The sequence below is a fragment of the Nakamurella deserti genome (genome assembly GCF_003260015.1).
GTDB lineage: Bacteria > Actinomycetota > Actinomycetes > Mycobacteriales > Nakamurellaceae > Nakamurella > Nakamurella deserti.
Window position 1 is genome coordinate 1 of the sequence record NZ_QCXS01000002.1, and the last position, 230,686, is coordinate 230,686.

192 protein-coding genes, 1 tRNA gene, 1 rRNA gene and 1 pseudogene (1 of these 195 cut by a window edge) are annotated in these 230,686 nt (G+C 73.3%); 126 read left to right on the forward strand and 69 right to left on the reverse strand.

Annotation, left to right across the window (positions count from 1 at the left end; translation table 11 throughout):
- Nucleotides 1-217: 217 nt before the first annotated feature.
- Nucleotides 218-334, forward strand: a 5S ribosomal RNA gene (rrf, locus tag DB033_RS00355).
- A gap of 598 nt (nt 335-932) precedes the next feature.
- Here the strand turns inward: rrf and DB033_RS20450 are convergent.
- Complete coding sequence (locus DB033_RS20450; RefSeq protein WP_157970421.1) at nt 933-3,203, reverse strand: hypothetical protein; 2,271 nt, start codon at nt 3,201-3,203, stop codon at nt 933-935.
- Here DB033_RS20450 and DB033_RS00365 point away from each other — a divergent pair.
- The 9 genes from DB033_RS00365 (at nt 3,135) to DB033_RS21550 (ending at nt 13,704) form a co-directional block, all read left to right on the forward strand.
- Nucleotides 3,135-4,202 carry a tetratricopeptide repeat protein gene (locus tag DB033_RS00365; protein ID WP_111764957.1) on the forward strand — a complete coding sequence of 356 codons (1,068 nt, stop codon included), beginning with the start codon at nt 3,135-3,137 and terminating at the stop codon, nt 4,200-4,202. The two genes, DB033_RS20450 and DB033_RS00365, sit on opposite strands and share 69 nt — an antisense overlap.
- Nucleotides 4,199-5,236, forward strand: a complete 1,038-nt coding sequence (locus tag DB033_RS00370; RefSeq protein ID WP_111764958.1) for an HAD-IIA family hydrolase — start codon at nt 4,199-4,201, stop codon at nt 5,234-5,236. Before DB033_RS00365 ends, DB033_RS00370 begins: the two co-directional genes overlap by 4 nt.
- A 92-nt stretch (nt 5,237-5,328) precedes the next feature.
- The gene (locus tag DB033_RS00375) at nt 5,329-5,538 is read left to right on the forward strand and encodes a hypothetical protein (protein ID WP_111764959.1); all 210 of its coding nucleotides are present in this window, start codon (nt 5,329-5,331) and stop codon (nt 5,536-5,538) included.
- A 1-nt stretch (nt 5,539) separates the two neighbouring features.
- A complete protein-coding gene (locus DB033_RS00380) occupies nt 5,540-6,346 on the forward strand; it encodes a TlyA family RNA methyltransferase (RefSeq protein WP_111764960.1) in 807 nt (268 codons plus the stop codon).
- On the forward strand, nt 6,343-7,215 hold the full coding sequence (locus DB033_RS00385; protein ID WP_111764961.1) for an NAD kinase: 873 nt from the start codon (nt 6,343-6,345) through the stop codon (nt 7,213-7,215). The genes DB033_RS00380 and DB033_RS00385 overlap by 4 nt, the downstream gene beginning before the upstream one ends.
- Nucleotides 7,216-7,306: 91 nt before the next feature.
- On the forward strand, nt 7,307-9,058 hold the full coding sequence (gene recN, locus DB033_RS00390; protein ID WP_111767118.1) for a DNA repair protein RecN: 1,752 nt from the start codon (nt 7,307-7,309) through the stop codon (nt 9,056-9,058).
- A gap of 344 nt (nt 9,059-9,402) precedes the next feature.
- Nucleotides 9,403-10,017 carry an RNA polymerase sigma factor gene (locus DB033_RS00395; protein WP_111764962.1) on the forward strand — a complete coding sequence of 205 codons (615 nt, stop codon included), beginning with the start codon at nt 9,403-9,405 and terminating at the stop codon, nt 10,015-10,017.
- Complete coding sequence (locus tag DB033_RS00400) at nt 10,014-10,535, forward strand: hypothetical protein (protein WP_111764963.1); 522 nt, start codon at nt 10,014-10,016, stop codon at nt 10,533-10,535. The genes DB033_RS00395 and DB033_RS00400 overlap by 4 nt, the downstream gene beginning before the upstream one ends.
- A 199-nt stretch (nt 10,536-10,734) precedes the next feature.
- Nucleotides 10,735-13,704 (forward strand): CHAT domain-containing protein, encoded by a 2,970-nt coding sequence (locus DB033_RS21550; protein ID WP_157970422.1) that lies wholly within the window; start codon nt 10,735-10,737, stop codon nt 13,702-13,704.
- 52 nt (nt 13,705-13,756) lie between these two features.
- Here the strand turns inward: DB033_RS21550 and DB033_RS00410 are convergent, their stop codons facing one another.
- Nucleotides 13,757-15,142, reverse strand: a complete 1,386-nt coding sequence (locus DB033_RS00410; protein WP_111764965.1) for a S8 family peptidase — start codon at nt 15,140-15,142, stop codon at nt 13,757-13,759.
- A gap of 155 nt (nt 15,143-15,297) precedes the next feature.
- Here DB033_RS00410 and steA point away from each other — a divergent pair, with 155 nt between their 5' ends.
- The 15 genes from steA to DB033_RS00485 all read left to right on the forward strand — a co-directional run bounded on the left by steA (nt 15,298) and on the right by DB033_RS00485 (nt 32,352).
- Nucleotides 15,298-16,467: a putative cytokinetic ring protein SteA gene (gene steA, locus DB033_RS00415; protein ID WP_111764966.1), complete on the forward strand. Its 1,170-nt coding sequence runs from the start codon at nt 15,298-15,300 to the stop codon at nt 16,465-16,467.
- A 29-nt stretch (nt 16,468-16,496) separates the two neighbouring features.
- Entirely contained in the window at nt 16,497-17,438 is a 942-nt protein-coding gene (locus DB033_RS00420) for a copper transporter (protein WP_111764967.1), read from the forward strand.
- Between the two features lie 252 nt (nt 17,439-17,690).
- Complete coding sequence (locus tag DB033_RS00425; RefSeq protein ID WP_111764968.1) at nt 17,691-19,421, forward strand: CTP synthase; 1,731 nt, start codon at nt 17,691-17,693, stop codon at nt 19,419-19,421.
- Nucleotides 19,418-20,071: an NUDIX domain-containing protein gene (locus DB033_RS00430; RefSeq protein WP_205843584.1), complete on the forward strand. Its 654-nt coding sequence runs from the start codon at nt 19,418-19,420 to the stop codon at nt 20,069-20,071. The genes DB033_RS00425 and DB033_RS00430 overlap by 4 nt, the downstream gene beginning before the upstream one ends.
- A complete protein-coding gene (locus DB033_RS00435) occupies nt 20,068-21,051 on the forward strand; it encodes a site-specific tyrosine recombinase XerD (RefSeq protein WP_111764969.1) in 984 nt (327 codons plus the stop codon). The genes DB033_RS00430 and DB033_RS00435 overlap by 4 nt, the downstream gene beginning before the upstream one ends.
- 272 nt (nt 21,052-21,323) lie before the next feature.
- Nucleotides 21,324-22,349, forward strand: coding sequence for an NAD-dependent epimerase/dehydratase family protein (locus tag DB033_RS00440; RefSeq protein WP_111764970.1), 1,026 nt, complete (start codon nt 21,324-21,326; stop codon nt 22,347-22,349).
- A gap of 3 nt (nt 22,350-22,352) precedes the next feature.
- On the forward strand, nt 22,353-24,002 hold the full coding sequence (locus DB033_RS00445) for a carbamoyltransferase family protein (protein ID WP_111764971.1): 1,650 nt from the start codon (nt 22,353-22,355) through the stop codon (nt 24,000-24,002).
- A complete protein-coding gene (locus DB033_RS00450; protein ID WP_111764972.1) occupies nt 23,999-25,489 on the forward strand; it encodes an HAD-IIIA family hydrolase in 1,491 nt (496 codons plus the stop codon). Before DB033_RS00445 ends, DB033_RS00450 begins: the two co-directional genes overlap by 4 nt.
- Nucleotides 25,486-26,514: a glycosyltransferase family 9 protein gene (locus DB033_RS00455; RefSeq protein WP_111764973.1), complete on the forward strand. Its 1,029-nt coding sequence runs from the start codon at nt 25,486-25,488 to the stop codon at nt 26,512-26,514. Before DB033_RS00450 ends, DB033_RS00455 begins: the two co-directional genes overlap by 4 nt.
- The gene (locus DB033_RS00460) at nt 26,511-27,491 is read left to right on the forward strand and encodes a glycosyltransferase (RefSeq protein WP_111764974.1); all 981 of its coding nucleotides are present in this window, start codon (nt 26,511-26,513) and stop codon (nt 27,489-27,491) included. The genes DB033_RS00455 and DB033_RS00460 overlap by 4 nt, the downstream gene beginning before the upstream one ends.
- On the forward strand, nt 27,488-28,696 hold the full coding sequence (locus tag DB033_RS00465; protein ID WP_111764975.1) for a glycosyltransferase: 1,209 nt from the start codon (nt 27,488-27,490) through the stop codon (nt 28,694-28,696). The genes DB033_RS00460 and DB033_RS00465 overlap by 4 nt, the downstream gene beginning before the upstream one ends.
- Nucleotides 28,693-29,304: a D-sedoheptulose-7-phosphate isomerase gene (locus tag DB033_RS00470; RefSeq protein ID WP_240615664.1), complete on the forward strand. Its 612-nt coding sequence runs from the start codon at nt 28,693-28,695 to the stop codon at nt 29,302-29,304. The genes DB033_RS00465 and DB033_RS00470 overlap by 4 nt, the downstream gene beginning before the upstream one ends.
- Nucleotides 29,301-30,674: a PfkB family carbohydrate kinase gene (locus tag DB033_RS00475; protein ID WP_205843585.1), complete on the forward strand. Its 1,374-nt coding sequence runs from the start codon at nt 29,301-29,303 to the stop codon at nt 30,672-30,674. Before DB033_RS00470 ends, DB033_RS00475 begins: the two co-directional genes overlap by 4 nt.
- Nucleotides 30,671-31,624: a glycosyltransferase family 9 protein gene (locus DB033_RS00480; RefSeq protein ID WP_240615665.1), complete on the forward strand. Its 954-nt coding sequence runs from the start codon at nt 30,671-30,673 to the stop codon at nt 31,622-31,624. Before DB033_RS00475 ends, DB033_RS00480 begins: the two co-directional genes overlap by 4 nt.
- Nucleotides 31,612-32,352 carry an SDR family oxidoreductase gene (locus tag DB033_RS00485; RefSeq protein ID WP_157970423.1) on the forward strand — a complete coding sequence of 247 codons (741 nt, stop codon included), beginning with the start codon at nt 31,612-31,614 and terminating at the stop codon, nt 32,350-32,352. Before DB033_RS00480 ends, DB033_RS00485 begins: the two co-directional genes overlap by 13 nt.
- 15 nt (nt 32,353-32,367) lie before the next feature.
- Here DB033_RS00485 and DB033_RS00490 read toward each other — a convergent pair whose 3' ends face one another.
- Both DB033_RS00490 and DB033_RS00495 read right to left on the reverse strand, forming a co-directional pair.
- The gene (locus tag DB033_RS00490; protein ID WP_111764977.1) at nt 32,368-33,630 is read right to left on the reverse strand and encodes a serine hydrolase domain-containing protein; all 1,263 of its coding nucleotides are present in this window, start codon (nt 33,628-33,630) and stop codon (nt 32,368-32,370) included.
- On the reverse strand, nt 33,627-33,968 hold the full coding sequence (locus DB033_RS00495; protein ID WP_111764978.1) for a VOC family protein: 342 nt from the start codon (nt 33,966-33,968) through the stop codon (nt 33,627-33,629). The genes DB033_RS00490 and DB033_RS00495 overlap by 4 nt, the downstream gene beginning before the upstream one ends.
- 98 nt (nt 33,969-34,066) lie before the next feature.
- Between DB033_RS00495 and DB033_RS00500 the strand changes: the two genes are divergently transcribed.
- The 8 genes from DB033_RS00500 (at nt 34,067) to der (ending at nt 41,368) form a co-directional block, all read left to right on the forward strand.
- Nucleotides 34,067-34,567, forward strand: a complete 501-nt coding sequence (locus DB033_RS00500) for a winged helix-turn-helix transcriptional regulator (RefSeq protein WP_111764979.1) — start codon at nt 34,067-34,069, stop codon at nt 34,565-34,567.
- 730 nt (nt 34,568-35,297) lie between these two features.
- On the forward strand, nt 35,298-36,113 hold the full coding sequence (locus DB033_RS21720; protein WP_111767123.1) for an AAA family ATPase: 816 nt from the start codon (nt 35,298-35,300) through the stop codon (nt 36,111-36,113).
- On the forward strand, nt 36,113-36,979 hold the full coding sequence (locus DB033_RS00510) for a segregation and condensation protein A (RefSeq protein ID WP_111764980.1): 867 nt from the start codon (nt 36,113-36,115) through the stop codon (nt 36,977-36,979). The genes DB033_RS21720 and DB033_RS00510 overlap by 1 nt, the downstream gene beginning before the upstream one ends.
- Entirely contained in the window at nt 36,976-37,638 is a 663-nt protein-coding gene (gene scpB / locus DB033_RS00515; protein WP_240615667.1) for an SMC-Scp complex subunit ScpB, read from the forward strand. The genes DB033_RS00510 and scpB overlap by 4 nt, the downstream gene beginning before the upstream one ends.
- A gap of 78 nt (nt 37,639-37,716) precedes the next feature.
- Nucleotides 37,717-38,463: a pseudouridine synthase gene (locus DB033_RS00520; RefSeq protein WP_111764982.1), complete on the forward strand. Its 747-nt coding sequence runs from the start codon at nt 37,717-37,719 to the stop codon at nt 38,461-38,463.
- A complete protein-coding gene (cmk, locus tag DB033_RS00525) occupies nt 38,460-39,131 on the forward strand; it encodes a (d)CMP kinase (protein WP_111764983.1) in 672 nt (223 codons plus the stop codon). The genes DB033_RS00520 and cmk overlap by 4 nt, the downstream gene beginning before the upstream one ends.
- Nucleotides 39,128-39,805: a lysophospholipid acyltransferase family protein gene (locus tag DB033_RS00530; RefSeq protein WP_240615668.1), complete on the forward strand. Its 678-nt coding sequence runs from the start codon at nt 39,128-39,130 to the stop codon at nt 39,803-39,805. The genes cmk and DB033_RS00530 overlap by 4 nt, the downstream gene beginning before the upstream one ends.
- 84 nt (nt 39,806-39,889) lie before the next feature.
- Entirely contained in the window at nt 39,890-41,368 is a 1,479-nt protein-coding gene (gene der / locus DB033_RS00535) for a ribosome biogenesis GTPase Der (RefSeq protein WP_111764984.1), read from the forward strand.
- Between the two features lie 69 nt (nt 41,369-41,437).
- On the opposite strand, the gene DB033_RS00540 is transcribed toward der, so the two are convergent.
- From DB033_RS00540 to DB033_RS00575, 8 genes are all read right to left on the reverse strand, one after another.
- The gene (locus tag DB033_RS00540; RefSeq protein WP_111764985.1) at nt 41,438-42,115 is read right to left on the reverse strand and encodes a response regulator; all 678 of its coding nucleotides are present in this window, start codon (nt 42,113-42,115) and stop codon (nt 41,438-41,440) included.
- Nucleotides 42,112-44,640 (reverse strand): sensor histidine kinase, encoded by a 2,529-nt coding sequence (locus tag DB033_RS00545; protein ID WP_276309176.1) that lies wholly within the window; start codon nt 44,638-44,640, stop codon nt 42,112-42,114. Before DB033_RS00545 ends, DB033_RS00540 begins: the two co-directional genes overlap by 4 nt.
- A gap of 33 nt (nt 44,641-44,673) precedes the next feature.
- Entirely contained in the window at nt 44,674-45,309 is a 636-nt protein-coding gene (locus DB033_RS00550) for a potassium-transporting ATPase subunit C (RefSeq protein WP_111764986.1), read from the reverse strand.
- A gap of 5 nt (nt 45,310-45,314) precedes the next feature.
- Entirely contained in the window at nt 45,315-47,408 is a 2,094-nt protein-coding gene (kdpB, locus tag DB033_RS00555; protein WP_111764987.1) for a potassium-transporting ATPase subunit KdpB, read from the reverse strand.
- The gene (gene kdpA / locus DB033_RS00560; protein WP_111764988.1) at nt 47,405-49,087 is read right to left on the reverse strand and encodes a potassium-transporting ATPase subunit KdpA; all 1,683 of its coding nucleotides are present in this window, start codon (nt 49,085-49,087) and stop codon (nt 47,405-47,407) included. The genes kdpB and kdpA overlap by 4 nt, the downstream gene beginning before the upstream one ends.
- The gene (gene kdpF, locus DB033_RS00565; RefSeq protein ID WP_111764989.1) at nt 49,087-49,170 is read right to left on the reverse strand and encodes a K(+)-transporting ATPase subunit F; all 84 of its coding nucleotides are present in this window, start codon (nt 49,168-49,170) and stop codon (nt 49,087-49,089) included. Before kdpF ends, kdpA begins: the two co-directional genes overlap by 1 nt.
- Before the next feature lie 223 nt (nt 49,171-49,393).
- The gene (locus DB033_RS00570) at nt 49,394-49,882 is read right to left on the reverse strand and encodes a DUF2231 domain-containing protein (protein ID WP_111764990.1); all 489 of its coding nucleotides are present in this window, start codon (nt 49,880-49,882) and stop codon (nt 49,394-49,396) included.
- 175 nt (nt 49,883-50,057) lie between these two features.
- The gene (locus DB033_RS00575) at nt 50,058-50,825 is read right to left on the reverse strand and encodes an ABC transporter permease (RefSeq protein ID WP_157970424.1); all 768 of its coding nucleotides are present in this window, start codon (nt 50,823-50,825) and stop codon (nt 50,058-50,060) included.
- A gap of 97 nt (nt 50,826-50,922) precedes the next feature.
- On the opposite strand from DB033_RS00575, the gene DB033_RS00580 reads away from it, so the two are divergent.
- Nucleotides 50,923-50,996: transfer RNA gene (locus tag DB033_RS00580), tRNA-Pro, on the forward strand.
- 238 nt (nt 50,997-51,234) lie between these two features.
- Nucleotides 51,235-52,650 (forward strand): GGDEF domain-containing protein, encoded by a 1,416-nt coding sequence (locus DB033_RS00585; protein WP_111764992.1) that lies wholly within the window; start codon nt 51,235-51,237, stop codon nt 52,648-52,650.
- A gap of 26 nt (nt 52,651-52,676) precedes the next feature.
- On the opposite strand, the gene DB033_RS00590 is transcribed toward DB033_RS00585, so the two are convergent.
- Together DB033_RS00590 and DB033_RS00595 are read right to left on the reverse strand one after the other, a co-directional pair.
- The gene (locus DB033_RS00590; protein ID WP_170315451.1) at nt 52,677-53,576 is read right to left on the reverse strand and encodes an aldo/keto reductase; all 900 of its coding nucleotides are present in this window, start codon (nt 53,574-53,576) and stop codon (nt 52,677-52,679) included.
- Between the two features lie 71 nt (nt 53,577-53,647).
- Nucleotides 53,648-54,337: a hypothetical protein gene (locus DB033_RS00595; RefSeq protein WP_111764993.1), complete on the reverse strand. Its 690-nt coding sequence runs from the start codon at nt 54,335-54,337 to the stop codon at nt 53,648-53,650.
- 258 nt (nt 54,338-54,595) lie between these two features.
- Here DB033_RS00595 and DB033_RS00600 point away from each other — a divergent pair, with 258 nt between their 5' ends.
- A complete protein-coding gene (locus DB033_RS00600; protein WP_157970425.1) occupies nt 54,596-55,348 on the forward strand; it encodes a hypothetical protein in 753 nt (250 codons plus the stop codon).
- A gap of 183 nt (nt 55,349-55,531) precedes the next feature.
- Nucleotides 55,532-56,293 (forward strand): hypothetical protein, encoded by a 762-nt coding sequence (locus DB033_RS00605; RefSeq protein ID WP_111764995.1) that lies wholly within the window; start codon nt 55,532-55,534, stop codon nt 56,291-56,293.
- Between the two features lie 194 nt (nt 56,294-56,487).
- Here DB033_RS00605 and DB033_RS00610 read toward each other — a convergent pair whose 3' ends face one another.
- From DB033_RS00610 to DB033_RS00640, 7 genes are read right to left on the reverse strand one after another with little or no spacing between them, the layout of a single operon-like run.
- Entirely contained in the window at nt 56,488-57,399 is a 912-nt protein-coding gene (locus DB033_RS00610; protein WP_111764996.1) for a diguanylate cyclase, read from the reverse strand.
- A complete protein-coding gene (locus DB033_RS00615; RefSeq protein ID WP_157970426.1) occupies nt 57,396-57,785 on the reverse strand; it encodes a chemotaxis protein CheW in 390 nt (129 codons plus the stop codon). Before DB033_RS00615 ends, DB033_RS00610 begins: the two co-directional genes overlap by 4 nt.
- Nucleotides 57,786-57,790: 5 nt before the next feature.
- On the reverse strand, nt 57,791-59,056 hold the full coding sequence (locus DB033_RS00620) for a CheR family methyltransferase (RefSeq protein ID WP_111764998.1): 1,266 nt from the start codon (nt 59,054-59,056) through the stop codon (nt 57,791-57,793).
- On the reverse strand, nt 59,053-60,084 hold the full coding sequence (locus DB033_RS00625; protein WP_111764999.1) for a chemotaxis protein CheB: 1,032 nt from the start codon (nt 60,082-60,084) through the stop codon (nt 59,053-59,055). The genes DB033_RS00620 and DB033_RS00625 overlap by 4 nt, the downstream gene beginning before the upstream one ends.
- Complete coding sequence (locus tag DB033_RS00630; RefSeq protein ID WP_111765000.1) at nt 60,081-62,090, reverse strand: hybrid sensor histidine kinase/response regulator; 2,010 nt, start codon at nt 62,088-62,090, stop codon at nt 60,081-60,083. The genes DB033_RS00625 and DB033_RS00630 overlap by 4 nt, the downstream gene beginning before the upstream one ends.
- Nucleotides 62,078-62,542, reverse strand: a complete 465-nt coding sequence (locus tag DB033_RS00635) for a chemotaxis protein CheW (protein ID WP_111765001.1) — start codon at nt 62,540-62,542, stop codon at nt 62,078-62,080. The genes DB033_RS00630 and DB033_RS00635 overlap by 13 nt, the downstream gene beginning before the upstream one ends.
- Nucleotides 62,539-64,329: a methyl-accepting chemotaxis protein gene (locus DB033_RS00640; protein ID WP_170315452.1), complete on the reverse strand. Its 1,791-nt coding sequence runs from the start codon at nt 64,327-64,329 to the stop codon at nt 62,539-62,541. Before DB033_RS00640 ends, DB033_RS00635 begins: the two co-directional genes overlap by 4 nt.
- 1,481 nt (nt 64,330-65,810) lie before the next feature.
- Between DB033_RS00640 and DB033_RS21755 the strand changes: the two are divergent.
- Nucleotides 65,811-66,584 (forward strand): annotated as a pseudogene (locus tag DB033_RS21755) (DUF429 domain-containing protein); the annotation flags it as partial.
- Between the two features lie 42 nt (nt 66,585-66,626).
- Nucleotides 66,627-66,959, forward strand: a complete 333-nt coding sequence (locus DB033_RS21760; protein WP_111767126.1) for a 4a-hydroxytetrahydrobiopterin dehydratase — start codon at nt 66,627-66,629, stop codon at nt 66,957-66,959.
- Nucleotides 66,960-67,744: 785 nt separating this feature from the next.
- Here DB033_RS21760 and DB033_RS20455 read toward each other — a convergent pair.
- From DB033_RS20455 to DB033_RS00670, 4 genes are all read right to left on the reverse strand, one after another.
- Complete coding sequence (locus DB033_RS20455) at nt 67,745-67,972, reverse strand: hypothetical protein (RefSeq protein ID WP_157970427.1); 228 nt, start codon at nt 67,970-67,972, stop codon at nt 67,745-67,747.
- A 334-nt stretch (nt 67,973-68,306) separates the two neighbouring features.
- A complete protein-coding gene (locus tag DB033_RS00660; protein ID WP_111765004.1) occupies nt 68,307-69,398 on the reverse strand; it encodes an NADH:flavin oxidoreductase/NADH oxidase in 1,092 nt (363 codons plus the stop codon).
- Nucleotides 69,399-69,766: 368 nt separating this feature from the next.
- Nucleotides 69,767-70,684 carry a UTP--glucose-1-phosphate uridylyltransferase GalU gene (gene galU, locus DB033_RS00665; protein WP_111765005.1) on the reverse strand — a complete coding sequence of 306 codons (918 nt, stop codon included), beginning with the start codon at nt 70,682-70,684 and terminating at the stop codon, nt 69,767-69,769.
- A 137-nt stretch (nt 70,685-70,821) separates the two neighbouring features.
- Entirely contained in the window at nt 70,822-71,886 is a 1,065-nt protein-coding gene (locus DB033_RS00670) for a chorismate-binding protein (RefSeq protein ID WP_111765006.1), read from the reverse strand.
- 72 nt (nt 71,887-71,958) lie between these two features.
- On the opposite strand from DB033_RS00670, the gene DB033_RS00675 reads away from it, so the two are divergent.
- From DB033_RS00675 to gcvP, 11 genes are all read left to right on the forward strand, one after another.
- Nucleotides 71,959-72,570 carry an NUDIX hydrolase gene (locus DB033_RS00675; RefSeq protein WP_111765007.1) on the forward strand — a complete coding sequence of 204 codons (612 nt, stop codon included), beginning with the start codon at nt 71,959-71,961 and terminating at the stop codon, nt 72,568-72,570.
- Between the two features lie 58 nt (nt 72,571-72,628).
- Nucleotides 72,629-73,279 carry a cardiolipin synthase ClsA gene (gene clsA, locus DB033_RS00680; protein WP_111765008.1) on the forward strand — a complete coding sequence of 217 codons (651 nt, stop codon included), beginning with the start codon at nt 72,629-72,631 and terminating at the stop codon, nt 73,277-73,279.
- Entirely contained in the window at nt 73,272-74,195 is a 924-nt protein-coding gene (locus tag DB033_RS00685; RefSeq protein ID WP_111765009.1) for a DUF881 domain-containing protein, read from the forward strand. Before clsA ends, DB033_RS00685 begins: the two co-directional genes overlap by 8 nt.
- Nucleotides 74,196-74,229: 34 nt before the next feature.
- On the forward strand, nt 74,230-74,562 hold the full coding sequence (locus tag DB033_RS00690) for a small basic family protein (protein WP_111765010.1): 333 nt from the start codon (nt 74,230-74,232) through the stop codon (nt 74,560-74,562).
- 1 nt (nt 74,563) lies between these two features.
- On the forward strand, nt 74,564-75,316 hold the full coding sequence (locus tag DB033_RS00695) for a DUF881 domain-containing protein (RefSeq protein WP_111765011.1): 753 nt from the start codon (nt 74,564-74,566) through the stop codon (nt 75,314-75,316).
- A gap of 82 nt (nt 75,317-75,398) precedes the next feature.
- On the forward strand, nt 75,399-75,779 hold the full coding sequence (gcvH, locus tag DB033_RS00700; RefSeq protein WP_111765012.1) for a glycine cleavage system protein GcvH: 381 nt from the start codon (nt 75,399-75,401) through the stop codon (nt 75,777-75,779).
- Between the two features lie 224 nt (nt 75,780-76,003).
- Nucleotides 76,004-76,468, forward strand: coding sequence for an FHA domain-containing protein (locus tag DB033_RS00705; protein WP_170315453.1), 465 nt, complete (start codon nt 76,004-76,006; stop codon nt 76,466-76,468).
- A 7-nt stretch (nt 76,469-76,475) separates the two neighbouring features.
- Nucleotides 76,476-77,216 (forward strand): transcriptional regulator FtsR, encoded by a 741-nt coding sequence (ftsR, locus tag DB033_RS00710; RefSeq protein WP_111765013.1) that lies wholly within the window; start codon nt 76,476-76,478, stop codon nt 77,214-77,216.
- 87 nt (nt 77,217-77,303) lie between these two features.
- Entirely contained in the window at nt 77,304-77,804 is a 501-nt protein-coding gene (locus tag DB033_RS00715) for a bifunctional nuclease family protein (RefSeq protein WP_111765014.1), read from the forward strand.
- Nucleotides 77,805-78,030: 226 nt separating this feature from the next.
- Entirely contained in the window at nt 78,031-78,585 is a 555-nt protein-coding gene (locus DB033_RS00720; RefSeq protein ID WP_111765015.1) for a MerR family transcriptional regulator, read from the forward strand.
- A gap of 176 nt (nt 78,586-78,761) precedes the next feature.
- Nucleotides 78,762-81,614: an aminomethyl-transferring glycine dehydrogenase gene (gene gcvP, locus DB033_RS00725; RefSeq protein ID WP_111765016.1), complete on the forward strand. Its 2,853-nt coding sequence runs from the start codon at nt 78,762-78,764 to the stop codon at nt 81,612-81,614.
- Between the two features lie 164 nt (nt 81,615-81,778).
- Here gcvP and DB033_RS00730 read toward each other — a convergent pair whose 3' ends face one another.
- Entirely contained in the window at nt 81,779-82,930 is a 1,152-nt protein-coding gene (locus tag DB033_RS00730; protein ID WP_157970428.1) for a substrate-binding domain-containing protein, read from the reverse strand.
- Nucleotides 82,931-83,274: 344 nt separating this feature from the next.
- Here DB033_RS00730 and DB033_RS00735 point away from each other — a divergent pair, with 344 nt between their 5' ends.
- The 6 genes from DB033_RS00735 to rny all read left to right on the forward strand — a co-directional run bounded on the left by DB033_RS00735 (nt 83,275) and on the right by rny (nt 89,628).
- On the forward strand, nt 83,275-84,093 hold the full coding sequence (locus DB033_RS00735; RefSeq protein ID WP_111765018.1) for a PspA/IM30 family protein: 819 nt from the start codon (nt 83,275-83,277) through the stop codon (nt 84,091-84,093).
- A gap of 25 nt (nt 84,094-84,118) precedes the next feature.
- On the forward strand, nt 84,119-84,919 hold the full coding sequence (pspM, locus tag DB033_RS00740) for a phage shock envelope stress response protein PspM (RefSeq protein WP_111765019.1): 801 nt from the start codon (nt 84,119-84,121) through the stop codon (nt 84,917-84,919).
- Between the two features lie 248 nt (nt 84,920-85,167).
- Nucleotides 85,168-85,374 (forward strand): DUF3046 domain-containing protein, encoded by a 207-nt coding sequence (locus DB033_RS00745; protein WP_111765020.1) that lies wholly within the window; start codon nt 85,168-85,170, stop codon nt 85,372-85,374.
- Between the two features lie 280 nt (nt 85,375-85,654).
- Nucleotides 85,655-86,698 (forward strand): recombinase RecA, encoded by a 1,044-nt coding sequence (gene recA, locus DB033_RS00750; RefSeq protein ID WP_111765021.1) that lies wholly within the window; start codon nt 85,655-85,657, stop codon nt 86,696-86,698.
- Between the two features lie 100 nt (nt 86,699-86,798).
- Nucleotides 86,799-87,443: a regulatory protein RecX gene (locus DB033_RS00755; RefSeq protein ID WP_111765022.1), complete on the forward strand. Its 645-nt coding sequence runs from the start codon at nt 86,799-86,801 to the stop codon at nt 87,441-87,443.
- 340 nt (nt 87,444-87,783) lie between these two features.
- Nucleotides 87,784-89,628, forward strand: coding sequence for a ribonuclease Y (rny, locus tag DB033_RS00760; protein WP_111765023.1), 1,845 nt, complete (start codon nt 87,784-87,786; stop codon nt 89,626-89,628).
- Between the two features lie 530 nt (nt 89,629-90,158).
- Here the strand turns inward: rny and DB033_RS00765 are convergent.
- The 4 genes from DB033_RS00765 to DB033_RS00780 form a co-directional block, all read right to left on the reverse strand.
- Entirely contained in the window at nt 90,159-91,055 is an 897-nt protein-coding gene (locus DB033_RS00765) for an amino acid ABC transporter permease (RefSeq protein WP_111765024.1), read from the reverse strand.
- Between the two features lie 118 nt (nt 91,056-91,173).
- A complete protein-coding gene (locus DB033_RS00770; RefSeq protein ID WP_111765025.1) occupies nt 91,174-91,878 on the reverse strand; it encodes an amino acid ABC transporter permease in 705 nt (234 codons plus the stop codon).
- Between the two features lie 117 nt (nt 91,879-91,995).
- Nucleotides 91,996-92,928, reverse strand: a complete 933-nt coding sequence (locus tag DB033_RS00775) for a glutamate ABC transporter substrate-binding protein (RefSeq protein WP_111765026.1) — start codon at nt 92,926-92,928, stop codon at nt 91,996-91,998.
- Nucleotides 92,929-93,037: 109 nt separating this feature from the next.
- Nucleotides 93,038-93,766, reverse strand: coding sequence for an amino acid ABC transporter ATP-binding protein (locus DB033_RS00780; RefSeq protein ID WP_111767128.1), 729 nt, complete (start codon nt 93,764-93,766; stop codon nt 93,038-93,040).
- Nucleotides 93,767-94,139: 373 nt separating this feature from the next.
- Here DB033_RS00780 and miaB point away from each other — a divergent pair, with 373 nt between their 5' ends.
- Nucleotides 94,140-95,687 carry a tRNA (N6-isopentenyl adenosine(37)-C2)-methylthiotransferase MiaB gene (gene miaB / locus DB033_RS00785; RefSeq protein WP_420814037.1) on the forward strand — a complete coding sequence of 516 codons (1,548 nt, stop codon included), beginning with the start codon at nt 94,140-94,142 and terminating at the stop codon, nt 95,685-95,687.
- A gap of 334 nt (nt 95,688-96,021) precedes the next feature.
- On the opposite strand, the gene DB033_RS00790 is transcribed toward miaB, so the two are convergent.
- Together DB033_RS00790 and DB033_RS21245 are read right to left on the reverse strand one after the other, a co-directional pair.
- The gene (locus DB033_RS00790) at nt 96,022-96,837 is read right to left on the reverse strand and encodes a nucleoside/nucleotide kinase family protein (RefSeq protein WP_240615670.1); all 816 of its coding nucleotides are present in this window, start codon (nt 96,835-96,837) and stop codon (nt 96,022-96,024) included.
- A 9-nt stretch (nt 96,838-96,846) separates the two neighbouring features.
- Nucleotides 96,847-98,379, reverse strand: coding sequence for a DUF349 domain-containing protein (locus tag DB033_RS21245; protein ID WP_111767131.1), 1,533 nt, complete (start codon nt 98,377-98,379; stop codon nt 96,847-96,849).
- 553 nt (nt 98,380-98,932) lie between these two features.
- On the opposite strand from DB033_RS21245, the gene miaA reads away from it, so the two are divergent.
- From miaA to tatA, 4 genes are all read left to right on the forward strand, one after another.
- On the forward strand, nt 98,933-99,853 hold the full coding sequence (miaA, locus tag DB033_RS00800) for a tRNA (adenosine(37)-N6)-dimethylallyltransferase MiaA (RefSeq protein WP_111765027.1): 921 nt from the start codon (nt 98,933-98,935) through the stop codon (nt 99,851-99,853).
- A gap of 70 nt (nt 99,854-99,923) precedes the next feature.
- Entirely contained in the window at nt 99,924-100,781 is an 858-nt protein-coding gene (gene dapF, locus DB033_RS00805; RefSeq protein ID WP_111765028.1) for a diaminopimelate epimerase, read from the forward strand.
- A gap of 51 nt (nt 100,782-100,832) precedes the next feature.
- Nucleotides 100,833-102,323, forward strand: a complete 1,491-nt coding sequence (hflX, locus tag DB033_RS00810; protein ID WP_111765029.1) for a GTPase HflX — start codon at nt 100,833-100,835, stop codon at nt 102,321-102,323.
- 86 nt (nt 102,324-102,409) lie between these two features.
- Nucleotides 102,410-102,730, forward strand: coding sequence for a Sec-independent protein translocase subunit TatA (gene tatA, locus DB033_RS00815; protein WP_111765030.1), 321 nt, complete (start codon nt 102,410-102,412; stop codon nt 102,728-102,730).
- Nucleotides 102,731-102,873: 143 nt separating this feature from the next.
- Here tatA and lexA read toward each other — a convergent pair whose 3' ends face one another.
- On the reverse strand, nt 102,874-103,674 hold the full coding sequence (gene lexA / locus DB033_RS00820; protein ID WP_111765031.1) for a transcriptional repressor LexA: 801 nt from the start codon (nt 103,672-103,674) through the stop codon (nt 102,874-102,876).
- A 311-nt stretch (nt 103,675-103,985) separates the two neighbouring features.
- On the opposite strand from lexA, the gene DB033_RS00825 reads away from it, so the two are divergent.
- From DB033_RS00825 to DB033_RS00835, 3 genes are all read left to right on the forward strand, one after another.
- Complete coding sequence (locus DB033_RS00825; protein ID WP_111765032.1) at nt 103,986-104,729, forward strand: LysM peptidoglycan-binding domain-containing protein; 744 nt, start codon at nt 103,986-103,988, stop codon at nt 104,727-104,729.
- A 137-nt stretch (nt 104,730-104,866) separates the two neighbouring features.
- A complete protein-coding gene (gene nrdR, locus DB033_RS00830) occupies nt 104,867-105,430 on the forward strand; it encodes a transcriptional regulator NrdR (protein WP_111767132.1) in 564 nt (187 codons plus the stop codon).
- Between the two features lie 90 nt (nt 105,431-105,520).
- A complete protein-coding gene (locus DB033_RS00835) occupies nt 105,521-107,185 on the forward strand; it encodes a DUF885 domain-containing protein (RefSeq protein WP_111765033.1) in 1,665 nt (554 codons plus the stop codon).
- Between the two features lie 229 nt (nt 107,186-107,414).
- Here the strand turns inward: DB033_RS00835 and DB033_RS00840 are convergent, their stop codons facing one another.
- Nucleotides 107,415-107,990 (reverse strand): GNAT family N-acetyltransferase, encoded by a 576-nt coding sequence (locus DB033_RS00840; RefSeq protein WP_240615672.1) that lies wholly within the window; start codon nt 107,988-107,990, stop codon nt 107,415-107,417.
- A 359-nt stretch (nt 107,991-108,349) separates the two neighbouring features.
- On the opposite strand from DB033_RS00840, the gene DB033_RS00845 reads away from it, so the two are divergent.
- The 3 genes from DB033_RS00845 (at nt 108,350) to DB033_RS00855 (ending at nt 111,583) form a co-directional block, all read left to right on the forward strand.
- Nucleotides 108,350-108,826 (forward strand): SAV_6107 family HEPN domain-containing protein, encoded by a 477-nt coding sequence (locus DB033_RS00845; protein WP_157970430.1) that lies wholly within the window; start codon nt 108,350-108,352, stop codon nt 108,824-108,826.
- A gap of 749 nt (nt 108,827-109,575) precedes the next feature.
- The gene (dinB, locus tag DB033_RS00850; protein WP_205843588.1) at nt 109,576-110,823 is read left to right on the forward strand and encodes a DNA polymerase IV; all 1,248 of its coding nucleotides are present in this window, start codon (nt 109,576-109,578) and stop codon (nt 110,821-110,823) included.
- A 379-nt stretch (nt 110,824-111,202) separates the two neighbouring features.
- Nucleotides 111,203-111,583, forward strand: coding sequence for a DUF3040 domain-containing protein (locus tag DB033_RS00855; protein WP_111765035.1), 381 nt, complete (start codon nt 111,203-111,205; stop codon nt 111,581-111,583).
- A 1,317-nt stretch (nt 111,584-112,900) separates the two neighbouring features.
- Here the strand turns inward: DB033_RS00855 and DB033_RS00860 are convergent.
- The 3 genes from DB033_RS00860 to DB033_RS00870 are packed head-to-tail and all read right to left on the reverse strand — an operon-like array spanning nt 112,901 to nt 117,617.
- Nucleotides 112,901-115,270, reverse strand: coding sequence for a transglutaminase TgpA family protein (locus tag DB033_RS00860; RefSeq protein WP_111765036.1), 2,370 nt, complete (start codon nt 115,268-115,270; stop codon nt 112,901-112,903).
- A 42-nt stretch (nt 115,271-115,312) separates the two neighbouring features.
- A complete protein-coding gene (locus tag DB033_RS00865; protein WP_157970431.1) occupies nt 115,313-116,659 on the reverse strand; it encodes a DUF58 domain-containing protein in 1,347 nt (448 codons plus the stop codon).
- Nucleotides 116,660-116,663: 4 nt separating this feature from the next.
- Entirely contained in the window at nt 116,664-117,617 is a 954-nt protein-coding gene (locus tag DB033_RS00870; protein ID WP_111767135.1) for an AAA family ATPase, read from the reverse strand.
- A 680-nt stretch (nt 117,618-118,297) separates the two neighbouring features.
- Between DB033_RS00870 and DB033_RS00875 the strand changes: the two genes are divergently transcribed.
- The 13 genes from DB033_RS00875 to DB033_RS00935 all read left to right on the forward strand — a co-directional run bounded on the left by DB033_RS00875 (nt 118,298) and on the right by DB033_RS00935 (nt 134,851).
- On the forward strand, nt 118,298-118,738 hold the full coding sequence (locus DB033_RS00875; protein ID WP_111765038.1) for a division/cell wall cluster transcriptional repressor MraZ: 441 nt from the start codon (nt 118,298-118,300) through the stop codon (nt 118,736-118,738).
- 396 nt (nt 118,739-119,134) lie between these two features.
- Nucleotides 119,135-120,091: a 16S rRNA (cytosine(1402)-N(4))-methyltransferase RsmH gene (gene rsmH / locus DB033_RS00880; RefSeq protein ID WP_170315454.1), complete on the forward strand. Its 957-nt coding sequence runs from the start codon at nt 119,135-119,137 to the stop codon at nt 120,089-120,091.
- A gap of 104 nt (nt 120,092-120,195) precedes the next feature.
- On the forward strand, nt 120,196-121,125 hold the full coding sequence (ftsL, locus tag DB033_RS00885; protein ID WP_157970432.1) for a cell division protein FtsL: 930 nt from the start codon (nt 120,196-120,198) through the stop codon (nt 121,123-121,125).
- Nucleotides 121,122-123,410 carry a peptidoglycan D,D-transpeptidase FtsI family protein gene (locus tag DB033_RS00890; protein ID WP_111765041.1) on the forward strand — a complete coding sequence of 763 codons (2,289 nt, stop codon included), beginning with the start codon at nt 121,122-121,124 and terminating at the stop codon, nt 123,408-123,410. The genes ftsL and DB033_RS00890 overlap by 4 nt, the downstream gene beginning before the upstream one ends.
- 57 nt (nt 123,411-123,467) lie before the next feature.
- Nucleotides 123,468-125,225: a UDP-N-acetylmuramoyl-L-alanyl-D-glutamate--2,6-diaminopimelate ligase gene (locus tag DB033_RS00895; RefSeq protein ID WP_111765042.1), complete on the forward strand. Its 1,758-nt coding sequence runs from the start codon at nt 123,468-123,470 to the stop codon at nt 125,223-125,225.
- Nucleotides 125,222-126,637 (forward strand): UDP-N-acetylmuramoyl-tripeptide--D-alanyl-D-alanine ligase, encoded by a 1,416-nt coding sequence (locus DB033_RS00900; protein WP_111765043.1) that lies wholly within the window; start codon nt 125,222-125,224, stop codon nt 126,635-126,637. Before DB033_RS00895 ends, DB033_RS00900 begins: the two co-directional genes overlap by 4 nt.
- Nucleotides 126,634-127,719 carry a phospho-N-acetylmuramoyl-pentapeptide-transferase gene (gene mraY, locus DB033_RS00905; protein WP_111765044.1) on the forward strand — a complete coding sequence of 362 codons (1,086 nt, stop codon included), beginning with the start codon at nt 126,634-126,636 and terminating at the stop codon, nt 127,717-127,719. Before DB033_RS00900 ends, mraY begins: the two co-directional genes overlap by 4 nt.
- 91 nt (nt 127,720-127,810) lie before the next feature.
- Nucleotides 127,811-129,226: a UDP-N-acetylmuramoyl-L-alanine--D-glutamate ligase gene (gene murD / locus DB033_RS00910; RefSeq protein ID WP_111767136.1), complete on the forward strand. Its 1,416-nt coding sequence runs from the start codon at nt 127,811-127,813 to the stop codon at nt 129,224-129,226.
- A gap of 71 nt (nt 129,227-129,297) precedes the next feature.
- Nucleotides 129,298-131,070 carry a putative lipid II flippase FtsW gene (gene ftsW, locus DB033_RS00915; protein WP_111765045.1) on the forward strand — a complete coding sequence of 591 codons (1,773 nt, stop codon included), beginning with the start codon at nt 129,298-129,300 and terminating at the stop codon, nt 131,068-131,070.
- The gene (murG, locus tag DB033_RS00920) at nt 131,067-132,176 is read left to right on the forward strand and encodes an undecaprenyldiphospho-muramoylpentapeptide beta-N-acetylglucosaminyltransferase (protein ID WP_111765046.1); all 1,110 of its coding nucleotides are present in this window, start codon (nt 131,067-131,069) and stop codon (nt 132,174-132,176) included. The genes ftsW and murG overlap by 4 nt, the downstream gene beginning before the upstream one ends.
- Entirely contained in the window at nt 132,173-133,585 is a 1,413-nt protein-coding gene (gene murC / locus DB033_RS00925) for a UDP-N-acetylmuramate--L-alanine ligase (protein WP_111765047.1), read from the forward strand. The genes murG and murC overlap by 4 nt, the downstream gene beginning before the upstream one ends.
- Entirely contained in the window at nt 133,582-134,379 is a 798-nt protein-coding gene (locus DB033_RS00930) for a cell division protein FtsQ/DivIB (RefSeq protein WP_111765048.1), read from the forward strand. Before murC ends, DB033_RS00930 begins: the two co-directional genes overlap by 4 nt.
- 67 nt (nt 134,380-134,446) lie before the next feature.
- Complete coding sequence (locus tag DB033_RS00935) at nt 134,447-134,851, forward strand: DUF2237 family protein (RefSeq protein ID WP_111765049.1); 405 nt, start codon at nt 134,447-134,449, stop codon at nt 134,849-134,851.
- A 274-nt stretch (nt 134,852-135,125) separates the two neighbouring features.
- Here the strand turns inward: DB033_RS00935 and DB033_RS00940 are convergent, their stop codons facing one another.
- Nucleotides 135,126-135,779 carry a hypothetical protein gene (locus DB033_RS00940; RefSeq protein WP_111765050.1) on the reverse strand — a complete coding sequence of 218 codons (654 nt, stop codon included), beginning with the start codon at nt 135,777-135,779 and terminating at the stop codon, nt 135,126-135,128.
- A 504-nt stretch (nt 135,780-136,283) separates the two neighbouring features.
- On the opposite strand from DB033_RS00940, the gene DB033_RS00950 reads away from it, so the two are divergent.
- The 8 genes from DB033_RS00950 (at nt 136,284) to DB033_RS00985 (ending at nt 146,059) form a co-directional block, all read left to right on the forward strand.
- A complete protein-coding gene (locus DB033_RS00950; RefSeq protein WP_111765052.1) occupies nt 136,284-137,027 on the forward strand; it encodes an AAA family ATPase in 744 nt (247 codons plus the stop codon).
- A gap of 246 nt (nt 137,028-137,273) precedes the next feature.
- Nucleotides 137,274-138,506, forward strand: coding sequence for a cell division protein FtsZ (gene ftsZ, locus DB033_RS00955; protein ID WP_111765053.1), 1,233 nt, complete (start codon nt 137,274-137,276; stop codon nt 138,504-138,506).
- A 2-nt stretch (nt 138,507-138,508) separates the two neighbouring features.
- Complete coding sequence (gene pgeF, locus DB033_RS00960) at nt 138,509-139,213, forward strand: peptidoglycan editing factor PgeF (protein WP_111765054.1); 705 nt, start codon at nt 138,509-138,511, stop codon at nt 139,211-139,213.
- Between the two features lie 167 nt (nt 139,214-139,380).
- Nucleotides 139,381-140,058 (forward strand): cell division protein SepF, encoded by a 678-nt coding sequence (locus DB033_RS21560; RefSeq protein ID WP_276309178.1) that lies wholly within the window; start codon nt 139,381-139,383, stop codon nt 140,056-140,058.
- Between the two features lie 92 nt (nt 140,059-140,150).
- On the forward strand, nt 140,151-140,453 hold the full coding sequence (locus tag DB033_RS00970; RefSeq protein ID WP_111765056.1) for a YggT family protein: 303 nt from the start codon (nt 140,151-140,153) through the stop codon (nt 140,451-140,453).
- 198 nt (nt 140,454-140,651) lie between these two features.
- Complete coding sequence (locus tag DB033_RS00975; RefSeq protein ID WP_111765057.1) at nt 140,652-141,362, forward strand: DivIVA domain-containing protein; 711 nt, start codon at nt 140,652-140,654, stop codon at nt 141,360-141,362.
- A 537-nt stretch (nt 141,363-141,899) separates the two neighbouring features.
- The gene (gene ileS / locus DB033_RS00980) at nt 141,900-145,070 is read left to right on the forward strand and encodes an isoleucine--tRNA ligase (protein ID WP_111765058.1); all 3,171 of its coding nucleotides are present in this window, start codon (nt 141,900-141,902) and stop codon (nt 145,068-145,070) included.
- Between the two features lie 110 nt (nt 145,071-145,180).
- Nucleotides 145,181-146,059 carry a DUF559 domain-containing protein gene (locus tag DB033_RS00985; protein ID WP_111765059.1) on the forward strand — a complete coding sequence of 293 codons (879 nt, stop codon included), beginning with the start codon at nt 145,181-145,183 and terminating at the stop codon, nt 146,057-146,059.
- A 44-nt stretch (nt 146,060-146,103) separates the two neighbouring features.
- Here DB033_RS00985 and DB033_RS00990 read toward each other — a convergent pair whose 3' ends face one another.
- The 3 genes from DB033_RS00990 to DB033_RS21015 are packed head-to-tail and all read right to left on the reverse strand — an operon-like array spanning nt 146,104 to nt 150,759.
- Nucleotides 146,104-147,336, reverse strand: coding sequence for an alanine racemase (locus DB033_RS00990; protein ID WP_111765060.1), 1,233 nt, complete (start codon nt 147,334-147,336; stop codon nt 146,104-146,106).
- A gap of 25 nt (nt 147,337-147,361) precedes the next feature.
- Entirely contained in the window at nt 147,362-148,846 is a 1,485-nt protein-coding gene (locus tag DB033_RS00995; protein WP_111765061.1) for a dynamin family protein, read from the reverse strand.
- Nucleotides 148,843-150,759, reverse strand: a complete 1,917-nt coding sequence (locus DB033_RS21015) for a dynamin family protein (protein ID WP_205843589.1) — start codon at nt 150,757-150,759, stop codon at nt 148,843-148,845. The genes DB033_RS00995 and DB033_RS21015 overlap by 4 nt, the downstream gene beginning before the upstream one ends.
- A gap of 783 nt (nt 150,760-151,542) precedes the next feature.
- Here DB033_RS21015 and DB033_RS20460 point away from each other — a divergent pair.
- Entirely contained in the window at nt 151,543-152,700 is a 1,158-nt protein-coding gene (locus DB033_RS20460) for a hypothetical protein (RefSeq protein ID WP_157970435.1), read from the forward strand.
- A 246-nt stretch (nt 152,701-152,946) separates the two neighbouring features.
- Here the strand turns inward: DB033_RS20460 and DB033_RS01015 are convergent, their stop codons facing one another.
- On the reverse strand, nt 152,947-154,578 hold the full coding sequence (locus DB033_RS01015) for a COG1470 family protein (protein WP_111765064.1): 1,632 nt from the start codon (nt 154,576-154,578) through the stop codon (nt 152,947-152,949).
- A 34-nt stretch (nt 154,579-154,612) separates the two neighbouring features.
- A complete protein-coding gene (locus DB033_RS01020) occupies nt 154,613-156,796 on the reverse strand; it encodes a transglycosylase family protein (RefSeq protein ID WP_111765065.1) in 2,184 nt (727 codons plus the stop codon).
- 209 nt (nt 156,797-157,005) lie between these two features.
- On the opposite strand from DB033_RS01020, the gene DB033_RS01025 reads away from it, so the two are divergent.
- From DB033_RS01025 to DB033_RS01110, 19 genes are all read left to right on the forward strand, one after another.
- A complete protein-coding gene (locus DB033_RS01025) occupies nt 157,006-159,378 on the forward strand; it encodes an Hsp70 family protein (protein WP_170315455.1) in 2,373 nt (790 codons plus the stop codon).
- Between the two features lie 134 nt (nt 159,379-159,512).
- A complete protein-coding gene (locus DB033_RS01030) occupies nt 159,513-160,139 on the forward strand; it encodes a helix-turn-helix transcriptional regulator (protein ID WP_111765067.1) in 627 nt (208 codons plus the stop codon).
- Between the two features lie 55 nt (nt 160,140-160,194).
- On the forward strand, nt 160,195-160,884 hold the full coding sequence (locus DB033_RS01035) for a Pvc16 family protein (RefSeq protein WP_111765068.1): 690 nt from the start codon (nt 160,195-160,197) through the stop codon (nt 160,882-160,884).
- A complete protein-coding gene (locus tag DB033_RS01040) occupies nt 160,881-162,929 on the forward strand; it encodes an ATP-binding protein (RefSeq protein ID WP_111765069.1) in 2,049 nt (682 codons plus the stop codon). The genes DB033_RS01035 and DB033_RS01040 overlap by 4 nt, the downstream gene beginning before the upstream one ends.
- Nucleotides 162,926-165,052: a zinc ribbon domain-containing protein gene (locus DB033_RS01045; RefSeq protein WP_111765070.1), complete on the forward strand. Its 2,127-nt coding sequence runs from the start codon at nt 162,926-162,928 to the stop codon at nt 165,050-165,052. Before DB033_RS01040 ends, DB033_RS01045 begins: the two co-directional genes overlap by 4 nt.
- Before the next feature lie 109 nt (nt 165,053-165,161).
- Nucleotides 165,162-165,926, forward strand: a complete 765-nt coding sequence (locus DB033_RS01050) for an eCIS core domain-containing protein (protein WP_111767137.1) — start codon at nt 165,162-165,164, stop codon at nt 165,924-165,926.
- Nucleotides 165,927-165,965: 39 nt separating this feature from the next.
- Complete coding sequence (locus DB033_RS01055; protein WP_111765071.1) at nt 165,966-169,868, forward strand: hypothetical protein; 3,903 nt, start codon at nt 165,966-165,968, stop codon at nt 169,866-169,868.
- 375 nt (nt 169,869-170,243) lie between these two features.
- Nucleotides 170,244-171,794, forward strand: coding sequence for a phage tail sheath family protein (locus tag DB033_RS01060; RefSeq protein WP_111765072.1), 1,551 nt, complete (start codon nt 170,244-170,246; stop codon nt 171,792-171,794).
- Nucleotides 171,795-171,870: 76 nt separating this feature from the next.
- Nucleotides 171,871-172,314 (forward strand): phage tail protein, encoded by a 444-nt coding sequence (locus DB033_RS01065; protein ID WP_111765073.1) that lies wholly within the window; start codon nt 171,871-171,873, stop codon nt 172,312-172,314.
- A complete protein-coding gene (locus DB033_RS01070) occupies nt 172,314-172,775 on the forward strand; it encodes a hypothetical protein (RefSeq protein WP_111767138.1) in 462 nt (153 codons plus the stop codon). The genes DB033_RS01065 and DB033_RS01070 overlap by 1 nt, the downstream gene beginning before the upstream one ends.
- Complete coding sequence (locus tag DB033_RS20880) at nt 172,772-172,933, forward strand: DUF6760 family protein (protein ID WP_170315456.1); 162 nt, start codon at nt 172,772-172,774, stop codon at nt 172,931-172,933. The genes DB033_RS01070 and DB033_RS20880 overlap by 4 nt, the downstream gene beginning before the upstream one ends.
- Before the next feature lie 4 nt (nt 172,934-172,937).
- Nucleotides 172,938-175,808: a hypothetical protein gene (locus DB033_RS01075; protein WP_111765074.1), complete on the forward strand. Its 2,871-nt coding sequence runs from the start codon at nt 172,938-172,940 to the stop codon at nt 175,806-175,808.
- Between the two features lie 76 nt (nt 175,809-175,884).
- On the forward strand, nt 175,885-176,352 hold the full coding sequence (locus DB033_RS01080) for a phage tail protein (protein WP_111765075.1): 468 nt from the start codon (nt 175,885-175,887) through the stop codon (nt 176,350-176,352).
- Nucleotides 176,353-176,355: 3 nt separating this feature from the next.
- Nucleotides 176,356-177,132, forward strand: a complete 777-nt coding sequence (locus DB033_RS01085) for a phage tail protein (protein ID WP_240615676.1) — start codon at nt 176,356-176,358, stop codon at nt 177,130-177,132.
- A gap of 4 nt (nt 177,133-177,136) precedes the next feature.
- A complete protein-coding gene (locus DB033_RS01090) occupies nt 177,137-178,954 on the forward strand; it encodes a VgrG-related protein (protein WP_111765076.1) in 1,818 nt (605 codons plus the stop codon).
- 52 nt (nt 178,955-179,006) lie between these two features.
- Nucleotides 179,007-179,288: a PAAR domain-containing protein gene (locus DB033_RS01095; protein WP_111765077.1), complete on the forward strand. Its 282-nt coding sequence runs from the start codon at nt 179,007-179,009 to the stop codon at nt 179,286-179,288.
- 1 nt (nt 179,289) lies between these two features.
- Complete coding sequence (locus DB033_RS01100) at nt 179,290-179,733, forward strand: GPW/gp25 family protein (RefSeq protein WP_111765078.1); 444 nt, start codon at nt 179,290-179,292, stop codon at nt 179,731-179,733.
- Nucleotide 179,734: 1 nt separating this feature from the next.
- A complete protein-coding gene (locus DB033_RS01105) occupies nt 179,735-181,672 on the forward strand; it encodes a putative baseplate assembly protein (RefSeq protein WP_111765079.1) in 1,938 nt (645 codons plus the stop codon).
- Nucleotides 181,669-182,208 (forward strand): phage tail protein, encoded by a 540-nt coding sequence (locus DB033_RS01110; RefSeq protein WP_111765080.1) that lies wholly within the window; start codon nt 181,669-181,671, stop codon nt 182,206-182,208. Before DB033_RS01105 ends, DB033_RS01110 begins: the two co-directional genes overlap by 4 nt.
- A gap of 43 nt (nt 182,209-182,251) precedes the next feature.
- Here DB033_RS01110 and DB033_RS01115 read toward each other — a convergent pair whose 3' ends face one another.
- The 3 genes from DB033_RS01115 to DB033_RS01125 all read right to left on the reverse strand — a co-directional run bounded on the left by DB033_RS01115 (nt 182,252) and on the right by DB033_RS01125 (nt 186,963).
- On the reverse strand, nt 182,252-185,101 hold the full coding sequence (locus DB033_RS01115; protein WP_111765081.1) for an AfsR/SARP family transcriptional regulator: 2,850 nt from the start codon (nt 185,099-185,101) through the stop codon (nt 182,252-182,254).
- Between the two features lie 113 nt (nt 185,102-185,214).
- Entirely contained in the window at nt 185,215-186,126 is a 912-nt protein-coding gene (locus DB033_RS01120) for a phosphotransferase (protein ID WP_205843590.1), read from the reverse strand.
- A gap of 144 nt (nt 186,127-186,270) precedes the next feature.
- Nucleotides 186,271-186,963 (reverse strand): iron-dependent transcriptional repressor DtxR, encoded by a 693-nt coding sequence (locus DB033_RS01125; protein ID WP_111765083.1) that lies wholly within the window; start codon nt 186,961-186,963, stop codon nt 186,271-186,273.
- 106 nt (nt 186,964-187,069) lie between these two features.
- Here DB033_RS01125 and DB033_RS01130 point away from each other — a divergent pair, with 106 nt between their 5' ends.
- Complete coding sequence (locus DB033_RS01130; RefSeq protein WP_205843591.1) at nt 187,070-187,900, forward strand: sulfurtransferase; 831 nt, start codon at nt 187,070-187,072, stop codon at nt 187,898-187,900.
- 9 nt (nt 187,901-187,909) lie between these two features.
- Here the strand turns inward: DB033_RS01130 and DB033_RS20465 are convergent, their stop codons facing one another.
- Nucleotides 187,910-189,508 (reverse strand): ABC transporter permease, encoded by a 1,599-nt coding sequence (locus tag DB033_RS20465; protein WP_157970436.1) that lies wholly within the window; start codon nt 189,506-189,508, stop codon nt 187,910-187,912.
- Nucleotides 189,505-190,410, reverse strand: a complete 906-nt coding sequence (locus tag DB033_RS01140; RefSeq protein ID WP_111765084.1) for an ABC transporter ATP-binding protein — start codon at nt 190,408-190,410, stop codon at nt 189,505-189,507. Before DB033_RS01140 ends, DB033_RS20465 begins: the two co-directional genes overlap by 4 nt.
- Before the next feature lie 31 nt (nt 190,411-190,441).
- On the opposite strand from DB033_RS01140, the gene DB033_RS01145 reads away from it, so the two are divergent.
- The 4 genes from DB033_RS01145 to DB033_RS01160 all read left to right on the forward strand — a co-directional run bounded on the left by DB033_RS01145 (nt 190,442) and on the right by DB033_RS01160 (nt 196,558).
- A complete protein-coding gene (locus DB033_RS01145) occupies nt 190,442-190,969 on the forward strand; it encodes a GbsR/MarR family transcriptional regulator (protein ID WP_205843592.1) in 528 nt (175 codons plus the stop codon).
- Between the two features lie 70 nt (nt 190,970-191,039).
- Nucleotides 191,040-192,245, forward strand: coding sequence for an acetoin utilization protein AcuC (locus DB033_RS01150; protein ID WP_111765086.1), 1,206 nt, complete (start codon nt 191,040-191,042; stop codon nt 192,243-192,245).
- Between the two features lie 4 nt (nt 192,246-192,249).
- On the forward strand, nt 192,250-194,952 hold the full coding sequence (locus DB033_RS01155; protein ID WP_111765087.1) for a bifunctional acetate--CoA ligase family protein/GNAT family N-acetyltransferase: 2,703 nt from the start codon (nt 192,250-192,252) through the stop codon (nt 194,950-194,952).
- 532 nt (nt 194,953-195,484) lie between these two features.
- The gene (locus tag DB033_RS01160) at nt 195,485-196,558 is read left to right on the forward strand and encodes a DUF3533 domain-containing protein (protein ID WP_111765088.1); all 1,074 of its coding nucleotides are present in this window, start codon (nt 195,485-195,487) and stop codon (nt 196,556-196,558) included.
- A gap of 362 nt (nt 196,559-196,920) precedes the next feature.
- Here DB033_RS01160 and DB033_RS01165 read toward each other — a convergent pair whose 3' ends face one another.
- The 3 genes from DB033_RS01165 to DB033_RS01175 all read right to left on the reverse strand — a co-directional run bounded on the left by DB033_RS01165 (nt 196,921) and on the right by DB033_RS01175 (nt 200,048).
- Nucleotides 196,921-197,889 (reverse strand): sigma-70 family RNA polymerase sigma factor, encoded by a 969-nt coding sequence (locus tag DB033_RS01165; RefSeq protein ID WP_111765089.1) that lies wholly within the window; start codon nt 197,887-197,889, stop codon nt 196,921-196,923.
- A 216-nt stretch (nt 197,890-198,105) separates the two neighbouring features.
- Nucleotides 198,106-198,558, reverse strand: a complete 453-nt coding sequence (dtd, locus tag DB033_RS01170; protein ID WP_111765090.1) for a D-aminoacyl-tRNA deacylase — start codon at nt 198,556-198,558, stop codon at nt 198,106-198,108.
- A complete protein-coding gene (locus DB033_RS01175) occupies nt 198,558-200,048 on the reverse strand; it encodes a DUF7782 domain-containing protein (RefSeq protein ID WP_111765091.1) in 1,491 nt (496 codons plus the stop codon). The genes dtd and DB033_RS01175 overlap by 1 nt, the downstream gene beginning before the upstream one ends.
- Nucleotides 200,049-200,212: 164 nt before the next feature.
- Between DB033_RS01175 and DB033_RS01180 the strand changes: the two genes are divergently transcribed.
- The gene (locus DB033_RS01180) at nt 200,213-200,791 is read left to right on the forward strand and encodes an HhH-GPD-type base excision DNA repair protein (protein WP_111765092.1); all 579 of its coding nucleotides are present in this window, start codon (nt 200,213-200,215) and stop codon (nt 200,789-200,791) included.
- A 172-nt stretch (nt 200,792-200,963) separates the two neighbouring features.
- Entirely contained in the window at nt 200,964-201,305 is a 342-nt protein-coding gene (locus DB033_RS01185; RefSeq protein ID WP_111765093.1) for a DUF3099 domain-containing protein, read from the forward strand.
- A 39-nt stretch (nt 201,306-201,344) separates the two neighbouring features.
- Here DB033_RS01185 and DB033_RS01190 read toward each other — a convergent pair whose 3' ends face one another.
- Nucleotides 201,345-202,253 (reverse strand): carbohydrate kinase family protein, encoded by a 909-nt coding sequence (locus tag DB033_RS01190; RefSeq protein ID WP_111767141.1) that lies wholly within the window; start codon nt 202,251-202,253, stop codon nt 201,345-201,347.
- Nucleotides 202,254-202,432: 179 nt separating this feature from the next.
- On the opposite strand from DB033_RS01190, the gene DB033_RS01195 reads away from it, so the two are divergent.
- Nucleotides 202,433-202,663, forward strand: coding sequence for a DUF3039 domain-containing protein (locus DB033_RS01195; RefSeq protein ID WP_111765094.1), 231 nt, complete (start codon nt 202,433-202,435; stop codon nt 202,661-202,663).
- Nucleotides 202,664-202,756: 93 nt separating this feature from the next.
- On the opposite strand, the gene DB033_RS01200 is transcribed toward DB033_RS01195, so the two are convergent.
- Complete coding sequence (locus tag DB033_RS01200) at nt 202,757-203,200, reverse strand: MarR family winged helix-turn-helix transcriptional regulator (RefSeq protein WP_111765095.1); 444 nt, start codon at nt 203,198-203,200, stop codon at nt 202,757-202,759.
- Nucleotides 203,201-203,286: 86 nt separating this feature from the next.
- On the opposite strand from DB033_RS01200, the gene DB033_RS01205 reads away from it, so the two are divergent.
- Nucleotides 203,287-203,505, forward strand: coding sequence for a hypothetical protein (locus DB033_RS01205; protein WP_111765096.1), 219 nt, complete (start codon nt 203,287-203,289; stop codon nt 203,503-203,505).
- 38 nt (nt 203,506-203,543) lie between these two features.
- Here the strand turns inward: DB033_RS01205 and DB033_RS01210 are convergent, their stop codons facing one another.
- The gene (locus DB033_RS01210; protein ID WP_111765097.1) at nt 203,544-204,752 is read right to left on the reverse strand and encodes a YihY/virulence factor BrkB family protein; all 1,209 of its coding nucleotides are present in this window, start codon (nt 204,750-204,752) and stop codon (nt 203,544-203,546) included.
- 260 nt (nt 204,753-205,012) lie between these two features.
- Between DB033_RS01210 and DB033_RS01215 the strand changes: the two genes are divergently transcribed.
- Complete coding sequence (locus tag DB033_RS01215; RefSeq protein ID WP_420814016.1) at nt 205,013-206,743, forward strand: DEAD/DEAH box helicase; 1,731 nt, start codon at nt 205,013-205,015, stop codon at nt 206,741-206,743.
- Between the two features lie 25 nt (nt 206,744-206,768).
- On the opposite strand, the gene DB033_RS01220 is transcribed toward DB033_RS01215, so the two are convergent.
- The 5 genes from DB033_RS01220 to cei form a co-directional block, all read right to left on the reverse strand.
- Entirely contained in the window at nt 206,769-207,311 is a 543-nt protein-coding gene (locus tag DB033_RS01220; protein ID WP_111765099.1) for a hypothetical protein, read from the reverse strand.
- A gap of 236 nt (nt 207,312-207,547) precedes the next feature.
- Nucleotides 207,548-207,751 (reverse strand): DUF7455 domain-containing protein, encoded by a 204-nt coding sequence (locus DB033_RS01225; RefSeq protein WP_111765100.1) that lies wholly within the window; start codon nt 207,749-207,751, stop codon nt 207,548-207,550.
- Nucleotides 207,752-208,291: 540 nt separating this feature from the next.
- Nucleotides 208,292-209,677, reverse strand: coding sequence for an RNA polymerase sigma factor (locus tag DB033_RS01230; RefSeq protein ID WP_111765101.1), 1,386 nt, complete (start codon nt 209,675-209,677; stop codon nt 208,292-208,294).
- Between the two features lie 312 nt (nt 209,678-209,989).
- A complete protein-coding gene (gene ppgK, locus DB033_RS01235) occupies nt 209,990-210,793 on the reverse strand; it encodes a polyphosphate--glucose phosphotransferase (RefSeq protein ID WP_111765102.1) in 804 nt (267 codons plus the stop codon).
- A gap of 72 nt (nt 210,794-210,865) precedes the next feature.
- On the reverse strand, nt 210,866-211,606 hold the full coding sequence (gene cei, locus DB033_RS01240; protein WP_111765103.1) for an envelope integrity protein Cei: 741 nt from the start codon (nt 211,604-211,606) through the stop codon (nt 210,866-210,868).
- A 387-nt stretch (nt 211,607-211,993) separates the two neighbouring features.
- Between cei and DB033_RS01245 the strand changes: the two genes are divergently transcribed.
- From DB033_RS01245 to DB033_RS01260, 4 genes are all read left to right on the forward strand, one after another.
- The gene (locus DB033_RS01245) at nt 211,994-212,293 is read left to right on the forward strand and encodes a DUF4193 domain-containing protein (protein ID WP_111765104.1); all 300 of its coding nucleotides are present in this window, start codon (nt 211,994-211,996) and stop codon (nt 212,291-212,293) included.
- A gap of 90 nt (nt 212,294-212,383) precedes the next feature.
- The gene (locus tag DB033_RS01250) at nt 212,384-212,854 is read left to right on the forward strand and encodes a pyrophosphohydrolase domain-containing protein (protein WP_111765105.1); all 471 of its coding nucleotides are present in this window, start codon (nt 212,384-212,386) and stop codon (nt 212,852-212,854) included.
- Nucleotides 212,855-212,952: 98 nt separating this feature from the next.
- The gene (locus tag DB033_RS01255) at nt 212,953-213,321 is read left to right on the forward strand and encodes an OB-fold nucleic acid binding domain-containing protein (protein ID WP_111765106.1); all 369 of its coding nucleotides are present in this window, start codon (nt 212,953-212,955) and stop codon (nt 213,319-213,321) included.
- The gene (locus DB033_RS01260) at nt 213,318-214,064 is read left to right on the forward strand and encodes a DUF3159 domain-containing protein (protein ID WP_240615678.1); all 747 of its coding nucleotides are present in this window, start codon (nt 213,318-213,320) and stop codon (nt 214,062-214,064) included. The genes DB033_RS01255 and DB033_RS01260 overlap by 4 nt, the downstream gene beginning before the upstream one ends.
- A gap of 371 nt (nt 214,065-214,435) precedes the next feature.
- On the opposite strand, the gene DB033_RS01265 is transcribed toward DB033_RS01260, so the two are convergent.
- Together DB033_RS01265 and DB033_RS01270 are read right to left on the reverse strand one after the other, a co-directional pair.
- Nucleotides 214,436-215,089, reverse strand: coding sequence for a potassium channel family protein (locus tag DB033_RS01265; protein ID WP_111765107.1), 654 nt, complete (start codon nt 215,087-215,089; stop codon nt 214,436-214,438).
- On the reverse strand, nt 215,089-215,754 hold the full coding sequence (locus tag DB033_RS01270; protein ID WP_111765108.1) for a potassium channel family protein: 666 nt from the start codon (nt 215,752-215,754) through the stop codon (nt 215,089-215,091). Before DB033_RS01270 ends, DB033_RS01265 begins: the two co-directional genes overlap by 1 nt.
- A 121-nt stretch (nt 215,755-215,875) precedes the next feature.
- On the opposite strand from DB033_RS01270, the gene DB033_RS01275 reads away from it, so the two are divergent.
- Both DB033_RS01275 and DB033_RS21565 read left to right on the forward strand, forming a co-directional pair.
- Nucleotides 215,876-217,903, forward strand: coding sequence for an APC family permease (locus DB033_RS01275; protein ID WP_111765109.1), 2,028 nt, complete (start codon nt 215,876-215,878; stop codon nt 217,901-217,903).
- Nucleotides 217,904-217,928: 25 nt separating this feature from the next.
- Nucleotides 217,929-219,281: a class I SAM-dependent RNA methyltransferase gene (locus tag DB033_RS21565; protein WP_276309179.1), complete on the forward strand. Its 1,353-nt coding sequence runs from the start codon at nt 217,929-217,931 to the stop codon at nt 219,279-219,281.
- Between the two features lie 4 nt (nt 219,282-219,285).
- Here DB033_RS21565 and DB033_RS01285 read toward each other — a convergent pair whose 3' ends face one another.
- Nucleotides 219,286-220,014, reverse strand: coding sequence for a glycerophosphodiester phosphodiesterase (locus DB033_RS01285; RefSeq protein WP_157970437.1), 729 nt, complete (start codon nt 220,012-220,014; stop codon nt 219,286-219,288).
- A 216-nt stretch (nt 220,015-220,230) separates the two neighbouring features.
- On the opposite strand from DB033_RS01285, the gene dxs reads away from it, so the two are divergent.
- Nucleotides 220,231-222,141 carry a 1-deoxy-D-xylulose-5-phosphate synthase gene (gene dxs / locus DB033_RS01290; RefSeq protein ID WP_240615679.1) on the forward strand — a complete coding sequence of 637 codons (1,911 nt, stop codon included), beginning with the start codon at nt 220,231-220,233 and terminating at the stop codon, nt 222,139-222,141.
- The gene (locus tag DB033_RS20470) at nt 222,138-222,608 is read left to right on the forward strand and encodes a GNAT family N-acetyltransferase (protein WP_157970438.1); all 471 of its coding nucleotides are present in this window, start codon (nt 222,138-222,140) and stop codon (nt 222,606-222,608) included. Before dxs ends, DB033_RS20470 begins: the two co-directional genes overlap by 4 nt.
- Nucleotides 222,609-222,656: 48 nt before the next feature.
- On the opposite strand, the gene DB033_RS01300 is transcribed toward DB033_RS20470, so the two are convergent.
- The 7 genes from DB033_RS01300 to msrB form a co-directional block, all read right to left on the reverse strand.
- Entirely contained in the window at nt 222,657-223,727 is a 1,071-nt protein-coding gene (locus DB033_RS01300) for an ABC transporter ATP-binding protein (RefSeq protein ID WP_111765113.1), read from the reverse strand.
- Between the two features lie 88 nt (nt 223,728-223,815).
- Nucleotides 223,816-225,924: a 3-hydroxyacyl-CoA dehydrogenase NAD-binding domain-containing protein gene (locus DB033_RS01305; RefSeq protein ID WP_111765114.1), complete on the reverse strand. Its 2,109-nt coding sequence runs from the start codon at nt 225,922-225,924 to the stop codon at nt 223,816-223,818.
- Complete coding sequence (locus DB033_RS01310) at nt 225,921-227,108, reverse strand: thiolase family protein (RefSeq protein ID WP_420814038.1); 1,188 nt, start codon at nt 227,106-227,108, stop codon at nt 225,921-225,923. Before DB033_RS01310 ends, DB033_RS01305 begins: the two co-directional genes overlap by 4 nt.
- A 430-nt stretch (nt 227,109-227,538) precedes the next feature.
- Nucleotides 227,539-228,750 (reverse strand): HRDC domain-containing protein, encoded by a 1,212-nt coding sequence (locus tag DB033_RS01315; RefSeq protein WP_111765116.1) that lies wholly within the window; start codon nt 228,748-228,750, stop codon nt 227,539-227,541.
- A 169-nt stretch (nt 228,751-228,919) separates the two neighbouring features.
- Nucleotides 228,920-229,492 carry a response regulator transcription factor gene (locus DB033_RS01320; protein WP_111765117.1) on the reverse strand — a complete coding sequence of 191 codons (573 nt, stop codon included), beginning with the start codon at nt 229,490-229,492 and terminating at the stop codon, nt 228,920-228,922.
- 343 nt (nt 229,493-229,835) lie between these two features.
- Nucleotides 229,836-230,453, reverse strand: a complete 618-nt coding sequence (locus DB033_RS01325; RefSeq protein WP_111765118.1) for a DUF3000 domain-containing protein — start codon at nt 230,451-230,453, stop codon at nt 229,836-229,838.
- 126 nt (nt 230,454-230,579) lie between these two features.
- Nucleotides 230,580-230,686: the 3' portion of a peptide-methionine (R)-S-oxide reductase MsrB gene (gene msrB / locus DB033_RS01330; RefSeq protein ID WP_111767144.1), read on the reverse strand. It continues 301 nt past the right edge of the window; 107 of the gene's 408 nt are visible here — the last part of the coding sequence; the start codon falls outside the window, past its right edge; the stop codon is at nt 230,580-230,582.

The following is a 230,686-nucleotide window of genomic DNA, read 5'->3' on the forward strand; positions in this document are numbered from 1 at the left end:
GATAGGCCAGAAGTGGAAGCACCGTAAGGTGTTATGAGCTGACTGGTACTAATAGGCCGAGGACTTACCACAAAAATGCTACGCGTCCACTGTGCGATACCTGAAACAACAAACCCCCCGGGGTTGCTGCTTCCGGCCGGCCTTCACCTGATTTATTGGTGGGGCACGACCGGCAGCTGCCAGCACCTGGGGGTTGGAACACGATGTTTCGCAGCGTTACGGCAGCCATAGCGTAGGGGAAACGCCCGGTCCCATCCCGAACCCGGAAGCTAAGCCCTACAGCGCCGATGGTACTGCACCCGCCAGGGTGTGGGAGAGTAGGACACTGCCGAACACACATCCCAGAAAAGGGGCCCCCACGAGGGGGCCCCTTTTCTGCATTTCACCGGCGCGTTGTTCTGGTCGAAGCCGCACCGTGCTTCTCAGGACACCACCGTGCTTCTCAGGACACCACGGGTCACCCCCCGACACCACAATCACCCGCCCCGACACCCGCGGCCACCGCAGTCATGATCGGTGCACGCGCCGGCGCCGGCGCACCGCCTCCCCGACGGAGAAGTCATCCGCCCACCGCCCCATACCGGCAGCGGGTGGTCAGCAACCAGCAGGGGCGACCGCGCCCAACCCGGCGAACCACCCACAACCCCCGACCCCCACCGGCAACCAGCAGCGAACCCGGGTTCCCGACCGACAACCAGAAGCGACCCCCGGGCCCCGAGCGACAACCCAGCAGGGACCCGGGTCCCGACCGACAACCAGCAGCGACCTGGGTCCCGACCGCCGTGCCGCACGGACCGCAGCCAACCGTCCCGCCGCCCATCACACACCCCGCCGCGCCCAACCACCCCGCCGCCCCACCACGCCCGTCGCTACGTGCGCCGACACGCAGAGCACACCCAGCCACCGAACCACCCCAACGGGACCTTCGGCCATCAACCGCCTGAGCACCAGAGCCCGAATTCATCGTCACGGTGACACAACCCGGTGTACGACGCCGCTGGGTTGGCTGTGGTCCGCTTTCGGCGAGTTCTCACGTCGCACGAGGGAGTGTGCGTTGAGAAACTCGTGACGTTGTGCGTGTGGTCGACCATCGCCACGCACGTGACCGTGTCGCTGTCATTCACTCCGCTGGCGGTCAGGCAGCGCACGTTGCGGGCTGGCATCGGAATGGTCACCCGTCCACAAGCACGCTGTTCGTGGGAGCGGGGTCTGCCACGCACTACCATCAGATGTACATCAGAACAGCGATTCAGGAGTTGTTGGCCATGGCGCCGCAGGATAACGACAGAGGCGACGACGTTCGCCGAGACCGGCGCGACGCGCAGAGCCCCCGGGGCGGTGCGCGGGGTCAGGACTCCGGGCGTGAAGACCGGTCGACCGGCAACGGAGACCGCAGCGGCGGTCCGCGTGGCTTCGGGGGTCGCGGTTCCGGGCAGGGCGATCGAGAGCGTCCCCGTAGCGGCGGGTATCAGGGCAACGCTGACAGGGGTGCCCGCACGGGGGGCTACCAGGGTGGTTCTGATCGTCCTCGCGCCGGCGGATATCAGGGTGTTCGCGACGGTGGCGACGCGCGCGGTGGCGGCTACCGCGGTGACCGAGAAGGCGGCCAGGGCGACCGCCCACGCACCGGTTACCAGGGACGGACTCCTGACGATCGCGGCGGATACCGCGGTGGTTCGGACGGCCCGCGGACCGGGCAGCGCCCCGAAGGCGGATACCGCGGCGGTTCCGGATTCGGAGTCGACCGCGATCGGAGTGACCGCAGCGACCAGCGCGGCACGGGCGATCGTCCCGCCGGGCAGGGATACCAGGGGCGGCGCCCCACGGACGCGCAGGGCGATCGTGGCGGTTACCGCGGCGGCGAGCGCTCCGGCGGTGACCGTCCCTATGGTCAGCGTGACGACCGTGAGCGTGGCGGTTACCGCGGCGGCGAGCGCTCCGGCGGTGACCGTCCCTATGGTCAGCGGGATGACCGTGCGCCCCGTGCCGGTGGTGACCGTCCCTACGGTCGGCGTGAGGACCGCGGCGGCGAGCGCTCCGGCGGCGACCGCCCCTATGGTCAGCGTGATGACCGTGCTCCGCGTGCCGGTGGCGATCGCCCCTACGGGCAGCGCGACGACCGTCCCCGTGGTGACCGTCCCTACGGCCAGCGGGACGACCGTCCCCGTGGTGACCGTCCCTACGGCCAGCGGGACGACCGTCCGCGCGGTGACCGTCCCTACGGGCAGCGTGATGACCGTGCGCCGCGTGCCGGTGGCGATCGCCCCTACGGGCAGCTGGACGACCGTGGCGGTTACCGCGGCGGCGAGCGCTCCGGCGGCGACCGCCCCTATGGTCAGCGTGATGACCGTGGCGGTTACCGCGGCGGCGAGCGCTCCGGCGGCGACCGTCCCTATGGTCAGCGTGATGACCGTGCGCCGCGTGCCGGTGACCGTCCCTACGGGCAGCGGGACGATCGTGCGCCGCGTGCCGGTGGCGATCGCCCCTACGGTCAGCGGGACGACCGTCCGCGCGGTGACCGTCCCTACGGTCAGCGGGACGACCGTCCGCGCGGTGACCGTCCCTACGGTCAGCGCGACGACCGTCCGCGCGGTGACCGCCCCTACGGTCAGCGCGACGACCGTCCGCGCGGTGACCGCCCCTACGGCCAGCGCGACGACCGTCCGCGCGGTGACCGCCCCTACGGCCAGCGGGACGACCGCGCGCCGCGGGCCGGTGGTGACCGCCCCGATGATCGGCGTCCGCAGCGTGAGGACCGTCCGGGATCCCGGAGTCCTTTCGGCGGCAACCTCAGTGACACCTTCAAGGCTCCGGCCGACCGCCCGGAGCGCACCGACGACCGTCCGGTGGCCGGCGATGACCGTGATCGTCCGCGTTCGCCGCGCACGGACGACCGCGAGCGTCCGGCGTACCGGTCCGACGACAGCCGCCCGCCTCGGCGTGACGACCGTCCGCAGCGGTCCGATCGGCCGGATCGTTCCGCTCCTCGCGCCGACGCCGACCGCCCGCCCCGTCGTTTCGACGACGACCGCGCCGACCGCCCGCGCCGCGAGGCGCCGACCGGCTCGCGCATCCGCCCCGAAGACGCCAACGAGGTCTGGCCCGACGCGCCGGAGTGGGCAGAGCCGTCGGAGTTGGGGCCGGAGGTCCTCCGCGATCTCCGTGGGCTGAGCAAGGAGAACAGCGAGTTCGTCGCCCGCCACCTGGTCGCCGCGACGTCCCTCGCCGACGAGGAGCCGGACGAGGCCTGGCTGCACGCGCGGGCCGCCCGTTCGAAGGGTGGGCGTATCGCCGTCGTCCGTGAGACGGTCGGGCTCGTCGCCTACCGGGCGCAGGAGTGGGCCGAGGCGATCTCGGAGCTCCGTGCCGCCCGCCGCATGGGTGGTGGCCCTGGCCACGTCGCCATCCTGGCAGACTGCGAACGCGCTCTGGGCAACCCGGAGCGTGCACTGGATCTCGCCCGCAGCCCCGAGGCGGCCCAGCTCGACGAAGAGGGCGCAGCGGAGCTGCGCATCGTGGCCTCCGGCGCCCGTGCCGATCTGGGTCAGCTCGATGCGGCGATGGCGGTTCTGCAGGACGGTCCCGGATTCGACCTCGACCGTCCCGAGCCGTGGTCGGCTCGTCTGTACTACGCCTACGCCGACCTGCTTCTGACGGCCAGTAGGTCCGACGAGGCGCTGCAGTGGTTCGTCCGCGCCGACGACGCCGACGACGACGGGGACACCGACGCCGCCGACCGTATCGCCGACCTCATCGCCATCCGTGACGGCGGCGGTGTGGCCGCCTCGGACGCCGCCCAGGATGCCGACGGCTCCTCCGACGTGCCCGGGGTCGCCGACAGCGGTGACACCGCCGACACGGAGAGGGACACCGTCGCGGGCGGCGCCGAGCTCGTCACCGACGACGCCGCGCTCGACGACAGTGCCGACGACATCGCGACTGCGTCGACCGACGTCGCCGCCGACATCGAGGACGACGACCGCACCGGCACCGCGCCCATCGAGGTCGCCGTCGACGAGGACAACACTCCCGAGGACGCCGAGGACGCCGAGGACGCCGCTGTCGACCACGTCGCCGCCGACGACGAGGACGCGGATGACGAAGAAGGGGCCGATCAGGAGCTCGACGGCCGCCCCACTCCGGCCGGCGAGGTGCCGATCGGGCGCGGATCGGTCCTGTTCAGCTCGGGCCAGGAATCGTGACGTCGCTGGCCGAGCGCTTCGACGTCCTGCTGCTCGACCTGGACGGCACCGTCTACCTGGGACATCAACCCATCGACCACGTCGGTGAGGCGCTGCAGGAGGCGGCTCGCCGGGGCGCCCGTTCGGTGTACGTCACGAACAACGCGTCGCGGCCGCCGGCCGAGGTCGCGGCCCAGCTGTCGGGAATGGGACTGGACGCCGCCGCCGATGACGTCCTGACCTCACCGCAGGCGGCGGTGACGATGCTCGTCGACCGGCACCCGACCGGTGCGGCGGTACTGGTCGTCGGAGCGCCGTACCTGGCGGACGAGGTGGCCCGTCGCGGGCTCACCCCGGTGCGCACCTTCGCCGAGAACCCGGTGGCGGTCGTGCAGGGCCACTCGCCCGAGACGGGCTGGCCGATCCTGGCCGAGGCGTGCCTCGCCCTGCGGGGTGGGGCGGATTGGGTCGCGGCCAACGTGGACGCCACCCTCCCCACCGATCGGGGGCTGCTGCCCGGCAACGGCGCCATGGTGTCGGTGCTGGTCACCGCCACCGGACGCCGTCCCCGGGTGGCCGGCAAACCGGCCCGGCCGATGATCGACGCCGCGATCGCCCGGTACGGCTCGACCACTCCGCTGGTCGTCGGCGACCGCCTGGACACCGACATCGAAGCGGCGGTCACCGCCGGAGTCCCGTCGCTGCTCGTCTTCACCGGGGTCTCCACCCCCGCCGAGGTCGTCACCGCCGCAGCCGAGCGGCGTCCCACCCACGTCGGGTTCGACATGCGCGCCGTCGTCGACGCCGCCCGCAGCGTCGAGATCGCCTCCGGTGGGAACGGGTGGCAGGCCGACTTCGGCGACGGTGGTCTGACCCTGCGCCGCGACGGATCGGGCGACGACGGCGACACCCTGCCCGACACGGACGCGCTGCACGCGCTCGCTGCGCTGGCCAGGGCCGGCTGGGCCGCGACGGAGACGCCCGTCGGGGCTGTCCACGCCGGCGACGAAGCGGCCGGGGCCACCCTGCAACGCCTCGGAATCCGGGCCGGCTGACCGTCGGATAGCGTGACACCGCGCGGACATCCCGTCCGCGCGGTGTCCGGCCCGGTGCGAGCCGCGCCGTCCAGGTCAGCGAGGAGGGCCCGATGAGCAATCCCGTCCCGCCCGCGGCGCGTCCGGCGGTCGATCCCTTCGAGTCCGTCGACGCCGATCTGGAGCTGCTCGAGACCCTCGACCCGGCCGGTCAGGTTCCCGTCTTCGGGCGCATCCACGCCGCGCTGACCGACGCGCTGGCCGCGACCGCCGGCACGGCCGGTGCGGCCACACCCGGGCGACCGCCCGGTGGCGGTCGCTGACATGCGCCGTGCCCGGCTCGACGCCGAACTCGTCCGTCGCGGTCTCGCGAGGTCCCGAGAACACGCGGCCGAGCTCGTCCACGCCGGGCGGGTGACGGTCGCCGGCCAACAGGCGTCGAAGCCGGCCACCGGTGTCTCGGCCGCGGACCCGGTCGTCGTCCGCGAGGACGTCGTCGACGACAACTGGGCGTCGCGCGGTGCCCACAAGCTCGTCGGCGCGTTGGACGCATTCACCGACATCCGGGTCCAGGGGGCGCGCTGCCTGGACGCCGGGGCCTCGACCGGCGGCTTCACCGACGTGCTGCTGCGCCGGGGCGCCGACCGCGTGATCTGCGTGGACGTCGGTTACGGGCAACTCGTCTGGCGCCTGCAGAACGACCCGCGCGTGCAGATCCACGACCGCACCAACGTCCGCAACCTGACCCCCGACGACATCGACGGACCGGTGGACCTCGTCGTCGCCGACCTGTCCTTCATCTCGCTGACGCTCGTGCTGCCCGCGCTGATCGCCTGCTGCCGCCCCGACGGACACCTCGCGTTGATGACCAAGCCCCAGTTCGAAGTGGGTAAGGAACGACTCGGCAGTGGGGGAGTCGTGCGTGATCCCGGACTCCGGGCGGAAGTGGTCACCGACGTCGCCACCGCCGCCCGCGACCTCGGCTGGGGACTGGCCGGCGTGGTCGCGTCCCCCCTTCCCGGACCCAGCGGCAACGTGGAGTACTTCGTGCACCTGACCACCACCGGAAGCACCGACCCGGACGACGTCGCGGGCCGGATCCGCACCGCAGTGGACGAGGGCCCACAGTGACCCGTCGCGTGCTGCTCGTCGCCCACACCGGCCGGGACGACATCAACCAACTCACCCGCCGCATCGCCGAGCCGCTGTCGCGCGCGGGTGTCGACCTGGTCGCCCTGCCCGGGGAGAACGACCTGCTCGGGTTGCCCTGCGTCGACCCGCGACCGGACAACTCCATCGAGATGGTGCTCGGTCTGGGCGGCGACGGAACCCTGCTGCGGGCGGCCGACAAGGCCCGGCCGATCGACGCGCCGGTCCTGGGCATCAACCTGGGTCGGGTCGGGTTCCTGGCCGAGGCCGACCCCGAGCAGCTCGACGGGGTCATCCAGGCGGTCATCGACCGCAGTTACACCGTCCGCGAGCGGATGACCGTGGACGTGCTCGTCGAGCACGACGGCGTGGAGATCACCCGCAACTGGGCGCTGAACGAGGTCAGTGTCGAGAAGGCCACCCGGGAACGCATCCTCGACGTCGTGGTCGAGGTCGACGGTCACGGCATCTCGGCGTTCGGCTGTGACGGCGTCCTCATCGCGACCCCCACCGGTTCCACCGCCTACGCCTTCTCCGCCGGCGGACCGATCATCTGGCCCCAGGTCGAGGCGCTGCTGGTGGTGCCGTCCAACGCCCACGCCCTGTTCGCGCGTCCGCTGGTCGTCGCCCCGAGCGTCGAGGTCACCGTGCACATCGACCCGAAGGGACACGAAGCGGCGATGGCCTGCGACGGTCGTCGCATCACCGAACTGCCGGCCGGCTCCCGGATCCGGGTGCGCCGCGGCGTGCAACCGGTCAAGATGGTCCGGCTCGGCGAGCTGCCGTTCTCCACCCGGCTGGTCCGCAAGTTCGCGCTGCCGGTCCAGGGGTGGCGCGACAAGCGGCACTGACCGGTTGTCCACAGCCGCGCGAGAGCGTGGAGCTGTCCACAGGCCCGTGCGCCTCTTTCGAACACCCGTGCGGATCGTCTACCGTGGCGTCATGCTCAGTGAACTGCACATCACCGGGCTCGGGGTCATCGACGACGCTGTCCTCGAGCTCCACCCGGGTCTCACCGTCGTCACCGGCGAGACCGGCGCGGGCAAGACCATGGTCGTCACCGCGTTGGGACTCGCGACGGGTGGCCGCGCCGACGCGCACCGCGTCCGCACGGGTGCCGCCCGCGCCACCGTCGAAGCGCGGTTCCTGCCACCCGCGGGTTCTCCCGCGGTCGGCGTCACCCAGGCCGCCGGAGGGGAGCTCGACGACGACGGCAGCCTGATCACGGTGCGCACGGTCACCGCCGACGGCCGGTCGCGCGCGCACGTGGGCGGACGTTCCGCGCCGCTGGCCACGCTGTCGGAGGTGACGGATCCGCTGGTGGCCATCCACGGTCAGTCCGAGGCGATCTCCCTGCTGCGTCCGGCGCAGCAGCGCGCGGTGTTGGACCGCTTCGCCGGGCTGACCGCGGAGATCAGCGACTACCGGCGGCTGCGCAGCGAGTGGCAGGCGGCCCGCCGCGAACTCACCGACCGGCTGGCGTCCGGCCAGCAGCGTGCCCAGCGCGAGCAACTCCTGCAGATCGGCCTCGCCGAGATCGCCGCGGTCAACCCGCTGCCCGGAGAGGACGCCGAGCTGATCGCCGAAGCGCGCCGACTGGAGAACGCCGACGCGCTGCGGGCCTCCGCCGCCGACGCCCAGACGGCGCTCGACGGCTCCGACGCCGATCCCGACGTGGCCTCGGCCGTCGGCCAGTTGACCGCGGCGCGCCGGGCGTTGGAGAGCGCCGGGGACGAGAAGCTGCGCGCGCTGTCCCAGGCACTGCGGGAAGCCGGCGTGCTGCTCACCGATGTCGGGATGGAGCTCTCGGCCTATCTGGACGAACTGGACGCCGATCCCGAACGCCTGCAGACCATCATGGAACGGCAAGCCGTCCTGCGGACTCTCACCCGCCGGTACGGTGCCGACGTCGACGCCGTTCTCGACTGGGCCGAGTCGGCCCGCGTGGAGCTGGCGTCCCTGGACACCTCGGACGAGGCGATCGCCGCGCTGCGTGAGCAGGAGAAGAAGCTGGCGTCCGCCGTGGTGGCCGCCGGGAAGCGGCTGACCAAGGCCCGTACCGCCCGGGCCGAGGAACTGGGGGCCGCCGCGACCGCCGAGCTCGCCAACCTCGCGATGGGCCGGGCGACGCTGCGGGTCGCGGTCACCCAGACCGAAGTCGCGCCTGGGCACGCGGATGCGCTCAAGGTCGGCGGTCGGTACATCACGGCCGGGCCCGACGGCTTCGACACGGTGGAGCTGCTGCTCACCGCGCACCGCGGTGCCCCCGAGTTGCCCATCCAGAAGGGCGCTTCAGGCGGGGAGTTGTCACGCGTGATGCTGTCGCTCGAGGTGGTCCTGGCGGAGGCCGACCCGGTCGGAACGCTGGTGTTCGACGAGGTCGACGCCGGCGTCGGCGGCCGGGCGGCCACCGAGATCGGTGCACTGCTCGCCCGCCTCGCCCGCACGCACCAGGTGGTCGTGGTCACCCACCTCGCCCAGGTCGCCGCGTACGCCGACCGGCAGCTCGTCGTGGACGCCACCGAGGACGGCGCGATCCGGTCGTCGTCGGTACGGGCCGTGGAAGGTGATCTGCGAGAGGCGGAGTTGGCGCGGATGCTCGGCGGCACGGTCGGAGCGTCGGCGCGCCAGCACGCCGCCGAGCTGGTCACCGCGGCCCGCACACGGCGGAAGGAGCTGTCCCGGGCGGCCTGAGTGGACCGTTGATCGCCGGTGCTGGGACGCGCAGCGGATCCGCTTCCGACCAGCGCTTCCGCTGTCACCGAGGTGGAGCCCGAGGTGAGCCGCCGCGAATCCGAAGCGTCGGCGGCCGGCGCAGGACCACCGCGGGCCGGCGCAGGACCACCGCCGGCCGGCTCGCGCCAAGGTGGAGCCCGGGGGTGAGCCGCCGCGAATCCGAAGCGTCGGCGGCCGGCGCAGGACCACCGCCGGCCGGCTCGCTATGTATCAGGCCTGCCGTTCGGGTCCTCTGATCAGTAGCGTGAGGCCGCATCGGGCCGTACACCGGCCGGCGGCCGCATCGCGGAAGAGGGATCGCCATGCACACCGACGACAGGACCGCGGAGGCCGGTGAAACCGACGTCGGGTTGTTGGTGACCGCCGCCCGGCACGGGGACCCGGCGGCGTGGAACGCACTCGTGGATCGCTACAACCGCCTGGTCTGGTCCGTGGCCCGGAGCTTCCGGTTGTCCGACGCGGACGCCGCCGACGCCGTGCAACTGACGTGGATGCGGCTCGTCGAGAACCTGGACCGGATCACCGAGCCGGACCGGATCGCGTCCTGGCTGGGCACCACCGTCCGGCGGGAGTGCCTGCAGCACCTCCGCCGATCCGGACGGCTCCGCCTCGACGGGGGCGACGAATTCCTGGAGTCGGTTCCCGACCCCGCCCCGCCGGTCGACGCGGCCCTTCTCGAGGACGAACGCGATCGCGCCCTCTGGGAGGCGATGAGGATGCTCGGGGATCGGTGCCGCCGGCTCTTGCGCGTCCTGATGGCCTCCCCACCCCCGCCCTACAGCGCCGTGGCGGCGGCTCTCGACATGCCCATGGGCAGCATCGGGCCGGCCCGGCAGCGGTGCCTCGCCCAGCTGCGCACGATCATCACCGCGGAACCCGACGTCGGGCGACGGCCGCCACCCCGGGGTGCCCGGTGAACCCCGGGCCGGTCGACCTGCCGGAGCCCACCGACGCCGAGCGCGCCGATCCCGCCCTCGACGACCTGATGGACCGGCTCCGTGTGCTCGCCCATCACGATGCGCCGCCGCCCCTCGTCGATGCGCTCGCCCGGGCCGCCTTCGAGACCCGGGAGCTCGACGCCGAGCTCGCGGTCCTCACCGGCGACTCCGACGTCGACCGGCTCGCCCTCGTCCGGTCCACCGGCACCGTCGCCCCCCGGATGCTGTCGTTCGAGACCGACACGGTGGGGATCGAGGTGCAGATCGACCGGGCCGCGGACGGTGTGGAGGTCCGGGGGCTGATCACCGGCATCGACCCCGGCCGCGGCGACGCGGTCCTCGAGGTCGACACCGGGACCAGCCGCACCCGCCTCGCCGTCGATCCGCACGGCTGGTTCCACGCCACCGGACTGCCGGCCGGGTTGCTGCGCGTGAGGCTCACCGATCCGACCACCGGCCGCACGACCACACCCTGGATCTCCACCCGGCTCGACTGACCGTCCGACCGGCGGCGCGCGGGACGAGCTCACGCAGACCGGCGGCCCGGGTCGGGGGCGCGGACCTGGACGGCGCCGACCAGCGCGACGCCGCACCCCAGCGGCTGGGCTGGGGGCGACGCGAGCTGGCGGTCGGTGGGTGACCGGGCCGGCCGCGTTCCCAGTGACGCCGGGCCCCCGGGCTGCGAAGCTGAGAACCGTGACTTCGCTCGTCGACCCCGCCGGCGGCGTCACCGACCCCACGGAGCCTCCGCAGCACGCCGGGCTCGCCAAGGCGTCCGGACCGCCGAGTCCCGTCGCGCGACCGGCGGCACCACCCGCACCTCCGGAGCCGGCCGGCCCTGATCCGACTGCGCACGCGACCCCGGTGGGCCGGGCACGGGCCGGAGCCGCGGCGGCAGTCGCTCCGAGGTCGCGGGCGGCGCCCACGGCACACCCCGACCCCGCGGACGATCCGGACCCGGCGGGTCTGGCTGCGGCCGCCCTCGACGAGGTCGGCCGCGACCCCCGCCACGCACTGACCCTGGCCGACCGGGCGGTGTCCGTCGCGCACCGGGACCACGACACCGCCGCCGCCGCCACCGCCCACCGCGCCGCCGCGCTCGCCCTGCGGGAACTCGGCGACCTGTCCACGGCCGAACGCCGGGTCCGCAACGCGGTGCGCGCCGCCGTCCGAGCCGGCGCGTCCGCCACGGCGGCGGAAGCCCGGATGACTCTGGCCTTCCTGCTCCTGGAGGCGGGCCGGGCCCGGGCCGCGCTGCACCAGGCCGACCTTGCGGTACACGCCAGCACCGGACTCGCCGCGGCCCGGGCCGCGAGCCAACGGGCACTCGTGTTGCAGCGGATCGGACGTCTGGACGAGGCGCTCGCCGGCTACGGCGACGCACTGCCGGTGTTCCGCCGCCACCACGACCGGCTCTGGGAGGCGCGGTTGCTCAACAACCGCGGTCGCCTCCACACCGACCGGGGTGACCTCGCCCGCGCCGCCGCGGACCTCTCCGGCAGCCGCGCCCTGCTGCTCGACGCAGGCATGACTTCACTCGCCGCCGACGCCGCCTGGAACCTGGCCGTCGTGGCCACCCTCGCCGGCGACATCCCGCTGGCGCTGGCCAGGTTCGACGATGTCCACACCGAGCACGTCGCCCGGGGCACGCCCAACCCCCAGCTGCGGATCGACCGCGCCGAGACCCTCCTGGTCGTCGGGTTGACCGGCGAGGCGGTCGCCGAGGCCGCCGCCGCGGTCGACGCCGTCGCAGCCGCCGGCCCGCAGGTCGACCTGCCCCATGCGCTGCTCGTCCTCGCCCAGGCGCACGCCGCGCACGGCGATCACGCCGCCGCGGCGGAGGCGGCCCGCCGCGCCCGCCGGCTGTTCCGCCGACAGCACCGGCACCACTGGGCGGCGCTGGCCGACCTGACCGCGCTGCGCGCCGCCGAGCCGGCCGCCCCGCCGGCCGCACCGCTGCTCCGCGACGCGCTGCGCACCGCCGACCGGGTCCGACGCATCGGCTGGCCGCTCGCCGAGATGGACGCCCGGCTCATCGCGGCGCGGGCCGCCGCCCGCCGGGGCGACACCGTCGTCCGGCGGGAGCAACTCACCCGCGCCGCCGAGCTCCGGCGGCTCGGCACCGTCGACTCCCGGCTCCGCGGGTGGTACGCCCGAGCGCTGCTCGCCGACGAGCTCGGCGACCGTCGGGGGTTCCGGGTCGCGTTGCGCGCCGGGCTGCGGGTGCTGGACGAGCAGCAGGCCCTGCTGGGGGCCACCGAGCTCCGCGTCGCGGTCAGCGCGGTGGGTGCCGACCTCGTCGGCCTCGGACTCGGGCACGCCCTCGCGGCCGGGCGCGCCCGGGACGTCCTCCGGTGGGCCGACCTGGGTCGGGCCCGCGCCACCCGGCCCCGCCCCGCGAGACCGCCGCAGGACGCGGCGCTGACCCGGGCGCTGGCCACCGTCCGGCAGCTGCACGCCCACACCGTGGCGGCCCAACTCGACGGTGACCCCGCCCCGCCCGCGGCCGAGCGGCGGCGCGCCGAGCAGGAGGTGGTGGCGGTCAGCCGGACGGCGGCGGGGCCGGGTGCCCCGGCGGACGCCGCGACTCCCGAGCTGCTGGCCGCGACGCTGGGCGACGCGGTGCTGACCGAGTTCGTCGAGCACGGGGGACAGCTGTACCGGGTGGACCTGTCGGACGGGCGGTTCTCCCTGCACCGGCTGGGGCCGCTCGCCGAGCTGCCGGCGCAGATCGCCCACGTGCACTTCGGGCTGCGCCGGCTGACCACCGGGTTCGGAACGGGCCGGTCCCGGCGGGCCACCGACGACGCGCTGCGGGCGGCGGCCGCGCGGCTGGGGGCCCGGCTCTTCGACGGCGCCGACCCGGACCTGTCCCGTCCCGTGGTGGTGGTGCCCAGCGCGACCGTGCACGCCGTTCCGTGGGCGCTGCTGCCCGGGCTGTGGCCCCGGCCGTTCCTGGTGGCCCCGTCGGCAGCGGCCTGGTACCGGGCGACGGTCGTGTCCGATGCCGCCGGGTCGGGCGCCGGGCGGGACCGGGCGGCACGGGTCCCGGTGCTCGTGGCGGGACCGGGGCTGCCGGCGGCGGTTGCGGAGATCGCCGCGCTGCACCGGGTGATGCCGACCGCCACCGTCCTCACCCCGCCGCACGCCACCACCGACGCCGTGCTGACCGCACTCGACGGGGCACCGCTGGCCCACCTCGCCGTCCACGGCCTGCTGCGCACGGACAACCCCCTGTTCTCCGCCCTGCTGCTCGACGACGGACCGCTGACGATCTACGACCTGGAGCGACTCCGCGCGGCGCCCGGGACGGTGGTGCTGCCCTCCTGCCGGTCCGGTGTCTCGGCCACCCGTGCCGGCGACGAGCTGCTGGGCCTCGTCGCCGCGCTGCTGTCACTGGGCGCCCGGACCGTCGTCGCGACCGCGCTGGAGACCCCGGACGGCGCCACCGGCGCCCTGATGGAGCTGTTCCACCGGGAGCTGGCGGCCGGGTGCGCACCGCCGGCGGCGTTGGCCCGCGTGCGCGGTGCGGTCGACCCGGGGGACCTGGCGCTGGCCGCCACGGCGGCGGGGTTCACCTGCTTCGGCGGGTCAGGGACCGGCGCCGCGGCGCCGGGGCTCGTTGAACCGCAGGCCGCGCGGGTGTCCTCGACCGAGCGGCACTGAGCCCTCGAGACGGTGGTGTCCCGCCTCCGACCGTGACGCGCGGTGGGCCGGCTCAGACGGTGTAGTCGCCCGCGGCGTACATCCGGCCGAAGACGGGATCGAAGGGCAACCCGTCCAGGAAATCCTCGACGATCGTCGCGGACGCGGTGGGGTCGCTGCGGACCCGGCGGGCGATCTCGGCGGCCACCAGGGGGGCCGCGAACGACGTCCCCGACCAGTGCACGAACGCGGTGGAGGACCCGGCCGGGGGCTCGTCGCCGGGCGGCGGCTCGGACGGGTCGGACCAGTCGGGGGAGGGCACCCGCCAGTCCGGCACGTAGTCGCTGACCAGCTCGACGCCCGGGGCCCACACGTCGACCCAGGTGCCGCGGTTGGAGAAGTCGGCGGCGATCGGCGGGTCCGCCCGGGAGTCGTAGGCGCCGACGCCGATCACGCCGCACATCGCCGCCGGGAAGAAGCGGCGGCCCCGGTAGTCGGGGTCCCGCCCGTTGTTGCCCGCCGCGGCCACCACCACGACGCCGCGGTCCAGCAGTCGCTGCACCGCCTCGGCCAGCGCCGGCGGCGGGCGGTTGTCGTCGGTGTAGCACCCCAGGGAGAGGTTGACCACGGGCGCGGTGACGGTCGCCAGCCCCTGGGTGATGATCTCGACCTCGTCGCCGCTGCCGTCGGGATGCAGCACCTGGGCGGGGTCGATGCGCAGTTCCGGGGCGTGCCGGCTGACCAGACCGCAGATGAACAGGCCGTGGGCGGCCTGCCGGTCCAGGTCGGAGTTGCCGTTCTCGTCCAGCAGGTCCCACTCGTGCGACCCGGTCAGGTCGTCCGGCCGGATGACCCCCTGCAGCCGGTACTGCGACCCCCGCGCCGACCAGTCGACCGGCAGACCGGTGTCCAGCACGGCCAAGTCCACCTGCGCCGACTCGGCCGCGCCGAACCACTGCGGCAGTACGGGACGGTCCGCCCTGGTCGGCACGCTGCCGGGGCCGCCCATGTACTTGCCGTTGGGCTCGCCGAAGGCGACGTGGTTGAGCGTCACGTCGCGCCGGTCGGCGAGCCTCCGCCGCCGGGCCCCCTGGATCAGCCGCGGGAGGTCCGCGTCCGGGGCGGTCGTCCACAGCTCCACGCCGGCGGCCTCGGCCAGGGTGGCGTCGAGACGCTCGTCCACCCGGCGGTCCCCGGCGGTCCGCCAGTGGTCAGGGTCGTCGGGACGGCGGCGCTGCACGTCGTTGTCGGCCAGGTACCGCGGCAGCTCCGGGTCGGCGTCGACGCGGACCAGCAACTCGCCGGGCCGGTACCAGGAGAACCGCGTGCCACGTCCGCTCAACGGCGCCCGCCGGTCCTCGGCGAACACCGTGGGGTCGCTGATCCGCAGGGCGTCCCGGCCGGGGACGAACCACGCCCGGTCCCGGAGTCGTGCGAGGTACTGCTCGTCGTAGGCCATGCGATCCCGCTTCCGGTCGGAGTGTCACCCATCCGATGCGCCCGTTCCCGCGCTGATCCAGGTGACCAGATTCTCACCCGTCCGAGTACCGCCGAACACGTGGACTTCCGCGCGCCCTCCGCCGATGTGCGCAGGTCAGCTGCCACTCTGGAGCCATGAAACTTCTGTCACGTGGGTCACGCCAGCTACCAGGAATCACAGGGTCCGCTCGGGTGTCCCGGCAGACCGCCGAGGTGCTCAGCCGGGCCGGCAACGGCGACATCGTCGTCGTGGACCATCCGGACCTCGACCGCAAGACCGCCGACCTGCTGGTGCAGGCCGGAGTGGCCGCGGTCGTCAACGCCTCGGCGTCGATCTCCGGCCGCTACCCCAACCTCGGCCCCGAGGTGCTGGTCAACTCCGGCGTCGTGCTCGTGGACGCCATCGGCGACAAGGTCTTCGGCCGGCTCAAGGACGGCGCCAAGGTCCGCCTCGACGAGGGCTCGCTGTTCGTCGGCGACGACCTGATCGGCACCGGCACCGTCCAGAACCAGGAGTCCGTCTCGGATCTGATGATCGACGCCAAGGCGGGCATGTCTGCCCAGCTGGAAGCGTTCGCCGCCAACGCGATCGAGTACATGAAGCGCGAGCGCAGCCTGCTGCTCGACGGCGTGGGCATCCCCGAGATCAGCACCGACATGGAGAACCGCCAGGTCGTGCTGGTGGCCGCGTCCGCCGACACCGCGCAGGAGCTGAAGAAGCTCCGGAAGTACATCGCCGACTACCGGCCCGTGCTGGTCGGTGTCGACGCCGGCGCCGACGCGCTGCGCGCCGCCGGGCACAAGCCGGACCTGATCATCGGCAACCCGGACGCGATCAGCACCGAGTCGCTGACCTCCAAGGCCGAGGTCGTCGTCCCGGCGCACACCGACGGGCACGCCCCCGGGATCGAGCGCATCCAGGACCTGGGCCTGGGCGCGGTCACCTTCCCCGCCTCCGGCACCAGCGAGGACCTCGCGCTGCTGCTCGCCGACGCCCACGACGCCTCCCTGATCGTCACGGTCGGTATGCGGACCACGCTGACCGATCTGCTCGACCGCGGGCAGGGCAACACCGCGTCCAGCTTCCTGGTCCGGATGCGGGTGGCGAACAAGGTCGTCGAGGCGGCCGCGCTGACCAAGCTCTACCGCGCCCGGGTGACCTGGTGGGCGGTGATGCTGCTGATCATCGCCGCGACCGTGGCGATCGTCGTCGCGTTGCTCGTCTCCGACGTCTCCGGCACCTACGGCGACCTCATCCGCCAGTGGTGGAACGACGTCACCGCCTGGGTGCGCAACCTCTTCTGAATCGCCCGAACCTCCCGATAAGGCTGGCCATGATCTCCATGCGGTACCACATCATCTCGTTGGCGGCGGCGTTCCTGGCGCTCGCGCTGGGCATCGTCCTGGGCGCCACCAAGATCAACTCGCCGCTGCTGGCCGGTCTGCAGGGTGACACCGAGACGCTGTCGCAGCAGCGCGACCAGCTGCAGACCGAGAACGCGGCGCTGACCGCGAACGTCGCAGCCGCCGAGAAGATGGCCGAATCGCTGGGTGACGTCGCGGTCCGCGGGGTGTTCCGGCCGGATCCCAACGTCGTGCTGATCACCACCGCGGACGCCAACGCCGCCGACCGTGACGCGGTCCTCGCGCTGCTGGACAAGGCGGGTGCCCCGGTGGCCGCCCAGATCCAGCTGACCACCGACTTCACCGACCCGGCCCGCTCGCAGGAGCTGCGCACCGTCCTGACGTCGACGCTGCCGGCCGGCCAGACCCTGCCCGAGGTCGACGACCCCGGGACTCTGGCGGGTGCCTTCCTCAGCCTGCTGGTGGTGGCGGACGAGACCGGCAACAGCAAGGCCGACGCCGACCAGGCCGCCACCGCCTTCACCGCCCTGGACACCGGCGGATTCGTGCGGGTCAGCGGTTCGCCCGCGGCCGGCCGGCTGGTGATCGTGCTCACCGGCGGGAACATCACCGGCGGGTCCGAGGGCGACCGCGCCGCGATGATCGCCTCGATGGCCACCCAGCTGAAGCTGACCGCCAACGGGGTCGTGGTGGCCGGCCGGCAGGGCAGTGAGACCGCCGGCACCGGACCGGTCGGGGTCATCCGGGCCGACACCGCCGACAGCGCCGCGGTGACCACCGTGGACGACGTCGACCTGGCGTCCGGGCGCCTGGCCACCGTGCTGGGCCTGGCCGAACAGGACGGCGGCGGCGTCGGCCGCTACGGTGTCGCCGACACCGCGGAGGCCCGGGTGCCGACCCTGCGCACCTGATGCCCGGCGGCCGGTGGCCGCCCTCGCCGCATCCGCCGGACGCCGGCGGTCCGGACCCTTGCACAGGTCCGGACCGCCGGCGTCCGTCGTCTGCGGGGGCGGTCCCGGCGCCGGTCGGTCGGCTCGCGGATCCGCCCGGCTGCACGCGCGGGAGGCCCGTGCACTGTTAGGGTGAAATCCCGTGAGTGAGTGTCGGAAACCGAGCGTTCCCTCCTTGGTCCGACAGTCTGAAATTGCGGAACGGGAGTCCCCTTGGCGCCATCAGCGCGGTCGACAAAGCACATCTTCGTGACCGGTGGGGTGGCTTCCTCGCTGGGGAAGGGCCTGACCGCCTCGAGCCTCGGACAGCTGCTCACCAGCCGCGGACTCCGGGTCACCATGCAGAAGTTGGACCCGTACATCAACGTCGACCCCGGCACGATGAACCCGTTCCAGCACGGCGAGGTCTTCGTCACCGAGGACGGCGCCGAGTGCGACCTGGACATCGGCCACTACGAGCGGTTCCTGGACCGGGAGTTGTCGGCCGACGCCAACGTCACCACGGGCAAGGTGTACTCCCGCGTCATCGCCCGGGAGCGGCGCGGGGAGTACCTCGGCGACACCGTGCAGGTCATCCCGCACATCACCAACGAGATCAAGGAACAGATCCTGGCGATGTCGGCGGCCGACCGCGACGGCAACCGCCCCGACATCGTCATCACCGAGATCGGTGGCACCGTCGGTGACATCGAGTCGCTGCCGTTCCTGGAGGCGGCCCGCCAGGTCCGCCACGAGCTCGGCCGGGAGAACGTCTTCTACCTGCACGTCTCGTTGATCCCGTACCTGGCGCCGTCCGGGGAGCTCAAGACCAAGCCCACCCAGCACTCGGTGGCCGCGCTGCGCAACATAGGCATCCAGCCCGACGCCCTGGTCTGCCGCTCCGACCGGCCGATCCCGGAGTCGATGAAGCGCAAGATCTCGCTGATGTGCGACGTCGACCAGGAGGCGGTCATCGCCTGCCCCGACGCGCCGTCGATCTACGACATCCCGCGGGTGCTGTTCGACGAGGGCCTGGACGCCTACGTCGTGCGTCGGCTCAACACGTCCTTCCACGACGTCGACTGGACGGTCTGGGGTGACCTGCTGGACCGCGTGCACCAGCCCACCGAGACCGTGCGGATCGCCCTCGTCGGCAAGTACATCGACCTGCCGGACGCCTACCTGTCGGTGACCGAGGCGCTGCGGGCCGGCGGCTTCGGCAACCGCGCGAAGGTCGAGATCAAGTGGGTCGCGGCCGACGAGGTCGAGACCGTTCAGGGCGCCCAGCAGGTGCTGGCCGACGTCCAGGGCGTGCTGGTGCCCGGCGGCTTCGGCGTGCGTGGTGTGGAGGGCAAGCTCGGCGCGCTGACCTACGCCCGGACGAACGGGATCCCCACCCTGGGCATCTGCCTCGGCCTGCAGTGCATGGTCATCGAGATCGCCCGCGTGGTCGGAGGTCTCGCCGACGCGAACTCCACCGAGTTCGACCAGCACACCAAGGACCCGGTGATCGCCACGATGGCCGAGCAGGTCGACATCGTCGCCGGCGCCGGCGACATGGGCGGCACCATGCGACTCGGTGCCTACCCGGCCGTGCTGGACGAGGGCTCCCTGGTCGCCGACATCTACGGCGGGACCGAGGTGACCGAGCGGCACCGGCACCGCTACGAGGTCAACAACGGCTACCGCGAGTTGCTGGAGTCCAGCGGCCTGCGGCTGTCCGGGATGTCGCCGGACCGCAACCTGGTCGAGTTCGTCGAACTGGACCGCGAGCTGCACCCGTTCTTCGTCGCCACGCAGGCGCACCCGGAGTTCAAGTCGCGCCCGACCCGGCCGCACCCGTTGTTCTACTCCTTCGTCGAGGCGTCGCTGAACTACCTCAAGGGCGAGCGGCTGCCCATCGACGCCGAGGACGCCGCCGTCGCAGCGTCCGTGGCCCCGACCCCGGTGGGCGTCGCACGGTGACCGAACCGGGCGTGTTCGACGTCGTCTCCAGCGAGACCGTCTTCGAAGGCAGGATCGTCCAGGTCCGGGTCGACCAGGTCCGGATGCCGGGCGGGAAGGTGGCCGCGCGGGAGACCGTCGGGCACGACCGGGCGGTGGCGATCGTGGCGCTGGACGACGAGCAGCGGGTGGTGCTGGTCGCGCAGTACCGGCACCCGGTCCGGCGCCGGCTGTGGGAACTGCCCGCCGGTCTGCTCGACGTCGACGGCGAGCTGCCGTTGGCCGCGGCCCAGCGCGAGCTCGCCGAGGAGACGGGCCTGCGGGCGAACCGCTGGCAGGTGCTCGTCGACGTGGTGCCCTCGCCCGGGATCATGGACGAAGGGGTGCGGATCTTCCTGGCCCGCGGTCTCGTCGAGATCGGCCGGCAGGGCGAGATCGCCCACGAGGAGGCGGACCTGACGATCGAACGGGTCCCGCTCGCGGTCGCCGTCGACGGGATCTTCCGCGGCGACATCGTCAACGGGATGGCCGTCAGCGGACTCCTCGCGGCGCAGGCGGCACTGACCGGGGAGCGCTCGCTGCGGCCCGGAGCGCAGCCGTGGACCGACAGCCAGGCCCTCGTGCGGGGCGACGACGAAGCCCTGACCCAGCCGCCCGCCCTGAGGGCATGACCTCGCAGCCCGCGGGTCCGGTCGAACGCGCCGAGCCGGAACCGCCGGCGCCCGCGCTGGTGGCCGCGTTGTCGGGCTATCTGGACCACCTGACCGTCGAGCGGGGGGTGGCGCACAACACGGTGCTGTCCTACCGACGGGACCTGACCCGCTACGTCGGCTACCTGACGGCGGTGGGCGTCACGAGCCCGGAGCAGATCACCGCCGCCCAGGTCAGCGGTTTCCTGGCCGCGCTGCGGTCCGGGGACGGCGACCGGCAGCCCCTGGCCGCGTCCTCGGCCGCCCGGGCCGTGGTCGCCGCCCGCGGCTGGCACCGCTTCCTCACCGCCGAGGGCGCCGTTCCCGACGACACCTCCCGGGACGTACGGCCGCCGGCGCCGGCCCGGCGACTGCCCAAGGCCATCCCCTTCGAGTCGGTGCTGGCATTGCTGGAGGCGGCCGGCGGTACCGAGCCGCGGCCGCTGCGGGACCGCGCGATGCTCGAGTTCCTCTACTCGACCGGGGCCCGGATCTCCGAGGTCGTGGGGCTGGACGTCGACGACCTGGACCTCGTGGCCGGGGTGGCGCGGTTGCGCGGCAAGGGCTCCAAGGAGCGGCAGGTGCCGGTCGGCTCGTACGCGATCGCCGCGCTGCAGGCCTTCCTCGTCCAGGGACGGCCGGCGCTGGTCGGTGGCCGCACCGCGCGGTTCAGCCCCGCGGTGTTCGTCAACACCCGCGGTGGCCGGCTGACGCGGCAGGCCGCGTGGCAGATCCTGCGATCGGCGGCCGAGCGCAGCGGCGTCCCCGGGCTGGCCGACCGCGTGTCACCGCACACCCTGCGGCACTCCTACGCCACCCACCTGCTCGAGGGCGGGGCCGACATCCGCTCGGTGCAGGAGCTTCTCGGACACGCCTCGGTCACCACCACGCAGGTGTACACGCTGGTCACGGTCGACTCGCTGCGCGAGGTGTACGCCACCGCGCACCCCCGGGCCCGCTGACCGCTGTCCCGGCCGTGCCGACCCGGCGCCCGGACGCGTGCCCCACGCACCCGGCGTGACCTGCACTGATCGGACGTGCACGAGAAGCGGTTCTCGGGTAGACAGGACACGCACGGCCGGAACGCGTCGCCGCGAGGTCCCTCACGGCGGCGGTGGTCGTGTGTACGGACGGTTGAACAGCAGCCGCACGCGGTCGCCGGTTTCCGCCGGCTCCCTGCCCGTGTCGGCCACGTCGTCGTGGTGCACCGGGTGGGAACTTCCTCGGAGGCCGGATGCGTTCCTTCTCGCGTGTCGTGATCACCGGTGGTGCGGGCTTTCTCGGATCGCACCTGTGTGAGGCCCTGGTGGCCGCCGGCAGCGACGTCGTCTGCCTGGACAACTTCCTCACCGGTTCACCGGCCAACGTGGCGCACCTGCGGTCGTCGGAGCGGTTCCACCTGATCCGCTGCGACGTGACCGAGTACGTGCACGTCGCGGGCCCCGTCGACCTGGTGCTGCACTTCGCGTCGCCGGCGTCCCCGGTGGACTACCTGCGGCTGCCGATCGAGACGATGAAGGTCGGCAGCATCGGCACCCTGCACGCCCTCGGTCTGGCCAAGGACAAGGGCGCCCGGTTCGTGCTCGCCTCCACCTCCGAGACCTACGGTGATCCGCAGGTCCATCCGCAGCCCGAGACCTACTGGGGCCACGTCAATCCCGTGGGGCCACGCGGCGTCTACGACGAGGCCAAGCGGTTCGCCGAGGCGCTGACGGTGGCCTACCGCACCCGCTGCGGCGTGGACACCGCGATCGTGCGGTTGTTCAACACCTACGGTCCCCGGATGCGGACCGACGACGGCCGGGCCATCCCCACGTTCATCGGGCAGGCGCTCGCCGGGGACGACCTCACGGTGGCCGGCGACGGGCGGCAGACCCGTTCGGTGTGCTTCGTCGACGACACCGTCCGCGGCGTGCTGGCCGTGGCCGGCAGCGAGCTGGCCGGGCCGGTCAACATCGGCAGTCCCGACGAGATGACCGTGCTGCAGCTGGCCCGTGAGGTCATCGCGGCCGCCGGGTCCACGTCCGGGATCCGTTTCGTGGCAAGGCCCGTCGACGATCCGGCGGTCCGTCGCCCCGACACCCGGCTCATCGAGCGCGAACTCGGGTGGCGACCGGAGGTCGACTGGGCCACCGGACTCGCCGCCACCATCGACGACGTCCGCGAACGGTCGCTGTTCTCCACGCTCGACGGCTGGACCGCTGACCTGCCCCGGCCGCGGGTGACGGCCGACGAACTCAGTCCCCTCCGGAAAGGCTGACCCGTGCGCATCCTGGGCATCAACGCGCTCTACCACGATCCGTCCGCGGCCCTGGTGGTCGACGGCGTCACCGTCGCCGCGGCAGAGGAGGAGCGGTTCAGCCGGCGCAAGCACGGCAAGCGGCCGGTGCCGTTCTCGGCCTGGGAGCAACCGGAGCTGGCGGCGGCGTGGTGCCTCGCCGAGGCGGGACTGACCGCGGCGGATCTCGACGTGGTGACCTACTCCTTCGATCCCGCACTGCATCTCGCGCCGGGTGAGCTCGGACTGGACGACCCGTGGGACCACCTCCGGCACGACTACGCGGTCCGCGCCCCGCAGTTCCTGGCCGCCGCCGTGCCCGGACTCGACCCGGCGAAGGTCCGGTTCGTCCCGCACCACGTCGCCCACGCCGCGTCCGCCGGGCTGGCGGCCCCGTTCGGCGGCGACTGCGCCACCCTGGTCCTCGACGGCCGCGGCGAGCAGCACAGCCACCTGGGCGGCCTGTTCGACGGTGGTGCGCTGAAGATCCTGTCCAGCCAGGGCCTCCCGCACTCGCTCGGCCTGCTGTACGAGGACGCCACCGACCATCTGGGGTTCCTGCGCAGCTCCGACGAGTACAAGGTGATGGCGCTGGCCTCCTACGGCACCCCCCGGCACCTGGACCGGCTCCGCGAGCACGTCCACGCCACCGGCGACGGCGGCTTCCGCACGTCCGGGGTCGACTGGAGTGCGTTCGCGCCCCGACGCCGTGCCGACGAGGACTGGGGGCCGGTGCACGCCGACCTGGCCGCGAGTCTGCAGGCGGTGCTCGAGGAGGTGCTGCTCGATCTCGCCCGCGGGCTGCGCGAGCAGACCGGTGCCACCCGGCTGACGATGGCCGGCGGGGTCGCGCTGAACTGTGTCGCCAACAGTCGCCTGTTCGCCGACAGCGGGTTCGACGACATCTGGGTGCAGCCCGCCGCGGGTGACGCCGGCACCGCACTGGGCGGGGCCCTCTACGCCGCGCAGCAGGGCTTCGACGAGCTGCAGCCGTTCCCGGGCCCCGACCTGGGCCGGGGATGGAGCGACGACCAGCTCGAGGCCGTGCTGCGCACCGCCCGGGTGCCCTACGACCGACCGGACGACATCGCCGAGACGGTGGCCGAGGCGCTCGCCGCCGACGGGATCGTCGCCTGGTTCCAGGGCCGCAGCGAGTTCGGACCGCGCGCGCTGGGCCACCGCTCGCTGCTGGCCCACCCGGGCCGGGCCGACAACCTGCGCCGGCTCAACGACGTGAAAGGTCGGGAGCAGTTCCGGCCGGTGGCGCCGATGGTCCTCGCCGAGCGGGCGGGCGGGATCTTCGGTCGCGGTCCGTTGGTGTCGCCGTACATGCTCTTCGTCCAGGACGTGGCCCCGGAGTGGATCGACCGGATCCCCGCGGTGGTCCACGTCGACGGCACGGCCCGTATCCAGAGCGTGGACCCGGCGACCGAACCGCTGGTCGCCCGGATGCTGACCGGCTTCGCCCGACGGACGGGCCTGCCGGTGGTCGTCAACACCAGTCTCAACACCGCCGGCCGGCCGATGGTCGACTCTCCGATGGATGCGCTGGAGTGTTTCGGCTCCACCCCCGTGGACCTGCTGGCGCTGGGCCCGTTCGCCGTCCGGCGCGACGGTTCCGGGTCGGCGCGGTGAGCGCGGCGCTGTCGATCGTCATCCCGACCGTGGGCCGCCCGTCGCTGCAGGTGCTGCTCACCTCGCTCGGTCTCGCCGTCCGCCGGGGCGGTGGGCCGGTGCCGGAGATCCTGGTGGTGGACGACCGTCCCGGCCCGGCGGCGGGGCTGAGCGTCCCGGCGGGTGTCACGGTCCTGCGCTGCGGTGGCCGCGGTCCGGCGGCGGCGCGCAACGTCGGGTGGCGGGCCGCGAGCGGCGACTGGATCGCCTTCCTCGACGACGACGTCGTCGTCGGCGCCGACTGGTTGACGGGGCTGCGCCATGACCTGGAGGTGCCGACCGACGTGGCCGGCAGTCAGGCCCGACTCGTGGTGCCGCTGCCGCCGGACCGGCGACCCACCGACTGGGAGCGCGGTACCGCCGGTCTCGCGACGTCGTCCTGGATCACCGCCGACATGGCCTATCGGCGAGACGTTCTCGAAGCCGTCGGCGGCTTCGAGGAGCGTTTCCCGCGCGCCTTCCGGGAGGATGCCGATCTCGCGCTGCGGGTGCTCGACACGGGCCACCGGCTCGTCCGCGGCGAGCGCACCACCACCCACCCGGTGCGCCCCGCCGCCCGCTGGGCGAGCCTGCGGCAACAGCGCGGCAACGCCGACGACGTGCTGATGCGACGCCGGCACGGCCGGGACTGGCGGGCCCGGGCCCGGGCACCGCTCGGCCGCCGTCCGCAACACCTGGTCGGCACCGGGCTCGCCGTGGCGGCGCTGACGGCCCTGGTCGCCGGCCGCCGGCGGACCGCGCTGGCGGCGGCCGCCGGCTGGCTGGCGGTGACCGCGGAGTTCGCCGGTCGCCGGATCCTGCCCGGCCCGCGCGACCGTCGGGAGCTGGTGGAGATGCTGGCCACCAGCGTCCTCATCCCGCCGGCGGCCACGGGGCACTGGCTGGCCGGGCTGTGGCGGCACCGCCACGTGCGGCCGGTGCGCCGTCCGCGGCCCGCCGCCGTCCTCGTCGACCGTGACGGCACCCTGGTGCACGACGTCCCCTACAACGGTGACCCGGCACAGGTGCGCCCGATGGACGGCGCCCGGGACGCACTGGACCGGCTCCGGGCGGCCGGCCTGCCGGTCGCGGTGATCAGCAACCAGTCCGGAGTCGGTCGCGGCCTGCTGACCATGGAGCAGGTGCGCGCGGTCAACGCCCGGGTGGAGGAGTTGCTCGGGCCGTTCGACGGCTGGCTGGTGTGCCCGCACGGACCCGACGACGGCTGCGACTGCCGCAAGCCCGCACCGGGTCTGGCGCTGCAGGCCGCGGAGCTGCTCGGCGTGGAGCCGGGGCGCTGCGTGGTGATCGGCGACATCGGCGCCGACATGGAGTGCGCGGCCGCGTCCGGCGCCCGCGGCATCCTGGTGCCCACCGCCGCCACCCGCACGGAGGAGGTCCGCGCGGCCCGGGAACGGGCCCGAACCCTCGGCGACGCGGTCGATCTCATCCTGGCGGGCGCCTCGTGACCCGACACGCGCTCGTCGTGCGGCTGGACAGCATGGGCGACATGCTCATTTGCGGGCCGGCGATCCGCGCGGTGGCGGCAACGGTCGACCGGGTCACCGTCCTGGCCGGCCCGCTGGGGCGGGACGCCGCCGGGCTGCTGCCCGGCGTCGACGCGGTCGAGACGTTCGCCGCGCCCTGGATCCTCAACCCGGCGCCCGCCGTCCGGGCCGCGGACCTGGACGCTCTGGCGCACCGCGTCCGCGCGTCGGGGATCACCGAGGCGCTCATCCTGACGTCGTTCCACCAGTCCGCGCTGCCCACCGCGCTGCTGCTGCGGACGGCCGGTGTGGACCGGATCGCGGCGTGCAGCGAGGACTACCCCGGCAGCCTGCTCGACCGTCGGCTGACCGATCCGCCGGACGCGCCGGAACCGCTGCGGATGCTCGCCGTCGCCGAGGCGGCCGGTTACCCGCTGCCCGCCGGCGACGACGGGCGGCTCGCCGTCCGCCGTCCGCTGCCCGGGACCGACGTCCCGGCCGGTGCCGTCGTGGTCCACCCGGGGACCTCGGCGGCCGCGCGGGCCTACCCGCCCGAACGATGGTGTGCCGCGGTCGGAAGGCTCACCGCGGCGGGTCGTCCGGTGGTCGTCACCGGTGGCCCCGGGGAGACCGACCTCGGCGCCCGCATCGCGGCCGCGGGCGATCCGGCCCGGACGACGGACCTGTCCGGACGGCTCTCGCTCACCGCGACCGCGGCGGTGCTGGACCGGGCGGCGGTCGTCGTGGCCGCCAACACCGGACCCGCGCACCTCGCCGCGGCGGTCGGCACCCCCGTGGTGTCGTTGTTCGCCCCGGTCGTGCCCGCTCTGCGGTGGGCGCCGTACGGGGTCCCGACGGTCGTCCTGGGCGATCAGCACGCGGCCTGCCGGGGGACCCGGGCCACCACCTGCCCGGTGCCCGGACACCCGTGTCTGACCGGGATCACCGCGGACGAGATCGTCGCCGCCGTCGACGCTCTCGCCCCGCTGCCGGCGGTGGTCCGGTGAGGATCCTGCTCTGGCACGTCCACGGCAGCTGGGCGACCGCGTTCGTGCAGGGCCGGCACCGGTACGTGGTGCCGGTGCTGCCCGACCGCGGCGCGGACGGCGTGGGCCGGGCGCGGACCTGGGACTGGCCGGCGACGGTGACGGAGCTGCCGCCGGAACGGCTGCGCCACGAGGATTTCGACCTGGTGCTGCTGCAGCGGCCGCACGAGGTCGAGCTGGCCGCGACCTGGCTGGGCCGGCGCCCCGGGGTCGACCTCCCGGCGGTGTACGTCGAGCACAACACCCCCGAGGGCAGCCCCGGCCGGCAGCGGCATCCCCTCGCCGACCGTGACGACATCCCGATCGTGCACGTCACCCACTTCAACGACCTGTTCTGGGACAACGGTCGCGCCCCGACGGTCGTCGTCGAGCACGGCGTGGTCGACCCGGGACTGCGCTACACCGGTGAGCTCGCCGCGGGCGCGGTGGTGCTGAACGAGGCGGGGCGGCGGGGAAGGGTCGTCGGGGCGGACCTCGTCCCGCGGTTCGCCGGCGTGGCGCCGGTGGACCTGTTCGGGATGGACAGCGCCGCCTTCGTCGCCGGTCTCGGCACGTCGGCGGTGACGGCGCACCAGGACCTGCGGACGCAGGACGAGATGCACACCGCGCTCGCCCGGCGCCGGGTCTACCTGCACCCGACCCGGTGGACGTCCCTGGGCCTGTCGCTGATCGAGGCGATGCACCTGGGGATGCCGGTCGTGGCGGTGGCCGCCACCGAGGTGGTGGAGGCGGTGCCCCCGGGGGCGGGTGTCATCTCCACCGACGTGGCCCGGCTGCTGCGCGAGTTCGACAGTCTGATGCACGAGCCGGAGCAGGGTGTCGCGATGGGCCGGCTGGCCCGGACGGCCGCCCTCGCCCGGTACGGACTCAACCGATTCCTCGCCGACTGGGACGACGTCCTGGACCGCGTGGTGTCCCGAGAGGTGGTGTCGCCGTGAGAGTCGCCCTGGTGTCCGAACACGCCAGCCCGTTGGCCTGCCTCGGCGGCGTGGACGCGGGCGGGCAGAACGTCCACGTCGCGGCGCTCGCCGCGGCGCTGGCCCGTCGCGGGGACCGGGTGAGGGTGTACACCCGGGCCGACGGGCCGGGCCTGCCGCCCGTGGTGCCGATGTCGGCGGGGGTGGACGTCGTGCACGTCCCGGCCGGGCCGGCCGCGCCGGTGGCCAAGGACGAGCTGCTGCCCTTCATGCCCGCCTTCGGCGACGGGCTCGAGCGGGCCTGGCAGGTCGATCCGCCCGACGTGGTCCACGCGCACTTCTGGATGAGCGGCTGGGCCGCGCAGCGGGCGCTCACCGGCAGCGCCGTACCGCTGCTGCAGACCTTCCACGCGCTGGGCACGGTGAAGCGCCGCTGGCAGGGTGCGGCCGACACGAGCCCGCCGGAACGGCTGGGCATCGAGGCGGGGCTGGCGCGCAGCGTCGACCGGATCGTCGCCACCTGCCGTGACGAGGTGACGGAGCTGCGGGCCCTCGACGCGCCCCGCACACCGATCGACATCGTGCCGTGCGGCGTCGATCTCGACCTGTTCACCCCCGGCCCGACCGCGCCGTCGCCGGGCCGCCCCCGCCTGCTCGTCCTCGGGCGGCTGGTCGCCCGCAAGGGGATCGCCGACGCCGTCCGGGCGATGCGCCGGCTCCCCGGTGCCGAGCTGGTCGTCGCCGGCGGGCCGGACCGGTCCGGCCTCGGCGCCGACCCGGAGGCCGTCGCCCTGACCGCCCTGGCGGCGGAGCTGGGGGTCGCTGACCGGGTGCACCTCGTCGGCCGCGTCGACCGTGCCGATCTGCCCGCCCTGATCCGCAGCTGCGCCGCCGTGCTGGCGGTGCCCTGGTACGAGCCGTTCGGCATCGTCCCGCTGGAGGCGATGGCGTGCGGGGTGCCGGTCGTGGCCACCGCCGTCGGCGGCCTCACCGACACCGTGGTCGACGGGGTCACCGGGGTGCTGGTACCACCCCGCGACCCCGCCGCGCTGGCCGCGGCCGTCGAGCGGCTGCTCGCCGACGACGGCCGGCGGCAGTCGATGGGCCGCGCCGGCGCGCACCGGGCCCGGGCCCGCTACGGCTGGGACGACGTCGCCCGGCTCACCGGCAGGTCCTACGACGCGGCCCTGGGCTCGGTCGTGGCCGGCGCCGGGAGCGCCCGGTGACCGGCCTGATCGATCCGGCGGTGCAGACGGTCGCCCGTCGGCACCTGGCCGATGTGACGGAGGCGCTGTCGGCCTTCGGACCGGCCGCGGACCTGGCCGCGTCCTGGGGGCGGCGGCTGGCGCCGGTGTTGCTGGGCGGTGGTCGGCTGCTGGTCGTCGGCAACGGCGGGAGTGCCGCGCAGGCACAACATCTCAGCTCCGAGGTGGTGGGCCGCTACCGGGACGACCGGCCGCCGTTCTCGGCCGTCGCGGTGCACACCGAGCCGTCCGCGCTGACCGCGATCGCCAACGACTACGGCATCGAGGAGATGTTCGCGCGTCAGGTGCAGGCCCACGGGCGGCCCGGCGACGTCTGCGTCCTGCTGTCGACGTCGGGACGCAGCCCGAACGTCGTGGTCGCGGCCGAGCGGGCCCGGCGCTGCGGACTGCTGACCTGGGCGATGACCGGCCCCACCCCGAACCCGCTGGCCGCCGTGTGCGACGAGACGCTGGCCGTGTCCGCCCGGACCACCGCCACCGTGCAGGAGCTGCACCTGGTCGCCCTGCACGTGCTGTGCGAGGCGTTCGACGAGGCCCTCGAGGCCGCACCCGGGGCGGTGACCTCGTGACCGCGCCACTGGTGGTGATCGGGGACGTGATGCTCGACGTCGACCGCACGGGGGAGGCGGCACGGCTGTCCCCGGAGGCGCCGGTGCCGGTGCTGCACTCCGTGGTCGACACCCGACGACCCGGTGGCGCGGCGCTGGCCGCCCTGCTCGCCCGGGCCGCGGGCGACCGGCCGGTGGTGCTGGTCGCCCCGGTCGCCGACGACGCCGCGGGTCGCGAGCTCCGCCGGTTGCTGGACGGACGGGTCGAGGTCGTGCCGCTGTCGTGGACCGGGTCCACCCCGGTCAAGACCCGGATCCGGGCCGGTGACCATCCGGTGGCCCGCCTGGACGAGGGGGGCGACCCCGGGGACATCGGGGAGCTGCCGGACCGCGTGACCGAGGTGCTCGCCGCGGCGGCCGGCATCCTCGTCGCCGACTACGGGCGCGGGGCGACGGCGCACCCGCCGCTGCGGGCGGCGATCGAGGCCAGGTCGGGCCGGGTGCCCGTGGTCTGGGACCCGCACCCCCGCGGTGCCACCCCTGTCCCCGGCGTCACCGTGGTCACGCCCAACGCGTCCGAGGCGGGAGTCCCGGCCGACGCCGGCGTCACCGGGTGGCGCGCGGCGGCCGAGGAGCTGGGCCGCCGGTGGTCGGCCCGGGCGGTGTGCGTCACCCTCGGCGACCGTGGGGCGATGGTCAGCCGGACCGGCGAGATGCCCTTCCTGGTGGCCGCCCCGACGGTCGTCGCCCGGGACACCTGCGGTGCCGGTGACTGTTTCGCCGCCACCGTGGCGGTCGCGCTGGCCGGGGGAGCCCTGCTCACCGACGCCGTGGTGACCGCCGTGGCCGCCGCCGGGGCCTTCGTCGCCGCGGGCGGCGCCGCGGGCTTCCGGCTCGACGGCGGCGAGATCGCCCCGGTGACACCTGATCTCGACAGCCTGCTGGCCGCTGTGCGGGGCCGGGGCGGCACCGTGGTGGCGACCGGTGGGTGCTTCGATCTGCTCCACGCCGGCCATGTCGCCACCCTGCAGGCGGCCCGGGCCCTGGGCGACTGTCTGGTGGTGTGCCTGAACTCCGACGACTCGGTGCGCCGGCTCAAGGGTCCGCAGCGGCCGCTGCAGCCGGCGGTCGACCGGGCACAGGTGCTGTCCGCGTTGGCCTGTGTCGACGCGGTGGTCGTCTTCGAGGAGGACACGCCGGCGACGGCGCTGCGGCGGGTCCGTCCGGATGTGTGGGCCAAGGGCGGGGACTACACCGGCATGGTGCTGCCGGAGGCGGCGGTGCTCGCCGAATGGGGCGGTGAGGCCGTCACCGTGCCCTACCTCGCCGGACGGTCGACGACCGCACTCGTGGAGCTGGCCGCCCGACCGGTCGACCAGGCCCGGCGGTGACGCAGCGGCCGGTGGCCCTGGTGCTCCGCGCGCTGGGTCTGGGCGACTTCCTGGCCGGCCTGCCGGCGATCCGGGTGCTGCGCGCGGCTCTGCCGCGGCACGAGATCGTGCTCGCGGCGCCGGCGGCGTTGGCGCCGTTGGTGGCCCTGGTCCCCGAGATCGACCGGCTGTTCCCGCGGGGCGAGCTCGAGCCGCTGGACGGCTGGTCGGGCCCGGTGGACGTCGCGGTCGATCTGCACGGCAACGGGCCGGCCAGCCGGACGCTGCTGGCCGCGGTGGCGCCGCGGCGGGTCGTGGGTTTCGCCTACCCGGGGGTGGACATGCCGGGACCGGTGTGGCGGGGCGACGAGCACGAGGTCGACCGATGGTGCCGGCTGATCGGCGCCGCCTTCGGCGTCGTGGCCCCGGGCGGGGTCGCCGGGACTCTGGGCCGGTCCACCGCGCCGGTACCGGCCGGGGTGACCGTGGTGCACCCGGGTGCGGCGTCCGGCGCCCGCCGGTGGCCCCCGGCCCGCTTCACGGCGGTGGCCCGCGCCCTGCGGTCGGAGGGGCACCGCGTGGTGGTCACCGGCGGTCCGGCGGAACGTGAGCTTGTCGCCGGGATAGCCGCCGCAGCCGAGGTGATGCCGCTGTTGGGCCTGAGCCTGGGTCAGCTCGCCGCCGTCGTCGCCCGGGCCCGACTGGTGGTGTGCGGCGACACCGGGGTGGCGCACCTGGCGTCGGCGTACCGGACCCCGTCGGTGCTGCTGTTCGGTCCCGTGTCGCCGCGGATCTGGGGACCGCCGGCCGACGGACCGCACCGGGTGCTGTGGCACGGCGACGGGACCGGGGATCCGCACGGGGCGGCGCCGGATCCGGCGCTGCTGCGGATCACCGTGGACGAGGTCCTCGACGCCGTCGGGGATCTGATGGACACGACAACGGAACAGGAGACACGGTGCGGGGTCTGAACGGTCGGGTGGTGCTCATCAGCGGTGGCGGCAGCGGTCTGGGACGGGCGATCGCGCGTCGGCTGGCCGCCGGCGGGGCGCATCCCGCGGTCGGCGACGTCGACGTCGAGGGGGCGGCGGAGACCGTCCGGCTGGTCGAGGAGGCCGGCGGCAGCGCGACCGCCCACCGGCTGGACGTGACCTCGTCGGAGAGCGCCCGTGCGGTGGTCGGCGCGGTGGCGGAGGAGTTCGGGGACCGTTTCGACGGTCTGGTCAACAACGCCGGTACCGACCGGGGTGCCGGGCTTCTCGACCTGAGCGACGAGCAGTGGGCGCAGGTGGTCGGGGTCAACCAGACCGGCCCGATGTACCTGACCCGGGAGTTCCTGCGGCGGCTGGGCACCGCCGACCGCGAGTACCCCGCCGACGTCGTCAACGTCATCTCCATCTCGGCGATCACCGTGGGCACCGACGCCGCGGCCTACAACAGCTCCAAGGCGGCGCTGGCGATGCTGACGAAGATCATGCAGCGGGAGGCGCACGAGTACCGCTGGCCGGTGCGGATCCACGGGCTGATGCCCAGCGCGATGAACACCCCGATGATGGAGCAGTGGCACCTGTCCGACGAGGTGATGATGGCGCCCGACACCGTCGCCTCGGCCGTCGAGTTCATGATGACGCTGCCGCCCGACACCTTCGTGCAGAACCTGACCATCAACTCCCGGCGGGAGCCCGGCTGGCCGCGCTGATCCCGCGGCCCGTGCTCAGGGCGCGGGAATCCGGACGCCGGGTGCGGACTCCTGGTGCGTGGCCTCCATCAGGGTCGTCAACGCGGCCCCGGTGACCTGACGGGTGACGGTGCCGTTGCTGAATCCGGACGGCGAGCACTTAGCGAGCCGCGCGTACGTCCAGAACTCCCGCATCACCGCAGGTGCGCTCGGGCTGTCCATCTCGAGCTGGGTGAACAGCACCGCGACGGTGCCGCGGGACGGATCGATGTGGGCGGATGTCCCGGTGCCGCCGATCCAGCCGTAGCGGCCGGGCACCGTCCACGGGTCGGCGGTGTCGATGTCGACCGACCCGCCGAAGCCCCAGCCCTGTCCCTCCAGGAACAGCCTGCCGGCGTCCCGCTGCGCCGGGGTGAGGCGGTTCGTGGTCATCCGGCGGACGGCGTCGGTCGACAGCACCCGGCGGCCTTCGTGGTTCCGGCCGCCCCGCAGGAGCATCCGACCGAACGCGCACCAGTCCTCCACCGTGGACACGAGTCCCGCGGCGCCGGACGGGAAAACCGGCTCGCGGCTCCAGATCCCGTCCCGGGCGTCGACCAGTGTGGGTCCGTCGGTGCTCTGGGCGTAGTAGTCGGTGAAGCGGTGCATCCGGTCGCCCGGCACCACGAACCCGGTGTCGACCATCCCGAGCGGCGTGAAGATCCGCTCCGTGAGGAAGTCCGGGAGCGACCGCCCGGAGATGCGCGCGACGAGCACGCCCTGCAGGTCGGAACACAGGTTGTACAGCCACCGTTCACCCGGCGGCGCCGGCAACGGGATGTCGGCGAGGGTCCGCAGCCAGGCGTCCGGATCGAGCGGCACCGGGGTCTGCGGCGGTCCCTGCCGCAACCGCTCGGACAACGGCTGCACGGCGGGCAGGGTGAAGTCCGCCGGGAAGCCCCAGCCGGCGGTCGAGGCCAGGACGTGCTCGACGGTGATCGGCCGCGGCGCCGGTACCACCTCCTCGGCGGGACCGTCCGGACGGCGCACCACGACCGGGTCGGCGAGCTCGGGCAGCCACCGGGCGATCGGGTCGTCGAGGGCGGCGAGGCCGTCGTCGATCAGCGCCGACAGGGCGGCCGCCGTGATCGGCTTGGTCACCGACGCGATGCGGAAGAGCGTGTCCCGCCGCATGGGTGCGCTTCCGTCGACGTCCACCGCCCCGACCGTGGCGATCTCGACGTCGTCACCGCGGGCGAGCAACGCCACCGCTCCGGGAGCCGTGAGGTGCCCGGCGACGGTGTCGTGCAGGGCCGTCATCGCAGCGGGGACGTGAAGACGATGCGGTTCCCGTCGGCGTCGGTGAGCGGCAGGATCCGCACGGTGGTCGCGTCCTGCGCACCGTCGTGATCGATCGCGGCGGCGGTGAGCCGGCCGGCTTCGGCCGTGACGTCGTCGACGCCGAGCACCATCGACGAACGTCCGGCCCGGTCGGGTTCGACGTAGACCTGGACGCCGAAGGCGGGCGAGAGGTGCCACTCCAGCAACCCGTCCATCGGCCGGGCGTCGGGCCCGGTACCGAACAGCCGCCCGTACCACCGCTCGGCGGCGGGCAGGTCGGACACGGTCATCTGGGCGAGCAGGCGGGTGATCGTCATGACGTCTCCTGAGGTCGGCACCGGTGGCGAACTGCAAGCGGTTCTCACCGTAGAACCGGCCGGTAGTACATTGCAAGCACTTTCGGGAGGAGGGTCGGATGGCGGGACAGGCCCGGTCGGGGTGCCCGATCAACGCGGCGGTCGAGGCGTTCGGCGACCAGTGGAGCCTGCTGGTGCTGCGGGACGTGATGTTCGGCGACCGCCGCAGCTTCCGGGTACTGCAGTCCCAGTCCGAGGAGGGCATCGCCTCCAACATCCTGAGTGACCGGCTGAAGCGGCTGGTGGCCGGTGGCCTGCTCACGCGGGACGGAGCCGGGCCCGGGCGACGCGCCACCTACAGCCTCACCGAGGCGGCGATCCAGCTGGTGCCGGTCTTCGCCCAGCTCGGCGCCTGGGGGCTCCGGCACCGGCCGACCACCCGCGAGTTGCGGATCCGGGCCGAGCTGCTGGAGGCGGGCGGCCCGATGATGTGGTCGGACCTGATGGACGAGCTCCGCGAGCGTCACCTCGGCGTTCCCCGACCCCGGACCGGCCGGGAGTCCGCCGGGGAACGTCTGGAACGGGCTCACGCCGACGCCGTCGCGGCTTCGGCCGGGTGAGCCGACGGCGGTGCCGCGACCACCGCAGGCCCGTCGCGTTGGATCGGGCCGGGTGGGCACCATAGTGTGGGACAGGGCCCGCACGGCGGGGCGGTCCGGTCCGTGTCGGTGACCTGACCTGCAGAATCACCCAGCGACAGGAGTGCAGCGGATGAGCCAGCCGAACCACGGGGAATGGTTCGCGGGCGAGAGTCACGACCACGCCGGTGATCAGCAGGAGCACCAGCACCACGAGCACCACCAGTCACACGACGGGCAGCAGAACGGCCGTGACGAGGACCGGCACTCCGGCGGTCAGCACTCCGACTGGCAGCCCGACGGCGTCGCGCCGGGCGGGCAGGACGCGCGTCGGCACCTCGGCGACCAGGAGCACCACCCTGACGGCCATGGCCAAGCGGCTCACCACGACGCGGAGCACACCGGACACCGACCCAGCGAGCGCCCCGAGCACCAGCACGCAGATCATCAGCACGCCGAGCACCAGCACGGGGAGCAGGAGCACCGGCAGGACGAGCACCGGCACGACGAGGCGCAGGACGCCGGTGGGTCACCCACCGTCCCCGCCGTCCCCGCCCCCGTACCGGCTCCGACCCGGCCCACCGCCGACGAGGGCCTGTTCGCGGCGCAGGCCCGCCCGGGCCGGATCGGGGCGATCTCGGCCCGCGCCGCCGCCAAGGCCGCCGCACGCGCCGCGGCACCGGTCGAGGTCCAGCCCGGCCCGACCGGCCGGATGCCGCGTGAGTTCCCGGTGCCGGAGCCGCTGCACGCCCACGGCCCGGCCCGGGTCATCGCCGTCTGCAACCAGAAGGGCGGCGTCGGCAAGACCACCTCGACGATCAACATGGGCGCCGCGCTCGCCGGTTACGGCCGCCGCGTCCTCGTCGTCGACCTCGATCCGCAGGGCGCGCTGTCCGCCGGTCTCGGCGTCGCCTCCCACCAGCTCGACCGCACCATCTACAACCTGATGCTGGAGCGCAGCACCCAGATCGGCGACGTCCTCGTCCCGACCAAGGTCCCCGGTATGGACCTGCTGCCGGCCAACATCGACCTGTCCGCCGCCGAGGTGCAGCTGATCAACGAGGTCGGCCGGGAGCAGACCCTGGGACGCGCCCTGCGGCCGGTGCTGCACGCCTACGACTACATCCTCATCGACTGCCAGCCGTCGCTCGGGCTGCTCACCGTCAACGCGCTGGCGTGCTCGTCGGCCGTGGTGATGCCGGTGGCCGCCGAGTACTTCGCGCTCCGCGGCGTCGCGCTGCTGATCGACACCATCTCCAAGGTGCAGGAACGCATCAACCCCGACCTGGCCATCGACGGCATCCTCGTCACGCTCTACGACGGCCGTACCGTGCACTCCCGCGACGTGGTGGCCACGCTGGTCGACCAGTTCGGCGAGACCGTCTACGACACCGTCATCTCCCGGACGGTGAAGTTCCCCGAGACCTCGGTCGCCGGTGAGCCGATCCTCACCTACGCGCCCGACTCACCGGCCTCGCAGGCCTACCTGCAACTGGCCCGCGAGATGATCAGCAGGAAGCCGGCCTGATGACCGCCCTGCCGGCGGCCTCCGCAGGGTCGTCGACAGGGCCGTCGGCAGCCCCGCCCGCGGACGGTGAGCCGACCACGACCGCCGCGCCGCGCGGCCGGTTCCACATCCAGCTGCACAACTTCGACGGCCCGTTCGACCTGCTGCTGCAACTGATCTCCTCGCACCGGATGGACGTCACCGAGGTCGCGCTGCACATCGTCACCGACGAGTTCATCGCCCACCTCCGCTCGCTCGGCGACGACTGGGACCTCGGTCAGGCCACCGAGTTCCTGGTCGTCGCCGCCACCCTGCTCGACCTCAAGGCCGCGCGCCTGCTGCCCGACGCCGACGTCGAGGACGAGGCGGACCTGGCCATCCTGGAGGCCCGCGACCTGCTCTTCGCCCGGCTGATGGCCTACAAGGCCTACCAGCAGGTGGCGGTGCTGCTCAAGGAACTGGAAGCGACCGCGCTGCGCCGCTACCCGCGGGCGGTGACGCTGGAGGGCCGCTACCTCGGGCTGCTGCCCGAGGTCGAGATCGGCCTCAGTCCCCACGGTTTCGCGGAGTTCGCGTCCGGGATCTTCCGCCCGAAACCCCCGCCGCCCACCGTGTCACTCGCCCACATCCACGCCTCGCGGGTGTCGGTCGCCGAGCACACGGCCGCCATCCGCGACCTCCTCGCCGCACGTGGGGTCGCCACCTTCGCCGAACTCATCGCCGGCTGCACCGAGACCCTGGAGGTCGTCGCACGGTTCCTGGGGCTGCTCAATCTGTACCGGGAGGCGGCGGTGCTGTTCGACCAGCCGGAACCGCTGGGCGAGCTGACCGTGCGCTGGTCGGGTGGCGACGCCGACACCGTCATCAGCGACGAGGAGTACGAGTGACCCGGATCGACATCGACGGAGCCCCCCTCCACGGACCGGAGACCCCCGACACCTCCGTCGAGGAGGCCGGGGACGCCGACGACCGGGCGCCCGCCGCGCCCGACCTGTCCTTCGTCGACGAGTCCGAGCTGACCGGTGCGCTGGAGGCGGTCCTGCTGATCGTCGACACCCCGGTCACCGAGGAGGCCCTCGCGGCGGCGGTCGGCTTCCCCCCGGAGCGGGTCCGTGACGAACTCCACAGCATCGCCAACCGGCTCGCGGAAACCCGTTCCGGGATCCATCTCCGGCAGATCGGCGGCGGCTGGCGCTTCTACACCCGGGACCGTTTCGCACCCGTCGTGGAGCGTTTCGTGCTCGATGGTCAACAGACCCGGCTCTCGCGTGCTGCACTTGAGACACTGGCCGTCATCGCCTACCGCCAGCCGGTCACCCGTGCGCGGGTGTCGGCGGTCCGGGGGGTGAACGTCGACGGGGTCATCCGGACCCTCACCGCGCGCGGACTCATCGAGGAGGACGGGTCGGACGCCGACACCGGCGGCCTGCTGTACCGCACCACGGAGCTGTTCCTGGAGCGGATGGGGCTCGGTTCGCTCGACGAACTCCCACCGCTCGGGCCGCTGCTCCCCGACGTCGACGCCCTCGACCTGTTCGAGGACTGACGTCCGGAGCCGGCCCCGACGGAGTCCGGCCACCGTCGCACCCGAGTCACCGAAGCACGCAGGAGAACTGGGAATCACATGGAACGCAAGGATCCGAACGAAGAGGGCGTCCGCCTGCAGAAGGTGCTCGCCGCCGCCGGCATCGCCTCCCGCCGCAAGGCCGAGGAGATGATCGCCCAGGGCCGGGTCAAGGTCGACGGGCTGCTCGTCAAGGAGCTCGGGCGGCGGGTCGACCCCGAGAACGCGGTCATCCACGTCGACGGCAACCGCATCGTGCTGGGCGAGCACCAGGTGTACCTGGCCGTCAACAAGATGCCCGGCGTGCTGTCGACCATGGACGACGAACTCGGCCGCCCCAGCATCGGCGACATGGTCGCCGACCGCAGCGAGCGGCTGTTCCACGTCGGCCGGCTCGATCAGGACTCCGAGGGGCTGATCCTCCTGACCAACGACGGCGACCTCGCGCACCGGCTGACCCATCCGTCGTTCGGCGTCTCCAAGACCTACATGGCCGAGGTGCCGGGGCCCATCCCGCGCGAGCTGAGCCGCAACCTGCGCAAGGGCGTCGAGCTGGAGGACGGCCCGGCGAAAGTCGACGACTTCGAGATCGTCGATCAGCACAACGGTCGCGCCGTGCTCAGGATCGTGCTCCACGAGGGCCGCAAGCACATCGTCCGGCGGATGCTGGATTCGCAGGGGCATCCGGTGTCGCGTCTGGTCCGCACCCAGATCGGTGACGTCCAGCTCGGCCACCAGCGTCCCGGCACGGTCCGCAAGCTGAGCCCGGCGGAGGTCGCCCAGCTGTACAAGGCGGTCGGTCTGTGAGCGACTTCGTCATCGCCATCGACGGGCCCAGCGGCACCGGGAAGTCCACGGTGGCCCGCAAGGTCGCCGCGTCCCTCGGGGCGGGGTACCTCGACACCGGCGCGATGTACCGCATCGTCACCCTCGCGGTGCTCAACGCCGGCATCGACCCGTACGACGACGACGCGGTCGCGGGGTTGCTCGCGACGCTGGCCTTCGTCTCGCCCACCGACCCCGACGCCCAGCAGCACCTGCTGGACGGCGCCGACGTCGGCGGGGCCATCCGCACCGCCGAGGTGACGTCCGCGGTGTCGCCGGTCTCGGCGAACCCGGCGGTGCGCGCCTGGTTGAAGGGCCGGCAGCAGGAGCTGGCCGCCGCCGGCCGGATGGTCGTGGAGGGCCGCGACATCGGCACCGTCATCACCCCCGACGCGACGTTGAAGATCTACCTGACCGCCGACGAGCGGGTGCGCGCGCTGCGCCGCCACACCGACACCGCCGCCCGCACCGCCGGGGACGTCGAGACGGTCCGGGCGTCCCTGGCGCTGCGGGACGCCCACGACACGAACCGCGCGCACGCGCCGCTGATGGCCGCCGCCGACGCCGTCGTGCTCGACTCCACCGATCTCGAGATCAGCCAGACCGTGGAGGCGGTCCTGACCCTCGCGGCGGAGCGGGGCATCCGGTGAGCTTCCTGCGGCTGCCCGGACGGGACGACCCCACGCCGGCCGTCACCACCCCGGTCAAGGTCGACATCGGACGCCGGATCGGCATCGTGACCAAGCTGGTGTCCTACCGGATGCGGATCAGCGGCGCGGAGCGGATCCCGCCGACCGGACCGGTGCTGTTCGTGGTGAACCACTCGTCCGGTCTGGACGGGCCGGTGCTCTTCGGGGCGCTGCCGCGGCGGGTGTCGTTCCTGGTCAAGGCCGAGATGTTCCACGGCCCCGTCGGCTGGGTGCTGACCAACGTGGGTCAGTACGGGCTGCACCGCGACGTCCCCGACCGCGCGCCGCTGCTCAACGCGCTCGCCCAGCTGCAGGGCGGCGGCGCGATCGGCATCTTCCCGGAGGGCACCCGCGGCGCCGGGGGCGTCGAGAGCGTGTTCAACGGTGCCGGCTGGCTGGCCTGCCGCTCCGGGGCGCAGATCGTGCCCATCGCCATGCGCGGCACCCACCGCCCCACCGGGTCCGGCCGGCGCTTCCGACCCCGGGTGGACGTGCTGATCGGCGACCCGTTCACGGTGCCGCCCGGCGTCGGCCGGACCGCCGTCACGGCGGCCACCGACCGGATCCGCGTTACCCTGAAGGAGCTGGTCACCGCGCTGGACGATTCCCGCGCGCGGTCCGGCAGCCTGTTGTGATCGCACGACGCCCCCGGCCCTCGGGTGTGCGTCCCGGTCGCGGCGGCCCTTCCCGGCCGTCGCGAGAACCGTGAGGGAAGAAGAATGACCGAAGATTCCGCGCGCCCCGAGGCCGCTCCGGCCGACGAGACCTGGTCCGACGAGAGCGATTTCGCCGGCTGGGAGGACGGCGCCGCCGATCCGGAATTCGTCGACGGTGTCGATGTGGACGACTTCGTCGTCGAGGACGTCCGGGTGCCGACCGTGGCCATCGTCGGACGGCCCAACGTCGGCAAGTCCACGCTGGTGAACCGGCTGATCGCCCGCCGTGAGGCCGTCGTCCAGGACGTCCCCGGAGTCACCCGTGACCGCGTCAGCTACGACGCCCACTGGCGGGGCCGGCGCTTCACCGTGATCGACACCGGTGGCTGGGAGCAGAAGCCCGAGGGTATCCAGGTCGCGGTGGCCGCGCAGGCCGAGTACGCGATGAAGACCGCCGACGCGGTGCTCGTCGTCGTCGACGCCTCCGTCGGTGCGACCGACACCGACATGGCCGTCGCCCGGATCCTGCGCCGCTCGAAGCGGCCGGTGCTGCTCATCGCCAACAAGGTCGACGACGAGCGGCTCGAGGCCGACGCCGCCGAGCTGTGGAGCCTCGGCCTCGGCAAGCCGTGGGAGCTGTCGGCGCTGCACGGTCGCGGCTCCGGTGACCTGCTGGACGCCATCCTGGACGCGCTGCCGGAGACCCCCGCCGAGATCTTCGGCGCCGTGTCCGGGCCGCGCCGGGTGGCCCTGGTCGGCAAGCCCAACGTCGGCAAGTCGTCGCTGCTGAACAAGCTGACCGGCGAGAACCGTTCCGTCGTCGACAGTGTCGCCGGCACCACCGTCGACCCGGTCGACTCGCTGGTCGAGCTGGACGGCGAGGTCTGGCGTTTCGTCGACACCGCGGGGCTCCGCCGGCGGGTCTCGCACGCCGCCGGCATGGAGTACTACGCCTCGCTGCGCACCCAGACCGCCATCGAGACCGCCGAGGTGGCGGTCGTTCTCGTCGACTCGTCGGAGCCGATGAGCGAGCAGGACCAGCGGGTCATCTCGATGGTCGAGGAGGCCGGCCGCGCGCTGGTCGTCGCGCTCAACAAGGCCGACCTCGTCGACGCGGACCGGCGCACCGACATCAACCGTGAGCTCGAGCGCGACCTGGTGCGGGTGCCGTGGGCGACCACCATCAACATCTCGGCGCTGACCGGGCGGGCCGTGCAGCGGCTGGCCCCGGCGCTGCGGACCGCGCTGGAGTCGTGGGACAAGCGCATCCCCACCGGGCGGCTGAACGCCTTCCTCGGTGAGGTCGTGCAGGCCACGCCGCCGCCGGTGCGCGGCGGCAAGCAGCCCAAGATCCTGTTCGCCACCCAGGCCGCCAACCGGCCGCCGACCTTCGTGCTGTTCACCAGCGGGTTCCTCGAGGCCGGCTACCGCCGGTTCATCGAGCGCAAGGTTCGTGAGGAGTTCGGCTTCGACGGCTCGCCGGTCCGGATCAACGTCCGGGTGCGCGAGAAGCGCAGCGACCGGGCACGCGCCAAGAAGTGACCGGAGCGGGCCCGCCACGGCGGGGCCGGCCGGTCGCGGGCGACCCCGGGCGGCCGACCGCGACGCGCCTCAGACCTCGAACCGGTAGCCCATCCGCTGGTCGGTGATGAGGTGCCGCGGCCTGCCGGGTTCCGGCTCCAGCTTGCGCCGCAACTGCGCCAGGTACACCCGCAGGTAGTTGCTCTCGGTGGAGTACGCCGGTCCCCACACCTCGCGCAGCAGCTCGGCCTGGGTCACCAGGCGACCCCGGTGGCGCACCAGCATCTCCAACATGCCCCACTCGGTGGGCGTGAGGTGCACCACCTCACCGTCGCGGATCACCTTCTTGGCGGCGAGGTCGACGGTGAACGACGCGGTCACCACCACCGGCGCGGCGTCCGGGGCGGTGTCGGCCCGGCGGATCGCCGCCCGCAGCCTGGCCAGCAGCTCGTCCATCCCGAACGGCTTGGTCACGTAGTCGTCGGCGCCGGCGTCCAGCGCGTCGACCTTGTCGGCGGAGTCGGCCCGCGCCGACAGCATGATCACCGGCACCGTGCTCTGCCGGCGGATCACCGCCAGCACCTCGAGACCGTCGAGGTCGGGCAGACCGATGTCCAGGACGACGATCTCGGGCTGCGACGTCCGGAACAGGTGCAGCGCCTCGGTGCCGTCCGCGGCCAGCAGCACCTCGAAACCCCTGGCCCGCAGGCTGATCTGAAGTGCCCGGCGGAGCTGGGGCTCGTCGTCGACGACCAGGACCCGGGTCACCGGGCCGCCCCGACCGTCGCGCCGCTCGGCAGGTCGACGACCAGGGTGAGGCCGCCGCCCGGGGTGTCCTCGGCGCCGACGGAGCCGCCCATCGCCTCGGTCAGGCCGCGCACCACGGTCAGACCCAGGCCGACCCCGGTGCTCGTGTCGGTGTCGCCCAGTCGTTGGAAGGGCTCGAAGGCGTGCCCGATCGCCTCCTGCGAGACACCGGGACCCGTGTCGGCGACACGGATCTCGACCCTCCCGGCCCGCTCGGACGCGGACACGGTGATCGCGCCGTGGGGTGCGTGCCGCAGCGCGTTGCCCAGGATGTTGGCCAGCACCCGCTCGAGCAACCCCGGGTCGGCCAGGACCGTGGGCAGCAGCTCGTCGGGTGTGTCACCGGGGCTCTGCACCACCACCCGGCCCGCCGGGTGCAGCCCGGTCAACGCCCGGTGCACCACCTCCTCGCACGACACCACCTGCAGCTGCGGATGGACCGCGCCGGCGGCCAGCCGCGAGGAGTCCAGCAGGTTGTCCACGAGCGTGGTCAGGTGGTCGGTGGCGTCCTCGACGTCGGTGAGCAGCTCCGCGGTGTCGCCGGGGGAGAACACCACGTCGGGGCTGCGCAGCGTGGACACCCCGGCCTTGATGGAGGCCAGCGGGGTGCGCAGGTCGTGACTGACGGCGGACAGCAGCGCCCGCCGCAGCCGGTCGCCCTCGGCGACGGCGCGGGCGCCGGCCGCCTCGTCGGCGAGTTCGGTCTGCCGGAGCAGTCCCACCGACTGGTAGGTCACCGCCCGCAGCACCCGGCGGTCGCGGGCGCTGAGTGCCGGTCCGCGCAACGCGAGCACGAACTCTCCGTCCGCGACCTCGCAGCAGGTGTCGGCCTCCTCGGCCGACGGCGCCGGATCCGGTCCGACGGCGGCCGCGACGACCGGCGCCGCACCCGGCGCGGGCCGGCGGAGCAGGGCCGCCGACCGATGCCCGTACACCTCGACGAGCCGACCGAGCAGCGCGGGCAGGTCGGCGCCGCGCAGGACGTGGGAGGCGAACAGGGTGAGCAGCTCCGCCTCCCGGGCGGCGGTCCGGGCGTCGCGGGCCCGGTTGGCCGCGGTGTCCACGAGCATCGCCACCGCCACCGCGACCAGCATCAGCACCACCAGCGTGATGAGGTTGTCCGGCTGGGCGATGGTCAGGCTGTACCGCGGGGCGGTGAAGAAGAAGTTCAGCAACCCACCGGACAGCACCGCGGCGAGGACGGCCGGGCCGACGCCGCCGAGCAGGGCGACCCCGAGCACGACGACGAAGTACAGCACGCCCTGGCTGTTGAGCGAGGTGAAGCGGTCGAGCAGCGCCAGCAACCCGGTCGCCGCGGCCGGCGCCAGCAGCGCCGCGAGCCAGGCCAGCACCGCCCGGCGACGGGTGCGGCCGACGGCCGGGGTCCGCAGCCGCCGGGAGTCGGCCAGATCGTGGGTGACCAGGTGCACGTCGATCGGACCCGACTCACGGATGACCCGGGCCGCGACACCCTCGTCGAACACCCGCGCCCAGCGCGACCGTCGGGACGTCCCCAGCACCAGCTGGGTGGTGTTGATGCTGCGGGCGAACTCCAGCAGCGCGGCCGGCACGTCGTCACCGACGACGTTGTGCACGGCGGCGCCCAGACCTTCGGCGAGGCGGCGCATCCGCATCAGGTCGGACGGGGTGACCCCGGCGACGCCGTCCCCGCGGACCACGTGCACCACGACCAGTTCGCCACCGACCCGGGCGGCGATCCGCTTGGCGCGGCGGATGAGCGTCTCCGACTCGGGCCCGCCGGTCACCGACACGAGCGTCCGTTCCCGGGCCTCCCAGGTCGAGGTGATGTGGTGGTCGCTGCGGTACCGGGCGAGCGCGAGGTCCACCTGGTCGGCCACCCACAGCAGCGCGATCTCCCGCAGCGCGGTCAGGTTGCCGGGCCGGAAGTAGTTGCCCAGCGCCGCGTCGACCTGCTCGGCACGGTAGATGTTGCCGTGGGACAGTCTGCGCCGCAGGGCTTCCGGGGTGATGTCCACGAGCTCCACCTGCTGGGCCCGGCGCACCACCTCGTCGGGCACCGTCTCCTGCTGGACCACCCCGGTGATGTCGCGGACGACGTCGTTCAGCGATTCCAGGTGCTGCACGTTCACCGTGGAGATGACGTCGATCCCGGCCGCGAGGAGCTCCTCGACGTCCTGCCAGCGCTTGGCGTGCCGGGCTCCGGGGGCGTTGGTGTGGGCCAGCTCGTCCACCAGCACCACCTCCGGGCGGCGCAGCAGGATGGCGTCGGTGTCCATCTCGGCCAGCTCCACCCCGCGGTGGGAGTGGCACCGCCGGGGCACCACCTCGAGACCCTCCAGGAGGGCGGCGGTGTGCCGGCGCCCGTGGGTCTCCACCACGCCCACGACGACATCCGCTCCGCGGGACCGGCGCCGGGTGGCCTCGCCCAGCATCGCGAACGTCTTGCCCACCCCGGGCGCGGCGCCCAGGTAGATCCGCAGCTCGCCCCTGCCCACCGTGCTCACGCTCCCATCATCGTCGTGCGGGCCCGCGGCGCGTCACGGCGTGGTGCACGACGGTGCGGTGAGGCCGAGCGCGACGTTCAGCGCCGGCACGTCCACCCGCTCCTCGCCGAGGAATCCCCACTGCCGCCCCTCGGTGTGCTCGGTCACCAGCGCCCGCACCCGGTCCTCGGGCAGACCGGTCACCCGGGCCACCCGGGGCACCTGCAGGTCCGCGTAGGCCGGACTGATCTGCGGATCGACGCTCGAGCCCGAGGACGTCACCGCGTCGGCCGGCACCACGGCCGGGTCGACGTTCTCGCGGAGGGCGACGGCCTGCCGGCGGGCCTCGACGAAGGCGAGCAGCGTCTCGTTGTTCGGCCCGAGGTCGTCGGCGTCCGCGGCGGCCGGGTCACCAGCGGTGAACGGGTCCCCGGCGGCGGCGTCGCCGTCGAGCCGCAGGTGGAAGAAGGGATCCGGGGCGCCGGTGGCGACCTGCGGATCGACGCCGACGCGGGCGCTGCCGACGACGCAGCCGGTGCCGTCGCGCAGCGCCGACCCCTCGGCGGAGCCGACGCCGATCCGGGACAGACCCCAGACGGCCAGCGGGTAGACGACGCCGAGGACGGCGGTGAGCAACAGCAGGACCCGCAGGCCGGCGCCGAGCTGACGGAGGGAGGACAGGACGCGCATGGTGATCAGCCGATTCCCGGGACGAGGCGCACGACGAGGTCGATGAGCCAGATCCCGACGAAGGGAACGAGGACGCCGCCGAGGCCGTAGACGGCCAGGTTGCGCTTGAGCAGCCGGGCGGCGGTGGTGGGGGTGTAGCGGACGCCCTTCAGGGCCAGCGGGATGAGGACCACGATGACCAGTGCGTTGAAGACGACCGCGGACAGGATCGCCGACGACGGGGTGGCCAGGCGCATGATGTTGAGCGCGTCGAGCTGGGGGTAGATGCCGCTGAACATCGCGGGCAGGATCGCGAAGTACTTCGCGAGGTCGTTGGCGAGCGAGAACGTGGTCAGTGCACCGCGGGTGATGAGCAGCTGCTTGCCGATCTCGACGATCTCGATCAGCTTCGTCGGGTCGGAGTCGAGGTCGACCATGTTGCCGGCCTCCTTGGCCGCCGACGTCCCGGTGTTCATCGCGACCCCGACGTCGGCCTGGGCGAGCGCCGGGGCGTCGTTGGTGCCGTCACCGGTCATCGCGACCAGCCGGCCGCCGGCCTGCTCGCGGCGGATCAGCGCCAGCTTGTCCTCGGGGGTGGCCTCGGCGAGGAAGTCGTCGACGCCGGCCTGGGCGGCGATGGACTTCGCGGTGACCGGGTTGTCGCCGGTGACCATCACGGTCCGGATGCCCATCGCGCGGAGGTCGGCGAAGCGGGCGGCGATGTTGGGCTTGACCACGTCGGACAGCTCGACGACGCCGAGCACCGCGGCGTCCCGGTCGGGTTCGGCGACGGCGACCACCAGCGGGGTGCCGCCCCGCTGGGACACCTCGGTGACCAGCCGGGTCAGCTCGGCCGGCGCGGCGCCGCCGCGCTCCACCGTCCAGGCGAGCACGGAGGTGCCGGCGCCCTTGCGGATCTGCCGCCCGTCGAGGTCCAGTCCGCTCATCCGGGTCTGGGCGGTGAACGCGACGGGAACGGCATCCGCCTCGGGCGCCGGGAGGGTGTGCGGCAGGCCGAACTCCGCGGCGCACAGGTCGACGATGCTGCGGCCCTCGGGGGTCTCGTCGGCCAGGCTGGACAACCGCGCCGCCGCGGCGAGGGCGGCGACGGGAACCCCGTCGACCGGATGCAGGGCGGTGGCCCGCCGGTTGCCGAAGGTGATGGTGCCGGTCTTGTCCATCAGCAGCACGTCGATGTCGCCGGCCGCCTCGACCGCCCGACCGCTCATGGCCAGCACGTTGCGCTGCACGAGCCGGTCCATGCCGGCGATCCCGATGGCCGACAGCAGGGCGCCGATGGTGGTCGGGATCAGGCAGACCAGCAGGGCGATCAGCCGGATCGGGTCCTGGGTCTGTCCGCCGTAGGCCGCCATCGGACCGACCGCGACGACGACCAGCAGGAAGACGATGGTCAGCGAGGCGAGCAGGATGTTCAGGGCGATCTCGTTGGGGGTCTTCTGCCGGGCCGCGCCCTCGACCAGCCCGATCATCCGGTCGACGAAGGACTCGCCGGGCTTGGCGGTGATCTGGACGACGATCCGGTCGGACAGCACGGTGGTGCCGCCGGTCACGGCACACCGGTCGCCGCCGGACTCACGCACCACGGGTGCGGATTCACCGGTGATGGCCGACTCGTCCACGGTGGCGATGCCCTCGACGATGTCGCCATCACCGGGGATGGTCTGGCCGGCTTCGACCAGTACCCGGTCGCCGATGACCAGATCGTTGCCGGAGACGGCGGTCTCGGTGCCGTCGGCGCCGAGCCGGCGGGCCACGGTGTCCCGCTTGGCCTGCCGGAGCGTGGCCGCCTGGGCCTTGCCGCGACCCTCGGCCACCGACTCGGCGAGGTTGGCGAAGACCACGGTGAACCACAGCCACACCACGACGAGCCAGCCGAACAGGCTCGGGGACAGCACGGCCAGCACGGTCGAGGCGATCGAGCCGACGAAGACCACGAACATCACCGGGTTGCGGGCCTGGTGGCGGGGGTGGAGTTTGCGCAGCGCACCGGGCAGCGCGGCGACGAGTTGGCGCGGCCGGAAGATCCCGGTGGGGACCCGGCGCCGGGTGGTCGGCTCCTCGACGGCGACGACGGGTTCGAGGGTGGATGGAGCGGTCACAGCAGGGCCTCCGCGAGGGGTCCCAGCGCCAGCGCCGGGAAGAAGGTGAGCGCCGAGACGAGCACCACGACGCCGGACAGCAGCGCGCCGTAGAGCACCCCGGTGGTGGGCAGCGTGCCGGCGGACGCCGGGGTGGGCTGTTGGGCGGCCAGCGAGCCGGCCAGCGCCAGGATGAACAGGATGGGCAGGATCCGGCCGAACAGCATGACCAGGCCCAGCGACGTCTGGAACCAGTCGCTGGTGACGGTGATGCCGGCGAAGGCGCTGCCGTTGTTGTTGGCGGCCGAGGCGTAGGCGTAGAGCACCTCGGAGAAGCCGTGGATCGACGACGCCGTGCCCGGGTCACCGCCGTTGCCCTGGGCCGCGAGGGTGCCGGGCAGTGCGACGGCGACACCGGCCCCGATCAGCACGAGGGCGGGCATCACCAGCACGCTGAGCGCGGCCATGGTGATCTCGCGGCGGCCGATCTTCTTCCCCAGGAACTCCGGGGTGCGGCCGACCAGCAGCCCGCCGACGAACACCGCGATGATGGCGAACACGAGCATCGAGTACAGGCCGGAACCGACGCCACCCGGGGCGATCTCGCCGAACAGCATGTTCAGCAGGTACAGCCCGCCACCGGCGGCGGAGGCGCTGTCGTGCATCGAGTTCACCGCACCGGTGGACGTCCCGGTGGTGCTCACCGCGAACAGCACCGAGCCGGGGATCCCGAACCGGACCTCCTTGCCCTCGAGCATGGTTCCGGCCGCCCGGCCGGCCACCCCGGTGGCGTGGGACTCCGCCCAGGTGGCCAGGGCGAGCAGGGCGCCCCACAGGGCCGCCATGACCCCGAGGAGGGTCAGCCCCTGCCGCACATTGCCGACCATCGTGCCGAAGGTGCGGGTCAGCGCGACCGGGACGACGAGGATCGCGATGACCTGGACGACGTTGCTCAGCGGGGTGGGGTTCTCGAAGGGGTGCGCGGAGTTGGCGTTGAGGATGCCACCGCCGTTGGTGCCGATCTCCTTGATCGCCTCCTGGGAGGCGACCGGGGCGACCGCGATGCGCTGGGCGGCACCGTCCAGTCCGGTGGCGGCGAAGGAGGCGTGCAGCGACATCACCACGCCCTGGGTCAGCAGGACGACCGCCACCAGGGCCGAGAGCGGCAGCAGGATCCGCAGGCTGCCGCGGACCAGGTCGACCCAGAAGTTGCCGAGACCGCCGCCGCCGGCCCGCACGAAACCGCGGATGAGGGCGACGACCACGGCCAGCCCGACCGACGCGGAGACGAAGTTCTGCACCGTCAGGCCGATGAGCTGGGTGAGGTGCCCCATCGTCGTCTCGGGCACGTAGGACTGCCAGTTGGTGTTGGTGACGAACGAGACCGCGGTGTTGAACGCCACCGACGGTGACACCCCGGACAGCCCGTTGCTCAGCGGCAGCACACCCTGGACGCGCTGGAGGAGGTAGAGCACGGCGATGCTCGCCCCGGTGAAGCCGAGCAGACTGCCGGCGTATCCCGCCCAGGTCTGGTCGGTGGTGGCGTCGATGCGGGCCGCGCGGTAGAGGCCGCGCTCGAGTCGCGAGTGGGTCGCGCCCTGGTAGACGCGCGCCATGTGGTCGCCCAGCGGCACGTAGACCACGGCGAGCACCACCACGACGAACGCGAGCTGGAGCGCGGCCGCGAGGGCCGGGCTCATCAGAACCGCTCCGGCGACAGCAGCGCCACCAACAGGTAGACCACCAGTGCGGCGCTGACCGCGAGCAGGACGACGGTGCCCATCACCGTGCCTTCGACGCCTGCAGCGCACGCAGCGCCCACAGACACAGGGCGTACCCCGCGATGATCACCAGAACGAACAACAGATCGGCCACGGCCGCGCACTCCTCCCGACGCCCGCCGGATGCGGGGTCGGGATCAGCGTGGGACGGAGGTCAGCGGTCAGGGCCGCATCTTGACGCTGTCCTGACGCGGGGGGTCGGGATCTTGACGCTGTCCTGACGGATCAGCCGGTGCTGCTGAAGCTCGTTCCGCCCCAGACCGACGACGCGCCGCTGTCGCCCACGCGGTAGACGTGCACCACCGTGCCGACGGCCGCGACCGCAGCGAACACCGCGATGCCCGCCACCAGCGCCTGACCGGGCTTGCGGTTGCTGTCCACGGTCCGCGTCTTCAGGTGGAGCCAGAAGACGAGGCCTGCGGCCAGGAGGAGGGCCAGGGCCCACCAGATCATCAGCTCACCCAGGGCAGCGTGCGGCGCCACGGTCGGCTTCTGCCCCAGGCCGGTGTTGGCCAGGGCCTCTCCGGCCTGAGTCGCGACCGGCACCGCCGCGGTCCCGACGACGGCGAGCCCCAGCGGCAGCGGCCCGGCCCAACGGCGGAACCGCGGCCAGACGGCGGCGAGCAGCACGGTGATCGAGGCCAGCGGCAGCAAGACCACCACCAGGTGGACGATCAGCGGGTGCAGGGGGAGGCCGAACGCGGTGTCGAACATGGAAGCCCTTCGTGGTCGGCGGTCGTCCGCACGGGTGCAGGGGTGTGCCGGGGGGTCGAGTATGGCGGTGCTCTGTGAGAGGTACGTGGACAGCGCCGCCGCGGTTCGATCGGCGCGGTCCGCGGTGGGGGATCGACCCGGCGGTGTCCTGCCGGTTCGGCCCGCGGCGGTCCGCTCACTCCGGCAGTCGGCCGAACGGGCCGCGGATCAGTCCGCGCCCGATGAGCTCCACGGTCAGGACGGTCGCCATCGCCTGCACCAGGACCAGCGAGACCAGCACGAGCAGCTGGGCCGTGCCCGCCTGCCACGGGTCCGCGCCGGCCAGCAGCACCCCGACGAAGGCGCCGGGGAGCGTGACCAACCCGACGGTGCGGGTCTGGTCCAGGACGGGGATTAGGGCCAGTGCCGCGGCCGGTCTGCCGATCAGGGCCACCCCCTCGCGGCGACTCAGGCCCAGTGCCCGGGCCGCGTCGTACTCGCCGGCGCGCAGGCGTAGCTCCTCCACGGCCCGGCGCCCGGCCAGTGAGGTCGCGGTCATCGCGCCGCCGATGACGATGCCGGCGACGGGCAGCACGGCGACGGGCACCGGCGGGAGCACCGTGCTGGCGACGATGAGGGACAGGGCGATCAGCACGGGGACCGCGACCGGCACGATCGTCCACCAGTGCGCCGGGCGGCGGGAGCCGCTCACCCGGTGCGCCGAGGTGGCCGCCGCGATGACGAGCATCAGCCCCACGAAGGCCGCGGTCAGGGTCATCGACCGCAGCACCGCGCTGATGACCAGGCTCACGCCGGCGAGCTGGATCGCGGCCCGCGCGCAGGCCGTGAGCACGTCGCGGGCGCGTCCGACGTCGGCCCACCGGACCAGCAGCGCCGATGCGAGGGCGAAGACGACGCACAGGCCGGCCAGCGCGGGGCCGAGCCGCACCGCGCCGTCGGTCATGGCGCCCATGCTCGCACGCAGGGGCCGTCCGGAAACCCGTCGGGGACACCCCGTCGGCTGCGGTAGTCTTGTCCCCGCCCGGTCCGCCGGGCTCGACCGGGATGTGGCGCAGCTTGGTAGCGCACTTGACTGGGGGTCAAGGGGTCGCAGGTTCAAATCCTGTCATCCCGACAGCGTCGCGAGAAGGGGCCGTTCCCGTCAGGGAGCGGCCCCTGTCGCTGTCTGCGGGGGTGCGCTCGACCGGACACGGGCGGATCCGAAGTCCGTGGCCGGCTCCCAGCAGCGCGCCCGCCCGTCGGCGGATATCACTGCCTGCTAGCTCTCGATCACGTATAGTGATGACCGGGACGGTGCTCCGTCGCCGCGGTCGACCGCCCGGTCGCCGCCCGCCGGACAGGAGAGCCCCGCTGTGGACACCGTCGCAGACACCGAGATCAGCGAAGCCGCCTGGCTCGCGACGCAGCAGCGCAACCTGGCGCGCCTGAAGGTGACCGCCGTCGTCGCCGCCCTCTCCATCCCGGCGGTCTCGCTCTCGGCGATGGTGGTGAGCGAGCAGTTCGTCTCCGGTCACCACTCCTACCTGATGGCCGGCGCGATCCAGCTGATCATCTCGGTGCCCATCGTCGTGCTGCTGTTCCGCTTCGTCCGGTCGGACCAGGACCGGGCCAACCGGCTGGTGGGCTCCCTGACGTCGCACCTCTCGCGGGCCGTGGAGGTGGCGGAGTCCCAGGCCCGCCGCCGCGAACTGCAGGCCGACCGCCAGGAGTTCGAGACGCGACTGGCGAATGCGCTGGACATGGCCGAGGGCGAACCGGAGGTCATCGACGTCATCGAGCGGTCGTTCGCCACCATCCTGCCGGCGGCCCCGGTCGAGCTGCTGCTCGCCGACAACAGCCACGCGCACCTGACCCGGATGGCCAGTTCGGCCGCCGGCGCACCCGGCTGTGGTGTGGATTCCCCCGACCACTGCCCGGCCGCCCGCCGCGCGCAGGTGCAGCGGTTCGACGACAGCGACGACCTGGACGCGTGCCCCAAGCTGCGTGGCCGCGCCGAGGGAGCGGTGTCCGCGGTGTGCGTGCCGGTGTCCATCATGGGCCGGACGGTGGGCGTCATCCATTCCACCGGCGAGGCCGGGACCCAGGTCGCCGAGGACACCGTGCTCGACCTGGGCACGCTGTCCAAGCTCGGTGGCGCCCGGATCGGGCTGCTGCGCGTGATGGCCGAGACCCAGTTGCAGGCGGCCACCGACAGCCTCACCGGACTGCTGAACCGGCGGTCGTTCGAGACCCAGGTGGCGCGCGCGCGTCGCGAGTCTCCGGTCGTCGCGGTGGCCATGGCCGACCTCGACCATTTCAAGACGCTCAACGACACCTACGGGCACGAGACGGGTGACCGCGCCCTGCGGCTGTTCGCCAAGGTGCTCGCCGGCTCCGTGCGCAGCCAGGACCTGGTGTGCCGACAGGGCGGTGAGGAGTTCGTCGTCGCCCTGATGGGCTGCGGCGCCGACACGGCCCGGGGGGTGCTGGACGCGGTCCGCACCCGGCTGGAGGCCGCCATCACGGTCGCCGGGCTCCCCGCGTTCACCGTCAGCTTCGGCCTCGTGCAGGGAGACGACCGCGAGGACCTCCCGGAGCTCATCGAGCGGGCGGACGCCGCCCTGTTCGAGGCCAAGCGCGCCGGCCGCGACCGGGTGGTCGTGCACGACGCCGCCGGCATCGTGGTCGGCGCGGCATCGCCGGCCGGGCGCGGCCTGTCGGCGCAGCGGGCCGTCGACGCCACCCCGGCCGTCCGGGCCGTCCCCGGCGGGGACCGCGCCGCCGGCTGACGATCACCCGCGTGCGGCGGCCGCTGTCAGGCCCAGGCGCGGCGGCTCCGCGCGGCCCAGTAGGCGGCGGGCGGTGTCGCGAGCGCACCGAACGCATCGGGGTCGACCACCAGACCGGTTGCGCCCACGTTGCTCTCGAGCTGTGACACGGTCACGGCTCCGGTGAGCACGACGTCGGCCCAGGGCTGCGCGAGGGCGGCCGCGAGCGCCAGCCGGTCCGCCGGGTGCTCGCCGGCCAGCGCCGGGTGCCCGGCCAGCAACCCGTTGGCCAACGCCTCCTTGACCACCACGCGCACACCCGCGGCGTGGGCCTCGGCGAGAGCGTCGCCGGCCGAGGGCTCGAGCAGGTTCCAGGTGGATTGGACCGAGGTGAACAGCGGTGCGCCGTCGACGGTCAGGGCCAGTCCCCGGCGGACGGCCGCCGCCTGGTCCGGTCCGGAGGTCGAGAACCCCACTTCGACGCCCTGCGCGCGGATCTCACCGAGCCGGGCCAGCACGGCGGCATCGTCGAACAACGGGCTGTTCAGGGTCAGCGAATGGACCTGGTACAGCCGCAGCCACGGGCCGAGCAGCGCCGTCGTCTCCGCCCACTGCCGGTCCAGCATCGCGCGGGAGTGGTCCTTCTCCTCGTGCCGGGTCGCGTCCGCACGCCAGTCCGCGGTGTAGCGGTAGCCCCATTTGCTGGCCACGAAGGGCACGTCGGCTGCGGTGGCCACCCACGAGGCGAGGAACTCCTCCGCGGCGCCGTACCCGCGGGCGGCGTCGACGTAGCGGACACCCAGAGACACAGCGGCGTCGAGCATCTCGTGGGTGCGGGCGCGCATCACCGCCGGGGGCCGGTCCGCCGGCAGGTCGGCGGCCCGGTCGGTGGTGATGTAGGCGGGGCGACCCAGGGCGGCGAGCCCGAGACCGAGTGCGGCGACCACGTCCGTCTCCTTCCGGCCGGTCCGCCGGGTGGCGGCGGAGCGCCCAGCCTAGGCCCTGCCGCCCGGCCCGCTCAGTGCTGCTGGTTCTTCGCCGGCCGCCGGCCGTAGCGGGCCACCTGGTAGCCCAGTACCCGCAGTACCGCGCGGGCGGGCCCGGCGTCACCGGTGGCCAGGTAACCGATCGTCAGGCCCTCCAGGGTCGCGGCGACCAGCAGGGCCAGCTGCTCGCGGGGGAGTTCCCAGCGGATGTGATGGGCGTCGGCGATCAGGTCGAGCCAGGTGGCGATGCCCGCGGCGGGCGCCCACGACGCCATGTCCCCCGGGGTGGCCGGTCCGGTGTCACCGCCGCCCGCGGTCGGGATGGACGGCCCGCCGCGTCCGGCGGTCCACCCGCGTTCCGCGGCGGTGTCGAGCCGGCGGGCCTGGATGCTGCGGACGGCGCGGTGCTCGTCGCGATGGTCCACCACGGCGTCCCAGTGGGCACTCAGGGCGATCTGCAGGGAATCGGTCAACGACCGCCGCCGGGCGACGGTGGCGGCCACCCGCTCGAAATGCAGCCCGGCCAGTTCTTGGATGACCGAGGAATACACCTCGTCCACCGAGGTGACGGGAAATGCGACCCCGGGGGAATGGCGTCCGAGGCGGTCGTGCAACAGATCCGGAGTGACCGCGGCCGCGCCGTGAATGTTGACCAACTCGACGGTGTCGAGGTGGATGGCCCGTCGTTGGTCGAGCGGGCGATCCGCCATGCGGGTGGTCATGGTTCTCCTGTGATGGGCAAGTTGCGGTCATGGACCACGCTACGACCACAGGATGGGGGAAATGTGCATGGTCGATGGGGCGCGGATGGGCGTCGCCATTACGCCGGAACGGTCGGGCCCGATACGCAGAGTGGCGGTCGGGAATTGGCGGGAGACACCGGTGAAATTTCTGTGGAACAGGTTCGTGAATGCCTTGTAGACCCTTTGATCGAACCGTAATGTCCTGCATCCGGAGTTCGAACGACATGGGGGTTCAACATGAGGAAGACATTCATCGCCGCACTGGCTGCAGGCGTCATGGCGACCGCCGGTTCGGTGATGCTGGCCGGTCCGGCCCAGGCCGAATCGGTACCGGTCTTCTCGGTTCCGTACAGCAGCACGCTGTACGTGCTCGGGGAGGGCACCATCGAAGCCCTGAGCTACGAGGACTGGCAGGCCGCCGGCTTCCCGGCTCCCACCCTGGCGCCGAACACCGAGTACGGCTCCTACCCGTGGTCGCCGGTCATCTACGCCGTCACCCCGTTCGCCGACGACGCCCTCATCAACGCCCTCACCCCCGACGAGTGGGCGCGCGCCGGCTGGCCCGCGCCGCAGGTCACCGCCCAGATCCCCGGCACGATCGTGGCCAAGTTCGCCAGTTCCGACGAGCTGTTCGCCGCGAACGTCCAGAGCCCGGACGTGCACAAGCTCACCTTCGCCGAGTGGGGTCAGCTGGGTTACCTGGCGCCGGAGTTCCTGAACGACCAGGGCTTCTACCAGCTGGCCTGGGTGGACGTCCCCGGGATCGCCTACCAGGATCTGCAGGAGGGCAGCGCCGTCGAGATCAGCTTCGAGGCGTGGGCCGCCTACGACTACCCGACCCCGGCGAAGGTGAACCGCATCTACGGTGACCAGTTCCTGCTGCAGGGCAACGGCGACATCGTCTACGACGGCCCGACCCTGGCCGACTACACGCTGAGCTACGCCGAGTGGCAGGCGGCGGGCTTCCCGACGCCGGTCGCCCCCAGCTGAGCGTCGCCCCACCACCGGTCCCGAGGGCCCGCCGCGATCCGTCGCGGCGGGCCCTCGGGCTTTCCGTTCCGGACGGTAGGGGTCCACCGACTGCGATGCGGCCCGTGTCGGCCCGCAACGCCGCGCCGTTCCGTCCGCGACCCGCCCGGGTCACCGGATTCCGCCGTACCGCAGGAGGTCTCGTTGAAGAACAGCATCACCGCCGCACTCGTCGCCGGGGCGCTCGCCGTCACCGGGTCGGTGGTGACGGCCACCCCGGCCGCCGCCGCGGCCGTCGTCTACCAGCCCGCCTACAGCGACGACATCTACTACGTCGAGGACGGGCAGACCTATCTGCTCACCCTCGACGACTGGCTGTACCTGGGTAGGCCGACCCCGAAACGCACCGCGACGAACTACGTCAAGTACGCCTGGTCGAGCACGGTGTACGGCAGCACCCCACTGCCGAACTACCTGCTCGTCGAGGCGTTGTCGCCGTCCGGCTGGGCCAGGGCCGGCTACCCGGCCGCCACCACGGTGGCCTGGGTCCCGTACACCTTCCTGTACCAGTGGGGGACCTCGCCGGAGCTGTTCCTGTACAGCGACGTCGACCAGGTCAGCCACAAGCTCTCATTCGGGGAGTGGGCCGCGAGCGGCTTCCAGCCGCCGGAGGTCTTCGCCCGGGAGGGCTTCTACAAGCTGGGCTGGTCCGACGCCCCCGGGATCCAGTACGTCTTCGAACGCGACGGGCAGCCCCTCACGGGCGAGGTCATCGATTTCGCGTTCTGGGCGAGCGAGGACTTCCCCACCCCGGCCGCGGTCGGCCGGCTGCTCGGCGACCACTTCTACCGGTACGAGGGCAGTGACGACATCGTCTACTTCGGGCCGACTCTCGAGGGTCACACCCTGACGCTGGACGAGTGGCTCGCCGCCGGCGCGCCGGCTCCGGAGCTCGTGCGCACCTGACCGGACGGGGCCCGTGGCTCACCCGCCGCGGGCCCCCTCACCGCGTCGACCGGACGGGGCCCGTTGCACACTCGGCCGCGGGCCCCCTCACCGCGTCGACCGGACGGGGCCCGTTGCACACTCGGCCGCGGGCCCCCTCGCCGCGTCGACCGGACGGGGCCCGCGGCCACGGCCGCGGACCCCTCACCGCCCCGTCACGGCACCGGTCCGGCGACGATCCGGTTCCGGCCACCGGTCTTCGCCTCGTAGAGCCGGTCGTCGGCCAGCCTGATGAGATCGTCGGAGGCGTCCGCGGACCCGAGCGCACAGCCGCCGCTGACCGTGATCGCGATGTCGACGTCGCCCCCGGAGACCGGGGTGGCCGCCGTCACCGCGCGGATCCGCTCGGCGACGGTCACCGCCCCGGTCCGGTCGGTGCGCGGCATCAGGACCAGGAACTCCTCGCCGCCCCACCGGCCCACCACGTCCCCCGAACGCACCTGGCTGCTCAACCGACGGGCGAACTCGCACAGCACCAGGTCGCCGGCCGGATGGCCGTGCCGGTCGTTGACCTGCTTGAAGTGGTCGATGTCGAAGAGGATCACCGCCAGTGGTTCGCGGTGCCGCTGCGCGGTGCGCCGTTGCCGGGTCAACTCGTCCTGCAGGTGCCACCGGTTGTACAGGCCGGTGAGGCTGTCGGTGCGGCTGATCCGGTCGAGCTCGGCGTTGCGCTCCCAGAGCTGGTCCTGCACCTGCTTGAGGTGCACCGCCGAGCCGACCCGGGCGAGCAGTTCCGCCGGCTCGAACGGCTTCTTCAGGTAGTCGTGCGCGCCGCCGCGCAGACCGGCGACGATGTCGGCGGTGTCGGTGCGGCTGGTGAGGAACACGACCGGGATGTGCGCGAGCGCCGGGTCGGCCTTGAGCCGCTGCAGCACCTCGTAACCGTTCAGACCCGGCATCTCGATGTCGAGCAGCACCGCGTCGGGAACGGTGCTGCGGCACTGCGCGAGCGCGGCGATCCCGTCCACGGCCTCCACGACCCGGTAGCCCTCCTCCTCGAGCCCCGACCGGACCACGGCCCGGATGAGCAGCGAGTCGTCGGCCACCAGGACCGTCGCGGCGGTCACAGCCGGGCCGCCAGTGCGTCGGCGTCGGCGACCATCACCAGCGAACCGGCGTCCTGCACGGTGCCGCAGACCAGGGAGCGGTCCTGACCCGGCGGTGCGGGCCGTATCTCGGCGTCGGACACCGGGCGCAACCCGGTGACCGCGTCGACCCGGACGCCGAACACGGTGGGTCCGCTCTCGACGACCAGGATGTGGTCGCCGCCCGGGCCGAACGACGACAGCACGGTCAGCGGGGGATCACCCGGCAGGACCCCGGCGACCTCGGGACCCGAACCGGGCAACGTGAGCAGGCCGGCGGAGCGCCGGACACCGCGGGTGGCGTCGACGGGCAGGCAGTACGCCCCGCCGGCCGCGGTGAAACAGACCATGGTGGTCGAGAGTGCCATCGGCGTCATCCTCGTCGTTTGGTGTCGAGCAGGCGGAGCAGCTCTGCGGCGGCGTAACCGCCGAGCGCGGGCGCGGGCTGTGCCGGGTCGTGGTGCAGCAGGGCACGTCTCGCGGCTCCGAAGGACCGCTGCGCCGCGAGCCGGTCGTCCGCGGCCTCCAGTGCGAGCCCGAGATGCAGGTGGGCGAGCGCGTCGTCGGGTGCGAGGTACACGCACTTGCGGAAGGCGACCACCGCGCCGGCGTGGTCGCCGGCGGCCAGGGCACGCTGGCCGGCGCGTGTCAGATCGGCGGCCAGCGCCGCGCTCGGATCGGCCACCGTGGGGGCCGGTGCAGCCGGGGTCGGCGGCGGGGGTGTCCGTGGCGTCGCCGGTGGTGCGGCGGGCAGGGGACGTGTCGGCCCGGGTGCGGCGGCCGTGCGGGCGCGGACCGGCGGGGGTGGGGTGGGGACCGGCGGGGGGGGGGTGGGGACCGTGGCCGTGGGGCGTCCCGCCCCGGCGGGCAGCCGGTACCAGAACGTGTTGCCGCCGCGGACGGTCTCGTAGCGCCGGCTGATCGGCCACATCGCCTCCGCGCCGCCCAGGAACAGCGCCGCCCCCGGCAGGGTGTCGGCCACCCGGTCGACGAAGGTGGCGGCGTGCTCGGGCGAGAAGTAGATGAGCACGTTGCGGCAGAACACCACCTGGCAGCCGCGGGCACGGTCGGGGAGCGGCCCCGCCAGGTTGTGCAGGTGCGCCGAGACCCGCCGGCGAAGCTCGGGTGCGACCTGGAACCCGTCGCCCACGATGGTGAAGTGCCGCTCGATCCGCGCGGGGGACAGCCCACCCATCTCCCGCGCGGTGTACCGGCCCGCCGCGGTCCGCTGCACCGCCGACGTCGACAGGTCGGTCGCCAGAACCGATCCCTCGATTCCGTTCTCGGCCAGCACCATCGCCAGGGAGTAGGCCTCCTGACCGTTGGAGCTCGCCGCGCTCCACAGGCTCACCGGCTCGGGCAGGGTGGGCAGCAGGGTCTCGGCGAGGACGGTGAAGTGTTCGGGATGCCGGAAGAACCCGGTCTCCTGGACGGTGACCCGGTCGAGCAGCCCCTGCAGCGCTTCGGGTCGGGCCGTCACGGTGTCCACGAACTGCTCCGGGGTCTGCGCCCGGGCCGCGGCCTCCTCGCGCAACGACCGGCGTAAGCGGCCGCGCAGCGTGGATTCGGGACGCAACCCGATCCGGCGTCGCAGGAGCTCCTCGACACGGTCGACGAGCGCGTCGGCGGTGTCGTTCACCGGCGGACCTCCCCGACCGCGCGCACGACCGCCGCCGCCAGCTGTCCCAGCGGCAACAGGTCGTTCACCGCGCCGAGACGGGCCGCCGCCTGCGGCATCCCGAAGACCGCGGACGTGGCCTGATCCTGCGCGAGGGTCCGGCCGCCGCGCCGGTGCAGTTCCAGCAGACCGCGGGCGCCGTCCTCGCCCATCCCGGTCAGCAGCACGCCGATCCCGGCGGGCCCGGCGTGGACGGCCAGCGACGAGAACAGCTCGTCCGCCGAGGGCCGGTGCAGCGCCAGCGGCTGCGGATCCAGCTCCACCCGCGATCCGGCGCCCAGCTTGAGGTGCTGGTGACCGGGCGCCAGGTACACGGTGCCCGGCTGCAGCACCACGCCCTGCTCGGCCATCCGGACCGGCAGGGCCGACGAACGCGCGAGCAGGTCGAGCAGGCCGCTGGTGAAATCGGGGTGCAGGTGCTGGACGATCAGCACCGGCGCGGCCAGGCCGGCCAACCCGGACAGCACGGTCGCGACGGCGGTGGGCCCCCCGGTCGAGGCGCCGATGGCCACGACGGGAGTGCGGCCGGCGAGGGCCGGCCGGGGCGGCGGGGTGGTCCGGCCACCGCGCGGATGCCGGATGACGGTGACCTTGCGGAGTTGGCGCACGCAGTGCCGCAGCTCACCCTCGGACCGGGTGTCGCCGGGGGTCGGCGTCGGCAGCGCGTCCAGGGCGCCGGCGACCAGTGCCTCGACCGCACGCGGTGAGCGGCGGTCGGCGATCCGGCTGGACAGCACCAGGATCGGGGTCGGGTTGCGCGCCATGATCTGCTCGACCGCGTACTGGCTGCCGCCGTCGGCCAGCTGCAGGTCGATGACGACGATGTCGGGCCGGTCGTGCTGCACGGTGCTGATGGCGTCGGTGGCCGAGGCGGCCGGACCGAGCACCCGGATGTCGCCGTCGCGCTGCAGCACCTCGACCAGCTGCGTCCGCTGCAGCGAGTTCGCCTGGACCAGGAGCACCCGGATCGGGGTCCCGAGGGCGGTCATCCCACTGCTCCGAGGAGCCGGTCGACCGCGCTGAGCAGGGCGGCCTCGTCGAAGCTGGCCTTGACGATGTAGCCGTCCGCTCCGACGTCCAGGCCACGCTGCCGGTCCTCGTCGCGGGCCAGCGAGCTCAGGATGAGCACCGGCATGTTCGCCAGTGCCGGCTGGGCCCGGATGGCCTCGGTGAGGGCGAAGCCGTCCATGTGCGGCATCTCGACGTCGGTGAGCACCAGGTCGGCGGGCGCCTCCCGCAGCAGGGCCAACGCCTGCCGACCGTCGATCGCGGTGCGCACGCCGAAGCCGGCCCGTTCCAGGATGGAACGCTGCAGCTCGCGGACGGTCAGCGCGTCGTCCACCACGAGCACGTGCCGGGTGGGCAGGGCGCGGGTGGCCGCCACCGGCGCCGGCATCGCGGCCCGGGTGGTGTGCCGGGCGCGGTGGATCAGACCGGGCGGGTCGAGCACGACGAAGATGGATCCGTTGGGTTCGATCCCGGCGCCGGCGACCGCGGGCAGTGGCGGCAGCAGCGGGCTCAGCGCCTTCAGCACGACATCGGTCTGGTGGACCAGCCGGTCGACCTGGAAGGCGTGCTGCCGATCGGAGTCGGTCAGCACGACGATGGGCCCGGTGGCGGGCTCACCGGTCAGCCCGAGGGTGTCCGCGAGCGGCGTGACCGTCACGGGCTCGTTGCCCACCCAGACGACCCGGCGTCCCTCGGCCTGGATCTCGCGGGAGGCGTCGTGGGCCTGCGACAGCACCACCCGGTGCAGCGGCAGGGCGAAACGGCGTCCGCCGGCCTCGACCACCAGGCAGCGCAGCACGGCGAGGGTGATCGGGACGACGATGCGGAACTCGGTCCCGACGCCCGGCTCGGACCGGACCTCGATGCGGCCGCGGGCGGCCTCGACGCGGGTCTTGACCACGTCCAGACCCACACCTCGGCCGGAGATGTCGGTGACGAAGTCGGTCGTGGACAACCCCGACACGAAGATGAGCTGCAGGATCTCGTCGTCGGTCATCGAGGACGTGTCGATCCCCAGCCGGCCGGCCTTCTCGGCCACCCGGGCGGTGTCGATGCCGCGGCCGTCGTCGGTCAGCGCGACGATGACGTCGGACCCGAGCTGCCAGGCGTGCAACCGCAGGGTGGCCTGGCCGGGCTTGTCCGCGCCGCGCGTCCCGGGCGCTTCGATCCCGTGGTCCACGGCGTTGCGCACCAGGTGCAGCAGCGAGTCCGAGAGTTGGCCCAGCACACCGCGATCGAGCTCGGTGGCGGCGCCCTCGACCTCCCAGCGGACGTCCTTGCCCTGAGCGCGGGCGATGTCGCGGACCGCGCGCTGGAGCTGGTCGGTGATGGTCGAGACCGGCACCATCCGGGTCCGCATGACGCGGTCCTGCAGCACGTTGAGGAAGCGCGACAGTTCGTTGTACTCACTCGACGAGGCCGGGTCCAGACCGAACCGGTCCTGCAGCATCCGGCCCACCCGCAGGTGCGCGGCGGCCGACTCGCCGAGCATCCGGACCAGTTCGTCCAGCCGCTCGGTCTGCACCATCACGACGCCGCCGTCGGACGCGGCCGGCCGTCGCGGCGCGGGCTCCGGCGCGGCGGGCGGCGGCGGGGCGGTCGGGAGCGGCGCCCGCTCAGCCGCGCGGACGGTGGGCGTGACCACAGGAGGCTCGACGGCGGGCGGGATCTCGCCGCTGATCGCGGCCCGCAACCGGTCGGCGCCGGCGAACAGGACGTCGACGACGTCGGGGGTGACCGCGGTGTCGCCCGAACGGACCCGGCCCATCAGCTCCTCGAGCTCGTGGGCGAGGGTGCTCACGTCGTCGAGCCCGGCGACGGCGGCCGATCCCTTCAACGTGTGCACCTCGCGGAACAGCGACCCGATGAGGTCGGCGTCCGCGCCGTCGGTCTCCAGCCGCAGCAGCAGTTGGTCCAGCGAGGTCAACCGGCCGGCCGCCTCCTGCGCGAACAGGTCGCGGATCTGGTCGCGGGTCAGGGTCGCCACGGAGCGGCTCCGGACGGGGCGGGCTCGCGGGCGTCGCCGCGGAGCCGTTCGGGGGTGAGCAGGGCCGCGGGATCCAGCAGGACCACCACCCGGTCGCCGTCGCGGTGCACGCCGGCGGTGCCCGGCCGTTCGGACGGTCCGGACGCCGCACCCAGTTCCGATCGCCAGGGCAGCGCGCTGGCGGCGAGACCGGCCAGACCGTCGGCGGTCTCGACGACGGCCGCGAACGGCGCCGCACCGGGCACGGGGTCCGCCCGTCCCACGCCGAGCAGCGCGGCGGTGTCGAACAGCGGCACGATCTGACCTCTCAGGTTGAACAGCCCCACCACGAAGGGCGGAGCCGTGACCAGCGGCGCGACCTCCGGGCCGGCCACCACCTCGCGCACCCAGTCGATCCCGAGCGCGTACACCTCGGCCCCGACGGGCAGCAACACCGCCTGGATGCCGGTCACCGGCTGTTCGCGCCGACCAACGTGGTGGTGGCCGCCGTGGTCTCGAGGTTGCCCGCGAGTTCGGCGAGGGTGCCGGCGGCGGCGGCGATCTGCTGTGCGGTGGCCGACACCTGACGGCTGGCGTCGGTGAGCTGTTCCATCGTCTCGACGACCTGGGCGTTGGCGGTCCGTTGCTGCTGCGTGGTCAGGCGGACCTGGTTGTTGGCGTCGGAAACCGCGGCCAGCAGGAGCAGGCCCTGCTGCATCTGCTTGGCGCCCTTCTCCATGGCCATCACGGTCGCGTTCGTCTCGCCCTGGACGGCCGAGATGATGGTGGCGATGTCACCGGCGGAGGTCTTGGAGCGCTCCGCCAGCCGCCGGACCTCGTCGGCGACGACCGCGAAGCCACGGCCGTTCTCGCCGGCGCGGGCGGCCTCGATGGCGGCGTTGAGCGCGAGCAGGTTGGTCTGGTCGGCGATGTCGTTGATCAGCACCCGGAGTGCGTCGATCTCGCTCACCCGGCCGGCCAGCGCCAGCGTGCGCTCGCTCGACGCGGCGATGTCGGCCTCGGCCCGCTCCAGGTTGTCCCGGGTCTCGGCGGTCTGCCGGGCGACGTCGTCGACGGTGTCGGCGATGGCGGTCGAGGCGCGTGCCAACTCCTCGGTGGTGGCGGTGACCTCGGTGACGGCCGCACTCTGCTGGGCGGTCGTGGCGGCCAGTTCGTCCGACGAGGCCGACAGTTCCGCCGCGGCGGAGTTGACCTCGACGCCGGCGGTGTTGACCTGGTGGATGAGGCTCTGGCAGGTCGCAAGCATCGCGTTGAACGCATCGCCCAGGGTGATCAGCTCGTTGGCTCCACGCGGCTCCACCCGTACGTCCAGGTCGCCACCGGCGGCGGCGTGCGCGGTTTCGGTGAGGCGGCGGATCGGCAGCGTCGTGCGCCAGGCCAGCAGGACCGACACCGCGACCGCGACCACGGCGGCGATGGAGACCACCAGCACGGCGTTGTCGCGCTCGATGTCGACGGGCGCCAGCACCTCCGCGGCCGCCTCGTGCACGATCACCACCCAGCCGAGGTCGTCGAGGAGGGCGTAGCCGCTGATGACGTCCGTTCCGCCGGACTCGACGTACCGGGCGTGACCGGGTTCTCCGGTGGCCGACGCCTGTTGCACGGCGGGGTTGTCGACCGTCGTGCGCAGTGCGCCGGCCGCGAGGAGCGCGCTGCCGTCGGTGATCTCTCCCATCGCGCTGCTGTACACCAGCTGTCGCTGGGCGTCGACGGCCAGGATGACCCCGGTGTCCAGCGGCCGGAGCAGCGTGGCCAGTACCGCCGGATCGAGCTGGGCCACCAGCACCGCCGCCGGGCGGCCGTCGGCACCGAGCACCGGCTGGGCCATCACCCACACGATGCCGCCGTCCCGCACCGCGGGGGACGTCACGACCGGGCTGCCGGCGGCCGCCTGGTCGAACCACGCCTGGCCGCGGACGTCGACGACGGTCGCGGGGTCCGACGACGCCAGCACGGCACCGTCGAGGCCGACCGTCTCGATCGTGGTGAACGCGCCGTAGGTCTCGGTCGTCTCGGCGAGCTCCGCCGACGCCGCGGCACCGGCCGGATCGGCGGCGAGGGTCACCGCGAGGTGGTCCACGTCGAGCCGCCGCTCGTCGAGCCAGTCGCGCACCCGCTCGACCACCGACTGGGCGGTCTTCTCGTGCTCGTGCTGATTGGCCGCCACCAGACTGGACGACGCGCGGCTGGTCAGCAGCACCGCCAGCACCACCATCAGCGGCAGGGACACCAGCACCATGGCCGCGACGAGCCGGGTGGCGAACCGTCCGGTCAGCCCACTCCACCGCGACGGCCCGCCCCGCGGTGCGCCACCGATCGGCCCGGCGGAACGCACGGGAACGGGGGACCGGTATGCCTCGGACCCTCCGGGTGGGTGGGGCCGCGGCGGCAGGGTCGCGGTCGCCGTGCCCCGCCCGACGCCGTAGCCCGACATCGTGGTGTGGTCAACGTCGTACGCCATGGCTGCCGCGCCCCTCTTCGCCGCACGGGCGCTGTGTCCGGTCATCGCGGCGTGGCACCCGAGGGCCATGTCGACAATGAGTTGCAAGTGATGACTCATTGTCACATTTGTGGCGGGGAGGACGTCAGAGCCGACAGAGTGTGATCGCCGGAGCGCGTTCGTCACCCACGGTCATCGCATCCGCGCGCGGCACCCGACCGGGGACGGGACGGCCCCAACGCGCGGACACCGCGACGCTGCGTACCGGCGCCGCCGGGAGCGGGCCGCGGTGTGCCGATCCGCGTGTTCACCGACCCCACCCGGGACGGCGCGGACGGGCGCCGCCCACGCCGTCCGGGAGTCCGGACGAGCGGTCGTCGGCCCGTCGTCGGCGGTCGTGTCCGGAGCGGGCCGCGGCATGCCGATCCGCGTGCCCACCGACCCAAACCGGGACGGCGCGGGCGGGCGCCGCCCACGCCGGCCTGGCGTCCGGACGAGTGGTCGCCGGCCCGTTGTCGTCGGCCCGTTGTCGGGATAGGTCGCGTCCGGAGCGGGCCGCGGTATGCCGGTCCGCGTGTCCACCGATGCCTGGACGGCGCGGGCGGGCGCCGCCCAGGCCGGCCTGGCGTCCGGACGAGTGGTCGCCGGCCCGTTGTCGGCGGCCCGACGTCGGACGGTCCGGAGCGGGCCACGGTATGCCGGTCCGCGTGTCCACCGACCCAAACCGGGACGGCGCGGGCGGGCGCCGCCCACGCCGGCCTGGCGTCCGGACGAGCGGCCGTCGGCCCGATGACGGCGGCCCGACGTCGGACGGTCCCGAGCGCGCCGCGGTATGCCGATCCGCGTGCCCACCGACCCAAACCGGGACGGCGCGGGCAGGCGCCGCCCACGCCGGCCTCGCGTCCGGACGAGCGGCCGTCGGCCCGGCGACGGCGGACGGGTGCGGAGCGGGTGCATCGGGTGTCGGCGGTCGGCGGTCGGCGGGGAAGCGGAGACCCGCGGCGCTGGACGGGCCGGGCCGGCCGGGCAGGCCGGGTCCGGCCGCGGCCGGAAAGGTAGAACTGCAGCATGAACAGGACGGGGTCGATGCCGTCGACCGTGGGCTGCCCGCCGCCCGGTCTGGGTCTGGTGAACCCGGCGTCCGTGGTCGGCGGTGTGGTGTGGCCGGTCGGCGTACGGCCGGCGCCGGGCGGGGGGCCCGGGCGCGGCGGCGGCCCGGCGGGCGCCTCCTGCCCGCGGACGCCGAAGGCTCCCGGCGTCGGCGGCCGACCCGCGTGCCGGTGACGCGGACGACCAGGTTCCTGGGGGTCGACCTGGCCTGGGGGCAGCGCCACCGTAGTGGGGTGGCCGAGGTCACCCCGGACGGAGCGCTGGTCGAGTTCGGTGAGCGCACCACCGACGACGAGCTGATCGACTGGCTGGGGCCGAGATGCGAGGGACCGGTCGTCGTCGCCTTCGACGCGCCCCTGGTGGTGGTCAACCCGACCGGGAGCCGGCCCGCCGAGCAGACGGTGGGACACCTCTTTCGCCGTCAGCACGCCGGTTGCCACCCGACCAACCTCGGCCGACCGGGGTTCGCCGACGGTGGTCGGGCCGCCCGGCTCGCGCGCCGCCTGGGACTGGACACCGACCCGAGGGCCGGCGGCGACCGGACGGCGCTGGAGGTGTACCCGCACGCGGCCCTCGTCGCCCTGCTCGAGCTGGATCTGATCCTGCGGTACAAGGACCGGCCGGGACGTGACCTGACCTTCCGGCGGTCGGAGATGCTGCGCCTGATGGACGGTCTCGAGTCACTGGCGGCAGCAGCCGTGCCGCTGCGGGTGGCGGCCGATCCCCGCTGGCAGGAGGTCCGGGCCGCGGTGACGGCCGCCCCGACCAAGGCGGCGCTGTCCCGGGTGGAGGACAGCATCGACGCGGTGGTGTGCGCCTACGTGGGTCTGCACGCCCGGCGTCGGCCGGAGCGCACGGCGTTGTGCGGAACCCTGACGGACGGCTACATCGTCTCGCCGGTCACCGCCGAGATGGCGGCCCGGCTCCCCGCCGTGCGCGCCGCCGGCCACCCGGCGGTGCTCTGGGGCAGGGGGGAGACTGAGGTGATGACCGATCCCCTGACGCCGGCCGCGGTCGACGAAGCACTCACCGACCTGACGGAGTGGCGCGGCGCCGACGGCATGCTGCTGGCCGCCTACGCCGCGGACACGGCGGCGGACGCCCTGGCCCTGGTCGCCGCGATCGGTCAGGTCGCCGAGGAGCTGAACCACCACCCCGACGTCGACTGGCGCTACGACCGCGTCTTCGTCGCCACCACGAGCCACGACGTGGGAAGGCAGCTCACCGCGCGTGATCTCGCGCTCGCCGAGCGCATCACCGCGCTTGCCCGGGCCGCCGCGGTGACCGCGGTGCCGGACGAGGCGCGACCCGGAGCGTGAGGGCCACGCCGTCCCGCCGGGGCCCGGCCGGCGGAGGGTGCCGCGGCTGGGGCTCGGAATGCCGGACAGGGCGCGAGCCGGGGGTGAGGCTCACGCCGTCCCGCCGAGGCCGGCGGTCAGAGGGCGCAGCGGTCGGGGCTCGGAGATGTCGGACAGGGCGCGAGCCGGGGGCGAGGCTCACGCCGTCCCGCCGAGGCCGGTGGCGGTGGCGCAGCGGTCAGGGATCGGAAATGCCGGACAGGGCGCGAGCCGGGGGCGAGGCCCACGCCGTCCCGCCGGGGCCCGGCGGGCGGTGGCGCCGCGGCTGGGGCTCGGAGATGCCGGACAGGGCGCGCCTCGGAGGGTCAGGCTCACGCCGTTGCGGTTCGGGCCCGGCGGGCGGATGCGCAGCGGGGGGGCTCCGAGGTGTGGACGAGCTCAGGCCGCGCCGTTCACTCTCGACGGGCGAAGGATGCAACTGTTGGGGCCGTGCGGTGCCCTGGGAGGCGCAACCCGGAGCGTGAGGCTCACGCCGTCGGGGTGATGCCCGACGGCCGGACGGGCAGCGGCCGGGGCTCCGAGAGTCGACGTGCCCACGCCGTCCCGGTGACTCGCGACGGGCGGAGGGCGCAGCGGCCGGGGCCGTGCGGTGCCGGACGAGGCGCGAGCGGGGCGGAGGGCTCAGACCGCCCCGGCGACGCCCGACGGATCGAGGCGCAGCGGCCCGGGCTCGGAGATGCCGGGCGTGCAGGGCTCGTCGCCTGGGGGCGGCGCCGTGATGGGGCCGCAGCCGCGGCCCCGCCGGCTCACGGTTCGCCTTCCCAGGCGACCCACTGCGGATGGAACTCGCACCGCGGCCACACCATGACGGTCGCGCAGGTCACGCACTGCCAGGTGCGGTGCGGCATACCCGCGCACAGGCAGGGCTGGGTGCCGACCAGCACCTTCTGCGGACCGAGGGCATGACCGGCGGGACACCGCGCAGGCGCCAGCTCGACCACGGCCATGCCCTCTTGGCGGTAGAAGTTCCCCATGGCATCACGGTAGGACGCGGCACCGACAGTGACCCGAGGGTCGATCGCCGGTCGCCGCCGCCACCGTCCCGGTGCCCGGACATCACCGGCCGTCCGTCGGCCCGGTGCCGTGCGGGTACTCGGCGCCGCGGGCCGGAACACCACCGCGACGCGCTGGAGCACCACCGCGACGGGCCGGAGCACCGCCGCGGGCCGCCGGAGCACCGCCGCGGGCCGCCGGAGTACCGCCGCGGGCTGGCGGAGCACCGCCGCGGGCCGCCGGCGCGGGACCGAGGCACGAGACCGGGGCGCGGCGACGGTCGACGCCGACACGATGGTCGACCGTCGCGACCGCTCAGCGGCCGGCGGGCACCCGGTCCGGCCACGAGCCGCGCCGGTACTGCGGCGGGTAGGCGATCTCGTGATGGTCCAGCCCCAGCTCGTGGGCGGCCCGGAACGGCCACGACGGATCGCGCAGCGCGGCCCGGGCGAGCAGCACCACGTCGGCCTCGCCGTCGGCCAGGATCTGCTCGGCCTGCTGTGGCTCGGTGATGAGGCCGACCGCGCCCACCGGGATGTCCACGCGATGGCGGACCTCCGCGGCCAGCGGCACCTGGTAGCCGGGTCCCACCGGGATGGAGGCCGGCTCGTTGCCGCCCGACGACATGTCGATGAGGTCGACGCCGGCGGCCGCCAGCCACCCCGACAGCTCGGTGGTCTGCTCGACGTCCCAGCCGCCGTCCACCCAGTCGGTGCCGGACAGCCTGACCAGGAGGGGCTTGTCGCCCCAGACGTCGCGCACCGCGTGCACGATCTGCAGCAGCAGGCGACTGCGGCCGGCGAGATCGCCGCCCCAGGCGTCGGTCCGCAGGTTCGACCGGGGAGACAGGAACTGGTGCAACAGGTATCCGTGTGCGGCGTGGAGCTCCACCACGTCGAACCCCGCCCGGTCGGCCCGAACCGCCGCGTCGGCGAAAGCGGCGACGATGTCGGTGATCTCGCGCTCGCTCAGCTCTGCGGGTGCGCGGTAGCCGGCGAACGCGACGTCGGACGGGCCGACCGTGGGCCAACCGCCGTCCTCGACGGGAACGCTGCCCTGGGTCGGCGACCAGGGGCGGTAGGTGGACGCCTTGCGTCCGGCGTGGGCGAGCTGCACCCCGATCCTGGCACCCTGCCCGTGCACGAACTCCACCACCCGTGCCCAGGCCGTGGTCTGGTCGTCGTTCCACAGGCCGGCGTCCTGCGGACTGATCCGGCCCTCCGGCAGCACGGCTGCCGCCTCGGTCAGCAGCAGCCCGAAACCGCCGGTCGCGCGGGCCCCCAGGTGCACCAGGTGCCAGTCGTTCACCACCCCGTCGACGGCGCTGTACTGGCACATCGGCGCCAGCCACACCCGGTTGGCGAAGGTGGTGCCGCGCAGGGTCAGGGGAGAGAAGAGCAGGCTCATGTCGGGTGCAGCGCAGTCCCGTCGGCCGAACTTCCCCGCGGGGCCGTGACGACGACCACAGCGATCAGCCGGACACCGTCGACAGCGACGTCGAGGGCAGGCCGTGCGCGGCGGCCACCGGTGCAGTGACGAGCAGGCCATTCCGCACCCGCACCGGTGGCGACGATCCGCGTCAACGGGCAAGGACGGTCGGTGCCCGCCCGAGGCGCTGCGTCACGGGGTCGGTGCGGCGGGCATCGACCGTTCCTGGAGGGGGACGCAGAAGGACCGGTGGACGCCCGACGAGGTGCGGCTTCGCCGTCTCGCCGGGAGGGCGTCCGCCGGTCCTCCGACGTGGTCGGGACCGTCCCTCGACGGCCCCGGGAGGACTACAGAGAGACCACGAACTCCTTCAACCAGGCGTTGAACGCCCCGCCCAGGTCGTCCCGCTCACTCGCCAGCTTCACGAGCGTCTTCAGGTAGTCGAGCTTGTCGCCCGTGTCGTACCGGCGGCCGCGGAAGACCACGCCGACGACGCCGCCGCCCGCGCCCTTGTCCATGTCTATCAGCGCCGCGAGCGCGTCGGTCAGCTGGATCTCGCCGCCGCGGCCGGGCTGGGTCTCGTGCAGCACACCGAACACCTGGGGGGTGAGGACGTAGCGGCCGATGATGGCGAGGTTGCTGGGGGCGACCTCCGGGTCGGGCTTCTCGACCAGTTCGGTGACCTGGAAGACGTCCAGGCCGTCCTCGAGGCCGGACCGCACCGACGCGGGGAGCTCGCTCACACCCGCGCAGCCGTACATGTTCGTCTGCTCGCGGGGGACCTCCATGAGCGCGATGACGCTCTGTCCGGTGGCCTCGTGCACGGCGATCATCTGCTGCAACAGGTGGTCGCGCTCGTCGATGAGGTCGTCACCGAGCATCACCGCGAAGGGGTTGTCCCCGACGTGCTGCTCGGCGCAGAGCACGGCGTGCCCCAGGCCCTTCGCGTCGCCCTGCCGGACGTAGTGCACGTCGGCGAGGTCGTTGGACGCGGTGACGAGTCCGAGCTTGGTGGTGTCGCCCTTGGCCTCCAGGGTCGTCTCGAGCTCGAAGTTGCGGTCGAAGTGGTCCTCGAGCGGCCGCTTGTTGCGGCCGGTGATCATCAGGACGTCATCCAGCCCGGAGGCGACGGCTTCCTCGACGACCAACTGGATCGCCGGCTTGTCGACGACCGGCAGCATCTCCTTCGGCACCGCCTTGGTCGCCGGCAGGAACCGGGTTCCGAGTCCCGCTGCGGGGATGACTGCCTTGGTCACTTTCGGCACGCTGGCCAACCTCTCGTGGTCCGCACGCCACGGACGGACCCGGGCGTGGTGTGAACGCCGACCGCCCACGGGGTGGGGCCGGTCGGGTCGCTACGGTCGGGCTCATCCTTTCACCGGCGCCGGGCGCCGCATCTTGATCAGGCTGTGATGTTCTCAAGGCCGGGCGTGACCCTCACCTCGCCGGCCGGCGCCGAGGCGAGCCCGATCAGCCGGGCCGCCTTGAGCTCCGTCTCCCGCCACTCGGCGTACGGGTCCGACGGGTGGGTGATGCCCGCACCGGTGCCGAACCGCAGTCGCCGGCTGCCGTCGTCGTCGGTCGTGGTGAAGAAGGACCTGATCCCGACGGCGAGCTCGGCCCGGCCGCGGTCGGCGTCGACGAACCCGACCGCGCCGCAGTACGGCCCCCGCGGGACCGGCTCGAGCTCGGCGATGACCTCGAGCGCCGCGAGCTTCGGTGCGCCGCTGACCGACCCCGGGGGGAACGTCGCGGCCAGGATCTCCCCCCAGCCCACGCCGGGGCGGCGTCGTCCGCTGACGGTGGAGACCAGGTGCACGAGCCCCGGGTGGGACTCGGTCGCGAGGAGGGCGTCCACCCGGACGGAGTCGGAGGTGCAGACCCGGTTCAGGTCGTTGCGGACGAGGTCGGTGATCATCACGTTCTCGGCGGTGTCCTTGGCCGCGAACGGCTCGCCCGCCGCCGCGGTGCCCTTGATCGGTGCGGACGTCAGCCGGTCGGCGTCGGCGGCCAGGAACAGCTCGGGGGAGGCGCACACCACCCAGTCGTCCCCGGTGTGCAGCACCCCCTGGTAGGGCGCGGGGTTGCCGGCGGCGAGCACCCCGGCCAGCGCGGCGGGGTCGGCGCCGGGCGGCAGCGGGGCGTCGAGCATCCGGCAGAGGTTAACCTGGTAGACCTGCCCGGCCTCGACGAGCCGCCGGATGACGCCGACCCGGGCCACGTACCCGTCCGCGTCCAACGACGACCGCCAGCTGTCCGGCGCAGGCCCGCGCCAGCCACTGACGACCGGCAGCGGCGCCGTCCGCACGGTGGCGAAGCGGTATCCGGTCAGCCGGCCCTCGAAGGTCGCCAGCACCGCCCACCAGCCGCCGCGGTCCAGCGCCGCGGGATCGCCGACGAGATCCACGACCTCGACCAGGTCGGTCGCCCAGCGGCCGCCGAAGTGCGCCCACGCCCGGCCGGTCATGACTGATCACGGTAACGGCCCGCCGGACGCGCCCGCCCCGGCGCGGCGGCCCGGGGTCGCTACGCTCCGCCCATGACCGCCAGTGCCGAACCCCCCGTCCGCCGGACCGGCTCCCGCGTCGTGTACCGCAACGACTGGATGAGCGTCCGCGAGGACGACATCGAGTTCGCCGACGGCACCCGCAGCATCTACGGCGTCCTCGACAAGCCCGACTACGCCGTCATCATCGCGGTGGAGGAGTCGGCGGCCGGGCCGCGCTTGCATCTCGTGGAGCAGTACCGGTACGCCATCGAGCGGCGGTCGCTGGAGTTCCCGATGGGCGGTTGGCCGGCCGGGAAGTCCGGCACCGCCGAGGAACTGGCCCGCGCCGAGCTCCGGGAGGAGACCGGGCTGACCGCCGACACCTGGGTCCGGCTCGGTCACCTCGTGCAGTCCACGGGGCACAGCTCCCAGGCCTTCGACGTGTACCTGGCCACCGGCCTGACCGCCGGCGACCACGAGCGGGAGGCCACCGAGGGCGACATGGAGCACCGGGTGGTGACCGAGGACGAGTTCTGCGACCTGGTGGCGGGGGGCACCATCACCGACTCACCGACGGTCGCCGCGTACGGGATGCTGCTGCTGCACCGCCGCACCCTGGCCGCCGCGGAGCGGCAGGGCCCGGCCGGCGCCGCGGCGCACTAAGCTCCCTGCCGGGCCGATCGGGGTCCGGCCGTGGAGTCGAGCAGGAAGAGGGTGCGCCGTGTCCGAGGACCGCGCGGCCGCCGCCCCGCCGACAACCGCCGGCACAGACCGTATCTGGACCATCCCCAACCTGCTGTCGTTCGTGCGGCTGCTCGGCGTGCCGCTGCTGCTCTGGCTGATCCTCGGTCCCGAGGAGGACGGCTGGGCCTTCGTCGTCCTGGCGCTGAGCGCGGTCAGCGACTGGGCCGACGGCAAGCTGGCCCGACTGCTCGACCAGTTCAGCCGCCTGGGCGCGGTGCTGGACCCGCTGGCCGACCGGCTGTACATCCTGGCCACGCTGTTCGCCTTCGTGGTGCGCGGCATCCTGCCCTGGTGGGTGGCGGTGCTGATCGTCGGCCGGGACCTGGTGCTGGCGCTGTGCCTACCGGTGATGCGACGGCACGGGTACGGCCCTTTCGAGGTGCACTACCTCGGCAAGGCCGCCACCTTCTGCCTGCTCTACGCCCTGCCGCTGCTGCTGCTCGCGCAGGGGGACTCGACGCTGGCGCTGATCGCGCGTCCGCTGGCCCTCGGCTTCACCGGCTGGGGCGTCCTGCTCTACCTGTGGGCCGGTGCGCTCTACCTGGGGCAACTCCTGTGGGTCGTCCGCAACACCCCGGTGGTCCCGCCCGAGCGGCGGATCTCGGTGCGGAGCGCGACGGGTGTCTGACCGCGTTCCCGCCGACGCGACCCCGGCCGAACCGGCGGCGGAGCGCCCGGGTCCGCTCGGTCCGCGCCCGAGCTTCCCGGCGCCGCTGCTGGAGTCCCTCGCGCAGGACCACCTCGATCCCGGATACCAGCGCGCCGCCGACCGGCGCCGGACCGGCGGTGCACCGGCCCGGGTGTCCGGCAGCTGGCTGCTCGCCGGCACCGTGGTCATCGGCCTGCTGCTCGGGGTCGCCTTCCAGACCACCCGGGCCAACTCGGCCGGGGTCGACGAGGCCCGGCTGGGCCTCCTCGGTGACGTCAGCCGCGCTCAGGCCGACGCGTCGGTGCTGGAGGCGTCGGTGGTCGCGCTCAACGACGAGCTGCGGTCCGTGCAGGCGGCGGCCGGCGGGGGCGCACTGGCCAGCCTCACCGCGCTCGAGCAGATGAACGCCCTGCTGGCCGTGACCGGACCGGGGCTGCGGATCAGCCTGAACGACCCGGAGGCCGCCACCGGCAACGGCGCCGTCCTCGACCGCGACATCCAGCTGCTGGTCAACGGGCTGTGGTCGGCCGGCGCCGAGGCGGTGGCGATCGGCGGGGTGCGGCTGCGCAGCACCAGCGCCATCCGGCAGGCGGGCGGGGCGATCCTGGTCGACAACCGCCCGGTGCTGTGGCCGATGACGATCGAGGCGATCGGCGACCCGGCGACGTTCCAGCAGCGCTTCGTCTCGACCCCGGGCTTCGGCCGGTTCAGCTCGTTCGAACAGCTCTACGACGTCGACTTCGAGGTGAGCCCGGTCGGCGACGTCAGCCTGCCGGCGGCGGCCGCGGTGGACGCGCGCTACGTCGAGCAGCCCACCGCCACGACCACGGCCGAGGCCACGACCGTCCCGGAGTCGGGGACCGCCGGGACCGGCACGACCACCCCCACGAGCTGAGGAGAACGACCATGACCACTCCCGGGGGGAACCCGTGTACGCGGTAGTCGCGCTCGTGATCGGCGTGGTCATCGGCCTGATCACCTCACCGACCGTGCCGGACTGGCTCGGCCCCTACCTGCCGATCGCGGTGGTCGCCGCCCTGGACGCCGTTCTGGGCGGGCTGCGGGCCAAGCTCACCCACGTCTTCGACGCCAAGGTGTTCGTGGTGTCGTTCGTGGCCAACGTGCTGGTCGCGGCACTGATCGTGTTCCTCGGTGACCAGCTGGGAGTCGGCTCCCAGCTGTCCACCGCGGTGGTGGTCGTCCTCGGCATCCGGATCTTCGGCAACGCCGCGGCCATCCGGCGGCACATCTTCAAGGCCTGACGTGACCGCCCCCGCCCCGGATGCCCCGGAACCCGCCGCCCCCGCACCGCCCGCACCGCCGACCACCACCGACCGGCAGCGGAGGATCTCGCACCTGTTGATCGGTGTGCTCTGTGCGGTGCTGGGCTACGCCATCATCATCCAGGTCCGGGCCACCGACAACGGGGACACCCTCGCCACCGCCCGGCCGCAGGACCTCGTGGCCATCCTGGACGGCGTCAACCGCCGCGGCGCCGACCTGACCGCGGAGATCGACGAGCTGCAGCGGACCCTGGCCACGTTGCGCTCGGGCGGCGCGTCGTCGCAGGCGGCGCTGCAGGAAGCGGAGCGGCGGGCCCAGGCGCTGGCCATCCTGGCCGGTACCGCCGCCGCCCGCGGCCCCGGCGTGTCGATGGTGATGACCGACCCGGCCACCGGCGTCACCCCCGAGGTGCTGCTGGCCGCGCTGCAGGAGCTGCGCAACGCCGGCGCGGAGGCGGTCCAGGTCAACGACGTCCGGATCGGCGTCAACTCCTCGTTCAGCGGCCGGGCCGGCGCGATCACCGTCGACGGCACCGCGGTCACCGCGCCGTACACGATCCTGGCGATCGGCGACCCGCCCACCCTGACCGCCGCGATGAACATCCCCGGTGGGGTCGGCGACACCGCGAAGCGGGCCGGCGGGACGCTGGTGGTGACGGCCGCGACCACGGTCACGGTGGACGCCTTGCGACCGTTGCAGCCGACCACCTACGCTCGGCCGGCCGGTGGATGAGATCCCGTCCCCGGCCGCGATCCTCGGGTCGTGCCGCACCCGTCGGGGACCGGTGCGGTCGGGGAGATGAAGGAGAACCGCAGTGATTCCTGAGGATCTGGGCTACAGCGACCAGCACGAGTGGGTGCGCAGTGGCGAGGACGTGGTCCGCATCGGGATCACCGACTACGCGCAGAACGCGCTGGGCGACATCGTGTTCGTCCAGCTGCCCGAGGTGGGATCCGTGGTGACGTCCGGAGACGCCATCGGCGAGGTGGAGTCCACCAAGTCCGTCTCGGAGATCTTCACCCCGTTGACCGGCACCGTGGTGTCCGTCAACGACACCCTCGAGGCGTCCCCGGAACTGGTCAACACCGACCCCTACGGCGACGGCTGGATCTACGAACTCGAGGTGGAGGACCCGGCCACGGTGGCCGACCTGCTCGACGCGGACGCCTACGCCGAGATCATCGGCGACGCCTGAGCGACGCCCGGCCGCCGCCCTGACCAGTCCCGACCGGCCCCGATCGGTGCCGGACGGACGGAGGGCGACGTCGGCGACGATAGGATGTCCCCACCCGTTCGGGCTCCGGCGTGCGCCGGGCCCACCGACGGGTGCTCTTCCGTGACAGATCGACACACACCGACCACCATTACGGGCGCGGCGACGGCGACGCCGACCGCGACGGACGACAAGGGAGTTGCCGCGTGACCGAGCGAGAGAACGGATCCGAGTCGACCTCGGTCTTCTCAGGCGGGCTGCTCCACCGCGAGGCGGAGCCCGTCGCCGAAGACACGGCGGACACGGCCGAAGCGACTCTCTCCGGTCTCGAGCCGGTCGCCTCGGGCACCGCGCTGCTGGTCGTCAAGCGGGGTCCGAACGCCGGTTCCCGGTTCATCCTGGACAAGGCCGTGGTGACCGCCGGCCGGCACCCGGAGAGCGACATCTTCCTCGACGACGTGACGGTGTCCCGCCGGCACGCCGAGTTCACCCTGGGCGCGGACGGCTACGAGGTCGCCGACACCGGCTCGCTGAACGGCACCTACGTCAACCGTGAAGCCGTGGAGTCCTCGGCGCTGGCCAACGGCGACGAGGTCCAGATCGGCAAGTTCCGGCTGGTCTTCCTGACCGGCGGTCCCGGCGGCCAGGCCGGAAGTGCCGCGGACGCGTGACGGACTCATGACGGCCCTCGGTCTGGCGTCCGTGCCCGACGGTCCGCAGCCCACCCTCAGCATCGGTGCGGTGCTGGCGAAGCTGAAGCCGGAGTTCGACGACGTGTCGATCTCCAAGATCCGGTTCCTCGAATCCGAGGGTCTGGTCACGCCGCAGCGCACGGCGTCCGGGTACCGGCAGTTCACCCACGCCGACGTCGACCGCCTGCGGTACGTGCTGGCCGCGCAGCGCGACCACTACATGCCGCTGAAGGTCATCAAGGACCAGCTGGACGCCATCGACCGCGGACTCGAACCGGACGGCACCACCGCGCGGCTGCCGCGCGCGCTGCAGGCTGCCCCCGGCCCGGAACTGCCCGCCTTCGCGGGCCGCTCGCCGGTGCGGATGACACGCAAGGAACTGCTCGCCGAATCGGGTCTGGACAACAACCAGCTCCGCGAACTCGAGTCCTTCGGGCTCGTCCAGCCGGGGTCCAGCGGCTACTACGACGCCGACGCGGCCCTGATGGCGACCACCATCGGGGAACTCGTCGAGGCGGGGATGGAGCCGCGGCACCTGCGGCCGTTCCGCACCGCCGCCGACCGGGAGGCGACGCTGGTCAGCCAGCTCGTCGCCGCCCAGGCCAGGCAGAAGAACCCGGACGCCCGGGAGCGCGCCGAGCAGCAGGCCGCGCAGCTCGCCACCACGCTGATGAGACTCCACGCGCTGTTGGTCAAGGCCGGTATCCGGCGCGAACTGGGCGGCTGATCCACCCGTCCGCGCGTGCTCAACCCGTTATCCGATCCCGGCCCGGGCGTTGTGTAGCGTTGTCGCTGAGCAGGAGGGCTGACCGAGATGATCGAAATGCGCATCGTGGGCGTCCGCGTCGAGATGCCGAGTCAACAGCCGATCCTGATCCTGAGTGAGCGCGACGGGAACCGCAGCCTGCCGATCCTGATCGGTACCACCGAGGCGTCGGCGATCGCGATGCACCTGCAGGGTCTGCGCCCGGCGCGACCGCTGACCCACGACCTCCTCGGTCAGGTCATCACCGCCCTCGGGCACGCCGTCCAGCAGGTCCGCGTGGTGGACTTCCGCGAAGGCACCTTCTACGGCGAGTTGGTCTTCGAGAACGGCACCACCGTGTCGGCCCGTCCCTCCGACGCCGTGGCGCTGGCCGTGCGCACCGAGATCCCGGTGTTCGTCGACCCGGCCGTGCTGGACTCCGCCGGCGTCGTGGTGTCCGAGGACGACGAGGCCGAGGAGCTGCCCGAGGAGGAGAGCGAGGACGAGGTCGAGCGCTTCCGGGAGTTCCTGGACACGATCTCGCCCGAGGACTTCGACGAGGGCAAGTAGCCCGTCCGGGGTCGGACATCTCACAGCGCGTGAGGTAACCCTTCGGTCACGGTGGAGGACACGCCACCCGCAGCGTTGACCCGTCACCCTCGCGGGGCTTACCGTCGCAGGAACAACGCTGGTGTGATTCAGCCCCCGGTCGGCATCCCGTCGACCTCCTGTCGGCCGTTCCCACGGTCACCGCGGGTCCGGGCACGACGTGATCGGCGCGGAAGGTGGACGGCGAATGCCTCAGAGCGAGCAGGAAGCGCTCTTCGAGAACACCGAGCTGCCCGACGAACACGTCGGGTACCGCGGCCCGACGGCCTGCCAGGCCGCAGGCATCACCTACCGCCAGCTCGACTACTGGGCGCGTACCGGGCTCGTCGAGCCGACCGTGCGCACCGCCACCGGCTCCGGCACCCAGCGGCTGTACTCCTTCAAGGACATCCTGGTGCTGAAGGTGGTGAAGCGGCTCCTGGACACCGGGGTCTCGCTGCAGAACATCCGGGTCGCGGTCGATCACCTGCGCGACCGCGGCATCGAGGACCTCGCCGGTATCACCCTGTTCTCCGACGGCACCACCGTGTACGAGTGCACCTCCGCCGAGGAGATCGTCGACCTGCTGCAGGGCGGTCAGGGCGTGTTCGGCATCGCCGTCGGCGGCACTATGCGGGAGATGACCGGCCAGCTTGCCGAATTCCCGGGCGAGCGCATCGGCCTCGACGACGTCGACGTCGCGTCGGCGCCCACGGGGTCGGACGAGCTGTCCGCGCGGCGACGGGCCCGCACAGCCAGCTGACGGCGCCGCCGCCCCGGGGATGACGCGCGCGTCACGCGCCCCACGGGCCACCCGCGCGGTTCCACGGGTCAGGAGGGGGCACCATGGAGTGATCGACCACCGATCACGCCCAGAAGGACCTCGTGACCCACACCCTTGATCGTCCGTCCGCTCCGGCAGTACCGACCGGAGCGCCGGTGACCCCGGCGCCCGTCGATCCGACCGACTTCCGCGACCGTCACATCGGTCCCGACCAGCACGAGACCTCGGCGCTGCTGGCGCCGTCGGGGGTGGAGACCCTCGAGGAGCTCGCCGACGCCGTCGTGCCCGCCAGCATCCGGCCGGCCGGCAGCGGACACGGGCTGTCCCTGCCCGAGCCCGCCACCGAGGCGCAGACCCTCGCCGAGCTGCGGGCCTTCGCCGACCGCAACACCGTGCTGGCGTCGATGATCGGCATGGGGTACCACGACACGGTCACGCCGCTGGTGATCCAGCGCAACATCCTGCAGAACCCGGCCTGGTACACCGCCTACACGCCGTACCAGCCGGAGATCTCGCAGGGCCGGCTCGAGGCGCTGCTGAACTTCCAGACCGCCGTCGCCGATCTCACCGCGCTGGACATCGCCAACGCGTCGATGCTCGACGAGGCGACCGCCGCGGCCGAGGCGATGACGCTCGCCCGCCGCACCTCGCGCAGCAAGTCACCCCGCTTCGTCGTGGACGCCGACACCCTGCCGCAGACGCTGGCGGTGCTGCGGACCCGTGCGGTGCCGCTGGGTATCGAGCTGCTCGTCGCCGACCTCGACGACGGCCTACCGGTGGGGGACTGCTTCGGCGTCCTGCTCAGCTACCCGGGTGCCTCCGGCGCCGTCCGCGACCACACCGACCTCGTGGCCGCCGCGCACGAACGCGACGCGAAGGTCATCGCCGCGACCGACCTGCTCGCGCTGACCCTGTTGCGGCCGCCGGGCGAGATCGGCGTCGACATCGCCGTCGGCAGCTCACAGCGTTTCGGGGTGCCGATGGGCTTCGGCGGCCCGCACGCGGCGTTCATGGCGGTGCGCTCCGAGCTGCAGCGGCAGCTGCCCGGCCGCCTGGTCGGCGTGAGCAGGGACGCCGACGGCGCCGCCGCGTTCCGGCTGGCCCTGCAGACCCGCGAGCAGCACATCCGCCGCGAGAAGGCGACCAGCAACATCTGCACCGCGCAGGTGCTGCTCGCCGTCATGGCGTCGATGTACGCGGTGTACCACGGCCCGTCCGGCCTCACCGCGATCGCGGAGAAGGTGCACCTGGACGCCGTCCTGCTCGCCGGGGCGCTGCGCGAGCGTGGCGTCACCGTCGTGCACGACAGCTTCTTCGACACCGTCCGGGTGGAGGTGCCCGGCCGGGCCGGCGCGATCGCCGCGGCCGCCCGCGCGCACGGCGTCAACCTGTGGCGTGACGGTGACGACCACCTGCAGATCAGCGTCGCCGAGGCGACCACCGCCGAGCAGATCGCGGTGGTGCTGCGCGCCTTCGACGTCGCCGCCCCGGCCCGCGACGAGCTGCGGTTCGCCGGCGACGGCGTGCTGCCGGCCGCGCTGCAGCGGACCACGGAGTTCCTGACGCACCCGGTCTTCAACACCCACCACTCCGAGACGAACATGCTGCGCTACATCCGACGGCTGTCCGACATGGACCTGGCGCTGGACCGGACGATGATCCCGCTGGGCTCCTGCACGATGAAGCTCAACGCGACGGCGGAGATGGAGGCGGTCACCTGGCCCGAGTTCGCCGGGCTGCACCCCTACGCGCCCGCCGAGGACGCCGCCGGGCTCGTCGACCTCATCGGCCAGCTCGAGCGGTGGCTGTGCGACATCACCGGCTACGACTCGGTGTCGCTGCAGCCCAACGCGGGCTCGCAGGGCGAGTTCGCCGGGCTGCTGGCCATCTCGGCCTATCACGCCTCCCGCGGTGAGGGGCACCGCGACATCTGCCTGATCCCCGCCTCCGCGCACGGCACCAACGCGGCCAGCGCCGTGATGGCCGGGATGAAGGTCGTGGTCGTCGGTACCGACGACGACGGCAACATCGACCTCGACGACCTGCACGCCAAGATCGCCGTCCACGCCGACGCGCTGGCCGCGATCATGGTCACCTACCCCTCGACGCACGGCGTCTACGAGGAGACCATCACCGACATCGCCGACTCGGTCCACGCAGCCGGCGGTCAGGTCTACGTCGACGGCGCCAACCTCAACGCGCTCGTCGGGCTGGCCCGCCCCGGCACGTTCGGCGGCGACGTCTCGCACCTGAACCTGCACAAGACCTTCTGCATCCCGCACGGCGGCGGCGGACCCGGCGTCGGGCCGGTGGCCGTCCGCGCGCACCTGGCCCCGTTCCTGCCGAGCGACCCGCTCGGCGAGCGCGGTGCGGTCGGTCCGGTGTCGGCGGCCCGGTACGGCAGCGCGTCGATCCTGCCGATCTCCTGGGCCTACATCCGGATGATGGGCGGCGACGGCCTCCGGCGCGCGACCTTGACCGCGGTGGCGTCGGCCAACTACGTCGCGTCCCGGCTGCGCGACCACTACCCGGTGCTCTACACCGGGCACGGCGGTTTCGTCGCGCACGAGTGCATCCTCGACCTGCGCGGCATCACCACCCGCACCGGCGTGACCGTGGACGACGTCGCCAAGCGCCTCGCCGACTACGGCTTCCACGCCCCGACGATGTCGTTCCCGGTGGCCGGCACCCTCATGGTGGAGCCGACCGAGAGTGAGGACCTCGCCGAGATCGACCGGTTCGTCGACGCGATGATCGCCATCCGGGGCGAGATCGAGCGGGTGGCGAACGGCGGATGGCCGGTCACCGACAACCCGCTCCGCGGCGCACCGCACACCGCGGCGTCGCTCGTCGGCGACTGGGACCACCCCTACAGCCGCAGCGAGGCGGTGTTCCCGGCCGGGGTGACCCCCGCACACAAGTACTTCCCGCCGGTGCGCCGCATCGACGGGGCCTTCGGTGACCGCAACCTGGTCTGCTCCTGCCCCCCGATCGAGAGCTACCAGTAGGGCCGTCGGGGGCGGGTCCGGCCACGACAGCGGTGGCGGCCCGCCTCCGGACCAGGGGATGCTCGCGGCCCGTCGCCGTCCCGCGCGGCCGGGCCGGTCGGCGGGTCCCCTGAGTCGGCGTCGAATGCGGCGACCACCCCGGCCCACGGGGCGCGAGCCGGACGTCAGCCGGTCGAGGGTGCGGTGCTCCCCGCAGTGTCGGGAACCGCACCCGTGCCGAGCGGCGCCGCCGGCAGCCCCAGCGCGGTGGCCAACGCGTCGGCGACCGTGAGGTCCGACGGCGGCAGCGCGGTGACCGGCACCGTGGTGTCCACGCCGGTGCCCGGGGTCGGCCCGGCAGTCGCCGGGCCGGCGGCGCCGGGCACCCGCCACCCGGCCTGCTGGAGCAGCGTGGCGGCCGCCGGCGATCGCAGGAACGCGATGAACGCCGCCGCGCCCTCCGTCTCGGTGACGTCGACCCAGTCCGCCGCCAGCGTGACCGCCGTCAGCTCGTCCCCGGCGGTGGGACCGTCGGGCCGGATGACCGTCAGCGGGTCCGCCGCCGCGGCGTTGTAGGCCGCGACCGTGGCTTCCAGCGCCGGCACCGCGCTGAACGTCGGGTTGCCGCCGGCGAGGTCGTCGAGCAGATCCGCCGCCGACGACGACACGGCGGCGCGACCCGCCACGGACCGGAGGGCGTCGGTTGCGCCGGCCACGGACTCGGCGGTGACCGCGGTGGGCCCGCCGGCGATCATCGACTCCAGGGCGTATCCCGTCGCCGGGTCCAGCCGGGGGTCGCCGAGGGCCAGGCGCAGGGGTTCGCCGTCCGCCAGCGGCGGGGCGTCCCCGGCAGCCAGCGCCACCAGCAGGTTCGCCCACGAGGGAAAGGTCGTCGGTGCGTCACCCCCCGCCACGGCCAGCACCACCGGTGAGGTGGCGATGACGGTGTCGTTGTAGCCGGCGACGAGGGCGGGTGCGGCGGTGGCCACCGACGCCAGGTCGGCCGGGTTGTCGGGGATCCAGACGGCCGGCGGCGGCGTCGCCTGCCCGGACCAGCCGGCCGGCAACGCGGCGGCGGCCTGCGCGGATGCGACGGCGTTGACCTGTGCGGTCAGGCAACTGCCGCGGGCCTCGGGGGCGGTGGCGTTGAACGCGGCCGCCACCTGCGCGAGGCCGGCGGCGGCGCCGCCGGCGGCGATGTCGATGCGGGTGCTGCCGCTGCAGCGGGTGTCCACCACGCCCGCGCCCGAGTCGCTGCGCAGGAAGACGATCCAGCCGACGCCGGCCACGAGCGCCAAGACCACCCCGACCACGGTCGCGATCAGCCAGGTCGCCACGCCCCGTCGCCGGGATTCGTCCCCGTGCCGACCCATGTGGTCCCCCTTCCGCGACTGCCCATCCTAGTGACGGCGCCTCCGTCGGCACCTGCGTCGCGCCCGCCACCCGGGCGGGCGAGCGTCCCCGATCAGGGGCGTCCCTGATTTCGGGACCACGGACCCTGGCTGTGCTGGAAGCGGGGCGGCGGACCTGACACCATGGACCCCGATACGCCCGACGCTGCGTCCTGCGGCACCATGGAACGCGAACACCATGGAGCTGCCCGACCGGCACGCGTCCGGGTGGGTAGACGTCCAGTGCAGTCCCGGCTGGGAACCGCAGGATCTCGAGAGGATGCGCTCACATGGCCAACCCGTTTGTGAAGGGCTGGAAGTACCTGATGGCTCTGTTCTCCTCCAAGGTGGACGAGTACGCGGACCCGAAGGTGCAGATCCAGCAGGCCATCGAGGACGCCCAGCGCCAGCACGCCGCGCTGTCGCAGCAGGCCGCCGCGGTCATCGGCAACCAGCGTCAGCTGGAGATGAAGCTGACCCGCCAGATGGGCGAGGTGGAGCGGTTCCAGGCGTCGGCCCGGCAGGCGCTGAAGCTCGCCGACGACGCGCGCGCCAAGGGCGACGTGACCAAGGCCGCCGAGTACGAGCAGACCGCCACCGCCTTCGCCACCCAGCTGGTCGCCGCCGAACAGCAGATGGAAGACCTCAAGGGCATGCACGACCAGGCCCTGCAGGGGGCCGAGCAGGCCAAGAAGGCCGTCGAGCAGAACGCCATGCAGCTGCAGTCCAAGCTCGCCGAGCGCACCAAGCTGCTGTCGCAGCTGGAGCAGGCGAAGATGCAGGAGCAGGTGTCGGCGTCGCTGAAGTCCATGTCGGAGCTCACCGCGCCGGGCAACACCCCGTCGTTGAACGAGATCCGCGACAAGATCGAGCGTCGTTACGCCAACGCGCTGGGCTCCGCGGAACTCACCGCGAGCTCGGTCGAGGGCCGGATGATGGAGGTCGAGAAGTCGACCATGGACATGGCCGGCGCCTCGCGTCTGGAAGCCATCCGCGCACAGCTGCACCCGGAGCTGGCCGGCCAGCAGGCGCGCGCCATCGATCCCTCCGCGGTGAACACCCCGTCGTTCGACAAGAACGTCCAGCAGCAGCCCAACACCACGGGCTGAGTGGTAGGCAGGTAACCCGTTGTCCATGCGCAAGGCGGTGGTCCGGGGCGCGATGGCCAAGGCCGTCACCGCCGGCCGCTCCGAGGTCGTCCAGCAGGCCACGTCCGCTGCCGGTGAGATGCTCCGTGTCCGCCGCGACCCCTCGGTCGCGGCGGCACGACGCGTGCGCAGCGCGCAGCGACGGGTGAGCCTGTGGGGGGCCGGCGCGGTGGTCCCGGCCGGCGCCCTCGGCGTGCAGTTCATGAGCAGTGCCGGCGCCTTCGCGAGCCAGGAGGTGCTGCGCACCATGCTGTACGTGGCGATCCTGCTGGTCGCCGTCGTCGGGATGGTGCGTGCGGCTGCCGATCTCCGTGACCGCAAGAAGGCGGTGCGGGCACTACCGCCGCCGCAGCCCACCCGGACCGTGGTGACCACCAGGATCCGGCCGCAGCTCGCGGAGCTGAGCCGCTATAGCGACGGACTGCGCAAGCTCGCCGGCCTCACTGGGCTGGACCCGTCGTCGGAGCTGGCCCGGGAGCTGCGCGACGACATCATCACCGCCGCCGACAGCGCCGAGAAGGCGCTGCGCGCACGCGCCGCCGAGCTGACCGACCTGGAGCACGCCGCGGTGACCGCCCCGGCGGACGCCCGTCCGGGACTGCGGGTCCTGGCCGACCAGCTCGCGTCCGAGGTCACCGCCGGGGTCGCCGAGTACGGCAACTACGTGACCGCGGTCAGCGAGATCGTCGTCGCCGGCCGGACGATGCGCGTCGACGGCAACGAGCTGGCCGACGGGGCCGACAAGCTGCGCTGGCTGGCCGTTGGCATGCGGGAACTGGCGGGCTGACCGCAGCTCGCGGACCGGCGGTTCCGTGCCGACGGGTCCGATGGGTCCGCGGGCCAGGCCGTCACCGGCGTCGGCGCAGCTCCCGCCACTGACGCACCAGCAGGGCCAGGACCAGCGCCAGCCCGATGATCATCAGCACGGTGACCAGCGGCGAGCCCGGGGTGAGGTCCATGCCCTCAGCATGACGGGTGCCGGAGCCGGCGGCGAGCGGCGGGGACGGGCCCGCGACGCCGGTATCGTCGGTCCACGTGCGAGTGACCGAGTTCCGGGCCCTGATGGCCGAGCACTTCGGCAACCGGTCCCGATCCGTGGCCAAGGACCACGTGTTCGGTGTGCTGGGGGAGCGGACGGCCGATCAGGCCATCGACGCCGGCATCCCGCCCCGTGAGGTCTGGTTCGCCGTGTGCGACGCCTTCGACGTGCCCGCGACGCTGCGCTGGGGTCTGCCCGACTGACGGAGTCCGGTTCCGGTGACGACGCCGTTGCCGCGGGGCGGGGGCTCGCGACACGCCGTCGACACGCTGGAAGTCGAACACCTGTACGTCTAGAGTTGTCCCCACGAGGTCAACCATCCACATCCGGTGTGCGCATCGCGGTCACTGTCGGTGCCTCGCTCTAACGTCCTTCTCGTACCGCAGGCCGGGCCCCCCGGCCGCGGTACACACCGACAGCACACAACGAAGCCCAGGCCCGCACGGCGCCCGGTCGACGGAATCGAAAGGCAAGGGGTGGGTCATGGCACCACAGGCACCGGATCGCGAGAAGGCGCTCGGAATCGCTCTCGCGCAGATCGAGAAGCAGTTCGGCAAGGGCTCGGTGATGCGCCTGGGTGACGAGGGTCGCGCTCCTGTCGAGGTCATCCCCACGGGTTCGATCGCACTGGACGTCGCCCTCGGGATCGGCGGACTGCCCCGCGGCCGGGTCATCGAGATCTACGGCCCGGAGTCCTCCGGCAAGACCACCGTCACCCTGCACGCGGTGGCCAGTGTCCAGGCGGCCGGCGGCATCGCCGCGTTCATCGACGCCGAGCACGCGCTCGACCCCGACTACGCCAAGGCCCTCGGCGTGGACACCGACGCCCTGCTGGTCTCCCAGCCCGACACCGGTGAGCAGGCGCTCGAGATCGCCGACATGCTGATCCGGTCCGGCGCGATCGACCTGGTCGTCATCGACTCGGTGGCCGCGCTCGTGCCCCGCGCCGAGATCGAGGGCGAGATGGGCGACAGCCACGTCGGCCTCCAGGCGCGGTTGATGTCCCAGGCGCTGCGCAAGATCACCGGTGCGCTGTCCAACACCGGCACCACGATCATCTTCATCAACCAGCTCCGCGAGAAGATCGGCGTCATGTTCGGCTCCCCGGAGACGACGACCGGCGGTAAGGCGCTGAAGTTCTACGCGTCGGTCCGGCTGGACATCCGCCGCATCGAGGCCCTCAAGGACGGCACCGACGTGGTCGGTAACCGGACCCGCGTGAAGGTCGTCAAGAACAAGGTCGCGCCGCCGTTCAAGCAGGCGGAGTTCGACATCATCTACGGCCACGGCATCTCCCGTGAGGGCTCGCTGATCGACGTCGGCGTCGAGCAGGCCATCGTCCGCAAGGCCGGGGCCTGGTACACGTACGAGGGCGAGCAGCTCGGCCAGGGCAAGGAGAACGTCCGCAACTACCTCGCCGACAACCCCGACATCGCCAACGAGATCGAGAAGAAGATCAAGGAGAAGTTGGGTGTCGGCGCCCGCATCGACCTGGACGCGCCGGTCCCGGCGCCGGTCGATTTCTGAGCCGCTCCGGACGAGCTGACACCACGGCCGTCGTGCCCCACCCGGACCCGTCCGGGGGAGTCGGCGGCCGTGGTCGTCCGTCCCCGAGGAGGAACCGACGATGACATCCGACGTCACGGACGTCGTCCGCGCCCTGCGTGAACGACTCGCCGCTCTGGAAGCGGACCGGAGCCCGTCCGACCCGACCGACGCAACTCCCCGATCGGGCGGGCCGGACGGGACCGCTGCCGGTTCGGGCGTCGAGTCCAGCGGTGCCGAGCTCAGCGAGGAGGAGCGGGCCGAGGAGACCCAGGCGAAGAACATCTGCCTGCGGCTCCTCGCCGACTCGGCCCGGCCACGCGCCGGGTTGGCGCAGAAGCTCGCCCAGCGGGGGATCGGTCCGGCGACCATCGAGCGCGTGCTGGACCGCTTCACCGAGGTCGGGCTGATCGACGACCAGGCCTACGCGGAGGCCTACGTCCGGACGAAGCACCAGGAACGTGCGCTGTCCCGACGGGCGCTGACCTCGGAGCTCCGGCGCAAGGGCGTCGACGACAGCGTCGTCGCCGCGGCCGCGGAGCAGGTCGACCCGGACGCCGAGGAGGCGGCCGCTCTGCGCCTCATCACCAAGCGTGCGCCGGCGGCCCTCGCGGCCGGCCCGGAAGCGGCCCGGCGGCGTCTGCTCGCGCTGCTCGATCGACGCGGCTACCCGGCCGAGGTGTCCATCCGGGTGGTCGAGACGGTGTTGGCTCGCCAGGACGAATGACGCCGGCGCCCCGCACTCCGCCGGTGGTTGACGCTGAACCCGTTCGGGGGTTCCGTCGCGGTCGGGTCGGTCTGCTCCGCCTTGACCCTGTCTGTCGACGTCCTTAATCTCGACATCACAGGAGGATCACGAAAACACTTGACACCTATTCCGACCGGGCCCGTTCATCGTTCCGAGCGACGTTCCAAGCCATAGGCATCATTGTCGACAGCGCGGACCGCGACCCCCCACCGGGTCCGCCGACGCACGCGACGTCCACGTCACGTGCTGAGCGGGGCGCGTCCGCGACCGATCCTCCCCGCCGTGCCTCTGTGGCGCGGTCACTGAGAGAGGAGGTGTCATGGACAACCCACTGGTGGTCGTTTTCGCCATCGTCATCATCGTTCTGCTGATCGCTGTTCTCGTTTCCCAGTCCCGACGACGCCCCGCTGACAGCACTCCGAGCACCGGGCTGACCGACGAGGTCGCGCGGGAGCTGATGGCCACGCTGGCCGGGACTTCCCACCACACCGAGAGCGGCAGCGCCGCGCCCGTCACCGACGAATCCACAGAAGAGGCCGCCGAGGTCCGCCGGCTCGCACTCGAGGACGCCGAGCGCGCCCGCGCCGCGGCGGCCGCGGACGCCGAGGAGGTCCGCCGTCGCGCCGCCGCCCAGGCCGAGGCCGTCCGGAGATCGACCCAGGAGGAGCTCGCCCGCGAGCGTGCGCAGGTGCAGGCCGAGCTCGACCGGATCCGGGCACGGGCCGAGAGCGAGGGCCGGCGGGCCGCAGAGCTCGCCTCCACCTCCCTGGTCGCCGAGAAGGCAGACCTGCAGGCGGCGCAACAGGCGCTGCGGCAGGCGACCAGTCAGCTCGCGGAGGACGTCAAGCGGGCCGAATCCGAGCGGCTGGCCTCGGCCACCGCCAAGGCCGAGGCCGAGGCGTTGAAGCAGCTCGTCGCCGATCGGCAGGCCGTGCTGGATGCCGAGAAGGCCACGATCGCGGCGAAGGAGCTGGAACTGCGGGAGGCCTCCCGGGCGGTGGAGTTGCGAGCGGTGGAGCACCAGCACGAGCTGGAGCGCATCGGCGGCCTCACCGCCGAAGAGGCCAGGACCGCGTTGCTCAGCCGGATGGAGGAGCAGGTGCGCCGGGAAGCGGCCATCGCCGGCCGCCGCATCGAGGCCGAGGCCGAGGCGACCGCGAAGTCGCGCGCCCGGGCCATCGTCGCCGAAGCCGTCCAGCGGGTCGCCAGCGACCAGACCGCCCAGTCGGTGGTGTCGGTGGTGCACCTGCCGGCGGAGGAGATCAAGGGTCGCATCATCGGCCGCGAGGGCCGCAACATCCGCGCGTTCGAGACCGTCACCGGCGTCAACGTCATCATCGACGACACCCCCGAGGCGGTGCTGCTGTCGTGCTTCGACCCGGTCCGCCGCGAGGTCGGGCGGGTCACGCTGCTCAGCCTCATCGAGGACGGCCGGATCCACCCGCACCGCATCGAGGAGGCCTACGAGCGGGCGCAGGACGAGGTCGAGGCGCTGTGCCGGCGCGCCGCCGAGGACGCCCTCATCGACGTCGGTATCAGCGAACTGCACCCCGAACTGATGACCATGCTCGGGCACCTGAAGTACCGCACGTCCTACGGCCAGAACGTGCTCGGTCACATGGTCGAGACCGCCCACATCGCCCGCGGAATGGCCTACGAGCTGGGCGTGGACCCGACGGTGCTGGTGCGGGGGGCGTTCCTGCACGACATCGGCAAGGCGCTCACGCATGAGGCCCGCGGCTCGCACGCCATCGTCGGGGCCGAGCTCGCCCGGCACTACGGCGAGAGCGACGAGGTCGCGCACTGCATCGAGGCGCACCACGACGAGGTCACCCCCGGCACCGTCGAAGCGGTCCTGACCCAGGCCGCCGACGCCTGCTCCGGCGGCCGTCCCGGCGCCCGGAGGGAGTCCCTGGAGTCCTACGTGCAGCGCATGGAGCGCATCGAGGCCATCGCCGGGGCGAAGAAGGGTGTCGAGAAGGTCTTCGCCATGCAGGCCGGTCGCGAGCTGCGCGTGATGGTCAAGCCCGAGATCGTCGACGACCTCGAGGCGCATCTGATCGCCCGCGAGGTCGCCAAGCAGATCGAGGAGGAGCTGACCTACCCGGGTCAGGTCCGGGTCACCGTCATCCGCGAGTCGAGGGCCACCGAGATCGCCCGCTGACCGACCCTCCGCTCACAGCACGACGGCCCGGCAGACACCCTGCCGGGCCGTTCTGCGTCGAGGGGCGCTGGTTCCTGCCGCTTCCTCGAGGAGTGGCGCGCCGCTGGCTGGGCGGTGGGAGCCCCGACCGCGGCGCCTGCGTGCGGAATGGGTCGGCCGGACACCCGCGCGACGAGATCGTGGCGGTTCTGCCCCGCAGAGCGGGCACGATCCGCGACGGGAGCGCGGCCGCCGCTCGTTGTCTGCCGCTCCGGATCTGCCGCACGAATGCGGGTCTGCCCACCCTGCAGGGTGGGCAGACCTGGGTTCGGTGGGCAGATTCCGGTGGTGGGTCCGCATCGTGGGGCGATCCGGTTGTCGTGGGGGACCGGCGAGCGGCCGGGTTTCGGAGCCGCCGGGGTTGCTCTGGAACGGCAGGCGGCCGGGACCCGGAGCCGCCGAGTGGACCCCACAACGAGATCGTGGCGGATCCCACCCGGCGAGCGGGAAGGATCCACCACGATTCGGTCGCGAACGGGAAGCGTCCGGGTTCAGAGCCGCCCGGTGTCCGTCAGCCCCGGCGCCTGTGCGGCCTCGACGGTGGGTGCCGGCTCCACCGGGCCGCTGCCGCGACCGGCGCGCTTGCGCCGGGCCCGGTTCTCCAGGTAGCTGGCCAGGCTGGTCAACGCCAGGTTGAGCAGGATGTAGATGACGGCGATGACGATGTAGATCGGCACCACGTTCTTGTAGAAGCTGGCGGCGGTGCCGGCGACACGGCGGAGCTCGACGAAGCCGATGAGGATGCCACCCAGGGCGGTGTCCTTGAGCACCACCACCAGCTGGCTGACGATGGCCGGCAGCATCGCGGTGAGCGCCTGCGGCAGCAGCACGATCTGCATCATCTGCGACTTGGTCATGCCGATCGCCAGCGACGCCTCGCTCTGACCGCGCGGCAACGACAGGATCCCGGCCCGGAACACCTCCGCCAGCACCGACCCGTTGTACAGGACCAGCGCGATGACCACCGCGTACAGCGGGTCGGCGACGTCGAGCACGGTGACGGTGAAGCCGAACGCGAACACCATCAGGATCAGCACCGGAATGGCCCGGAAGAACTCCACGACCACACCGGCCGGCACCCGGATCCAGGCGTGGTCGGACAGCCTGGCGATGCCCAGCAGCGCGCCGATCGGCAGTGCGATGACGACGCTGAACAACGCCGCCTTGAGCGTGTTCCACAACCCGGGCAGCAGGTAGGTGGTCCACATCTGGGAGGTCAGGAACGGCTTCCACAGCGCCGCCCGCAGCTGTCCCTTGTCCTCCAGGGTCGCGATGACCCACCAGACGCCGAGCGCGAGCAGCACCAGGAAGACAGCGGACAGCACGTTGTTGCGCAGCCGGGCCCTGGGCCCGGGGTGGTCGTACAGCACGGCGGTCGCCTTGCTCATGTCCGCACTCCCGTCCCGCAGTGGACCTCGACCCGGTGCATCACGACACCGTGGGCCTCGACACCGTGAACCATGACGCGCATCGCGACGCCCTGGACGATCCTCCATGGGTGCTGACTCATCGCTTGACCCCCACCTTCTTGGCGATGCGACCGAACAGCAGGCCGGTGGGCAGCGTCAGGATGACGAACCCGAGCGCGAAGACGATGAAGATGGCGGTGAACTTGTCCGCCTCGTTCTCCAGCATGGTGTTCATCAGCAGCGACGCCTCCGCCACGCCGATCGCCGACGCCACGGTGGTGTTCTTGGTCAATGCGATCAGCACGCTGCCCAACGGCGCCACCACCGCGCGGAAGGCCTGCGGCAGCACGATGATCCCCAGGATCTGGGTGAACTTCAGCCCGATCGCGCGCGCCGCCTCGGCCTGGCCGACCGGGACGGTGTTGATGCCCGACCGCAGCGCCTCGCTGACGAACGTCGAGGTGTAGAGGACCAGGCCCAGCACGGCGAGCCGGAAGTTCTGCGAGGTCAGGAACGCCTGGGCCCCGGCGGCACCCTCGCCGCGGGACGCCAGCCGCACGCCGAGCCCGTTAGCCAGCACCTGCGACATCGCGATGATGACCACGGTCAGCGGGATGTTGCGGACCATGTTGACGTAGACGGTGGCGAAGCCACGCATCATCGGCACCGGCGAGACCCGCATCGCGGTCAGCACGGTGCCCAGGATCAGCGATCCGACCGCCGCCCACAGGGTGAGCTGGATGGTGTTCCAGAACGCACCGAGCAGGTTGTAGCGCGGATCGCTGAGGAAGCTGAAGTTCACGGCGACCTCTCTTCTCGCGGGGGCGGGAACCGCCGCCGGCACAGCGGGGGAGACGACGACGGGTGGCCGGCCCGGACGGATCCGGGCCGGCCACCCGCCTGGAGTGAAGGGGTCAGGTCAGCCGATGGTCGGCGGCGTCGGGATGACGTAGCCCGACGGCCCGACGTTGGCCTCGAGCGCGGCGGCCCAGGAGCCGTCGTCGATCATCTTCTTGATGGCCGCGTTGACGGCATCGGTGCCGGCGGTGTCGCCCTTGGTGAGGCCGATGCCGTAGTTCTCGTCCGAGAAGCCCTTGCCGACCAGCTTCAGCTGGCCCGGGTACTGGGCGGCGTAGCCGGCCAGGATGACGTCGTCGGTGGTGACGGCGTCGACCGCACCGCCGGCGAGCGCCTCGACGCACTCGGTGTAGGTGCCGTACTCCTGCAGCGCGACGTCGGCGGCGTAGGTGTCCTTGACCTTCTGGGCCGAGGTGGAACCGGCGACGGAGCACAGGATCTTGCCGCTCATGGCCTCGGGTCCGGTGATGTCGGAGCCCTCGGCGACCAGCAGGTCCTGGTGGGCGACGAAGTACGGCCCGGCGAAGTTGACCTTCTCCTTGCGCGCGTCGGTGATCGAGTAGGTCGCCACGATGTAGTCGACGGTGCCGTTCTCGATCGACGCCTCGCGCTCGGACGACTTGGTCTGGATGAACTCGATGCCCGACTCCTCGACGCCCAGCTCCTTGGCGACGTACGTGGCGACGTCGACGTCGAACCCAGAGAACGAGCCGTCCGGGTTCTGCAGACCCAGGCCCGGCTGATCGAACTTGATACCGATCTTGAGCGTGCCGGCGGCGGCCTTCTCGACCAGGCCGGCCCCGCCGGTGGCGGTGCCTCCGGTGGCTTCGGCCACCGCGGACCCGGCGGAGGAGGTGGCGCCGGCGGCGACGGAGCCGGCGGCGGAGGTGGCGGAGCTGACGGCGGAACCCGCGTCGGTGCTGCCACAGGCGGACAGGGCCAGGCCTGCGGCGACGAGGCCGGCGACGGCCGGCCCGAGCTTGCGGAACTTCATGGATGTACCTCCGGGTGTGCGGCGCGGGACGTTCCCGCTGGATCACGTGCAGGTCGTGGTGCGGCTGCCGGTGGTGCGGTCCGGACGGGGACCCGGCAGCGTCGGACGGTCAGTGCGTGAGGATCTTGGACAGGAAGTCGCGGGCGCGGGGCGACTGCGCCCGGGTGAAGAACTCCTCGGGGGTGGCGTCCTCGACGATCTCGCCGGCGTCCATGAACACGACGCGGTCGGCGGCCTTGCGGGCGAAGCCCATCTCGTGGGTCACGCAGATCATCGTCATGCCCTCCTGCGCCAGCGACGTCATCACGTCGAGCACCTCGTTGACCATCTCCGGGTCCAGGGCCGAGGTCGGCTCGTCGAAGAGCATCACCTTCGGCTGCATCGCCAGCGCGCGGGCGATGGCCACCCGCTGCTGCTGACCGCCGGACAGCTGGGCGGGCAGCTTGTCCTTCTGGGAGGCGATACCGACCCGCTCCAGCAGGTTGATGGCCTTCTTCTCGGCGTCGGCCTTGTTCATCCGGCGGACCTTGATCGGGCCCAGGGTGACGTTCTCGAGGATGGTCTTGTGCGCGAAGAGGTTGAACGACTGGAAGACCATGCCGACATCGGCGCGCAGACCGGCCAGCGCCTTGCCCTCCGACGGGAGCACGGTGCCCTGGATCTCGATGCGGCCCTCGTCGATGGGCTCCAGCCGGTTGATCGCCCGGCACAGCGTCGACTTCCCCGAGCCGGACGGCCCCAGGACCACGAGCACCTGTCCGGCGGGAACCCGGAGGTTGATGTTCTTCAGCACGTGCAGCGCCCCGAAGTGCTTCTGCACGTCGTACATCCCCACCATCGGCGGGCTGGAAGCCTCGGTCACTGACCCTCGTCTCTTCGTTCGCTGGTGTCACCGGCGGGTGCATCAGCATCCTGCGGCACCGGACGGGATGCTGCCGTCCGTGCACCATTCGGCACTCCCGCGGCACCTGTCAATCACCGGGCCGGGCACCACCGACAGACCCGTCCGTGTGACGACCGATCGCGCTGAGCCACCGCGCCCCGCCGGGACCGGTGCGTGGAGCTTGGCACACCGCACAGCACGGATCGCCCTCGAAGGCCATCTGCAATGCAGTCTTTACGTGATCTTGGCATACGAGTGACACGACGGCCCCGTGTCCACCTCCGGTCGTACGGTCGGACGGCGGGTGACCGGGACGGCCGGCCGTAGGCTGTTCGCCGTGACCGCTGCACCCGAACTCGTCCCCGCGGCCGGGTCCGCGACAGCCCCGACCGTCCCGAGCGCCCCGCGCCGGACCTACCGGGTCCGGACGTACGGCTGCCAGATGAACGTCCACGACTCGGAGCGGCTGTCCGGGCTGCTCGAGGAGGCCGGTCTGCGGCCCGCACCGGACGACGAGCCGCTGGCCGACGTCATGGTGCTCAACACCTGCGCCGTCCGGGAGAACGCGGACAACAAGCTGTACGGCAACCTCGGGATGCTCGCCTCGCAGAAGCACCGCCGACCGGGCATGCAGATCGCCGTCGGTGGCTGCCTCGCGCAGAAGGACCGCGGCGAGATCCAGCGCCGCGCACCGTGGGTGGACGTCGTCTTCGGCACCCACAACGTCGGCGCGCTGCCGGTGCTGCTCGAACGGTCCCGGCACAACGAACGCGCCGAGATGGAGATCCTCGAGTCGCTCGACGTGTTCCCCTCCGCGCTACCGGCCAAGCGGGAGTCCGCGTACAGCGCGTGGGTCTCGATCTCGGTCGGTTGCAACAACACCTGCACGTTCTGCATCGTGCCGAGCCTGCGGGGCCGGGAGGCCGACCGGCGGCCGGGCGACATCCTCGCCGAGGTCGGGATGCTCGCCGCCGACGGGGTTCTCGAAGTGACCCTGCTGGGCCAGAACGTCAACTCCTACGGGGTGGAGTTCAGTGACCGGCAGGCCTTCGGCAAACTGCTGCGGGCCTGCGGCGACGTCGACGGACTCGAGCGGGTCCGGTTCACCAGCCCGCACCCGAAGGACTTCACCGACGACGTGATCGCCGCGATGGCCGAGACCCCGGTCGTCTGCCACCAGCTGCACATGCCGTTGCAGTCCGGTTCGGACCGCGTGCTGAAGGCGATGCGCCGCTCGTACCGGCAGCAGCGCTATCTCGGCATCCTGGAGCGCGTCCGCGACGCCATGCCGGACGCCGCGGTCACCACCGACATCATCGTGGGCTTCCCGGGGGAGACCGAGGACGACTTCCGACAGACCCTGGACGTCGTCGAGCAGGCCGAGTTCTCGGCCAGCTACACCTTCCAGTACTCACCGCGGCCCGGCACGCCGGCCGCGACGATGCCCGACCAGGTGCCGCCGGACGTGGTCAAGGAGCGCTATCAGCGGCTCCACGCCGCGGCCGAGGCGGCGGCGCTGCGGGGCAGCCGCCGGCAGGTCGGCCGGACGCTCGAGGTGCTGGTGGCCGCGAACGAGGGACGCAAGGACGCCGCCACCGAGCGGCTCAGCGGGCGGGCCCGCGACGGGCGCCTGGTGCACTTCTCCCCGGCGGGCGCGGTGGGGGCGGTACGCCCGGGTGACGTGGTCACCACCGTCGTCGACCGCGCGGCTCCCTACTTCCTGGTCGCCGACGGCCCGCTGCTGTCGCACCGTCGGACCCTCGCCGGTGACCGCTCGGAGCAGGGAGTACGGCCCACGACGCCGGGTATCGGGTTGGGGCTGCCCGGGTTCGGGCGACCGGCGCCGGTCGCGGTCACCGGCGGCTGCAGCCGCTGAGCCCCCGGGTCGGCCGCGTCCGTCGGCGGTCGGTCACGACACCGCTGGGGTGTCCGTCGATTGTTCTGGCGGCTGGCGCCGGTCGCGGTCACGGCGGCAGCAGCCGCTGAGCCCGCGGGCCGGCTGCGTCCGTGGTGCGCCCGTCGGCGGTCGGCGGTCGGTCACGACACCACTGGGATGTCGGTCGTGCGGACGTGGGCCTGCCAGGTTGCGGTCACCGGCGGCTGCAGCCGCTGAGCCCGCGGGCCGGCTGCGTCCGTGGTGCACCCGTCGGCGGTCGGTCACGACACCGCTGGGGTGGTCGGTCGTGCGGACCGGCCGACGCCGCCCGGGCTCAGCTGGTGATGACCAGGTCGGCGCGCTGCCGGGTGGGGGCGATCAGCTCGGCGTTGACCGCGTCGACGCCGGTGGTGGCCCGCTTGAGCGCCGCGTTGGGCGTCCGCCCGAACTGGATGTGCCGGCGGACCAGCCGGTTGATCCGGATGTCCTCACCGGGATCGAGGAACCACACCGCGTCCAGCACGGCCCGCACCGCGGGCCACGGCGCCACGTCGTGCAGCAGGTAGTTGCCCTCGGTGATGACGTAGCGGACGTCCGGGGCGACGGCGATGGAACCGGCGACCGGCTCCTCCAGCGTGCGGTCGAACGCGGGGGCGTAGACGACCTCGTCGCGCTGCGTCCGGAGCCGGTGCAGCAGCGCCAGGTAGCCCTCGGCGTCGAAGGTCTCGGGGGCGCCCTTGATGTCGGCGAGCCCCTGCGCCTGCAACTGCCGTTGTGCGAGGTGGAACCCGTCCATCGGCACCACCGCCGCGCGTTCGCCGGCCAGGGTGAACTCGTCGAGCAACCGCGCCGCGGTCGTGGACTTGCCGGAGCCCGGTCCGCCGGTGAGTCCGACGATGATCCGGGTCGCGCCCGTCCGCTCGGCGTGGGACCGGATCAGGCCGGCCAGCCGGATCGCGTCGTCGGGCATCTCGGCAGGGGCGGGTGCCGGGGCCGGTGGCGCGGCCGCGGGCGTCGGCTCGTCCGGATCGGGTCCGTCGCCCGGAGCGTCTGACTCCGGGGTGGGGGCGTCGTCGACCGGTCGGGCGTCGGCGGGCGCGTCAGTGGGTGCCGGGGCGACGATGTCGGGCCCGGTGTCGTCGGTGGTCATGCCGCTCCGTCAGTCGACCGCGTTCTCGGCGGCCTTGAGCCACTCGAGCCACTGGTTGGCCTGGGCCTGGGCGGCCGAGGCGCGCTTGGTGTCGCCCGCGGCGGTGGCCTTGTCGGCCTGCGCCTGGAACGACTCGTACCGGGAGCGGAACTGCGCCAGCCGTGCGGTGGTCTCCGGGTCGGTGCGCCGCCAGAGCGTCTCCTCCGCCGACCTGACCTTGTCCTCGACCGCGCGCAGCCGGGCGTCCAGGGTGCGGATCTTCTCGCGGGGGACTTTGCCGGCGGCCTCCCAGCGGTCCTGGACCGACCGGAGGGTGGCCTTGGCCGCGTCCAGTCCGGCGGCCGGGTCGATGCGCTCCGCCTCGGTCAGCAACTCCTCCTTGACCGCGGCGTTCGCCTCGAACTCGGCGTCCCTGGACGCGAACGTCTCCGAACGGCGTGCGAAGAACTTCTCCTGCGCCGCCCGGAAGCGGTTCCACAGAGCGTCCTCGACGTCGCGGCTGGTGCGGCCGGCGGCCTTCCACTCGGCCATCAGATCGCGGTAGGCCCCGGCGGTCTCGCCCCACTCGGTGGAGTCGGACAGGGCCTCGGCGCGGGCGATCAACTGCTCTTTGACGCCCTTGGCGGCGCCGCGCTCCTTGTCCATCTCGGCGAAGTGGGAGCCACGCCGGCGGATGAAGGTGTCACGGGCCTTGGAGAAGCGCTTCCACAGCAGGTCGTCGGTCTTGCGGTCGATGCCGCGGATGGTGCGCCACTCCTCGACGATCTCCTTCAGGCGGTCGCCGCTGGCCTTCCACTGGGTGGACTCGGCGAGCGCCTCGGCCTCCTCGCAGAGGGCCTCGCGACGGGAGACCGCCGCGGCCTTGGCGCTCGCCTTGTCCTTCGCGGAGTCGGTGATCGCCTGCTCGGCGGCGGCGATGACGGCGTCGAGCCGGGTCGCGGCGGAAGCGAGGTCGCCCACGGCGGGCAGGGTGTCGATGCTCTGGCGGAGCATCTGGGCGTGCGTGCGGGCCGCCTTGGGGTCACCGGAGTGACCGGCAATCCGGGTCTCCAGGACGACGATCTCGGTCATGAAGTCGTCGAACCGACGACCGTAGTGGGCCAGCCCGGCCATCGGGGCGCCGGCCTGCCACATGCCGACCACCCGCTCGCCGTCGGCGGTCTTGACATAGACGGTGCCGTCGTCGTCGACGCGACCCCACGGGGTGGGGTCCGATGTCTCGACGATCTCCGAGACCGCCACGACGGGCGCGGCTCCCGTGGCGGCGTCGGCGCCGACCGGGCGAGGGACCGGCGTCGGCCGTCGCGGCCCACCGGGACGGCCCGGTCCACCCGGCCGGCCGGGTCCCGCGGGCCGCGCCGGCGCCCCGGCGACGGACGGTGCCTCCACGTCCGGCGCTTCCGCGGTCGGTGCCTCCTCGGTCGGCGCTTCGGCGGTCGGTGCCTCCTCGGTCGGCGCGGCGGCGGGGATGTCGGTGGCGGTGTCCGCCGGAGCGGCGTCGGCGGTCGGTTCGGCAGCGGTGTCCGTCACGGTGTCCGACATGGTGTCGGGCGCCTCGTCGGTCGATTCGGCGGCCGCGACGTCGGCGGACGGTGCCAACCCGGTGGGCGACGCGGTGTCAGACGGTGCGGTGTCAGACGGTGCGGTGTCAGACGGTGCAGTGTCAGTGACGGTGTCGGGCGACGCGTCGGCCGGCTCGTCCAGCGCGGCGAGCTCGGTGACGTATTCCTCGTCGGCGTCGTTGAGCTCCTCGGCGGTGGCGACGGCCGCGGCGATCTCGGCCGAGGTGGGGTGCGCGAGGTCGGTCACGTGGGTCTCATCCGACTGTCCGGTGGACGCTGCGTCCTCCGCCGGCGGAGAGTTCGTCACGGACTCGTGGTGCTCGGTCATGGATCGACGGCCTTCCTACTGCGTGACGAGGGAGGTGGGACCTCCGGGCGCCCGTGGCGCCCCTGGCGTGCGGTCCGACGCCCACCTGCGTGTGGGCCCGGTCCACCCGAGTCTGCCCGTTGTCGGACGGATCGGGTAGTCAGCGGTCAACTTACCGGCTCGCAGGGGTGCCGGCGGGACCGGTCGCACCCGTTAACCTGCCTGCATGTCCGGGTCCCGAGCGCTGCCGCGGCTCGTCGTCGTCGCAGGTCCGACGGCCACCGGGAAGTCCGACCTGGCGCTGGCGCTGGCCGAGGAGACCGACGGGGAAGTGGTCAACGGCGACGCCCTGCAGCTGTACCGGGGCATGGACATCGGCACCGCGAAGCTGCCGGTCGACGAACGCCGTGGCGTCCCGCACCACCTGCTCGACGTCCTCGACGTCACCGAGACGGCGACGGTGGCGGCCTACCAACGTCGGGCGCGCGCGGCCGTGGAGGACGTCCTGGCCCGTGGCCGCACGCCGATCCTGGTCGGCGGCACGGGCCTGTACCTGCAGTCGGTCGTCGACGAGCTCGAGTTCCCGGCGACCGACCCGGTGGTGCGCCGCCGGCTGGAGGACGAGCTGGAGGAGGTCGGTGACGTGGCGCTGCACCGGCGGCTCGCCGCACTGGACCCGCCCGCGGCGGCGCGTATCGAGCCCCGCAACGGCCGGCGGGTCGTCCGGGCGCTGGAGGTCATCGAGCTCACCGGCCGGCCGTTCTCGGCGACGATGCCCACCCGCGGCGCGTTCCGCTACGACGCGATCTGGTTCTGCGTCGACCGCGACACCGCCGAGCTCGACGCCCGCATCGCCCGGCGGGTCGACCTGATGGTCGAGCAGGGCCTGCTCGACGAGGTGCGCCACCTCGCCGCCCACGGTCTGCGCGACGGTGTCACCGCGTCCCGGGCGCTGGGCTACCAGCAGATGCTGGCGGTGCTGGACGGCACCTCGACCGTCGCGGACGCGGTGCGGGACACGGTCGCCGGCACCCGGCGCTACGTCCGCAGACAGCGGGCCTGGTTCCGTCGCGACCAGCGGCAGCTCTGGTTGCGGGCCGAGGCCCCCGACCTGGTCGGCACCGTGCTCGCCGCCGCCCGCGGGTGACGGCTGATCCCTGTGTTTCCGGGCCGGCGGCGGCACTCACCGCTCCCCGCGTGCCCATTAACCTGGAACCGTGACCCGACCGACCGCGCCCATCGACTTCCTCAAGGGTCACGGCACCGAGAACGACTTCGTCCTGCTGCCCGACCGGGAGGGCACCCTCGACCTCGACGCCGCCCAGGTGCGGGCGCTGTGCGACCGCCGTTCCGGCATCGGCGGGGACGGCGTCATCCGTATCGCGCCCAGCGGCGACGGTGACCATTTCCTGATGGACTACCGCAACGCCGACGGCTCCCTCGCCGAGATGTGCGGCAACGGGGCCCGGTTGTTCGCCCACTTCCTCTACACCGAGGGCTGGGTGCCGGTTGGTCCGTTCCGGTTCCACACCCGAGGTGGCCTGCGCGAGGCGCGACGTGTCGACGATGGCGACATCGCCATCGGAATGGGGTCGGCGACGGTCGGCGCCCCCGCCACCACCGCCGCCCGGCTGCACGACGGGAGCTGGCAGACGTTCGAGGGGGTCGCCGCCGACGTCGGCAATCCCCACCTGGTGGTGCACACCGACGTGGATCTGGGGGAGCTGGACCTGACCGTCGCGCCGCGTTACGACGCGGCCGCCTTCCCCGACGGCGTGAACATCGAGTTCGTCAACGTCCGGGCGGCGGACAACGTCAGCATGCGGGTGTTCGAGCGCGGAGTGGGGGAGACGCAGTCCTGCGGGACGGGCACCGTCGCCGTCGCGGCGGCGCATCTGGCCGCGGCCGGCCGTGCCGTCGGCACCGTCACCGTCACCGTCCCGGGCGGCGTCGTCCGGGTCGACGTGGATCCCGCCGGCAGCACGCTCACCGGCCCCGCCGTGATCGTCGGGCGGGGGCAGCTGGACCCCGCGTGGTGGACCCGGGCGTCCGCGTCGGGCTCCGCGCTGGGCTGACAGCGAACGAACCGGAAAATCGCTGGCCGTTCGTGGCACCCTGGTAGGTATATGACGACTGACGAACTGTTCCCCGAGTCCACCGGACCGCAGGAGGCGACCGCGTCTCCGGTCCGTCCCGCGCCGGACACCGCCCGCCGCGCGGTCGCCGAGCACATCGGGGACACCCAGGGCGACCGCGACCTCTCGGACCGGGCGGCGCTGCGGCGGACCCGGGGTCTGTCCACCGAGCTCGAGGACATCACCGAGGTCGAGTACCGGCAGCTCCAGCTGGAACAGGTCGTGCTCGTCGGTGTCTGGGCCAACGGTTCGGCCGACGAGGCCGAGGAGTCCATGGAGGAGCTGGCCCGGCTCGCGGAGACGGCCGGGTCGGTCGTCCTCGACACGATGATCCAGCGGCGGGACCGTCCCGACGGGGCCACCTACCTCGGGTCCGGCAAGGTCAAGGAACTGCGCGAGATGGTCGACGGCAACGGCGCCGACACCGTGATCGTGGACGGTGAGCTCACGCCCAGCCAGCTGCGGCAGCTCGAGGAGCGGCTCAACATCAAGGTCGTGGACCGGACCGCCCTCATCCTGGACATCTTCGCCCAGCACGCCCGCTCCAAGGAGGGCAAGGCCCAGGTCGAGCTCGCCCAGCTCAACTACCTGGTGCCGCGACTGCGCGGCTGGGGAGCGGCGCTGTCCCGGCAGCGCGGTGGCCGGGTGGCCGCCGGTGCCGGTATCGGCTCCCGTGGTCCCGGTGAGACCAAGCTCGAGATCGACCGCCGGCGCATCCACAAGCGCATCGCCCAGCTCAAGCACGAGCTGTCGGCGATGCAGATCGTCCGGGAGACCAAGCGCTCGCAGCGCCGCGCCAACGCCGTCCCCGCGGTGGCGATCACCGGCTACACCAACGCGGGGAAGTCCAGCCTGCTGAACGCGATCACCGACGCGGGGGTGCTGGTCGAGGACGCGCTGTTCGCCACCCTGGATCCGACCACCCGTAAACACCGCACCGCCGACGGCCGCGTCTACACGCTGACCGACACCGTCGGGTTCGTCCGGCACCTGCCGCACGAGCTGGTCGAGTCGTTCCGGTCGACGCTGGAGGAGGTCGCCCACTCCGACCTGATCATGCATGTCATCGACGGTTCGGTGGAGCAGCCGGAGAATCAGGTGACCGCGGTGCGGGAGGTGCTCGAGTCGATCGACGCGGGCAAGGTCGCCGAGCTGCTGGTGGTGAACAAGGTCGACGCCGCCGACGAGGTGTCACTCGCGCGGCTGCGTCACCTGCTGCCGGACGCCGTGTTCGTGTCCGCGCACTCCGGCGCGGGGATGGAGGCCCTCCGTGACCGGATCGCGTCTTTGCTGCCGGACCCGTCGGTGGTGATCGACGCGCTGGTGCCGTTCACCGAGGGTGCGCTGCTGGGCCGCGTGCACAGCGAGGGGACCGTGCTCGGGCAGGAGCACACCGAGTTCGGCACCCAGGTGCGGGCGAAGGTCCAGCCCGATCTGGCCGGTCGTCTCGAAGAGTTCAGCAACATCCCAGCTCACGCCTAGCCGCACCAGTCCACGCGCCGGGTACCCTCGAATCACAGAAGTCAGTCGTGGCGCACTCGTGCCGCGAGTTCCTCGGGAGGTTCGCAGTGGGCGGTTTGCAGTGGTGGCACATCCTGATCGTGGTGATCGTGTTCCTCCTGCTGTTCGGCGGCAAGCGACTGCCCGAGGCCGCTCGTGGCCTGGGTCGTTCGATGCGGATCCTCAAGTCCGAGGTCGGCGCCATGAGCGAGGACAGCAAGAAGGAAGAAGACCCGGCGTACCGGGCTGACACGACCGTGGCGCAGCCGGCACCCATCACGCCGACGCCGTTGCCCCCGGCGTCGGTGCAGCCCATCCCGCCGGTGCAGCCGGTCAATCAGGCCCCGAAGATCACGGTCAACGGCCGGCCGATCGACCAGGCGAAGTAGCACCCGGTCGCCCTGCGGGCGACGACACGGCGACGGCCGGAGCGGATCCACGGGATCTGCTCCGGCCGTCGCCGTATGTCGGGGCCGGTCACGCCGCGAGTCACGATCGGATGCGCCGGTCCGGCGCACCCACCGTCGACCGCTCAGACCTTGCGGAGCACCGCCACGACCTTGCCGAGCACCGTGGCGTCATCGCCCGGGATCGGGTCGAACGCGGGGTTGTGCGGCATCAGCCAGACATGGCCGTCCTTGCGGCGGTAGGTCTTGACCGTCGCCTCGCCGTCGATCATGGCCGCGATGATGTCGCCGTTGTCGGCTGCGGGTTGCTGTCGGATGACGACCCAGTCACCGTCGGCGATGGCCGCCTCGATCATCGACTCGCCGACCACCTTGAGCAGGAAGAGGGTGCCCTCGCCGACGAGCTCGCGGGGAAGCGGGAACACGTCCTCGATGGCCTCCTCGGCCAGGATCGGCCCACCCGCGGCGATACGGCCGACGACCGGCACGTACTGCGGGCTGGGCCGGTTCTGCCACTCCTCGGTGGTCTCCTCGACCGGACGGATGTCCACCGCGCGGGGACGGTTGGCGTCCTTGCGCAGGAGTCCCTTGCGCTCCAACGCGTTCAACTGGTGGGCGACCGAGGAGGGGGATTTCAGGCCCACCGCCTCGCCGATCTCGCGGACACTGGGCGGATAGCCGCGCTTGGCGACGGACTCGCGGATGTAGCGCAGCACCTTGCGTTGGCGCGGCGTCAGGACGACCGGCGCGCCGGCGTCGTCCGTGCCGTCCACGCCGTCCGCACCGTCGGTCAGGTCGGCGAGGGAGTCGGCAGCCGGGTCGAGGACGTCGGGGACGACGACCGGCGCGGCCGCCGGTGCACCGGGCACGATCGTCGCGACGACGGGATCGTCGGCGCCGTCGCCGGGACGGGTTCTCACTGCCATCTCTGCTCCACTCATCTCCGGGCCTCCTGCCGCCGGGTCGGCGGCCTGGGAACCCACCGTTCCCGCAGGTCGGACCACCGTCACCGGTCGTCCACCGGAGCACCAGAGTACGGCGGTGGAGGTCACGATTCAAACATCCGTTCGATCGACACGCCGCGTTCTCTTCACACTGTCGGTGCCCGCGTGTACAAATCGAGCAGACGTTCGATAGAACGTCCGTTCGGAATGGCAGGGGCCCCGGAGACGTTGAACGGGGTGGGCCCGGCGCGTTCCGGGCGCCGGACGAGTTCTCTCACGAACGGACCGCGAAGATGACGACGACGACGATGAACCGCAGTGCCCGCACCGATCGCACGACGACGTCGACGGAGGTGACGGCCGCCGCCGGCCCGCGCGCCGGTGGCGACGCCCGTGCGGGCCGCGCCGGTCGCACCGCCGGTGGGGCGGCGCGATCGTGGGCGCCCGTGTGGGTCCGTCCGGTCGGCGCGGTGCCGGCGGTGTTCCGCCGCGCGGTCGTGCCGCCCACCTCTCCCGACGGGGCGGCCACGCCCGTCCGGCTGGACGAGGCCACGCGCCGCCTGCTGCGGGTGCCGTCCCTGGTCGCCGAGACCGCACAGCGGCTCGGCAGCCGCGCCTCCGACGCCGCGGGTGCGCCGGAGCGGGTCATCCGCCGGCGGCCACGTCGGGTCCACACCCGTCGGCCGGCCTCGGGTCTGCTGCGGGTCACGCCGGCCCTCGGTGCCGGTGGCGGCTGTGACGCGGCACCCCGGCGGTCGACGGTTCCGTCCTACCGGATGAGCCGCGCCGCGCGGTTGTCCCTGACGATCACGGTCGTCGCCGCCGTCGTGGTGATGGCGGCCAACGCGATGCTGTCCTCGGGTCCGACCACCACCACCCAGATCACCGTGACCGCGGGTGACACGCTGTGGTCCATCGCCCAGGACGCCGCACCGGACGACGAGGTGTGGTCGGTCATCGACGAGATCTCCGCCCTCAACGGCCTGACCGGTACCGATGTCGTGCCCGGACAGGTGCTGACCGTCCCGGTCGGCTGACCGCACCCTGCCGCCCGGTGCGTGTGCTCCGCTCCCCGTTCACCGGAGCCGTCCGGAGCCCCGGCGCGACCGCCACCCGTAAACTGGCTGCGGCCCGGATGGACGGCAGGAACGAGGACGAAGGTGGCGACCGGATCGTGAGGTGCCCCTTCTGCCGTTTCCCCGACTCCCGGGTCATCGAGTCCCGCGAAGTGGACGACGGCGCGGCCATCCGCCGCCGCCGGTCCTGCCCGGAGTGCTCGAAGCGTTTCACCACGGTGGAGGAAGCCGTGCTGGCCGTCGTCAAGCGCAGCGGCGTCACCGAGCCTTTCTCGAGGGCCAAGGTCATGGTCGGCGTCCGACGGGCCTGCCAGGGACGTCCGGTCGACGAGGACGCTCTCGCGTTGCTCTCCCAGCAGGTCGAGGAGGAGATCCGCGCCAAGGGCACTGCGGAGGTCACCAGCCACGAGGTCGGCATGGCCATCCTGGGGCCCCTGCGTCAGCTCGACGAGGTGGCCTACCTCCGGTTCGCCTCGGTGTACCGCTCCTTCCAGTCCGTCGACGACTTCGCCAGTGAGATCTTCCGGCTGCGCGCCGATCGCCCGGCAGCCGATGCGGCCGCCGGGGCGCCGGACGGCCAGGCGTCACCCGAGGGCCCATCGGACGAGACGTCCCGCTCCGCCGCCCGCATCGCCGGCGGCGACGAAGCCGCTCTGTTCTGACCCGGTTCCCGGTGCACCGGGCAGCCGCACGTCCTGACCCCCGGGCCCGGGTCGGCGGGCGGTGTCGGTGCCCGGCGGTACCGTGCGCGCATGGCCTCCGTCACCGAGATCTCCGATCACTACGTCCGTCAACTGGCCGCACTCAGCCCGATCACCGCCACCTACATCGGCCGGCCCGGTTTCGAGGGGGTGCTGGACGACCTCTCGCCGGCCGGTGTGGCCCGGAAGAACGATCTCGACCGGGACACCCTGGCGCAGCTCGCCGCCGCCACCCCCCGCTCGGCCGACGAGATCGTCGCCCTGCAGGTCATCACCGAGCGACTGGAGCTCGCTGTCGAGACCTTCGAGGCGGGCTACACCCATGCCTCGCTCAACGTCATCGAGAGCCCGCTGCAGAACGTCCGGATGGTCTTCGACCTGATGGCGACGGACAGCGATGACGCGTGGGAACTCATCGCCCGCCGGATGGCCGCGGTGCCGGCGGCGCTGACCGGGTACCGCGAGAGCCTCGAGGTGGCCGCCGGCCGCGGGCTGGTGTCGGCCCGCCGTCAGGTCGAGAAGTGCGCGACACAGTGCCGCAACTACGCCGGGGACGAGAAGGGCGGCGGATTCTTCGCTGGCCTGGCCGAGACTTCCGGCAGGACCGGCGCGCTCAAGGAGCGGTTGTCCGCGGCGGCCACCGACGCCGATCGGGCGTACGCGGACCTGGGCTCGTTCCTGTTGACCTCGTTGCTGCCGCAGGCACCGGTCCGCGACGCCGTCGGTGAGCGGCGGTACCGCCTGGCCATCCGTGACTTCGCCGGCGCCGAGCTCGACCTCGCGGCGACCTACGCCTGGGGCTGGCAGGAGTTCTTGGCCATCGAGCGGGAACTGGTCGAGGTGGCGGCGCGGATCACCGGCGGCGGTGGCCCGGCCGCGGCGGCGGCGGCTCTCGACTCCGATCCCGATCGGCAGCTGCACGGGACGGAGGCGCTGCGCGACTGGATGCAGCGCGTTTCCGACGAGGCCGTCACGGAGCTGGGCCGGGAGCATTTCGACGTGCCCGACGCGATCCGGGTGCTCGAGTGCCGCATCGCGCCGCCCGGCGGCACCACCGGCGCCTACTACACCGGACCCAGCGACGATCTGTCCCGTCCGGGCCGGATGTGGTTCGCCGTCGAGCCCGGGCGCGAGGTTTTCCACCCCTGGCGCGAGACGACGGTGATCTACCACGAGGGTGTGCCCGGCCACCATCTGCAGATCGCCACCCAGGTGTTCCAACGCGAGCACCTCAACGACTTCCAGCGGCTCCTCGGTGGAACCAGCGGACACGCCGAGGGCTGGGCGCTCTACGCCGAACGTCTGGTCCGCGAGCTGGGCTACCTCGACGATGCGGCTCTGCTCGGGATGCTCAACGACCAGCTGTTCCGGGCGGCGCGGGTCGTGCTGGACATCGGCATGCACCTGGAGTCGGAGATCCCGCCGGGGACCGGCTTCCACGAAGGCGAACGGTGGACCCCGGAGCTCGGTCTGGAATTCCTCCTCAGCCGCACCCTGACCGAGCCTCGGCTGGCCGCAGACGAGATCGACCGCTACCTCGGCTGGCCCGGGCAGGCACCTTCGTACAAGGTCGGCGAGCGGGTGTGGCTCAAGGCCCGGGAGGCGGCGCGGGCCCGCCACGGGGATGCGTTCGATCTCCGGGCGTTCCACACGGCTGCCCTCAACCTGGGCGGGATGGGTCTCGACCCGTTGCGCACGCTGCTCGACCGACTCTGAGCACGACTGGCTCTGGCTCTGGCTCGGCTCGGGCCTTGGTCCGGCACGCCCCGGCTGTGGCGTCTCGGCTCGGCCGATGATGCCGGTGTCGTCCATCGGCGGCACGTGCCGGGGATGGCAACAGGTGCCTTGGGATGGTGGCGGGCCGGGTGTTTCGGCTCGGCCGGTGATGCCGGTGATGCCGGTGTTGTCCGGGGTAGCGGGTGCCCGGGGACGGTGGCGGGCCGGCTCAGCCGCTGATGCCGGCGTCGTCCAGCGGCAGCAGGCGACCGAGGATGGCGAAGGGCCGGGCGTCCCCGGCGAAGTGGTGATGGCGCAACACGTCGACGAAGCCGAGACGACGGTAGAGCCGCCAAGCGCGGTTCTCGCCCTCGGGAGTCGACAGCAGCACCGCGTCCTCCTCGGCGGTGGCCAGCATTCCACGCAGCATCCGTTCGCCCAGACCCGCGCCCTGCCAGTCCGGGCGGACGTGCAGCTCGGTCAGCTCCCGGTAGGACGCCATCCAGTACCGGACCTGCGCGTCGGTCATGCCCCGCCGGACCTCGCTGTTCCACCACTGGTGGCCGCCGCCGGTGTAGCCGTAGCAGAGTCCGATCACCGCGTCGTCCTCGTCGAGGGCCACGACGCAGCTGAACCCCGGTCGCCGGCTGTGTTCGATCCACGTTGGCCGGCGGTGCTCGACGGACATGTCCGGGTAGCGCATCGCGGCGATGTAGACGCGGAGCAACTCGTCCACCCGCTGCTGGAAATCATTCACCGAGTAGGCCCGCAGGGTGAAGCGCCGGGGCGTCTGGTCGGTCGTCACCGGACGGCCCGACGGTACGGGCGCGGCGGGTCGTTCGGCGCGCCTCCGCAAGCGTCCGGTCCCGCCGGACCTCGGCGACCCGTGGGTGCGGCCCGGTGACCCGGGAACGTTCTGAGGTCGTCCGACACCCGTCCATCTCATCACGGCCCGGCGTCCTGTCGTCACCGGCCGGGGACGGCCGTCCGGCCGGCATGCCGGCGGGGCCTCACGAGGGTCTGTCGCGCAGGTCTCGCACCCATCCGGAATGGCCCCCGGTACGGGTTCGTTTCAACTGACAGATGTCACTGTCGGTGGTGCCGGGTAGCGTCGTACGTGCGTTCGACGGACAGAGGAAAGGGCTGATCAGGATGACCATATCGATGGCTTTCCCGGTGGCGGACGGCGGCGTGGAGCCGGCTGTTCTGCGTCCCGTGGCGGGACCGCGGCGGCCTGCGGCCCGCCGGTCCGCGCCGGTCGCCGCGCCCCGCTCGGCGGGGGTGCGGGAGATGCTCGCCGATGCGCACCGCTGCCTCGACCGGGCGATGGCCTCCACGGACCTGGCCGACCGCTACGCGGCCGCGCACCTCGGGGCACTGCGTGGAGCGTCGGCGGTCCTGGCGACGCTGCCGCGACCGGTCTCGCGGACCGTGCGCAACGCCAGCGCCTGGGTGCAGCTGGAGCGGTTGGCGCCCGAGTACGGGTCCTGGGCGGCGTTCTTCGCCGCCGGGTCCAGCAAGCGCAAGGCGGCCGAGGCGGGGATGACGCGGTTGATCAGCCCGGCCGAGACCGACGATCTCATCCGGCAGACGGGCCAGTTCCTGGCGTTGATCGACGAATCGCTGCTGATGGCCGCCTGACCTCCGGTTCGGCGCGACCTCCGGTTGGGCGCGATACCGACCTCCGGTTCGGCGCGATACCGACCTCCGGTTCGGCGCGATACCGACCTCCGGTTCGGCGCGATACCGGTGACGGGCGCGGGGGAGGGATGGGCCGAGTGAAGCCGTGGCTGGATCTGAGCGAACGGTCGTCGGTGCCAATCAGAGCCGTGTCAATGAACGGCCGGTCCGAGGGGACGGCCGTCGGTACCTGCCGGAGCCGTGCCGGGAAGGCGTGGCCGGGCCGGGAAGTCCTGTCGTTCGGTGCCTTCCTGCCCGGGGGGATGACCCCGGACCATCTCACCCAGCCGCCCGACGCCACTGCGGAGGTGGCTGCTGTGGGCTGCCGCCGCCAAGCACCTCTGTGAGCCGTCGCGGGCAGGGGTTCGAGGGGGGCGTCGCGTGGGTCTGCAGTTCAGGCCCTTAACGAGCGTGAACACCCGCGAAGCGGGGCCGCCGATGCCACACCCGGCACCACGGACGCCGTGCCGCCCCGCACTCGAGCGAGGCCGCAGTGGTCACCAGCACAGGCCCCCTACTTTCCGGATACGTTCGTACCGTGGGGCTGTCGGGCGCGAGGCCGGCTCGTACCCGGCAGGTTCGGCCATCGGTGTCGAAGGGCCGATGATCGTCCCGCCGATAGTGCGGTGCGGTGCCGTCACCCCGGGTCCGTCACATCCGGGCTCACACCGGCACAGCACACCGGCACAGCACACGGAAGGGACGCGGTCGTGGGAGCGAGCACCGGGCGGCGGCGGTTGGTCACCCCCGACCCGAGCGCCGTCGACGACAGCGCCTGCCGGGTGCTGCACGCCGACATGGATGCCTTCTACGCCACCGTCGAGCTCCGCCGCCGACCCGAACTCCGCGGGGTGCCGATGCTCGTGGGGTCGACCAGTGGCCGTGGGGTTGTGCTGTCGGCCACCTACGAGGCCCGGGCGCACGGAGTCCGGTCGGCGATGCCGGTGGGCCGCGCCCGGGCGCTGTGCCCGTCCGTCGTCGTGGTCGAGCCCGACATGGCCGCGTACAGCGAGGCGTCGACCGAGGTCATGCGGCTGTTCCGGGACGTCACCCCCCGGGTGGAGGCTCTCTCGGTGGACGAGGCGTTCCTCGACGTGGGCGGACTGCGGCGGATCGCCGGCGGGCCGGCCACGGTCGCCGTCCGGCTCCGCGAGCGGATGGCGTCCGAGCTGGGGCTGTCGTGCACCATCGGCGTCGCCTCGACCAAGTTCATGGCCAAGCTCGCGTCGACGCTGGCCAAGCCGGACGGGCTGCTGGTCGTACCCCCGGACGAGGCACTGGCGGTGCTGCATCCGCTCGACGTCGATGCGCTGTGGGGTGTGGGTCCCAAGACGGCCGAAGGCCTGCGGCGGGTCGGTATCCGCACGATCGGGGAGCTGGCCCATCTGGACCGCAGCACGCTCACCAGTCTTGTCGGGGCGGCCGGGGCGGTGAAGCTGCATGAACTCGCGTGGGCACGGGACCCGCGGGAAGTCGTCGAGCGGGCACCTGAGCAATCGATGAGCGCCGACGCGACGTTCGCGTCCGACATCACCGATCGGGCCGAGATGTCCCGCGAGTTGCTGCGCCTTGCGGAGCGCGTCGGCCGCCGGATGCGGGCCACCGGGCAGCGGGCGCGGTGCGTGTCCATCCGGGTCCGCTGGGAGGACTTCACCACGGTGAGCCGGTCGCAGACGTTGCCCGCCGCCACCGACGTCACCCGGCAGATCCACCAGGTCGCGGTGGAGCTGCTCACCCGCCTCGGACCGCAGCGCCCGGTGCGGCTGCTCAGCGTCAAGCTCGACCAGCTCGAGCAGGCGGGAGAGCCGGACGGGCAGCTCAGCTTCGACGACGCGCCGCAGACCGGCTGGAAGGACGCGGAGGCGGCTGCCGATGCCGTCGTCGCCCGTTTCGGCGCGGGCCTGATGCGCCCGGCCTCGCTGCTGACCCCGCGGGACCGGACCGTCCCGGAGCGCTGATGAACCCACGGGGAAAGCCCGAGGGGAGGCCGGCGGCCTTCGGCCGGAGAGTTCCGAGACGGCAACCGTGCCCCGCCCGGACCGCCCGCAACGGGTGGGTGGTCACCGGTTCCGGCCACCCGTTCCTACGCGGGCTCGATGCCCTGCTGGAGTTCCCCGCCGGTGAGGTCGGGGGCCACTCGAGACCCGTCGGCAGCGCCCTGCGGACCCGGCTCGCGGACCCTCGACCGCACCGTGACCATGTCGGTTCCAGGTGGGTACAAGATCGTGTGGAAGTCCGCCGAAACTGCTCGTATTCTGGACCTACGTGGCAGCATTACGCTGACGACGCGCCCACCTGTCGCTACCAAACACCCCCACCGGTGCCGGAGGAGTATCAATGCCGCTCTCCGAGCATGAGCAGCGCATGCTCGACCAGATCGAGCGCGCCCTCTATGAGGACGACCCGAAGTTCGCCAACAGCGTCGACGAACGGCGTATCCGACGACGTCGGCCGTTCATTGCGGGGATCGCGTTCCTGATAGGTCTCGTCTGTCTCGTCAGCGGTGTCATCCTGGCCCAGGACAACCTGGGTCTCGGTGTCACCGCCAGCGTGGTCGGCTTCGTTCTGATGGTCGCCGGCGTGGGTCTACTGGTGTTCGGCCAGCCCGCCGGGCGTACCGCGATGACCGGCAGCAGCCCCGCGTCGGCGAAGAAGCCCGCGTCCAATCTGTCCGACCGGATGGAAGAGCGCTTCCGCCGCCGTTTCGACCAGGAGTAGTCGGTAGCGCTTCCCGCGCCACCAGAGACGTTTTCATCACGGGCGGACCCATGCGGGTCCGCCCGTGATGCGTTCCCAGGACGGTTCTCGTTCCGGTCGCTCGGACGCCGATCCTCCGTGTCCGCTCGTCCCGGGTGGGCCCACGGAGCCGTCGGCCACGTCCGCGCACGGGTGGCGGACGGTCGCCAGGTCACGGTCACTGCAGCCCGGACGGCGGCGTTCGCGACACGTGCCGTCCGACCGCTGCACCACTGAGCTGGCCGCAGCGGAGAGCCGACGCCGTGCGGCGAAGAATCGCGGGTCTGTCCGCTGCACCCCTGACTGCCCGCAGCGGCGGGTCGACACCGTGCGGTGACGCTCAGCGGCCGTTCAGGGCGGGTCTGTCCGCTGCACCAACGACCTGGCCGAAGCGGCGGAGGGCCGACGCTGTGCGGCGATGCTCGGCGGCCGGCCGTGGCGGGTTCGACGGCCGTACCCCCGACCTCGCGGCACCGGAGAGTTGACACCGTTCGTCCAGGCTTAGCGGCCGGTCATGGCGGGTCCGACCGCTGCACCACTGATCTCGAAGCGGCGGAGGGCCGACGCTGTGCGGTGACGCTCGGCGGCCGGTCGTGGCGGGTTCGACCGCTGCACCACTGATCTCGAAGCGGCGGAGGGCCGACGCCGTGCGGGGATGCTCGGCGGCCGGTCGTGGCGGGTTCGACGGCCGTACCGCTGATCTTGATGCGGCGGAGGGGCGATGCTGTGCGGGGATGCTCGGCGGCCGGTCGTGGCGGGTTCGACGGCCGTACCGCTGATCTCGAAGCGGCGGAGGGGCGATGCTGTGCGGGGATGCTCGGCGGCCGGTCGTGGCGGGTTCGACGGCCGTACCGCTGATCTTGATGCAGCGGAGGGGCGATGCTGTGCGGGGATGCTCGGCGGCCGGTCGTGGCGGGTTCGACGGCCGTACCGCTGATCTCGAAGCGGCGGAGGGGCGACGCCGTGCGGGGATGCTCGGCGGCCGGTCGTGGCGGGTTCGACCGCCGTACCCCTGACCTAACGGCACCGGAGAGTTGACACCGTGCGGTGACGCGCAGCGGCCGGTCATGGCGGGTCCGACCGCCGCACCACTGATCTTGATGCAGCGGAGGGGCGACGCTGTGGGTGACGCAGCAGCCGGTCAGGGCGGGTCGGACCGCCGCCCCACTGACCTGGCCGCAGCGGAGGACCGACGCCGTGCGGCGACGCTCAGCGGCCGCTCAGGGCGGGTCGGACCGCCGCCCCACTGACCTGGCCGCAGCGGAGGGCGGACGCCGTGCGGCGACGCTCAGCGGCCGTTCAGGGCCGGTTCGACCGGCGGAACACCGATCGGGGCAGCAGCCGGTCGCGCAGGCCGCGCGGCGCTGCGTGCTCCAGGTCGACGGCGATCCGACGGACGTCCTCCGCGAGGTCGGCCGCGGGCCGGTCCGCGGTCAGCGTGCCGGCCGTACCCGCCGCGGGCGCCGTCGAGCCGGCCCCGTCCGCCGCGACCGGAGCCGCGTCCGAGGGCGCGACGGGCGCGTACCCGTCCGGGGAGTACCACGACGACTCGGCGGCCAGCACGATACGGCGCAGCCCACCGCGCGAGACCTCGGTCAGCTTCCCGTCGCGGGCCAGTTGGTTGGCGGCCTTCCTGATCGTCACTCCGGAGTCGAGATCGAGTCCGTGATCGGTCGCGAGATCTTCGAGCTCCGACCAGGCTGCCCCCGGCGCACCCGCGCCACCGGCGACCGCCTCGGCCAGCCGCCGGTCGCGCCGTCGGCGGCGCAGCGCCCCGGGTACGGCGAGCGCGGCCCCGAGGACCAGCAGCAGCACCAGCGTCCAGGTCATCCACGGCTGCCAGAAGGGCGTCGTGTTCCCCTGACCGCCGTCGGCCACGGTCACCGTGCTGACCTCGGTCCGCGTCTGCCGCGGCTCGTTGCTGGGGATGTCGTCCGGCACGTCGTCGGTCGCGGCGGCCGAGGTCGGTGCGGACGACTCCGCGGACGGGGCGGTGCTCGCCGCGAACCCGTCCAGGCTGCCGCCCTCCGCGAGCGGAGTGGGATCGAAGCGGACCCAGCCGGCGTTGTCGAAGCGCACCTCGACCCAGGCGTGTGCGTCATGGCTGTCGATGAGCCAGCTCCCCGACGACTCCTGGGTGCCCTGGGTGAACCCGATGGCGACCCGGGCGGGGATGTCGAGGCTGCGCAGCATGACGGCCATCGCGGCCGCGTACTGCTCGCAGTAGCCCTGCTTGCTGGTGAGGAAGTCGGTCAGCAGGTCACCGCTGTTGCCCACCGGCACCTGCAGGTCGTAGGTGAAACCGTTGGCGGGGTCCTTGAACCACTCGCGCAGCAGCAGTGCCTTGTCGAACGGCGTCGCCCCGTCGGCGGTCACCCGCTGCGCCTCGGCGGCGGCGAGTTCCGAGATGCCCTCCGCCGACGTCAGGGTCTCGGTGGGGGTGACCGTGTCGGCGCGGAGCTCCTCCTGCGGGATCTCGCCGGCGCCGACGGTCAACCGGTAGTTCTCCGGACGGGTCGACCCGTCCCGGAAGATCGAGCCCAGCTCGGGGTTGTAGGAGTAGTCGTCCTCGAGCCCGGTCACCTGCGAGGTGCCCTGGTACATCGGGACGAAGCGGTCGGAGAAGCTCAGTACCTGGACCTCGACCTGTGCGGGCAGTGCACCGGGATTGCGGGCCAACGGGCGGACGTCGATGGGGGAGCCGGCCGCCTGGGCACCGTCGTCCGGATCGACCAGCCCGAAACCCTCGCCGGCGGTCCACGCCTCCAGGGCGGTGGTCCGCAGGTAGTCGGCTTCCGGGAGGCCGTTCACCCGCAGCACCTCCCGGGACTCGCCACGGACGAGGTCACCGTGCAGAGACGCGAAAGCGGACAGGCCGATGTTGCTGCCGCCGCCGCCCTGACCGCTGCGATCCAGCCGGCCGGCGGTGCCGACGTCGGTGATCGAGTCGGCGACGATCACGCTGGACCCGATGGCCAGCAGCAGGGCCAGGCCACCGGCCGCGGCCACGCCCACCCCCGCCCGTAAGCCGACCCGCCGCCCGGGGTGGCCGCCCACCGCCACCAGGGCCGCGTAACAGGCCGCCGGCAACGCGAACGCCCACCAGGGCAGGAGCGCCTCACTGATCGACGCCGGCACCGAGTACAGGCACAGCAGCGGCAGCGCGACCAGAGCCGGTGCGTCGACCTCGGACACGAAGAAGTCCACGATCAGCGCGATGAGACCCAGCGAGATGGCGATGAGGAACGACAGTTCCGGGCTGGCCGGCGCCGGTACCGTGCTCTGCACGATCTGGTCCCACGCGCCGCTCAGCAGGGTGTGCGCCTCCCGGACCGCCCGCGCGTTGGGGATGAGGCCGCCGTAGCCGCCGCTTGTGAAGACGGCGGTGAGGGTGACGACGATGCCGGCGGCCTGGGCGAGGACCGTGACCGGAGCGGGCACCCGCAGCAGCCGGCAGCCGAGGCCGATCAACCAGACCAGCCCGACGATCTGCACCATCGGGGCGATCCACTCGCCCCCGTCGAGGATGGTGCCCAGCGCGACGCTGCCCGCCAGCACGGACAGTGCGCCGAGCGCACTGGCGAACGGCTTGGGCATCACCGGCGTCCGTCCGGCACGTGGAGCGGGGGTGTCGCCGGCGGACGGACGGGTCAGGGTCGGGGCACTCATCGGGTCACTCCACGGACGGGTCGCGGCGTCGTCATCGGGTCGTCATCGGGTGGTCCGGGCGCGGGAGCCGAAGCCGTCGTCGACGGCACACGCCCGACGCCACCCCTGGGCCAGGTCGTCGCCGCGTCCGACCGGGACGACGCGCCAACCGGCGGCGGTCAGGGCCGGCGCGGGGTCGTGGGGCGGGACGACACCGTCCCAGTCGGCGGTGTCCAGCAGCAGCGCCACCGCGGTCGACGTCCGGCGCCGGCCGGCGATGAGCAGTGAGGTGGTGCGCTCGTCGAGTCGGCCCAGCACCGCCACGAGCAGCCCGTTGGAAGCCACCGCCGCCGGGTCGACGAGCGTCGACGGGTCGCCCTCGAGCAGGGCCAGCGAGGCGAGCACCTCGTCGGCGATGTCGTGCCCGCCGGCCAGTTGGCGACCGTTCTGCGCGATCAGCCGGACGTGGTTGTCGGCGGCGAGCAGATGCAGGGTCACCGACGCGGCCAGGCTGACCGCCACCTCGAGGCTTGAATCCGCGCCGCTGCCGGCGTGCGCCCGCAGCCGGTGGTCCAGCAGCACCGTGGCCCCGCCGTGGGACACCGGCTCGGTGAGCCGCACCATCAGGTCGTCGTGCCGGGCGGTGGCCCGCCAGTGCACGGTGCGGATGTCGTCGCCGCGTTGGTACTGCCGGACCCCGACGTCGGGATCCCCGCCGGTGGTGCCCTGGGCGGCCCGACCGGACGGGGCCGACAGCGAGCCGCCGCTGGTCGGACTGCCCTGCAGGGCGACCACGGTCGGCACCACGAGCACCTCGCTGACCACCGGCAGCGTCCGGTTGTCCTCCCAGGTGCCGAACGGGTCACCCAGCCGCACCTGGGGCGGCCCGAGCACGAACCGGCCGCGGCGTCGCGCGGTGAGCTGGTAGTGCGAGACAGCGGCCCGACCGGCGGCCAGCGCGGGGATGAGGCAGTGGGTGCCGTCGGACAGGTCCGGGGTGCCCGGTTCGAGCAGCTCGATGGGCCGGGTCCGGCTGGTGCCGTCGTTGGTGACCACCAGCGCCACCGAGCCGGTCGCCCCGGGGCTCAGCCGCTCGGGGGTCACGTAATGGGCGGCGGTCAACGACGACCGGCGGGTGGCGGTGATGGCCCAGGCCAGCAACGGGAGCAGCGCGGCCAGCAGACCGACCCGGAGCAGGTCGCGCTCGTCGAGGACGACCCCGCACAGGCAGGCGGCGAGCCCGCCGGCCAGCAGGCAGCGGCCGCGGGTGGTCAGGCCGCGGTGACCGCTACCGGCCGTTCCCGCCGACCGCGCCGGCCGGCCCATGCCGCGGGGCGGCGCGGGCGGGCCGGCATCGTGCGGGCGGGGTGGCGCCGCGCCGGACCCGGCCGGGGCCACGTGCGTGCTCAACGGATCAGCCGCCGTGGCCGCGGGGGACGCGGACGGCGGAGAGCAGGCCGTTGACGATGTCGATCTCCGACCGGCGGGCGGCGTGCGCCTCGACGGTGAGCAGGATGCGGTGCGACAGCACGGGCACGGCCATCCGGCCGATGTCGTCCGGGATGACGAACGGCCGGCCGTCGAGTGCGGCGCTGGCCTTCGCCGCCCGGGACAGGTGCAGCGCCGCCCGGGGAGACGCGCCCAGCCGGACGTCGGGCAACGTCCGGGACGCCCCGACGAGGTCGACGATGTAGTGCTGCAGCTCCGGCGCGAGATGGATCCGGGCCGTCGCGTCCATCATCCGCCGGACCGTGGCCGCGTCCGTGACGGCGACGAGGTCGTCCAGCGGGTCGAGGTGGTCCTGCTTGGTGAGCATCGCCGCCTCGGCGCGGCGGTCGGGGTAGCCGATCGAGGTGCGCATCAGGAAGCGGTCGCGCTGCGCCTCGGGAAGGGGATAGGTGCCCTCCATCTCCACCGGGTTCTGCGTGGCCATCACCAGGAACGGCTGCTGCAGGGGATAGGTCGCACCGTCGACGGTGACCTGCTGCTCCTCCATCGCCTCCAGCAGCGACGACTGGGTCTTGGGCGAGGCGCGGTTGATCTCGTCGGCCACCAGGATGTTGGAGAACACCGGGCCGGGGCGGAACTCGAACAGCCCGGACTGGCGGTCGTAGATCGACACCCCGGTGACGTCGGACGGCATCAGGTCGGGCGTGAACTGCACGCGGTTGACGGTGGCGTCGACGGTGCGGGCGAGGGCCTTCGCCAGCCGGGTCTTGCCGACTCCGGGGACGTCCTCGATGAGCAGGTGCCCGCCGGTGAGCAGCGCGATGACCGAGAGCCGGACCACCTCCGGCTTGCCCAGCAGGACGCGGTTCACGGCGGCGCCCACCTGCCCGCCGATGGCGGCGACCTCGGCCGCTCCCATCACGGGTCCGGCGGTGGCGGCGCTGCCGTTCGTCGTGGCCTGCTCGCGGGGGTGCAGCTCGCCCAGGTCGTGCGTCACGTGGCTCCTCTGTCGTCGTACTGCGGAGCGACGTGCTCCGGATCGTCCGCGGGGTGTCCCCTGATCGGAATGCCGTGCGTCGACCGCGCCGACGGAGGTTCCCGGAAGGGCCGCCGAGGGCAGTTGCGGTGTCTGGTACGCCAGTCTGCCAAAAGCGGGGCGCCGGCGACGGGCGTCCGGTGGACCGGCTCCGATCGGGCGGCGTTCTTCACTGCCGGTGATCGACCTGTCGCGCACGGTCGAAACGGGCGTGACCAGCAGTTCCGCCGGAGGTCGACGCCGTCGACGCCACCGCGGCCCCGCCGGCCGACGGTCCCCACCGCCCGCCACTCCGGCCCACCCGGCCGTGGGTGGCGCCAGAACTGTCCTTTTCGTCCATTCCGCGAGCCCCTCGGGAGTGTCCCGATGGTGAGCCGACCGTGTCGGGCGTGGAAATCCGCCCCACCGCGCCCCACCGCCTCCGACCAGCGCAGATGCCTCCCGAGACGGCGCAGACACACCGCAGTGGGGCTTGTCTGTGGGGGAAAGTGGGGTAACGTGTCAGGAACTGGGGCGCGGTGGGCAGCATCCCCTGGATTGCACGGAGGAGGGGAGGTGCCGGTGTGGCTTTCAGTGGTTTCGTCGGCACGTACACCCCCCGTCTGGACGACAAGGGCCGCGTCACCCTCCCGGCGAAGTACCGCGACAAGCTCGCCGGCGGGGTCGTGCTGATGCGCGGCCAGGACCACACCCTCTACGTCCTCACCACCGAGGGCTTCGAGACGTTCGCCGACCGGGCCATCAACGCCGAGATCACCGATGCCAAACAGATCGGGTTCCAGCGCTACATGCTCGCCAACACCGAGGACCAGCGTCCGGACGCACAGGGTCGTATCTCCATCCCGGCCAAGATGCGCGAGTACGCCAACCTCGGCAAGGACGTCGTCATCAACGGCGCCGGTCTGCGGATGGAGATCTGGGCGGCCGACGCCTGGGCCCGTTACGAGGCCGAGCAGGAAGCCGCCTACGCCTCGCCGGAAGCCGGGATCTTCGACCGCGGCTGACGGATCCACCAGCACCGCCCGCACCACCGCACGATCCGCCTGACAGCACCACCCGCACCACCGCACGATCCGTCTGACAGCACCACCCGCACCGCCCGCACCACCGCACGATCCGTCTGACAGCACCACCTGCACCACCTGCACCACCGAGGCCACGCAGTCCGGCCTCCACCCGACAGTCCGTCCTGGAGCGACTTCCCCCGCGCCAGGCCGGATCTCCGTCCTGATGCGACTTCCCCCGCAGCAGGCCGGGGTGGCCCTGGAGCGACTTCCCCCGCGCCAGGTCCGCCTTCTCGGGTGGGGACCAGTCCGCGTGGCCGCGTCATCTCCACCGATCCGCCCGACCATCCACGAGCCCGCCGACAGCACCGGCGAACCGACGAGAGGGTGACGGACATGGTCGACGAGCACGTACCCGTGCTGGCCGACCGGGTCGCATCCCTGCTCGACCCGGCGCTGTCCCGGGACGGCGCCGTGTTCGTCGACGCCACCCTGGGCCTGGCCGGCCACACCGTGCTGATGCTCGACCGGCATCCCGGCCTGCACGTCGTCGGTATCGACCGCGACCGGGCCGCCCTGGCCCTGGCCCGGGAACGTGTGGAGGCCGCCGGCTTCGGCGACCGCTTCGACGCCGCCCATGCCGTCTACGACCAGATTCCCGCGGTGCTGTCCGACCTGGGGGTGCCGGCGATCGACGGCATCCTGTTCGACCTCGGTGTCTCGTCGATGCAGCTGGACCGCGCCGATCGCGGCTTCGCCTACGCGGTGGACGCGCCGCTGGACATGCGGATGGACCCGTCCGCGGGGCTGACGGCCGCTGATGTGCTCAACACCTACGCCCCCGGCGACCTCGTGCGCATCCTGCGCGAGTACGGCGAGGAGAAGTTCGCCACCCGCATCGTCTCGCAGGTCGTCAAGCAGCGCGCCGTCCGGCCGTGGACGACCAGCGCGCCGCTGGTCGAGCTGATCCGCACCGCCATCCCGGCCGCCGCCCGCCGCACCGGGGGACACCCCGCCAAGCGCACGTTCCAGGCGCTGCGCATCGAGGTCAACGACGAACTGGGCGCGCTGCGTCGCGCGATCCCCGCCGCGGTCGAAGCGCTCGCCGTCGACGGGCGGATCGTCGTGATGGCCTACCAGAGCCTCGAAGACCGGATCGTCAAACAGGCGCTCACCCCGCTGACCCGGTCCACCACACCGCTGGACCTGCCCGTCGACCTGCCCGACCACGCGCCGCAGCTGCAGTGGATCGTCCGTGGTTCCGAAGCCCCCACCGATGCGGAGGTCGCGGCAAACCCGCGGGCCGCCTCCGCCAGACTCCGCGCCGCACAACGTATCCGGGAGGCCGTGTGAACCACCCCGCCAGCTCCGTCCCCCAGCGGCGAGCCGCGGACGGCCGATCCCGCCGCCCGTCCCGCCCGGTTCCGCCGGTCGGTCCCGCGTCGGTCGCCGGCACGGTGACGACGACCGCCCGACCGGACCGGGACACCGGCGCCCCCACCGGCTTCCTCCCGGACGCGCTCCGCGGGCCCGATCCCCGGCCGGGCCGCGGCCGGACCGGTGGACCGCACCCGTCGGGTGTGCGGCCGTCGGCGGCCGAGGCCGCCCGGCTGCGCCGCTCCCGCCGCAACGCCAAGATGGCCACCACCCTGCGCGGTGGGGCGCCGGTCGAGCAGCGCCGGTTGACCTCCCGCCAGATCCCCTTCGTGGCGGTCCTCGTCGGACTGCTCGGTGCCGGGCTGGCGGGGGTCCTGTGGCTGAACACGCTGACCGACGAAGCCGGCATCCGTACCAATCAGGCGACGTCGAAGGCCGCCGCCCAGCAGCTGCAGATCGAGGCGCTGGAGAGCGACATCGCGGTCAGGAGCGCCACCCCGGCCATCGCCGCAGCCGCCCGCGCGCTCGGTCTGGTGCCGGCCGGGGATGCCGCCATCCTGGTCGTGCCGACCGACGGTGGCGCCGCCACGGTCGTCGGTGAGCCGAAGCCGGTGCCGGATCCGGTCGCCGAGGCCGCGGCTGCTCAGGCCGCCGCCGCCGCCGCGCAGCAGCAGGCTGACGCCGCCGCCGCCGCGGCCGCCGCCGCGGCCGCCGCTCAACAGCAGCAGCAGGCCGATACCGCCGCCGCCCAGCAGCAAGCCGACGCCGCCGCCGCCGCCCAGCAGCAGGCCGACGCCGCCGCCCAGCAACAGGCCGACGCTGCCGCCCAGCAACAGGCCGACGCTGCCGCCGCCCAGCAGCAGGCCGACGCCGCCGCCCAGCAGCAAGCCGACGCCGATGCCGCAGCCGCGCAACCGGCCGCTGCCGCGCAGCCCGTCACCCCGACCACCGACCCGGCCGCGGCCGGTGTCCCCACCGATGCCGCCACGACCTCTGGAGCAGCCGGATGAAGCGTCTCCACCGATCCGGACCCGCGCAGCCGGCGGGACCCGCGGCCGCCGACGGCACCGGCCGGACAACGGCCGACCGCACCCGCGCCGGCGCCGGCGCCGGCTCCGTCCGGTTGAACCGCTCGCACGGCTCCGGGTCCACCCGCGCCGACCGCGACGCGCGATCCGCCGGCCGCCGTACCCCCGCCGGCGACTGGGCCGACGTCGCACCGCGGCGCGCCACCGGCCGACCCGCCACCGGCCGCCGGGCCGTCGGCGCGCCCGTCGACGACCGGGACGTCCGCCGCGGCGACGTCGACGCCCCGCGACGCGGCGGCTCAGGACGCGGCCCCGAGGACACCCGGCCACCGTCGCAGCTCGACCGCGACGAGTACCGCGGCCGCCGTCCCGGCGCGACCATGTACGCCCGCACCACCGCTCTCCCGCAGCCGACGCCGAAGGCCGCGCAGCGACCGCCGAAGAACGCCGCGAAATCCGTGCGCGGCCGCCGCTCCCGTCCGATGCGCCAGGCGCCCGGTCGGCCGGACAACCGGATCAAGGCCGTCCTCGTCGCGTTGCTGGTGATGCTGCTCGTCGCGGTGGTCAAGCTGACCTTCATCCAGGGGTGGTCGGCCACGGCGTACGCCGAGAAGGCGTTCGACCAGCGCACCCGTGAGACCACCGTGGTGGCCGAGCGCGGCACCATCAGCGACCGCAACGGCACCCCGCTGGCCTTCACCGTCGAAGGCAAGGCGATCGCCGGCCGGCCGTACCTGTTCGTCAACGACGAGGAGCGTCAGAAGGTGGTCGACGCGCTGGTCGCCGCCTTCGGCGCGCGGGTCGACGCCGTCGAACTCATGGCGCAGCTGAAGTCCGACGACGAGTACGTCTACCTGGTCCGTGGGCTGATGCCCGCCGAGGCCGACAAGGCGATGGCGGTCATCACGCCGATCCTGGCGTCCTACAAGTCGCAGCTGGATCCGAAGTACGCCGGTCACGAGATCGACGGCGTGGCCACCGAACCGCAGCAGCTGCGCGAGTACCCCGACGGTGGTGTCTACAAGCCGGTCGTCGGCAACACGTCCAGCTGGGACGGCGACGGCACCATGGGCATCGAGAACCGTTTCAACTCGTTGCTGGCCGGTACCGACGGCAAGCGCACGGTCGAGGTGTCGCCGAGCGGTGTCATCCCCGGCAGCGCCCAGATCCTCGAGGCCGCCGTCGACGGTTCCGACCTCACCGTGACGCTGGACGCGGACCTGCAGTACAGCGTCACGCAGATGCTGCAGTCCTACGTCGACCAGACCGGCGCCAAGCGCGGGATGGCCGAGGTGCAGGACGTGCAGACCGGTGAGATCTACTCGCTGGCCACCTACGAGCCCGGGGTCGACGCCGGTGCGCAGTCCAACATCGCGGTCAGCGCGCCCTTCGAGCCCGGCTCGGTCAACAAGGTGGTCACCTTCGCCGCCGCGCTCGAGGCCGGCCTGATCACGCCCACCTCGGTGTCCAGCGTCGACGGCGAGATCCAGATGGGCGGCAGCACCATCCACGACGCCTGGGAGCACGGCCCGATCGACATGACCGCGACCGGCATCCTGGCCAAGTCGTCCAACGTCGGCACCCTGCAGATCGCCCAGCAGCTGGGCCCGGACGCGTTCGCCGCCGAGCTGAACAAGATGGGTCTCGGCCAGAAGACCGGGATCGAGCTGTCCGGTGAGTCGCCCGGCGTGGTGCCCGACCAGGAGCAGTGGTCGTCGACCTCGTTCGCGAACCTGCCGATCGGGCAGGGTCTGTCGATGACGCTGGTGCAGATGGCCTCGATGTACCAGGCGATCGGCAACGGCGGGGTCAAGCTGCCGCCGACGCTGGTCAAGGGCACCACCACCGACGGCAGCTACACGCCCGCCGCACCCGCGGCCGGCACCCCGGTGATGAGCGGCGAGACCGCGGACACCCTGGTCGACATGCTGCGGGGAACCACCCAGGACGGCGACGTCGCCCACCGCGGTACGGCGGCGGCGGCGGCCATCACCGGCTACCAGGTGGCGGCCAAGACCGGCACCGCGCAGCAGGTCGACCCGACCACCAACGACTACTCCAAGACGATGTTCAACTCGACCATCGCCGGCCTGGTGCCCGCCGACAACCCGCGCTTCGTGGTGGCGATCATGCTCGACGCACCGCAGGGCGGGAAGAACGCGGTGCCGCTGTTCCACGACATCGCCGCGTACGCCATGCGTGCGTTCGACGTCGCGCCGTCGGCGGAACCGGCCCCGGTGTACGACCTGTACGTCCCCGGACAGTGACGGCGACGACGGTCTCGATGGCGGGCGACGGCCCGTCCCGCGGGTAGGTTCTCACCCGTGTCGAGCAGCCCGAGCCCCCGTCCCGCCCGTTCGGTACCGCAGTCGCTGGTGCGGCTGGCCGACCTCGCGGGGGCCCGCCTGGAGTTCCTGCGGCCGGCCACCGACGAGGCCGGCCACGAGCTGCCGGACGGTGCCGACGTGACCGTCACCGGCATCACGCTGCGGTCGGGGGACGTCCAGCCGGGCGACCTGTTCGCCGCTCTCCCCGGTGGCCGCAGCCACGGAGCGAGCGCGGTCGCCGCGGCTGTCGGGGCGGGCGCGGTGGCGATGCTGACCGACCCGGCCGGGGCCGCGCTGGCGCGGGAGGCCGCGCCCGAGCTGACCCTGCCGCTGCTGGTCGTGGACGAGCCGCGTCCGGTGCTGGGGGAGCTGGCCGCCGAGCTCTACGGCCGGCCCAGCGAGTCGCTGCTCGTCATCGGGATCACCGGGACGTCGGGCAAGACCACGACGAGCTACCTCGTCGAGGCCGGGCTGGTGGCCAACGGGCTGCGGACCGGCGTCATCGGCACCGTGGAGACCCGGATCGGCGCCGACGTGCTGCCCAGCGCCTTCACCACCCCTGAGGCGCCCGACCTGCAGGCGCTGCTGGCCGTCATGGTCGAGCGCGGGGTGCAGGCGGTGGCCATGGAGGTGTCGTCGCACGCACTGGCCCTGCACCGGGTCGGTGCGGTGCGCTTCGCGGTCGGCGCGTTCACCAACCTGTCGCAGGACCACCTCGACTTCCACGCCGACATCGACGACTACTTCCGGACCAAGGCGCAGTTGTTCGACGGCCGCGCCGCCGCCGGCGTGGTGGACGTGGACGGCGAGTACGGGCGGCGCCTCGCCGCCGAGCACCCCGAGGTCGCCACGGTCGCGGCGTTCAGCGGCGCGGCCGCCGACTGGACCGTCACCGACCTCACCATCGGCGCGGCCGGGATCACCAACTTCACCGTGCACGCCCCGGCCGCCGACATCCCGGTCGCGCTGGAGCTCCCGGGCTCGTTCAACGTCTCCAACGCGGTGCTCGCGCTGGCCTGCATCGCCGCCGCCGGCCTCGACCCGCTGCTCGCCGCGCCGACGCTGACGTCGGTGGTCGTGCCGGGCCGGATGCAGAGCGTCGACCACGGGCAGCCGTTCCTCGCGGTCGTCGACTACGCCCACAAGCCGGCGGCGCTCACCGCGGTCCTCACGGCGCTGCGGCCCGACACCACCGGCCGGATCGTGCTGGTGATCGGCGCCGGCGGCGACCGCGACCGCGGCAAACGCGCGCTGATGGGGGCCGCCGCGGTCACCGGGGCGGACATCGTCGTGGTCACCGACGACAACCCACGCACCGAGGACCCGGCCGCCATCCGGGCCGAGATCCTCGCCGGGATCGCGGGCGTCGCGCACACCGCGACGGTGCACGAGATCGGCGACCGGCGGGCGGCGATCCGCGCCGCGGTCGACGCCGCCGGCCCCGGGGACACCGTCGTCATCGCCGGCAAGGGGCACGAACAGGGCCAGTACGTCGGCGATACGGTCATCCCGTTCTCCGACGTCGACGAACTGACCGACGCGCTGCACGCCCGGGCCGCCGCGCCGACCGCCGATCCGGCCGCCGCGCCGGCCGCCGCGTCGACCGCCGATCCGGCCGCTGCGCCGACCGCCGACCCGGCCGGCGCGCCGACCGCCGACTTGGCCGCCGCACCGACCGCCGCGCCGACCGCCGACCGAGCCGCCGCGCGATCCGCCGACCCGGCCGCCGCCCTCCCGGAAGGAACCACCCCGTGAAGCCGATGACCGTGGACGAGGTGGCCGCGGCCGTCGGGCTGCCTCCGGTGGGCTCCGAGGCGCTGGTCACCTCGGTCGAGTTCGACAGCCGCAAGGTGGGTCCGGGCACGCTGTTCCTGGCGCTCGTCGGGGAGTCGGTCGACGGGCACCGCTTCGCCGCCGCCGCGCAGGCCGCGGGCGCGGTCGCCGTCCTCGGTTCCGCCGACGTCGACGCGACCATCCCGCTGCTGCGCGTGCCCGACCCGCTGGCCGCGCTCGCCGGCCTGGCCACCGTCTCCGCGCGGGCGCTGATCGCCGACGGCCTCCGGGTGATCGGGGTCACCGGGTCCGCCGGCAAGACCTCGACCAAGGACCTGCTCGCCGCCGTCGCCGCGGCGGCGGGGGAGACGATCGCGCCGCCGGAGTCGTTCAACAACGAGCTCGGCCACCCCTACACCGTCCTGCGGGCGACCGAGGACACGAAATACCTGGTCCTGGAGCTGTCGGCCCGCGGCGTGGGTCACATCGCGATGCTCACGACCATCGCGCCGCCGGCCATCGGAGTGGTGCTCAACGTGGGCACCGCCCATCTCGGCGAGTTCGGCTCGGTCGACGCCATCGCCACCGCCAAGGGCGAGCTGGTCGAGGCGCTCCCCGACGGCGCCGACGGCGGGGTGGCCGTGCTCAACGCCGACGACGGGCGGGTCGCCGCCATGAGCGGCCGCACCCTCGCCCGGGTGGTCACCTACGGCACCAGTGCCGACGCCGACGTCCGCGCCGAGGACATCGAGGAGGACGACCGCGCCCGGGCGCGCTTCACCCTGCGCACCCCGGAGGGCGACGCCACCGTGCAGCTCGCCGTGTCCGGCCGCCACCAGGTGGGCAACGCCCTCGCCGCCGCGGCGGTCGGCCTCGAGCTCGGGCTGTCGCCGGCGCGCATCGCCGAGGTGCTCGCAGCCGCCGTCCCGGCGTCGAAGTGGCGGATGGAGATCACCGACCGGCCCGACGGCGTGACCATCATCAACGACGCCTACAACGCCAACCCGGATTCGATGAAGGCCGCGCTGCGCGCCCTGGTCAGCATCGGCCGCGGCCGCCGCACCTGGGCCGTCCTCGGCGTGATGGCCGAGCTCGGCGACGCCACCCGCGAGGCCCACGACGAGATCGGCCGGCTCGTCGTCCGGCTCAACGTCGACCGGCTGCTCGCCGTCGGCCCGGCGGTGCGTCCGCTGCATCTGGGGGCGCATCTGGAAGGGTCCTGGGGTGGCGAATCGGAGCACGTCCCGGACCTGGAGGACGCGACCGCCATCCTGCTGGAGGAGTTGGAACCGGGTGACGTGGTGCTGGTGAAGGGATCCCGCGCGGCGGGGTTGGAACGGATCGCCGCGGCACTGGTCGCCGCGCCGCCGGCGCAGCGGGGGAGTGACGGGTGAGGGGCATCCTCATCGCGGCCATCGTGGGGTTGGCCGTGGCCATCCTGCTCACGCCGTACCTGATCAAGGTGTTCTCCCGGCAGGGCTTCGGGCAGGAGATCCGCGAGGACGGTCCGCAGACGCACCAGAAGAAGCGCGGCACACCCACCATGGGCGGCGCGGCGATCCTGATCGCGATGTGGGTCGGCTATCTGGTGGCCAAGCTGGTCAGCACCGACGGCGGCGGACCGACGGCGTCGGGCCTGCTGCTGCTCTACCTGACCACCGGGATGGGCCTCGTCGGCTTCCTCGACGACTTCGTCAAGATCCGGCAGCAGCGCAACCTGGGCCTGAACAAGCGGATGAAATTCGCCGGCCAGACCTTCGTCGCGGTGTCGTTCGGGATCCTGGTCTTCCAGTTCCCCAACGCCGGCGGCCTGACCCCGGGGTCGACGCTGGTGTCCTACGTCCGCGACCTGCCGTGGCTCAACCTCGGCGTCATCGGCGGCGTGCTGTTCGTGGTGCTGCTGATCGCAGCCTGGTCGAACGCGGTGAACTTCACCGACGGCCTGGACGGCCTGGCCGCGGGCTCCTCGGTGATGGTCCTCGGCAGCTACGTGGCCATCTGCTTCTTCCAGTTCCGCAACGCCTGCGGCGACGGGCTGAGCGCGGCCGCCGCGCAGGGCTGCTACGAGGTCCGCGACCCGATCGACATCGCCATCGTCGCCGCCGCGGCCGTGGGTGGTTGCATCGGCTTCCTCTGGTGGAACGCGCACCCGGCCCGGATCATGATGGGCGACACCGGCTCGCTGGCCATCGGTGGTCTCATCGCCGGGCTGTCGGTGCTGACCCGCACCGAGATGCTGCTGGTGGTGATCGCCGGCCTGTTCGTGGTCGAGATGATCTCGGTGGTCATCCAGATCGGGGTGTTCAAGGTCCGCCGCGTCCGGGTCTTCCGGATGGCGCCGTTCCACCACCACTTCGAGATGAGCGGCTGGGCCGAGACGACCGTGATGGTCCGGTTCTGGCTGCTCGCCGCGATGTCCGCCGCCCTCGGGGTGGGGTTGTTCTACGCCGACTGGCTGTCCCTCACCGGTGGGTAGGCACTCGGCGGTCGGACCGCCCGAACCGCACGGTCCCGGGCACGCCGGCGCAGCCGCCGACGCCGCCGCCACACCCGTCCGGCCGTTCCCGCTGACCGGCGCCTCGGTGGTGGTGGCCGGCGCCGGCACGTCCGGTCTCTCCGCGGCCCGCTACCTGGTGGGCCAGGGCGCCGACGTGGTCGTCGCCGACGACCGGACCGATCTGGGCGGCTGGGCCGTGCCGGTGCCCGTGGTGGCCGGGATGACCGAGCCGCCGCCCGGCACCGACCTCATCGTCACCTCGCCCGGCTGGCGACCCGACACCCCGTTGTTCCTCGCCGCCGCGGTGGCGGGCATCCCGGTGATCGGCGACGTCGAGCTCGCCTGGTGGGCGGAGCTGGCCCCCGATCCGGCGCTGCCCGTCGACCTGCGCACCGCCCCCGGGGACCTGCGGGAGCCGGCCCGGCCGGCCCGGCGGCCCTGGCTCGCGGTGACCGGCACCAACGGCAAGACCACCACCATCGGCATGGTGGAGGCCATCCTGCAGGCGGCCGGCCGGCACGCGGTGGCGTCCGGGAACATCGGCCTCGGCGTCCTGGACGTCGTCACCGCCGAGCCCCGGCACGACGTCATCGCCGTCGAACTGTCCAGCTTCCAGCTGCACTACGCGCCGACCGTGCGGCCCAGCGCCGGGGTGGTGCTCAACGTCGCCGAGGACCACCTCGACTGGCACGGGTCGATGGCCGCCTACGCCGCCGACAAGGCGCGCGCCCTGACCGGCGACGTCGCGGTGGCCGTCGTCGACGACGCCAACGCCGCCGCCCTGCTGGCGGCGGCGCCCGCGGGGACCCGGGTCGGGGTGACCGCGGGGGAGCCCGCGGCGGGCCAGCTCGGCGTCCGCGACGGCGTGCTCGTCGACGAGGCGTTCGGTGCCGGGGCGTTGCTGCCGGCGGTCGAGATCCGCCCGGTCGGCGCCCACAACGTCACCAACGCGCTGGCCGCCGCGGCGGTGACCCTGGCCATCGGGGTCAGCGGTGCCCAGGTCGCCGCCGGCCTGCGTGCCTACCAGCCGGGCGGGCACCGCAACGCGCTCGTCGCCGAGGTCGAGGGCGTCCGCTACGTTGACGACTCCAAGGCCACCAACCCGCACGCCGCGTTCGCCTCGCTGATGGCCTACGGGTCGGTCGTGTGGGTCGCCGGCGGCCAGCTCAAGGGCGCGGCCGTGGACGACCTGGTCGCCGCGGTGGCGGGCCGGCTGCGCGGTGTGGTGGTCATCGGGGTCGACCGTGAGCTGATCGCGGCGGCGCTGCGGCGACACGCGCCGGACGTCCCGCGGATGGTCATCGCCGCCACCGACGATGGAGTGATGACGACGGTGGTGACCGCAGCGGCCCGGATGGCCGCACCCGGTGATGTGGTGCTGCTGGCTCCGGCCGCAGCGTCGCTGGACATGTTCTCCTCCTACGCCGCCCGCGGGAACGCCTTCGCGGACGCGGTCGCGGCGCTGCCGGGGACGGACCGGGCGTGAGCTCTCCGGCAGACGGAGCAGCGGTGACCGAGCGTCGAGGTGCCGTCAGGCGGCGGGGGACGCAGGGCGCCGTGGAGCGACCGGAAGGCGGCGCCGAGACGCCCACCCGGCAGCGGACCGGCCTGCCGGCCACCGTCGCCGCCCTCTACCACCGGATCCGCCGGCACACGAGGGACTGGCTCGACCGGCCGATGACGTCGTTCCACCTGCTGCTGGCGGTGTTCTTCCTGCTGCTGGGCGTGGGCCTGCTGATGGTGCTGTCGTCGTCGTCGGTGGTGTCGTACAACCGCAGCCTCAAGGACAGCGGCGACGGCTCGTCGTTCGGCACGTTCAAGCGGCAACTGGTCTTCGCCGGCATCGGCCTCGTGGCCTTCTACGCCGCGATGCGGGTCAAGCTCAGCTGGCTGCGCGCGGTGTCGACCGGCGCGATGATCGTCAGCATCCTGCTGCTCGTCGTGGTGCTGGGCATGGGCAAGGTCAACGGCGCCCGCAGCTGGATCTACATCGGCCCGATCGGCTTCCAGCCGAGCGAGATCGCCAAGTTCGCCCTGGTCATCTGGGGGGCGCACGTGCTGGCTTCGCGGCGCGCCAACCTCGGATCCCTGAAGGACCTGCTGATCCCGGTCCTGCCGGTGGCGGTGGTGATGGCCGGGTTGATCGTCATCGAACCCGACCTGGGCACGACCGCCGCGCTGATGGTCATCCTGCTCGCGCTGTTCTGGTTCGCCGGGGCCTCGCTGAAGCTGTTCGCGGCGCTGATCTCGATCGGCGTCGGCGGCATCGTGGTGCTGGCCATCGTGGAGCCGTACCGCCTCAAGCGGGTGGTCAGCTTCCTCAACCCCGAGGACGACCCGCGCGGCTCGGGCATGCAGCTGCTGCAGGGCCTCTACGGGATGGCCGACGGCGGCTGGTTCGGGGTCGGGCTGGGTCAGTCCCGCGCGAAGTGGGCCTACCTGCCGCACGCCGAGTCGGACTTCATCTTCGCCATCATCGGCGAGGAACTGGGCTTCATCGGTGCCGGGCTGGTGGTCGCGTTGTACGTGACGCTGGCCCTGGTGGGCCTGCGGATCGCCCGCCGCAACGTCGACCCGTTCATCAAGCTCGTGGCCGCCACCTCGACCGCCTGGCTGGTCGGGCAGGCCGCGATCAACATCTTCTACGTCATCGGCCTGCTCCCGGTGACCGGTCTGACGCTGCCGATGATCTCCGCCGGCGGCACGTCGCTGGTCGTGACGATGGCCATCTTCGGGTTGCTGGCCAACTTCGCCCGGCGCGAGCCGCAGGCCATGGCGGCGCTGCAGCACAGCGGTCCGGGTGTGGTGTCGCGGTTCTTCGGCATCGGCGTCCCCGCGGTCGGCGGCGAGATCGAGAAGGCCCCGGTCAGCCCGGCCCGGGCGGCCAAACAGCAACGGCGTGAGGAGCGCCGGGCGGCCCGCCGCGCCGCGCGCCCGCCCGCCACCGAGACCCCCCGCACCCCCGCGACGCAGCGGCCGCCGGACCGCCGGGACGACCGGGGCGCCACCGGTCGCCGCGCGCCGGAACCGGTCCGCCGCCGGCCGGCCGGTCCCGCGCCGCGGACGACCGGTGCACCGGTGCGCCGCCCGGACGGGTCCCGCGCGGTCGTGCGACCGGGTGCCACCCCGGTCCCCGGGACCACCGGCGGCGTCCGCGGCTGGCTCGGCTTCGGTTCCGACCGGCCCTCGCCGCCCGTCGGGCGCACCCCGGCCGACGCCCGTGGACACCGCGGTGAACGTCCGGTCGAGACCCGCGACGCGTCCCGCACCCGCGACGGTGCGACCCGGCGCGGCCGGGCCGACCGACCGACCGGACGGGACCCCCGATGACCCCCCGTCCGCTGTCGGTGCTGATCGCCGGCGGCGGCACCGCCGGTCACATCGAGCCGGCGCTGAACACCGCCGACGCGTTGCGCCGACTGGACCCGCAGATCCGGATCACCGCCCTGGGTACCGCCCGCGGCCTGGAGACCACGCTGGTGCCGGAGCGCGGCTACGAGCTGTCGCTGATCCCGCCGGTGCCGCTGCCCCGCAAACCGTCTCCCGACCTGGTGAAGCTGCCTTTCCGTTTGCGCGCCGCGATCCGGCAGACCCGCCGGATCATCGTCGAGAACCAGGTCGACGTGGTCGTCGGCTTCGGCGGCTACGTCTGCCTGCCCGCCTACCTGGCCGCCCGGAAGTCGCCGCCTGTCGTCGTCCACGAGGCGAACGCCCGGGCCGGTCTGGCGAACAAGGTCGGTGCCCGGTTCGCAGCCCGGGTGGTGGCCGCGGTGGCCGGTTCGGGCCTGTCCGGGGCCGAGGTGCTCGGCATCCCGGTGCGCCGCTCGCTGACCGTCCTGGACCGGGACGCGCTGCGTGCCGAGGCCCGGGAGTTCTTCGGGCTGCATCCGGACGCACCGACCCTGCTGGTCTACGGCGGTTCGCAGGGCGCCCGGTCGATCAACGCCGCCGTCGCCGCGGCCGCCCCGGCGCTGGCCGCGGCCGGTATCGGGGTGCTGCACGCCCACGGCCGGAAGAACACCCTCGACGTGCCGCAGACGCCCGGCGCGCCGGCCTACGTGACGGTGCCGTACCTGGACCGGATGGATCTCGCCTACGCCGCCGCCGACCTGGTACTGGGTCGCTCCGGCGCGATGACGGTGGCGGAGCTGGGCGCGGTCGGGCTGCCCGCGGTGTACGTCCCGCTGCCGCACGGCAACGGTGAGCAGCGCCTGAACGCCACCGGCCAGCTCGAGGCCGGCTCCGCGGTGATCATCGACGATGCCGACCTCACCGCCGCGTCGGTCGCCGAGCGCGTCGTCCCGCTGCTCACCGATCCGGCCCGCCGGGACGCGCTGCGGGCCGCCGCGGTCCGGGTCAGCGCCACCGACGTGGGCGACGAGCTGGCCCGGATCGCCTACGGTCTGGGCGTGGAACACCGCGCGGCGACGTCATGAGCATTCCGGCCGGCGACGGCTTCTCCCTGGAACGGGCCCACCTGATCGGGGTCGGCGGGGCCGGGATGAGTGCGATCGCGCGCATCCTGCTCGACCGTGGGCTCGCGGTGTCCGGCTCGGACGCCAAGGGCTCCCACGTGGTCACCGGGCTGGCCGCCCGCGGCGTCCGCACGGCCGTCGGACAGCGCGCCGAGAACCTCGACCTGTTGGCGGGCGGTCCCACCGCGGTCGTGGTGTCCACCGCCATCCGGCCGGACAATCCGGAGCTGCTGGCCGCCCGCGAGCGGGGCATCCCGGTGGTGCGCCGGGCACTGGCCCTGGCGGCGCTGATGCGCGGTCACCGCAGCGTCTGCGTGGCCGGCACCCACGGCAAGACCTCCACCACCTCGATGCTCACGGTCGCGCTGCAGCACACCGGGATCGACCCCTCCTTCGCCATCGGGGGCGAGCTCAACGAGTCCGGCACCGGCGCGCACCAGGGGAGCGGCGACGTGTTCGTCGCCGAGGCCGACGAGAGTGACGGCTCGTTCTTGGCCTTCACCCCGCACGGGGCCGTGATCACCAACCTCGAACCCGACCATCTCGACCACCACGGCACCGCCGAGGCCTACGCCGAGGTGTTCCGGCTGTTCGTCGAGAACGTCCAGCCCGGCGGCTTCCTGGTGGCCTGCAGCGACGACCCCGGGGTGGCCCGGTTGCTGGACGGTCTGGGCGTCGGCGCGCCCCGGGTCATCCGCTACGGCACCGGCCCCGGCGCCGACGTGGTGCTGTCCGACATCCGGTCGTCCGGCCACGGCACGACGTCCACGGTGACGCTGCCCACCGGTGAAGCCGTCCGGCTCGTCCTGGACCCGCCCGGTGCGCACATGGCGCTCAACGCGACCGCGGCGCTGGCCACCGGGGTCGCGCTGGGCCTGGACGCCGCCGCGCTGGCCGACGGTCTCGCCCGGTACACCGGTGTGCGACGCCGCTTCGAGTTCAAGGGCCGGGCCGCCGGGGTCGTGGTCTACGACGACTACGCGCACCACCCGACCGAGGTCGCCGCGCAGCTCGCCGCCGCCCGCAGCGTGGTCACCGACGGCCGGCTCGTGGTGGTCTTCCAGCCGCACCTGTACTCGCGCACCGAGACTTTCGCGACCGAATTCGGCGCTGCCCTGGGACTGGCCGACGTCGTCATCCAGATGGACGTCTACGGGGCGCGCGAGCAGCCTCGGCCCGGCATCGACGGCCGGCTCGTCGCCGACGCCGTCCCGGCCGGGACCGCCGCCGTGGTCTACGAGCCGTCCTTCACGTCCACCGCCGCCACCGTCGCCGACCTGGTCCGGCCGGGCGACGTGGTGGTCACGATGGGAGCCGGCGACGTCACCATGATCGGCCCCGAACTGCTGCAGCTGCTGGAGTCCCGATGACCGACACCCTCGACCACGACACCCCGCGAGAGCCCGCGGCGGATCCCGCGCGGCCGGCCGCACCGCCCGCTCCCAGCCGCGAGGAGAAGGTGGCGCTGCGCCGGGAGCAGTTGCGCCGCCGGCGGATCGTCGCCGGGGTGCTGGCCGGCGTGCTGCTGCTGCTGGTGGCGGCCGGTGGCTGGGTCGTCTGGGGCACGTCGGTCCTGGGGCTGAAGACGGTGCAGGTCGACGGCACCGAGGGTGCGCTGGACCCGGCCCTGGAATCCGCCGTCACCGACGTCGTCGGTGTCGCCCCCGGCACCCCGCTGATCCGGGTCGACCTCGCGGCCGTACGGGATCGCGTCGAGACCGTCCCCGGCGTCGACTCCGCGGAGGTCTCCCGGCACTGGCCGGGCACCGTGCGGCTCGCGGTCACCCCCAGGGTGGCGGTTGCCGTCGTGGCCGCCAACGCCGCGCTGTACCTGATGGACGCCGAGGGCGTGCCCTACCAGACGGTGGCCGCCCGGCCCGCCGGGCTGGTCAGCCTGCGGCTGGCGACCCCGGGCCCGGGGGACCCCGCGACCGCCGCCGGTCTCGCCGTGGTCGCGGCGCTGCCGGCCGGCCTGGTCGGCACCGTCGCCTCGGTGACAGCCGCGAACCCCTACGACATCACCGTGCAGCTCACCGACGGCCGCAGCGTCATCTGGGGCGGCGCGACCGACAACGCCCGCAAGTCCCAGATCCTCACCGCCGTGCTGGCCCGGCCCGGTACCACCTTCGACATCTCCGACCCCGGCCTGGTCGCCGTCCGCTGACCCCACCCGGACCGGTGCCGGCGACGGGCTGGTTCCGTCCGTGACCGCGCTGCCGCACACTCGGTGCATGACCCCACCGTCGGCCGGCGAGTTCAACGTGTTCGGCGAGCCACTGCAGCCCTGCGGCACGGACCCGGTCACCGGGTACTTCCGGGACGGCAGCTGCCGCTGCGGCCCCACCCAGACCGCCACGCACACGGTGTGTGCGGTGGTCACCCGGGAATTCCTCGAGCAGCAGCGCGCCGCGGGCAACGACCTGACGACCGCGATGCCCAGTTTCGGCTTCCCCGGCCTGGTGCCGGGGGACCGGTGGTGTGTGGTCGCCGCCCGGTGGCTGCAGGCCTACCGGGCCGGCGCGGCCGCACCCGTGGTGCTGGCGTCGACGAACCGCACCACGCTGGAGCTGATCCCGCTGGAGGTGCTCCGCGAGCACGCGGTCGACGTGCCGGGGGACATCAGCTCCCTGGGCTGACCGCGAGCACGCGGTCGACGTGCTCGGGAAGTCAACTCCCTGGGCTGACCGCCAGCACGCGGTCGACGTGCCGGGGACCTCAGCTCCGGGCTGACCGCGAGCACGCGGTCCAGTGCCGGGGACGTCAGCTCCCTGGGCTGACCGCCAGCACCCGGTCGACCTGCCGGGGACCTCAGTTCTTGGGCTGACCGCCAGCACGCGGTCGAGCGCCAGGCACGTCAGCTCCCTGGGCTGACCGCGACCGACCCGGTGCGGACGCGCCGGCCGGTGACGTTCACCGGTGTCGCTCGAGACCGACTCCGGGGCGTGACGCCGGCGCGCGCCCGGCGGTTCGCGCCTTGCGCTCGGCGGCCTCGGTGGCGACCGCCTGCCGCCGGCGCCGACGCCACTGCGCGACGGGTGGCAGGAACGACAGCACGAGCACCAGCAACGCGGGACCGCCGGAGAGCACGAACGACAGGGCCGCCGCACCCACGTCCATCACCTCGTGGTCGACAATCGCCGCGATCAACGCCCGGGCCATCGGCACGGCGGCGACGAGTGCGCCCAGTCGGACCGCCCAGACCAGTCCGTGCCGGATGAACAGCACCCCGCCCAGCCACATCACGACCCCGCCGAGCACCGCGAGCTCCGGTGTGCGCAGGGTGACCGCCGCCGCCCAGTCGAAGCCGGACTTCTGCGGCCAGAACAGCCAGACGTACAGGCCACCGGCGACCAGCGACAGGATCAGCAGCACGAGCGCGGAACCGGGAGCGCGCTGCGACTCCTCGTCACCGGGGTAGTAGATGACGCCGTGCTCGTCGACCTCGCCGGCCCCGACGGTGCCCGCCGGTGCGACGGTGCCGGAGTAGTGCAGGACGCCGTCGTCGTCGGCGCGGCCACGCGGGTCGCCGGGGACCGACCGGAACGGGTCGGGAGGGATGGTCATGACTCCAGTCTGCGTCATCGCTGAACGGGGGCCGGGAGCGGCGGACGGCGGCCGGCATGGGTCGCGTGCGGACCGGGTGCCCGAGGTGGCCGGGGTGGCGTCGGGCCGCCGGGCCGTCGCGGTTCGGCACCGCCGTGACCGGTGCGGAACCGGGTGCGCATCACTCGTGCGGCGGTGCCGGCGCTGCACCGCCCCGGGCGCGCCCCGGTCGCGCCGATGCGGTCGACCCGTCGGTGCGGATCGTGCCGGCCGCCGGCATCGTCATGGTGCACGGCGGAACCGGTTGTGGCACGGTCCGTTTCGACGCCGCCGGCGGGGTCGACGTGACTGTGGACGCGCCCGGCGGCACCGTGCAGCGGCTCGCTGGCGCTTTCTGAGCGGACCCGCACCCGGGTCGTTCCCGCCTCCCGGTTCGTCCTGGGGGCGGGGCGGGGCGGGGCCGCGGTGTCGGTGCCGTGCGCAAGGGTGGGTGGGCACCGGGCGGATGACGCGGGCGGGGGAGCGATGGCGGGCAGGACGAGGTACCGGGCGAGACCGCTGCGGCGGATCCGCGTCGAGGACGCCCCACCCACCGGCGGCCCCGCCGCCGGCTGGCCCTGGTCGATGCCGGCCGTGGACGCGCTGGCCGCGCAGCCGCTGGAGCTGGGGCCGGTGACCGTCCTCGTCGGAGAGAATGGCTCGGGCAAGTCCACGGTCGTGGAAGCGATCGCGATGGCGTTCGGGATGGCCGGCGAAGGAGGTTCGACCGGAGCCCGGCACGCCACCCGTGCTTCGGAGTCGGAGTTGTGGAAGTACCTGACGCTGACCCGGGAGCCGGGTGGGGCCCGCTGGGGCTTCTTCCTCCGCGCCGAGACGATGCACGGTTTCTACTCCTACCTCGAGGACCATGCCGGGCCGCGGCCCGAGCCGGTCTTCCACGAGATGAGCCACGGTGAGTCGTTCCTCGCGCTGCTGGGCACCGAACGCTTCCGCGGCCCCGGGCTCTACCTGCTCGACGAGCCCGAGTCGGCGCTGTCGTTCCAGGGGTGCCTGCTGCTCGTCGCCCAGTTGCACGAGCTCTCGCGCACCGGCGGTGCCCAGATGATCGTCGCCACCCACTCGCCGCTGGTCGCCGCGATCCCCGGTGCGCGGATCCTGGAACTCGGCCCGTGGGGGATCCGCGAGTCGGCCTGGGCCGATCTGGCCCTGGTGCAGCACTGGCGGTCGTTCCTGCGGGACCCACGGATGTTCCTGCGTCACCTGGACTGACCGCACCGCACCCCGGCACGGATCACCCGGAAATTCCCGCGTGTCGACGGCGCGCCTCGACGGCGTCGAGGCCGTCCGGAACTACCTTCGGTTCCATCACCAGCTTGACATAACTATAAGGGTCTGGTCGAGGTTGAGGGTTAGGGGACACGCCGAGAGCGTGTCGCGGAAGCCCACCGTCGACCGCGCCGGACCCACGACGCCCCTCGACTGAGAACAGCACCACCGAGAACGAAGGAACTCCTCATGACCCCTCCGCACAACTACCTCGCCGTCATCAAGGTCGTCGGTATCGGCGGCGGCGGCGTCAACGCCGTCAACCGGATGATCGAGGTCGGCCTGCGCGGCGTCGAGTTCATCGCCATCAACACCGACGCGCAGGCGCTGCTGATGAGCGACGCCGACGTGAAGCTCGACGTCGGCCGTGAGCTCACCCGCGGCCTCGGCGCCGGCGCCAACCCCGACGTGGGCCGCAACGCCGCCGAGGATCACCGCGAGGAGATCGAGGAGGTGCTCAAGGGTGCCGACATGGTCTTCGTCACCGCCGGGGAAGGCGGTGGCACCGGCACCGGTGGCGCCCCCGTCGTCGCCAGCATCGCCAAGAAGCTCGGCGCGCTGACCATCGGCGTCGTCACCCGGCCGTTCGCCTTCGAGGGCAAGCGCCGCGGTGCCCAGGCCGAGGAAGGCATCAAGGAGCTGCGCGCCGAGTGCGACACCCTGATCGTCATCCCCAACGACCGGCTGCTGCAGCTGGGCGATCTCGGCGTCTCGCTGATGGACGCCTTCCGGTCCGCCGACGAGGTGCTGCTCAACGGCGTCCAGGGCATCACCGACCTGATCACCACCCCCGGTCTGATCAACGTCGACTTCGCCGACGTCAAGTCCGTCATGTCCGGCGCCGGCACCGCCCTGATGGGTATCGGCAGCGCCCGCGGCGAGGGCCGGGCCGTCCAAGCCGCGCAGAAGGCGATCTCCTCGCCGCTGCTGGAGGCCTCGATGGACGGGGCCTACGGTGTGCTGCTCTCCATCGCCGGCGGCAGCGACCTCGGGCTCTTCGAGATCAACGAGGCCGCCTCGCTGGTCCAGGAGGCCGCGCACGACGAGGCCAACATCATCTTCGGGACGGTCATCGACGACTCGCTCGGTGACGAGGTGCGGGTGACCGTCATCGCCGCCGGCTTCGACTCCGCGCCGAGCCGTCCGGGCTACGTCCGGCCGGGTGCGGCCGCCGCCCCGGCGGCACCGGTCGCGCCGACCCCGCCGCCGCGGCAGCCCGAGCCGCCGCGGTCCGCCCCTGTCGCGCCGACCTACTTCACCGAGGGTCAGCCGGTGCCGGCCGCCCGTCCGTACGTGCCGGCCACCGCGGCCGCCACGCCGGCCGGGTACGGCTCCACCTCGTCGTTCAACGGCACCCGCCCCGCCGGGCGTCCGGTCCAGGACGACGACGACGTGGACGTGCCGCCGTTCATGAAGCGGTAGTCATGGACCCTCGGGTGGGCCGGGTGTTCACCGACCGGGAGGGCGGCGCTTCGGCGCCGCCCTTCGCGGCGTTCAACCTGGGCACCCACGTCGGCGACGACCCGGCGGCGGTCGCGGCCAACCGCGCGGCGCTGGCTTCCGCCCACGGTCTGGACCGGATCGTTTGGATGGACCAGGTCCACTCCGCGACCGTGGCGGTCGTCGACGCGACGGCGGCATCCGGTCCGGTGCCCGCCACCGACGGGTTGGTCACCACGGCTGTCGGCCTCGGGCTCGCGGTGCTGGTCGCCGACTGTGTGCCGGTGGTGGCCGCGGACCCCGTGGCGGGGGTGGTCGGAGTGGCCCATGCGGGTCGCAACGGCGCAGCCGCCGGCATTGCCGTCCGGCTGGTGGAGACGATGGCGTCCGTCGGCGCGTCCGCGGCCGATCTCGAGGTGCTGATCGGCCCGTCCGTGTGCGGCCGCTGCTACGAGGTGCCACCGGACATGCAGGCCGCGGTCGCCGACCTGCTGCCGGGAAGCGCGTGTGACACCCGTTGGGGGACCACCGGTCTCGACCTGGCGGCCGGTCTGCATCGCCAGCTCGCCGGCCTCGGGGCGACGGTGGCCGTGGACGGTCGGTGCACCGTCGAGACGCCGACGCTGTTCAGCCACCGCCGTGGCGCGCCGACCGGCCGGCAGGCCGGTCTGGTCTGGCTGCGATCCTGAGTGGCCGCCGGGCGATGGGCCAGGCCCGGATCACCGAAGTCGCCGGTGCCGCATCGCGTGTCGGTGGTCGGGACGGTCCCGTCGGACCGATACCGTTCATTCTCAGTTCCCCGCGATCGAGGGCGATGATTCCGGCCGGTGACGGCCAACCGAGGAAGGAATGTTCCATGGGTTTTGGGCGCAAAGTAGGTGCCTTCCTCGGACTGGTGCCCGAAGACGGGCACGCCGGGCGTGACGGCGAGTACGACCCCTCGTACCCCGCCGACTACCGCTCCGACCGGTCCGATCAGTACGACGACTTCGACGACTTCGAGGGCGCCGAGTACGCCGGCGAGTACGGCCGTGACTACGGCACCGAGTACGCCGGTTCCTCCCCGGTCAAGGCCGAGCAGTTCGGCGGCTACGGCGCCACCGGCCACGACCGGGCCGGCGACCGTTACGACGTCCGGGCGGAGAGCCGCCCCGACAACGGCCGCGGCGACGCCGGTTACGCCGAGACGACCACCCACGGAGCGCTCGCCATGCAGCCCATCGTCGCCCCCCGCCGCGAGCCGGAGACCAAGTCCGCCGGCCGTCCGGTCACCATCAAGCTGACCGGTTTCGGCGAGGCGCGCGTGATCGGTGAGAAGTACCGCGACGGGCAGTCCGTGATCATGGACATGACCGAGATGGCCGACGCGGACGCTCGCCGTCTGGTCGACTTCGCCGCCGGGCTGGCCTTCGCCATGCGCGGCTCGATCGACAAGGTCACCACCAAGGTGTTCATGTTGCTGCCGTCGGACATCGACGCGTCGGACATCTCGGCGGAGCAGCGCCGGGAGTTCGCCGGAGCCTACGGCCGCTGAGCCGTCGCCTGAACGAGTCGTTGTCGACCCCTTGAGTACGGAAGAGCCGGTGGCGAGAGATCGCCGCCGGCTTTTCCGGTAGAAACGAGACTGTGAACATCTTCTGGCAGATCGTCTACCTGGTGCTCTGGGCCTTCTACATGCTGCTGATCGGCCGTCTGCTGCTCGAGTTCGTCCGGATGTTCGCCCGGTCCTGGATGCCCTCCGGCCGCTCGGCCATCGCGGTCGAGTCCGTGTACACGGTGACCGACCCGCCGGTGAAGGCCCTCCGCCGCTTGATCCCGATGGTCCGCATCGGTGGTTTCGCCCTCGACCTCAGCCTCATCATCCTGTTCCTGGTGCTGAGCTGGCTGCTGCTGCCGTTGGTCGCCTCCCTGGCGATCAGCGCTCTCTGAGCCGGCCGCACCGTCCTGACCTGTCTCCACCTGCCGGCACCTGCGCCGATCGGTCGGCGCGGGCGTCGGGCAGCGGTTCCGCCCAGCGGGTCCGCAGGTCCGGCGGAGTAGGGTTTCCCCGGACTCGATCCGCAATCCCACACGTCCGCGTCGTCGCCCCACCCCGGGCGGCCCGCACATTTCCCGGAGGATGAATCCATGCGGCTGACGCCAGCAGAAGTGCACAACGTCGCCTTCAAGAAGCCCTCGATCGGCAAGCGCGGTTACGACGAGGACGAGGTCGACGCCTTCCTGGACCTGGTCGAGGACGAGCTGGCCCGCCTCATCGAGGAGAACAACGCGCTGACCGCGCAGCTGGCCGACGCCGGCATCACGGTCGACAGCCGCACCGACGAGGAGGGCATCGCGGCCACGCCGTTGCCCGCCGCCGAACCCGCCGCCGCCCTCACTCCGGAATCCGCGCCCGCCGCTGCGCCGACCCCCGTGTCCACCGGGGACGCCCACACCGCCGCCGCGCGGCTGCTGGGTCTGGCGCAGGAGACCGCCGACCGGCTCACCTCCGAGGCGCGTGAGGAGGCCGAGAGCACCCGGGCCGCCGCCAAGGCCGACTCCGACAAGCTGCGCGCCGACGCCACCGCGGAGTCCGAGCGAATCCGCACCGAGGCCCAGACCTTCTCCGACGACCTGCTCGCCGAGGCCCACACCAACGCCGAGGCGGCCGAGGCCGAGGCCCGCACCAAGAAGGAATCGGTCCTCGGACAGCTGGAGAGCGAGAAGACCGAGCTCGAGCAGAAGATCGAGGGGCTGCGCACCTACGAGCGCGAGTACCGCTCGCGTCTGAAGAGCTGGATCACCGACCAGCTCAACCAGCTGGACGGCAACCCGAGCGAGAGCTCCACCGTCTCCTGAGCCCTGAGCCCTGAGCCCTGAGCCCTGAGCCCTGAGCCCTGAGCCCTGAGCCCTGAGCCCTGAGCCGTGAGCCCTGAGCCCTTGGGCCCCTTGGCGCGAGGTCCTGAGCGCGGAGCGCACGGCACCGCACGACGGCGCCCGTCCCGACCGTGTCAACGGTTAGGATGGGCGCCTGTGTGTTCCGGGAATCGTCCGGGGCGCACCGCAGTTGCACCGACAGCACCAGCGGTACCAACGCACCAGCGGTACCGACGAGCAGTGACACGCAGTGACACAGCACGCAGGCACTGACCCGGCCATCACCGGTGAGCCATCCGGAAGAACGGTCCTCACGGACTCACTAGAACCGGACGGGCGCGGCCCGACATCGCCGCACGACGAGCGGTCGCACGTCCCCCGGGGCGGCGGCAAGCGGGGTGGTACCGCGGGAACCGGCCTCAGGGCCGCCTTCTCGTCCCTGCACGGTGAGACGTGTGCAGCGGCCGGAGCATCCGGACGCGGCGCCGTGAGACGTGTGCAGTGACCCGAGGAGTGAAGATGACCGGCCAGTATCCCCGTGCGGGCGCCCAGAGCGTCACCGCCCATCCCGACTTCCCGCAGCTGGAGACCGAGGTCCTCGCCTACTGGGCGGAGAACGGCACCTTCCAGGCGTCGATCGACCAGCGGTCCAGCGGCGACAACGGCAGCAACGATTTCGTCTTCTACGACGGCCCACCCTTCGCCAACGGTCTGCCGCACTACGGGCACCTGCTGACCGGCTACGTCAAGGACCTGGTACCGCGCTACCAGACCATGCGGGGGCGGCGGGTCGACCGTCGGTTCGGCTGGGACTGCCATGGGCTGCCGGCCGAGGTCGAGGCCGAGCACCAGCTGGGCATCAAGCACAAGTCCGAGATCGAGGCGATGGGTATCGGCGTCTTCAACGACGCCTGCCGCACCTCGGTGCTGCAGTACACCTCCGACTGGGAGGCCTACGTCACCCGGCAGGCGCGCTGGGTGGACTTCGACAACGACTACAAGACCCTCGATCTGGACTACATGGAGTCCGTGATGTGGGCGTTCAAGACGCTCTGGGACAAGGGTCTGGTCTACGAGGGCTACAAGGTCCTCTGGTACTGCACGCGCTGCGAGACGCCGCTGTCCAACAGCGAGACCCGGATGGACGACGTCTACCGGTCCCGACAGGACCCGGCCGTCACGGTCGCGTTCCCGCTGTCCGCCCCCGGTGCGGTGTTCGACGGCGCGAAGGCGCTGGCCTGGACGACCACCCCGTGGACGCTGCCGTCGAACCTGGCGCTGGCGGTCGGGCCCGACCTGGACTACGCGGTCGTGGCGTCGTCCGCACACCCGGGGGAGACGTTCGTGCTGGCCGAGGCCCGCGTGGGTGCCTACGCCCGCGAGCTGCCCGACGCCGAGGTGCTGCACCGGCTCAAGGGTGCGGAGCTGCTCGGCGCCACCTACACGCCGCCGTTCGACTTCTTCGTCGGCCGGCCGAACGCCCACCAGGTGCTCGCCGCCGACTACGTCACCGTCGAGGACGGCACCGGCCTGGTGCACATCGCGCCCGCCTTCGGTGAGGACGACAAGGCGGTCACCGACGCCGCGGGCATCGAGGTGGTCAACCCGGTCGACGGTCAGGGCAAGTTCACCGCTCTGGTCGCGCCGTACGAGGGCATGCACGTCTTCGAGGCCAACGTCCCGATCATCGGCTATCTGAAGGAATCCGGGCTGCTGATCAGACGGGAGACCTACGACCACTCGTATCCGCACTGCTGGCGCTGCGACACCCCGCTGATCCAGCGGGCGGTGTCGTCGTGGTTCGTCGCGGTGACGACGATCAAGGAGCGGATGGTCGAGCTCAACCAGCAGGTCGAGTGGGTGCCGGGGCACATCAAGGACGGCCAGTTCGGCAAGTGGCTGGCCAACGCCCGCGACTGGTCGATCTCCCGCAACCGCTTCTGGGGGTCGCCGATCCCGGTGTGGACCTCCGACGACCCGCTGTATCCACGGGTGGACGTGTACGGCTCGCTGGACGAGATGGCCGCCGATTTCGGCGTGCGTCCGGACGACCTGCACCGCCCGTTCATCGACGAGCTGACCCGCCCCAACCCGGACGACCCGACCGGGCGCTCGACCATGCGCCGGGTGCCGGAGGTGCTGGACTGCTGGTTCGAGTCGGGTTCGATGCCCTACGCCCAGGTGCACTACCCCTTCGAGAACCGTGAGTGGTTCGAGGAGCACTACCCGGGCGACTTCATCGTCGAGTACAACGGGCAGACCCGCGGCTGGTTCTACACCCTGCACGTGCTGGCCACCGCGCTGTTCGACCGGCCGGCGTTCAAGTCGGTCGTGGCGCACGGCATCGTGCTCGGCGACGACGGCCTGAAGATGAGCAAGTCGAGGAAGAACTACCCGGACGTCAACGAGGTGTTCGACCGGGACGGCTCCGACGCGATGCGCTGGTTCCTGATGAGCTCGCCGATCCTGCGCGGCGGCGACCTCGTCGTCACCGAGGCCGGCATCCGGGAGAGCGTGCGGCAGGCGGTGCTGCCGCTGTGGAACGCCTGGTACTTCCTGTCGCTCTACGCGGGGGCGTCGGGCACGGTCGGGGAGTGGCGCACCGACTCGACCGACGTGCTGGACCGCTACATCCTGGCCAAGACGGCCCAGCTCCGCGACGAGCTGACCGCCGACCTCGACGGGCTGGACATCGCCGGGGCGTGCGGGGAGGTCCGCTCGTTCCTCGAGGTGCTCACGAACTGGTACGTCCGGCGGTCCCGCCAGCGGTTCTGGGACGGCGACGCGGATGCCATCGACACCCTGCACACCGTGCTCGAGGTCGTCTCGCGGCTGGTGGCGCCGCTGCTGCCGCTGACGACCGAGGTGGTGTGGCGGGGGCTGACCGGTGAGCGGTCGGTGCACCTTGCCGACTGGCCGGAGTCCGGCCTGGTACCCGCCGACACCGAACTGGTGGCGGCGATGGACGAGGTGCGCGAGGTCGCGTCGGTGGCCCTGTCGGTGCGCAAGGCCGAGTCGCTGCGGGTGCGGCAGCCGCTGGCCTCGGTCACCGTGGTGGCGCCCGAGGTGGCTCGCCTCGAGCCGTATCTCGGTCTGGTGAAGGACGAGATCAACGTCCGCGACGTGGTTCTCGCCGACCTCGCCGACGGCGGCGCCCACCAGGTGCGTCAGCAGCTGACGGTGAACGCCCGGGCCGCCGGCCCGCGGCTGGGCAAGCAGGTCCAGCAGGTGATCAAGGCGGCCAAGGCCGGCGAGTGGTCGGTGTCGGATGACGGGACGGTCACCTGCGGCGGCGTCGACCTGGCGGCGGGGGAGTACACCCTGGAGCTGGTCGCGGCCGGTGGTGAGGACGCCACCTCCTCGGAAGCGATCGGCATCCTGCCGTCCGGCGGGTTCGTCGTGCTCGACACCGCACTGGACGACGACCTGCGCGACGAGGGTCTGGTGCGCGACGTGGTGCGCGTGGTGCAGCAGGCGCGCAAGGACGCCGGGCTCGACGTCAGCGACCGGATCGTGCTCACCGTGTTCTCCGACGACGCCGTCTGGGCCGCCGTGGACGCGCGCTCGGAGTACCTGGCCGGCGAGACCCTCGCCGTGTCGGTGACCCGCGGGGAGCCCGGCGGGTCCGGCGAGACCTCCGGCGTCGTCGGCGACGGCGTGAAGGTGAGCGTCACCGTCACCCGCGCCTGACCCTGCGCATCCTCGGGCGGATAACTCTCACCCGTGAGAGTTATCCGCCCGAAGTCTCGGCGTGGGGACAACCCTCCGGCGCCGCCGGTCTGATCGAGCATGCTGCCGCGGTGGACGAAGCGGCTCTGGTCACGCTGCGCGGCGGGGTGTTCAGCCGCGCGGAGGCCCTGCGGGCGGGCGTCAGCTCGGCCACGGTGGCGCGGCGGTTGGCCGACAAGGTATGGCGGGCCGTTCATCCAGGGGTGTACCGGCACGCGGCGGTCGCCGTGTCGGACACCGTGATGCTCGAAGCCGCGCTGCTGTGGGCCGGCCCGACGGCGACCCTGTCGGGAATCTGGGCGGCGTGGTGGCACGGCCTGCGGCCGGAGCCGTCCGGCCCGGTCACGGTGACGGTGCCCCGGTCGTCCGCGGTGCGGACCCGGCCGAGCATCGTGGTCCGCCGACGCGCCCTGAGTGCTGCCGACGTGACGACCGTGCGCGGGGTGCGGGTGATCTCGCGGGCGCTGGCGGCGCTGGAGAACGCTCGAACGACCGACGGGCAGGACATCGTCGACCGCGCGGTGCAGCGACACGTGTCCGTGCCCGAGCTCGCGGTGGCGATGGACCGGTTCACCGGGGCGCACGGTGCGACCGCCGCGCGTCGATCCCTGGCCTTGGTGGCCGACGGCACCGTGTCCCCTCCGGAGCGCGATCTGGCCCGGGCGTTGCGGCGGGCGGGGTTGACCCAGATCCGCGCGGGCGTCCACGTGCGGATCGGCGGCCGCCGATGCTGGCTCGACTTCGCCGTCGAGGAGCTGCAACTCGCGGTCGAGGTGGACGGCGTCAGCGCCCATTCCGACCCGGCCGTGTTCCACCGGGATCGAGAACGGCAGAACCTGCTGGTCCGGGCCGGGTGGACGGTGCTGCGGTACACCCCGCTCCAGCTGCGGCGCGACATGTCGCGGGTCATCGCCGAGATCCGGGCCACTCTCGCGACTCTGGGCGGATAACTCTCACCGGTGAGAGTTATCCGCCCAAGATGAGCGGCCACCGGTCAGAAGTAGGTGGCGACGAGGTCGAGCAGCTCGGGGTCGTCGCCGGGACCGACCACCGGGATGAGCCGCCACTTGTCGAACGTGGTGCAGGGGTGGGAGATGCCGAGCCGCACCACCTGCCCGACCCGGACGTCGGCGTCGTCGGGTAACCGCAGGTAGGCGTGCTGGTCGTTGAGCGCCGAGACGTGGGCGTCGGTCAGCGATCTCGCCGGGGCGCCCAACGTGTCGGCGATCACCTGGGGCTCCGGGAGGCCGGCGTCGAAGCCGACGTCGCGGCGACCGGCGTCCAGCAGCGCCAGCCCCGGCTCCGGACGGGACAGCACCCGCGCCCACACGTGCAGCGCTGCGGTGAACGGCGTGCCCGCCCGGGACAGCGGGGACGCCGCCCGGTACTGGCCGTCGTCGTGGGTGAGATAGCAGCCGGAACGCAGCAGCACGGTGACGCTGGGGGCGGCGGCCGGACCGAGCACGTCGGCGACGTCGTCGAAGAAGGTCGACCCGCCCGCGGTGAGCAGCACCTCGGGCCACTCGTACTGACCCCGGCTCAGGAAGGTCTCGTGCAGGTCGAGCATCGCGCCGAGGAAGTCCCGCACCCGGCTGACCGACGCCTCGCTCACGTCGGTGGCCAACGCCCCCTCCCAGCCGGCCACCCCGGCCAGCGCGAGCCGCGGGTGCGCGACGATCGCGTCGGCGACGGCCAGCGCCTCGTGCATCGACCGGGCGCCGGCCCTGGCGCCGGCGGCGCCGAGCTCCACCAGTACCGGAAGCGGCCGGCCGGTGGACGACAGACCGGCGTCCATCGCGGACAGCGTCGCCGTCGAGTCCGCCCACACCCGGACCTCGGCCTCACCGTCCCGCTCGGTCAGCGCGCGCAGCGCCACCGGGTCGACCACCGGGTTCGCGACGAGGATGCGTGGCACCCCCGTCGCCAGCGCGACCGCGGCCTGCTGCGGCGTCGCCACCGTGATTCCCCACGCCCCGGCGTCCAGCTGCCGTCGCCACAGCGCCGGCGCCATGGAGGTCTTGCCATGCGGCGCCAGCGCCACCCCGCGCTCGGCGCACCACGCCGCCATCTGCGCGATGTTGGCGTCCAGGGCGGTGTCGTCGAGGACGGCGACAGGAGTGGTGCACATCGACAACCGGGGCCGTGCCGCGAGGAACTCCGGCACGGACCGTCCGGCGGTCCCCGGCGGCAGCCCCTTGTCGAGTCCGGTCAGCAGCGGAGCGTCCATCCGGACACCCTGTCATGCGGCCCCGTCAGTCCGGCGGCGGCAGCTCCGCCAGGATGCCCTCGATGCTGCGGGCGGCACCCCGGGCGGCGACGACCTCCACCCGGCCGGTCAACGGATGCTCGGCCACCCCCTGCCAGCGCAGGAGCGCGTCGACGGCCGCCCGGCGCAGACCGTCGGCGTCGGCGCCCGCCGGCATCCCCAACCGCGCGGCGGGGTCGACCCCGCCGCCGCCGAGTAGCCGCTCCAGCTCGGCCGTCTGCTCGTCGGGCAGCGCGCATCCGTCGGTGCGCAGCTGGTCGAGCAGCCGCATCTCCTCGAAGGCGTGCGCACCGGACCGGATCTCCTCGGCGCGCGCCTGCCAGCGCGGGGCGTCCCGGCAGCCGCCGTCGCGCAGCACCGCATCCAGCACGAGCAGCGCCGACCGCGCCTGCAGGATCCGGCTCCGGCCGGTGAACTGACGGGCCAGCACCACACGAAGAGTGTCCAGCCCGCTGCGGCGGTCCAGTTCGACCGCCAACGCGGTGGCCGACCCGACAGACCCCCCGCGGATCAGGTCGACCGCGAGCCGGACCCCGAACAACCCGAAGCGATCCAGCAGCCTGGCCCGCGCTGCGAGATCCAGCGGCAGCGGGCTGTCGCGTCCGGCCAGCCGGTCGGCGGTCAGCAGCAGCTCGCCCAACTCGGCGGCGTCGGCGGCGGCGAGGACGGTCAGGCCGCGGAAGTCGTTCTCGCGCAGCGTGACCCCGGCGTGGCCGAGCAGCCCGGCGACCGGGACCACCACCGGACACAACCGGCGCAGCCGGGGGTCCGCCTGGTAGCGCTGGGCCACCCGGGCCGCGACCTCGAGCGCGTCCACCCGGCAGGAACCGATCTCGTCCGCCCGGGACAACACGCCGACCGTGTTCAGCGGCGTGCCGGACGCCGGCTCGACGTCGTGGAACGCCTCCAGGAAGCGCCCGTCGCTGGCATGGGCGTGCCGCAGCAGGTACAGCACCGCGTCGACCTCCGACGGCCGCCCGTCCTCGGGCACCAGCAGCCGCAGCGTCCGGGCCGACAGCTCGGCGCTCAACGATTCGGTGCCGGGGGTGTCGATGAGCGTGAGGTCGCGCAGCCGGCTGGTCGGCCAGCGCACCTCGATCCGGTCCAGGTCCGCGGCGGCCCGACCGGCCAGGTCGACCTGCAGGGCGCCGTCGGCCCGGGCGAACGACGTCGGGACCGGCGGACCGTCGTGCGGGTGCAGCACGACCTCCGGGACCGGGCCCTCGGAGTACCAGGTGACGATGGAGGTGCACTCGCCCGCGTCGGTCGGCGCGAGCTCCTCGCCGACCAGAGCGTTCAGCAGCGTCGACTTCCCGGCCTTGAGCTTGCCGGCGAGCGCCACCCGGAGCGGTCCGGTCAGCCGCCGGCCCGCGGCCCGCAGGGTGTCCGCCGCCGCCGAGGTGGTCGCCGCCGCGCCTGCCTCGTCCAGCAGGGCGGCGACCGCCGGCACCAGATCCGGCGGCGCGGTCACGACCGGCCCCCGACGGCTGCGCCGCCCACCTGCTCGAGTACGTCCTGCTGGGCGGCGAGCGCGGCCCGCCGCCGGTCGCGCTCCGCCTCGCTCAGCCGGCCGGCCCCGGTGACCGCGCCCAGGGCCTGCCCGGCGGACCGCTGCAGCACCGCCGCCCGGGCCTGGAAGTCGTCCCGCAGCTGCCGCTGGGTACGCCGTAACGCGTCCTGGGTCTCCTTGCCCATGATGAAGCCGACTTCGTCGACGAACCGGCGCGCCGCGAGCCGGCCCTGCTGGCGCCGTTGCGCGAGTTGCCGGCGCCGTTCGTCGCGCAGCAGCTTGGAGCCGATGCCGCCGGCCAGCGCCAGCGAGAGCGGGACCATCACGACCGCGCCGAGCAGGCTGCCGGCGATCCCGAACAACGCCATCGGCACGAACACCGCGGTACGGGTGGCCGTCAGCACCGAGGCGAGCCGGCCCGCCGGTGCGGAGAGCGACTCGACCGACGCCAGCGCCAGTGACGCGAGACCGGGCGGCGGCGCGAGCCCGGCCACCGTGACCGTCGGGCCGGCCTCCAGGTCGAACGACTCGGCGACGTAGCGGGCGAGATCGGTGGCCTGCTCCTTGAGCAGGTCGTAGTTGGCGACCGCGGCCGTCACCGCCTGCCGCCGGAGCCATTCCTCGATGTCGTCCCAGGAGTGCTTGGGGTCGGCGGCGTCGATGAGCGCCTCGGCCTCGCGCAGCACTCCGCGCAGCCGCTCCTGCAGGTCGTGTTGCACGTTGGCGACCAGGTCCTGCACACCGTCGGTGAGGACCTGCTGCCAGGACGCCGCCGGGGTGGTCAGGCCGGCCGTGCGGTCGCGGACGGTGCTGAGCTGGCGCACCACCTCCGCCGCCCGGGAGGGTTCGGTGAGCACGGCCTGTTCGGCGGCCACCTCGCCGGCGAGTTGCGTGCCGACGAAGGCGAGCTCGGCGGCGGCGGCGGTGGCGGCCGCCGCCGACGCCCCGGTGGCAACGGTCCGGGCCAGGAAGGCGATCAGGTCCCGGTAGCCGGACTCGGCCAGCAGCTCCGGACGGCGGGCCGAGCGCAGCCGCAGGAAGGACGACACCCCGAACACCGGCAGCTCCAGCCCGGCGGCGGCGAGATGCGCCCGGTCGCGCTCGACGATCTCGCGCCAGTGCGGGTGCAGGTCCGTCTTGGTCACGACGCAGGCGGCCCGCGGGCACCGCTCCAGGGCCGCGCGCAGGAAGTCCACCTCCGGTCGGTTGAGTTCGGCCGAGGCGTCGGTGACGAAGAGGACCCCGTCCACCTGGTCGAGCACGCCCAGCGTGACGATGCCGAAGGCGGAGTCGAGGCCGCCGACGCCCGGGGTGTCGACGAGACACAGCCCGGACGCGAGAAGCCGGTGCGGCAACGCGATCTCCAGTGATCGCAGCCGCCGCGCGTTCGCCGGGTTCCCGACCTCGGAGACGAACTCCGCGATCGCGTCGAGCGCTACCGGGGCGGTGACCGGCCGTCCGGGTGAGCCGGATTCGAGATGGGCCACGGCGGAAGCGGTCTCACCGTGCCGGACGGTCGTGGGGACCACCGTCACCACGTCGGCGTCGGTGGGGCAGACCGCACTCTGCAGGAGCGCGTTCACCATCGTGCTCTTGCCCTTCTTGAACTCGCCGACCAGCGCGACGGTGATGGTGCGCCGCTCCCACGCGTCCCGCACCCGGTCGAGCCGCTCGACGAGGTCGGACCGGCCGCGGTCCAGAGCCAGCCGACGGGTCTCCGCGAGTCGCCGGGCGATGTCGCCGGAGGGCGGGGGCGCCGCGGGCGGGGGCGAGGTGGCCGGCGGTGGCGGTGCGGAGGTGGCTGGTGCGGCCGGGGTGGACGTTCCCGGGGCGATCGCCGGGGCGGGCGGTGCCGCGGGGGGAGCGGGGGACATCGGCGCAGCGGAAAGAGGTGGTGCCGGTGCCCGGGCTGGGATGGGCGGGGTGGGCGGGAGCAGCGCCGGTGGTAGGCCCGGTGTGGCGGGCGGGGACGGTGCGGGTGCCTGGGTTTGCGTCGGCGCGGCGGGCGGGGACGGTGCGGGAGCCTCGGCGGGACCCGGCGCAGCGGACAAGGAAGATGCCGATTGCTGACTCGGCGCAGCGGGCGTGGACGGTGCGGGAGCCTGGGCGGGACCCGGCGCGGTGGGCGTGGACGGTGCCGGACCCTGGGCGGGCGTCGGCGCAGCGGGCGTGGACGGTGCCGCTTCCCGGCCGTGTCCCGGCACAGCGGGCGGAGAGGATGCCGGTGCCGGTGCCGGTGCCGGTGCCGGTACGAGCGTCGGCGCGGCAGGCGGCAAGGGCGGTGTCGTGGGGACCGCCGGTGTGGGTGCCGGGGCGGCCGGCGGTGCGAGCGCGGCGGGCGGGTCTGTCGCCGCGCCCCCTGGAATGGCTGTCGGAGCGGCGGTGCCGTCCCCCCAGCCGAGGAAGGTGCTGCACCCGGTGCAGAACATCGCGGCGTCGTCGTCGGCGACGCCGCACACCGCGCAGGTCTTCATCCGCCGCCCCGGGTCCGCGGCCGGTGGCCGTCGCCAGGGCCGTCGGACCGAGCACACCGCAGGCGGTGGACAGCGTCAAGCACGATGGCGGAACTGCCGTCACGACTGCCCTTTCGGGCCGACGATCAGGCAATGCAGCCCCTGGGCGACCCCCGACTGCGAGGATCGCGGCGGAGGTGCCGGGTGAGGGACATGGTCTGCGGCGCGTGCGGTGCGCACAACCGTCGGCCGGTCGACTTCTGCGCCTCCTGCGGCGCCTTCCTCGCCTGGGACGAGGCGCCGGACGCCCGCGACGACGGAGCGCCGCCGGCGGCTGACGGGCACCCACCCGCGGTGGACCGGCCCCCGGTCGACCACCCCCCGCCTGCCGCCGGGTCAGCCGGCGGGTTCCCGGACGACGACGACGTCCCGGTCGCCCGGTGGACGTTCGGGGCGGCCGCCCGCACCACCACCACGCACCCCGGCCCGTCCGCCACCCCCGCGACCCCCGCCGCGGCGGCCATCGCCGACCCGGCGCCCGCGGCGACCCACGACCCGGCGCCGCCCCCAAGGCGGACCTGCCCGCAGTGTGCGGCCCCGGCGGAGTCGGGGCGCCGGTTCTGCCGCCGCTGCGGGTTCCAGCTGGTGCACCCGGCCGCCGACGCGGCGCCGCCGTCGGCCGCACCGGACCCGCGGCTGCCGTGGTGGCGGTGGCGCCCGGGCGGTGCGACCCGGGCGGCGTGGCGACGCAGCCTCCCGCTGCGCTACCGGGTGCGCCGCTGGCTCTTCGGCGTGCTCGGGATCGGGCTTCTGATCGGCGGTCTCACCCTCATCGGGCGCGACCCGGTCGGCTGGGCGGCGGACCGGTGGAACGACCTGCGCGACGTCCAGGTGCCGGTCGGTGATCTCACCGCGGTGGCCGTGCCCGCCGAGAGCGCCGACGGCCCGGGCAGTGCGGCGGTCGACCGGCGTCTTGACACCGCCTGGGTGACGCCGTGGCCGGCCGGCAGCGCGCCGGCCACCGACTGCGCGGCACCCCGCACCGACGCCGACCCCGCCGCCCCCGGCGCGCTGCTGGTCGGTCTGGGCGCCACCCGCGAGGTGCGGACCGTCCGCATCCATCCGGGACCGCCGTCAGCCGACCAGCGCGCCACCGAACCCCGGCCTCGACGCATCCAGATCGGTTGGGCGGACGGCTGTGTCACGGTGGACGTACCGGACACCGCGGCGCCGGTGACCACAGCGGTGCGCATCTCCGCGGACACCGTGTGGCTGTCCGTCGTCGAGGTGTGGCCGGCCGCGACCCCCGATGCGCGGCCCGAGGTGTCGGTCACCGAGGTGGAGTTCCTGGCCCGTCCCTGACCGCGGAGCCGCAGCGGACACGACGGACCCGGCCTCAGCGGGCGGGTACGGGTTGCGCGTCCGGGCGGGTCCGCGGCGGACCCGGCCTCGGCGGGCGGGTACGGGCTGCGCGTGCGGGCGGGTCGACGGCGGACCCGGCCTGAGCGGGCGGGTACGGGCTGCGCGTGCGGGCGGGTCCACGGCGGACCCGGCCTGAGCGGGCGGGTACGGGCTGCGCGTGCGGGCGGGTCCACGGCGGACCCGGCCTCAGCGGGCGGGTACGGGCTGCGCGTCCAGGCAGATCCACGACGGACCGGAACCGGTGGCGCAGAAGGCCGTCACCTCGGCCGGGGACGCGAACGGGCCGACGTAGACGATGTAGCTGTCGTTCACCACCGGCGCGGCCCCGAGCGTCAGGCCCGGATGGTCGGCCGACGCGAGCACCGCGACGGTCCGGTCCGGGAACTGCGCCTGCAGGGTGTCGCGCCGCTGGGCCGCCCGTCCCTGCGGGTCCACGTCCGTCACCGGATACACCGCCAGCACGGCGATGTGGGCGCCGGCGGCGAACGTCGTGCCGGTCGCCGGCGTCGTCTCCGACGTCGATGCCGTCTCCGACGCCGGTGTCGTCTCCGACGCGGACGTCGCCACCGACCCGCTCGCGGGCGGGACCACCGGCGTCGGCACGGAAGCGGGCGGCACCGCGACGGACCCGGGCAGCGGCGTCTCCGGAACCGTCGGCGCGGCCGACGCCGGGGCTGCCGACGTCGGCGCGGGCACCTCGGAGGTCACCGGCGCGGCGTCCGTCGCGCTCGCCGACGCAGCGGCCGTGGGGACGGTCGCGCAGGCCGGCGGCGACACCGGCCCGACCGACGTGCCGCGCCGGGCCTGCAGGGCGTAGCAGTAGGTGGTGCCGCCGACGACGTCGGTGACGACCTGGACGCCCTGCCCACCGGGCAGCGCGGTGAGCGGCCCACGCGCGCCGTCGATGACCGGGAACAGGTCGTAGCCGTCGACGCCGGGCTGTGGCGTCCACCGGAGGGTCAGGGCGTCCACCGCGGCCACCGCCGTCAGCTCGGGACGGTCGGGGATGCCGGTGGTGAGGACGTTCCCGGTCTCCGACGTCGGCCGCGTGAGCGCCCAGGCGACACCGCCACCCACCAGGAGCACGGCCACCGTGGACACCGTCACCACCGCCCGGGACAGGATGGGCCGCTGGGTGAACGCGGCGTCGACGACCACCCGCCGCCCGTCGGAGCCGACGAGGCCCGGTACTGACGGCGCCGGTTCCGGCGGGTCGGGTTCGGCGGTGACCGAGAACGGCCGCCGCACCGGGGTCCCGCGCAGGAACGGACGCCGGGTCCGCACCGCGACCCGGGTGACTCCGGACGCCCCGACCGGCAGGTGCAGCCGGTCGGGCAGCACCGCACAGTCCAGATTCTCGTCCGGGTCGCTCGCGCCGACCCGGAGGGTCACCGCGGCGTTGCCCCAGTTCGACACCGTGACGAGATGCCGTCCGCGCCAGCGGCCGTGGGAGGTCAGCGGCACCGTGCGCGCGGTGAGGCCGAAGACCCGTCCGACGTCCAGATCGCCCTCGACGACGGTGACCTCGCCGGAGTCGACGACCGAGGTGACCCGGACGCCGAAGGGCAGCCGGCCGCCGGTGCCGGCGGCGCCGTCGGGCGGGCTGAAGAGCAGTACCGCGGACGCCTCCTGGCCCGGGTACACCTGGATCTCGGCCGGGCTCACCGTGCCGAAGTCGGCCACCTCCGCCCCGAGCAGTTCCAGGCGGTATCCCTCGACGATGTCGCCGGGGTTGCCGATGGTGAGCGTGCCGCGGGCCTGCCCGCCGGGCTCCGCCGACAGCGTCTCCGGTTCCAGCCGCACCGTCGGCCCCGTCATGACCTCTCCTCATCGCGGCGCGCGGCGGCCGCCGTCACGGCGGACTTCCGTCCGGCAGGTCCCAGGTGGGCGGCGACGGGTCGTCGACGTCCGTCGTGGCACCGGGAACAGCGCTCGCGTAACGCATCTCGGCGGGGTCGGTGAGGCCGTCCCAGTCGCTGTCCGCGAGCGTCGGGTTGAAACCCGCGGCCACCTCGACGCTGTCGGTGAGCCCGTCGGCGTCGGTGTCGGCGCGCAGCGGGTCCGAGTGGCTGCCCAGGTGCTCGTAGGCGTCGCTGAGCCCGTCGTCGTCGGTGTCGGCGCGCAGCGGGTCCGTGCCGAGCAGCCGTTCGAACTCGTCGGTGAGCCCGTCGGCGTCGGCGTCGTTCCCGCCGTCGGCCATCGGCGCGCCGGCGTCGATGACGTCGTACCGTGGTCCGGAATCCAGCGGGGCGGTCTCCGGTGGCGTGACGGCCGGCGGGTCCGGTGCGGCGATGTGACCGAGGACGCCGTCGACGTAGTCCCGGATCGTCGGGTTGTGGTTGGCCGGGGTGCCCGGGGCGACGTCCCACCCGGACTTCGGTCCCTGCTGGCCGCCCTCGCCGGCGAAGTGGGCGGCGATCACCCGCTCCCAGTCGCCCAGCCGGGCGTAGGCCGCCGTCACGTCGGCCCGCATCCTGGCGTCCTGTACCTCGGGCGGTGCGTCGGCGGCGTGGTCGTACCCGCCGTAGCCGTCCCAGGTGCCGTCGATGTACTGGTAGGCGCCGGAGGCGGTGCTGGTCGGGTTCTCGGCGCGGTAGTCGCCGCCCGACTCCTGCTGCATGATGCCGGCCATCACCCGGTCGACGTCCAGGTCGTCCGCGTCGACCGGTCCGTCGGGCACGGCCGCGGGAGCGTCGACGGACGCCGTCACCGCGGCCGGGTCGACCGTGCCCAGCCCGGGTAGCACCGCCGCGTACTCGAAGCGGTCGCCGACGTCGCGGGTGGTGACCCCGAACGTGGTGCTGGCCGCCTCGACGGTGCGCCCGTCGCCCAGGCTGATCGCCACGTGGGCCTGGTCCGGACGGGCACCGCCCGGGGTCGGCTCGGACGAGAAGTGGAAGACCAGTGCGCCGGGGGTGTGTGCGGCCTGCTCCACCGGGATCAGCAGACCCTGCTCCTTGAGCTCGAGATACTGCAGGTACGAGGCACCTTCGAGGTCGATGCCGACCCGGGCGGCCGCCCACTGGGTGAACTCGGCGCAGTCGAAGACGTCGGGGTCCGGGTCGTCGGGATCGGTGTCCACGCCGAACTCGTACCGGTCGCCGACCTGCGCCAGAGCGGCGTCCAGCATGGTGCGGACGACACCCGACGCGCCGGCCGCGGGGCCCGCCGCCGCCGCTTCGACCGGCGGCGGGACCGGTGCGACCGGCGCGACCGCGACGTCGGCGACCCGGGCGTCCCGGCCGTGCCGGAGTTCCGCGTCGTCGGAGAGCCCGTCCCGGTCGGTGTCCACCGCCGTCGCGTCCAGGCCGAGGCTGACCTCCAGGCTGTCGGTCAGCCGGTCGCCGTCGGTGTCGGCGCGCAGCGGATCCAGTCCGGCGGCGCGCTCCGCGGCGTCGGCCAGGCCGTCCGCGTCGGTGTCGGCCAGCGCCGGCCGGGGCCCGTGGACGTCGGGCACGAGCGGGGAAGAGGTGGCCCAGTCGGCGGCGTCGGGCACCGCGTCGCCGTCGGTGTCGGCCCGCAGCGGGTCGGTGCCGCTGGTGACGAGCTCGAAGGCGTCGGTGAGGCTGTCGGCGTCGGTGTCGATCGAGGTGGGGTCGGTGCCGGCCAGCCGCTCGAACTCGTCGGTGAGGCCGTCGTTGTCGCTGTCGCCGCCCCCGCCACCCAGCGCGGTGCCGCCGTCGATCTGGTCGTATCCGGTGGGTACGGGACCGGCCGCGCCCGCCCGGGTCAGGGTCAGGACGGCGGGCAGGAACATCCGGTAGTCGGGATCACGCCCGTCCCACGGCGACAGGTCCGTGCCGCGGGCCGAGAGTTCGTACGCGGCACGGGCACTCACCAGTGGATCGTCGAGATCCCCGAAGCGGCCCGCGGTCGCCGGGTCCAGCTGCCACAGCCCGACGCCGTCCGGCGACGCGAGGTCGTTGACCCCGTGCGACTCCGCGAGCGCGACCGCCGTCCACGTGACGGCCTGCTCGGGGGTGAAGCCCGCCTGCAGGGCGACGCGGTAGATCTCGATCGCGGTCAGTACGGCCATCTCGTTCCTCGACGGGGTCCTTCCCGGGTACCGGCGACGTACGGCGGCCGCGCACCCGCGGGGTGGCCGGCGTCGTGTGCCGATCATCGGCGGGCGGAGCGCCGTCCGGAAGCGGACGGGTCCCGCGGCACCGATGTCTGCCCCTTCGGGCTGCCTCGAAGGCCCGATCGACTCCCGACGGCGACGTCCGCGCGCGACAGACTGGTGCGGTGGCGGAGGCGTTGGCGTACGGGCTGAGCGTGGACCTCGGCACCACCTACACGGCGGCGGCGACGCTGACGCTGGACAGCGCCGCACGCCCGGAGGCGGTGGGACTGGGCAACCGCGCGCTGCAGATCCCGTCGGTGCTGTTCCTCGGGCCGGACGGGGAGGTGCTCGTCGGCGAGGCGGCCGAGCGCCGGGCCGCCGCCGACCCGTCGCGGGTGGCCCGGGAGTTCAAGCGGCGCATCGGCGATCCCGTCCCGATGGTGGTGGCCGGTTCGCCCTACTCGGCCCAGTCGCTGACCGCCCGGCTGCTGCGGGCGGTGGTCGCCCAGGTCGTCGAGGCCCGTGGCGGGTCCCCGGCCTGGGTGGTGCTGACCCATCCGGCGAACTGGGGTCCCTTCAAGCTGGACCTGCTGCGTCAGGCCGCGGCCCTGGCCGATCTGCCCGACGTCCGGCTGTGCCCGGAGCCGGTGGGGGCGGCGCTGCAGTTCGCGGCGACCCGGCCGGTGGGAGTGGGCGAACGCATCGCGGTGTTCGACCTGGGCGGCGGCACCTTCGACGCCTGCGTGCTGATCCGCACCGCCGGCGGCTTCGAGATCCTCGGCCGTCCCGACGGTGTCGAACACCTCGGGGGTGCCGACTTCGACGAGGCGGTGTTCCGGCACGTGCTCGGCGCCGCGGCCGTCGACCTGTCCGGGGTGGACGTCCGGGATCCGGCGCTGACCCGGTTGCGCCGGGACTGCGTCGACGCCAAGGAGGCGCTGTCGGCCGACCCCGAGACGTTCGTGGTCCTGTCGCCGGCCGGCACCGCCCAGCAGGTACGGCTGACCCGGTCCGAGTTCGAGGAGATGATCCGGCCGGCGGTCCGGGAGGCGCTGGACGCCACCCGCCGTACGCTGCGGTCGGCGCAGGTCGAGCCGGCCGACCTGCGGACCGTGGTGCTCATCGGCGGTTCGTCGCGCATCCCGCTGGTGGCCGAGATGGTGGTGGCCGCCTTCGGGCGGCCGGTGGCGCGGACCGGAAACCCCAAACACGACGTCGTCCTCGGCGCCCTCTGGACCGGCCCCGGCGTCGCGCTGCCGCCCGCGCCGGACCCCGCCGGCCCGTCGTCGGAGGTGGAGGATGCCGACCCCTCCGACGGCACACCCCCGGTCGGTGTGCGGCGCGACGACGACGACGCCGGCGCCGCCGCCCGTCCCGGCCGCCGGCCGCTGCTGCTGGCCCTCGGGGCGGCCTTCGCGGTGGTCCTCGTGGTCGGCGCGGTCGTCTGGTGGCCCCGGACGGACGGTGGCGGTGGGACCTCGCCGCTGGGCGGAACCACCTCAACCGCGCCGACCACCCCCGCCGCTTCCACGCCGGCCGTCACGACCACGTCGGATCCCGCTCCGGACCCGTCGTCCGACGCCGCCGCGACCGACCCGACCGGCACCGCGGGCGGCCCTGCGGGACCGACGGACCCGGGCATCCCGCAGGCGCCGACCCCACTGCCGGAAGCGACCGTGATCGCCGCGCTGGACGTCGACGGCGTCCAGGGGCTGTACCCGGTGGACACGGTCACCGGCGCGATCGGCGTCCGGTTGCCCACCGCGTCGGTGGAGAAAGCGACGGTGTCGCCGGACCGTCGGTCGATGGTGTACCTGCGGGCCTTCGACGGCGGCACCGAGCTGCGCGTGATCGGCACCGACGGCAGCGGCGACCGCCCGCTGTTCGCGATCCGGCATCCGGAATGCCAGCGGTACTACACACCGGCCTGGAGTCCCACCGATCCGGATCTGGTCGCGGCCGCCTGTGCGGTCACCCGGCCCAACGCCGAGAAGCCCAACCAGGCGGCCCAGGACGTCTTCAGCATGCTGGTGTTCTCGGTGTCCGACGGGTCGGTGGTGACCCGCATCCCGGTCGACTTCGACTGGTACGACGGGCTCTCCTTCTCCGCCGACGGCACCCGGCTGGCCTTCTTCGGCTGGGCGTGGAACGACACGCACCTGTCGCTGTACGACGTCGCCGCCGACGGCAGCGAACGGTCGCCGACCCGGTTGACCGACGACCACGAGGACTTCGACCCGGTGTACTCACCGGAGACGGGCAGCTCGGCGATCGCCTTCCGGCGGCTGACCGATCCCGGGGACGGCCGGCCCGTCTACGACATCGACGTGCTGGACACCGGTTCCGCGGCCCCGAGACGGGTCCCCACCGACTCCGACGACAACGAGATCGACCCGTCGTGGTCGCCCGACGGGAGCCGCCTGGTCTACCGCTCCAGCCGCGGACTCGCCGACGACCAGCTCTACCGGTACTGGATCGCCGACGCGGACGGCGGCGGCGCACGGCTGCTGACCGACCTGCCCGCGCTCGCCCCGGCCGCGTGGGGTCGCCGCTGACCCCGCCGACGGATCCCGCCGGCCGTTGAGGATCCGTTGACCGCGGCGTCGACGTCGTGTTGATCCGGCGTTGAGCGGCCCGTCCCACAATGCCCGCACAGGCACGGTTCCCGGTTCTTCAGGAAGGCACGACCATGCAGCTGCCGGTGGCGACCTACGTGTACGCCGACGACCCGATCTCGCAGGCCGGGGTGATCAGCCAGCTCCGGGGCCGTCCGGAGATCCGGGTCGTCGACGCGGCGCACCTCGACGACGCGGCCGTCGCGGTGGTCGTCGCGGACGTCCTCACCGACGACGTGGTGCGGGTGCTCCGGGCCCTGCAGCGCGGGTCCGTGCCCCGGACCGTGCTGGTCGCCCGGGTGGTCGACGACAGCACCGTGGTCACCGCCGCGGAGGCGGGCGTCGGGGGGCTGCTGCGCCGGGAGGGCACCACGCCCGACATCCTGGTCCGCGCCCTGGTCCGGGTCGCCGCCGGCGAGGGGGAGATCCCGCCCGACCTGCTCGGCCGGCTGCTCGGCCAGGTCGGCCGGCTGCAGCGGCAGGTCCTCGCGCCGCGCGGCATCGCCTTCTCCGGTCTCACCCCGCGGGAGGCGGAGGTGCTCAAGCTGGTGGCCACCGGTCACGACACCGCCGAGATCGCGGGCCGGCTCTGCTACAGCCAGCGCACCGTGAAGAACATCCTGCACGACGTCACCACGCGCCTGCAGCTGCGCAACCGCTCGCACGCGGTGGCCTACGCGGTGCGGGAGGGACTCATCTGATGACGACGGCCAGCCGTGCCCGCCGGCGCCCCTCCCCGGACGAGGGCCGGCGGCGGTGATCCACGAGGTGGACGTGGCGCTGCGCGCGCTGATCGAACGCGACGCCGCCGACGGTGCCCAGGTCGAGGTGGTCTTCGACGCGCCGACCAAGGAGTGGTCCAGCCGCCGCAACGTGCCCACCGTCGACGTCTACCTCTACGACATCCGGGAGGACCTACGCCGCCGGGAACGGGGGCTGGTCAACGAGTACCGCGACGGCCAGGTGGCCGCCCGGCGGCTGCCGCCCCGCTGGTTCAAGCTGTCCTACCTGGTGACCGCGTGGACGCAGCGACCCGAGGACGAGCACCGGCTGCTGTCCACGCTGCTGGCCTGCTTCCTGCGCCACGAGGCGCTGCCCGCGGAATTCGTCACCGGACCGCTCGGTGAGCTCGGACTGCCGGTGCCGGTGAGCATCGGACTGCCGCCGCCGGAGGACCGTTCCTTCGCCGACGTCTGGACCGCGCTCGGCGGCGAGCTCAAGCCGTCGCTGGACGTGGTGATCAGCGCACCGACCGACACCGGCCGGCGGTTCGAGGCCGGCCCGCCGGTGGACGCGCCCGTCACGCTGTCCGTCGGCGGCACCACGGACTGGCCTCCTCGGGAGACCCGCGACGGCGCCGCCCGTCGCGCCGTCCGCGACACCCCCGTCCCCGTCGCTCCGGCACCGTCTCGGCGCCGCCGGGCCCGCTCCGGGGAGACGTCGTGAGCAGGCCAGGGGACGACTTCCTCACCGGTCGGCTCGCCGACCTCCAGGCCCGGGTCCGGCAGCTGGTCGAGCACCGCCGGCGCGGCGACCCGCACCCGGACGACCCGTTCCGGGGGCTGTACCTGGGCGACGACGCGGTCGACCAGCTGCTCGTCCCGCCGGAGGCCGACCCACCCGCGGCGGGGCACGCGGTCCCGGTGGCCGCCGCCGCGCCGCGATCCCGGCTAAGCCGGTTGTCCGACGCCGCCGGACTGGACGACACGGACGTCGACCTGGTGCTGGTCGCCGCGCTGCCCGACCTGGACAGCCGCTACGAACGGCTCTACGGCTACCTCAACGACGACGTCACGCGCCGCCGCGTCTCGATCGGGACCGCCCTCGTGCTGGTCGGTCTCGCGGTCGACGCCGCGCCGGCGCGCGCCCGCCTGCTGCCCGGCGGTCCGCTCGTCGACCGTGGTCTCGTGCTCGTCGACGACGCCGACCGGCCGTTCCCGACCCGGGCGCTGCGGGTCCCCGACCGGGTCACCGCGCACCTGCTCGGTGACGACGCCGCCGACCCGCACCTGGCCGACGTGCTGGTCGACCTGCAGCCGTTCCGCGGACCGGTGGCGGAGCGGCTGGCCGACGCCCTCGCGGCGGGGCGCCGGTTGTTCCACCTGCGAGAGCAGGGCGCCGGGGTGGGCTCCGCCGCGGCCGCCGCGGCGTTGACCGCCACCGGCCGGCGGGCGCTCGGCGTCGACCTCGGCCGGCTCCGGTCCGCTCCCGACGTCGCCGCCCTGATCACCGTTCTCGGCCGGGAGGCGCTGCTCCGTGGGGCCGGGGTGGTGGCCGGGCCGGTGGACGTGCTCGCCGGATCCGATCTGGACGCGGTGCGCCGGCTCGCCGATCTGCGCGTCCCGGTGGTCCTGGTGGGGACCGGCACCTGGGACCCGCACTGGTCCACCTCCGTGCCCACCGCGTTCGACGTCCCCATCCTCACCCCGGCGGAACGCCGGAGCGTCTGGCTGCGAGCGCTGGACGACCTCCCGGACGCCGCTGCGCCCACGGTCGAGGCGGTCCCGGTCCACTTCGTGCTGGGGCCCCGGCAGATCGCGCAGGCGGTCCGGGCGGCGGCCTCAGGAGGCGTCGCCGACGGTGCGGTCCGGCTCGACGCGGCCGGCCTCCGGCGCGGCGCCCGCAGCCAGAACGCGGCGGGCCTGGAGCGGCTGGCCCGGCGCGTCGAGCCCGTGGTGGGGTGGGACGACATCGTTCTGCCCGACGCAGCTCTCGGGCAACTGCGCGAGCTGACGTCCCGCGCCCGGCACCGCGACCGGGTGCTGCTGGAGTGGGGGATGCGGCCCGGCGGCGGCCGCGGCCGCGGGGTCACCGCCCTCTTCGCCGGCGACTCGGGCACCGGGAAGACGATGTCGGCCGAGGTGATCGCGCACGACCTCGGTCTGGACCTGTACACGGTGAACCTCGCCACCGTGGTGGACAAGTACATCGGCGAGACCGAGAAGAACCTCGAGCGCATCTTCGCCGAGGCCGACGGCGTCAACGCGGTGCTGCTGTTCGACGAGGCGGACGCCATCTTCGGCAAGCGCAGCGAGGTGCGCGACGCCCACGACCGCTACGCCAACATCGAGAGCGCCTACCTGCTCCAGCGGATGGAGACCTTCGACGGGCTGGCCGTGCTGTCGACGAACCTGCGGTCCAACATCGACGACGCGTTCACCCGGCGGCTGGACATGATCGTGGACTTCCCGGCACCCGACGAGACGAGCCGGCTGGCCATCTGGGAGCGCTGTCTCGTCCCGCCGCTGCCGTGCGACCCGGACCTCGACCTCGCCTTCTGCGCCCGCGCCTTCACGCTGTCGGGCGGCAACATCCGCTCCGCCGCCATCACGGCCGCGTACCTCGCGGCGGGCGGGGAGGGTGTGCTCGGGATGGCGGAGCTGATCGCGGCCGTCCAGCAGGAGTACCGCAAACTCGGCCGGCTCGTGCTGGAGCGCGAGTTCGGGCCCTACCTGGCCGGTGCCGGTGTCACCCCGGGGAGGGACCGATGAACCACAAGCTCTGCACCCAGTGCGGCGAGCGCAACGAGCCGACCGCCGAGTTCTGCGTGGCGTGCCTCGCTTTCCTGCCGTGGTCCGGGAGCGACGCGGACGACACCGTCGCCGACAGCGGGGTGACCGCCCCGGCGGTCGGTGCCGCACCCCGATCCGGCGACGCCACCACGGTGCTCGACCTGCGGGCGCCGACCGGGCCGACCCGGCACCCGGTCGCGGGGGCGGGAGCAGTGCCCGGGCCGGTCGCGGGGATGCCGCCGACGGACCGGACGGCGGATCGCCCGTCCGCCCCCGCGCCGGCGACCCGGTCCACGTCCGTCGAGCCGCTTCGGGTCTCCGTCGACGCTCCCGAGACCCTGCTACCCCCCGACGGGGCGCCGGCCGTCGTGACGGCCCGGCTGTTCAACGCCTCCGGCATCGTGGACGGCTTCGCGGTGGAGCTGCTGCGACCTCCGCCGTGGGTCACCCTGCGCCCCGTCGAGGTGCGGCTGATGCCCGACGCCACCGCCGATCTCGCGGTGCAGCTGCACCCGGTGCCCGCCGCGGTCGCCCCCGCCGGGCGGCACCGGCTCGCCCTGCGGATCCGGTCGGCCGCCGACCCCTCGGTGTCGGTACCGCTGCCCGTGGTGCTGGTGGTGCCGCCCAACCACGCCCCGCTCACGCTGTCCGCCGAGCCGTCGGTGGTCCGGGTCCGCGACGGTGCCGAGGCGACCCTGGTGGTGACGGTGGACAACGCCGCCGGGAACGCCGAACGGCGGGCGGTGCTGCGCGGCACGGACCCGGAACGTCTGGTGCGGTTCGGGTTCCGGCCGCCCGCCGTCGACGTCGCCCCCGGCGGCCGCGCGCACGTCCGGGTGTCGGTCACCGCGCCGGCGCCGGAGCCGGGACGGGAACTGAGCCGCATGCTGACGTTGGCGGTGGACGGGCCCGGCCGCCCGGTCACGGTCACCCTGCTGCAGTCCGCGTCCGCGGCGCCGGTCGACCGGCCCTACGAACTGGAGCTCACCCCACAGCTGCTCCGGCTGCGCGACACCGGCTACGGGCGGGTCCGTGTGGTGGTGGACAACAAGGCCGGGGTGCGCCCGTTGCGGATCACCCTGACGGCCGCCGACCCGGAGTCCAGCCTGCGGTTCGCCTTCCGGCCGCCCGTGGTCGACGTCCCCCGGGGTGGCGAGGCCGGCGCCGAACTGCACCTCGAGGCGGCGCCGCCCGGGCCGGGCCAGGAGGTCCACCGGCCGTACACCGTCACCGGTTGGGACGGCGAGCGGGAGATCGGTGTCGAGGGGGCGCTCGTGCTGAGCACGTCACCGCCGCCGCCGGACCGGCCGCTGGCCGTCCGCCTGGACCCCAGCGTGGTCCGGGTCCGGGACGCGAGCTCCGGGGAGCTCGCAGTCGTCGCCGACAACCGCGGCGGCGGCCGGAGCCGCAGCGTGACCTTCGGCGCCTTCGACCCCGAGCGGACGATGCGGTTCGAGTTCCGGCCACCCTCGGTCGCCGTGCCGGCGGGCGCCGCGGCCACGGTGGCGCTGCGGGTCTCGGCACCCCGGGGTGCGGGTGGCGAGCAGGCGGCGCGACCGTTCACGGTGGTGGCCACCGACGGTGCGGCGGAAACCGAAGCGCCGGGCAGCTTCATCCAGGAGTTCTCCGACCGCCGGCCGCTGTGGCGCTCGGTCCTGACGGTCGGCGGCGGTGCGCTGGCGGTGGCCGGCGCGTTCCTGCCCTGGCACGTCGGCGCCGGCGTCGACGTTCCGTCGGAGACCGGCATCCCGGTGGGGAGCGAGATCACCGGCGTGGAGTGGGGTCTGCCCACCGTCGAGGTGGCCGCCGGGAACACCGACGTGGGGCTCGCACTGCCCGACCTGCCCGACCAGGTGGACCCGTTCGTCTCGGCCGGTGCGGTGCTGATGCTGCTGGCCGTGCTGGCCGTGTTCGGACGGCTCGGCCCCACCGGGCGGCTGACCCGGGTGTCCGCGCTGCTGGCGCTGCTGCTGCTCGGAGGCTTCCTGGTCGCGGCCGCCCTGGTGCCGGACACCGGACGGCTGGGGATCGGCGGCATCCTCGCGGCCGTGGGGTGTGTGGCGATGTTCACCGGTGGCCTCCTGGCGCGGCCCCGCCGCTGACGGTTGCCCCATCGGGCACCGCCGTCCGCCCCCGGGGACGGTCGTCGGACCCCTGCCCGGGCACCGTGCCGGTGACAGCATCGACCCGTCACCTCGGGAAGGCCTCGCCATGCGCACCCACTCGCACGACGCGGAGGAATCCGCACTGCGGCCTCGAGCCGCCCGGCTGGACACCGCGCCGCCGTCCGCGGCCGCGCGGGCCGCCGCCACCGGACATCGCGAGGTGCTCGACCCCGCGGGTGTTCTCGGCCTGCAGCGGGCCGCCGGCAACGCCGGCGTGGGTGCCGCGCTGGCCGAGGAACGGTCACCGGTGCACGAGGTGATCGGGTCGGGCGGCGGCAGTCCGCTGCCGCCGGACGTGCAGGCCGAGATGCAGACCCGGCTCGGGCACGACTTCGGTGACGTCCGCGTCCACACCGACGGCCGGGCGCACGAGTCCGCCCGCTCGGTCAACGCCCACGCCTACACCGTGGGGAGCAACGTGGTGTTCCAGCGGGACGCCTACGACCCGACCAGTACCGCGGGCAAGACGATGCTCGCCCACGAGCTCACCCATGTCGTCCAGCAGCGCAGCGGACCCGTGGACGGCACCCCTACCGGTGGCGGTATCCGGGTCAGCGACCCCGGGGACCGCTTCGAACGGGAGGCGGCGGCGAACGCGGAGCGGGTGATGTCCGTGCCGGCGCCTGCTGCGGCACCTGCGGTGTCGCCCGGCGCGGCCGCGGTGCAACGGGCGGAGGAGGACGAGGACGTCGCCGCCGGGTCCGCCCAGGGCACGTCCGTGCAGCGTGCGGAGGAGCCGGAGGAGGAGACCGCGCAGGGCGCGTTCGTCCAGCGGGCCGAAGCCCCGGAGGAGCAGGAGCAGGCGGACTGACCGGACCGCACCCGGAGGCGCCCGAATGAGCGACGTACGGTGACCGGCGGTTCCCGGTCGACGCCCGGTTCCCGAGCCGCGGCCGCCGACGCGCTGTCCGCGGCGCGCCGCAGGGCCGCGCCGGCCCGACCCGCGGCCGCCCCCGGCGGCATGCTGGGTCTCCAGCGCGCCGCCGGCAACGCGGCGGTGGGCGCGCTGCTGCGCGCCCGCCTGATGTCCCCGGGAGACGCCGCCCTCGCCGACATCGACGTCGCCCTCCGGGAGCTCAGGCGCGACGAGCCCGCGATCGAGCCCGTCGAGACCGGGCTGAAGGCCGCCAAGGCGGCCGGTGTCCCGGTGGACCTCGAAGGACAGAAACCGCCGCCCGCCGCGCTGGCCGTCACCACCACCGGGTTCGGGCCGGCCGCGGTCGCGGCGAAGAAGCCGGTGCCACCCCCGAAGCCGGTACCGGCCGTGAGCCCACTCGGCAAGGCGGGGGCCGGGAAGGCGCCGCGCGGCCGCGCCGGCGGCGCCGCGGCCGCCCCGCCGCCCCGGACACCGGCGGTCGTCGACGGGCCGGCCGCCGGGTTCGGCGACCTGCGGCTCCGGCCGCCGACCCCGCCACCGGGCGTCCGCCCCGAGCAGGATCCCGCCTTCACCGCCGTCACCGGCTCGGTCAAGCGGGTGGCCGCGGCCGCGCGAACCCATCCGCCGGCGGCCGCCAAGGCGGGGGAGGCGCAGGCCGCCGCGGTCCCGCCCGCCGGTGACGTGGCCGGGCAGGCCAAGGCCGCCAAGGCGGACGCGATGGACGCGCAACAGCCCGGGACCTTCGACAAACAGGCCTTCGTCGCCGCGGTCAAGACCGCCATCGAGGCGAAGTCGCCGAAGACCCTGAAGGAGGCCGACGACTACCACGGGTCGGGCAAGGCCGGTGAGGTCAAGGGCGCCGTCAAGGGTCTCGTGACGCAGGGCAAGGACGGCCAGACCAGGGACATCGCGGCCGCCACCGCGGCGCCGCCCGACGCGTCGAAGGCGGTGCCCAAGCCGGTCGTTCCGATGGCTCCCGAGGAGCCTGGTCACGCACCAACGGTGCCGGCGGCCGGCGCGGTGCCGAAACCGGCCCCGGCCGACCAGACCAACCTCGCCGCCGGGAAGCACCAGGCCAACCAGGAGATGGCCGAGGGAGAGGTCTCGGAGACCCAGCTCGCGCAGTCGGGGGAGCCGCAGTTCGAGCAGGCGCTGGCCGACAAGAAGGAGGCGGCCGCGCACGCCGACACCGCGCCGGCGGCGTTCCGCGCGCAGGAGAAGGAGGTCCTCGCCCAGCACCGCACCGACGCCGCGGCCGAGACGGGGGCGGGGGTGGCCGGGATGCAGTCGGCCAAGGGCGCGGCCCTGGCGAAACTGGTGGCGGACAAGGGGAAGACGAAGTCGAAGGACGAGGCCAGACGGGCCGAGGTCACGGGGCGCATCGACCAGATCTTCACCGCCACCGAGGCGGACGTGAAGAAGCTGCTCGACGGCATCGACCCGAAGGTGGAGGCGGCGTTCGAGAACGGGGAGGCCGCCGCCCGCGCGGCGTTCGAGCGGTTCGTCGCCGCCAAGATGTCGGCCTACAAGAAGGACCGCTACGGCGGCTGGCTCGGCGGGTTGCGGTGGGCCAAGGACAAGCTGCTCGGGATGCCCGACAAGGTCAACGAGTTCTACACCGCCGGGCGGGAGCTGTACCTCAAGCAGATGGACGCCGTCATCTCCCGCGTCGCCGACATCGTGGGCAACGACCTCACCGCCGCCAAACGCCGGATCGCCCAGGGGCGGTCCGAGATCGCCGTCTACGTCAAGGGTCTACCGAGGGACCTGCAGAAGGTCGGCGCCGAGGCGTCGCAGGCGATCGGGGAGCGGTTCCAGCAGTTGGAGAGCGACGTCGACGCCAAGCAGGAGGCCGTCGTCGACACGCTCGCGACGAAGTACGTCGAGTCCCGGAAGGGGCTGGACGAGCGGATCGAGGCGCTGCAGGCGGAGAACAAGGGGCTCGTCGACAAGGCCATCGGCGCCATCAAGGCGGTGATCAACACCATCCGCGAACTGGCGGCGATGCTGAAGAACGTCCTGTCGCGGGTGGCCGGGGTGGTCGGCGACATCATCAAGGCGCCGGTGGCCTTCCTCGGCAACCTCATCGCGGGCGTCAAGGGCGGCATCCTGAAATTCGCCGACAACATCCTCGACCACCTGCGCAAGGGCCTGATGAGCTGGCTGTTCGGCGCGCTGGCCGAGGGCGGTGTCGAGATCCCCGACAAGCTCGACGTCCGCGGCGTCGTCAAGCTGCTGGCGTCGCTGTTCGGATTGACCTGGACCAACATCCGCAACCGGCTGGTCCGCAAGATCGGCGAGAAGGCGATGACGGCCGCCGAGAAGGGCGTCGCCATCTTCCAGATCATCCGCACCGAGGGTGTGGCCGGACTCTGGCAGATGCTGGTCGAGAAGCTCGGCGACATCAAGGAGATGATCCTCGAGCAGGTCAGGGATTTCGTCGTCACCAGGATCATCACGGCCGGGATCACCTGGCTGATCGGGCTTCTCAACCCGGCGGCGGCGTTCATCAAGGCCTGCAAGCTGATCTACGACGTGGTCATGTTCTTCGTCAACAACGCCGGCCGCATCCTGAAGTTCGTCAACACCGTCATCGACTCGGTCGCCGACATCGTCCGCGGCAACGTCGGCGGCGTGGTCACCAGGATCAACGACGTCCTCGGGCAGATGGTGCCCATCCTCATCGGATTCCTCGCCAGCGTCATCGGTCTCGGGGGCATCGGCGAGAAGATCCGGGCGATCGTGCAGAAGCTGCAGAAGCCGGTCAACAAGGCCCTGGATCTCGTCATCACGACCGGGCTGAAGCTGGCCGGCCCGTTGATCCGTGGCCTGGCCGGCGTCAGCGGGAGGGTGAAGGCGAAGATCGCGGCCGGGAAGGCCTGGGTGAAGGGGAAGGTGGCGGCGGGGAAGGAGAAGGTCGCCGGCGTCCTCGGTGCCATCCCGGCCGCCTTCGGATTCCGGGCCGGCGGGGAAGCGCACCGGGTGTACATCGAGAAGTCCGGTACTCCCCGGGTCATGGTGGCCAGCAACCCGGCCGAGGCCGGTGCGGTGCTCGCGCACTACGGCCCCGAGATCGCCGCTTTCCCGGCCACCACTCCGGCGCAGACGCAGGCCCGCAGAGTGTTGCTCGACCATGTCGACACGGCGAGGGGCCGCCTGGGCGCGGTCAACGAGATGCTCAGCGGCGGCCGCCGCGCCACCGAGCAGAAGTTGTCGATGGCGCAGTACAAGCTGGGGCAGTCGATGGGGGCGATCTTCGAGGGCGTGCACCGCCAGCGGATGAAACTCGCGGGGCAGGTGCCCGGCTACACCACGCCCGGCGGTGAGGCCGGTGCATCCACCGGCTCGGTACGGTGTGTCGCCACCGTGACCGTGAGCTGCGGCGCGAAGGAGCGACCGTACCCGAGCTCCGGCGACCGCCCCGCCAACACCAGGGGGACCGCGGTCGACACCTCCGGAACCCCGACCCGGACAGCGCACGAGATGGACCTGGAGCACGTACTGACCGGTCGGGCCGGCGGATTCGTCATCGCGAGCGACGCGGCCACCGAGATGGCCGAGCGGAAAGCGGAATTCGTGACCCGGGCGACCGGTGACGAAGCGACGAGCACCCATGCGGAAGCGCGTCTGCTGACCCAGATCGAAGCGATGCTGGCGAAGGACCCCGCCTGGTCGAAACGGATCCGCGCGATCGAGATCAACATCTCGCACAGCCCGTGCCCGTCGTGCGTCGATCAGCTCCTGACGCTCCGGAAGAGACTCGACAACCCCGGCCTGCGGGTCAGCATCGTGCGCTGGGGCACCCGCTACCGCCTCACCACCGACCAGGGGGTGAACGCCCTCCGGCGGAGCTACACCTCCGTCGGCGGCCCCTGAGACCCCGGGGCCGAAGCACCTCCGTGCGCCCCCCGCGAACCGTGCCGGAGCTCAAGCCGGTGGGCGGCGGGAGCGGCGACAGGGTCGCACCGCGCCCTCGCCGCGTCCGGGCGTGAGTCCGACGGACACAGGCGGACACCGCAGCCCGCGCCGGCGCGGTGGGTCCGTGGGGTCGACCGGCAGGACCGCGCCGCCGCCCGGTTCCACGTCCACCGACGTCCTCGTGCAGCAGACCCGCCGGCGAGGGAGCCCGGTGCCGACGGTGCCCGATCGAGCACCCGACCCTGCCCCCGGTGGCGTCCCGCCGCACGTCTCCCGGCACCGCGAAACAGCGCAGCATTTCCGTTGTCCGGACGGATCTCTCAAGGAGGCAGCATGCCGACCTACCTCTCTCCCGGCGTGTACGTCGAGGAGGTCGACTCCGGGTCCCGGCCCATCGAAGGCGTCGGCACCGCCGTCGCCGCCTTCATCGGTCTCGCCGAGGACGGCGAGTTCAACACCCCGACACTCGTGCCGAACTGGAGCGAGTACACCCGCCACTTCGGCGGCTTCGTCGCGGGCTCGTACCTGGCCCAGTCGGTCTACGCCTACTTCCAGAACGGCGGCGGTAACTGCTATGTCGTCCGTATCGGCCAGGATCCCGCCGCCGGCCGCAACGGAGCGACCCGCTCCGCGCTGACCGCCGGCGCCCAGGCCATGCTCGGCAGCTACCGGGTCGTCGCCCTGGATGCCGGCACGCCCGACGGGTCGCTGGCGGTCGACATCCAGGGTGTCGACGGGGATGCGCCCGACGGCAGCTTCAAGCTCCTCGTCCGCCGGGGCGACCAGATCGTGGAGGAGTACGACCGGCTCACGACCGGCCGGGGCAAGTCCAACGTCGCCACCGCGGTCAACGCCGCGTCGAGCACGATCCGCATCGAGGAGACGACGACCACCGCCGCGGCCGCCGCGCCGACCGTCGGGGCCAGCGTCACCCTGCACACCCCGCCGCCGCCCGCCGCGGTGCCGTCGCCGCGGCTGACCGCCGAGGACTACGTCGGCGACGTCGCCGAACGCACCGGCTTCTCCGGCCTCGAGACCGTCGACACCGTCACCATGGTCTGCGTCCCGGACCTGATGAGCGCCTACCAGCAGGGCGCCATCGACCAGGACACGGTCAAGGCGGTACAGCTGGCGATGATCGCGCACTGCGAGCTGATGGGGAACCGGATCGCCATCCTGGACCCGCCGCCCGGTCTCAACGCCCAGCAGATCCGCGAGTGGCGCGTCGACAGGGCCGGCTACGACTCGAAGTTCGCGGCGCTGTACTGGCCGTGGGTCAAGGCGGCCGACCCGGCCACCGGCACCTTCACCCACATGCCGCCGTCCGGATTCGTGGCCGGCATTTGGGGGCGCAACGACGACAGCCGCGGCGTGCACAAGGCTCCCGCCAACGAGGTCGTCCGCGGAGCCCTGTCACTGGAGCTGCAGATCACCAAGAACGAACACGACCTGCTCAACCCGGTCGGGATCAACTGCCTGCGCAGCTTCCCCGGTCGCGGCATCCGGATCTGGGGCGCGCGCACCCTGTCGTCGGACCCGGCATGGCGGTACCTCAACGTGCGACGCTTGTTCAACTACCTCGAGGAGTCCATCCTCAACGGCACCAGCTGGGTCGTGTTCGAGCCCAACGACGACGCCCTGTGGTCGAAGATCCGGCGGACCATCAGCGCCTTCCTGGTCAACGAGTGGCGCAAGGGTGCGCTGTTCGGGCTCACCCCCGACGAGGCGTTCTTCGTCAAGTGCGACCGCGAGACCAACCCCGCGGAGGGCATCGACGCCGGCCAGGTGGTCTGTCAGATCGGTGTCGCCCCGGTCAAACCGGCGGAGTTCGTCGTCTTCCAGCTGTCCCAGTTCTCCGGCGGCACCAGCCTCGTCGCCGAGTGACCGGTGACCGGACCGGCTCCCACCGGTCCGGCCGCACGCACCCCTTCCCGCAGGCAGCACAGAAAGGCAGCACACCATGGCTTTGCCAGATCTCGACGGCTCGGTCGGTCACTCCTTCGGGCTGGAGATCGACGGGGTCCAGATCAAGTCCATCACCGAGGTCTCCGGGCTGAAGATGGAACAGGACGTCATCGAGCTCAAGCAGAACGGGCCCGACGGCAAGTACGTCATCAAGAAGCTGCCGGGACGGTGGAAGGCCGGCGAGGTCACCCTGAGCCGCGCCCTCACCGCCGATCAGAGCTTCGAGAAGTGGGTCAAGGACTCGCAGTTCGGGAAGATGGGCGACGTCCGCAAGGGCGGCGCGATCGTGGTCTACGACTACGAGGGCAACCCGGTCAAGCGCTACAAGCTGACCAACGCGTGGCCGAAGAGCCTCGAGATCGGTGCCCTGAAGGCCGGTGACACCAGCGTTCTCACCGAGAAGCTGATCGTCACCTACGAGCGGCTCGAAGTCGAATGATGCGTCGCGGTGCGCTGCTTGGGGCCCAGGACGGATCGCGCCCGGAGACGGTGGCGGCGCCGGCCGCCGCCGCCGCCCCGCCGGTGCGCGAGCAGCTGCGGACGGAGTTCCCGTTCGTGCTGCCCCGCGGGTACGTCGACGCCGCCGGCACCGTGCACCGGGACGGGGTGATGCGGCTGGCCACCGCCCGGGACGAACTCGTCCCCCTGCGCGACGACCGCGTCCGGGAGAACCCGCCCTACCTGACCGTCGTGCTGCTCGGCCGGGTGGTGACCCGGATCGGGACCGTCGAGGACGTGCACGCCGGCATCATCGAGAACCTGTTCGCCTCCGACCTCGCCTTCCTCCAGGACCTGTACCGGCGGGTCAACCAGGAGGGCCACACGCGGGCCGCGGTCACCTGCCCGAACTGCGCCCACCCCTTCGCCGTCGACGTCGGTGGTGGGCGCCTGGGGGAATGACGACGTACGCGCCCGACCGGCTCTACGCCGAGGTCGCGTACATCGCCTACCACTTCCACTGGCCGCTCGACGACCTCCTCGACCTGGAGCACCCCGAGCGCCGCCGGTTCGCCGAGGAGATCGGCGCCATCAACGTCCGGATCGAGCGGGGGAGGTGACCACGTGGGACTTTTCCGCAGCCGCGGTGCGACCCCGGCCGCCACCGGTCCGGCCACGGTCGTGCCCGCCCCGGTGCAGCGAGCGGCCTGGCGCGACCTGCCCCCGCTGCCGCCCGTCGCACCGATGCCGCCGATCGCGGCCCGCGACCCGTTCGTCCGGTCGCTGGCCACCTCCCACGATCCGAGCTTCCTGGCGCCACTCGGCCACGCCCTGGACGCCGGCGGACCGATCGGCACCGTGGGTGGACTGACGAGCGTCCCGGTGCCGCGGCACATCCCGACCGGCCCCGAGCCGGCGGTCGCGCCGGCCCGCTCGGTTTCGTCGAGCGTGCAACGGCTGGTCGCGCTGCCGCAGCTGCGCTTCGGCGCCGACCCGGCGCCGTCCGCGGCGGACGATCCGGCTCCGTCGGCCGGAACGCCCGCGCCCGCGCCGGGCGCAGCGGACGCGGACCCGGTGGCGTCGACCGGTGCGGCCGAGGCCGGGCCCGTGGCGACGCTTCCGACCGCGACGCCGCCGGTAGAGCCGGTGGACGCGTCGGAGGGTGGCCGGTCCTGGTCCGTCACCGATTCCGTCCGGGCCGTGGCCCCCGTTCCGATGCAACGTTCCGCGGCACCGCCGGTGGCCGACCGAACGCCGGCACGTCCGTTGATCGACGCTCCCGCCGTCACCGTGTTGCCGCTGCTCAACCTGGAACCACTGCCGCTGCCGACGGTCCCGCGGGACACGCCGGAGACATCCCTCACGCCGTCCCCGTCCGCCGGGTCGGCCGGCGCGGTGACCGTCGCGAGATCGGCGGAGGTGACGGTGCCGACCGGGCCGGCGACCGGGACCGCGGGCCCGGGTCGGGACCAGCTCGGCTCCGCGTTCGCCGACGCGCCCCTCGTGGGCCACACGCCCGTGGTGCTCCCGCCCGCCTCGACGGTCCAGCGTTCCGGCGAGCTGCCGGCAGCGGCCGAGGTGCCGCGGCCCGGTACGGGCCGGGAGGAGGTGCAGCGGTCGGGCGCGGTGCAGGAGCCGGTCGGCGGGGCCCCGCCGACGCGGACCGGCGATGCGGTGGCCGTTCCGGTGCAGCGCCGGTCGGCGCTGTCCGACCCCTCGCTGCCGGTGGCGGCGACGGATCCCCGGAGGGCGGCGGGACCGACTCCGGTGGCTCCGGGTGCGCCGCTGACCGTGGCGAGGGCGGTGGTCCCGCCGACGCCACCGACCGCGACGGTGTCGCCGTCCGCCGAATCCCCGACGGTGTCGCCCGCGGAGTTCCCGACGGTGTCGTCCTCCGCTGGATCCCCGACGGTGTCGCCGTCCACGGAGTTCCCGACGGTGTCGTCGTCCGCCGGATCCCCGACAGTGTCGTCGTCCATGGAGTTCCCGACGGTGTCGTCGTCCGCCGGATCCCCGACGGTGTCGTCGTCCAGGGAGTTCCCGACGGTGTCGTCGCCCAGCGGAGTCCCGAGAGCGACGTCATCACCGACGGTGCCGCCCGAGGCCGACGTCCCGCCCGCTGTCCCGCCCGGTCGCAGCGCCGTCGAGACCGTCCGTGGCGACTCGCCGACGGTCCTCCCCGCGGCGGCGGCGCCGCCGCAGCCGGTGGCGCCGCTCGTCGGCCTGAGCCACCTGATGCGGGCGCTCGACCGGTCCGCCGGTGGCCCGCGCCCGGAGAGCCCGCCGAACCCGACGGCGACGGCGTGGGACCCTCCGGTTCCGGGCGCGGCCGCCCCGCCCCGTCGCGGGCTCGGCCCACCGGTCGCCCGGGTTCCCGACGTCCAGCGCACCGTCCACGAGCCGGGAACGACACCCTCTGTCCCGCAACGGGCCTCCGGCCGTGCATCGAGCACCGCGTCGACGTCCGGGCCGCCGGCGCCCTCCCGGGCCCATGGTGACGAGTTCGCCGAACGGGCCGACGTCACCCCGCCGGACCGGCCCGGCCCGGCCGCGCCGCCGCTCCCGCCGTTGTCGGCGGTGCAACGAATCCCGGCGATGCCCGTCGCCACCGCGGCGCCGCCCGACCTCCCGTCGGTGCGGGGCAGCACGCCCGCACCGACGCCCACGACGACGGTCCCGCCCGCCTCGTCGGCACCGGGCCCGACCCCGGCACCGTCGACAGCGGCGGTGGCACCGGCCGCCGTCGGTCCGGTCGTCCGCCTCCAGCGCGTGCCGTCCGACCCGGCTTCGCCGGTGTCGCCACTCACGGTCCCACTGCTGGGTGCACACCCGCCGCTCGCGACGGCCGCCGGTGCGCCGGAGATCGTCATTCCGGACACCCCCGCCACGCCCGTGACCTGGGCCACGGACACCGCCACCAGCGGTCCCGCCGCGGCGGTCGGGACCACCGCGATCACGGCCATCACGGCGCCACCGGTACCGCTGCAGCGGGCGACGCCCGCCACCGCCCCGGCCCCGCCGCCCGGGTCCGCTCCGCACCTCGAGACGATGTGGCACCTACCGGCTCCCGCGGCCGGGACGGCGCTGTTCCTGCAGCGGGTGGTCGCGCCGGGTGCCGCCGCGGTGGCCCGCGGGATCGCCCGCCCCGACGGACCCGCCTCCGTGGTCTTCGCGCCGCCCACAACCGACCGTCCCACCCCGCCGCCGCCGGGGGTGTCGGTCCCGCTCGTGCAACGGGCGTCCGACGGCGCCCCGCCGGACGGACCCGCGCCGGTCGTGGCCCGCGACGGCGCCGCACCCGAGCCCGGTGCCGCCGCCGCACCCGCCGGCGGCGCCGCCGGCGGCGGTAGCGCCGCGACCGCCGCTCCCGCGGCGCTGCCCACCGACCTGGACGAACTCGCGCGCCGCCTCTTCGACCCGCTGACCGCGCGACTACGGGCCGAGCTGTGGCTGGATCGGGAACGCGCCGGCCTCTCGCTGGACCTCCACCGATGAACCCGCCCCGCGCTTGTGCGGGAGCGGCCCGCACCGCCCACCAACCGACCGCTCACACCGACCTCGGGAGCACCCCATGACCACACCGGCCCTGCGGCCCGAGGACGACGATCCGGCCGTGGGCGTGTGTTTCGTCGTCAGCATCGACACCGCCGACGAGGTCGTGCCGCTCGGCGTCTTCAACTCCTGCGAGGGCCTGGGCATCGAGATCGTGATGGAGACCCGCGAGGAGGGCGGCAACAACGCGATGGTCTGGCAGCTGCCGACGCGCATCAAGTACTCCAACGTCAAGCTGTCCCGGCCGATCGGACCCGACAGCGCCAAGCTCACGACCTGGTTCAGCGGCATGGTCAACGGCGTCACCCCCCAGACCGCCGTCATCCAGGCCCGCACGATGAAGGGCCGGGTCGTCACCGAGTGGTCGCTGTTCGGGGTGATCCCGGTGCGCTGGACCGGACCGAGCATGAACTTCGACTCGCCCAAGGCCGCCACCGAGACCCTCGAGATCGCCCACCACGGCATCACCGCCAAGGCCGGGAGCTGAGCCGTGAACGCCATCGCACTGGTCAACGGCGGCGACGGGGGAGCGCTGTCCCCGCCGTCGCCCTCCGGTGACGGCAGCCGGCCCCAGGTGCTGCGCGCCAAGCTCGAACTCCACGAGTCCTCACCCACGACCGGCGGCCGCAAGCTCGGGTCCCCGGCGGGCACCATCGATTTCCAGTTCAACCCCAGGGAACTGACCATCGCCAAGTCGGCGAAATGGGAACGCAAGAACGACCGGAACGCGAAGAAGGCGGCACCGCCGCAGTTCTCGGGGGCCGACCCGTGCAAGATGACGCTGGAGATGTTCTTCGACGCGACAGCCAAGCACGACGGCAGCGTCGTCGAGGCCGTCGAGAAGCTCTTCTCCTGCTGCGTTCCCACCGCCCGCACGAGCGGCGACGACAAACCGGTGCCGCCGCTGGTCGTCTTCACCTGGGGCACGGTCACCAGCTTCCCGGCCTTCGTCACCCAGGTCAGCGCCAAGTACACGCTCTTCTCGGCCGGCGGCACCCCGATCCGGGCCACCTGCAGCGTCACGCTGGAGGAGATGCCGGGCGAGAACAGTCAGCAGAACCCGACCTCCGGCTCGCTCGCGGCGCGGCGGGTGCACCGCATGGTGGTGGGTGACAGCCTCGCGTCGGTGGCCTACGCCGAGTACGGCGACGCCACCCTCTGGCGGCCGCTGGCCCGCTTCAACGGCATCGACGACCCGCTGCGCATCCCCGACGGCACGACCGTGCTGGTGCCCAGCGCCGCCGAACTCGACGCGACGGGGCGGTGACACCGTGTCCACCAGTTCCGGGTTCGTCGTCGAGATCGACGGCTCGCCGCTGCCCGCCGAGGCGAAGGCGCTGCTGCTGTCGGCGACCGTCGACGACAGCCTGCACCTGCCGGACCTGTTCCTGCTCCGGTTCCGGGACTCCGAGCGGCTGGTGTTGACCAGATCCGGCGCGAAGATCGGCTCGAGGATCCGGGTCTCGGTCATCAGTGACGCCGCGACCACGCCGGAGCGGTTGATCGAGGGGGAGGTGACCGCGCTCGAGGCGGAGTTCGACAGCACCGGCACCTTCACCGTCATCCGTGGCTACGACCAGGCGCACCGGCTGTTCCGCGGCCGGCGCACCGAGAGTCACCTGCAGTGCACCGCTTCCGACGTCGCCACCACCGTGGCGCAGCGGGCCGGCCTGCGGATCGGCGAGGTGACCGCCACGAGCACCGTCTTCGACCACCTGTCGCAGGCCGGGGTGACCGACTGGGAGTTCCTCGGCGGGCTCGCGCGCGAGATCGGCTTCGAGGTGGCGGTCCGCGACGGCCGCTTCTACTTCCGGCCGCCGGCCACCGCCGCCGCCGCGCCCGACCCGACCGGCGGCGGGGCGCGCCGCGACCCGCTGGTCCTGCGGCCCGGCACCGACCTGGTGCGGTTCCGCTCGGTGGTCACCGCGGCCGAGCAGGTCCGCGAGGTCGAGGTCCGCGGTTGGGATCTGGCCCAGAAGCGGGCGCTGATCGCCACCGCACCGGCCGTGACCACCAGCGCGGTGCTGCCCACCGTGCGCCCCACCGACATCGCCGCCGTCTTCGGCGATCCCGTCCACGTCGCCACCGACACCGCGTACCGGACGCAGTCGGAGGTCGACACCGCGGCCAAGGCCCTGGCCGAACACATCGCCGGCGGCTTCGCCGAGTTCGAGGGGGTCGCCCGGGGCAACCCCCGACTCGTCGCCGGGGCGGCGGTCAGCATCGAGAACGTCGGCGAGCCGTTCGACGGCAAGTACCTGGTGACCAGCTCCCGGCACCGCTACGACCCCCTCACGGGCTACACCACGGCGTTCTCGGTCACCGGCCGGCAGGAGCGCAGCCTGTTCGGGCTCACCTCCGGCACCACGCCGGGCCGGCCGGTGACCGGCCCCGTCGTGGGGCTGGTCAGCAACGCCGACGATCCCGAGCACCGTGGCCGGGTCACGGTGACGTTCCCGTGGCTCTCGGACGACTACGTCAGCGACTGGGCCCGCACGGTGCAGCCGGGAGCCGGCCGCGACCGCGGCACCATGATCGTCCCCGAGGTGGGCGACGAGGTGCTGGTGCTCTTCGAACAGGGCGACATCCGCCGGCCGTACGTCGTCGGCGGTCTGTACAACGGCGTGGACACCCCGCCCACCGGCGGACCGGCGCTCGTGGACGGCGGCTCGGGGGCGGTCAACCGCCGGTCACTGGTGTCCCGGCGCGGGCACCGCATCGACCTGCTCGACGAGGACGGCCGCACCGAGGGCGTCAGCCTGAGCACCACCGGCGGCAGGCTCCGGCTCACCCTGGACGCGGTCGGCACCGCGGTGACGCTGCACTCCGACGGAACCGTGCTGGTGGAGGGCAAGGGCGGCGTCGTGGTGGACGCGGCGAGCGCCAAGCTCGAGCTCAAGGGGGGCCAGATCGCGCTCACCGCGACCAGCGGCGTGACCATCGACGGCGGCGCCGGTGGGGTCGAGGCCACCACCGGGGGCCGGCTCTCACTGAAGGGGGCCACCGCCACCCTCGAGGGCAGCGCGCAGACCACGGTCAAGGCCGGTGGCGTGCTCACGGTCCAGGGATCGCTGGTGAAGATCAATTGACCGCCACCGTGCCCACCTCGGCCGCCGGGTCCCGCCGCCCGGGAGGCCCCTGATGCCGCCCGCCGCCCGGGTCGGCGACCCCACCGGACACCCCGGGGCGATCGGGCCGCCCGGGGTGCCGACGGTGCTCATCGGCGGAGTGCCCGCCGCGACGGTGGGCACCCCGCACGTCTGCTCGTTCCCGCCGCCCGCCGTGCACCCGCCCACCGCCGTCGCCCCGCCCGGCTGCCCGACCGTGCTCATCGGCGGGATGCCGGCGGCCCGGGTGGGCGACCTGTCGTTGTGCGGGGCGCCCATCGTGGCCGGCGCCCCCACCGTGTTGATCGGAGGATGAGATGGCCATCGACTTCGTCGGCGCCGGCTGGGCGTTCCCGCTCGGCACGGACGCCACCGGCGGGATCGCCCTGGTGGTCCGCGAACGCGAGATCGAGGAGGCGATCCGGCTGATCCTGGCCACGGCCCCCGGCGAGCGGCCCATGCGGCCCGAGTTCGGTTGCCGTGTGCACGATCACGTCTTCGCCGAGATGAACGCGACGACCGCCGGGGCGATCTCGCACGACGTCCGGGCGGCGCTGGAGCAGTGGGAACCGCGGATCGAGGTCCGCGAGGTGCGGATCACCTTCGACCAGCTCCGCTCCGGCACCGTGTGGATCGACATCCACTACCTGATCCGGGGGGTCAACGACCAGCGCAACCTGGTCTTCCCGTTCTACGTCATCCCCGACGAGCCGGCCTCGCCGCCCGCCGCCCGGGCGACGCGCACCGACGGGCGGGGTTGACATGGTCCTCCCCGCACCGGACCTGGATGACCGCACCTTCCAGCAGCTCGTCGACGACGCCAAACGCATGGTGCAGCAACGCTGCCCGACCTGGACCGACCACAACGTGTCCGATCCTGGAGTCACCCTGATCGAGGCCTTCGCACAGATGGTCGACCAGCTCATCTACCGGCTGAACCGGGTGCCCGAGCGGCACTACGTGAAGTTCCTGGATCTCATCGGGGTCGAGCTCCGGCCGCCCGCCGCCGCCCGCGGCCGCGTCACGTTCTGGTTGTCGGCGCCGCAGCCGCAGCCCGTGCTGGTGCGCGCGGAGACCGAGGTGGCCACGCCCCGCACCGATGTCGCCGACCCGGTGGTGTTCGCGACCAACGCCGACCTGACGATCGTGCCGTGCTCGTTCAGCCGGGCGGCCGCCGTCCCCGCGGGCGGCGAGGCCGTCGACCACACGGTCGCGCTGCGGTCCGGCCAGCCCTTCGACTGCTTTCAGCGGGCGCCGCAGGCCGGCGACGCCCTGCTGGTCGGGCTGTCCGCCGCGGTGCCCTCGTGTGCGGTCGTCGTCCGGATGGACTGCCGGGTTCGGGGTGTCGGCGTCCGCCCGGACTGGCCGCCGCTGGTCTGGGAGGCCTGGACCGGCGCCTCCTGGACCGCCTGCGAACTCGACCGTGACGAGACCGGTGGGCTGAACCGGGCCGGGGATGTCGTGCTGCACGTGCCGGAGACCCATGTGGCGTCCATCGTGGCCCGGCAGCGCGCCGGCTGGCTGCGCTGCCGGCTGCTGCCCCCCGAGGAGGGACAACCCACCTACCGGGAGTCCCCGCAGGTGCTGTCGCTGTCGGCGTTCACCATCGGCGGCACGGCCCGCACCATCCACGCGCAGGTGGTCCGGCGGGAGGACGTCGGGCTGTCCGACGGCACCCCCGCCCAGCGGTTCAGCCTGCAGCGCCGGCCCGTGGTGCCCTGGGAGGAGCCGTCGGTGCTCGAGGTCCACGACGGCACGGACACGCAGGAGTGGACCGCCGTCGAGCACTTCGCCGATTCCGGACCGGGCCACCGGCACTTCCACCTCGACGCGGCGGCCGGCGAGGTGCAGTTCGGCCCGGCGGTGCGGGAGAGCGACGGCACGCTGCGCCACTACGGGGCGGTACCGCCCAAGGGAGCGTCGCTGCGGATCCGGGCGTACCGCACCGGAGGCGGGGTCAGCGGCAACGTCGGTACCGGGCAGATCCGGGTGCTCAAGACCAGCGTGCCCTACGTCGCCCGGGTGGAGAACCGCTCGCCGGCCATCGGTGGGGCGCGCGGGGAGGACATCGAGGACGCCAAGCAGCGCGGGCCGTTGGTGCTGCGGTCCCGCGGGCGGGCGGTCACGGCCGAGGACTTCGAGGAGCTGACCCGCCAGGTCGCGCCCGAGATCGCCCGCGTGCAGTGCGCTCCCGACGCCGGGGGAGTCCGGGTCCTGGTGGTGCCCTGGGTCGAGGGTGACGACATCGGCCGGATCCGGCGCGAGCACCTCGATCCGCTCCCCGAGTCGCTGGCCCGGGTCACCGCCCATCTCGACGAGCGGCGGTTGATCGGCACCCGGCTCGTGGTGGAGCCGCCCGCGTACCGGTGGCTCACCGCGGTGGTCAGCGTGCGGGCCCGGCCGCGGTTCCAGGCCGAGGACGTCCGCACCCAGGTGCTGCGCGCGGTGTACCGGCTCTTCGACCCGCTCCACGGGGGACCGGAGGGCACCGGCTGGCCCCTCGGCCGGGCGGTGCAGCCCCACGAGGTGAACGCGATCCTGGCCCGGATCCCGGGGGTGGACATGTCCGAGGAGATCATGGTCCAGCTGTTCCCGGCCGACCCGGACACCGGCCGCCGGGGGGCCGCGGTGCCGCGGCTCGCCCTGGCGCCCGGCGAGCTCGTGCACTCCTACGAGCACCAGGTGCAGGTGCGGCGGTGAGAGCGGGGATCGACGGTCTGCTCACGCCGCACCCGCTGGGCGCCACGTTGCCGGTGGTGTTCCGGGAGGACGACTTCACCCAGCGGTTCTGCGCCGGGCTGGACTCCGTGCTGGCCCCGGTGCTCGCCACCCTGGACTCGCTGCCCGCCTACTTCGACCCGGCGACCGCCCCGGACGACATGCTGGCCTGGCTGGCGGGCTGGATGGGCATCGTGGTCGACGGCCACCAGTCGGCCGACCGGCAGCGCCGGCTGGTCCGGACCGGTGCTGAGATCCTGCGCTGGCGCGGCACCGTGCGCGGGGTGCGCGGTGCGGTCCGCGGACTGTTCGGCGCCGATCCGGAGATCATCGAACCCGGGAGCAGCCGCTGGTCGACCACGGCGGGTTCGCCGCTGCCCCCGGCGGCGGCGCCGGACCTGCTCGTCCGGCTCGCGGTCGACGACCCGGCCGGCTTCGACCTGCGCCGGCTCGACGCGCTCGTGGCTCTGGTCAAGCCGGCCCATCTGGAGCACCGGGTCGAGGTGACGGCACGGTGAGCGCGCCGGGTGCCGTGGCTCGGCGCGCGGGCCGCGGCCGGGGTCAGCCGCCGGCGGGGACGAGCTCGGCGATGATGCGGGCGTGCTGCAACCGGACGCGCAACGCCGCCGTCGCGTCGCCCGCTTCCTCGTGCAGGGCGGCCAGCTGGCGCCAGGCCGCGTCCTGCAACGGCTCCAGCCCGATCGAGCGGCCGGCCGCCGCCAGCGCCTCGGTCCGCCGCCCGGAGGCCCGCAGGTCGACGGCGAGCGCGGCCGCCGCCTCCGCGGCGGCCACCCGTAGCCGGTCGCGTTCGGCGGTGAGGTGCTCGGCGGCGCCGTCCTCGGGCAGCAGATCGCCGCGGTAGAGCTCCAACGCGCACTGACGGGCGACCGTGCGGACCGTCGCGTCGGGGTCACCGGCGGCGGCCCGCGCGGCGGTCAGGTGCTCCTCGAACCGCCGGACGTCCAGGCGGCTGCCCGGCCCCATCGCGAGCCGGTATCCGCTGTCGCGCCGGGGGAGCCAGTCCAGCCCGGGCGGCCCGTGCGGCTCCAGGACGTGACGGACGCTGGACAGGGCGACCTGCAGGCGGCGGAGCCCCACCGGGTAGTCCGCCCCGGGCCAGAAGGCGTCGACCAACCGCTCCTGGTGGATGTACCGGCCGCCGGCCAGTGCCAGCATCCGCAGCACCGCCCGGGCCCGTGGCCGCAGGGCCGCGAGATCGACCGCCCGGCCCGAGATCTCGAGGTCGAAGCCGCCGAGGCAGCGGACCGCCACCCGCGGTGGCCCGGCACCGGGTTCGGCGGGCGGCCCGTCGCCGACGCCCGCGGGTCTCCGCGGTGCGGTCGGGACCGCGGCGGCGCCGGGAGCCCGGCCGGGGTGCGCACCATCGTCACCGGCGAGCCCGCCACCGCCCCGCGCCGCCGACCTCGCCAGCACGTCGCACCAGCCGGCCGGGACCGGGGCGTCCAGGCGTTCGAACCGCCCGCGCGCGTCGGTGAAGGCCGCGGCGCTGCGGTCCGCGTCGAGGTCGCGCAGCGCCACCGCCAGCGCCGTCCGCAGCACCGCGGCGCCCCACGCGTCGCCCGCCCGCTCGCATTCCTCCAGGACGTCGTCGCAGGCCTCGATGCGCCAGTCGGGCGCACGACCCGCGACCAGGGCCGCTTCCGCCAGTCCGCGCGACATCCGTTCCACCCAGGGCAGTCCCGCGAACTCCGCCTCCAGTGCGATGCGCCCGAACTCGGCGGCGGTGTCCGCGGACCGGTCCGCGGCCCAGCCCGCCGGTACGGTCGCCGCCAACCGGCCCAGCAACCGGTGGGTGGGATCCGGGGCGTCGGCGAGCGGGCCGAGCAGCGTCGCCGCCCCGGCCAGATCGCCGGCGAGCAGCCGCACCAGCGCGGCGCCGAGCCGGGCGCCGTCGTCGTCCGGGGACCACGTCGCGCCCCCCGCGGGGTCGACCGGTCGCCGGGTCGCGATCCGGACCACCGCCGACCAGTGGTCCGGCAGCGTCCGGGGGTCGGCCGGCACGGCCGTCCACAGCAGCGCGAGGCCGCGCTCGCGCCGGCAGCTGTCCCGGAAGTCCGGCTCGTCGAGGAGGCTCTCGGCCTGCTCGAAGGCGGTCACCGCGGCGGTGACGGCACCCGCCCGCATCCGGCGCCGGGCCTCGGTGAGCGACAGCCACGGATCGAACTGCACCACCGCCGGCGGCAGGACCAGGTCCGTGCCGGTGGCGGTGACCACCGGATCCGACCCGCGGGACCGGACGAGAGCGGCCACCGCGCCCCAGTTCTCGGCGCGGGCGTGGGCGCGCACGGCCGCCGACGTCATCCCGGCCCCTTCCAGCAACGCCGCACTGGCGGCGTAGAAGGACCGGGCCCGCTCCGCGCCGTACTCCTCCTGCAGCGCCCACTCGAGGTGCGCCCGCAACACCTCGTGGTAACGGAAGGTACGCCCGTCGTCCTCGGAGGAGGTGAACAGCTGCTGCTGCGCCAGGTCGTCGAGGATCGTGGCGCTGCCGGTGGTGTCGAGCAGCCGGTCACACAGGTCACCGGTCAGCGTCCCGAGGGTGGACGTCTTCATCAGGAACTGGCGGCGGTCCTCCGGCAGCTCGCCGATGACGTTGCGGACCAGGTAGGACCGGATCAACCGGGACCGGCCGCCGAGCTCGCCGACCGCCCGTTGCCGGTCCGGGCCGGTGTGGCCACGGGTGGCGAGGTGGAACAGCTGCAGACCCGCCGCCCAGCCCCCGATCCGGCGCGTCAGGGCGGCCGCGGCCTCCGGCGTGAGCGGGCGGCGGAAGACGTTGCGGAACAGGTCTTCGACCTCCCACGACCGGAAACGCAGGTCGTCACCGGAGATCTCGTGCAGCTGACCCCACAAGCGCAGCCGCAGCGTGCTCAGATCCGGCTGCCGCCGGGAGCCGGCCAGCACCCGCAGGTTCTCCGGCCGCAGCGCGACGAAGCGCTCGAGGCCGCGTTCGGCGGGGGAGCCCACGATCTCGTGCACGTCGTCCAGGACGAGCAACGCCGGCGGGCACCCCTGCTCGAGGTCGGCGAGCAGCGCGGCCGTCCCCCCGGCGGCCAGCGAGCGCCCCAGGGCGGTCCCCAGCGAGCGGGCCAGGTGGGCGAGCATGGTCGCCTCGGACGTGTCGTCGGACGTCATCCGGTACCAGGCGGTGGGCACCGGGGCCAGTGCGCACACCCGGGCCAGCAGGGTCGTCTTGCCCGAGCCGGGTGGGCCGACGACGAGGGACAGCCGGCTCCCCGGCACCCCGTCGACCAACGGCGCCTCGAGCCGGGGGCGACCCAGCCCGGTGGTCTCGGGGCGACGGAGCTTCTCGGTCAGGACGACCGGGGCGGCGCGGCGGTCACCCACGGACTCCCCGGGCGCGGCCCGGGTACCGGTGAGTGTGTCCACGTCGGCCCGTCCCAGGTCGGATCACCGCAGATGCGTTCCCTCCATCCTGCGCGCCACGCCCGGCGTTGTCATCGGGCGAAACGGGTGTTTCGGGGTGCGACCGGGTGAGCCCGTCAGGCCGACGCCAGCGTCAACCGCTGGTGCGACTGCCGCTCGACCGCCTCCAGCGCCACCGGCGGCCGGTCGTACATCAACTGGATGCGGGCGTTGAACAGGGCGGGCCACAGGCTCGCCGCCCAGGCGACCTCGGCCTCCTCACGGCTGAAGCGGCGGTCACGCGCGGACTGGTAGGCGTCCAGGAACGCCGCCGAGCTCTCCACCGGCGCCAACGTCGGCGACGCGTTGCTGGCGAAACTGCCCGCCGCCGCCCCGGCCAGGGCGGCCTCCGGCAGCCAGGCGAGGCTGTCCCAGTCGTGCACCACGAACGGCTCGTCCCCGCGCCACCGGATGTTTTGGGCCTCCCAGTCGGCGTGCCCCAGGACCGACGGCAGCCCGGTGGCCCGCAGCCGTTGCCGGACCCGGTCCGACGCCCACCAGATGATCTCCGGCATCGGCGCCGTCCGCACCCAGTCCGGCTGCCACCACAGCTGCGGGAAGGCCACCTCGGCGGTCCAGTCCACCCACGGCGGAGGAGGCAGCGGGGGTGACTCCGGGCAGGCCGCGGTCAGGGACTGCGCACGGGCGAACAGTTGGCCGAAGGCGGCCGCGGTGGTCGGGTCATCCCCGGTCCGCACCTCCCCGCCGGGGCGCCACTCCTCGGCGTGCACCGCCTCGCCGCCCCGGAAGGTCACCGGCGTGAGCGGCCGGGCACACGGGAAGCCGAGGTCGGCCAGCCGTTCCTGCACCGCGACGCACGTTGCCGCACGGCCGTTCTCGTCGTGTCGAGCCTTGACCACCAGCTGCCGGCCGTCGGTCAGCTCCAGGCCGGTCACGTGTGACGCCTGCCGCCGTCCGAAGATCTCGCGTGCCGGTTCGGCCCCGAACTGCTCGAGGCACCACGCCGACAACGCGCCCCACTCATCCACCCACACCGCGCACGAACCGTCCTGACAACGCGGGAAGTGCTGGATCCTGTCTCCCAGTCCGGCCGGCGACCGCCGGCCGCAGCCGGTCGGTGTCGACGGGTGGCGGTCGCGTACCCGCCGTCCGCATGCTACCGATCCCGGACGTCAGGAGGCGGCGGCGCGGACCTGGATGCCGCGGGCGACGTCGCGGGGGAGCTCGGTGGTGTGGGGTCCGTCGATGACGGTCAGAGCGGTGCCGCGCATGCTGAACTCGAGGACCGCACCGGGCTTGATGCCACCGCGGTGCAGTCGCTCCATCATGTCGGGGGAGTTCTGGATCGGTTCGATGATGCGCCGCACCTGGTAGGAGCCGGCGGTACGGGCCGCCTCTTCGGCGGTCATCAGGTCGGCGTGCGTTTCGGTGTCCGGGAACGGGTCCTGCCCCAGCTGGTCCAACCCGGGGATGGGGTTGCCGTAGGGCGAGTACTGGGGGTGGTTGAGGATCTCGACGAGGCGCTGCTCGACCGCCTCGCTCATCACGTGCTCCCAGCGGCAGGCCTCGATGTGCACCTCGCGCCAGTCCAGCCCGATCACGTCCATCAGCAGCCGTTCGGCCAGCCGGTGCTTGCGCATGACGGCGGTCGCGCGGTCACGGCCGTCACCGGTCAGCTCGAGGTGCCGGTCGTCGGAGACCACCAGCAGGCCGTCCCGCTGCATCCGCGCGACGGTCTGGCTGACCGTCGGTCCCGACTGCAGGAGGCGCTCGGCGATCCGCGCGCGCAACGGGACGATGCCTTCCTCTTCGAGTTCGAAGATGGTCCGCAGGTACATCTCCGTGGTGTCGATCAGGTCGTTCACTGGAATGATTCCCCTTCTTGGCCTTCTCGATAGTACGTGGGAGAGCCCGACGTCCCCGGCCGACCGCACCCGGTGGCCGGAACCCGACCCGTGGAGGACCGACGCGATGGCAGCGGTGCTGGTGACAGCGGTGGAGCTGGCCGAGGAGCTGATCGGCGACCGGCCGCCGGTGGTGCTCGACGTCCGGTGGAGCCTGGCCGGCAGCGATCCGGAGGGGTACCGCGCCGGGCACGTCCCCGGCTCGCTCTTCGTCGATCTCGACGCCGACCTCGCCGCGCCGGTCGGGAACGGCTCGGGCGGTCGGCACCCGTTGCCCGATCCGGCGGCGCTGCAGGCGACCTGGCGTCGGGTGGGTATCCGGGCCACCGACGGCGTGGTCGTCTACGACGCGGACAACGCGTCGGCGGCCGCCCGGGCCTGGTGGCTGTTGCGCTGGTCCGGGCTGACCGACGTCCGGGTGCTCGACGGTGGGATGGCCGCGTGGCGGGCCGCCGGACTCTGGGTCAAGGCCGGCAGCGGCACCCCGCTGGTGCCGGGCACGGTGCGGGTACGCCCGGGCGGGATGCCCACGGTGGACGCCGACGGTGCGGCGGCGCTGGCCGCCGGAGGTGCGCTGGTCGACGCCCGGGCCGCGGCGCGGTTCCGCGGCGAGGTCGAGCCGGTGGATCCCGTGGCCGGGCACATCCCGGGAGCGGTCAACGTTCCGTTCACCTCGCTGGTGACCGAGGACGGCCGCTTCCGGTCGGCCGACGAGATCGGGGCGGCGTTCGCCGCGGTGCGGCTGCGGCCCGGGACGACCGCCGCGGCGTCCTGCGGCTCGGGGGTGACCGCCTGTCACCTGGTGCTGGCGGGCGCCGTCGCCGGCATCGACCTGGCGCTGTACCCGGGTTCGTGGTCGCAGTGGTGCGCGCTCGGCCGACCGGTCGAGGTCGGCTGACGGCCGCGATCAGCCGATGTCCCGGCGGCGGAAGCCGGTGAACGCCGCCGCCACCAGAACCATGGTGATCGCGGTGAGGACCACGAGCGGGGTGGCCGGCACGGCGGCGTCGCCGACCAGCCGGGGTACGGCGGTGAACGGCGAGACATCCAGGACCGCCTGGGGCAACCCCATCACCGGCCCGACCTCGGCCAGCACGGCGCACACACCCAGCACCGCCCAGGCGGCCACGGACCAGTGCGGCCGCAGGCCGAACAGCGCCAGGGCCACCCCGCCGACGACCCACACCGCCGGGATCTGGACGGCGGCGCCCGCCAGCAGTCGGCTGACGTGGTCCTGTCCGTCGTCCAGGGCCGCGGTCGCCGCTGAACCCGCCGCGGCACCCGCCGCGAGCATCAGGACGGCGGGGGCCGCCAGCACCCACAGCAGATGGGTCGCCAGCAGCCGCGTCCGCGAGACCGCTGTCGAGAGCACCGGTTCGACGAGCAGACCGGTCTCGTCGGCGCGCAGCCGCAGGGCCGCCGCGACCCCGAAACCTGCGGCGAACAGCGCGACGACACCGAGCACCCCGGCGAAGTAGCCGTCGAGCAGGACGCCTGGCCCGCCCACCCGCCGCAGCACCTCGGCGATCTGCGGGCTGGAATCGGCGAGCGTCCCGATGCTGTCGGCCAGCGCGCCGAAGACGCCGCCGAGGACGACGAAGGCGATCCCCCAGCCGAGGACCGCCCCCCGTTGCTGGCGCAGCCCCAGCGCGAACGGGCCGCTGAGCGACCGCGCCGCGCGCGCCGGACCGGTGCGGGTGCGCAGCAGGCTCCCGCCCATGTCCCGGCGGGCGCTGAGCGCGGCTGCCGCCACGGCCGCGACCGCGGCGGCCGCGATCAGCAGCACCACCACCCACGTCCGGTTCCCGGCGAACGCACGGGTCTGTTCCACCCAGCCCAGCGGTGACAGCCAGACCACCCAGCCCGGGCCGACACTCGCGTCGCCGAGCGCCCTCAGCAGGAACGCCACGGCCAGCACGGCGATCGTGAGACCGTTGGCAGCACGGGCGGTTTCGGCCAGCTGCGCGGCCACGGCGGCGACGCCGGCGAAGACGAGCCCGGCCCCGGCCAGGGCCAGGCCGAACACGGCCGCTCCGGTGGCGTCCGCGGAGCCGGCGATCAACACCGCGGTGCACAGCAGCCCGCCGGCCAGGTTCGTGGCCACCGCCACGCTCAGCGCAGCGGCCAGCGGGGCGGCGCGGCCGACCGCCGCGGAGCCGACCAGCTCCAGCCGGCCGGTCTCCTCCTCCCGTCGGGTGTGCCGGGTGACGAGGAAGGTGCTCATCAGAGCGAGCAGGACGGCGCCGAAGGTACCCAGCCGCCAGGCCGTGAGCCCGCCGATCGTCGCGCCGTCGAACAACGGGCCGTAGAAGATCCGGAACACCACGTTCGCCTGGATGCCGGCGGCGAAGACGCGCCGGGACGCCACGTCCGGATAAAGGTCACCGAACGCGCTGACGGTCGCCGCCACCATGGCGACCAGCCCGCCGATCCACAGCGGCAGCATCCAACGGTCGCGCCGCACCGTCATCCGGATCAGCAGGCCGGTGCCCCGCAGCGGGGTCACGGCCGGCCCGCGCCGACCTGCTCGGCCCGGTCGTAGTGCCGCAGGAACAGCTGTTCCAAGGTCGGTGGCGAGCACACCAAGGTGCGGACGGTGCCCTCGCCGAGCACGTGCAACAGCGCGTCCAGCCGGTCGGTGTCGACCTGGCAGCGCACCCGCAACCCCTCGACCTCGAGATCGTGCACCCCGGGCAGCCGGTCCAGCCCGACGGGCGGCGACACCAGTTCGGCCTGCACCGACGTCCGGGTCAGATGGCGCAGCGAGGCCAGGGTGCCGCTCTCGACGGTGCGCCCGGCCCGCACGATGCTCACCCGGTCGCACAGCGCCTCGACCTCCGACAGGATGTGGCTCGACAGCAGTACGGTGCGGCCGCGGTCGCGCTCCTCGTCGACGATGGTGCGGAACACCTCCTCCATCAGCGGGTCCAGGCCCGACGTCGGCTCGTCCAGCAGTAGCAGCTCCACGTCGGCGGCGAGTGCCGCGACCAGGGCCACTTTCTGCCGGTTGCCCTTGGAGTAGGCGCGACCCTTGCGCGTCGGGTCGAGGTCGAAACGGGCCGCCAGGTCGTCGCGCCGCCGCGGGTCCAGCCCGCCTCGCATCCGGCCGAGCAGGTCGATGACCTCGCCGCCGGACAGGTTGGGCCACAGGTTGACGTCGCCCGGCACGTAGGCCAGCCGGCGGTGCAGGGCCACCGTGTCCCGCCAGGGGTCCTGGCCCAGCACCGCCACCCGGCCCGCGTCGGCGCGCAGCAGGCCCAGCAACACCCGCAGGGTGGTGGACTTGCCGGCGCCGTTCGGGCCGAGGAATCCGTGCACCTCGCCGCTGCCCACCGTCAGCTGCAGCCCGTCCAGCGCGGTCGCGCTGCCGAAGCGTTTGACCAGGCCGTCCACCTCGATCGCGGTCATGCGGCGGACGCTACGCTCACTTCACACATTCGTGAAGAGTTTGAAGACCGGCCCCTGGGCCGGTGAGGAGCGTGGTGTGACGGCGCAGGCGACGGTCGGGGCCGACCGCTTCATCGAGCGGTTCACCCAGCTGCTGGTCGCCGGCGGGATACCCCGGATGCCGGCCCGGGTCTTCGCCGCCCTGATGGTCAGCGAGTCCGGCTCGCTGACCGCCGCCGAGTTGGCCGAGCGGCTCCAGGTCAGTCCGGCCGCGGTGTCCGGCGCCGTCCGCTACCTCACCGGGGTGCGGATGGTCGAGCGACGCCGGCCGCTCGGTGCCCGCCGCGACGAGTACTGGCTGCACGACGACCACTGGTACGAGCTGGTGCTGCAGCGAGACAGCCTGCTCCGGGCCTGGTCGGCGCAGATGAAGGAAGGTGTCGCGGCCGTCGGGGCCGGCACCGCCGCTGGGCGCCGAATGGCGGTGACCGCCGCGTTCTTCGACTTCCTCGAGCAGGAGATGACCGCGCTGATGGACCGCTGGCGGGACCGCCGCCGCGAACTGGGCCTGCCCGACTGAGTCCGCGGCGTCCCGTCGGGGCCGCCGGGACCCCGGCACCGCCCTGGCGACCACGGGGTAGCCTTCCGGCATGGCGGCGCCGCTGGTGGTCTGGGACCCGGGAATGCTCCGTTACCGCTGGTCGGACAGCCACCCGATGAACCCGCTGCGGCTCGAGCTGACGATGGCGCTGGCCGGGGAGCTGGGGGTGCTGGACGGCCTGGTGCCGGTGTCGCCCGTGCCGGCCGACGACGCCATCCTGCGCACGGTCCACACCGCGGAGTACATCGAGGCGGTCCGGGCCGCCTCTGCGCCGGGGCTCCCGCCCTACCGCGGTGACGACGACCCGCACGGCCTCGGCACCGCCGACGACCCGGTGTTCGCCGGCATGCACGACGCGGCGGCGCTGATCGCCGGCGGCTCCGTACGGGCCGCCCGGGCCATCGCGGCCGGTGAGGTCACCCGCGCGGTCAACATCGCCGGCGGCATGCACCACGCGATGCCCGACCGGGCCTCCGGATTCTGTGTGTACAACGACCCCGCCCTCGCCATCGCCGCCCTGCTCGACGCCGGGGTGGAGCGGGTCGCCTACGTGGACGTGGACGTGCACCACGGCGACGGGGTGCAGGCGGCGTTCTGGGACGATCCCCGGGTGCTGACGGTGTCGCTGCACGAGTCGCCGCGCACGCTGTTCCCGGGTACCGGCCGGCCCACCGAGATCGGCGGCCCCGCCGCGGCCGGGACCGCGGTCAATGTGGCACTCCCCGCCGGCACCGGTGACGCCGGCTGGCTGCGCGCCTTCCACGCCGTGGTACCCGGTGTGCTGCAGGCGTTCCGGCCCCAGGTGCTGGTGACCCAGCACGGTGCCGACGCCCACGCGGAGGACCCGCTGGCGAACCTGCGGCTCACCGTCGACGGGCAGCGCGCGGCGCAACTGGCGCTGCGCGAGCTGGCGGACCGGCTCACCGACGGTCGCTGGCTGGCGGTCGGCGGCGGGGGCTACGCCGTGGTGCGGGTGGTGCCGCGCACCTGGACACACCTGATCGCCGTGGTGGCCGACCGCGACGTCGACCCGGACACGCCGCTGCCGGCCGGGTTCCGCCGCCGGGCGTCGGTCCACGTCCGCGACGACGGCACCCCCGGCGCCGGGTTGCCGCTCACCATGTCGGACGGGGCAGTGCCCGACCTCCGCCCCTGGGACGGCCACGGCGACACCGCCCTGGACACCGCGGTGCTCGCCACCCGCAAGGCCGTCCTGCCGCTGTGGGGCCTGGACCCGTTCGACCCCAGGGACTGAGCCCATGACCGAGACCACGGACCCCGCGGGCGATCCCGGTTACCCGGAGCACTGGGAGGCCGACGTCGTCCTCGCCGACGGCGGCACCGTGCACCTGCGGCCGACCTCCCGGAACGACACCGACGCGCTGCGGGCGATGCACGCCCGGATGAGCGACCGCACCCGCTACCTGCGCTACTTCGCCGCGGTCCGCGACATCAGCGACCGACAGCTGTCGGTGTTCACCGACGTCGACCACGACTCCACCGTCGGCATGGTCGCCGTCCTCGGGGACGAGCTGATCGCCGCCGGCACCTACCACCGGATCGCCGGCACCGCCGAGGCGGAGGTCGCGTTCGTCGTCGAGGACGCCCATCAGCGCCGAGGTCTCGGTTCCATCCTGCTCGAGCACCTGGCGGCCGCCGCGCAGGAGCGGGGCCTGCGGCGCTTCACCGCCGAGGTGCTCGCCGACAACCCGCAGATGCTGCGGGTGTTCACCGACGCCGGGTACGCGGTCACCCGGGAGTTCGGTGACGGCGTGCTCGAGGTGGAGTTCGACATCGCCCCGACGGACGCGTCCCGGGCGGTGATGTACAGCCGGGAGCGCCGCTCGGAGGCGCGCTCCATCGAACGGCTGATGAGTCCGACCTCGGTGGCCGTGATCGGTGCCTCCAACGACCCGACCAAACTCGGGCACGCGGTGCTGGCGAACCTGCTGCGGTCGGGGTTCACCGGACCGATCTACCCGGTCCATCCGGAAGCCCGTGCCGTGCAGAGCATCCGGGCCTACCCCGACGTCCGCGACATCCCCGGCGAGGTGGACCTCGCGGTCATCGCGGTGCCCGCACCGTCGGTGGCCGACGTGGTGGCCTCGTGCCAGGCCAAGGGCGTGCACGGGCTGGTCGTGGTCACCGCCGGGTTCGCCGAGGTGGGCTCCGACGGCGCCGCCGCCCAACGGGCGATGGTGGCCCGGGCCCGCGCGAACGGGATGCGGGTGCTCGGCCCGAACTGCCTGGGGTTGATCAACACCGATCCGGCCACCCGACTCAACGCCACCCTCGCGCCGCGGGTCCCGCCGGCCGGCCGGGTCGGGTTCTTCTGCCAGTCCGGTGCGCTGGGGATCGCCATCCTGGCCGACGCCGCCCAACGTGGGCTCGGTCTCTCGTCGTTCGCCTCGGCCGGCAACCGGGCCGACGTCTCCGGCAACGACCTGATGCAGTACTGGTACGACGACCCGCGCACCGACGTCGTGCTGCTGTACCTGGAATCGTTCGGCAACCCCCGTAAGTTCGCGCGGCTGGCCCGCGCACTGGCCCGCCGCAAGCCGGTGATCGCGCTGAAGTCCGGTCGACACGCGCTGGTCTCACCCGGTCTGACCGCCTCGTCGGCGACCGTGTCCGACAGCGCGGTGGCGACGTTGTTCGCCCAGTCCGGGGTGATCCGGGTGGACACGCTGGCCGAGGGGTTCGACGTCGCGGTGCTGCTGTCCACGCAGCCGGTACCCGCCGGGAGCCGGGTGGCGGTGATCGGCAACTCGACCGCGCTGGGGGTCCTCGCCCTGGACGCCTGCCTGGAACAGGGCCTCACGGTGAGCGGCGGCGCCCCCCTGGACCTCGGCGTAGGGGTCGAGCCGCCGATGCTGGCCCTGGCCGTCCGGGCCGCGGTGGACGATCCCGAGGTCGACGCCGTCGTGGTGGTCTACGTACCGCCGGTGGCGATCCCGGGCCAACAGCACGCCGCGGCGCTCCTGTCCGCCGTCACCGGTGCCGAGAAGCCCGTCGTCAGCACGTTCCTCGCGGTCGAGGGGCTGCCGGCGCAGCTGGCGGTGCCCGACCCGGGTGCGGCCGACGTGGCGCCGGGGGAGAAGCGCCCGGCCGGTCGCGGATCGGTGCCGTCCTACAGCACCCCGGAGCGGGCCGTGGCGGCGCTGGCCCGGGCGACCCGGTACGGCGCCTGGCGTCGGCGGGACGCCGGCGTGCTCGCGCGGCCCGTGGGTATCGACGAGGCCCGCGCCCGGCGGCTCGTCGACCGGTGGCGGGCCGTCGATCCGCTCGAGCACGAGCTGACCGTCGACCGGCGGGTGGAACTGCTGTCCTGCTACGGGATCCCGGTGTTGGAGTACCGGGTCGCGCGGTCGGTGGACGAGGCGGTCACCGGCGCCGGCGACATCGGGTACCCGGTGGTGGTCAAGGTGGCCGACGAGACCTTCCGGCACCGGGACGACCGCATCGGGGTCCGCGTCGACCTCGCCGACGCGGCCGAAGTGGCCGATGCCTACGGCGATCTCGCCGCGCTGGGTGATCCCACCTGTTACGTGCAGGCGATGGCCGCCCGCGATCGCGCCACGGTCAGCACGGTCTGCGGCGTGCGGGCCGACCCGTCGTTCGGGGCGCTGGTGTGGTTCGGTCTCGGCGGGATGGCCACCGAGCTGCTGGACGACCGTGCCTACCGCGCGGTTCCACTGACCGACGCGGACGCCGCCGACCTCATCGACGGGCCCCGGGCGTCCCCGCTGCTGCACGGCTACCGGGGGAGCGAGCCGGTGTCGGTGCCGGCCCTGCGGGACCTGGCGCTGCGGTTGTCCGCGCTCGCCGACGACCTGCCCGAGATCATCGAACTCACCCTGCGTCCGGTGCTGGCCGGGCCCGCCGGGATCAGCGTCACCGGCACCGCCGGTCGGCTCGGTCCACCGCCGCGCTACCTGGACGCGACGCGCCGGATGCGCTGAACGGCCCATTCCGTGACGGTGCCGCGCATCACCCCGGCGTCGACGGGCAGCGGCCCCGGTGGTGTCGGGGTCGGTCCGGCCGGGGTCGCCGGGACCGGGGTGACCGCCGCGCCACCAGCACCGGACCAGCGGCAGCGACCACACCGCGCCGGGCACGAGCCACCACCCCAGGTCAGTCACCGTGTGGTGACCACGTGATCGTGGCCGAGGGCGTCCGTGGCACGGGCGATCAGTGTCCTGCCCTGTCCGTCGAACCGGCGGAGTTCCGCGCCGACGCCCGCAGCGGCCCGCACCGGGCGTCGGCGGGTCCGCGGCGCCGTCACCGGGTCCGGCCGTCACCGCTGGTGGCCGTCGACGCCACCGGAGGCCCCGTGACCCTCGTGGCGTCGACGAGGTGCGGCGTCGCCGTCCGGAGCCCGAGAAGGTCGTCGGTGACGGTCGTCTCGCCGGGTGCAGGTGACGACGATCGCCGGGGAGCGCGGAGTAGCGTCGCCCGGGACCCGCACCGCACCGCAGAACGCCGGAGGCACTCATGACGACGACCGACACCGGACGGCACCAGGCGCCCGAGGAACCCGTTGCCCCGCAACGGGTGTGGGCGGAGTTCCGGGACGCCGTGTCGCTGCGGACCGTCGGGCTCATCGTCGGGGTGCTGCTGCTGCAGATCGGCTTCATCCTGTCCTACGTCGGCGCCTTCCACGCCCCGACGCCGCACCGCATCGCCCTGGGCGTGGTGTCGGCCTCGGCGCCCGCGGCCCAGCAGACCGCCGGGCAGTTGAGTGCGATCAGCGGTGAACCGCTCGCAGCGGAGGCGGTGGCGGACCGGGCGACCGCCGAGGACCGGATCCGGCAGGGCGAGCTGTCCGCGGCGTTGATCGTCGATGCGTCGTCGACCACCGACACCCTGCTGGTGTCATCGGGTGGCGGGGCGTCGGTGGCCACGGCGGTGACCGCCGTCGTCCAGCAGGCCGAGGCCACCCAGCAACGGACGGTGTCGGTGACGGATCTGGTGCCGCTGCAGTCCGGCGACGCCCGGGGACTCACCGGCTTCTACCTGGTGATCGGCTGGATCGTCGGCGGCTACCTGGTCGCCGCCCTGCTCGGGGTGGCCAGCGGTGCGCGGCCCGCCACCCCCCGCCGGGCGTACTTCCGGCTTGTGGCGATCGTGCCCTACGCCATCCTGTCGGGGCTGGCCGGCGCGTTCGTCGTCGATCAGGTGTTGGGTGCCCTCACGGGGCATTTCGTGGCCCTGTGGTGGCTCGGCGCGCTGGTCGTCGCCTCGGCGGCCACCGTCACCATGGCGTTCCAGGTGCTGTTCGGGGTGATCGGCATCGGCGTGACGGTCCTGGTGTTCGTCGTCCTGGGCAATCCCTCGGCGGGCGGCGCCTACCAGTCCGAGCTGCTGCCGCCGTTCTGGCGGGGCCTGACGGACGCGCTGCCCAACGGAGCCGGAACCGACGCGGTCCGGCACCTGGTCTACCTGGAGGGCACCGGGATCACCGGGCACCTGCTGGTGATCGCCGCCTACGTCGTCGTCGGTGCCGTCATCGCGGTCGCCGCCTCCCATCTGCGGCACCGGCGGACGGTGACCGGTCACGCGGCCTGACCGCGGACCCGCCGGCCGGTCGTCACGACGACCGACGGACCGGTGGGACCGTCACCTCCGGCGCCGGCGGCGTTCCGACGCGGAGCCACCGCCCGGGCGCCGACCCGGCGGACGCCCCCGGAGACGGCGACGCCCCCGCGGACTCGAGGTCCACGGGGGCGCCGCGGGGGTCGTGGGCCGGAGCCCACCCTGAAGCTTCGATGCGCCGGGCCGGCCAGGGTGGCCGGCCCGCATTGCGGGACCGGCCCACTCAGGTCGCGGTGTCGGACCGGCTCGCTCAGCTCGCCGGGCCGGACCGACTCGCTCGGCTCACCGGGCCGGGCCGGGCCAGCTCGCTCAGCTCGCCGTGCGGACCAGCTCGCTCAGCTCGCGTAGGCCTTGAGGGCCTCGGAGCGGTCACCGACGCGCAGCTTGGCCATCGAGTCGCGCTCGATCTGCCGCACCCGCTCCCGCGAGATACCGAAGACCCGGCCGATCTCGTCGAGGGTGCGGGGACGGCCGTCCTCGAGGCCGTAGCGGAGCCGCAGGACGGTGCTCTCGCGCTCGTCCAGCGTGTCCAGCACCCGGGAGATGTCGGCGTTCATGAAGCGCGCCACCACCATCGATTCCGCCGACATCGACTCGCCGTCCTGGATGAAGTCGCCCAGCGGGGCGTCCTCGTCCGAGCCGACGGGCATGTCCAGCGACACCGGGTCGCGGGCGTGGTCGAGCAGATCGGCGATCTTCTCCTCCGGGATGCCCGACTCCTCGGCCAACTCGGCGAAGGTGGCGTCGCGGCCCAGCTGCTGGTGCAGCTCACGCTTGAGCCGGGCCAGCTTGTTGACCTGCTCGACGAGGTGCACAGGCAGCCGGATGGTGCGGCCCTGATCGGCCATCCCGCGGCTGATCGCCTGCCGGATCCACCACGTCGCGTAGGTGGAGAACTTGAAACCCTTGGTGTAGTCGAACTTCTCGACAGCACGGATCAGACCCAGGTTGCCTTCCTGGATGAGGTCCAGGAGCGGCATGCCACGGCCCGAGTAGCGCTTGGCCAGCGACACGACGAGGCGGAGGTTGGCGACCAGCAAGTGCTGGCGAGCCGTCTCGCCGTCGCGCACGAGGCGGCCGAGGTCTTTGGCCAACTTCGCCGGAACCTTGCCGTTCTGCAGTTTGAAGTTCGCGTAGAGCCCGGCTTCGATACGCTTGGCCAGGTCGACCTCCTGCTCGGCGGTCAGCAACGCGGTCTTGCCGATACCGTTCAGGTACACCCGGACGAGGTCCGCGGAGGGACCCTGCGCGTCCAGATCGGCAGCGGTGATCGCCGGACGCAGGTCGCTCGGGGAGGCGGTCATAGTGGTGCTCCCATCAGTCTTAGCGGCGGCTCGGAAGGTTCGTGAGCCAGCATTGAAGTAACGACGACTGAACGTCATTCGTTCCCGAACCGGGCCCGGCTTGCTCGACCGGTGACGATCGCTGCCGCACGTGTCGCGATCTGGCCTTACACCACAGGCTCTACCCCGATTCGCCCTGCGCACCGCATGGGAGAACGATGGGAGAAAACCGTCGGCTCACACGTCGAGCACCAGCGTGAACGGACCGTCGTTCACGCTGGTCACGGCCATCATCGCGCCGAAGACGCCGGTCGCGACGGTCAACCCGGCCGCCCGGAGGGCCTCCACCAGGGCCTTCACCAGGGGTTCGGCGACGTCCCCGGGGGCCGCCGCCGACCAGCTCGGCCGCCGTCCCTTACGGGTGTCGCCGTACAGCGTGAATTGGCTCACCACGAGCACCGGAGCGCCGATGTCGACGGCGCCGACCTCGCCGCGCGCCCCGTCCGGATCGTCCGGGGCGCGCAGGATCCGCAGGCCCGCGATCCGGCTCGCCATCCGGACCGCGGTGGCGGCGTCGTCGGTGTGGGTGACGCCCAGCAGCACGAGCAACCCCGGCCCGGGCAGCTCGCCCACCACCGCGCCGTCGACGGCCACCGACGCCGACACCACCCGGGTCACGACCGCCCGCATCAGGCCACCGGGTGCAGCAGGCCGCGGGTGACGGCGTGGCGCACGGCCGGGACGACCGCCTCGGTCAACGCGGCCGGATCGAAGCCGTGGGCGCCGGCGAACAGGTCGACGAGCATCCCGAGCGGCACCTGACCGCGGCACCCGGCCAGCAGGCCCTGGGTCCACTCGTCCAGCTGCAGCGTGGCGGCCGGGCCGCCCACCCGGCGCAGCACCCGGTACACCGTCGTCCAGCCGTCCTGGCCCGGCAGGCTGCGCTCCTCCAGCAGCGACGCCGGCGACAGTGCCAGCCGGGTCGCGAGCAGCCCGGCGTCGTCGGTGGCCCGCAGCCAGTCACGGCGGGCCAGGAACGCGGCCGCCTCGTCACCGCTGATCTCCTCGCCGGCCCCGGTGATCTCGTCCAGCACGACGTCAGGGCGGACGCCCGCGGTGTCGACCGCCGGCCGGCGCAGGGTGATGAGCCCCATGCCGATCCCGGTGACCCGCTCCCGCTCGAAGTAGTCCAGCCACGCCTCGGCGGCCGCGTCGTCGGCGTCGCCCCGGCCCGTCTCGCCGGCGTCCTTGAGCCACAGCGCCACGTACTCCACCGGATCGGCCAGTTCCCGCTGCACGACCCAGGCGTCCAGACCGGTCCCGGCGACCCAGGAGCCGACGCGGGTACGCCAGTCGCCCTCGTCGTGCACCATCCAGTTCGCCAGCAGTTGAGCCGTGCCGCCCGGGTTCAGGTGCTGCGGGATGCGTTCGACCAGCGACCGGACCAGCCCGTCACCGGCGACACCGGAGTCGCGGTAGGAGAACCGCTGCTCGCCGGCGGAGATGACGAACGGCGGGTTGGACACGATGAGGTCGAAGCGCTCGTCCCCGACGGGATCGAACAGCGACCCCTGCCGCAGGTCCCAGGTCTGGCCGTTCATCCGGGCCGTCGCCGCGGCCAGCCGCAGCGCCCGGTCACTGGTGTCGGTGGCGGTCAGCCGGTCGGTGTGGTGGTAGCAGTGCAGCGCCTGCACGCCGCAGCCGGTGCCGAGATCGAGCACGCTGCCGACCCTCTCGCGCACGGTCGCGCGCACCAGGCTCAGCGACGCGGCGCCGATCCCCAGCACGTGATCGGGCCGCACCGGGCCGGGGCGGACGTCGGAGTCCAGATCGGACAGCACCAGGTACTCGTGGTCGTCGTCGCCGTACGGACGCAGGTCCATCCCGGGCCGGACCCGGTCACCGTCGGCCTCGAGGACCCCCTCGGCGACCGCGGCGTCCACCCCGGTCGTGGTCAGCACCCGCTGCATCGCCGCGCGGTCGACCGCGCCGCCCAGCAGGAACACCCGGATCAGCGTGGACAGCGGTGAACCGTCCGCGGTGGCGCGGCGGGCCGGCACCTTCTCGCCCCGGGCCAACGCGCGGTGGGCGCTACCGCCCAGCCGCTCCAGTACGCCGGAGGTGTCGTAGCCGGCCGCACGCAGGTCGTCGCCCAGCCGGGCCGCGACATCGAGATCCATCAGTTCACCGTTCGGTCGGAGGTCGGTGGTTCAGTTCGGTCCACGACGGGTCCGGGGCGGCACCGTCACCGCCCACCAATACAGCCACCGGCGCCGGTTCTCCTACTCGGGACCTCGGGTGGTGACCGTTCCGCCGGGCCGACCGCCTGTGCCAGGGTGATCCGGTGACGACCGATTTCTTCCTCACCGGCAACCCCGACGCCGACGCTCTGCTCGCGACCGACGCCAACGCCGTCCTGCTCGGCATGGTGCTGGACCAGCAGGTGACGATGGAGAAGGCGTTCAGCGGGCCGGCCGTCATCGCCGAGCGGATGGGCGGCGCCCTCGACGTCGCCGCCATCGCCGCCGCCGACCCCGGGGAGTTCGCCGCGCTGTGCTCGACACCACCGGCCGTGCACCGGTTCCCGGGCTCGATGGCGGGCCGGGTGCAGGCCGTGGCGCGGGAGCTCGTCCAACACTGGGACGGTCGCGCGGAGAACCTCTACGCCGCCGCCGGCACCGGCGAGGAACTGAAGGAGCGGATCGCCGCGCTGCCCGGCTTCGGCGCCCAGAAGGCGGCCATCTTCGTCGCCCTGCTGGGCAAGCGGTTCGGGGTGCGGCCGCCCGGCTGGGCCGAGGCGGCCGGCCCGTACGGCGTCGCCGGATCGCGGGTCAGCGTGGCCGACGTCGAGGACCCGGAGTCGCTGCAACTGGTCCGTGCGGCCAAGAAGGCGGCCAAGGCCGCCGCCCGCGCCCAGGAGTAGCGTTTCAGGGGTGCCCGGGAGACTGTGCACACCGTCTCACCTGCTCATCCGTCGGTGCGCATCCAGCCGCCGGGGGGAATCGGTAGAGGGTTCAGATGGTTGTACAGAGTGCAGTCATCACCACGGTCGCAGACGCGGCCACCAGGCAACCTGAGGGGAAGTGCCAGGCTCCATGACCGAACGTCCGGTGTTGATCACCGACGCCAAGGAGTCCTACCAGCAGCAGCTGTCGCGGCGCCGCAAGCGCTACACGCTGACCATGAGCATGCGTATCCCGTTCCTGATCGCAGCCGTGCTCTGCATCGGGACCCCGTGGCTCGCCCTGACCCTGATCCTGTTGTCGGTGCCGTTGCCGTGGATCGCGGTCCTCATCGCCAACGACGGGCCCGCGCGCACCCAGAAGGCGAAGAAGGTGCTGCCCGGCACCATCAGCTACGACCGCGCCATCGAGACCCACCACGAGGTCATCGACGCGCCCGCCACCGACGACCACCGGACGCCGACCGCCTCCTGACCTCCCGTTCCGGGGCGGCACCGCCGCCCCGGGACAGCGTCAGCCCGTCGGCCCCTGCGTCGGGGAGGTCGGCTTCGCCGCACCCGGCCGGGCCCCGATCGCCGCGGCCGCGTCCGAACCGGCCCGCACCCCGGCCGCCAGCGCCGTCTCCGGCGCGTCGCCGGCCAGCCAGTGCGACAACCAGCCCGCGTTGAACGCGTCGCCGGCACCGGTGGAATCGGTGCGGTGCACGGCGGGAGCCGCCATCGTCGCCCGTTCGGTCCCCGACATCCATGTCGCCCCGTGCTCGCCGTGGGTGACCACCACCTCACCGACCACCGCCAGCACGTCCGACGCCCCGCCCATGGCGGCCAGCTCGCCGTCATTGGGCAGCAGCAGGTCGACGTCGGCCAGCCAGGACAGGAACGTCGGTGCGCCGACCGCCTCGATGTGCCGGGCGGCCTGCGGATCGACACTCGTCGTCCAGCCGGCGGCCTTCGCGGCGGTCAGCGCGTACAGGCCCGCGTCCCGCGAGTCGTCGTCGAGCAGGACGTATCCCGACAGGTGCAGGTGCTGACGGGCCTCGGCCGGGGTGCCGAGCACCACGTCGGCCGCCGAGAACGCCTTGTTGGCACCGCGGTCGGCCAGCATCGTCCGGTGGCCGTCGGGCGTGACGAGCACCACCACGCAGCAGGTGGCCAGCGTCGGGTCGACGGCGAAGCGGCAGTCCACCCCGGCCGCGACCAGCTCGGCGGTGGTCGTGCGGCCGGCTTCGTCGTCGCCGACGCGCGCCAGCAGCGAGACGGGCACGCCGTAGGCGGCGAGCCACGCTGCGGTGTTGCCGCCGGCGCCACCCGGGGTGACCACCACGCCGGCGCGGGTGTCCTGGCCCGGCACGATGTCGCCCCGGACCTGGGCCACCACGTCCAGCCCGACGTCACCGACCACCGTGACCCGGAAGCCGGTCATCGGGAGGTCCCCGGGACGGCGCGGGCCGCCGGTGCGGCGGGCTGTGAGATGGGCGGTGCGGACACGGGGGAGCTCGTCACGTCCGTCAGTCTGCGGCATCATGGACGTGCCCGGCGCCGCCGTCGCGCGCCTGTCCCCGCCGGATCCCGGCCCGCCGACCGTACGAGTGAGAGAGTCCCATGACATCCACCGAGGTGCTGGAACACGTCCAGGAAGACACCACCGACGACGCCCCGGAACTGTTCCACTACGTCCGCAAGGCCAAGATCGCCGAGAGTGCGGTGCTGGGCAACTGGGTGGTCGCGCTGTGCGGCGAGACGTTCCCCGTGACCAAGGCGGCCAAGCCCGGATCACCGGTGTGCCCGGACTGCAAGAAGATCTTCGACGCCATGCCCAAGGGCGGCAAGTAGCGCCCGTGCGCCGCGGCACAGGGTGCGGTTCCGCACCCCGGCCGGAGTGTGGGCTGCACCGGTTCGCCCGGTGGGCGGGTGCCTCGGGGTCGGTCAGTCCTGTGCGGCCACGATCACCCGGGTGAGGTCGTCCCGGAGGGTGGCCAGCTCGGTCGGGTCCATCCCGAGCCGCGCCGCGATCGCCGCCGGCACCTTCTCCGCCTCGGTCCGCAGGGCCGTCCCGCGCTCGGTGAGCCGGACGGCGAGCTGACGTTCGTCGCGGGTGTCGCGTTCGCGGGCCACCAGACCCGCCGCCTCCAGCCGCTTCAGCAGCGGCGACAGGGTGCCCGGGTCCAGCGCCAGCGTCTGGCTCAGCCGGCTGGCCGTCTGAGGCGTGTCCTGCCACAGGGCGAGCATCACCAGGTACTGCGGGTGGGTCAGGCCCATCGGCTCCAGCACCGGCTTGTACAGCGCCACCACGGACCGGGCCGCGACGACCACCGCGAAACAGACCTGCTGCTCGAGTGCGAGCGGATCCTCGGCCGTGTGCGCCGTCATCGGCTCGTCCCCTCCCGCGGTGGTGTGCTCCCGGTCATCGTAGCGCGATCTGTTGGTGCACCAACCATTGGTGTACGGTCGATCGTGTGGAGCAGATCGGAACGGTCCTGGCGGCGGCGGCCGAGAGCGACGGCGGGGTCAACCCGCTGTTCTTCGTCCTGGGGGCGCTCGCCCTGATCCTCGTCTCGACCCTCGGGCCGCTGTCCCGGATGCACGAACGGCGGGAGGCCCGCAGGACGCGGCCCGCCGCGACCGAGCCGCCGGCCGGCGAGGGCCCGGCCGTGACCGATGGCCGCTCCGACTGAACCGATCCGCTGGACGGCTGTCGTCCCGGCGTCGCCGTTCAGGCGGACTCGGCGTCCAGTCGGCGCCACTTGCGGAGCTCGCGGCGCGACCGCCGCGGCGGGTAGTACTCCAGCGTCGCGTTGTTGAACTGGGCGCCGATGATGATGGCGATGCCGACGAAGTAGGCGAACAGCATGAACGCGATCGGGGTGGCGAGCGCGCCGTAGGTCAGGCCGTGGGTGGTCACGTACCCGAGGTAGGCCCGCAGTCCGGCGGACGCCACGATGAACACCCCGGCCGCGAGCACCGCACCGGGGAGCCCGCGGCGCCAGGGATGCCGGTGCCGGGGGGCCAGCTTGTACAGCGTCGCCAGCGCCACGATCAGCAGCAGCGCGATCCCCGGGTAGTAGGCGATGCCGACGATCCGGGTGACCTGCGCGTGCCAGGCGTCGGGGAAGAACTCCGGCAGGTACTCGGGACCGACCGCCAGCAACGGCAGCGCGAAGACGCCGAACACCAGCGCGCACAGGTACAACCCGAGAGCGAAGAACCGCTCGGTGACCGGATGCCGGACCTCGTGCTGGTTGTAGGCGATGGTGATCGATTCGACGAACGACGCCATCGCCGACGACCCGGCCCACAGCGAGATGACGAAGCCCACCGAGACGACATCGGCCTGACCCTGGTGCAGCACCGAGTCGACCGTCGGCTCGATGAGGGTCGAGCTCACCTCCGGGCTGAACACGGTGCGCAGCACCGTCACCACCCGGTCCTCGACGCTGTCGATGGTCCCCGGACCGAACCAGCCACCGACGAAGCCGATGGAGCCGAGCAGGGCCAGCAGCAGCGGCGCGGTCGACAGCGCCTGCCAGAACGCCGCCTCCGCGCTCATCCCGAACAGCGAGTCGTCCCAGGCCTTGCTCAGCGTCCGCGTCACCACCTTCCAGGGACGGCGCGGGGTGTCGGCGGGGATGACGATCGGCGCGGTGCCGGGGCGATGCCAGCGGGTGGTGGCGGTGCGCGCCGGCGACCAGGGCTCGTCGGCCGGCGCGGGCGGCCGGGCGTCGACGGCCGGGGCCGCCGGGATCTCCGCGGCGGCGGGGCGCCGGATGACCTCGGTGGCGTGCTCGTCGTAGGGGGAGCGGAGCCGTTCGCGGGCCTCCCCGGGCGGCGCGACCTCCACTGACGGACGGCGCAGGCCGGTGCGCCGGGTGGCGGTGGTACCGGACCGGTCGGGTCGTCGTGCGGAAGCGGCAGGCGTGGGCATCGCCCTACAGGATGCCCGCCCGGAGGCGTGACGGACGGCCGACACCGTCGGCGGCACCCCGTTTTGTGATGTTCCCGGCGCCCCGTCGGACCGTCGGGGGCGCGTCGCCGGACCGGGCCACCGGCTCCTGGCCGGTACCATCGGACGCGGCGTTCGGCCGGTGGGAGACTCCCGGCGGACGTCGTCCAGGGACACCGCGGGCTCCGGCCGGCGGGTTCGACAGACGTGGCGAGTGTCGTGGCAGAGGTGGGGGAAGCACGGTGTCGGTGGCCCCCTCGGCCCCAGTCGGTCCGCGTCTGCGGGCGTGGCAACGCGAAGCACTGGCCGCCTACGAGGCCGCCGACCGCAGCGATTTCCTGGTCACCGCGACACCGGGTGCGGGCAAGACCACGTTCGCGTTGGCGCTGGCCACCACGCTGCTGTCGCGCCGCGTCGTCGACCGGGTCGTCGTGGTCGCCCCCACCGACCATCTGCGCACCCAGTGGGCCGACGCCGCCGCCGGTGCCGGGCTCAGCCTCGACCCCACCATGACCAACGCGCAGGGCCCTGTCCGCGACGGTGCCCACGGCTACGTCACCACCTACGCCCAGGTCGCCGGCCGCCCGGCCATCCACGCCGCCCGGGCGCTGCGCAAGCGCTCGCTGGTCATCCTCGACGAGATCCACCACGCCGGTGACGGCCTGAGCTGGGGCGAGGCGGTCGCCGAGGCGTTCGACGGCGTCCAGCGACGGCTCAGCCTCACCGGGACGCCGTTCCGGACCCGGGCCGACGAGCGCATCCCGTTCGTCCGTTACGAGACCGACGGTGACCTGCTGCGTTCGATGGCCGACTACGGCTACGGCTACAAGGACGCGCTGACCGACCGGGTGGTCCGGCCGGTGGTGTTCGCCGCCTATACCGGGGTGTCGCGCTGGCGGAACTCCGCCGGCGAGGTGATGGCCGTGTCGCTCACCGAGAACAGCACCAAGTCCGTCGAGCAGGCCGCCTGGAAGACCGCGCTGGACCCGGCCGGTGGCTGGGTGCCCCACGTCATCGCCGCGATGGACGAGCGGATCACCCACCTGCGGGCGACCACCATGCCCGACGCCGCGGGTCTGGTGCTCGCGTCGGACCAGGACGACGCCCGTGCCTACGCCAAGATCGTCCAGCGCATCACCGGCGAGAAGCCGGCGCTCATCCTGTCCGACGACCCGAAGGCGTCGAAGAAGATCGAGGCGTTCCGGACGTCGAAGGACCGCATCGCGGTGTGTGTGCGGATGATCTCCGAGGGCGTCGACGTCCCCCGCGCCGCGTGCCTGGCCTGGATGACGTCGTACCGGACGCCGCTGTTCTTCGCCCAGGCGGTGGGCCGCGTCGTCCGCGCCCGCAACCCCGCCGAGTCGGCGACGGTCTTCCTGCCGGCAGTGCGCCCATTGCTGGCGCTGGCCGCGGAGATGGAGCTGGACCGCAACTTCGTGATGGTGCCGCCGAAGAAGGACACCGAGCTCGGCGACGACCTCGCCGATCCGCTGGACATGCCGGTCGTGGAGTCCGAGCCGGACGGCGTCAAGCGCAACGAGCACCTCGAGTCCGACGCCGAGTTCGCGCACCTGCTCAGCTCCGGACGGGCGGTGGTCGCCACCGCCGCCGGCCCGGCGACCGACGAGGAGGAGGACTTCCTCGGGCTGCCCGGTCTGCTCACCCCGGAGCAGACGGCCGCCCTGCTGACCCGGCGTGACTCGGAGCTGCGGCGCCGGGTGCGGGCCGTGCAGTCGGAGACGCTGCCGGCGGAACCGGCTCCCGAGATCAGCGCCGGACAGGAGGGCTGGCGGGCCGCCGCGGCGTTGCGCCGCGAGGTCAACCAGCTGGTCTCCCAGGTGGCGGCCCGGACCGGCGCGCCGCACGCCAAGGTGCACGTGCAGTTGCGGACGGCCATCCCCGGGCCGGTGTCCTCGGCCGCCTCGGTGGACGTGCTGGAACGCCGACGGGACCATCTGCTCGGGATGCTCTGAGCCGGACGGGCGCGGCGCCCGACCGTCAGCTGCCGAGCGCCTTGAACGCGCCGAACAGCCCGACCACCGCGGCGGCCACCGTCAGGTACCAGCCCAGCTCCCCGCCGGAGAACAACGCCGACGCGGGGGAGCCGAGCACCCGGCTCGCCTGGACGACCAGCCAGACGGCGGCGCCGCCGACGCCCAACGCCACCAGCAGGGCGGCGAAGCCGATCGGGCCGTGGGTCATCGGCAACAGCGACGCCAGGCCCAGCAGGATCAGGGCCGCGCCGCCGACCGTGACGACCAGCAGCGCGATGCGGGTGACGGATGCGGTGGTGTTGGTGTGCGGGCCCAGCTCGGTGAGCAGCTGGCGGCCACTGACGACGGTGCCACCCAGCGGATCGGAGCGCCCGACCGGCCATCCCGTGAGCAGGTACTGGGTGACGCCACAACCGCCGGCCAGCACCAGCAGCAGGAAGGCGATCGGGTCGGCGCGTGGTCCGGCCGGGCGGCGGGGTTGCTGGTCGGACGCGACCGGCCACGGCGGGGCCGCCCCGGCACCGACCGATCCACCGGCGTAACTCATCGGACCACCTCTCGACGGATGCGCACCCGGGTGCGGACCCGGGTCTGCGGGGACGGGGCACGTGCCCCTCGATCCTCACCCACGCCGGTACCCGTTGCCGGCCGACCGGCCCGCGGCAGCCGGGTGATCCGCAGCGCCCGGCGGGCGTGGTCGGTGTCGCACCTGCCCCCCGACGCCGAACGGGGCGGGTCGCCTCTCGGCGACCCGCCCCGTCCGGGACGAAAGGAGAGCGGACCTCAGACGGAGGTCGTCTTCCGGGTGTCGTGGATGACCGCGGCCAGCTGCTCCAGGCGGTCCTGGTGCTGGCGTCCGTGGTGGCCGCAGAAGAGCAGCTCGCCGCCGGTCGGCAGGGTCACGCGGATCGAGGCCTGGGCGCCGCAACGATCGCAGCGGTCGAGGGCGGTCAGTGTGGTGGTGGGTGCGGCCGTCGTTCCGGTCATGATGTGTCCTCCCGTCGATCGAACGTGGCGCTCCCGCGCTGCGTTCGTACCGTCTATTCGATGCTCCCGTTCGTACGGATGGGTCCTGGTGAGGTACCCGTTTCACTCCGTACGAAGCGATCTACCGCCGGCCGCGAGGGGCCGGATGCAGACCCGGGACCGATCTCGGACCAGCTCCGTAACCAAATGCTGCCATCGAAATGTTCCTGCCGGATGACAAGCCGGTGTGTCCGTGGACACGCTTGGATACCGATTGCGTCTCGGCCCGGGCGTCGACGGAGGTAACGCCGCAGGTCACGGTGGGTGACGGCGCCGCCGACGGCGCCCGTGCCGGCCGTGGCGACGCCGCTGGGGACGGCGCGTGTTCGCTGACCGCAGAACCCGCGGGCGCCACGGTGTACTGTCCGCGTCCACTCGGCCGAACGGGTCCCTCCAACGCCGAAAGGCGCCGGTCGGTCGACCGGCGCCCTCGCGGCAGCTCACGTTGGGTGTCCGGCCGGTGGCGACCGGACGGCGCCCGGTGCGGACGCCGGGTGATGCCTACTCCAGGTAGTCGCGCAACACCTGGGACCGCGACGGGTGACGCAGCTTCGACATCGTCTTGGACTCGATCTGGCGGATCCGCTCGCGGGTCACCCCGTAGACCTGACCGATCTCGTCCAGGGTGCGCGGCTGGCCGTCGGTGAGCCCGAAGCGCAGCCGGACGACACCGGCCTCGCGCTCGGACAGCGTCTGCAGCACGGCCTGCAGCTGGTCCTGCAGCAGCGTGAACGACACCGCGTCCACGGCCACCACGGCCTCGGAGTCCTCGATGAAGTCACCGAGCTGCGAGTCGCCCTCGTCGCCGATGGTCTGGTCCAGCGAGATCGGCTCCCGGGCGTACTGCTGGATCTCCAGCACCTTGTCCGGGGTGATGTCCATCTCCTTGGCCAGCTCCTCCGGGGTGGGCTCGCGGCCCAGGTCCTGGAGCAGCTCGCGCTGGATGCGGCCGAGCTTGTTGATGACCTCGACCATGTGCACCGGGATGCGGATGGTGCGGGCCTGGTCGGCCATGGCGCGGGTGATCGCCTGCCGGATCCACCAGGTCGCGTAGGTGGAGAACTTGAAGCCCTTGGTGTAGTCGAACTTCTCGACCGCACGGATCAGGCCCAGGTTGCCCTCCTGGATGAGGTCCAGGAACGCCATGCCGCGGCCGGTGTAACGCTTGGCCAGCGACACCACCAGACGCAGGTTCGCGCCCAGCAGGTGGTTCTTGGCGCGCTCGCCGTCGCGGCGGACCCAGTTCAGGTCACGGCGCTGCTGGGTGGTGAGCTTCTCGCCCGCCTCGGCCAGCTGACGCATCTTCTCCGCCGCGTACAGGCCACCCTCGACGCGCTTGGCGAGGTCGACCTCCTCCTCGGCGTTGAGCAGCGCGACCTTGCCGATCTGCTTCAGGTACGCCCGGACGGAGTCCGCGGACGCGGTGAGCTCGGCGTCGCGACGGGCCTGCTTGAGGGCCTCGGACTCCTCGTCGTCGTCCCAGCTGAACTCACTGGACTCGGCGGTCTTGCCGGAGCCGGCCGTGGCGGTGGCCGTGCCCTCGCCGTCGTCCTCGGTGTCGTCGTCGTCCTCGGCCGGTGCGGCCTTGACGATCGCGGCACCCGCAGGGGCGTCGTCGGCGACCACCTCGACGTCGGCGACGTCGACCTCGACGGCCTCGTCGGCGCCGTCGACCAGGCTCAACGCACCCAGGTCGTCGTCGTCCGCCGGCGCGGCGTCGTCGGCGGGCGCGGCCTTGGCGGTGGCCTTGGCCGCGGTCTTGCGGGGCTTCGCGGGAGCGGCACCGGCCGCGCGGGCCCGGGACCGGGTCGCGGGGGCCGCGACGGCTCCCGGCTCGGCGGTCACGCCGTCGGCGGGGGCGGAATTGGACGATGCTGCAACTGCCACGGAAAACCTTTCACGAACGGCGGCGCCTGTAGAACCCACCACACAACGACCCCAGTCCACCCGCCGCCGGGAACAGCGACGCGGTGCCGTCCAGGCAGGAACGGACACGGTGAAGGAAGGATTGGGGATCGGACCTCGACGGCCCGGTATCGGCGACGTGACCATTGTAGCCGCGCAACCGCTCCCGGCCGGACGGAAACGGCCCGATCAGGGCGTACGTGATCGCCCGGAATCGCCACGGGGCGCCCGACGAGGGGTCGCCGACCGCTCGCGGTCGGCCCGGACCGGCCGGGTCCGGCCCCCCCGGCGGGGTCAGAGCAGCTTCTGCTCGCGGGCGGCGAGGGCGGCGCCGACGATGCCGGCGTTGTTGCGCATCGCGGCCACCTTGACGGGGGTCCGGGTCTTCAGGTGCGGCACCCACTTGTGCGGGTTCTTGGTGATGCCACCGCCGAAGATGAACAGCTCCGGCCACAGGAGGTTCTCCAGGTGCGTGAGGTAGCGGTTGGCCCGCTTGCTCCACTGTTCCCAGTTCAGCCCGTCCCGGTCCCGCGCGGACGCCGCGGCCTTCGTCTCGGCGTCGTGGCCGTCGATCTCGATGTGGCCGAGCTCGGCGTTGGGGATGAGCACCCCGTCGTTGATCAGCGCGGTGCCGATGCCGGTGCCGAAGGTGACGACGATGATCAGGCCCGGATGGCCCTTGCCGGCGCCGTAGCGGACCTCGGCCAGACCGGCGGCGTCGGCGTCGTTGAGCGCCGTCACCGGCCCGGGGACGTGCCCGCTGACCGCGTCGACCAGCGACACCCCGACCCAGGACTCGTCCATGTTGGCCGCGGTGTGCACGACGCCGTGGGTGACCACGCCGGGGAAGGCGCAGCCGTAGGGCCCCTGGTAGTCGAAGTGCTCGGCGATCTGGTGCACCGTCGACGACACCGCGTCCGGGGTGGCCGGCTGCGGGGTGTCCAGGCGGAAGCGCTCACCGATCAGCGTGCCGTCGGTCAGGTTCACCACCCCGCCCTTGATGCCGGTGCCGCCGATGTCGATACCGAACGCGGTGGTGTCGGGATCCACCTCCGGGGCGGGCGCGGCGGACGGGTCGGGCAGCACGGGCACGGTCATCGGCGGGAACTCCTTGAGGACGGGGGAGGGGCGGGCGGGTGCGTCAGGGGTCGTGCGGAGTGTCGTGCGGAATCAGGACGGGCAGGTGGCGGTCGGCAGCGGGAAGGTCGTCGGAACGGTCGGTGCGGCCTGCGTGACGCCCTCGATGACCGCCGGTGGAGTGGAAGCCTGACGGATGGCCTCGAGCTGCGCCTGCTGATCCTCGGTCAGGCCGGTGTCGTCGAACAGCGCACCCACCGCGAACTCCACCGAGTCGTCGAAACGGTCGTCCTTCACCAGGGTCGCGCAGGGGGCCACGATCAGCACCGTGCGCGCCGCCTGCGCGCCGGCGTCGCCGTAGCGGATCTCGCCCCAGCAGCGCAGGTCGCGCAGCGGGTACAGGGAGTCGTCGGCGGCTTCCCGGATCGACTCGAAGCCCGCCTTGCGCCACGACTCCGTCACCGTCTTGGCCATCCCCGGGGTGGTGCTGGCGTTGACCACCCGCAGCAGGACGGTCGAGGGATTCGCCGGGCGGGTGTCGCGGAGGGTGTTGCGGTCGGTGATCTCGCCCAGCGTCGTGGTCGGGGTGGCCGTCTCGGTCGGCGCCTCGGCCGAGGTGGCCGCCGGGTCGGTGCTCGCGGCGTCGCCGGTGGCGCTCGCCGCGCTCGCCGCGGGCGCGGCGCCGGGCTGATTACAGGAGTTGTCCGCCGCGGGCTCCGGCTTGAGCACCACGATCCAGGTGACCGCGGTCACCAGGAGCAGCACGCCGATGATCACCAGCGCCGGCCAGCGGTTGCGCCGTCGGTAGGCCTCGGGTGCGCGATCGCTGCTCAACGGGGGAAGCCTCTTCTCGGTCGGCGCACTCCGGTCGGAGCGTCGAGGGCGGCGCGCGGGCCGGGTGGGCCCGGGAGCCGGGTGCCAGACTATGCGTCAGCCCGGTGATCGTCGTGCTCCCGCGCACCCTCGACGCGCGGTGCCCGCGAAGTCCGCTACCCTGCTGCCGCCGGACACGGAATTCTGCCCGCTATCCGCACGGCATCTCGGGCACAAAACCAGGGATCGGTGCGTTAGCTGACAGGCCGGTCCGCACAGACACCGCGGGCCGGGTGACGAGCACCACGCACCGGACGACCCGCGCTGCCGACCGACCGCACGCAACCGGACGTTTCCGCAGGACCGGCGCACGCTCTCGCACGGAGAGGGACGAGAAAAGGACACCCGATGGCTACTGATTACGACGCACCACGACGCAACGAGAGTGAAGAGCAGGGGGAGGACTCCCTCGAGGAGCTCAAGGCCCGGCGCAACGAATCCCAGTCGGCCGTCGTCGACATCGACGAGAGCGACACCGCGGAGTCGTTCGAACTCCCCGGCGCCGACCTTTCCGGTGAGGAGCTCACCGTCAAGGTCGTGCCGAAGCAGGCCGACGAGTTCACCTGCACCGTCTGTTTCCTGGTGCAACACCGCAGCCGGCTGGCCCGCGGCTCGGACGGCCACGAGGTGTGTGCCGACTGTGCCTGACGGCACCCCGCGCCGCCCCCGGCGGCGCACCCCCTCCGGATCCACCGCGGGTCGGCTCGCGCCGGCCCGCCGGTCCGGGACGCGTCACTGATGGCCGCCGCGCCGTGCAGCCGCGCGGCGGCGCAGGTCGCGGAGTTCCACACCGCCTACGAGCTCCCGCTGCGGACGTCCGCGACGGTCGAGGTGGGCGACGCGCAGGTGGAACTGCGCCAGGCGCTGATCGAGGAGGAGGTCGCCGAACTGGCGGCCGCCGCCCGTGCCGGTGACCTCGTGGGCGTGGCCGACGCGCTCGCCGACATCGTCTACGTCGCCTACGGCACCGCCCACGTCTACGGGATCGACCTGGACGCGGTGATCGACGCCGTCCACACGTCGAACATGACCAAGCTGGGCGCCGACGGCCGCCCCGTCCGCCGGTCCGACGGCAAGATCCTCAAAGGGCCGGACTACCGCCCGCCGGAGATCGCCGCCGTCCTGCACCGGCTGATCGACGACATCGTGACCGACGACGCTGCCTCCGGCGCCGCCGACACCCCGCCGGACGCCCCGCGCCGCGCCTAAACTGGCATCAGCGGACCGGGCCGTGACCGGCCCCGCTGCCGCACCGGACGTCCCACCGACGTGCTCCGACAGGGAGCGCAGGATCGCAGGTGATACCCATGGCTGGTGGATTGAAGCGCTGGCTGAGCACGCTCGGCCGCGATGACGACCAGCTCGAGGCGCAGGCACTGACCGAGTCGTCGGACAAGTGCGGCGCCCAGCACGCCCAGCAGTGCCGGATGGGGCAGGTCGTGACCGTCCAGGGGCGGCTGCGGTCCGTCGACCTCAAGCCCGCCGACTCGCTGGCCACCCTGGTGGCCGAGCTCTACGACGGCACCGACGCGATCCACCTCGTGTGGCTCGGCCGCCGCTCCATCCCCGGTGTCGAGCCGGGCCGGACCATCCTGGCCAAGGGCCGGATCGCCAACCGGGACGGGGTCAAGACCATCTACAACCCCGACTACGAGCTGCGCCCCGCGCTCGTATGAGCTCACCCTCGCCGCGGCCGACCGGTACCGGGCCGACCGCTCCCGACGGCGTGCCCGCCGCCGCTCCCGACGCGACCGCCGACGCCACCGGACCTGACGCCCGGACGGCACCGGCGCGCACCACCCCGACCATCTGGGACCAGATGGGCGGACCCGCCGGGATGCTGGACTCCGGGCTGCCGGTCGTCGTCTTCGTCATCGCCAACGGCATCGGCGGGCTCACCGCCGGCATCGTGGCCGCGCTGGTCGCCGGGGCGGCCATCTTCGCGTTCCGGCTGGCCCGCCGGAAGCCGGTGACCCAGGCGGTCAGCGGTTTGCTGGGGGTGGGCATCGCCGCGTTCATCGCCTACAAGTCCGGCTCGGCCGGCGGCTACTTCAAGCTCGGCATCTGGAGCTACCTGGTCTACGGGTCGGCGCTGCTGGTGTCGATGATCGTCCGGTGGCCCGCGGTCGGGCTCATCTGGGAAGGCATCAACGGCCGCGGCACCGCGTGGCGCCGGGACCGGGCCCTGGTCCGCCGCTACGACTACGCGACCCTGGTGTGGGTGGTGGTGTTCGCCGCCCGCTACCTCGTCCAGAACGCACTGCTCGGCCGCGACGAGATCGGCTGGCTGGGCTTCGCCCGGATCGCCATGGGCTACCCGCTGTGGATCCTGGCGATCGGCGCGTCCGTGTTGATCGTGATGCGCGGGACCGGCTGGAAGCGCCCGCCGCTGACGACGCTGCTGGGGAAGAAGAGCTGATGGAACCGTCGGTCTCGGCCTGATCGCTGCCGGATGCGGTGATGGTGGCGCCGGGAGTGAGCCGCGCGGCGGCCCGGCCCCCGTGGGCCCATCGCGTCGGAGGTCGGGCTCGTTCCCGCTGGTTTCGGCGTGATTCCTGCCGGATTCCGGTGATGGTCACGCCGAATCGAGCGTGGCGGCGGCGGCCGGGTCACCCGGTCGATCGCCTCGGGGGCGGGGCCCGCCCACTGGTTTCGGCGTGATGACTCCCGGTTCACGGTGATGGTCACGCCGAAACTGAACCTCCGGACGAACGCGCAGCCGACGAGCCTCCGCGGTGGCGGGAACCGGTCAGCGGACGGGACGACCTCGGCCCGGCCGCGTGCCCGCACTCAGTGCAGCGCCTCGCGGAGCTCGTCCTCGACCTCGGTGGAGGCGACGAACAGCAGTTCGTCGGCGGGCTCCATCGGCACGTCGGGTTGCGGGACGATGACCCGCCCACCACGCAGGATGGCCACCAGGGCGGCGTCGCGGGGGAGTTTGAGGTCCCGGACGGCCAACCCGGCCAGCGGGGTCGCCTTGGGCAGCGTGACCTCGACCAGGTTGGCCTGCCCCTGCCGCAGGGTGAACAGCCGCACCAGATCGCCGACGCTGACGGCCTCCTCGACGAGCGCGGCCAGGATGCGCGGCGTCGAGACGGACACGTCCACCCCCCAGGCCTCGGTGAACAGCCACTCGTTGCGGGGGTCGTTGACCCGGCCGACCACCCGGTTCACCGCGAACTCCGTCTTGGCCAGCAGCGCGACCACCAGGTTGACCTTGTCGTCGCCGGTGGCGGCGATCATCACGTCGCAGGTCTGGATGCCGGCGTCCTCGAGGCTGGTCACCTCGCAGGCGTCGGCCAGCACCCACTCGGCCTCCTCGATGAGGTGCGGCCGGATGTTCGTCGGCTCCCGGTCGATGAGCATCACCTGATGGCCGTTCTCGATCAGCTCGCCGGCGATGGACCGACCGACCGAACCCGCTCCCGCGATGGCGATACGCATCAGTTCACCTCGTCCGGGCTCATCGACGACACCGAGGCCAGCCGTTCCATGTCGCTGGTCAGCACGGTGGCGTAGATGAGGTCACCTTCCTGGATGACGGTCTGCCGGTCGGGCAGCAGGCCCGCCCCGAACCGGACCACGAACGCGGTGCGCATCCCCAGCGCCGTCTCCAGCTGGGCCAGCGGCAGGCCCAGCCAGTTGCGGTGGTAGGGCACCTGCGCGACGAGCACGGTGCCCGACGGGTCGCGCCACTCGCTGACCAGGCCGTCGGGGATGACCGCCCGCAGCAGCCGGTCGGTGGTCCACGGCACCGTCGCGACGGTGGGGATGCCCAGACGCTCGTAGACCTGGGCGCGTTTGGGATCGTAGATGCGGGCCACCACGGTCTCCACGCCGAACTGCTCGCGGGCGACCCGGGCGGCGATGATGTTGGAGTTGTCGCCGGAGCTGACCGCGGCGAACGCGTGCGCCTCCGGGACCTTCGCCTCGATCATCGTGTTGCGGTCGAATCCGATCCCGAGGATCTGCAGCCCCTTGAAGTCCGGGCCCAGCCGCCGGAAGGAGGCCTCGTCCCGGTCGATGACGGCGACCGAGTGCCCCCGCAGATCGAGGATCCGGGCCAGGGACGAGCCGACGCGGCCGCACCCCATGATCACGATGTGCACGAGCGAGATCTCCGTCCAGACAAGCTTCTCGGGCGCACGACCGGGGGCCGGAAGGCCGCGTCACAGTATCGTGACCCCGCGTGGCACCGGAAGTACGGTGCCCAACGTAGGCTCGCGTGCTGTGTCGAAGCTAACCAGCACCGCGAAGCGCATTCTCGTCGGTCGCGCATTCCGGAGCGACAAGCTCGCGCACACGTTGTTGCCCAAGCGGATCGCGCTGCCGGTGTTCGCCTCCGACGCGCTGTCCAGCGTCGCCTACGCCCCCGCCGAGATCTTCATCGTGCTGTCGGTGGCCGGGCTGGCCGCCTACGCCTACGCCCCCTGGATCGCCGCCGCCGTCGCGCTGGTGATGATCGTGGTGGTGCTGTCCTACCGGCAGAACGTGCACGCCTATCCCAGCGGCGGCGGCGACTACGAGGTCGCCACCAAGAACCTCGGGCAGCGCTTCGGTCTCGTGGTGGGCAGCGCGCTGCTGGTCGACTACATCCTCACCGTGGCCGTCTCGACGGCGGCCGGCGTGGCCAACATCGGCTCGGCCATCAAGTTCGTCGGTGACCACAACGTCGCTTTCAGCGTGGGCATCATCGTGCTGGTCACCGCGGCCAACCTGCGTGGCCTGAAGGAGGCGGGGGCGGCGTTCGCGTTCCCCGTCTACGCCTTCATCATCTCCATCTTCGCGATGCTGGCCACCGGGCTGGTCCGCTACTTCTTCGGCTCCGGGGAGATGCTCGCCGAGAGTGCCGACTTCCAGCTGGAGGCCACCCACGGCAGCACCGGCATCCTGCTGGTGTTCCTGCTGCTGCGGGCGTTCTCGTCCGGCTCGGCGGCACTCACCGGCGTGGAGGCCATCTCCAACGGCGTGCCGGCGTTCAAGAAGCCCAAGGCGAAGAACGCGGCCACCACGCTGGCCCTGATGGGCCTGATGAGCGTCACCATGATGATCGGCATCGTCACGCTGGCCATCGTGACGAAGGTGCACGTCGCCGAGCCCGGGGTGGTGATGATCGGCCAACCCGCCGACTACCACGAGAAGACGGTGATCGCGCAGATCGCCCAGGCGGTGTTCTCGGGCTTCCCACCGGCGTTCTACGTGGTGTCCTTCACCACCGGTCTCATCCTGGTGCTGGCCTGCAACACCGCGTTCAGCGGCTTCCCGGTGCTGGGCTCGATCCTCGCGCAGGACCGGTTCCTGCCGCGGCAGCTGCACACCCGGGGCGACCGGCTCGCGTTCTCCAACGGCATCGTGTTCCTGGCCGTCGTCGCGATCATCCTGATCATCGCGTTCCAGGCCGACGTCACCGCCCTGATCCAGCTCTACATCGTCGGCGTGTTCGTGTCGTTCACCTGCTCGCAGGGCGGGATGATCCGGCACTGGAAGCGGCTCATCGACCGGTCGTCGGACCCGGCGGAGCGCGCGGTGCTGCGGCGCAAGCAGATCATCAGCGCCACCGGTTTCGGCCTCACCGGCACCGTGCTGGTCATCGTGCTGATCACCAAGTTCCTGTCCGGCGCCTGGATCACCATCCTGGCGATGGCGACCATCTACAGCGTGATGGTCGCCATCCGCCGGCACTACGACCGGGTGGCCCGCGAGATCGCCGCCAACGAGGACGACCTCGTGCTGCCCAGCCGGGTGCACGCCATCGTGCTGGTGTCGAAGGTGCACCTGCCGACGATGCGGGCACTGGCCTACGCGCGGGCGACCCGGCCCGACATCCTCGAGGCGGTGACGGTCAACGTCGACCCCGCCGACACCGCGAACCTGGCGCGCGAGTGGGAGGACCGCGAGCTCCCGGTCTCGCTGAAGGTCATCGACTCGCCGTTCCGCGAGATCACCAAGCCGATCCTGGACTACGTCCGGCGGGTCCGGCGGGACTCGCCGCGGGACGTGGTCGCGGTGTACCTGCCGGAGTACGTGGTCGGACACTGGTGGGAGCAGATCCTGCACAACCAGTCGGCGCTGCGGCTCAAGGGCCGGCTGCTGTTCACCCCCGGGGTCATGGTCACCTCGGTGCCGTGGCAGCTGTCGAGCTCCAAGAACGTCGAGCAGCGCATCGACGAACGCGGTGAGCGGGAGATCTCGGCGGCCGGCCGCCGCTCCGCGGCCACCCGCATCGAGGAGCAGGAGCCGTTCACCAGCCGCTCCTAGGTCCACCGGCCGGTCCTAGACTGACGTGTCACGCCCACGCCGACCGAGCGGATCCGTCATCAGTACTGAAGTCCCCGACCTGAACCCCGACACCCCGCAGACCCCGGCGGTCGCCGATGCCGCCACCACCGCGGTCGACGCCTCCGACCTGGCACCCGGGGACGTGGTCGCGCTCGAGGTCGGGCCGGTCGCGCACGGCGGCCACTGCGTCGCCCGCTACCAGGGCCGGGTGGTCTTCGTCCGGCACGCGCTACCCGGCGAGCGGGTCCGGGCCCGGATCACCGAGGCCAAGTCGGGATCGTTCTGCCGCGCCGACGCGATCGAGATCGACGTCGCCGCTCCGGGCCGGGTCACCCCGCCGTGCGTGCACTTCCACCCCGGCGGCTGCGGTGGCTGCGACTTCCAGCACGCGTCCCCGGAACTGCAGCGGGAGCTGAAGACGACAGTGCTGCAGGAGCAGCTGCACCGGTTGGCCACGGTCGACCTGCCGGCCGGGGTGGGCGCCGTCGAGCCGCTGCCCGGCGACGGGTTCGGCTGGCGCACCCGGGTCCGCTGGGGACTGGCGCTGCAGGACGGCCGGGCGCTGCTCGGCCCCCGGGTGCAGCGGTCGGCGGCCCTGGTGCCGGTCGGCCCCGAGGCGCCGTGCCTGATCGCCTCCCCGGGGCTGTCCACCCTCGCGGTGGACGTCGCGGAGCAGCTCGCGCCGGACCTCACGCCCGAGGACGCCTTCGAGATGGTGCTGACGATGGGCGAGGACGGCACCGAGCACGTCACCGAGGCCGGGGCCGCGGACGCCGACGTGGTGTGGGAGACCGTCAAGGGCCGCCGCTTCGCCGTCGCCGCGGACGGGTTCTGGCAGGCCCACCCGGCGGCCGCCACGACGTACGTGGACACCGTGATGGACCTGCTGCCGGACGACCTGACCGGCGGGACCGCCTGGGACCTCTACGGCGGGGTGGGGCTGTTCGCCGCGTTCCTGGCCGACGCGGTCGGCGTGACCGGCACCGTGGCCACCGTCGAGCTGGACCGCACCGCCACCGCGCTGGCCCGGCACAACCTCGCCGGTCTGCCGCAGGCCCTGGTGAAGTCCGGGATGGTCGAGAAGGTGGTCGGGACGCTGCCCGGCCCGGTCGACGCCATCGTGCTGGACCCGCCGCGCACCGGCGCCGGCCGGAAGGTCTGCGACGCGATCGCCGGCCGCAAGCCCCGGGTCGTGGTCTACGTGGCGTGCGATCCGGCGGCGCTGGCGCGCGACACCGCGTTCCTCGCCACCGGCGGCTACCGGCTGGACACCGTCCGGGCCTTCGACGCGTATCCGCAGACCCACCACCTCGAGGCCATCGCGCGGTTCGTGCCGGTGGACGCCCCGGTCGACTGAGGGGTCAGCGCCGCCGCTGCCACTCCAGCAGGGTGGCCGGGCGGTCGGTGATGATGCCGTCCACGCCGAGGTCGGTCAGCCGTTCCCAGTCGGCCTCGTCGTTGGCGGTGAAGGTGACGACCGAGATGCCCGCGGCGTGCAGGTCGTCGACGATGCCGGGCCGGGCCAGCAGCGCGGTGTACTCGGGGTGGTAGGACGCGAGTCCGTGCTCGCGGCACAGCGCGACCGGGTCGTCGTCGAGGTCGTCGCGGAGCAGGCCGAGCCAGCAGTGCGGGATGTAGCCGGCCAGCTGCGCCAGCACGTCGAGCTCGAAGCTCTGCAGCCACACCCGGTCCATCGTGCGGGTCGCGCGGATGACGGCGAGCTCGATGACCAGTTCGTCGTCGGTGTGCGGGCCCTTGATCTCCAGCAGCACCCGGCCGGTGGCGGGCAGCGCGTTGAGGAACTCGTGCATCGTCGGGATACGCAGTGCGCTGAGGTCCTCGACGCCGCGGAGCCGGCTGAACCAGCTGCCGGCGTCCAGCGCGGCCACCTCGGTGAGCCGGCTCGACCGCAGCTGCCCGACGACGGAGCTGATCCGGTCGAGCGTGTCGTCGTGAAACAGCACCGGGACCAGGTCGGCCGTGGGCTGGACGTCGGTCTCGATCCACTCCACGTCCGCCGACCACGCGGCCTGGAAGGCCGCGAGGGTGTTCTCGGGAGCCAGATCACTGGCTCCCCGGTGACCGATCACGAGCGGTGCCGCGCCGTGTCGGAGGAGGGACTCCGCTTGTCGGAAGCCCAGTAACCGGCCTGTCATGATCCGTAAACTACGGCAACAGGGTGAACTTCCGAGGTCGTCGCCGAGAAGATCGTGTGACGTCGTCGGGTCCGCCGGGGGTGCATCACCCGACCGTGATCAGGCGTGTACGGGCCGCCGGGGGACGCGCCGACCCGGTACCGTCGAAATGTGCCAACCAGTGACGCGCCGTTGCCCTCCGATCTCTCTCCGGCGTACCTGCGGGGACTCGACCCGACGGAGCTGACCGACCTCGCCGAGCGCATCCGGTCGTTCCTGGTGAACCGGGTGTCCCGCCGCGGCGGCCACCTCGGGCCCAACCTCGGGGTCGTCGAGCTGACGATGGTGCTGCACCGGGTCTTCGATTCGCCGCGTGACCCCATCGTCTTCGACACCGGTCACCAGGCCTACGTGCACAAGATCGTCACCGGCCGCGCCGACCGCTTCGACACGCTGCGCACCCGCAACGGCCTGTCCGGGTACCCGAGCCGCGCCGAGTCCGAGCACGACTGGGTGGAGAACTCGCACGCGTCGACCTCGCTGTCCTACGCCGACGGCATGGCCAAGGCGTTCCAGGTGCGCGGCGAGCGCGACCGCACCCCGGTCGCGGTCATCGGCGACGGGGCACTCACCGGCGGGATGGCCTGGGAGGCGCTGAACAACATCGCCTCGGCCAAGGACCGGCCGCTGGTCATCGTGCTCAACGACAACGGCCGCTCCTACGCGCCGACCACCGGCGGCATGGCCGAGAAGATGGCCACCCTGCGGACCCGGCCCGGGTACGAGCGCGCCCTGGGCCAGGTGAAGCGCCGGCTGCCAACCGCGCCGGTCGTGGGCCGACCGCTCTACCAGGCGCTGCACGCGGTCAAGCGCGCCGCCAAGGACTTCTTCCTCCCGCAGAGCATGTTCGAGGACCTCGGCCTGAAGTACGTCGGCCCCATCGACGGCCACGACTTCGAGGCGCTGGAGAAGGCGCTGGTCAGCGCGAAGGAGTTCGGCGGGCCCATCCTGGTGCACTGCCTGACCCGCAAGGGCAACGGCTACGGCCCGGCCGAGAAGGACGACGCCGAGCGCTTCCACTCGCCGCCCGCCTTCGACCCGCAGACCGGCCTGCCGCTGGCGAAGTCGGCGTCGACCTGGACGTCGGTGTTCGGCCGCGAGATGGTCCGCGCCGGCGCCGAGCGCCCCGACATCGTCGCCATCACCGCCGCGATGAGCGGTCCCACCGGGCTGGACCCGTTCGGCGCCGCGTTCCCGGGTCGGCTCTACGACGTCGGGATCGCCGAGCAGCACGCGCTCACCTCCGCCGCGGGGCTCGCGCTCGGCGGGGTGCATCCGGTGGTCGCGGTCTACGCCACCTTCCTCAACCGGGCCTTCGACCAGCTGCTGATGGACGTCGCCCTGCACGGGCTGCCCGTCACCGTGGTGCTCGACCGCGCCGGCGTGACCGGTGAGGACGGCCCCAGCCACCACGGCATGTGGGACCTGTCGCTCGCCGCGATCATCCCCGGGCTGCGGGTGGCGACCCCGCGGGACGCGGTGACGCTGGCGGCCGAACTCGACGAGGCGCTCGCGGTCTCCGACGGGCCGACACTGCTGCGGTTCCCGAAGGGGGCCGTGCCGGACACCATCCCGGCGGTCGGCACCGAGGGCGGCATGGACCTGCTCGCCCGACCCGCCGACGGCTTGCCGCAGGACGTGCTGCTGGTCGCCGTCGGCGCGTTCTGCGGCACCGCCGTCGAGGTGGCGGCCCGGCTCGCCGACCAGGGCATCGGCGTCACCGTCGTGGACCCGCGATGGGTGCTGCCGGTGCCGGCCGCGCTGACCACGCTGGCCGCGGCACACCAGCTCGTCGTCACGCTGGAGGACGGTGGCCGTCGCGGCGGCATCGGCGCCGCGGTCACCGAGGCGCTGCGCGCGGTCGACGTCCCGGTCGCGGTGTTCGGGCTGCCGCAGGAGTTCCTCGAGCCCGGGCCGCGCGCCGAGCTGCTCGTCGACGCCGGCCTGTCGGCGCAGGCGGTGGCCCGGTGGATCACCGAGCGCGTCGCCAGCCGCGTGACCGCCGAGCAACCCACCCCGTGACCGCCCGCTACCGGCTGGACGACCTGCACCCCGCAGCCGACCAGGCCCTCGCCGTCCGGCTGCACGCGTTGCAGCAGGCCGCCTACCGGGTCGAGGCCGCGCTCATCGACGACGACCGCATCCCGCCGCTGCACGAGACCGTCGACGACGTCCGGGCGGCACCGGTGCACTGGGTCGGCGCCTACTCCGGACCGGACCTCGTCGGCGCCCTGGCGTGGACCGAGGTGGCCGACGGCTGGGACATCGACCGGCTGGTCGTGGACCCGCCGCGCCACCGGGAGGGCGTCGGATCGACCCTGCTGCGGTCGCTGATCGAACGGGCCGGTGGCGTGCAGATCACCGTCAGCACGGGCAGCGGCAACGCACCGGCCCGGGAGCTCTACCTCGGCCACGGCTTCCGGCCGGCCGGCGACATCGAGGTCATCCCGACCCTGTGGGTCAGCCAGTACGTCCGCCCGGGGGACTGAGCACCTCCGGATCCGCCGCCGGACCCCGCGTCGTCGAAGCAGGCGCGGTCAGAGCCGGCGGCCACTGCGCGGGTCGAAGAACAGCACGCGGTCGTCGTCGAGCACGTCGACGGCGACCCGGTCCCCGGTCCGGGGCAGGTCGCGCATCGAGCACCGGACCACCAGCGTCTGCCGCCGCGGGTCGTCGACGAGGGTGCCGCGGACCGACGCCGAGTTGCCGGTGATCTCGGCGCCGGTGACGGCCAGGGTCGCCCCGCGGGGCAGCAGGTGCACCGCCTCCGCCCGCATCGCCACCACGACCCCGGCCCCGACGGGCAGCCCCAGCGCGGCCGGCACCGGGATCAGCAGGTCGCCGACCCTGGCTCCCTCCGGTGTCACCACCGCGTCCAGGGTGTTCATCGGGGGCGACCCGAAGAACCGTGCCGCGCTGAGGGTCTCGGGCCGGTGGTAGACGTCGAGCGGGACGCCGAGCTCCACCAGCCGGCCGCCGTCCAGCACGGCGACCCGGTCGCCCAGCGTCATCGCCTCGTTGAAGTCCTGCGTGACGTGCAGGACGGTGGTGTCGGTGCCGGTGCGCAGCCGGGCCAGCTGGGCGCGGGCCTGCTGCCGGTCGTCGCGGTCGAGCGCGGCCAGCGGTTCGTCGAGCACTAGCACCGCCGACGGCCGCACCAGGGCGCGGGCCAGGAAGACGGCCTGCCGCTCGGGTTGGCTGAGCGACTGCGGGGTGCGGTTCAGCAGCCGCTGCAGCCCCAGCGTGCCGGCGACGTCCACCACCCGGGCGCTCACCACCGAGGCGGCGACGCCCGCGATGCTCATCGAGAAGCCGATGTTCTGGCCCACGGTCAGGTGCCCGTAGAGCGACGGCCGGGCCGGCACGGTCGCGACGCCGCGCTCGATCGGTGGAACCCGGTTCACCACCCGGCCGTCGATGAGGATCTCACCGCCGGTCGGGGTGTCGACGCCGGACAGCAGCCGCAGCAGCGTGGTCTTCCCCGAGCCGGACGGCCCGACGACGGACAGGAACTCCCCGGCCCGGACGGTCAGGTCGAGTTCGCGGAGCGCGGGCGTGGCAAAGCCCGGATAGCTGAACGACACCCCCGCAAAGCGCACCTCCGCCACGTCCGCAGGTTACCCCCGGGCGGGCGTCGACGACGACGCCCGCCCGACGGGTGGATCGAGCCGTCGCCGCGGGCGGGGCCGGGCCGGGTCAGGCGGGCAGCGTCGCGACGCCGGGCGCGGCAAAGCGGCGTCCGGTGGCGCGTTCGGAGACGCCGGTGCGGTCCAGGTAGGGGGTGATCCCGCCCAGCCAGAACGGCCACCCCGCGCCGGTGAGCATTCCGAGGTCGACGTCGGCCGGGTCGGACACCACGCCCTCGGCGAGCATCAGCCGGATCTCCACGGCGAGTGCGGCCAGGGCCCGTTCCCGGACCTGCTCGCCGGTCGACGGGGAGTCGCCGATCGTCCACAGCGCAAGCACCGCGGGATCCACGGTTTGGTGCCCCCGGTCGTCGACGGTGACCAGCGTCCGCTGCCCGGCCTCGACGGTGCGGCGCAGGTTGGCGCTGACCCCGAACCGTTCGGGGAACGACTCGTGCAGCTTCTCGGCCACGTGCAGCGCGACGGCCGGGCCGACCAGCTGCAGCAGCATGATCGGGGTCATCGGCAGCCCGAGTGGGTCCAGCGCGGTGTCGGCGACGTCCGGCGGGGTGCCCTCCTCGATGGCGGCCAGGATCTCGCCCATGAAGCGCAGCAGCAGGCGGTTGACCACGAACCCGGCGTGGTCGGCGACCAGGATCGGGCCCTTCTTCAGGTTCTTCGCCAGCGCGAACGCCGTCGCCAGCGAGGCGTCGTCGGTGTGTGCGGTGCGCACGATCTCCACCAGCGGCATCACCGCCACCGGGTTGAAGAAATGGAAGCCGAGCAACCGCTCCGGATACCGCAGTACGCCCGCCATCGCGCTGATCGACAGCGCGGAGGTGTTGGTGGCGAGCACACAGTCGTCGCGGACGTGCCGCTCGATGGAGGCGAACACCTGCTTCTTCACCTCGATCTCCTCGAACACCGCCTCGATCACGAGGTCGGCGTCGGCGAAGTCGGCGTGGTCGAGGGTGCCGGTGACCAGGGCGGCGAGCCGGTGGGCTTCGTCGACGCTGATGGGGCCCTTGGTGGCCAGCGTGGTGATCTCCTGGCGGAGCCCGGCGAGGCCGCGGTCGAGGCGCTTCTGGTCGATCTCGGTGAGCACCACCGGCACGTGCAGTCGGCGGGCGAACAGCAGCGCGAACTGGGTGGCCATCAGGCCGGCGCCGACCACGCCGACCTTGGTGACCGGCCGGGCGAGGGCGCGATCGGGCGCGCCGGCCGGCCGCTTGGCGCGCTTCTGAGTGAGGTTGAAGGCGTAGATGCCGGCCCGGAACTCCTGGCTCATGATGAGCTCGGCCAGCGCGTCGCCCTCGGTCTGCAGGCCGGCCTCGATCTCGCTCGTACGGGCCAGCTCGATCATGTCCAGCGCCCGGCCGGGGGCGGGGGTGGCGTTCTTCGTCCGGGCGGCGATGACGTGCCGGCCGCGGGCGACGGCCGCCGCCCACTCGTCCTCGGAGGCGGTTGGGCGGTCGACGGTGACGCGCCCGTTCACGACGTCGGCGAGCCAGCGCAGCGACTGCTCGAGGTGGTCGGCGGCGTCGAGCACGACGTCGACGACCCCCAGCCGGGCCGCGTCGGCGGGCCGGAGCATCCGGTTCTGGCTGAGTGGGTTCTCGATGATGACGGTGACGGCGTTCGCCGGACCGGCGATCCGGGGCAGCAGCTGGGTGCCGCCCCAGCCGGGGAGGATGCCGAGGAACACCTCGGGGAATGCGACCATCGCCGCGTTCGACGCGAGGGTCCGGTAGTGGCAGTGCAGTGCGAGCTCGAGGCCGCCGCCGAGGGCGACGCCGTTGACGAAAGCGAACGTGGGTACCGTCGAGCGGCGGAGCTTGCCGAAGACGTCCTGTCCGAGCGCGCCCATCGCGCGGGCGGCGGCCAGGTCGGGGAAGCCCAGACCCGACAGGTCGGCGCCGGCGGCGAAGACGAACGGCTTGCCGGTGATGGCGATGGCGGTCGGCTGCGCGGCGATCGCGGCGTCGATGGTCTCGCCCAGCTCTGCCAGGCCGCGGGGGCCGAAGGTGTTGGGCCGGGTGTGGTCGCGGCCGTTGTCGATGGTGATCAGCGCGACCCGGCCGTTCACCCCGGGGACGGTGATGAGCTTCAGCAGGGAATGGGTGACCACCTCGTCGGGAAACATCGGGGTGAGGTCGACGGACTGCCCGGTCGTGGTCATGCCGACGCTCCCTCGGTGTCGAACGCGGGGTTCTCCCAGATGATGCTGCCGCCCATGCCGAGCCCGACGCACATGGTGGTGAGGCCGTAGCGGACCTCCGGGTGCTCGGCGAACTGGCGGGCCAGCTGGGTCATCAGCCGGACCCCGGACGAGGCCAGCGGGTGGCCCATCGCGATGGCGCCGCCGTAGGGGTTGACCCGCGGGTCGTCGTCGGCGATGCCGAAGTGCGAGGTGAAGGCGAGCACCTGGACGGCGAACGCCTCGTTGATCTCGATCAGCCCGATGTCGTCGATGCCCAGACCCGCCTTGCGCAGCGCCTTCTCGGTCGCCGGGATGGGGCCGGTGCCCATCGTCTCTGGGGCGACGCCGGCGAAGGCGAAGGTGACCATCCGCATCCTGACCGGCAGGCCGAGCTCCTCGGCGGTCCGGGCGGAGGCGAGGATGCACCCGGTGGCGCCGTCGGTGAGCGGGGAGGCGTTGCCGGCGCTGACCCGGCCGTGCGGGCGGAACGGGGTGCGCAGGCCGGCGAGGGACTCCACGGTGGTGCCGGGGCGGGGGAGCTCGTCGGTGGTGGCCAGACCCCAGCCGGTCGCCGAGGCGGTCGCGACGGGGACGAGGTCGGGCTCGATCTGACCGTCGGCCCAGGCCCGGGCGTAGCGGTCCTGGGTGGCGGCGGCGTAGGCGTCGGCGCGCTCGCGGGTCAGCTCCGGGAAGTGGTCGTGCAGGTTCTCCGCGGTGGTGCCCATGTTGAGCGCCGACGGGTCGACGATCCGGTCGGCGATGAACCGGGGATTGGGGTCGGCGCCGTCGCCCATCGGGTGGTGGCCCATGTGCTCGACTCCGCCGGCGATGACGACGTCGTAGGCGCCGGCCGCGATCCCGGAGGCGGTGGTGGTGACCGCGGTCATCGCGCCGGCGCACATCCGGTCGATGGCGAAGCCGGGGACCGACTGGGGGAGACCGGCGAGCAGCAGGCTGGTGCGGCCGATGGTCAGGCCCTGGTCGCCGGTCTGGGTGGCGGCGGCGATCGCGACCTCGTCCACCCGCTCCGGGGGCAGCTCGGGGTGGCGGCGAATCAGCTCACGGATGACCTTGACCACGAGATCGTCGGCGCGGGTGCCGGCGTACTGGCCCTTCTCACCGGCCTTGCCGAACGGGGTGCGGACGCCGTCGACGAAGACCACGTCGTGCAGGCTCCGGGGGGCGGCGGGGGTCGCCGTGGCGGTCGTGGTCGCGGTCGCCGTGGCGGGAGCCGCGACGGGCGGTGACGGTGGGGAGGACGGGGCGGCAGACACGGTGGCTCGCTTCCTCTTCGCTGCGAGTACCCGCCGCGTCAGCGGTGACGCGGGTCGACGGGCACGGTCGATCCGACCTTAGGCGGTCGCTCGGCACAATGCTACTGACCGGTAACTTACGGCCGGGCGGGTGGATCCGGGGTCGTTGTGGGGCTTGGTGCGGGCCGCCGGTCCGCGGTGGCGGTGTGCTGCCGAGCTGCCGTGGGGCCGCGCCCGGTCCGGTGAACGCAGCGCCCGGGTCGGGTGGGGTGGGTCGCCGCGCCTCACCCGGTAACCGCCCCTCACGAGACCGCGCAGCCGGGCCCGACCGCCGGCCGGCTCAGCGGACGACGACGCCCGCCAGCGGGCCGGCGACCAACGCGATCTGCCACTGCCGAGCCCCGCCGTCGGCGAGGATCTGCTCGATCTCCCGCTGCGATCCCGCACCCGACCAGCAGACGCGGCGCACGAGCTCCGGGGAGCACATGTTCTCCAGCGGCACCTTGACGGCCTCGCCGAGTGCGGTCAGCGCCTGCCGGGCGGCGGCGAGCCGCTCGGCCGCGTCCGGGTTCTTCTCCTTCCACCGCGCCGGCGGTGGCGGTCCGTCGAGCGGGGTCTTGGTCGGGGGCAGCGCCGACTCCGGCAGCCGCTGCGCCGCGGCGATCGCGGCCATCCACCGGTCGGCCTGACGGCGCTGGCCCCGACCAGCGAATAGCGGCAGGGCGACCAGGTCGGCGACGGAGGTCGGGGCGGCGACCGCCGCGGCCACGATGGCCGTATCCGGCAGCACCCGGTGCGGGGCGATGTCGCGTTGCGAGGCGTAGGCGTCCCGGGCCTGCCAGAGCGCCCGGATGACCGCCAGCGCCCGCCGGTCGCGGATCTTGTGGATGCCGGACGTCCGCCGCCACGGATCCACCCGCGGAGCCGGTGGTGCGGCGGCGACCAGCGCGGCGAACTCCTCGCGGGCCCAGTCGAGCTTGCCCTGGGCGTCGAGCTCGGAGATCATCGCCTCCCGCAGCTCCAGCAGGACCTCGACGTCGAGCGCGGCGTAGTTCAGCCAGGCCGCCGGCAGCGGCCGGACGGACCAGTCGGCGGCGCCGTGGCCCTTCTCCAACCCCAGCCCGAGCATCTGCTCAACGAGCGGGCCCAGCCCGACCTTGGGCAGTCCGGCGATGCGACCTGCGAGCTCCGTGTCGAACAGCGTCCGCGGGCGCAGCCCGATCTCGGCCAGGCACGGCAGGTCCTGGCTGGCGGCGTGCAGCACCCACTCCGACCGCGCCAGCGCCGGCTGCAGCGGCTCCAGGTCACGCAGCGGGATCGGGTCGATCAGCACGCTGCCCACGTCGGCGCGACGCAGCTGCACCAGGTAGGCGCGGGCGGAGTACCGGAACCCGGAGGCGCGCTCGGCGTCCAGGGCGACCGGTCCGGCGTCGCCCGAGCCCGTCATCCGGGTGGCGAGGCGCTGCAACTCGATCGGGTCGGTCAGCGGCGTGAGGGTGCCGTCCCGCGGCACCAGCAACGGCACCGGGGGCGGGCCGGCGGGGGCCGCCACCGCGTCGGGGGTGGCGGCGGCTGCGGTGTCTGCCCCCGCGTGGACGGTGGCACCGTTCGTGCCGCCGCCGGCGGCTACCGGACCCCGCGCAGCAGAGGGGAGACGCTCGACCTCATCGTCGACACCAGCGGCGTTGCCGCCCGAAGCACTTTCGACAGATGAGGCCGTATCAGGAAACGACACCGGCTCGGAGGGCCAGCGCCACGATGTGCGCGCGGTCACCGGTTCCGAGCTTGCGCCCGATTCGCGCCAGGTGACTCTTCACGGTCAATGCGGACAACGACAGCTGATCGCCGATCCACTTGTTCGAGCGGCCTTCCGCGACGAGCTGGATGACCTCCACCTCGCGCGCCGACAATTCGTGGATGGCGGAGGGCACATTCGCCGCGGCCGGATTCGCGCGCCGTCCGATGAGCACGCCGTGCACCCCGGAACCGACGGCGTCGATGACCGGTCCGATGTCGGCGGTGGGGGCCAGGGCCACGACCCTGGCCCAGCCCGCGTCGCGCAGGGCCTGGACGACGGGACCCGCACCGGAGCCGAGGGCGAGGCTGACCAGGGCCAGGTCGCCGGTGGCGTTCTCGGAGATGAGGTCACGGACCTGTTCCGGCGACGTGGCCTCACGGACCCGGCCGATCCCGACCTGCAGCAACGTCTTGCGCAGCGATTCGCGGGTCATCGGGTCGGGGTCCACCAGCAGCACGGACGAGGACCGCCACTGGGGCGTCGGTGCATCGTCCATCGCGGCGCGCGGACCCGGGAGGGCACTCGTCGCCGGCAGGTCGGGCGCACGGCGAACCCGGCTGTCGCCAAGATCAAGAGTCGACATCGTGGACCCTGCTCCGTTCTGTACCTACGCATCGGGGGCCACGCACGGCCTTCCGGCTTGCGCGGAGCGCTGGCTGTTTCGATGACTTCGGGATCGGTGTTTCGGTGTCTGGCTGGGCGTCTCGGCACTGCGGTGACCGACCGGAATTGCGAGGTGACGGGCGGTCGAAAGTACGTGTAAACAATAACCCCGTATCCGCCAAATCGGTGAACGGGGCCCCTGATGATCCAGGGATGATCATGTTTCCGCTGTCGATCTACGCCCTGGAACCCGGGCGAATCGGACCAATGGGAGCGACGCCCTCCGGGGGGAGGCCGGCGGCCACGGCGAGTAACCCCGTGAATGCCGCCAAATGACGCGCCCACGGACCCTCGACACCGGTCCACGAGGCCCGTATCTCCACGTCATCGCTGCGCTCGGTGCCGGCGATGTCGCCGAACCGGACCGACGAGGTGGCGGTGACCGTGCCGCCCAGCGCCGTGTGCTCGGCGCCGCAGCCGTCCAGGGACTCGGTGAGCCAGCTCCAGCCGACGTCGGGCAACAGCGGATCGCGGGCGATCTCGCCCTCGACGTCGCAGGTGGCAAAGATCACGAAGCGAAGCGTCCCACCCCAGGAGGCCACTCCCTCCGGGTCATACAGGATGACGAACCGACCGCTGCCGATCTCGATGTCGGTGACCGTGTCGTGCACGGTGGCGGCGATGGCGTGGGCGTGCGGGGCCAGGCGCTGGGGGGCCGGTAGCTCGCTGAGCTCGATCTCGGGACGGACCCGGAGAGCCGACAGTGCGGCCACCACCTCGAGGAACTCCGACGGTACGGGCGCCGCGGTGCCGGGGGCGGCATCCGGGGCGCCGGTCACGCGGCTCGCAGGCATGCGGGAAGGGTAGGACACCGCACCGACAGAGCCGGGCGGACCACGCCGGGCGGACCGCCCGGGGAGCAGGAGGACCGGCGCGCCGGTCGCGGCAGCCGACCGTCGAGGGTCGGCTGCCGGAACGGGTCAGGCCTGGGCGGGGCGGAGCTTGAGGCTGATGGAGTTGATGCACCAGCGCTCGTCGGTGGGCGTCGGGTAACCCTCGCCACTGAACACGTGCCCGAGGTGGGAGT

Bases quoted from the DNA above. Each gene is read 5' to 3' on its own strand.
- steA (WP_111764966.1), top strand. From the start codon at position 15,298: ATGAAACTTCTGTCACGTGGGTCACGCCAGCTACCAGGAATCACAGGG.
- DB033_RS21560 (WP_276309178.1), top strand. From the start codon at position 139,381: ATGGGTTTTGGGCGCAAAGTAGGTGCCTTCCTCGGACTGGTGCCCGAA.
- DB033_RS00765 (WP_111765024.1), bottom strand. From the start codon at position 91,055: ATGAGCAAGGCGACCGCCGTGCTGTACGACCACCCCGGGCCCAGGGCC.
- ftsR (WP_111765013.1), top strand. From the start codon at position 76,476: ATGACGGCCCTCGGTCTGGCGTCCGTGCCCGACGGTCCGCAGCCCACC.
- kdpF (WP_111764989.1), bottom strand. From the start codon at position 49,170: ATGGGCACCGTCGTCCTGCTCGCGGTCAGCGCCGCACTGGTGGTCTAC.
- DB033_RS00510 (WP_111764980.1), top strand. From the start codon at position 36,113: ATGACCGCCCTGCCGGCGGCCTCCGCAGGGTCGTCGACAGGGCCGTCG.
- DB033_RS01225 (WP_111765100.1), bottom strand. From the start codon at position 207,751: ATGACCGGAACGACGGCCGCACCCACCACCACACTGACCGCCCTCGAC.
- DB033_RS01130 (WP_205843591.1), top strand. From the start codon at position 187,070: ATGGCAGCGGTGCTGGTGACAGCGGTGGAGCTGGCCGAGGAGCTGATC.
- DB033_RS00440 (WP_111764970.1), top strand. From the start codon at position 21,324: ATGCGTTCCTTCTCGCGTGTCGTGATCACCGGTGGTGCGGGCTTTCTC.
- DB033_RS00990 (WP_111765060.1), bottom strand. From the start codon at position 147,336: ATGGACGCTCCGCTGCTGACCGGACTCGACAAGGGGCTGCCGCCGGGG.
- DB033_RS01095 (WP_111765077.1), top strand. From the start codon at position 179,007: ATGCCGCCCGCCGCCCGGGTCGGCGACCCCACCGGACACCCCGGGGCG.
- DB033_RS00825 (WP_111765032.1), top strand. From the start codon at position 103,986: ATGACGACGACGACGATGAACCGCAGTGCCCGCACCGATCGCACGACG.
- DB033_RS00600 (WP_157970425.1), top strand. From the start codon at position 54,596: ATGAGGAAGACATTCATCGCCGCACTGGCTGCAGGCGTCATGGCGACC.
- kdpA (WP_111764988.1), bottom strand. From the start codon at position 49,087: ATGAGCCCGGCCCTCGCGGCCGCGCTCCAGCTCGCGTTCGTCGTGGTG.
- DB033_RS01020 (WP_111765065.1), bottom strand. From the start codon at position 156,796: ATGGCCGTACTGACCGCGATCGAGATCTACCGCGTCGCCCTGCAGGCG.
- DB033_RS01175 (WP_111765091.1), bottom strand. From the start codon at position 200,048: ATGGATCTCGATGTCGCGGCCCGGCTGGGCGACGACCTGCGTGCGGCC.
- DB033_RS01155 (WP_111765087.1), top strand. From the start codon at position 192,250: ATGACCGAGACCACGGACCCCGCGGGCGATCCCGGTTACCCGGAGCAC.
- miaA (WP_111765027.1), top strand. From the start codon at position 98,933: ATGTCCGGGTCCCGAGCGCTGCCGCGGCTCGTCGTCGTCGCAGGTCCG.
- ppgK (WP_111765102.1), bottom strand. From the start codon at position 210,793: ATGACCGTGCCCGTGCTGCCCGACCCGTCCGCCGCGCCCGCCCCGGAG.
- DB033_RS00940 (WP_111765050.1), bottom strand. From the start codon at position 135,779: ATGACCATCCCTCCCGACCCGTTCCGGTCGGTCCCCGGCGACCCGCGT.
- murC (WP_111765047.1), top strand. From the start codon at position 132,173: ATGAGCATTCCGGCCGGCGACGGCTTCTCCCTGGAACGGGCCCACCTG.
- DB033_RS00410 (WP_111764965.1), bottom strand. From the start codon at position 15,142: ATGGCCTACGACGAGCAGTACCTCGCACGACTCCGGGACCGGGCGTGG.
- DB033_RS00570 (WP_111764990.1), bottom strand. From the start codon at position 49,882: ATGTTCGACACCGCGTTCGGCCTCCCCCTGCACCCGCTGATCGTCCAC.
- DB033_RS00395 (WP_111764962.1), top strand. From the start codon at position 9,403: ATGCACACCGACGACAGGACCGCGGAGGCCGGTGAAACCGACGTCGGG.
- DB033_RS01195 (WP_111765094.1), top strand. From the start codon at position 202,433: ATGACATCCACCGAGGTGCTGGAACACGTCCAGGAAGACACCACCGAC.
- murG (WP_111765046.1), top strand. From the start codon at position 131,067: ATGACCCCCCGTCCGCTGTCGGTGCTGATCGCCGGCGGCGGCACCGCC.
- DB033_RS00860 (WP_111765036.1), bottom strand. From the start codon at position 115,270: ATGAGTGCCCCGACCCTGACCCGTCCGTCCGCCGGCGACACCCCCGCT.
- pgeF (WP_111765054.1), top strand. From the start codon at position 138,509: ATGGACCCTCGGGTGGGCCGGGTGTTCACCGACCGGGAGGGCGGCGCT.
- hflX (WP_111765029.1), top strand. From the start codon at position 100,833: ATGACGACTGACGAACTGTTCCCCGAGTCCACCGGACCGCAGGAGGCG.
- DB033_RS01030 (WP_111765067.1), top strand. From the start codon at position 159,513: ATGCAGCTGCCGGTGGCGACCTACGTGTACGCCGACGACCCGATCTCG.
- DB033_RS00775 (WP_111765026.1), bottom strand. From the start codon at position 92,928: ATGAAGTTCCGCAAGCTCGGGCCGGCCGTCGCCGGCCTCGTCGCCGCA.
- recA (WP_111765021.1), top strand. From the start codon at position 85,655: ATGGCACCACAGGCACCGGATCGCGAGAAGGCGCTCGGAATCGCTCTC.
- DB033_RS01065 (WP_111765073.1), top strand. From the start codon at position 171,871: ATGGCTTTGCCAGATCTCGACGGCTCGGTCGGTCACTCCTTCGGGCTG.
- DB033_RS01210 (WP_111765097.1), bottom strand. From the start codon at position 204,752: ATGCCCACGCCTGCCGCTTCCGCACGACGACCCGACCGGTCCGGTACC.
- DB033_RS00550 (WP_111764986.1), bottom strand. From the start codon at position 45,309: ATGCGCGTCCTGTCCTCCCTCCGTCAGCTCGGCGCCGGCCTGCGGGTC.
- DB033_RS01080 (WP_111765075.1), top strand. From the start codon at position 175,885: ATGACCACACCGGCCCTGCGGCCCGAGGACGACGATCCGGCCGTGGGC.
- DB033_RS00715 (WP_111765014.1), top strand. From the start codon at position 77,304: ATGATCGAAATGCGCATCGTGGGCGTCCGCGTCGAGATGCCGAGTCAA.
- DB033_RS00975 (WP_111765057.1), top strand. From the start codon at position 140,652: ATGCGGCTGACGCCAGCAGAAGTGCACAACGTCGCCTTCAAGAAGCCC.
- DB033_RS20455 (WP_157970427.1), bottom strand. From the start codon at position 67,972: ATGGGGAACTTCTACCGCCAAGAGGGCATGGCCGTGGTCGAGCTGGCG.
- DB033_RS00420 (WP_111764967.1), top strand. From the start codon at position 16,497: ATGATCTCCATGCGGTACCACATCATCTCGTTGGCGGCGGCGTTCCTG.
- DB033_RS01185 (WP_111765093.1), top strand. From the start codon at position 200,964: ATGACCGAACGTCCGGTGTTGATCACCGACGCCAAGGAGTCCTACCAG.
- DB033_RS01250 (WP_111765105.1), top strand. From the start codon at position 212,384: ATGGCCGCCGCGCCGTGCAGCCGCGCGGCGGCGCAGGTCGCGGAGTTC.
- DB033_RS01150 (WP_111765086.1), top strand. From the start codon at position 191,040: ATGGCGGCGCCGCTGGTGGTCTGGGACCCGGGAATGCTCCGTTACCGC.
- DB033_RS01220 (WP_111765099.1), bottom strand. From the start codon at position 207,311: ATGAGTTACGCCGGTGGATCGGTCGGTGCCGGGGCGGCCCCGCCGTGG.
- der (WP_111764984.1), top strand. From the start codon at position 39,890: ATGACCGAAGATTCCGCGCGCCCCGAGGCCGCTCCGGCCGACGAGACC.
- DB033_RS01060 (WP_111765072.1), top strand. From the start codon at position 170,244: ATGCCGACCTACCTCTCTCCCGGCGTGTACGTCGAGGAGGTCGACTCC.
- ileS (WP_111765058.1), top strand. From the start codon at position 141,900: ATGACCGGCCAGTATCCCCGTGCGGGCGCCCAGAGCGTCACCGCCCAT.
- DB033_RS00855 (WP_111765035.1), top strand. From the start codon at position 111,203: ATGCCGCTCTCCGAGCATGAGCAGCGCATGCTCGACCAGATCGAGCGC.
- DB033_RS01045 (WP_111765070.1), top strand. From the start codon at position 162,926: ATGAACCACAAGCTCTGCACCCAGTGCGGCGAGCGCAACGAGCCGACC.
- DB033_RS01305 (WP_111765114.1), bottom strand. From the start codon at position 225,924: ATGACCACGACCGGGCAGTCCGTCGACCTCACCCCGATGTTTCCCGAC.
- DB033_RS01265 (WP_111765107.1), bottom strand. From the start codon at position 215,089: ATGCGTATCGCCATCGCGGGAGCGGGTTCGGTCGGTCGGTCCATCGCC.
- DB033_RS00720 (WP_111765015.1), top strand. From the start codon at position 78,031: ATGCCTCAGAGCGAGCAGGAAGCGCTCTTCGAGAACACCGAGCTGCCC.
- DB033_RS01325 (WP_111765118.1), bottom strand. From the start codon at position 230,453: ATGCCTGCGAGCCGCGTGACCGGCGCCCCGGATGCCGCCCCCGGCACC.
- DB033_RS00870 (WP_111767135.1), bottom strand. From the start codon at position 117,617: ATGGGAGCGGCCGAGGTCGCCGCCATCGGCGGGCAGGTGGGCGCCGCC.
- DB033_RS01200 (WP_111765095.1), bottom strand. From the start codon at position 203,200: ATGACGGCGCACACGGCCGAGGATCCGCTCGCACTCGAGCAGCAGGTC.
- DB033_RS00380 (WP_111764960.1), top strand. From the start codon at position 5,540: ATGCGCCGTGCCCGGCTCGACGCCGAACTCGTCCGTCGCGGTCTCGCG.
- DB033_RS01140 (WP_111765084.1), bottom strand. From the start codon at position 190,410: ATGACCGCGATCGAGGTGGACGGCCTGGTCAAACGCTTCGGCAGCGCG.
- DB033_RS01100 (WP_111765078.1), top strand. From the start codon at position 179,290: ATGGCCATCGACTTCGTCGGCGCCGGCTGGGCGTTCCCGCTCGGCACG.
- DB033_RS21760 (WP_111767126.1), top strand. From the start codon at position 66,627: ATGACCGATCCCCTGACGCCGGCCGCGGTCGACGAAGCACTCACCGAC.
- DB033_RS21015 (WP_205843589.1), bottom strand. From the start codon at position 150,759: ATGTCCCCCGCTCCCCCCGCGGCACCGCCCGCCCCGGCGATCGCCCCG.
- DB033_RS00495 (WP_111764978.1), bottom strand. From the start codon at position 33,968: ATGACGATCACCCGCCTGCTCGCCCAGATGACCGTGTCCGACCTGCCC.
- DB033_RS01245 (WP_111765104.1), top strand. From the start codon at position 211,994: ATGGCTACTGATTACGACGCACCACGACGCAACGAGAGTGAAGAGCAG.
- DB033_RS00500 (WP_111764979.1), top strand. From the start codon at position 34,067: ATGGCGGGACAGGCCCGGTCGGGGTGCCCGATCAACGCGGCGGTCGAG.
- DB033_RS00735 (WP_111765018.1), top strand. From the start codon at position 83,275: ATGGCCAACCCGTTTGTGAAGGGCTGGAAGTACCTGATGGCTCTGTTC.
- DB033_RS00890 (WP_111765041.1), top strand. From the start codon at position 121,122: ATGAAGCGTCTCCACCGATCCGGACCCGCGCAGCCGGCGGGACCCGCG.
- DB033_RS00640 (WP_170315452.1), bottom strand. From the start codon at position 64,329: ATGGTGCTGGTGTCCCTGCCGCTGATGGTGGTGCTGGCGGTGCTGCTG.
- DB033_RS00375 (WP_111764959.1), top strand. From the start codon at position 5,329: ATGAGCAATCCCGTCCCGCCCGCGGCGCGTCCGGCGGTCGATCCCTTC.
- DB033_RS00930 (WP_111765048.1), top strand. From the start codon at position 133,582: ATGACCGACACCCTCGACCACGACACCCCGCGAGAGCCCGCGGCGGAT.
- DB033_RS00490 (WP_111764977.1), bottom strand. From the start codon at position 33,630: ATGACGGCCCTGCACGACACCGTCGCCGGGCACCTCACGGCTCCCGGA.
- DB033_RS00615 (WP_157970426.1), bottom strand. From the start codon at position 57,785: ATGGCACTCTCGACCACCATGGTCTGTTTCACCGCGGCCGGCGGGGCG.
- DB033_RS01320 (WP_111765117.1), bottom strand. From the start codon at position 229,492: ATGGACGATGCACCGACGCCCCAGTGGCGGTCCTCGTCCGTGCTGCTG.
- DB033_RS00790 (WP_240615670.1), bottom strand. From the start codon at position 96,837: ATGACCACCGACGACACCGGGCCCGACATCGTCGCCCCGGCACCCACT.
- DB033_RS21245 (WP_111767131.1), bottom strand. From the start codon at position 98,379: ATGTCGGACACCGTGACGGACACCGCTGCCGAACCGACCGCCGACGCC.
- DB033_RS01105 (WP_111765079.1), top strand. From the start codon at position 179,735: ATGGTCCTCCCCGCACCGGACCTGGATGACCGCACCTTCCAGCAGCTC.
- DB033_RS21720 (WP_111767123.1), top strand. From the start codon at position 35,298: ATGCCGCGTGAGTTCCCGGTGCCGGAGCCGCTGCACGCCCACGGCCCG.
- DB033_RS00845 (WP_157970430.1), top strand. From the start codon at position 108,350: ATGGCTTTCCCGGTGGCGGACGGCGGCGTGGAGCCGGCTGTTCTGCGT.
- DB033_RS00935 (WP_111765049.1), top strand. From the start codon at position 134,447: ATGACCCCACCGTCGGCCGGCGAGTTCAACGTGTTCGGCGAGCCACTG.
- dtd (WP_111765090.1), bottom strand. From the start codon at position 198,558: ATGCGGGCGGTCGTGACCCGGGTGGTGTCGGCGTCGGTGGCCGTCGAC.
- DB033_RS01015 (WP_111765064.1), bottom strand. From the start codon at position 154,578: ATGACGGGGCCGACGGTGCGGCTGGAACCGGAGACGCTGTCGGCGGAG.
- DB033_RS00575 (WP_157970424.1), bottom strand. From the start codon at position 50,825: ATGACCGACGGCGCGGTGCGGCTCGGCCCCGCGCTGGCCGGCCTGTGC.
- DB033_RS00660 (WP_111765004.1), bottom strand. From the start codon at position 69,398: ATGAGCCTGCTCTTCTCTCCCCTGACCCTGCGCGGCACCACCTTCGCC.
- recN (WP_111767118.1), top strand. From the start codon at position 7,307: ATGCTCAGTGAACTGCACATCACCGGGCTCGGGGTCATCGACGACGCT.
- DB033_RS01070 (WP_111767138.1), top strand. From the start codon at position 172,314: ATGCGTCGCGGTGCGCTGCTTGGGGCCCAGGACGGATCGCGCCCGGAG.
- DB033_RS00950 (WP_111765052.1), top strand. From the start codon at position 136,284: ATGGCGGGCAGGACGAGGTACCGGGCGAGACCGCTGCGGCGGATCCGC.
- DB033_RS01260 (WP_240615678.1), top strand. From the start codon at position 213,318: ATGAGCTCACCCTCGCCGCGGCCGACCGGTACCGGGCCGACCGCTCCC.
- DB033_RS01050 (WP_111767137.1), top strand. From the start codon at position 165,162: ATGCGCACCCACTCGCACGACGCGGAGGAATCCGCACTGCGGCCTCGA.
- ftsZ (WP_111765053.1), top strand. From the start codon at position 137,274: ATGACCCCTCCGCACAACTACCTCGCCGTCATCAAGGTCGTCGGTATC.
- DB033_RS00780 (WP_111767128.1), bottom strand. From the start codon at position 93,766: ATGGTGGGGATGTACGACGTGCAGAAGCACTTCGGGGCGCTGCACGTG.
- DB033_RS00520 (WP_111764982.1), top strand. From the start codon at position 37,717: ATGGAACGCAAGGATCCGAACGAAGAGGGCGTCCGCCTGCAGAAGGTG.
- DB033_RS01165 (WP_111765089.1), bottom strand. From the start codon at position 197,889: ATGACCGCCTCCCCGAGCGACCTGCGTCCGGCGATCACCGCTGCCGAT.
- DB033_RS00595 (WP_111764993.1), bottom strand. From the start codon at position 54,337: ATGACCACCCGCATGGCGGATCGCCCGCTCGACCAACGACGGGCCATC.
- lexA (WP_111765031.1), bottom strand. From the start codon at position 103,674: ATGGCAGTGAGAACCCGTCCCGGCGACGGCGCCGACGATCCCGTCGTC.
- DB033_RS00835 (WP_111765033.1), top strand. From the start codon at position 105,521: ATGGCCTCCGTCACCGAGATCTCCGATCACTACGTCCGTCAACTGGCC.
- DB033_RS00435 (WP_111764969.1), top strand. From the start codon at position 20,068: ATGACCTCGCAGCCCGCGGGTCCGGTCGAACGCGCCGAGCCGGAACCG.
- DB033_RS20880 (WP_170315456.1), top strand. From the start codon at position 172,772: ATGACGACGTACGCGCCCGACCGGCTCTACGCCGAGGTCGCGTACATC.
- rsmH (WP_170315454.1), top strand. From the start codon at position 119,135: ATGGTCGACGAGCACGTACCCGTGCTGGCCGACCGGGTCGCATCCCTG.
- DB033_RS00755 (WP_111765022.1), top strand. From the start codon at position 86,799: ATGACATCCGACGTCACGGACGTCGTCCGCGCCCTGCGTGAACGACTC.
- DB033_RS00625 (WP_111764999.1), bottom strand. From the start codon at position 60,084: ATGACCGCCCTCGGGACCCCGATCCGGGTGCTCCTGGTCCAGGCGAAC.
- pspM (WP_111765019.1), top strand. From the start codon at position 84,119: ATGCGCAAGGCGGTGGTCCGGGGCGCGATGGCCAAGGCCGTCACCGCC.
- DB033_RS01255 (WP_111765106.1), top strand. From the start codon at position 212,953: ATGGCTGGTGGATTGAAGCGCTGGCTGAGCACGCTCGGCCGCGATGAC.
- rny (WP_111765023.1), top strand. From the start codon at position 87,784: ATGGACAACCCACTGGTGGTCGTTTTCGCCATCGTCATCATCGTTCTG.
- DB033_RS00670 (WP_111765006.1), bottom strand. From the start codon at position 71,886: ATGACCGGCCGGGCGTGGGCGCACTTCGGCGGCCGCTGGGCGACCGAC.
- DB033_RS00675 (WP_111765007.1), top strand. From the start codon at position 71,959: ATGACCGCCAGTGCCGAACCCCCCGTCCGCCGGACCGGCTCCCGCGTC.
- DB033_RS01190 (WP_111767141.1), bottom strand. From the start codon at position 202,253: ATGACCGGCTTCCGGGTCACGGTGGTCGGTGACGTCGGGCTGGACGTG.
- DB033_RS01160 (WP_111765088.1), top strand. From the start codon at position 195,485: ATGACGACGACCGACACCGGACGGCACCAGGCGCCCGAGGAACCCGTT.